214 protein-coding genes, 3 tRNA genes and 3 pseudogenes (2 of these 220 running past the window's edge) are annotated in these 223961 nt (G+C 67.7%); 96 read left to right on the top strand and 124 right to left on the bottom strand.

Going from position 1 to position 223961, the window contains the following annotated elements:
• Both rpsI and rplM read right to left on the bottom strand, forming a co-directional pair.
• Positions 1-292, bottom strand: the 5' portion of a protein-coding gene (gene rpsI, locus ACW173_RS17625; protein WP_492081390.1) for a 30S ribosomal protein S9. The gene continues 182 nt to the left of window position 1, outside the view; 292 of the gene's 474 nt are visible here — the first part of the coding sequence; it begins with the start codon at positions 290-292; its stop codon lies beyond the left edge, outside the window.
• Positions 293-295: 3 nt separating this feature from the next.
• Positions 296-769: a 50S ribosomal protein L13 gene (rplM, locus tag ACW173_RS17620; protein ID WP_492081389.1), complete on the bottom strand. Its 474-nt coding sequence runs from the start codon at positions 767-769 to the stop codon at positions 296-298.
• 239 nt (positions 770-1008) lie between these two features.
• On the opposite strand from rplM, the gene ACW173_RS17615 reads away from it, so the two are divergent.
• Positions 1009-2409: an alkaline phosphatase PhoX gene (locus ACW173_RS17615; protein WP_492081388.1), complete on the top strand. Its 1401-nt coding sequence runs from the start codon at positions 1009-1011 to the stop codon at positions 2407-2409.
• 837 nt (positions 2410-3246) lie between these two features.
• On the top strand, positions 3247-4206 hold the full coding sequence (locus ACW173_RS17610; RefSeq protein WP_492081387.1) for an IS110 family RNA-guided transposase: 960 nt from the start codon (positions 3247-3249) through the stop codon (positions 4204-4206).
• A gap of 64 nt (positions 4207-4270) precedes the next feature.
• Here the strand turns inward: ACW173_RS17610 and ACW173_RS17605 are convergent, their stop codons facing one another.
• Together ACW173_RS17605 and ACW173_RS17600 are read right to left on the bottom strand one after the other, a co-directional pair.
• Positions 4271-5821: an alkaline phosphatase gene (locus ACW173_RS17605; RefSeq protein ID WP_492081386.1), complete on the bottom strand. Its 1551-nt coding sequence runs from the start codon at positions 5819-5821 to the stop codon at positions 4271-4273.
• An 80-nt stretch (positions 5822-5901) separates the two neighbouring features.
• Positions 5902-6933, bottom strand: coding sequence for a COX15/CtaA family protein (locus ACW173_RS17600; protein ID WP_492081385.1), 1032 nt, complete (start codon positions 6931-6933; stop codon positions 5902-5904).
• A 145-nt stretch (positions 6934-7078) separates the two neighbouring features.
• On the opposite strand from ACW173_RS17600, the gene ACW173_RS17595 reads away from it, so the two are divergent.
• On the top strand, positions 7079-7330 hold the full coding sequence (locus ACW173_RS17595) for a GlsB/YeaQ/YmgE family stress response membrane protein (protein ID WP_492081384.1): 252 nt from the start codon (positions 7079-7081) through the stop codon (positions 7328-7330).
• Between the two features lie 8 nt (positions 7331-7338).
• Positions 7339-7563, top strand: coding sequence for a DUF2842 domain-containing protein (locus tag ACW173_RS17590; RefSeq protein ID WP_492086009.1), 225 nt, complete (start codon positions 7339-7341; stop codon positions 7561-7563).
• Positions 7564-7646: 83 nt separating this feature from the next.
• On the opposite strand, the gene ACW173_RS17585 is transcribed toward ACW173_RS17590, so the two are convergent.
• From ACW173_RS17585 to ACW173_RS17555, 7 genes are all read right to left on the bottom strand, one after another.
• Positions 7647-7723, bottom strand: a tRNA-Pro gene (locus ACW173_RS17585).
• Between the two features lie 63 nt (positions 7724-7786).
• Positions 7787-8209, bottom strand: coding sequence for a MerR family transcriptional regulator (locus ACW173_RS17580; RefSeq protein WP_492081383.1), 423 nt, complete (start codon positions 8207-8209; stop codon positions 7787-7789).
• Between the two features lie 12 nt (positions 8210-8221).
• Entirely contained in the window at positions 8222-8524 is a 303-nt protein-coding gene (locus ACW173_RS17575; RefSeq protein ID WP_291879223.1) for an integration host factor subunit alpha, read from the bottom strand.
• Positions 8525-8723: 199 nt separating this feature from the next.
• Positions 8724-9701: a beta-ketoacyl-ACP synthase III gene (locus ACW173_RS17570; RefSeq protein ID WP_492081382.1), complete on the bottom strand. Its 978-nt coding sequence runs from the start codon at positions 9699-9701 to the stop codon at positions 8724-8726.
• Positions 9698-10768: a phosphate acyltransferase PlsX gene (gene plsX, locus ACW173_RS17565; protein ID WP_492081381.1), complete on the bottom strand. Its 1071-nt coding sequence runs from the start codon at positions 10766-10768 to the stop codon at positions 9698-9700. The genes ACW173_RS17570 and plsX overlap by 4 nt, the downstream gene beginning before the upstream one ends.
• A gap of 180 nt (positions 10769-10948) precedes the next feature.
• Positions 10949-11485: a YceD family protein gene (locus ACW173_RS17560; RefSeq protein ID WP_492086008.1), complete on the bottom strand. Its 537-nt coding sequence runs from the start codon at positions 11483-11485 to the stop codon at positions 10949-10951.
• On the bottom strand, positions 11482-12012 hold the full coding sequence (locus ACW173_RS17555) for a ubiquinol-cytochrome C chaperone family protein (RefSeq protein ID WP_492081380.1): 531 nt from the start codon (positions 12010-12012) through the stop codon (positions 11482-11484). The genes ACW173_RS17560 and ACW173_RS17555 overlap by 4 nt, the downstream gene beginning before the upstream one ends.
• Positions 12013-12132: 120 nt before the next feature.
• Between ACW173_RS17555 and ACW173_RS17550 the strand changes: the two genes are divergently transcribed.
• Complete coding sequence (locus ACW173_RS17550) at positions 12133-12618, top strand: outer membrane protein assembly factor BamE (RefSeq protein WP_492081379.1); 486 nt, start codon at positions 12133-12135, stop codon at positions 12616-12618.
• Between the two features lie 275 nt (positions 12619-12893).
• On the top strand, positions 12894-13436 hold the full coding sequence (locus ACW173_RS17545) for a response regulator (RefSeq protein WP_492081378.1): 543 nt from the start codon (positions 12894-12896) through the stop codon (positions 13434-13436).
• Positions 13437-13524: 88 nt separating this feature from the next.
• Here the strand turns inward: ACW173_RS17545 and ACW173_RS17540 are convergent, their stop codons facing one another.
• The 7 genes from ACW173_RS17540 to glyA all read right to left on the bottom strand — a co-directional run bounded on the left by ACW173_RS17540 (position 13525) and on the right by glyA (position 20311).
• The gene (locus tag ACW173_RS17540; RefSeq protein WP_492081377.1) at positions 13525-15663 is read right to left on the bottom strand and encodes a sodium-translocating pyrophosphatase; all 2139 of its coding nucleotides are present in this window, start codon (positions 15661-15663) and stop codon (positions 13525-13527) included.
• A gap of 261 nt (positions 15664-15924) precedes the next feature.
• Entirely contained in the window at positions 15925-16410 is a 486-nt protein-coding gene (locus tag ACW173_RS17535) for a hypothetical protein (protein ID WP_492081376.1), read from the bottom strand.
• A 115-nt stretch (positions 16411-16525) separates the two neighbouring features.
• On the bottom strand, positions 16526-17584 hold the full coding sequence (thiL, locus tag ACW173_RS17530; protein WP_492081375.1) for a thiamine-phosphate kinase: 1059 nt from the start codon (positions 17582-17584) through the stop codon (positions 16526-16528).
• Complete coding sequence (gene nusB, locus ACW173_RS17525) at positions 17544-17993, bottom strand: transcription antitermination factor NusB (protein WP_492081374.1); 450 nt, start codon at positions 17991-17993, stop codon at positions 17544-17546. Before nusB ends, thiL begins: the two co-directional genes overlap by 41 nt.
• Complete coding sequence (locus tag ACW173_RS17520; protein ID WP_492081373.1) at positions 17990-18454, bottom strand: 6,7-dimethyl-8-ribityllumazine synthase; 465 nt, start codon at positions 18452-18454, stop codon at positions 17990-17992. Before ACW173_RS17520 ends, nusB begins: the two co-directional genes overlap by 4 nt.
• Before the next feature lie 64 nt (positions 18455-18518).
• Positions 18519-18992, bottom strand: coding sequence for a transcriptional regulator NrdR (nrdR, locus tag ACW173_RS17515; protein WP_492081372.1), 474 nt, complete (start codon positions 18990-18992; stop codon positions 18519-18521).
• A 32-nt stretch (positions 18993-19024) separates the two neighbouring features.
• A complete protein-coding gene (gene glyA / locus ACW173_RS17510; protein WP_492081371.1) occupies positions 19025-20311 on the bottom strand; it encodes a serine hydroxymethyltransferase in 1287 nt (428 codons plus the stop codon).
• Positions 20312-20475: 164 nt separating this feature from the next.
• Here glyA and ACW173_RS17505 point away from each other — a divergent pair, with 164 nt between their 5' ends.
• The gene (locus ACW173_RS17505; protein WP_492081370.1) at positions 20476-20919 is read left to right on the top strand and encodes a Ros/MucR family transcriptional regulator; all 444 of its coding nucleotides are present in this window, start codon (positions 20476-20478) and stop codon (positions 20917-20919) included.
• A 185-nt stretch (positions 20920-21104) separates the two neighbouring features.
• On the opposite strand, the gene hemA is transcribed toward ACW173_RS17505, so the two are convergent.
• The 7 genes and pseudogenes from hemA to ACW173_RS17470 form a co-directional block, all read right to left on the bottom strand.
• Positions 21105-22331 (bottom strand): 5-aminolevulinate synthase, encoded by a 1227-nt coding sequence (gene hemA / locus ACW173_RS17500; protein WP_492081369.1) that lies wholly within the window; start codon positions 22329-22331, stop codon positions 21105-21107.
• Positions 22332-22509: 178 nt separating this feature from the next.
• Positions 22510-23406: a 3-hydroxyisobutyrate dehydrogenase gene (gene mmsB / locus ACW173_RS17495; protein WP_492081368.1), complete on the bottom strand. Its 897-nt coding sequence runs from the start codon at positions 23404-23406 to the stop codon at positions 22510-22512.
• 76 nt (positions 23407-23482) lie between these two features.
• Positions 23483-24286, bottom strand: a complete 804-nt coding sequence (locus tag ACW173_RS17490) for a class I SAM-dependent methyltransferase (RefSeq protein ID WP_492081367.1) — start codon at positions 24284-24286, stop codon at positions 23483-23485.
• A gap of 58 nt (positions 24287-24344) precedes the next feature.
• Positions 24345-25397, bottom strand: coding sequence for an enoyl-CoA hydratase/isomerase family protein (locus tag ACW173_RS17485; protein ID WP_492081366.1), 1053 nt, complete (start codon positions 25395-25397; stop codon positions 24345-24347).
• 7 nt (positions 25398-25404) lie between these two features.
• On the bottom strand, positions 25405-25998 hold the full coding sequence (locus ACW173_RS17480) for a histidine phosphatase family protein (RefSeq protein ID WP_492081365.1): 594 nt from the start codon (positions 25996-25998) through the stop codon (positions 25405-25407).
• A gap of 7 nt (positions 25999-26005) precedes the next feature.
• Complete coding sequence (locus ACW173_RS17475; protein ID WP_492081364.1) at positions 26006-27151, bottom strand: isobutyryl-CoA dehydrogenase; 1146 nt, start codon at positions 27149-27151, stop codon at positions 26006-26008.
• 93 nt (positions 27152-27244) lie between these two features.
• Positions 27245-27313, bottom strand: a pseudogene (locus ACW173_RS17470) (hypothetical protein); the annotation flags it as partial.
• A gap of 67 nt (positions 27314-27380) precedes the next feature.
• Between ACW173_RS17470 and ACW173_RS17465 the strand changes: the two are divergent.
• The 5 genes from ACW173_RS17465 (at position 27381) to ACW173_RS17445 (ending at position 31321) form a co-directional block, all read left to right on the top strand.
• Positions 27381-27845, top strand: a complete 465-nt coding sequence (locus ACW173_RS17465) for a DUF2147 domain-containing protein (protein ID WP_492081363.1) — start codon at positions 27381-27383, stop codon at positions 27843-27845.
• A gap of 73 nt (positions 27846-27918) precedes the next feature.
• The gene (gene hemB, locus ACW173_RS17460) at positions 27919-28920 is read left to right on the top strand and encodes a porphobilinogen synthase (RefSeq protein WP_492081362.1); all 1002 of its coding nucleotides are present in this window, start codon (positions 27919-27921) and stop codon (positions 28918-28920) included.
• Position 28921: 1 nt separating this feature from the next.
• Entirely contained in the window at positions 28922-29785 is an 864-nt protein-coding gene (locus ACW173_RS17455) for a helix-turn-helix transcriptional regulator (protein WP_492081361.1), read from the top strand.
• A gap of 31 nt (positions 29786-29816) precedes the next feature.
• Positions 29817-30890 (top strand): serine hydrolase domain-containing protein, encoded by a 1074-nt coding sequence (locus tag ACW173_RS17450; protein WP_492081360.1) that lies wholly within the window; start codon positions 29817-29819, stop codon positions 30888-30890.
• Between the two features lie 35 nt (positions 30891-30925).
• Complete coding sequence (locus ACW173_RS17445) at positions 30926-31321, top strand: NUDIX hydrolase (protein WP_492081359.1); 396 nt, start codon at positions 30926-30928, stop codon at positions 31319-31321.
• An 11-nt stretch (positions 31322-31332) separates the two neighbouring features.
• Here ACW173_RS17445 and ACW173_RS17440 read toward each other — a convergent pair whose 3' ends face one another.
• Positions 31333-31950, bottom strand: coding sequence for a TetR/AcrR family transcriptional regulator (locus ACW173_RS17440; RefSeq protein ID WP_492081358.1), 618 nt, complete (start codon positions 31948-31950; stop codon positions 31333-31335).
• A 73-nt stretch (positions 31951-32023) separates the two neighbouring features.
• Between ACW173_RS17440 and ACW173_RS17435 the strand changes: the two genes are divergently transcribed.
• Positions 32024-32866, top strand: coding sequence for a metal-dependent hydrolase (locus tag ACW173_RS17435; protein WP_492081357.1), 843 nt, complete (start codon positions 32024-32026; stop codon positions 32864-32866).
• A 54-nt stretch (positions 32867-32920) separates the two neighbouring features.
• Here the strand turns inward: ACW173_RS17435 and glyS are convergent, their stop codons facing one another.
• The 4 genes from glyS to ACW173_RS17415 all read right to left on the bottom strand — a co-directional run bounded on the left by glyS (position 32921) and on the right by ACW173_RS17415 (position 37307).
• On the bottom strand, positions 32921-34927 hold the full coding sequence (glyS, locus tag ACW173_RS17430; protein ID WP_492081355.1) for a glycine--tRNA ligase subunit beta: 2007 nt from the start codon (positions 34925-34927) through the stop codon (positions 32921-32923).
• Between the two features lie 5 nt (positions 34928-34932).
• Positions 34933-35832, bottom strand: a complete 900-nt coding sequence (locus ACW173_RS17425; protein WP_492081354.1) for a glycine--tRNA ligase subunit alpha — start codon at positions 35830-35832, stop codon at positions 34933-34935.
• Between the two features lie 85 nt (positions 35833-35917).
• A complete protein-coding gene (locus ACW173_RS17420; RefSeq protein ID WP_492081352.1) occupies positions 35918-36871 on the bottom strand; it encodes a fasciclin domain-containing protein in 954 nt (317 codons plus the stop codon).
• Positions 36872-36956: 85 nt separating this feature from the next.
• Positions 36957-37307: a DMT family protein gene (locus ACW173_RS17415; RefSeq protein WP_492081351.1), complete on the bottom strand. Its 351-nt coding sequence runs from the start codon at positions 37305-37307 to the stop codon at positions 36957-36959.
• Positions 37308-37634: 327 nt separating this feature from the next.
• On the opposite strand from ACW173_RS17415, the gene ACW173_RS17410 reads away from it, so the two are divergent.
• Complete coding sequence (locus ACW173_RS17410; protein WP_291879143.1) at positions 37635-37973, top strand: P-II family nitrogen regulator; 339 nt, start codon at positions 37635-37637, stop codon at positions 37971-37973.
• Positions 37974-37999: 26 nt separating this feature from the next.
• Positions 38000-39529, top strand: a complete 1530-nt coding sequence (locus ACW173_RS17405; RefSeq protein ID WP_492081350.1) for an ammonium transporter — start codon at positions 38000-38002, stop codon at positions 39527-39529.
• Positions 39530-39637: 108 nt separating this feature from the next.
• On the opposite strand, the gene ACW173_RS17400 is transcribed toward ACW173_RS17405, so the two are convergent.
• The 4 genes from ACW173_RS17400 to ACW173_RS17385 all read right to left on the bottom strand — a co-directional run bounded on the left by ACW173_RS17400 (position 39638) and on the right by ACW173_RS17385 (position 44785).
• Positions 39638-40315: a peptidylprolyl isomerase gene (locus ACW173_RS17400; RefSeq protein WP_492081348.1), complete on the bottom strand. Its 678-nt coding sequence runs from the start codon at positions 40313-40315 to the stop codon at positions 39638-39640.
• Positions 40316-40324: 9 nt separating this feature from the next.
• Complete coding sequence (locus ACW173_RS17395; RefSeq protein WP_492081346.1) at positions 40325-41212, bottom strand: 4-(cytidine 5'-diphospho)-2-C-methyl-D-erythritol kinase; 888 nt, start codon at positions 41210-41212, stop codon at positions 40325-40327.
• Between the two features lie 41 nt (positions 41213-41253).
• Positions 41254-42984 carry a tetratricopeptide repeat protein gene (locus ACW173_RS17390; RefSeq protein ID WP_492081344.1) on the bottom strand — a complete coding sequence of 577 codons (1731 nt, stop codon included), beginning with the start codon at positions 42982-42984 and terminating at the stop codon, positions 41254-41256.
• Between the two features lie 127 nt (positions 42985-43111).
• The gene (locus ACW173_RS17385) at positions 43112-44785 is read right to left on the bottom strand and encodes an electron transfer flavoprotein-ubiquinone oxidoreductase (protein ID WP_492081343.1); all 1674 of its coding nucleotides are present in this window, start codon (positions 44783-44785) and stop codon (positions 43112-43114) included.
• Positions 44786-44936: 151 nt separating this feature from the next.
• Between ACW173_RS17385 and ACW173_RS17380 the strand changes: the two genes are divergently transcribed.
• Both ACW173_RS17380 and ACW173_RS17375 read left to right on the top strand, forming a co-directional pair.
• Positions 44937-45749, top strand: coding sequence for a uracil-DNA glycosylase (locus ACW173_RS17380; protein WP_492081341.1), 813 nt, complete (start codon positions 44937-44939; stop codon positions 45747-45749).
• 10 nt (positions 45750-45759) lie between these two features.
• On the top strand, positions 45760-47424 hold the full coding sequence (locus tag ACW173_RS17375; RefSeq protein WP_492086007.1) for a lytic transglycosylase domain-containing protein: 1665 nt from the start codon (positions 45760-45762) through the stop codon (positions 47422-47424).
• A gap of 58 nt (positions 47425-47482) precedes the next feature.
• Here ACW173_RS17375 and ACW173_RS17370 read toward each other — a convergent pair whose 3' ends face one another.
• Together ACW173_RS17370 and ACW173_RS17365 are read right to left on the bottom strand one after the other, a co-directional pair.
• The gene (locus tag ACW173_RS17370) at positions 47483-47950 is read right to left on the bottom strand and encodes a cell wall biosynthesis glycosyltransferase (RefSeq protein WP_492081339.1); all 468 of its coding nucleotides are present in this window, start codon (positions 47948-47950) and stop codon (positions 47483-47485) included.
• A 38-nt stretch (positions 47951-47988) separates the two neighbouring features.
• On the bottom strand, positions 47989-49074 hold the full coding sequence (locus ACW173_RS17365) for a PA0069 family radical SAM protein (RefSeq protein WP_492081338.1): 1086 nt from the start codon (positions 49072-49074) through the stop codon (positions 47989-47991).
• A gap of 172 nt (positions 49075-49246) precedes the next feature.
• Here ACW173_RS17365 and ACW173_RS17360 point away from each other — a divergent pair, with 172 nt between their 5' ends.
• Both ACW173_RS17360 and ACW173_RS17355 read left to right on the top strand, forming a co-directional pair.
• Positions 49247-52438 carry a PAS domain S-box protein gene (locus ACW173_RS17360; RefSeq protein WP_492081336.1) on the top strand — a complete coding sequence of 1064 codons (3192 nt, stop codon included), beginning with the start codon at positions 49247-49249 and terminating at the stop codon, positions 52436-52438.
• On the top strand, positions 52438-52857 hold the full coding sequence (locus ACW173_RS17355; RefSeq protein ID WP_492081334.1) for a response regulator transcription factor: 420 nt from the start codon (positions 52438-52440) through the stop codon (positions 52855-52857). Before ACW173_RS17360 ends, ACW173_RS17355 begins: the two co-directional genes overlap by 1 nt.
• Positions 52858-52891: 34 nt before the next feature.
• Here ACW173_RS17355 and ACW173_RS17350 read toward each other — a convergent pair whose 3' ends face one another.
• The 5 genes from ACW173_RS17350 to ACW173_RS17330 form a co-directional block, all read right to left on the bottom strand.
• Positions 52892-54151, bottom strand: a complete 1260-nt coding sequence (locus ACW173_RS17350; protein ID WP_492081332.1) for an RNA polymerase sigma factor — start codon at positions 54149-54151, stop codon at positions 52892-52894.
• Positions 54148-54531: a YciI family protein gene (locus ACW173_RS17345; protein ID WP_492081330.1), complete on the bottom strand. Its 384-nt coding sequence runs from the start codon at positions 54529-54531 to the stop codon at positions 54148-54150. The genes ACW173_RS17350 and ACW173_RS17345 overlap by 4 nt, the downstream gene beginning before the upstream one ends.
• Before the next feature lie 69 nt (positions 54532-54600).
• Positions 54601-55602 carry an acyltransferase family protein gene (locus tag ACW173_RS17340; RefSeq protein ID WP_492081328.1) on the bottom strand — a complete coding sequence of 334 codons (1002 nt, stop codon included), beginning with the start codon at positions 55600-55602 and terminating at the stop codon, positions 54601-54603.
• A gap of 28 nt (positions 55603-55630) precedes the next feature.
• Positions 55631-56701 (bottom strand): class I SAM-dependent methyltransferase, encoded by a 1071-nt coding sequence (locus ACW173_RS17335; protein WP_492081326.1) that lies wholly within the window; start codon positions 56699-56701, stop codon positions 55631-55633.
• A gap of 8 nt (positions 56702-56709) precedes the next feature.
• On the bottom strand, positions 56710-57957 hold the full coding sequence (locus ACW173_RS17330) for a class I SAM-dependent RNA methyltransferase (RefSeq protein WP_492081324.1): 1248 nt from the start codon (positions 57955-57957) through the stop codon (positions 56710-56712).
• Between the two features lie 210 nt (positions 57958-58167).
• On the opposite strand from ACW173_RS17330, the gene ACW173_RS17325 reads away from it, so the two are divergent.
• Positions 58168-58812, top strand: a complete 645-nt coding sequence (locus ACW173_RS17325) for a hypothetical protein (RefSeq protein ID WP_492081322.1) — start codon at positions 58168-58170, stop codon at positions 58810-58812.
• 73 nt (positions 58813-58885) lie between these two features.
• Here the strand turns inward: ACW173_RS17325 and ACW173_RS17320 are convergent, their stop codons facing one another.
• Positions 58886-59617, bottom strand: a complete 732-nt coding sequence (locus ACW173_RS17320; RefSeq protein ID WP_492081321.1) for a TlyA family RNA methyltransferase — start codon at positions 59615-59617, stop codon at positions 58886-58888.
• A 118-nt stretch (positions 59618-59735) separates the two neighbouring features.
• On the opposite strand from ACW173_RS17320, the gene ACW173_RS17315 reads away from it, so the two are divergent.
• Positions 59736-61220 (top strand): amidase, encoded by a 1485-nt coding sequence (locus ACW173_RS17315; RefSeq protein ID WP_492081319.1) that lies wholly within the window; start codon positions 59736-59738, stop codon positions 61218-61220.
• Here ACW173_RS17315 and ACW173_RS17310 read toward each other — a convergent pair.
• From ACW173_RS17310 to ACW173_RS17300, 3 genes are all read right to left on the bottom strand, one after another.
• Positions 61217-61573, bottom strand: a complete 357-nt coding sequence (locus ACW173_RS17310; RefSeq protein ID WP_492081317.1) for an iron chaperone — start codon at positions 61571-61573, stop codon at positions 61217-61219. The two genes, ACW173_RS17315 and ACW173_RS17310, sit on opposite strands and share 4 nt — an antisense overlap.
• 4 nt (positions 61574-61577) lie before the next feature.
• Complete coding sequence (locus ACW173_RS17305) at positions 61578-63341, bottom strand: class I adenylate-forming enzyme family protein (RefSeq protein ID WP_492081315.1); 1764 nt, start codon at positions 63339-63341, stop codon at positions 61578-61580.
• Between the two features lie 124 nt (positions 63342-63465).
• Positions 63466-64869, bottom strand: a complete 1404-nt coding sequence (locus ACW173_RS17300) for a serine hydrolase (RefSeq protein ID WP_492081314.1) — start codon at positions 64867-64869, stop codon at positions 63466-63468.
• A gap of 141 nt (positions 64870-65010) precedes the next feature.
• Between ACW173_RS17300 and ACW173_RS17295 the strand changes: the two genes are divergently transcribed.
• Positions 65011-65664, top strand: coding sequence for an HAD-IA family hydrolase (locus ACW173_RS17295; protein ID WP_492081312.1), 654 nt, complete (start codon positions 65011-65013; stop codon positions 65662-65664).
• Here the strand turns inward: ACW173_RS17295 and ACW173_RS17290 are convergent.
• The 4 genes from ACW173_RS17290 to ACW173_RS17275 form a co-directional block, all read right to left on the bottom strand.
• Entirely contained in the window at positions 65661-68381 is a 2721-nt protein-coding gene (locus ACW173_RS17290) for a valine--tRNA ligase (protein ID WP_492081311.1), read from the bottom strand. The two genes, ACW173_RS17295 and ACW173_RS17290, sit on opposite strands and share 4 nt — an antisense overlap.
• 125 nt (positions 68382-68506) lie before the next feature.
• Positions 68507-69037: a pole-organizing protein PopZ gene (gene popZ, locus ACW173_RS17285; protein WP_492081310.1), complete on the bottom strand. Its 531-nt coding sequence runs from the start codon at positions 69035-69037 to the stop codon at positions 68507-68509.
• A gap of 130 nt (positions 69038-69167) precedes the next feature.
• A complete protein-coding gene (locus tag ACW173_RS17280; protein WP_492081308.1) occupies positions 69168-70664 on the bottom strand; it encodes a TolC family outer membrane protein in 1497 nt (498 codons plus the stop codon).
• A 130-nt stretch (positions 70665-70794) separates the two neighbouring features.
• Complete coding sequence (locus ACW173_RS17275) at positions 70795-71367, bottom strand: protein-L-isoaspartate O-methyltransferase family protein (protein WP_492081306.1); 573 nt, start codon at positions 71365-71367, stop codon at positions 70795-70797.
• Positions 71368-71662: 295 nt separating this feature from the next.
• On the opposite strand from ACW173_RS17275, the gene ACW173_RS17270 reads away from it, so the two are divergent.
• The 3 genes from ACW173_RS17270 to ACW173_RS17260 all read left to right on the top strand — a co-directional run bounded on the left by ACW173_RS17270 (position 71663) and on the right by ACW173_RS17260 (position 75201).
• Positions 71663-71842 carry a hypothetical protein gene (locus tag ACW173_RS17270; RefSeq protein WP_492081304.1) on the top strand — a complete coding sequence of 60 codons (180 nt, stop codon included), beginning with the start codon at positions 71663-71665 and terminating at the stop codon, positions 71840-71842.
• A 101-nt stretch (positions 71843-71943) separates the two neighbouring features.
• On the top strand, positions 71944-73017 hold the full coding sequence (locus tag ACW173_RS17265; protein WP_492081303.1) for a glycosyltransferase family 4 protein: 1074 nt from the start codon (positions 71944-71946) through the stop codon (positions 73015-73017).
• A 21-nt stretch (positions 73018-73038) separates the two neighbouring features.
• Positions 73039-75201 carry an amylo-alpha-1,6-glucosidase gene (locus ACW173_RS17260; RefSeq protein WP_492081301.1) on the top strand — a complete coding sequence of 721 codons (2163 nt, stop codon included), beginning with the start codon at positions 73039-73041 and terminating at the stop codon, positions 75199-75201.
• A 28-nt stretch (positions 75202-75229) separates the two neighbouring features.
• Here the strand turns inward: ACW173_RS17260 and ACW173_RS17255 are convergent.
• The 3 genes from ACW173_RS17255 to ACW173_RS17245 form a co-directional block, all read right to left on the bottom strand.
• Positions 75230-75304: transfer RNA gene (locus ACW173_RS17255), tRNA-Asn, on the bottom strand.
• A gap of 158 nt (positions 75305-75462) precedes the next feature.
• A tRNA-Asn gene (locus ACW173_RS17250) sits at positions 75463-75537 on the bottom strand.
• Between the two features lie 217 nt (positions 75538-75754).
• Positions 75755-76459 (bottom strand): glutathione S-transferase N-terminal domain-containing protein, encoded by a 705-nt coding sequence (locus ACW173_RS17245; RefSeq protein WP_492081299.1) that lies wholly within the window; start codon positions 76457-76459, stop codon positions 75755-75757.
• A gap of 172 nt (positions 76460-76631) precedes the next feature.
• Here ACW173_RS17245 and ACW173_RS17240 point away from each other — a divergent pair, with 172 nt between their 5' ends.
• Complete coding sequence (locus tag ACW173_RS17240; protein WP_492081298.1) at positions 76632-77015, top strand: hypothetical protein; 384 nt, start codon at positions 76632-76634, stop codon at positions 77013-77015.
• 56 nt (positions 77016-77071) lie between these two features.
• Here ACW173_RS17240 and ACW173_RS17235 read toward each other — a convergent pair whose 3' ends face one another.
• From ACW173_RS17235 to ACW173_RS17225, 3 genes are read right to left on the bottom strand one after another with little or no spacing between them, the layout of a single operon-like run.
• Positions 77072-77509 carry a VOC family protein gene (locus tag ACW173_RS17235; RefSeq protein ID WP_492081296.1) on the bottom strand — a complete coding sequence of 146 codons (438 nt, stop codon included), beginning with the start codon at positions 77507-77509 and terminating at the stop codon, positions 77072-77074.
• A 60-nt stretch (positions 77510-77569) separates the two neighbouring features.
• Positions 77570-79432, bottom strand: a complete 1863-nt coding sequence (locus ACW173_RS17230) for an ABCB family ABC transporter ATP-binding protein/permease (protein ID WP_492081294.1) — start codon at positions 79430-79432, stop codon at positions 77570-77572.
• Entirely contained in the window at positions 79429-80232 is an 804-nt protein-coding gene (locus ACW173_RS17225; protein WP_492081293.1) for a hypothetical protein, read from the bottom strand. The genes ACW173_RS17230 and ACW173_RS17225 overlap by 4 nt, the downstream gene beginning before the upstream one ends.
• Positions 80233-80303: 71 nt before the next feature.
• On the opposite strand from ACW173_RS17225, the gene ACW173_RS17220 reads away from it, so the two are divergent.
• Positions 80304-80912, top strand: a complete 609-nt coding sequence (locus tag ACW173_RS17220; RefSeq protein WP_492081291.1) for an LOG family protein — start codon at positions 80304-80306, stop codon at positions 80910-80912.
• Positions 80913-81098: 186 nt separating this feature from the next.
• Complete coding sequence (locus ACW173_RS17215) at positions 81099-81425, top strand: DUF8200 family protein (RefSeq protein WP_492081289.1); 327 nt, start codon at positions 81099-81101, stop codon at positions 81423-81425.
• 138 nt (positions 81426-81563) lie between these two features.
• Here the strand turns inward: ACW173_RS17215 and ACW173_RS17210 are convergent, their stop codons facing one another.
• The 5 genes from ACW173_RS17210 to ACW173_RS17190 form a co-directional block, all read right to left on the bottom strand.
• A complete protein-coding gene (locus ACW173_RS17210; protein WP_492086006.1) occupies positions 81564-81701 on the bottom strand; it encodes a hypothetical protein in 138 nt (45 codons plus the stop codon).
• Between the two features lie 370 nt (positions 81702-82071).
• Complete coding sequence (locus tag ACW173_RS17205; protein ID WP_492081288.1) at positions 82072-83211, bottom strand: acyl-CoA dehydrogenase family protein; 1140 nt, start codon at positions 83209-83211, stop codon at positions 82072-82074.
• Between the two features lie 190 nt (positions 83212-83401).
• A complete protein-coding gene (locus ACW173_RS17200) occupies positions 83402-84616 on the bottom strand; it encodes an acyl-CoA dehydrogenase family protein (RefSeq protein WP_492081287.1) in 1215 nt (404 codons plus the stop codon).
• A 150-nt stretch (positions 84617-84766) separates the two neighbouring features.
• On the bottom strand, positions 84767-85648 hold the full coding sequence (locus tag ACW173_RS17195; RefSeq protein ID WP_492081285.1) for a nicotinate-nucleotide--dimethylbenzimidazole phosphoribosyltransferase: 882 nt from the start codon (positions 85646-85648) through the stop codon (positions 84767-84769).
• Positions 85649-85712: 64 nt separating this feature from the next.
• On the bottom strand, positions 85713-86072 hold the full coding sequence (locus ACW173_RS17190) for a hypothetical protein (RefSeq protein ID WP_492081283.1): 360 nt from the start codon (positions 86070-86072) through the stop codon (positions 85713-85715).
• Positions 86073-86166: 94 nt separating this feature from the next.
• On the opposite strand from ACW173_RS17190, the gene ACW173_RS17185 reads away from it, so the two are divergent.
• The gene (locus tag ACW173_RS17185) at positions 86167-86385 is read left to right on the top strand and encodes a DUF1289 domain-containing protein (protein WP_492081281.1); all 219 of its coding nucleotides are present in this window, start codon (positions 86167-86169) and stop codon (positions 86383-86385) included.
• 3 nt (positions 86386-86388) lie between these two features.
• Here ACW173_RS17185 and ACW173_RS17180 read toward each other — a convergent pair whose 3' ends face one another.
• On the bottom strand, positions 86389-86715 hold the full coding sequence (locus ACW173_RS17180) for a hypothetical protein (RefSeq protein ID WP_492081279.1): 327 nt from the start codon (positions 86713-86715) through the stop codon (positions 86389-86391).
• Positions 86716-86994: 279 nt separating this feature from the next.
• Between ACW173_RS17180 and ACW173_RS17175 the strand changes: the two genes are divergently transcribed.
• Positions 86995-87513 (top strand): TIGR02281 family clan AA aspartic protease, encoded by a 519-nt coding sequence (locus tag ACW173_RS17175; RefSeq protein WP_492081277.1) that lies wholly within the window; start codon positions 86995-86997, stop codon positions 87511-87513.
• Position 87514: 1 nt separating this feature from the next.
• On the opposite strand, the gene dusA is transcribed toward ACW173_RS17175, so the two are convergent.
• Positions 87515-88531: a tRNA dihydrouridine(20/20a) synthase DusA gene (gene dusA / locus ACW173_RS17170; protein ID WP_492081276.1), complete on the bottom strand. Its 1017-nt coding sequence runs from the start codon at positions 88529-88531 to the stop codon at positions 87515-87517.
• Positions 88532-88870: 339 nt separating this feature from the next.
• On the opposite strand from dusA, the gene ACW173_RS17165 reads away from it, so the two are divergent.
• Entirely contained in the window at positions 88871-90151 is a 1281-nt protein-coding gene (locus tag ACW173_RS17165; RefSeq protein ID WP_492081274.1) for a cation:proton antiporter, read from the top strand.
• A gap of 29 nt (positions 90152-90180) precedes the next feature.
• Here the strand turns inward: ACW173_RS17165 and ACW173_RS17160 are convergent, their stop codons facing one another.
• Genes ACW173_RS17160 through ACW173_RS17145 form a run of 4 tightly spaced genes read right to left on the bottom strand, consistent with a single transcriptional unit; the run spans position 90181 to position 93132 of the window.
• On the bottom strand, positions 90181-91437 hold the full coding sequence (locus ACW173_RS17160) for a TolC family outer membrane protein (protein ID WP_492081273.1): 1257 nt from the start codon (positions 91435-91437) through the stop codon (positions 90181-90183).
• A gap of 5 nt (positions 91438-91442) precedes the next feature.
• Entirely contained in the window at positions 91443-91646 is a 204-nt protein-coding gene (locus ACW173_RS17155; protein ID WP_125158031.1) for a YgaP family membrane protein, read from the bottom strand.
• An 11-nt stretch (positions 91647-91657) separates the two neighbouring features.
• A complete protein-coding gene (locus ACW173_RS17150; RefSeq protein ID WP_492081271.1) occupies positions 91658-91825 on the bottom strand; it encodes a hypothetical protein in 168 nt (55 codons plus the stop codon).
• Positions 91826-91851: 26 nt separating this feature from the next.
• A complete protein-coding gene (locus ACW173_RS17145; RefSeq protein ID WP_492081269.1) occupies positions 91852-93132 on the bottom strand; it encodes an NAD(P)/FAD-dependent oxidoreductase in 1281 nt (426 codons plus the stop codon).
• A 153-nt stretch (positions 93133-93285) separates the two neighbouring features.
• Between ACW173_RS17145 and ACW173_RS17140 the strand changes: the two genes are divergently transcribed.
• The 6 genes from ACW173_RS17140 to ACW173_RS17115 all read left to right on the top strand — a co-directional run bounded on the left by ACW173_RS17140 (position 93286) and on the right by ACW173_RS17115 (position 100594).
• Complete coding sequence (locus ACW173_RS17140; RefSeq protein ID WP_492081267.1) at positions 93286-93630, top strand: ArsR/SmtB family transcription factor; 345 nt, start codon at positions 93286-93288, stop codon at positions 93628-93630.
• On the top strand, positions 93630-93956 hold the full coding sequence (locus tag ACW173_RS17135; protein WP_492081265.1) for a rhodanese-like domain-containing protein: 327 nt from the start codon (positions 93630-93632) through the stop codon (positions 93954-93956). The genes ACW173_RS17140 and ACW173_RS17135 overlap by 1 nt, the downstream gene beginning before the upstream one ends.
• Positions 93957-93989: 33 nt before the next feature.
• On the top strand, positions 93990-95024 hold the full coding sequence (locus ACW173_RS17130; protein ID WP_492081263.1) for an efflux RND transporter periplasmic adaptor subunit: 1035 nt from the start codon (positions 93990-93992) through the stop codon (positions 95022-95024).
• Entirely contained in the window at positions 95021-98227 is a 3207-nt protein-coding gene (locus tag ACW173_RS17125; RefSeq protein ID WP_492081261.1) for an efflux RND transporter permease subunit, read from the top strand. Before ACW173_RS17130 ends, ACW173_RS17125 begins: the two co-directional genes overlap by 4 nt.
• 94 nt (positions 98228-98321) lie before the next feature.
• Positions 98322-98657, top strand: coding sequence for an ArsR/SmtB family transcription factor (locus ACW173_RS17120; RefSeq protein WP_492081259.1), 336 nt, complete (start codon positions 98322-98324; stop codon positions 98655-98657).
• Between the two features lie 176 nt (positions 98658-98833).
• The gene (locus ACW173_RS17115) at positions 98834-100594 is read left to right on the top strand and encodes a chloride channel protein (RefSeq protein WP_492081258.1); all 1761 of its coding nucleotides are present in this window, start codon (positions 98834-98836) and stop codon (positions 100592-100594) included.
• A gap of 54 nt (positions 100595-100648) precedes the next feature.
• Here ACW173_RS17115 and arsH read toward each other — a convergent pair whose 3' ends face one another.
• Positions 100649-101392, bottom strand: coding sequence for an arsenical resistance protein ArsH (gene arsH, locus ACW173_RS17110; RefSeq protein WP_492081256.1), 744 nt, complete (start codon positions 101390-101392; stop codon positions 100649-100651).
• Between the two features lie 57 nt (positions 101393-101449).
• Here arsH and ACW173_RS17105 point away from each other — a divergent pair, with 57 nt between their 5' ends.
• From ACW173_RS17105 to ACW173_RS17080, 6 genes are all read left to right on the top strand, one after another.
• On the top strand, positions 101450-101821 hold the full coding sequence (locus tag ACW173_RS17105; RefSeq protein WP_492081255.1) for an ArsR/SmtB family transcription factor: 372 nt from the start codon (positions 101450-101452) through the stop codon (positions 101819-101821).
• Entirely contained in the window at positions 101818-102357 is a 540-nt protein-coding gene (locus ACW173_RS17100) for an arsenate reductase ArsC (RefSeq protein WP_492081254.1), read from the top strand. Before ACW173_RS17105 ends, ACW173_RS17100 begins: the two co-directional genes overlap by 4 nt.
• A gap of 30 nt (positions 102358-102387) precedes the next feature.
• Positions 102388-102801, top strand: a complete 414-nt coding sequence (gene arsC, locus ACW173_RS17095) for an arsenate reductase (glutaredoxin) (protein ID WP_492081252.1) — start codon at positions 102388-102390, stop codon at positions 102799-102801.
• Positions 102798-104081 (top strand): arsenic transporter, encoded by a 1284-nt coding sequence (locus tag ACW173_RS17090; protein WP_492081251.1) that lies wholly within the window; start codon positions 102798-102800, stop codon positions 104079-104081. The genes arsC and ACW173_RS17090 overlap by 4 nt, the downstream gene beginning before the upstream one ends.
• An 83-nt stretch (positions 104082-104164) precedes the next feature.
• Entirely contained in the window at positions 104165-104668 is a 504-nt protein-coding gene (locus ACW173_RS17085; protein WP_492081250.1) for a DUF2267 domain-containing protein, read from the top strand.
• Positions 104665-105048 (top strand): c-type cytochrome, encoded by a 384-nt coding sequence (locus ACW173_RS17080; RefSeq protein ID WP_492081249.1) that lies wholly within the window; start codon positions 104665-104667, stop codon positions 105046-105048. Before ACW173_RS17085 ends, ACW173_RS17080 begins: the two co-directional genes overlap by 4 nt.
• A gap of 50 nt (positions 105049-105098) precedes the next feature.
• Here ACW173_RS17080 and ACW173_RS17075 read toward each other — a convergent pair whose 3' ends face one another.
• From ACW173_RS17075 to ACW173_RS17030, 10 genes are all read right to left on the bottom strand, one after another.
• On the bottom strand, positions 105099-105800 hold the full coding sequence (locus ACW173_RS17075) for a hypothetical protein (RefSeq protein ID WP_492081248.1): 702 nt from the start codon (positions 105798-105800) through the stop codon (positions 105099-105101).
• On the bottom strand, positions 105797-106363 hold the full coding sequence (locus tag ACW173_RS17070; protein WP_492081247.1) for a hypothetical protein: 567 nt from the start codon (positions 106361-106363) through the stop codon (positions 105797-105799). Before ACW173_RS17070 ends, ACW173_RS17075 begins: the two co-directional genes overlap by 4 nt.
• A 15-nt stretch (positions 106364-106378) precedes the next feature.
• Positions 106379-106528 (bottom strand): hypothetical protein, encoded by a 150-nt coding sequence (locus ACW173_RS17065; RefSeq protein ID WP_492081246.1) that lies wholly within the window; start codon positions 106526-106528, stop codon positions 106379-106381.
• Entirely contained in the window at positions 106525-106668 is a 144-nt protein-coding gene (locus ACW173_RS17060) for a hypothetical protein (RefSeq protein WP_492081244.1), read from the bottom strand. Before ACW173_RS17060 ends, ACW173_RS17065 begins: the two co-directional genes overlap by 4 nt.
• Before the next feature lie 90 nt (positions 106669-106758).
• Positions 106759-108066, bottom strand: a complete 1308-nt coding sequence (locus tag ACW173_RS17055) for an oxygen-independent coproporphyrinogen III oxidase (RefSeq protein ID WP_492081243.1) — start codon at positions 108064-108066, stop codon at positions 106759-106761.
• Complete coding sequence (locus tag ACW173_RS17050) at positions 108063-108512, bottom strand: c-type cytochrome (RefSeq protein ID WP_492081241.1); 450 nt, start codon at positions 108510-108512, stop codon at positions 108063-108065. The genes ACW173_RS17055 and ACW173_RS17050 overlap by 4 nt, the downstream gene beginning before the upstream one ends.
• On the bottom strand, positions 108509-109543 hold the full coding sequence (adhP, locus tag ACW173_RS17045; protein ID WP_492081240.1) for an alcohol dehydrogenase AdhP: 1035 nt from the start codon (positions 109541-109543) through the stop codon (positions 108509-108511). The genes ACW173_RS17050 and adhP overlap by 4 nt, the downstream gene beginning before the upstream one ends.
• 83 nt (positions 109544-109626) lie before the next feature.
• Positions 109627-110013 carry a response regulator gene (locus ACW173_RS17040; protein ID WP_492081239.1) on the bottom strand — a complete coding sequence of 129 codons (387 nt, stop codon included), beginning with the start codon at positions 110011-110013 and terminating at the stop codon, positions 109627-109629.
• Positions 110014-110089: 76 nt separating this feature from the next.
• Positions 110090-110713: a response regulator transcription factor gene (locus tag ACW173_RS17035; protein ID WP_492081238.1), complete on the bottom strand. Its 624-nt coding sequence runs from the start codon at positions 110711-110713 to the stop codon at positions 110090-110092.
• Positions 110714-110716: 3 nt separating this feature from the next.
• Positions 110717-112588: a PAS domain S-box protein gene (locus tag ACW173_RS17030; protein ID WP_492081236.1), complete on the bottom strand. Its 1872-nt coding sequence runs from the start codon at positions 112586-112588 to the stop codon at positions 110717-110719.
• Positions 112589-112784: 196 nt separating this feature from the next.
• On the opposite strand from ACW173_RS17030, the gene ACW173_RS17025 reads away from it, so the two are divergent.
• Complete coding sequence (locus ACW173_RS17025; protein ID WP_492081234.1) at positions 112785-115472, top strand: bifunctional acetate--CoA ligase family protein/GNAT family N-acetyltransferase; 2688 nt, start codon at positions 112785-112787, stop codon at positions 115470-115472.
• A 115-nt stretch (positions 115473-115587) separates the two neighbouring features.
• Here ACW173_RS17025 and ACW173_RS17020 read toward each other — a convergent pair whose 3' ends face one another.
• Positions 115588-116388 carry a universal stress protein gene (locus ACW173_RS17020; protein ID WP_492081233.1) on the bottom strand — a complete coding sequence of 267 codons (801 nt, stop codon included), beginning with the start codon at positions 116386-116388 and terminating at the stop codon, positions 115588-115590.
• 219 nt (positions 116389-116607) lie between these two features.
• Here ACW173_RS17020 and ACW173_RS17015 point away from each other — a divergent pair, with 219 nt between their 5' ends.
• Positions 116608-117288: a helix-turn-helix domain-containing protein gene (locus ACW173_RS17015; RefSeq protein WP_492081231.1), complete on the top strand. Its 681-nt coding sequence runs from the start codon at positions 116608-116610 to the stop codon at positions 117286-117288.
• A 213-nt stretch (positions 117289-117501) separates the two neighbouring features.
• Here the strand turns inward: ACW173_RS17015 and ACW173_RS17010 are convergent, their stop codons facing one another.
• The 5 genes from ACW173_RS17010 to ACW173_RS16990 all read right to left on the bottom strand — a co-directional run bounded on the left by ACW173_RS17010 (position 117502) and on the right by ACW173_RS16990 (position 123735).
• Positions 117502-118302 carry a universal stress protein gene (locus ACW173_RS17010; RefSeq protein ID WP_492081230.1) on the bottom strand — a complete coding sequence of 267 codons (801 nt, stop codon included), beginning with the start codon at positions 118300-118302 and terminating at the stop codon, positions 117502-117504.
• Between the two features lie 19 nt (positions 118303-118321).
• The gene (locus tag ACW173_RS17005; protein ID WP_492081228.1) at positions 118322-119173 is read right to left on the bottom strand and encodes a universal stress protein; all 852 of its coding nucleotides are present in this window, start codon (positions 119171-119173) and stop codon (positions 118322-118324) included.
• Between the two features lie 24 nt (positions 119174-119197).
• Entirely contained in the window at positions 119198-121672 is a 2475-nt protein-coding gene (locus tag ACW173_RS17000; protein WP_492081227.1) for a cation-translocating P-type ATPase, read from the bottom strand.
• A gap of 27 nt (positions 121673-121699) precedes the next feature.
• Positions 121700-122029: a hypothetical protein gene (locus tag ACW173_RS16995; RefSeq protein WP_492081225.1), complete on the bottom strand. Its 330-nt coding sequence runs from the start codon at positions 122027-122029 to the stop codon at positions 121700-121702.
• A gap of 98 nt (positions 122030-122127) precedes the next feature.
• The gene (locus ACW173_RS16990; protein ID WP_492081223.1) at positions 122128-123735 is read right to left on the bottom strand and encodes an MBL fold metallo-hydrolase RNA specificity domain-containing protein; all 1608 of its coding nucleotides are present in this window, start codon (positions 123733-123735) and stop codon (positions 122128-122130) included.
• Between the two features lie 212 nt (positions 123736-123947).
• On the opposite strand from ACW173_RS16990, the gene ACW173_RS16985 reads away from it, so the two are divergent.
• Entirely contained in the window at positions 123948-124547 is a 600-nt protein-coding gene (locus ACW173_RS16985; RefSeq protein WP_492081221.1) for an NAD(P)H-dependent oxidoreductase, read from the top strand.
• Between the two features lie 11 nt (positions 124548-124558).
• Positions 124559-125368, top strand: coding sequence for an LOG family protein (locus tag ACW173_RS16980; RefSeq protein ID WP_492081219.1), 810 nt, complete (start codon positions 124559-124561; stop codon positions 125366-125368).
• Here ACW173_RS16980 and ACW173_RS16975 read toward each other — a convergent pair.
• Both ACW173_RS16975 and ACW173_RS16970 read right to left on the bottom strand, forming a co-directional pair.
• The gene (locus ACW173_RS16975; protein WP_492081217.1) at positions 125365-126375 is read right to left on the bottom strand and encodes a zinc-binding alcohol dehydrogenase family protein; all 1011 of its coding nucleotides are present in this window, start codon (positions 126373-126375) and stop codon (positions 125365-125367) included. The genes ACW173_RS16980 and ACW173_RS16975 overlap by 4 nt on opposite strands.
• 212 nt (positions 126376-126587) lie before the next feature.
• Positions 126588-127061: a response regulator gene (locus tag ACW173_RS16970; RefSeq protein ID WP_492081215.1), complete on the bottom strand. Its 474-nt coding sequence runs from the start codon at positions 127059-127061 to the stop codon at positions 126588-126590.
• Positions 127062-127278: 217 nt separating this feature from the next.
• Here ACW173_RS16970 and ACW173_RS16965 point away from each other — a divergent pair, with 217 nt between their 5' ends.
• Positions 127279-127731 (top strand): hypothetical protein, encoded by a 453-nt coding sequence (locus ACW173_RS16965; protein ID WP_492081214.1) that lies wholly within the window; start codon positions 127279-127281, stop codon positions 127729-127731.
• A gap of 32 nt (positions 127732-127763) precedes the next feature.
• Here the strand turns inward: ACW173_RS16965 and ACW173_RS16960 are convergent, their stop codons facing one another.
• Positions 127764-128300, bottom strand: a complete 537-nt coding sequence (locus tag ACW173_RS16960; protein ID WP_492081212.1) for a hypothetical protein — start codon at positions 128298-128300, stop codon at positions 127764-127766.
• A 31-nt stretch (positions 128301-128331) separates the two neighbouring features.
• Between ACW173_RS16960 and ACW173_RS16955 the strand changes: the two genes are divergently transcribed.
• The 5 genes from ACW173_RS16955 (at position 128332) to ACW173_RS16935 (ending at position 133201) form a co-directional block, all read left to right on the top strand.
• Positions 128332-129393, top strand: coding sequence for an efflux RND transporter periplasmic adaptor subunit (locus ACW173_RS16955; protein WP_492081211.1), 1062 nt, complete (start codon positions 128332-128334; stop codon positions 129391-129393).
• Entirely contained in the window at positions 129390-130649 is a 1260-nt protein-coding gene (locus ACW173_RS16950) for an ABC transporter permease (RefSeq protein ID WP_492081209.1), read from the top strand. Before ACW173_RS16955 ends, ACW173_RS16950 begins: the two co-directional genes overlap by 4 nt.
• A 23-nt stretch (positions 130650-130672) precedes the next feature.
• Complete coding sequence (locus tag ACW173_RS16945; RefSeq protein ID WP_492081208.1) at positions 130673-131323, top strand: ABC transporter ATP-binding protein; 651 nt, start codon at positions 130673-130675, stop codon at positions 131321-131323.
• A 100-nt stretch (positions 131324-131423) separates the two neighbouring features.
• Positions 131424-131696: a hypothetical protein gene (locus ACW173_RS16940; RefSeq protein WP_492081207.1), complete on the top strand. Its 273-nt coding sequence runs from the start codon at positions 131424-131426 to the stop codon at positions 131694-131696.
• A gap of 5 nt (positions 131697-131701) precedes the next feature.
• Positions 131702-133201 carry a hypothetical protein gene (locus ACW173_RS16935; RefSeq protein ID WP_492081205.1) on the top strand — a complete coding sequence of 500 codons (1500 nt, stop codon included), beginning with the start codon at positions 131702-131704 and terminating at the stop codon, positions 133199-133201.
• Here ACW173_RS16935 and ACW173_RS16930 read toward each other — a convergent pair.
• On the bottom strand, positions 133198-134463 hold the full coding sequence (locus ACW173_RS16930; RefSeq protein WP_492081203.1) for an MgtC/SapB family protein: 1266 nt from the start codon (positions 134461-134463) through the stop codon (positions 133198-133200). The two genes, ACW173_RS16935 and ACW173_RS16930, sit on opposite strands and share 4 nt — an antisense overlap.
• 259 nt (positions 134464-134722) lie before the next feature.
• On the opposite strand from ACW173_RS16930, the gene ACW173_RS16925 reads away from it, so the two are divergent.
• Positions 134723-135211 carry a pyridoxamine 5'-phosphate oxidase family protein gene (locus ACW173_RS16925; RefSeq protein WP_492081201.1) on the top strand — a complete coding sequence of 163 codons (489 nt, stop codon included), beginning with the start codon at positions 134723-134725 and terminating at the stop codon, positions 135209-135211.
• Positions 135212-135243: 32 nt separating this feature from the next.
• On the opposite strand, the gene ACW173_RS16920 is transcribed toward ACW173_RS16925, so the two are convergent.
• Both ACW173_RS16920 and ACW173_RS16915 read right to left on the bottom strand, forming a co-directional pair.
• Positions 135244-137016, bottom strand: a complete 1773-nt coding sequence (locus ACW173_RS16920; protein ID WP_492081199.1) for a PHA/PHB synthase family protein — start codon at positions 137014-137016, stop codon at positions 135244-135246.
• A gap of 103 nt (positions 137017-137119) precedes the next feature.
• The gene (locus ACW173_RS16915) at positions 137120-138481 is read right to left on the bottom strand and encodes a sensor histidine kinase (protein WP_492081197.1); all 1362 of its coding nucleotides are present in this window, start codon (positions 138479-138481) and stop codon (positions 137120-137122) included.
• A gap of 146 nt (positions 138482-138627) precedes the next feature.
• Here ACW173_RS16915 and ACW173_RS16910 point away from each other — a divergent pair, with 146 nt between their 5' ends.
• Entirely contained in the window at positions 138628-138840 is a 213-nt protein-coding gene (locus ACW173_RS16910) for a hypothetical protein (protein ID WP_492081196.1), read from the top strand.
• Positions 138841-139227: 387 nt separating this feature from the next.
• Positions 139228-140907 carry a methyl-accepting chemotaxis protein gene (locus ACW173_RS16905; RefSeq protein ID WP_492081194.1) on the top strand — a complete coding sequence of 560 codons (1680 nt, stop codon included), beginning with the start codon at positions 139228-139230 and terminating at the stop codon, positions 140905-140907.
• 95 nt (positions 140908-141002) lie between these two features.
• On the opposite strand, the gene ACW173_RS16900 is transcribed toward ACW173_RS16905, so the two are convergent.
• Positions 141003-143030 carry an ATP-binding response regulator gene (locus tag ACW173_RS16900; protein WP_492081193.1) on the bottom strand — a complete coding sequence of 676 codons (2028 nt, stop codon included), beginning with the start codon at positions 143028-143030 and terminating at the stop codon, positions 141003-141005.
• A 3-nt stretch (positions 143031-143033) separates the two neighbouring features.
• A complete protein-coding gene (locus ACW173_RS16895) occupies positions 143034-143201 on the bottom strand; it encodes a hypothetical protein (protein ID WP_492081192.1) in 168 nt (55 codons plus the stop codon).
• Between the two features lie 409 nt (positions 143202-143610).
• On the opposite strand from ACW173_RS16895, the gene ACW173_RS16890 reads away from it, so the two are divergent.
• Positions 143611-145221, top strand: coding sequence for a sensor histidine kinase (locus ACW173_RS16890; RefSeq protein WP_492081191.1), 1611 nt, complete (start codon positions 143611-143613; stop codon positions 145219-145221).
• Complete coding sequence (locus tag ACW173_RS16885) at positions 145218-145598, top strand: response regulator (RefSeq protein WP_492081189.1); 381 nt, start codon at positions 145218-145220, stop codon at positions 145596-145598. The genes ACW173_RS16890 and ACW173_RS16885 overlap by 4 nt, the downstream gene beginning before the upstream one ends.
• Before the next feature lie 403 nt (positions 145599-146001).
• Here the strand turns inward: ACW173_RS16885 and ACW173_RS16880 are convergent, their stop codons facing one another.
• Positions 146002-146337, bottom strand: a complete 336-nt coding sequence (locus tag ACW173_RS16880; RefSeq protein WP_492086063.1) for a hypothetical protein — start codon at positions 146335-146337, stop codon at positions 146002-146004.
• On the opposite strand from ACW173_RS16880, the pseudogene ACW173_RS16875 reads away from it, so the two are divergent.
• From ACW173_RS16875 to ACW173_RS16865, 3 genes and pseudogenes are all read left to right on the top strand, one after another.
• A pseudogene (locus ACW173_RS16875) lies at positions 146269-146712 on the top strand (HAMP domain-containing protein); the annotation flags it as partial. The gene ACW173_RS16880 and the pseudogene ACW173_RS16875 overlap by 69 nt on opposite strands.
• A 234-nt stretch (positions 146713-146946) precedes the next feature.
• A pseudogene (locus ACW173_RS16870) lies at positions 146947-147798 on the top strand (methyl-accepting chemotaxis protein); the annotation flags it as partial.
• Between the two features lie 64 nt (positions 147799-147862).
• Positions 147863-148198, top strand: coding sequence for a hypothetical protein (locus ACW173_RS16865; RefSeq protein WP_492081188.1), 336 nt, complete (start codon positions 147863-147865; stop codon positions 148196-148198).
• Here the strand turns inward: ACW173_RS16865 and ACW173_RS16860 are convergent.
• Both ACW173_RS16860 and ACW173_RS16855 read right to left on the bottom strand, forming a co-directional pair.
• Entirely contained in the window at positions 148195-148443 is a 249-nt protein-coding gene (locus ACW173_RS16860; RefSeq protein ID WP_492081186.1) for a hypothetical protein, read from the bottom strand. The genes ACW173_RS16865 and ACW173_RS16860 overlap by 4 nt on opposite strands.
• Positions 148440-148703 carry a hypothetical protein gene (locus ACW173_RS16855; RefSeq protein WP_492081185.1) on the bottom strand — a complete coding sequence of 88 codons (264 nt, stop codon included), beginning with the start codon at positions 148701-148703 and terminating at the stop codon, positions 148440-148442. The genes ACW173_RS16860 and ACW173_RS16855 overlap by 4 nt, the downstream gene beginning before the upstream one ends.
• Before the next feature lie 124 nt (positions 148704-148827).
• On the opposite strand from ACW173_RS16855, the gene ccoN reads away from it, so the two are divergent.
• From ccoN to ccoS, 8 genes are read left to right on the top strand one after another with little or no spacing between them, the layout of a single operon-like run.
• On the top strand, positions 148828-150474 hold the full coding sequence (gene ccoN, locus ACW173_RS16850) for a cytochrome-c oxidase, cbb3-type subunit I (protein ID WP_492081183.1): 1647 nt from the start codon (positions 148828-148830) through the stop codon (positions 150472-150474).
• An 8-nt stretch (positions 150475-150482) separates the two neighbouring features.
• Complete coding sequence (ccoO, locus tag ACW173_RS16845; protein ID WP_492081181.1) at positions 150483-151226, top strand: cytochrome-c oxidase, cbb3-type subunit II; 744 nt, start codon at positions 150483-150485, stop codon at positions 151224-151226.
• Positions 151223-151390, top strand: a complete 168-nt coding sequence (locus ACW173_RS16840; RefSeq protein WP_099578182.1) for a cbb3-type cytochrome c oxidase subunit 3 — start codon at positions 151223-151225, stop codon at positions 151388-151390. Before ccoO ends, ACW173_RS16840 begins: the two co-directional genes overlap by 4 nt.
• A complete protein-coding gene (gene ccoP / locus ACW173_RS16835) occupies positions 151390-152259 on the top strand; it encodes a cytochrome-c oxidase, cbb3-type subunit III (protein ID WP_492081179.1) in 870 nt (289 codons plus the stop codon). Before ACW173_RS16840 ends, ccoP begins: the two co-directional genes overlap by 1 nt.
• Before the next feature lie 4 nt (positions 152260-152263).
• Positions 152264-153751, top strand: a complete 1488-nt coding sequence (ccoG, locus tag ACW173_RS16830) for a cytochrome c oxidase accessory protein CcoG (RefSeq protein ID WP_492081178.1) — start codon at positions 152264-152266, stop codon at positions 153749-153751.
• Positions 153748-154233 carry a FixH family protein gene (locus ACW173_RS16825; RefSeq protein ID WP_492081176.1) on the top strand — a complete coding sequence of 162 codons (486 nt, stop codon included), beginning with the start codon at positions 153748-153750 and terminating at the stop codon, positions 154231-154233. Before ccoG ends, ACW173_RS16825 begins: the two co-directional genes overlap by 4 nt.
• Positions 154230-156416, top strand: a complete 2187-nt coding sequence (locus tag ACW173_RS16820; RefSeq protein ID WP_492081174.1) for a heavy metal translocating P-type ATPase — start codon at positions 154230-154232, stop codon at positions 156414-156416. Before ACW173_RS16825 ends, ACW173_RS16820 begins: the two co-directional genes overlap by 4 nt.
• Positions 156413-156580 carry a cbb3-type cytochrome oxidase assembly protein CcoS gene (gene ccoS / locus ACW173_RS16815; protein WP_492081172.1) on the top strand — a complete coding sequence of 56 codons (168 nt, stop codon included), beginning with the start codon at positions 156413-156415 and terminating at the stop codon, positions 156578-156580. Before ACW173_RS16820 ends, ccoS begins: the two co-directional genes overlap by 4 nt.
• 29 nt (positions 156581-156609) lie before the next feature.
• On the opposite strand, the gene ACW173_RS16810 is transcribed toward ccoS, so the two are convergent.
• Entirely contained in the window at positions 156610-157266 is a 657-nt protein-coding gene (locus ACW173_RS16810) for a helix-turn-helix domain-containing protein (RefSeq protein ID WP_492081170.1), read from the bottom strand.
• Positions 157267-157619: 353 nt separating this feature from the next.
• Between ACW173_RS16810 and ACW173_RS16805 the strand changes: the two genes are divergently transcribed.
• The 7 genes from ACW173_RS16805 to ACW173_RS16775 all read left to right on the top strand — a co-directional run bounded on the left by ACW173_RS16805 (position 157620) and on the right by ACW173_RS16775 (position 164507).
• Positions 157620-158006 carry a response regulator gene (locus ACW173_RS16805; RefSeq protein ID WP_492081169.1) on the top strand — a complete coding sequence of 129 codons (387 nt, stop codon included), beginning with the start codon at positions 157620-157622 and terminating at the stop codon, positions 158004-158006.
• A gap of 112 nt (positions 158007-158118) precedes the next feature.
• Complete coding sequence (ftrB, locus tag ACW173_RS16800; RefSeq protein ID WP_492081167.1) at positions 158119-158910, top strand: transcriptional activator FtrB; 792 nt, start codon at positions 158119-158121, stop codon at positions 158908-158910.
• Between the two features lie 184 nt (positions 158911-159094).
• Positions 159095-160456, top strand: a complete 1362-nt coding sequence (hemN, locus tag ACW173_RS16795) for an oxygen-independent coproporphyrinogen III oxidase (protein ID WP_492081166.1) — start codon at positions 159095-159097, stop codon at positions 160454-160456.
• A 165-nt stretch (positions 160457-160621) separates the two neighbouring features.
• Positions 160622-161530, top strand: a complete 909-nt coding sequence (gene aepX, locus ACW173_RS16790) for a phosphoenolpyruvate mutase (protein ID WP_492081164.1) — start codon at positions 160622-160624, stop codon at positions 161528-161530.
• Positions 161527-162663: a phosphonopyruvate decarboxylase gene (gene aepY / locus ACW173_RS16785; protein WP_492081163.1), complete on the top strand. Its 1137-nt coding sequence runs from the start codon at positions 161527-161529 to the stop codon at positions 162661-162663. Before aepX ends, aepY begins: the two co-directional genes overlap by 4 nt.
• Positions 162664-162675: 12 nt before the next feature.
• A complete protein-coding gene (locus ACW173_RS16780) occupies positions 162676-163656 on the top strand; it encodes a CDP-alcohol phosphatidyltransferase family protein (RefSeq protein ID WP_492081161.1) in 981 nt (326 codons plus the stop codon).
• The gene (locus ACW173_RS16775; RefSeq protein WP_492081160.1) at positions 163653-164507 is read left to right on the top strand and encodes an SDR family NAD(P)-dependent oxidoreductase; all 855 of its coding nucleotides are present in this window, start codon (positions 163653-163655) and stop codon (positions 164505-164507) included. The genes ACW173_RS16780 and ACW173_RS16775 overlap by 4 nt, the downstream gene beginning before the upstream one ends.
• Here ACW173_RS16775 and ACW173_RS16770 read toward each other — a convergent pair.
• From ACW173_RS16770 to ACW173_RS16750, 5 genes are read right to left on the bottom strand one after another with little or no spacing between them, the layout of a single operon-like run.
• Entirely contained in the window at positions 164492-165376 is an 885-nt protein-coding gene (locus ACW173_RS16770) for a cupin-like domain-containing protein (RefSeq protein WP_492081159.1), read from the bottom strand. The genes ACW173_RS16775 and ACW173_RS16770 overlap by 16 nt on opposite strands.
• Entirely contained in the window at positions 165367-166755 is a 1389-nt protein-coding gene (locus tag ACW173_RS16765; RefSeq protein ID WP_492081157.1) for a cupin domain-containing protein, read from the bottom strand. The genes ACW173_RS16770 and ACW173_RS16765 overlap by 10 nt, the downstream gene beginning before the upstream one ends.
• A 13-nt stretch (positions 166756-166768) precedes the next feature.
• A complete protein-coding gene (locus ACW173_RS16760; protein WP_492081156.1) occupies positions 166769-167893 on the bottom strand; it encodes an iron-containing alcohol dehydrogenase in 1125 nt (374 codons plus the stop codon).
• Between the two features lie 6 nt (positions 167894-167899).
• Positions 167900-169066: a GNAT family N-acetyltransferase gene (locus tag ACW173_RS16755; protein ID WP_492081154.1), complete on the bottom strand. Its 1167-nt coding sequence runs from the start codon at positions 169064-169066 to the stop codon at positions 167900-167902.
• Positions 169056-169817: a phosphocholine cytidylyltransferase family protein gene (locus ACW173_RS16750; protein WP_492081153.1), complete on the bottom strand. Its 762-nt coding sequence runs from the start codon at positions 169815-169817 to the stop codon at positions 169056-169058. Before ACW173_RS16750 ends, ACW173_RS16755 begins: the two co-directional genes overlap by 11 nt.
• A gap of 266 nt (positions 169818-170083) precedes the next feature.
• Here ACW173_RS16750 and ACW173_RS16745 point away from each other — a divergent pair, with 266 nt between their 5' ends.
• Together ACW173_RS16745 and ACW173_RS16740 are read left to right on the top strand one after the other, a co-directional pair.
• A complete protein-coding gene (locus ACW173_RS16745) occupies positions 170084-171094 on the top strand; it encodes an alpha/beta fold hydrolase (protein WP_492081151.1) in 1011 nt (336 codons plus the stop codon).
• A gap of 80 nt (positions 171095-171174) precedes the next feature.
• Entirely contained in the window at positions 171175-173415 is a 2241-nt protein-coding gene (locus ACW173_RS16740; protein ID WP_492081150.1) for a PAS domain S-box protein, read from the top strand.
• Positions 173416-173427: 12 nt separating this feature from the next.
• Here the strand turns inward: ACW173_RS16740 and ACW173_RS16735 are convergent, their stop codons facing one another.
• The 10 genes from ACW173_RS16735 to ACW173_RS16690 form a co-directional block, all read right to left on the bottom strand.
• Positions 173428-174558, bottom strand: coding sequence for a S41 family peptidase (locus ACW173_RS16735; RefSeq protein WP_492081149.1), 1131 nt, complete (start codon positions 174556-174558; stop codon positions 173428-173430).
• Positions 174559-174639: 81 nt separating this feature from the next.
• Positions 174640-175137, bottom strand: coding sequence for a GAF domain-containing protein (locus ACW173_RS16730; protein WP_492081147.1), 498 nt, complete (start codon positions 175135-175137; stop codon positions 174640-174642).
• Positions 175138-175168: 31 nt separating this feature from the next.
• Positions 175169-180199: a hypothetical protein gene (locus tag ACW173_RS16725; RefSeq protein WP_492081146.1), complete on the bottom strand. Its 5031-nt coding sequence runs from the start codon at positions 180197-180199 to the stop codon at positions 175169-175171.
• Positions 180200-180269: 70 nt separating this feature from the next.
• Complete coding sequence (locus ACW173_RS16720) at positions 180270-181340, bottom strand: hypothetical protein (protein WP_492081144.1); 1071 nt, start codon at positions 181338-181340, stop codon at positions 180270-180272.
• Between the two features lie 35 nt (positions 181341-181375).
• The gene (locus ACW173_RS16715) at positions 181376-181843 is read right to left on the bottom strand and encodes a hypothetical protein (RefSeq protein ID WP_492081143.1); all 468 of its coding nucleotides are present in this window, start codon (positions 181841-181843) and stop codon (positions 181376-181378) included.
• Positions 181840-182910 (bottom strand): DUF11 domain-containing protein, encoded by a 1071-nt coding sequence (locus ACW173_RS16710; RefSeq protein WP_492081141.1) that lies wholly within the window; start codon positions 182908-182910, stop codon positions 181840-181842. The genes ACW173_RS16715 and ACW173_RS16710 overlap by 4 nt, the downstream gene beginning before the upstream one ends.
• A gap of 67 nt (positions 182911-182977) precedes the next feature.
• Positions 182978-183235 carry a hypothetical protein gene (locus ACW173_RS16705; protein WP_492081140.1) on the bottom strand — a complete coding sequence of 86 codons (258 nt, stop codon included), beginning with the start codon at positions 183233-183235 and terminating at the stop codon, positions 182978-182980.
• A gap of 148 nt (positions 183236-183383) precedes the next feature.
• A complete protein-coding gene (locus ACW173_RS16700; RefSeq protein ID WP_492081138.1) occupies positions 183384-184718 on the bottom strand; it encodes an alpha/beta hydrolase in 1335 nt (444 codons plus the stop codon).
• A 92-nt stretch (positions 184719-184810) separates the two neighbouring features.
• Entirely contained in the window at positions 184811-187876 is a 3066-nt protein-coding gene (locus ACW173_RS16695; protein ID WP_492081136.1) for a TonB-dependent receptor domain-containing protein, read from the bottom strand.
• A 57-nt stretch (positions 187877-187933) separates the two neighbouring features.
• Entirely contained in the window at positions 187934-189268 is a 1335-nt protein-coding gene (locus tag ACW173_RS16690) for a dicarboxylate/amino acid:cation symporter (RefSeq protein ID WP_492086005.1), read from the bottom strand.
• 252 nt (positions 189269-189520) lie between these two features.
• Here ACW173_RS16690 and ACW173_RS16685 point away from each other — a divergent pair, with 252 nt between their 5' ends.
• The gene (locus ACW173_RS16685) at positions 189521-191359 is read left to right on the top strand and encodes a sensor histidine kinase (protein WP_492081134.1); all 1839 of its coding nucleotides are present in this window, start codon (positions 189521-189523) and stop codon (positions 191357-191359) included.
• Entirely contained in the window at positions 191359-192720 is a 1362-nt protein-coding gene (locus ACW173_RS16680) for a sigma-54-dependent transcriptional regulator (RefSeq protein ID WP_492081133.1), read from the top strand. The genes ACW173_RS16685 and ACW173_RS16680 overlap by 1 nt, the downstream gene beginning before the upstream one ends.
• Here the strand turns inward: ACW173_RS16680 and ilvD are convergent.
• The gene (gene ilvD / locus ACW173_RS16675; RefSeq protein ID WP_492081131.1) at positions 192698-194551 is read right to left on the bottom strand and encodes a dihydroxy-acid dehydratase; all 1854 of its coding nucleotides are present in this window, start codon (positions 194549-194551) and stop codon (positions 192698-192700) included. The genes ACW173_RS16680 and ilvD overlap by 23 nt on opposite strands.
• A 96-nt stretch (positions 194552-194647) precedes the next feature.
• Between ilvD and ACW173_RS16670 the strand changes: the two genes are divergently transcribed.
• Positions 194648-195547, top strand: coding sequence for a LysR family transcriptional regulator (locus ACW173_RS16670; RefSeq protein WP_492081130.1), 900 nt, complete (start codon positions 194648-194650; stop codon positions 195545-195547).
• Here ACW173_RS16670 and ACW173_RS16665 read toward each other — a convergent pair.
• The 3 genes from ACW173_RS16665 to ACW173_RS16655 are packed head-to-tail and all read right to left on the bottom strand — an operon-like array spanning position 195544 to position 197106.
• Positions 195544-196035 carry an SRPBCC domain-containing protein gene (locus ACW173_RS16665; protein ID WP_492081129.1) on the bottom strand — a complete coding sequence of 164 codons (492 nt, stop codon included), beginning with the start codon at positions 196033-196035 and terminating at the stop codon, positions 195544-195546. The two genes, ACW173_RS16670 and ACW173_RS16665, sit on opposite strands and share 4 nt — an antisense overlap.
• Positions 196016-196378 (bottom strand): ArsR/SmtB family transcription factor, encoded by a 363-nt coding sequence (locus tag ACW173_RS16660; protein ID WP_492081128.1) that lies wholly within the window; start codon positions 196376-196378, stop codon positions 196016-196018. The genes ACW173_RS16665 and ACW173_RS16660 overlap by 20 nt, the downstream gene beginning before the upstream one ends.
• Positions 196379-196437: 59 nt before the next feature.
• Complete coding sequence (locus tag ACW173_RS16655; protein ID WP_492081127.1) at positions 196438-197106, bottom strand: TetR/AcrR family transcriptional regulator; 669 nt, start codon at positions 197104-197106, stop codon at positions 196438-196440.
• A gap of 96 nt (positions 197107-197202) precedes the next feature.
• On the opposite strand from ACW173_RS16655, the gene ACW173_RS16650 reads away from it, so the two are divergent.
• Entirely contained in the window at positions 197203-197865 is a 663-nt protein-coding gene (locus ACW173_RS16650; RefSeq protein ID WP_492081126.1) for an O-methyltransferase, read from the top strand.
• Here ACW173_RS16650 and ACW173_RS16645 read toward each other — a convergent pair.
• The 3 genes from ACW173_RS16645 to ACW173_RS16635 are packed head-to-tail and all read right to left on the bottom strand — an operon-like array spanning position 197862 to position 200143.
• Positions 197862-199148 carry a sensor histidine kinase gene (locus ACW173_RS16645; RefSeq protein ID WP_492081125.1) on the bottom strand — a complete coding sequence of 429 codons (1287 nt, stop codon included), beginning with the start codon at positions 199146-199148 and terminating at the stop codon, positions 197862-197864. The genes ACW173_RS16650 and ACW173_RS16645 overlap by 4 nt on opposite strands.
• Positions 199145-199810, bottom strand: a complete 666-nt coding sequence (locus tag ACW173_RS16640; RefSeq protein ID WP_492081123.1) for a response regulator transcription factor — start codon at positions 199808-199810, stop codon at positions 199145-199147. The genes ACW173_RS16645 and ACW173_RS16640 overlap by 4 nt, the downstream gene beginning before the upstream one ends.
• On the bottom strand, positions 199811-200143 hold the full coding sequence (locus ACW173_RS16635; protein ID WP_492081122.1) for a PepSY domain-containing protein: 333 nt from the start codon (positions 200141-200143) through the stop codon (positions 199811-199813).
• A gap of 184 nt (positions 200144-200327) precedes the next feature.
• Between ACW173_RS16635 and ACW173_RS16630 the strand changes: the two genes are divergently transcribed.
• The 11 genes from ACW173_RS16630 (at position 200328) to ACW173_RS16580 (ending at position 211514) form a co-directional block, all read left to right on the top strand.
• Complete coding sequence (locus ACW173_RS16630) at positions 200328-202334, top strand: phytase (protein WP_492081120.1); 2007 nt, start codon at positions 200328-200330, stop codon at positions 202332-202334.
• A 132-nt stretch (positions 202335-202466) separates the two neighbouring features.
• The gene (locus tag ACW173_RS16625) at positions 202467-203114 is read left to right on the top strand and encodes a hypothetical protein (RefSeq protein WP_492081119.1); all 648 of its coding nucleotides are present in this window, start codon (positions 202467-202469) and stop codon (positions 203112-203114) included.
• Positions 203115-203149: 35 nt separating this feature from the next.
• Complete coding sequence (locus tag ACW173_RS16620) at positions 203150-203389, top strand: hypothetical protein (protein WP_492081117.1); 240 nt, start codon at positions 203150-203152, stop codon at positions 203387-203389.
• A gap of 179 nt (positions 203390-203568) precedes the next feature.
• Entirely contained in the window at positions 203569-204339 is a 771-nt protein-coding gene (locus ACW173_RS16615) for a response regulator (protein WP_492081116.1), read from the top strand.
• Positions 204340-204352: 13 nt separating this feature from the next.
• Positions 204353-205675 (top strand): ATP-binding protein, encoded by a 1323-nt coding sequence (locus tag ACW173_RS16610; protein WP_492081114.1) that lies wholly within the window; start codon positions 204353-204355, stop codon positions 205673-205675.
• 167 nt (positions 205676-205842) lie between these two features.
• Positions 205843-206538 (top strand): carbonic anhydrase, encoded by a 696-nt coding sequence (locus ACW173_RS16605; protein WP_125157796.1) that lies wholly within the window; start codon positions 205843-205845, stop codon positions 206536-206538.
• A complete protein-coding gene (locus ACW173_RS16600; protein WP_492081113.1) occupies positions 206535-208091 on the top strand; it encodes a SulP family inorganic anion transporter in 1557 nt (518 codons plus the stop codon). Before ACW173_RS16605 ends, ACW173_RS16600 begins: the two co-directional genes overlap by 4 nt.
• A gap of 63 nt (positions 208092-208154) precedes the next feature.
• A complete protein-coding gene (locus ACW173_RS16595) occupies positions 208155-208565 on the top strand; it encodes a Ros/MucR family transcriptional regulator (RefSeq protein WP_492081111.1) in 411 nt (136 codons plus the stop codon).
• A 252-nt stretch (positions 208566-208817) separates the two neighbouring features.
• Entirely contained in the window at positions 208818-211043 is a 2226-nt protein-coding gene (locus tag ACW173_RS16590) for a transglycosylase domain-containing protein (protein WP_492081110.1), read from the top strand.
• A gap of 24 nt (positions 211044-211067) precedes the next feature.
• A complete protein-coding gene (locus ACW173_RS16585) occupies positions 211068-211256 on the top strand; it encodes a hypothetical protein (RefSeq protein ID WP_492081108.1) in 189 nt (62 codons plus the stop codon).
• A 27-nt stretch (positions 211257-211283) separates the two neighbouring features.
• Entirely contained in the window at positions 211284-211514 is a 231-nt protein-coding gene (locus ACW173_RS16580) for a DUF5808 domain-containing protein (protein ID WP_492081107.1), read from the top strand.
• 41 nt (positions 211515-211555) lie between these two features.
• On the opposite strand, the gene ACW173_RS16575 is transcribed toward ACW173_RS16580, so the two are convergent.
• The 3 genes from ACW173_RS16575 to ACW173_RS16565 are packed head-to-tail and all read right to left on the bottom strand — an operon-like array spanning position 211556 to position 214100.
• A complete protein-coding gene (locus tag ACW173_RS16575) occupies positions 211556-211960 on the bottom strand; it encodes a DUF1636 domain-containing protein (protein WP_492081106.1) in 405 nt (134 codons plus the stop codon).
• A complete protein-coding gene (gene cobO / locus ACW173_RS16570; protein WP_492081104.1) occupies positions 211957-212592 on the bottom strand; it encodes a cob(I)yrinic acid a,c-diamide adenosyltransferase in 636 nt (211 codons plus the stop codon). Before cobO ends, ACW173_RS16575 begins: the two co-directional genes overlap by 4 nt.
• Positions 212593-212615: 23 nt before the next feature.
• Entirely contained in the window at positions 212616-214100 is a 1485-nt protein-coding gene (locus ACW173_RS16565) for an esterase-like activity of phytase family protein (RefSeq protein WP_492081103.1), read from the bottom strand.
• Positions 214101-214290: 190 nt separating this feature from the next.
• Between ACW173_RS16565 and ACW173_RS16560 the strand changes: the two genes are divergently transcribed.
• Entirely contained in the window at positions 214291-216621 is a 2331-nt protein-coding gene (locus tag ACW173_RS16560; RefSeq protein ID WP_492081102.1) for a TonB-dependent receptor, read from the top strand.
• A gap of 58 nt (positions 216622-216679) precedes the next feature.
• Here ACW173_RS16560 and treF read toward each other — a convergent pair whose 3' ends face one another.
• From treF to ACW173_RS16540, 4 genes are read right to left on the bottom strand one after another with little or no spacing between them, the layout of a single operon-like run.
• A complete protein-coding gene (gene treF / locus ACW173_RS16555) occupies positions 216680-218254 on the bottom strand; it encodes an alpha,alpha-trehalase TreF (protein WP_492086004.1) in 1575 nt (524 codons plus the stop codon).
• A 54-nt stretch (positions 218255-218308) separates the two neighbouring features.
• Positions 218309-220876: a TonB-dependent receptor gene (locus tag ACW173_RS16550; protein WP_492081100.1), complete on the bottom strand. Its 2568-nt coding sequence runs from the start codon at positions 220874-220876 to the stop codon at positions 218309-218311.
• 58 nt (positions 220877-220934) lie between these two features.
• A complete protein-coding gene (locus ACW173_RS16545; RefSeq protein ID WP_492081099.1) occupies positions 220935-222029 on the bottom strand; it encodes a FecR family protein in 1095 nt (364 codons plus the stop codon).
• A complete protein-coding gene (locus ACW173_RS16540; protein ID WP_492081098.1) occupies positions 222026-222568 on the bottom strand; it encodes an RNA polymerase sigma factor in 543 nt (180 codons plus the stop codon). The genes ACW173_RS16545 and ACW173_RS16540 overlap by 4 nt, the downstream gene beginning before the upstream one ends.
• Before the next feature lie 195 nt (positions 222569-222763).
• Between ACW173_RS16540 and ACW173_RS16535 the strand changes: the two genes are divergently transcribed.
• Both ACW173_RS16535 and ACW173_RS16530 read left to right on the top strand, forming a co-directional pair.
• Positions 222764-222892, top strand: coding sequence for a hypothetical protein (locus tag ACW173_RS16535; protein WP_492081096.1), 129 nt, complete (start codon positions 222764-222766; stop codon positions 222890-222892).
• A 205-nt stretch (positions 222893-223097) separates the two neighbouring features.
• Positions 223098-223961, top strand: the 5' portion of a protein-coding gene (locus tag ACW173_RS16530; protein ID WP_492081095.1) for a substrate-binding domain-containing protein. Its footprint extends 177 nt past the window's final position; only the first 864 of its 1041 coding nucleotides appear in the window; the start codon lies at positions 223098-223100; its stop codon lies off the right edge, out of view.

Here is a 223961-nt window from a genome sequence, read left to right as displayed (position 1 = left end):
CCGAGCCTTCGACGGTCACGATGACGTCGAATTGGCCCAGACGATCGGTCACTTCCAGCGGCTGGGCGATCATCATGCGCAGCACCGGACGCGCGAAGTAAACTTCCTGGTCGCGGCCGTTGATGGTGATCGAGCCCTTGCCCGGCTTGATCCAGACGCGAGCGATCGCGTTCTTGCGCTTGCCGGTCGCGTAAGAGCGGCCCTGGGCGTCGATCTTGGGCTCGGCCGGAGCGGCCGTTTCCGGGTTGCTGGACAGGCTGGCCAGCGCTTCAAAGCCTTGTGCGTCGGTCATGACTTAGAGGCTCCGGGTGTTTTTGCTGTTGCGGGCCGCGAAGTCGACGACTTCCGGGCTCTGCGCTTGGTGCGGATGCTCACCGTTGTTGTAGATGAGCAGGTGGGTCAGCTGCTTGCGAGCCAGGGGGCTCTCCTTCGGCAGCATGCGCTCGACGGCCTTCTCCAGGACGCGTTCCGGGAACTTGCCGCCCAGCACCTTGCGGGGGGTGGTTTCCTTGACGCCGCCCGGGTGACCGGTGTGACGGTAATAGACCTTGTCGTCGAGCTTCTTGCCCGTGAACTTCACCTTGTCGGCGTTGATCACGACGACGAAGTCGCCGCAGTCGACGTGCGGGGTGTAGTCAGGACGATGCTTGCCGCGAAGACGCATGGCGATGAACGTCGCCAGACGGCCGACAACGGCGTTCTCGGCGTCGACCACGATCCACTTCTTCTCGACCTCGGCTGGCTTCAAGGAAGCCGTGATCTTCTGCATGGGATTGATCCGTAATTTCTAGGCGTCCGACCCCGAGAAATCCGGTTTCGTCCGTGTGAGGCGCGGCATGTACGGGAGGGTTCGCGACCTGTCAACAACAGTAGGCCGAGAAACTTACAAAACCCATATAATACAACGAGATAGATATTACGGTATTATAATACCGCAATCTTGTGTTCGAACCGTCACGAAGCATGGGCATAGCCCGAGGGCAGGTCTCTCACGCACGGGCGCGATCCATGTCCTTTTCCCGCAGAAGCTTCCTTGGCGCCGGCGCCACCAGCCTGGCCTTCACGGCCTTTTCGGCCCGCGCTCAGGACGATGCCGTCGAGGCCGAGACCTATCTGAACGAGGTCGAGGGTTATGGCCCGCTGGTCTCCGATCCCAAGGGCCTGCTCGACCTGCCGGCGGGCTTCCGCTACCGGGTCATCTCCCAGGCCGGCGAGACGATGAGCGACGGCTTCCTGGTCCCAGGCAAGCATGACGGCATGGGCTGCTTCCCGGTCGACGCCGAGCGGGTGCTGCTGGTTCGCAACCACGAACTGTCGGTGGGCGACATCCACAACGGCGCCTTCGGCGTCAGCGAACGCCTGGTCGACCGCATCGATCGTTCCAAGGTCTGGGACTTCCATAACAGCCAGCGCCCCCTGCCCGGCGGCACGACGACCCAGCTCTACAATCTCAAGACCGGCCAAACCGAACGCCAGCACCTCAGTCTGGCCGGCAGCCTCGTCAACTGCGCCGGCGGCGTCACGCCATGGGGCTCGTGGCTGACCTGCGAGGAGACGACGCTGGAGGCCGGCCTCGAGGTTGGCAAGGACCACGGCTGGGTGTTCGAGGTTCCCGCCGCCCATGTCGGCCTTGTCGAGCCGGTCGCCCTGAAGGGTCTGGGCCGCTTCAAGCACGAGGCCGCCTGCATCGATCCGAAGACCGGCGTGGTCTATCTGACCGAGGACGTGGCCGACGGTCTCTTCTACCGCTTCCTGCCCAACGACCGCCGCGACCTCGCCGCCGGCGGCCGCCTCCAGGCCCTCGGGCTGGTCGACGCGCCCGAGGGCGGCGACACCCGTAACCAGGCGGAAAAGACCTTCCCGGTCGGCGGCGCGAAGACCGTGCGCTGGATCGACCTGGACGGCGTCGACAACCCTCATGACGACCTGCGCCGACGCGGCTTCGCCAAGGGCGCGGCGGTGTTCTGTCGGGGCGAAGGCGTGTTCTTCGGCCAGGGCGAGCTTTATTTCGCCTGCACGGCCGGCGGCGCGGCCGGCTCGGGTCAGATCTTCCGCTACGTCCCCTCGCCCGTCGAAGGCCAGGCCGGCGAGAAGGACCAGCCGGGCAAGCTGCAGCTGTTCGTCGAGAGCCAGAACGGCCGGGTGCTGGACTATGCCGACAACCTGGTGGTCGCCCCGTGGGGCCACGTGATCGTCTGCGAGGATCGCTATTCGCAGACGCTGCGCAACCACCTGCGCGGGGTCACGCCCCAAGGCAAGGTCTACACCCTGGGCCGCAACGTCTTTAAGGGCAATTCGGAGTTCGCCGGCGCCTGCTTCTCGCCCGACGGCGGCACGATGTTCGTCAACGTCCAGAACCCGGGGATCACGCTGGCGATCACCGGGCCCTGGGCCAGCGTCAGGGCGTAGGACGGAGGTCATGCGTTCTCGTCCTCACGCGGCGGCCCGCTGAAGGTGTGTGGGGAGGCGACGGAGCGGCCGGGCGAACCCGGAGACCGTAGTGGTTTGTGTGTTTCGGCTCGCTGACCGCTCCGCCAGGCTGTTTTTTCCGTGAGGACGGGAGGCGTGAGCGTATTTCAGCTCGGGTCCCCAAGAGCCCCCGGACGGGCGTGGACCAACTGGATCGGCTCAATCCGTCTCCAGCTCGGCGATCCACGATAGGCGGCTTGTACGATCACCGCCCTGTCGCTCCGCTGCTCGGCCTTGATCCCGGACGATCCGTCACCCGCACGCGCTCCTAAAGAGTAAGCCGTACGACCTGACGAGCCAGCCGGGGACCGCGCAGCGACCCCGCTCAACCTACCCCCGCCGCCGTTTTGGGCCGGATCCAAACGCCCTCCCCCGCGACGGGGATGGCTATGATTGTGCGGCGGCTTTGAACGCGGATCATTCAGGGCTGCGTAAAATCGATAAGTGCTTGATTTCGCTGGATTGGATGTTGCGAATTCCGGGGATAGAGCGCGCTCAATCCCCCTTCTCCCCTTGCGGGAGAAGGTGTCGGCGAAGCCGACGGATGAGGGGTTGATAACCCGATCCGCTGTGCAACCCCTTGTCTGTGGGCGATTGTCGTAAGGTGTTGCGGTCTTCCGGGACGCCCGCCTGGCGCGCCAACGCCAAGCGGGCAGTCGGCGGAGGGGCCGATAGCCCCTGAGCGTTGGGCGCTGAGGGTGAGCAGGGCCGCCGCCGACGTTTCATGACCCGGATGGTTGCAGGGACGGATGGGTCCGAAGCCACAAGGATGGGTCGATGGAACGGGTGCAGCGTAACACGACAATCGCCGGGATCGATGTGGGCAAGTCTTGGCTGGACGTGGCGATCCACGGCCAGGAGGAGGCGCGTCGGTTCGGCAACGACGAGGCGGGCCTGGCGGCGCTGATCGCCTGGCTGGTCGAGCAAGGCGTGGTCCGGGCGGGGTTGGAGGCGACGGCCGGCTACGAGCGGGCGGCGCGGTCGAGGCTGGAGGCGGCGGGCTTTGAGGTGATCGTCCACCAGCCGCTGGAGGTTCGGCTCTTTGCTCGGCTCAAGCGCTGGAAGGCCAAGACCGACCGGCTGGACGCGGCCCTGATCGCGGCGGCGACAGCCCAGGTCGAGGCGGTTCGAGCCGCCCAGGACCCGCGCTTGGTCGAACTGGCCCAACGCTTGACCGCCTATGAGCAGATTACCGACCAGGCCGCCGAGCTGAAGACCTTCATGGAGCACGTCGACCTGCCGGATCTGGTCGAGGCGATGGGCGAGCAGATCCAGAGCCTGTCGCGTCTCAAGGCCAGACTGGCCGCCGAGATCCTCGTTCGGATCAAGGCCCGCGCCGATCTTCTGGCGCGCTACCGCCTGCTGCTGTCGCTGCCCGGCGTCGGGCCGATCGTCGCCGCCAGCCTGGTGATCCGCATGCCCGAGCTTGGCGCCATGCGGCGCGGCCAGCCGGCCGCCTTGCTCGGCGTCGCCCCGTTCGACCGGCAATCGGGTCAATGGAAAGGCCAGAGCTTCATTGGAGGCGGTCGAAACCGACCCCGCCGAATGCTCTATCTCGCCGCCATCGCCGCCAAGCGCTGCGACCCAGGCTTCAAGGCCTTCGCCAGCCGCCTGCTCAAGGCCGGCAAGCCCCCAAAGGTCGCCATCGTCGCCGTCATGCGAAAGCTCATCGAGGCCGCCAACCTCGTTCTGGCCAGACAGCAGCCTTGGACCATGCAAACCACATCAACAACATAGTTGCTCACCCGACCGCCTGCGGCGGCCACCCTCTCCCGCGAGGGGAGAGGGGTTTGACGCCGTCCTAGAACGGCCAGCCCTTCTTCTTGGCCTTGGTCGCCGCTGCCGGCGCGGCGGCCGCAACCTCCGCCTTTGCATCAAAGCCAAACGCGTGGCGCATGACCTGGAAGATGTAGCTCTCCTCGACCACGCCGCGCAGCAGGAAGGCCCGCGGACCGTCAGCGAACACGCCCACGTCCTCGCCGGCATGGGCGGCGCTGCCCAGGTTCACGGCGGCCTGCTGATGATAGTCGATGTCGTCCACGTCTTCCTTGGCCGGGTCCTTGCGGGTTTCATCGCCCGCCGGACCGCCGGGGCCGGTGGCGAACATCAAGGTCGTGTAAGCCTTGCCGTCGCCGGCCAGGATGGGCTCGCCTTCGTTGCCGGCCAGGCCCAGGATCGGCGCGTTGCGGGCGGCGTAGCCCGAGATCACCAGGCCGTGGCTGTGATCGGCGGTGACGACGACCAGGGTGTCCTTCAGGTCGACCTTGCCTAGCACCGCCTCGACCGCCTTCGAGAACTCGACGGTCTCGCTCAGGGTGCGCCTGGCGTTGCCCAGGTGGCTGCCCATGTCGATCTTGCCGCCCTCGACCAGCAGGAAGTAGCCGTTCGGGTTCTTGGACAACACGTCGACGGCCGACAGGGCCATCTGGGCCAGGGTCGGGACGCCCTCGCCCAACGCCGGACGCTCCACCTCGTAGGGCAGGTGCTCGGGCGCGAAAAGGCCGAGCACATGCTTGGTATCGACCGGGATCGCCTTCAGCTGGTCGACCGTGGTGACGTAGGACGAACCCGCGCCTTCGGCCTTCAGCCACTCGGCGGTCAGGTCGCGGCCGTCGGCGCGCTTGCCGTTCTTGTCGCCGGGCAGGAAGCGCGAGCGGCCGCCGCCCATGACGACGTCCAGGCGCAGGGCGTCCGGGGCCTCGATCAACTGGCGAGCGATGTCCTTGCAGCCGGCCCGCAGGGCCTCGGCCGGCATGTCGCCGTCGCCTTCCCAGTCACGATAGGCCGTGTGGGCGTAGGCGCCGGCGGGGGTGGCGTGGGTGACGCGCGTGGTGGTGACGACGCCGGCGGCGCGACCGCTGGCCTTGGCCAGCTCGGCCAGGGTCTCGACGCTGGCGCCCTTCTCGGTCTCGCACTTCTCGCCGATCGCCGCGCCGGTCAGGCCGATGACCTTGTTGCGGGTCTTCACGCCGGTCATGATCGCCGTGATCCCGGCGGCGCTGTCGGTGACCTGGGTGTCGTGGCTGTAGGTCTTGGAGAGCGCCGAATAGGACAGCTTCTCGAAGGCCAGCGAATTCGACTCGCCATCCACGCCCTTCAGCTGGCCGTCATAGATGCGGCCGGCCGTGACCGTCGAAATGCCCATGCCGTCGCCCAGGAACAGGATGACGTTCTTGGCCTTGCCCGTGTTGGGGACCACGGCGATCTGGCGCGCCAGGGCGGCTTCGCCGGCCTTGTAGTACGGATCGCTGGCGCTGGCGGAGACCGGCGCCTGGGCCGAGGCGATGGCGGGCAGCGCGATGGCGGGAACGGCGACGGACGCGACGAGGGCGAGAACGAGAGGGCGGATCAAGGCCAAGCTCCATGAGGAATCGGCCCGATTTGCGCTCGGCGTGTGACAGTTGTTCCGGGCTTATGTTGCAGCCCGAAAAATCAGGGTCTCCGCACTCGCCAGGCGAAGGCGGTCGCCGTGGCCAGCAGCAGCGCCGCCCCCGCCTGGTGCAGCACGCCTAGGACGATCGGCGCAGAGGCCATCAAGGTCCAGACCCCCAGAGCGGCCTGCAGGGTCACGACGATCGCCACCGCCAGGCCCGCGCCCTTGCTGCCCGCCGCCAGAGGACGATCCCGCTGCGCCACGACGCCGATGACGATCCCCGCGATGAACAGGGCGTAGGCCACGAGGCGGTGATGCAGCTGCACCGCGCCCTGGCTGTGGGCCAACGTGCCCCAGAGGCCATGTCCCGCATATTGGGCCGGGAAGAAGTCGCCATTCATCAGCGGCCAGTCGTTGTAGACGAGGCCCGCGTCATTGCCGGCCACCAGCGCGCCCAGCAGGCTCTGGAAGAACACCGCGCCCAGGAAGGCCAGGGCCCAGCCACGCCAGGCCGAGCGCTCCTCGACCCGCGGCGAGCCGCTCCAGGCGTCCAGGGCCGTCCAGATCAGGACGACGAACAGCGCCAGCGCCAAGCCCAGGTGGATCATCAACCGCTCAGGGGCGACCGAGACACGCTCGGAAAGGCCGCTCGACACCATCCACCAACCCACCAGACCCTGCAGCCCGCCCAGGCCCAGCATGATGGCGCAACGCACGATCAGGCGGCGCGGGATGTCGCGACGGATCAGGAAGACGGCGAACGGAATGGCGAAGACCGCGCCGACGGTCCGGCCCAGCAGACGGTGCGCCCACTCCCACCAGAAGATGCCCTTGTACCCCTCCAGGGTCATGTCGGGGTTCACCAGCTGGAACTGGGGGATCTTCTTGTAGAGCTCGAAATTCTCGCGCCAGGCCTGCTCGGACATGGGCGGCAGAGCGCCCATGATCGGCTTCCACTGGGTGATCGACAGGCCCGAGTCGGTCAGGCGGGTCGCGCCGCCGACGACGACCATGGCGAACACCATGGCGGCGACGATGAAAAGCCAGATCGCGACGGGGCGCGAACGGTCGGAACGCAGGAAAGACGTCATAGGGCCTGAAAAGCGTCACTAGTGGGCCGAAATGCGGCGCAATCTCCCTACGCCCCCCGCTTGCGCGCATCAATGTTTCTGTGGCTCAGCATGACGGCGCCGTGGGTTCGTGCGAGAAACAAGCGTCTTTGGGGCGGAGAAGACGATGAGCGGCATGGGCGTATTCGCGGCGGCGGTGATCGGCATTCTGGCCGGCTGGATCGCGGACATCGTGCTGGGCCGCCGGCACTCGCTGTTCTTCAAGCTCTTGATCGGCGTGATCGGCTCGTTCATCGGAGCGTTCATCGCCTCGCGCATCGACCTGCGCTTGCCTGGCTTCCTGGGCGAGCTGATCGTCTCCAGCGTGGGCGCGATCCTGTTCCTGGCCGTATTGGGCCTCTTCCGGAGAACCGCGTGAGCGCTCCTATGATTCCGGCGCGCCTGCGCAAGCTGATCGGCTCCGTCGCCGTGATGGCGGTCCTGTTCGCCTGGATCTGGGCCTTCACCAGCCTCTATGACCGCCTGCCGCGGAACCGCTTCGTGCACCTCGTCTATTTCGTGGCGCTGGGCATGGGCTGGATCCTGCCGGTGATTCCGCTGATCTCGTGGATGGGCAAGGCCGACAAGCCGCTGGATGTCGGCCAAAGGTAATCTGGAAATGAAAAAGGCCGCCCCGAAGGGCGGCCTTTCGTCTTCCGCTCAATTCCCAAAGGAAAAGGCTTTCCCGAAGGAAATGGTCGGAGCGACAGGATTCGAACCTGCGACCCCTTGACCCCCAGTCAAGTGCGCTACCAGGCTGCGCCACGCTCCGACGCGGAAGGAGCGCCCTTATAGGCGCCGCTCTTTCGTTGGGCAACACCGATTTCGGACGAAATCAAACGCGGGTCAAAAGCCCGTCCAGGCGCGACTTGATGGCCGTCAGATCGTCCAGCGCGAAGGCCAGCCGATCGCGCGCCTCGCCGTTCAAGCGCGGCGCCGCCGGGGCGTCGTAGTCGAAATCAGGATCCAGGGTCGCCGAGCCGTTCGAACCGATGCCGGCGGCGATAACCTGGGCCAGGCCTTGGTCGCGATGCAGTTTCTGCACGCCCTTGATGGTCAGGCCCTCGCTATGCAGCAGGGCGCGGACGCCGTTCAGCACGGCTACGTCCTGCGGGCGGTAAAAGCGTCGCCCGCCGGCCCGCTTCATCGGGCGGATGAAGGAAAACTTGGTTTCCCAGAAACGCAGGACGTGCTGCGGCACGCCCAGCTCGTCGGCTGCCTCGGAAATCGTGCGGAAGGCGTTGGGCCCCTTCGCCACCGCATTGATTCCCTAGCCGCCGAGCGCGCGGTCGATTCGCGCCTTCATGACCTGGGAAGCGCGGAAACCGATCACCCGACGGGGCTCGATCTCGGCGGGCTCGCCGGTCTTGGGATTGCGCCCCATGCGGGCGCGCTTGGCGCGGACCTGGAAGACGCCGAATCCGGAAAGCTTGACCGTTTCACCCTCCTCGAGCGCCTCGGCCACGAGATCCAGGGTGCGCTCGACGAGACCAGCGCAGTCCTGACGGGTCAATCCGACCTCTTCATGAACCGCCTCGCATAGGTCGGCTCGGGTCAAAGTAGCGCCCTTCATGCAACCCCCTTCACGCGTATCTTGGCGGCCTGGAAGACCACCTACGATGGTGCACTCGCGGTAAATCCAGGCTCGTCGCGACCGCCCTCAACTGGCCGCGCCCGAATTCACCGACGACCTCATGCCGCGATTACCGCATGAAGTCAAAGACTCAACGCCAGGAGTTCATGCCCGGCGGCAAGGCCGGGCAAGCTGCGCCCTAAAGGCGCAGAACGCAGGCGCCCCAGGTCAGGCCACCGCCCATGGCCTCCAGCAAAAGCAGGTCGCCCTTCTTGATTCGACCGTCCTTCACGCCGTGCGCGAAGGCCAGCGGGATCGAGGCGGCCGAGGTGTTGGCGTGAATGGCGACCGTCGAGATCACCTTGTCCTCGTCGATGCCGCAACGGTGGGCCACGCCGGCCAGGATACGCTGGTTGGCCTGGTGCGGGATGAACCAGTCGACATCCGCCACCTCGACGCCGGCCTTGGCGGCGGCCGAATGGATGGCCTCGGAGATATTGACCACGGCGTGCTTGAAGACCTGGTTGCCCAGCATGCGCAGCTTGCCCACCGTGCCGGTGGTCGAGACGCCGCCGTCGACGTAGAGCAGGTCCTGCTTGGTTCCGTCGGCGCGCAGGGCAAAGCCCAGCATGCCTTCGTCGGCCGTGGTCCCCTCGCCTTCCTTCGGCTCGAGCACGATCGCGCCGGCGCCGTCGCCGAACAGCACGCAGGTGCCGCGGTCGCTCCAGTCCATCAGGCGGGTCATGGTCTCGGCGCCGATGACCAGGGCGCACTTGGCGTGGCCGCGCGCCACGAAGCCGTCGGCGACGCTCATGGCGTAGACGAAACCCGAGCAGACGGCCTGGACGTCGAAGGCGATGCCGACCGGCGCGCCCAGCTTGCGCTGCACGATGGTCGCGACGGCCGGGAAGGTCAGATCGGCCGTGGTGGTGGCGACGATGATCAGGTCGACGTCGGCGGCGGTCTTGCCGGCCGCCTCCAGCGCGTCCTTGGCGGCCTCGAAGGCCAGGTCCGAGACCGGCTGGTCGTCGGCGGCCTGGTGGCGCTGGCGGATGCCGGTGCGCTCGACGATCCACTCGTCGCTGGTGTCGACGAACTTGGCCAGATCGTCGTTGGTCACGACCTTGGGCGGCAGATACGCGCCGACGCCGGTCACTACGCTGCGGGTTACGCTCACTCGGCCGCTCCCTGATCCTGCTCCAGCACCGGAGCTTCGTCCTTGGCCGCGGCGGCGGTCAGGCGCTTCAGATTTCTATCGATCTCGGCGCGGAAATCGCTGCGCGCGAGATTGGTGGCGACCCGGATGGCGGAGGCGAAGCCGTTCACGTCCGCGCCGCCGTGGCTCTTCACCACGATGCCGTTCAGGCCCAGCAGCGGAGCGCCGTTCACCCGGCTCGGATCCAGCCGCTGACGCATCTTGCCCAGCGCGCCCGAGGCGATCACCGCGCCCAGCATGGCCAGCGGACCCGAGGTCAGGGTCGACTTGATTTCGTTCGAGAAGAACCGCGCCAGACCCTCGGCCGTCTTCAGCGCCACGTTGCCGGTGAAGCCGTCCGTGACGATCACGTCGACGGTGCCCAGGGCGATGTCGTTGCCCTCTACGAAGCCGTGATAGTCGAAATCCAGCTTGGTCTCGCGCAGGACGGCGTGGGCTTCGCGGACCTCCTCGTGGCCCTTCTGGTCCTCCGAGCCGACGTTCAGCAGGCCCACGGTCGGGCGCTTGGAGCCGTGCACGGCGTGGTGGAAGGCCGCGCCCATGATGGCGAACTCGACCAGTTGCTCGGCGTCGCTTTCGACATTGGCGCCGACGTCCAGGACCGCCGTGACACCCTTCATGGTCGGCCAGTTGGCGACGATGGCCGGACGCTCCAGGTCCGCGCCCATGCGCAGGATCAACTTGGAGATGGCCATCAGCGCGCCGGTGTTGCCGGCCGAGACACAGGCCTGGGCCTGGTTCTCGCGCAGGGCCTCGACGGCGTTCCACATCGACGAGCCCTTGCCCCGGCGCATGGCCTGGGCGGGCTTTTCGTCCATGCCGATGGCCTTGTCGCAGTGGCGGACCTCGCTGACGGCCTTGGCGGCCGGGTGCCTGGCCAGTTCAGCTTCGATCTTCGCGCCGTCGCCATGCAGCAGAAACCGCACTCCCGGCTGCGCCTTGGCCGCCAGGGCGATACCGGGCACGACGACGGAGGGGCCGTGGTCGCCGCCCATGGCGTCGACGGAGATGACTACGGATTGGGACACGTGGCGCTTAGAGCTCCGGCAGGCGGCCCGCCGCCCTCAAGGCGGCGGACGATACATCCGCGTGAATATCACGCAAGCGGTCGAGTCGGCATCGGGTCTGCCTGAGCAGACCCGACCTACTTAGGGGAGCGTGACGGTCGCCGAAACCGCTCACACTTTCGGCTGTCACGCTCGTTTGACCTACTCGTCCTTCGTTTTCAGGCTCTTCAACGCCGCGAACGGGGAAATTTCGCCCGGCTCGGGCGGCTGCACGAACACCGCGCCCGGCTTGCGCGGGAACGGATCCAGCTCCAGGGCCAGGTGCTCGATCACGTAGCCGGAGACGTCGACCTTCTCGCCTTCCAGGACGTCCGGCGGATCGTCGGCGTCCGGATCGACGCCCAGGTCGCCGCTGTCCTCGCCCTGCGGCGCGTTCTTGCTGTTGGCCGGCAGCACCCGCAGGTCAAAGCGCGCGTCGATCGGGGTTTCGAAGTCATCGGCCGTCGCGCTGCAGGTCTGAACGACCCTGGCGCGCAAGACGCCGGAGACTTCAGCCCCGTCCAGCCAAGAGGTCAGGAACACCTCGGCGCTGAGGGCCTCCAGGCTGACGAGGCCCAACTGCTTGGCGATCGCCTTGCGCTGGTCGGCCGAGGGCTCGAGCTTCAGCTTCACGGCGCCACGGTCGACCTGGGCCAGCGGGATCTCGCAGGGCCAAGAAGCGTCCTTGGGGGCGGTCACGGGGTCGGCCAAGTCACGTCTCCTTGCAGCATGGCGTCCAGCGGCTGCTCCGCCAGCGCCATGCGCGTCTTGATCACATAGGCGGTAAGGGCGGCGACATCACCCTCCCCGCGCTCTTCGAAGGCGTTGCGGGCCAGGAAGCCGTTCAGGGCCGCCTCGTCCGGCAGGGTCGCGACCGCGTCGTCATAGGCCTTGAGGCGGCCATAGAAGGCGCCGGCCAGCTTCTTCATCTTCTTGCCGACCGAGGTGTCGGACACCCCGATCTGGCGGAAGGCGTCGTCGAGACCCTTCACGTAAGAATCAAAGACGGCCTGCGAGGTCTCGGCCGCGGCGTCGCCCCGCCCCTTCAACCGTTCGATCAGGAAGATGACGTGCAGGCTAAAGAGTTCGAACCGGCCCTCCATCGAGTCGCGGACGCCAAAGTCGCGATAAAAGGCCGCGGATCGCGCCTGGCCCACGGCTCCCGCATAGAGCTTGGCCCCCGCCGCCTTGGCGGGCCTGGGCTTGAGCCACCGATCCAGAAACATGAAACGCCTCGATTTCGCCGCGACATCCCGCTAGACGCGGGGTCCGCTTTCACGCGGGCATTGAACTAAGCTCCCGCGGGCGATAGGTCAAAGTCTGCATTTTTCCGGTTCGGAGCCTCGATGTCTCGCCCCGCCGTTTTCGCCGCCGCCATTCTCGGCCTGGCGATCGCCACCTCCGCCTGCACGCCGCTGACCAGCTACTCCGGCTTCCAGGCCATCGAGGCCAAGCCCGCCGACATGAAGGTCGGCGAGGACAGCAAGTCGACCCTGATGGAAAAGCTGGGTTCGCCGTCGGTCGTTTCGACCTTCGACCAGAACACTTGGTACTACATCTCGCAGACCACCGACCGCGTGGCCTTCTACATGCCGCGCGTGATCAAGCGCGACGTCGTGGCCATCAAGTTCAACCCGGCCGACGAAAAGGTCGCCTCGGTGAACACCTACACGCTGAAGGACGGCAAGGTCATCGCCTACAACGGCCGTGAGACCCCGACCCGTGGCCGCGAGATGACCATTCTCGAGCAGCTGCTGGGCAACGTCGGTCGTGGCGGCATGCTCCCGCAGGACGACGAGGCTCCGGGCCAGCGTCCGGGCGAGCGCCGCTAAGCGTTTCAGAAGACCGTCGACAACTCGACAGTCTTGGAAAGCCGTCCACCGCAAGGTGGGCGGCTTTTTCGCGCCTGGATCGTGGCGCGCGGGCCTCACCTACTCAAAGGTGCGAGTAGAAGAACGCCTATTCATTCTGAATTCGTTATTCACCTTCTTAATTCAACCAAGTAACCGGGAATTCAACACTTCATAAACCCAAAACGAGGCAGGGTCGGACTCTGAACCCTTGAGGTTTCGGAGAATGAATTCACGGCGACGGAGGGAGGCGCACTGTGGAGGGCATGGATCTTCGTGACGTCGCCATTCTGCTGGTCGACGACAACGCCAACATGCGCAAGGTGGTCGGCCAGATCCTGAAAGCCGCCGGCGTGCGTAAAATCCGAGAGGCCAGCGACGGCCTCGAAGCGCTGAAGATCTTTCAATCGCAGGAGATCGACCTGATCTTCACCGACCTGATGATGCATCCGGTCGACGGCTTGGCGTTCATCCGCTGGATCCGCACCTCTACGGCCAGTCCCAATTGCTATGTACCGATCATCATGATGACAGGGCACGCCACCCAACGCTCGCTGAACGACGCGCGGATGGCCGGGGTTACCGAGTTTCTGGCCAAGCCGTTGACGGCGCGCGGGGTCATGCACCGGATCAACGAGGTCGTGAACAACCCCCGCCCCTTCGTGCGGGCCACCGAATATTTCGGCCCCTGCCGTCGCCGCAAGATCGACCACGACTTCCAGGGCGTCGAACGCCGTGGCGCGTCCGAGGTCGAGATCCAGGACGCCCTGGCCGAAATGGATCATGAAGACGTCTACTGAGTTCTTCTCAGTCCCCGAAAACAACGTCCTCGGAAAAACGCCCCGGAGTTTCCTCCAGGGCGTTTCTCTTTTCAGGCGCTGATCGAAATTAGACGCCGTGGGCCAGGACCGCGAGCAGCAGCAGCGCCACGATGTTGGTGATCTTGATCATCGGGTTCACGGCCGGACCCGAGGTGTCCTTGTAGGGGTCGCCGACGGTGTCGCCGGTGACGGCGGCCTTGTGGGTGTCGCCGCCCTTGGTGTGCAGGACGCCGTTCTTGTCGGTGAAGCCTTCCTCGATCACCTTCTTGGCGTTGTCCCAGGCGCCGCCGCCGCTGGTCATCGAGATGGCGACGAACAGGCCGGTGACGATCACGCCCATCAGCATCGCGCCGAGCGCCGCGAACGCGTCGACCTTGCCGGCGATGGCGTTGATCACGAAGAACAGCACCACCGGCGAAACGACCGGCAGCAGGCTGGGCACGATCATCTCGCGGATGGCGGCCTTGGTCAGGATGTCCACGGCCTTGCCATACTCGGGCTTGACCTCGCCGGTCATGATGCCCGGGTTCTCGCGGAACTGACGACGGACCTCGGCGACGACCGACTCGGCCGCGCGACCGACGGCGGTCATCGACAGGCCGCCGAACAGGAACGGCAGCAGACCGCCGAACAGCAGGCCGACCACGACGTACGGGTTCGACAGGTCGAAGGTCACCGGGCCCATGCCGTCAAAGAAGCTGCCCGGCGCCGCATTGGCCGAAAAGAACTTCAGGTCCTCGGTATAGGCGGCGAACAGCACCAGGGCGCCCAGGCCGGCCGAACCGATGGCGTAGCCCTTGGTGACGGCCTTGGTGGTGTTGCCCACGGCGTCCAGGGCGTCGGTGGTGACGCGGACTTCCGGCGGAAGGCCCGCCATCTCGGCGATGCCGCCGGCGTTGTCGGTGACCGGGCCGAAGGCGTCCAGGGCGACGATGAAGCCGGCCAGCGACAGCATGGTCGTGGTGGCGATGGCGATGCCGAACAGGCCCGCCAGGTTATAGGTCACGACGATGCCGACGATGATGGTCAGGGCCGGCAGGGCGGTGGATTCCAGCGACATGGCCAGGCCCTGGATCACGTTGGTGCCGTGCCCCGAGACCGAGGCCTGGGCCACCGACTTCACCGGGCGGAAGTTGGTGCCGGTGTAGTACTCGGTGATCATCACGATCAGCGCGGTGACGACCAGGCCGGCCATGCCGCAATAGAACAGGCTGTCGGCGTCGAACGAGCGGTCTCCCACCGTCACGGCGGTCGGCACCAGTTGGTGGATCACGTACCAGACGGCCGGGATCGACAGCACGCCCGTGACGATCAGGCCCTGATAGAGGGCGCCCATGATGTTCTGGCTCTTGCCCAGACGCACGGCGAACGAGCCGATGATCGAGGTGACGATGCAGACCGCGCAGATGGCCAGCGGCAGCAGCATCATCGACGTCACGGCTTCCGTGCCGCGGAAGAAGATGGCCGCCAGGACCATGGTGGCGACCGTGGTCACCGCGTAGGTCTCGAACAGGTCGGCGGCCATGCCGGCGCAGTCGCCGACGTTGTCGCCCACGTTGTCGGCGATCGTGGCGGCGTTGCGGGGGTCATCTTCCGGGATGCCGGCTTCCACCTTGCCCACCAGGTCGCCGCCAACGTCGGCGCCCTTGGTGAAGATGCCGCCGCCCAGACGGGCGAAGATCGAGATCAGCGAGGCGCCGAAGCCCAGCGACACCAACGAGTCCACGACCACGCGATCGGTGCCGGCGTGGCCGCTCGACAGCAGCAAGCCGTAGTAGCCCGCCACGCCGATCAGGGCGAAGCCGGCCACCAGCATGCCGGTCACGGCGCCGGAGGTGAAGGCCATCGACAGGCCCTTGGCCAGGCTCTCGGACGAGGCCTGGGCCGTGCGGACGTTGGCGCGGACCGAGATCAGCATGCCCGCGAAACCGGCGGCGCCCGACAGGATGGCGCCCAGGGCGAAGCCGACGGGCTGCTCCCAAGATTTGAAAAAGAACGCCAGAACGGCGATCACCACCACGCCGACGATGGCGATCGTCGTGTATTGGCGGTTCAGATAGGCCTGCGCCCCTTCCTGGATCGCCGCGGCGATCTCCTGCATTCGTGCATTGCCGGCCGAGGCCCGCATCAGACTGGCCGATTGCACGGCGCCGTAAAGCACCGCCAGCAGCCCGGCCGCGATGGCCAGATTAAGCCAAAGACTCATTAGGTTCTTCGCCCCTTCGCGCTTCCAAATCACGAGGGGTGCGCCGGTCCCGGCGGCTAAGAGGCCCAACGAACGCCCAATATGCGAACGCCAGACCGCCGCCCGGATCGACGGGCGGGCCTTTGGCCTCGTGCCCCCTCGATGCTCCCTGAATGACCGCCGAACGGCGTCATCCAAATGAGACTGTCAGATGGCCGGGGGGTGCGCAACCCGTGTCGGTACAAGCGTTTGCCGCGGCAAAGCTTGGCCTTTCGCGCGGAATCAGGGGTTCAGAGGGCCCGTGCTGGTCGCCTTGGCGACATTCGCCTTGGGCGGCATCAGCTGCTGGCGAGGGATCTGCTTGACGATCTCGACCGAGGCGACCTTGCCCTTGCCGAACAAGGTGTTGCACTGGCCCAGGACGAAGCCGGTCAGGCGCGGGCCGTCGACTTCCTTCCAGGTGTCGGTGCGGGTGAAGGGGGTCTTGTAGGCCGCGCGGACGATGGCGTCGCGCAGCGCCGGCTCCTTTTCCTTGAAGGATTCGACCTCGGTGCCCGAGGTCAGCTTCAGGGTCATGGCCACGAAGACGTAGTTGACGATCCGGCCATTGGCGATGATCGGAATGGTCATCGAACCCAGCTTGTAGGTGGGATCGAGCGCCTGCTCCTCGCCTTCCTTCTTCTTCTCATTGGCCAGGGCCGGCGTCGTCAGGACGGCGCAGGCGGCGGCGAGCAGGAAGCGGCGCGAGAGCGTGACAAGTGCGGTCATGGGTGTTTCCCATAACCGACAGGCCTTGAGATTAGCCTAACTAGAGCTCGACCTGACTGCGTCAGGACGAGAGCTCTAGCCTTTTATTGGGACGCATTTCTCTTCGAGAAATGCTTTAGCCGTGCAGCCAGCCCAGGCGGGACGGCGTGACGTCGCGGCCCTTGTAGTAGGCGCTGACCCCCTCGCCTTCCACGAACTCGCCGATCTCGCTGACCTTCACGCCCGCGGCGGCGGCGGCCACGCGGAAGTTCCAGGCCTCGTTGGGATCGACGGCGCAGACGATCTCGTAGTCGTCGCCGCCGGAGGCCAGGGAGATGCGACCTTCGACCTGCTCGGGCTGCTGGTCCAGCCAGGCCTGGCCGCCCGGCGACAGCGGCAGGCGCTCCAGGTCGACGCGCACGCGGCAGCCGCTGGCCTTGGCGATGTGGGCGCTGTCGGCCAGCAGGCCGTCGGAGACGTCGGCGGCGGCCTTGGCGTGGACACGCATGGCGTCGCGCAGGGTCACGCGCGGTTCGGGCTGACGATAACGACGCAGCATGGAGCCGTCCGCGTCCACGACCTCGCCCCACTGGGCCAGCAGGCCCAGCCAGCCGTCGCCGATCGTGCCCGAGACCATCAGGCGATCGCCCGGCTTGGCCCCGCGCCGCAGGATGGCCCCGCCCCGCGGAACCCAGCCCAGCAAGGTCGCCGAGACGACCAGCGGCCCCGAGGTGGTGACGGTGTCGCCGCCCAGCAGCGAGATGTCGAAAGCAGCCCCATCCTCGGCCAGGCCACGGGCGAAGGTCTCGCGCGAGGCGACGTCGGAGCCCGAGGGCCAACCGACGGCGAGGAAGTAGCCGTAGGGTTCGGCGGCCTTGGCGGCCAGGTCCGAGAGATTGGTGCGCAGCAGCTTGCGCGCGACGACGTCCAGGGCCTCGTCGGCCAGGAAGTGCACGCCGGCCACCATGGCGTCCTTGGTGATCACCAGGTCATAGCCCGGGCGAGACGGCAGGACGGCCGCGTCGTCCAGAAGGTCCAGCGCCACCGGATCGCCGCGCGTCAGCGGACGCAGAAGCCGTTCGATATGGTCGAATTCCGTCGCCGGCGCCGCCGCCGTGGGCGGGGCGTCGTCTTCGGCGAACCAGTCGTCTTCGTCAGTCTCGTGCATCACGGGCGATCGCGTCGAGGGCGCCATTGATGAAGCCTGACTCGGGTCCTTCGAAAAAGGATTTCGCGATCTCGACGTATTCGTTGATGACGACCTCGGTCGGAACGTCCGGCCGATACATCAATTCGAAGGCCCCGGCGCGCAGCACGGCGCGGGCCGTGGCGTCCAGGCGTTCCAGACGCCAGCCCGAGGCCAAACGCTTGACGATGCCCTGATCGACCTTGGCCTGGTTGCTCACCACGCCCTTGGCCAGCTCGGCGAAGAAGGCTTCGTCGGCGGCGGCCAGGCGTTCGCCCTCGACGTCGCGGTCAAAGCGGTGCTCGCTGAACTCACGGACCACGGCGTCGACGCCCGCGCCCGAGACCTCCATCTGGTACAGGGCCTGGACGGCGGCGAGGCGCGCCACCGAGCGCGGTTGGATGCGGTTGCCGCTCATCGGGCCTGTCCCAGCAGTTGACGCTTCAGGGCGATGGTTTCCAGGCACGCCTTGGCGGCCGCGCCGCCCCGATCGCCTTCGCTGACCCGGGCGCGAACGAAGGCCTGGGCCTCGTCGTCGACCGCCAGCACGCCGAAGCCGATCGGCAGGCGCTTGCCGACGCCCAGATCCTGCAGGCCGCGGGCCGTCTCGTGGGCGACCAGTTCGAAATGGTAGGTCTCGCCACGAATGACCACGCCCAGGGCGACATAGCCGTCGTAGCGAACACCGACGGGCGTGTGGCCGGCGTCCTCGGCCAGGGCGATGGCGGTCGGGATCTGCAGCGCGCTGGAGACCGTGATCACGTCGTACTCGGCGCCCTGAGCCTCGATGGCCTGGGTCGCTCCGCGCAGCAGTTCGTCGGAGATCCCCGAATGGCTTCGGCCCTCCACGATCAACAGGCGGATGTTGTCTTCAACCATCTAGCTCGAATCTCCACGGCCGCGCTTGCCGCGCGACCAAAAGCACACATCAGGGATTAACGAACTATAGCTCGTCTTCGCCGCCGTCGCTCAGGCCTTCTTCGCCGAGGAACTTCGCGAAGTCGCTCGTTTCCTTGAAATCCCGATAGACCGAGGCGTAGCGGACATAGGCCACGTCATCGAGCGATTTCAACGCCTTCATGACCATTTCGCCCACCGTGGACGACGGAAGTTCGGTCTCGCCCATGCTTTCCAGCTGCCGGACGATGCCGTTGATCATGCGTTCGACACGCTCGGCCTCGACCGGACGTTTCTGCGTGGCCAGCGCGATCGAACGGACCAATTTGTCGCGGTCGAACGGCGAACGGCGACCCGAACGCTTCAGAATGATCAGCTCGCGCAGCTGAACGCGTTCGAAGGTGGTGAAGCGGCCGCCGCATTCGGGGCACATGCGGCGGCGACGAATGGCCGCGCCGTCTTCCGACGGGCGGCTATCCTTGACCTGGCTTTCGGCATGGCCGCAGAAGGGGCAACGCATGATGTGGCCCCTCCCGCGAAGCCTAAGCCATATTAGTTGTAGATCGGGAAGCGAGCCGTCAAGGCCAGCACTTCCTCGCGCACCTTGCCTTCGACCTCGGCATTGCCTTCCGGACCGTTGGCGGCCAGGCCGTTGACGACCTCGCCGATCAGTTCGCCCACGCGGGTGAACTCGGCTTCCTTGAAGCCGCGCGTGGTGCCGGCCGGCGTGCCCAGGCGGACGCCCGAGGTGATCGTGAACGGCGCGGTGTCGAACGGCACGCCGTTCTTGTTGCAGGTCATGTGGGCGCGCTCGAGGCTGTGCTCGGTGTCGCGGCCCGTCACGCCCTTGGGACGCAGGTCGACCAGCATCAGGTGGCTGTCGGTGCCGCCCGAGACGATGTTGACGCCCGACTTCAGCAGGGCCTCCGACAACGCCTTGGCGTTGGCGATGATCTGCTTGGCGTATTCCTGGAAGGACGGCTGCAGCGCCTCGCCGAAGGCCACGGCCTTGGCGGCGATGACATGCTCGAGCGGACCGCCCTGCAGGCCCGGGAAGACGGCCGAATTGACCTTCTTGATGATCGCCTCGTCGTTGGTCAGCACCATGCCGCCACGCGGACCGCGCAAGGTCTTGTGGGTGGTGGTGGTGACGACGTGGGCGTGCGGGATCGGGCTGGGGAACACGCCGCCGGCCACCAGGCCCGCGAAGTGGGCCATGTCGACCATCAGATAGGCGCCGATCGAGTCGGCGATCTCGCGGAAGCGCGCGAAGTCGATCTCGCGGCTATAGGCGCTGCCGCCGGCGATGATCAGCTTGGGCTTCTCGCGCTGAGCGATCTCGGCCACGCCGTCATAGTCGATCAACTGGTCCTGCTGACGGACGGTGTAGCTGATCGGCTTGAACCACTTGCCCGACTGATTGGCCGGCGAGCCGTGGGTCAGGTGGCCGCCAGCGGCCAGGTCCATCCCTAGGAAGGTGTCGCCCGGCTGCAGCAGCGACATGAACACCGACTGGTTGGCCTGCGAGCCCGAGTGCGGCTGGACGTTGGCGAAACCGGCGCCGAACAGCGTCTTGGCGCGTTCGATCGCGATGGTCTCGATCTCGTCGACGAACTCGCAGCCGCCGTAATAACGCTTGCCGGGATAGCCTTCCGCGTACTTGTTGGTCAGGATCGAGCCCTGAGCTTCGAGCACCGCCTTGGAAACGATGTTTTCCGAGGCGATCAGTTCGATCTGGTTTTGCTGACGGTCCAGCTCGCGACCGATCCGGTCGAAGATGTCACGGTCCGCGGTGGCGAGGTCCGCGCCGAAAAAGGCGCTGGTGTTGGCTTGGGTCATGACGCTCTCCAGGCGTTACGGGGAGTCAGCAGAGGCGCCCTCTTTAACGGGATGGGCGCGGCGATCAATCTCGGAACCACATGCTTAGCTGCGCGTTGCAGTCGCGCGGGGCGGCGTCCACCGCCCGCGAAAGAACATCTGCAACAACAGTAGTGGGGTATCTCATGGCGTCTCAGGGCGGCGGCACGGACACGACGAGCACGAACGACGTCGACATCCTGGGGCTCAGCGCCGAGATCGTGGCGGCCTATGTCGGCCAGAACACGGTATCCCAGACGGCCATACCGGACCTCATCCGCACTGTTCACGAGGCCTTGTCTTCGCTGAACAACGGCGGCGAGGCCCCGCGTCCGATCGAGAAGGCCAAGCCGGCCGTGCCGGTGGGCCGCTCGGTGCAGCACGACTTCATCGTCTGCCTGGAAGACGGGAAGAAGCTGAAGATGCTGAAGCGCTACCTGCGCTCGCACTACGACATGAGCCCCGAGGAATACCGCCGCAAATGGGGCCTGCCGCCGGACTATCCGATGGTGGCGCCGGCCTATGCGGCCCGTCGTTCTGACTTCGCCAAGAAGATCGGCCTGGGCAAGGGCGTGCGGCGCGGCAGCTAGTCGCATCCGGATTTCGAGACACGCGAACGCCGCCGGACTCCGGCGGCGTTTTTCGTTTCGACGATGTGCGATTCTGTCGAAGTTGAAGGTGCGTCTGTTCCTCTGAATGTGGCGAAGGCCACGTTCAAAATGTTCGGGATAGAGCCTGTTTATCCATTTCGGACGATATCCGAAATGGACAGGCTCTACGCCGCGTGACCGCCCATGCGGGCGACATTGCAGTGGGCCCACAGCTTTTCCATCGCCGTGACCAGCTTGCGCATCATGTCGTCGGTGTGGAACGGCGTGGGGGTGAAGCGCAGGCGCTCGGTGCCGCGCGGCACGGTCGGATAGTTGATCGGCTGCACATAGACGCCGTGGTCGGCCAGCAGCATGTCGCTGATCATCTTGGTGTGGATCGGATCGCCGACCAGCACCGGCACGATATGGCTCTCGTTTTCCATGACCGGCAGGCCGGCGGCCTTGAACATGGCCTTCAAGGTCGCGGCGCGCTCCTGGTGGATCTCGCGCACTTCCGGATGCTGCTTCAGCCAACGGACGCTGGCCAGGGCGCCGGCCACCAGCGCGGGCGGCAGCGAGGTCGTGAAAATGAAGCCCGAGGCCATCAGGCGGATGGCGTCGATCACCTCGGCGTCGCCGGTGATGTAGCCGCCCATGACGCCGAACGCCTTGCCCAGCGTGCCTTCGATGATGTCGATCTGGTCCATCAGGCCTTCGCGCTCGGCGACGCCGCCGCCACGCGGGCCGTACATGCCGACCGCGTGGACTTCGTCCAGATAGGTCATGGCGCCGTACTTCTTGGCCAGGGCGGCCGTGGCGCGGATGTCGGCGATGTCGCCGTCCATCGAATAGACACTCTCGAAGGCGACCAGCTTGGGCGCATCGGCCGGAGCCGCGGCCAGCAGTTCCTCGAGGTGGGCCAGGTCGTTGTGGCGGAACACCTTGCGCGGACCACCGCCGTTGCGAATGCCGGCGATCATCGAGGCGTGGTTCAGTTCGTCCGAGAAGATGATCAGGCCGGGCAGGATCTTCTGCACGACCGACAGGCTCGCCTCGTTCGAGACATAGCCCGAGGTGAACAGCAGGGCGCCTTCCTTGCCGTGCAGGTCGGCCAGCTCGGCCTCCAGCAGCACGTGGTCATGGTTGGTGCCGGAAATGTTGCGGGTGCCGCCCGAGCCCGAACCGTGGGCGTCGACGGCGGCCTTCATGGCGTCCATGACGACGGGGTTCTGGCCTTGGCCTAGATAGTCGTTGCTGCACCAGACCACGACTTCGCGTTCCGAGCCGTCCTGGCGGGTCCAGGTGGCGCGTGGGAACTGGCCGCGTTGACGCTTCAGGTCGGCGAAGACTCGGTACCGGCCTTCTTCGCGGATCTGGTCGACGGCGCTGCGGAACGCGGCTTTATAGTCCATGTCGATCTTCCAAACCGGCCGGACAATCGCCCGCCGGTCCCCTTATTCCAGGCTCGGCTTTTCGCACCAAGCGCCCTTAGTGTCCATCTAAGGGCGTTTACCTAGCAAATAGAATTGCGCGATTGGACGCATAGAGCACGCCTATCGACACCCCGATGGACACGCGGTCTTGGATGATTCAGTTGAGCTCCGCCAGCCTGCCGCGCAACATTTGGATCACGGCGGAAAAGTCCTTGCCCCCGAAACCGTTACCGTCGAACAGCGCGTACAGCGCCTCGGCCTGGGCGCCCATCGGCGTCGAAGCGCCCGCCTTGGCCGCCGCGTCCTGGGCCAGCTTCAGGTCCTTCAACATCATGGCGGTGGCGAAGCCACCTTCGTAGCGCCGGTCGGCCGGAGTCTGCGGTCCGACATCCGGCACCGGGCAATAGCTGGTCACCGACCAGCACTGACCCGAGGACTTGCTGGCGATCTCGAAGAAACGGTCGGCGGCCAGGCCCAGCTTTTCGGCCAGGGCGAAGGCCTCGCACGTCCCCAGCATCGAGACGCCCAGCAGCATGTTGTTACAGATCTTGGCCGCCTGCCCCGCCCCGTGGTCGCCGGCGTGGATCGTCACGCGCGACATCGGGGTCAGCGCCGCCTCGACGGCCGCGAAGTCGGCGTCACCGCAGCCGACCATGAAGGCCAGGGTCCCGGCCTCGGCGGCCATGATCCCCCCCGACACCGGCGCGTCGGCGAAACGGAAGCCGGCCTCGGCCGCCTGCTTGGCCACGACGCGGGCGCTTTCCACGTCGATGGTCGAGCAATCGATCAGCAGGGCCGACTTCGGCGCGTGGACAAAGACCTGCTCGCCATACACCGCGCGGACGTGGGGCCCCGCCGGCAGCATGGTGATCACCACCTCGGCGTCTGCCACCGCCTCGGCTACGGACGCCGCCGCGTGGCAGCCGGCCTCCACCGCCCGTCCGACCGCCGCCGCCGACAGGTCGAAGGCGCGGACCTGATGCTGGGCCCTGGCCTGGTTGGCGGCCATGCCGCCGCCCATGTTGCCCAGGCCGATGAAGGCGATGCGCGTCATTGTGGAGCTCCCTGCAAATGCGAACCGCGCCTCATGGGCGCGGTTCTTATCGTTTGAATTACAAGCGCTTTCCGCCTTACCGCGCCGTGGATGGCTTGCGGAACTTGTAGACGAACTGGTCGGTCTTGCCGCGGATCGAGGGGTCGTAGACATTGGCCTTGCGGCTGTCGGCCGAGCGGCGCAGGACCTTGCTCTCGCCTTCGAAGATGAAGCCGGCGGCCGTGACCTCGGCCCGGACCACCGAGGCGTCGATGCGGTGCAGGTCTTCGGTGTGGCGCAGGCCCGTGCCTGGCTCGGCCGAGTGGTCGATGACCATGTAGACGCCGCCCGGCTTCAGCGAGCGGAAGATCTGGCGATTCACGACCGACAGGTCGGCCGGCCCCATGAACTTGTCGTGCATGTCGTGATAGTTCAGGGCGGTGAACACCAGATCCAGTTTCTCGGGCGCCGAGAAGCTGGGTAGCGTGTTCAGGATCACCGCCACGTTGGAATATTCGGGATCGCGGGCGATGGCGTTCACCGCCGGCTCGCGATTGGCCAGTTTGGTCAGTTCGTCCGGCACGTAGGCATAGACCTTCCCGCGGGGGCCGACGGCCTTCGAAAGAATGCGGGTGAAGTAGCCCCCGCCGGGAATCAGATCGGCGACCTTGGCGCCCTGGCGCACGCCGGCGAAGGCTAGTACGTCGCCCGGACGTCGCTCGTTGTCACGCACCATGTCGGCGGCCGGACGCGAAGGATCGCTCAGGGCGGCGGCGATGTTCGGCGGGATGCTGGCGGCGACGGGGCCCGGAGGCGGCGGAGGCGGCGGACCCAGCATCGGTTGCGTGGCGCAGGCGGCGAGGCCTAGCACAGCGATGAGACTGAGAAGCGGCTTACGCATGGCAATCCTTCCGAACCGACGTGTTCTTGGTTGAGGCAACGTTAGACTAAGCTAGCCGTCACGTCAGCGGCATCCATTCTTCGCCGGCCGGAAGCGGCGCGAAAATCTCGTCGAGCATGGCGTCCGTGACACCCTCGAGGGTCGCCGGATCCCACTTCGGCGTGTTGTCCTTATCGAGGATCACCGCCCGAACGCCCTCGATGAAGTCGTGCTTCATCACCACGCGCGCGCCGATCCGGTACTCCATGGCCATGTTGTCGGCGAAGTCGGTCATCGCCTCGCCACGCTTCAGCTGCTCGAAGGCGACCTTCAGGGTCTGGGGCGACTTGGTCTTCAGCACCGCCAGCTGGGCCTTGCCCCAATCGGAGGAGTCGAGGGTCAGGAATTCGACGATCTCCTCGACGGTCTCGCCGACGAACAGGCGGTTCAGATCCTGCTCGAAGCCCAGCAGCGCGGCCTTGCCGGCGTCGGCGCGGTACGTCTTCAGGATCTCGTCGATGCGGCGCGGGTCGGCGACGATGGCCTTCTTCAGCCCCGCGATGGCGCCGAACTCGACGAAGTGGGTGGCGATGCCCAGACGCATGCAGTCCGCGCCCTTGATCCGCGCGCCGGTCAGGGCCAGCCACAGCCCCGCCTTGCCGGGCAGGCGCGGCAGATACCAGCCGCCGCCGACGTCCGGGAACAGGCCGATGCCGGTCTCGGGCATGGCGAACGTCGTGCGTTCGGTGGCGATCCGCACGTGGGCCGGCATCGAGATACCGACGCCGCCGCCCATGACGATGCCGTCCATCACCGCGACGACGGGCGTGTCGTAGGTGAACAGCAGATGGTTCAGCTGGTACTCGGTGTGGAAGAAGGCCCGCGCCTCGACGCCGTCCTTGGCCCCGCTGTCGGCCAGCATGCGGATGTCGCCGCCGGCGCAGAAGCCCCGCTCGCCCGCATGGTCGATCATGACCATGTAGATCTCGGGATCCTCCTGCCAGTCGAGCAATGCGCCGATCATGGTCTCGCACATGCCCTGGGTCAGGGCGTGAAGCGCCTTGGGACGGTTGAGGGTGATGCGGCCGACGTTCTTCTCGACGCGGATCAGGACTTCGGGTTCGTCGGTCATGGAGATCCTAGGCGGGCTCGGCGACGGGCGCGCAGTTGAGGCGGTCGACCTGGCCGCCGCTGAGGCGGAAGATGGCGTCCTGGGGCGTGTCCTGGGCGATCACCTGCGCCCGCGACAGGCCGCCATAGGCTCCGCGCAGCATCCAGCCGGCGATGCCGTGGCTGACCACGATCAACCTGCGCTCGGGCTCCGCGGCCTGCTCGGCCAGCCAGCCGGAGACCCGGCCCATGATGGCTTCATAGGTCTCGCCGTTCGGCGACTTGAAGGCCCATTCCGGATCGCCTTGCAGCGCGGGGGTCTCGCGCTTGACCTCGTCGCGCAGGCGATTGGACCAGTCGCCGACGCTGATCTCCAGCAGGCGATCCTCGAACGCGACCGGCAGACCCAGGCGCGCGCCGATCGTCTCGGCCGTGTCGCGCGCCCGGCGCAGCGGGCTGGCGACGATGCGCCAGTCGGCGGGCGTCTCGATCAGCGAGGCTAGCAGCTCGCCCATCGCCGCGGCCTGGGCGCGGCCCAGCGGGGTCAGGTCCGACTCGGTCTGGCCCTGCATGCGGCCTTCGCGATTGTGGAAGGTCTGGCCGTGGCGGCAGAGGTAGATCATCGGACGCTCACTGGCGGAACATCTCGCGGGCGATGATGACGCGCATGATTTCGTTGGTCCCTTCCAGGATCTGGTGCACCCGCAGGTCGCGCACGATGCGTTCCAGCGGATAGTCCTGGAGGTAGCCGTAGCCGCCATGCAGCTGCAAGGCGTCATTGGCCACCTGGAAGCCGGCATCGGTGGCGAAACGCTTGGCCATGGCGCACAGCTTGGTGGCCTCGGGATGCTTGTTGTCCAAGGCGTGGGCGGCGCGGCGCACCATCAGGCGGGCGGCCTCCAGCTCGGTGGCCATGTCGGCCAGCTTGAACTGCAGCGCCTGGAAGTCCTTCAGGGCTTTGCCGAACTGGTTGCGCGTCTCCATGTAGGCCTTGGCCGTGTCGAGGGCGAACCGCGCCCCGCCCAGCGAGCACGAGGCGATGTTCAGCCGCCCGCCGTCCAGGCCCATCATGGCGAAGCGGAAGCCTTCGCCCTCCTGGCCGATGCGGTTCTCGACCGGCACCCGGCAGTTGTCGAAGTTCACCTGGGCGGTCGGCTGGGCGTTCCAGCCCATCTTGCGCTCGTTGGCCCCGAAGCCGAGGCCCTCCACGCCCTTCTCGACCACGAAGGCCGAGACGCCCTTGGCCCCCTCGCCGCCCGTGCGGGCCATGACGACATAGACGTCCGACACGCCGCCGCCCGAGATGAAGGCCTTGCCGCCGTTCAGGACATAGTGGTCGCCATCCAGCTTGGCGGTCGTGCGCATGTTGGCCGCGTCCGAGCCCGAGCCCGGTTCGGTCAGGCAATAGCTGGCGATCAGCTGCATCGTCGTCAGGCGCGGCAGATAGCGCTGGCGCAACTCGTCGGAGCCGAAACGGTCGATCATCCACGAGGCCATGTTGTGGATGGTCAGATACGCGGCCGTCGGCACATCGCCGTAGCTCAGGGCCTCGAAGATGATCGAGGCGTCCAGGCGCGACAGGCCCGAACCGCCGACATCCTCGTTCACATAGATGCCGGCGAAGCCCAGCTCGGCGGCTTGGCGCAGCGTCTCGACGGGGAAATGCTTCTTCTCGTCCCACTCGGCGGAGAACGGGGCAAGCTGTCCTTCGGCGAACGCGCGGGCGGCATTCTGGATTGCGACTTGATCTTCGTTCAGCGCGAAATCCATGCGCACTTCCTCCCGTTCGGGGCAGAACCGCCCTCACCTAATTGGACGCTGACGTGCCGCGCCATGGACCGGCTGTCAACGCGTGTCGCGGCGGCCTCGGAGTGTGACCTGAAATCCTCCGTTACACGGTGTGAATCGGGTGAGGCGTCACGCCCCCTTGATAACCATCATCTTTCGGCCCAAATGCCAGCTTCGAGTCTGGGCGTTCTCAATCATAATATTTGCATCGACGACTATGCGTTTCTTGAAACTTGCACTGGCCGCCCTGACGGTGGCCCTTGGAATGGCCGCGGTGTCCGCTCCGGCCCACGCGGCTGATGGCGGCGATATTTCGCGCTCGTACGGCGTGTGGCGCAATCCCAAGAACTCCGTCCATCTGGAGATCAAGGACTGTGGCCCCAGCACCTGCGGCGTCGTCGTGTGGGCCAGCGCCAAGGCCGAGGCCGACGCGCGCAAGTCGGGCACGGACACCCTGATCGGCAAGCAACTGCTGCGTGACTTCGAAGCTCAGCGCGACGGCTCGTTGAAGGGCCGCGTCTGGGTCCCGACGCTGAAGGTCACGCTGGTCGGCTCGGCGGACATCGTCGATACCCGCACCATGCGCGCCAAGGGCTGCGTGATCGGCAACTTCCTGTGCAAGTCGCAGATGTGGACCCGCATCGACGGCTCGTCGGTGCTGGCCTCGCGCGCGGCGCCCTAAACTTCGCACTTAAGGAGGCGCCAAGGGGCCCTCCTGTCTTGCCTCGCGCGTTCGCTCGCGCGAAACCAAGCGCATGACCGTTCCGCCCCTCGCCCCCTATCCCGCCACCCGCCTGCGCCGCGTGCGCCAGGCCGACTGGACCCGCCGCCTCGTCCGCGAGACCGAGGTCCGTCCCTCCGACCTGATCTGGTCGATGGTGGTGCACGAAGGCGAAGGGACAATCCCCGTCGCCTCGATGCCGGGCGTCGAGCGCCTGTCGGTCAAGGAAGCCGCCAAGGCCGCCGTCCGCGCCCGCGACCTGGGTATCCCGGCCATCGCCATCTTCCCGCACATCGACGGGGCGCGGAAGGACGCGACCGGCTCGATCGCCGCCGATCCCGATGGCGTCATCCCACGCGCCGTCAAGGCCATGAAGGACGCGGCCCCCGAGGTCGGGATCATGTGCGACGTGGCGCTGGACCCCTTTACCGACCACGGCCATGACGGCGTGATCGAGGGCGGCAGGATCCTCAACGACCCGACCATCGAGCGTCTGATCGAACAGGGGCTGATGCAAGCCGAGGCCGGCGCCGACATCCTGGCGCCGTCCGACATGATGGACGGCCGGATCGGCGCTCTGCGCGCGGCCCTGGAGGGCGCGAACTTCCAGGACACGATGATCATGTCCTATGCCGCCAAGTACGCCTCGGCCTTCTACGGCCCGTACCGCGACGCCATCGGCTCGGCGAAACTCGCCGGCGGTCAGGGTGACAAGAAGACCTATCAAATGGACCCGGCCAACACCGAGGAAGCCATCCGCGAGGTCGCGCTCGACATCGCCGAGGGCGCCGACATGGTCATGGTCAAGCCGGGCATGCCGTACCTCGACATCCTGCGCCGCCTAGTCGACGAGTTCCGCATGCCCACCTACGCCTTCCAGGTGTCGGGCGAGTACGCGATGATCATGGCCGCCGCCCAGAACGGCTGGATCGACCACGACCGCGCCATCCTCGAAAGCCTGACCGCCTTCAAGCGAGCCGGCGCGGCGGGGATCATCACCTATTTCGCGCCCTGGGCCGCCGAGAAGCTGGGCTAGAATGGCCACGCCGAGGACCGCCTTCAGCCAAGGCCGGTTCTACGGCGCGCCGACCGTCGAGCGCCAACTGCCGGGCGTGCGGCTCGCGCACCTGGAGGCCACCAACCGCGCCGAGCATGTCGACGAGCACAGTCACGACGACGCCCACTTCGTGCTGGCCACCCATGGCCGCTACATCACCACCGCCGCGGGTCCCGAAACGGAAGGGCCTGTGTTGGTCTACAACCCACCCGGCGTCGTGCACCGTGATCGCTTCGTCGATGGCGGCGGCTTTTTCCTGGCCGTGAGCTTCGCCCCCGCGGACTGGCGCGCCCTGGCCGACGCCGGACGGGGCGCCGCGATCGACGCTCTGCGGCTGACCGGCCCGCCTGCCCGCCGCGCGGCCCTGCGCCTGACACGCTCGCTGCTGGCCCGCGACGCCGAGACCCTGTCGCTGGAAGGCATGAGCCTGGAACTCGCCGCCCAGGCCCTGTCGCCGACCGCCGACAGCGACAAGCGCCCCTCCTGGCTGGATCGCGCCGAGACCTATCTGGCCGATACGTTCGACCAGCCGATCAACGTCGCCGACCTGGCGCGGATCGCCGGCGTGCATCCGGTCCATCTGGCGCGCGGCTATCGTCGCTGGCTGGGGGCAGCGCCAGGTGACCGCCTGCGCACCCGGCGGCTGGAGCGCGCCGCCGACCTGTTGATGCGCGGCCGCGACCCGATCGGCGAAATCGCCCTGGCCTCGGGCTTCTGCGACCAGAGCCACCTCAATCGCCAGTTCCTGAAGGCCTATGGCGTCACGCCGGGCGAGTTCGCGCGGCTGTGCGGCCGCCGGCCGGTTGTTGCAAGCGTCCAAGACGGCTCTGGCGGCGCGGCCTAGACGGCCAAGATCAGTCCCTGGAGTTCCCGCCTTGAAAGCCTTCGCGTTCGCCGCCGCCCTCGTTCTCGCCCCGATCGCCGCGCAAGCCGCCGACTGGCCCGCCGCCACGCCCGCCGCCGCGGGCGTCTCGGCCGCCAAGCTCGACGCCATGTCGGCCGCCATCAAGGCCGGCCAATTCCAGCAGATCACCAGCGTCCTGGTCGCCCGTCACGGCAAGCTGGTGTTCGAGGCCTACTACGATCAGGACGGGGCCGAGGCTCGCCGCAACACCCGCTCGGCGACCAAGACCGTCACCGCCATGCTGACCGGCGCGGCGATCGCCAGTGGGGCGTTGCCCAGTCTCGACGCGCCCATCAAAACGTACCTGAAGGGCCGTAAGCCGGCCGCCAATCCCGATCCGCGCAAGGACAAGGTCACGGTCGAGGACCTGCTGACCATGAGCTCCATCGCCGAGTGCGACGACGACAACCAGTATTCGCGCGGCAACGAGGAGCGCATGTACCTGATCGAGGACTGGGTCGGTTTCTACCTGGACCTGCCGGTGCGCGGCTTCCCGGACTGGAGCCCCCGCCCGGAGGCCTCGCCCCACGGCCGTAGCTTCAGCTACTGCACCGCCGGAGTCGTGACCCTGGGCCAGGTGGTCCAGAACGCGGTCAAGAAGCCCCTGCCCGCCTTCGCCGACGAGGCGTTGTTCAAGCCGCTGGGCATCGAGAACCCCAAGTGGCAAATGTCGCCGCTGGGCCTGGCCATGGGCGGCGGCGGTCTGGGCCTACGTAGCCGCGACCTGCTGAAGCTGGGCCAGCTCTACGCCAATGGCGGCAAGTGGGACGGCAAGCAGGTGCTCCCGGCCGAGTTCATCAAGGCCTCGGTCACCCCGCACGCCAACGCGCGGGAGAACACCGACTACGGCTACCTGATCTGGCTGCAGACCTTCTCCGGCCACAAGGCCTGGGTGATGAGCGGCTCGGGCGGCCAGAAGGTGGCGATCGTGCCGGATCTCGACCTGGTGGCGGTGATCACCACCACCAACTTCGGCGTCCGGCAGCCCCACGCCATCTCCGAGAAGCTGCTGGCCGAGCACATCCTGGCGGCGATGGAGAACTAGCGGCGCGAATCCGAAGGCGGGGCTACCCTGCCCGCATGAGCCACGTCCTCGACATCGTCACCGCCGTGATCCGCGACGACCGCGGCCGCATGCTGCTGGTCCGCAAGCGCGGCACGACCACCTTCATGAAGCCCGGCGGCAAGCGCGACGACGGCGAGGACGACCTGACCACCCTGGCCCGGGAACTCGACGAGGAGCTGGGCTGCCGGCTGGTCAGCGCCGAGTTGCTGGGCCATTTCTCGGCGTCGGCCGCCAACGAGGCCGGGTTCACGGTGCGGTCGGCGACCTATCTGGCCTTGGTCGAGGGCGACATCGACGCGCGGGCCGAGATCGAAGAGCTGGCCTGGATCGATCCGGCCGCGCCGGGCGACCTGCGCCTGGCGCCGCTCCTGACCGAGAAAGTGCTGCCGGCCCTGCTGGCCCGCGCCTAGGCTTTACTTCTCTAAGTTTTTTGACCCATGGCGGTGATCCGCCCCTGGACCATTTCCAGCGCCAGTTCACGGGCTCGCTCCGGCGGACGGCCCAAGAGCTCACTGAGCGTCGGGCCGAACAGTCCAACCCCGATCGCCAGGACGATGTTCAGCAGGATGAAGTCGACAATCGTCTCGCGCGCCAGGCCGACATCCTGCGCCAGCCGCGTCTGAACCACCTCGTCGACCACCGCCCGGACCAGGGTCATCCGCCGCCCCTCGCCGGTCAGCTCCAGCCAGGCGGCCAGGCGCGCCGCGCCCTTGGCCTCGAAGGCGTCGAACAGGGCCTGGGCGCCGAAACCCGGCGCGGCCCCGTCCTCGTTGAAGCCGGCGATGATCTTGTCGGCCAGCTGGCGGATCATCCGCTCCATCAGCGCCGTTTCGACGCCGGATATCGAGCCGAAGTGGTGGATGACATTGGCGTGGACCACCCCGGCGGCCTTGGCCACGTCGGCGAGCTTGATGGCCTGCGGACCGTGATCGACCAGCAGCGCCTCGGCGGCGGCCAGGATGTTCTCGCGCGCGGCCTCGGGCGTGCGGCGGACGCGGGTCTTCGGAGCCCCCTCGATCTTCGGCGCCTCTATTGACATTTTTGTCAGTACAACTCACTCTGCGCCCATCAAGAGGCTGAGACAGCCCTAAACCGGCGGAGCGCGGAACGCCATGACCGAAGCCAAAACCACCCCGGCCGACCTCGACGTCACGCCGCGCGACATCCGCTTCGACCTGGAAGCGGCGCGCGAGGGCCACTGGCTAGGGGGCGATCCCGTCGGCACGGCGGTGTTCAACGCCCTGTCCCTGACCTTCCCGGACGGCGAGCGCCTGTTCATGGACGCGGTGCGCAACTACCGCCACCTGCTGAGCGGCAAGCTCCTGGACGACGCCAAGAATTTCATCGCCCAGGAAGCCATCCACTCGCGCGAGCACCATCAGCTGAACAGCCTGATCGATCGTACGCGCTATCCTGTCGCCGAGATCGAGGAGACCGTGAAGGGCCGCGTGAAGATGGCCCGCGAGCGCGGCAAGATGGCCATGCTGCTGTCGACCATCGCCCTGGAGCACTTCACGGCGATGATGGCCGAGATGCACGTGCGCCATCAGGACCTGTTCGACCAGAGCGCGCCCGAGGTCGAGAAGCTGTGGCGCTGGCACGCCATGGAGGAGACCGAGCACAAGGCGGTCGCCTATGATGTCTTCATGGTCGCGACCAAGGACTGGTCGGCGCGCCGCCGCTATTTCATGCGCTGCCGGGCGATGTTCTTCGTGACCATCATGTTCACCCGCAACATCCGCCGCTACGCCGCCCGCCTTCTGGAAGCCGACGGCTACACGCCCAAGGCGGCGCTGAAGGCGGTCAACGCGTTCGTATGGGGCAACCCGGGCCTGTTCCGTCGCGGCTGGAAGACCTACTTCGCCTGGTACCGCCCGGGTTTCCACCCGTGGGACCAGGACGACCGCGCCGAGTTCGCCGGCTGGAAGGCGGAGTTCGACGCGGCGGTGGCTTAGAAACAAGAACGGCGGCCCGAAAGGCCGCCGTTTCCGTTTGAGCTCTCTGGGAGATCAGCCCGCGATCAGGCTGAAGTCCGCCACCTGCCCCATGGCGTCGCGCACCGCGGCCAGGGTCTTGAGGCGGTTGTCGCGGTGCTCGGGCTCGTTGACGAAGACGCCGTCCAAATAGGCGTCGACCGGGCCGCGCAGTTCGGCCAGCTGGGTCATGGCGCCGGTGAAGTCCTCGGCGTCCAGGGCGTCCTTCAGCGGCTTGGCCAGCAGGCGCAGGGCGTTGTACAGGCCCACCTCGGCGTCGCTGTCGGCGGCCGGCTCCTCAGGCGCCCCGACCGGCAGAGCGCCCTTCTTCTCCTCGGCCTTGAGGATGTTGGAGGCGCGCTTGTAGCCGGCCATCAGGCTCTTGCCGTCGTCGGTCTTCAGGAACCCGTCGAGCGCCTCGACCCGCGCGACGATGCGCGCCAGATCGTCGTCGACCTTCCCGTTGATGGGGGCGAAGACGGCGTCGACGAGATCGTGACGCTTGCCCTGGTCACGCAGGCTGACCTTCAGGCGGTCGGCTAAGAAGGCGATCAGGTCGTCCTTGCCGAACTTGGCCAGCGACAGGCGCAGGTTGTTCTCCAGGATGATCCGGATCACGCCCAGCGCCGCGCGACGCAGCGCATAGGGATCCTTCGACCCCGTCGGCTTCTCATCGATCGCGAAGAACCCGACCAGCGTGTCCAGCTTGTCCGCCAAGGCCACGGCGATGCTCACCGGCGCGGTCGGCACGGCGTCCGAGGGGCCTTGCGGCTTGTAGTGGCCTTCGATCGCGGCGGCGACCTCGGCGTCCAGGCCGAACTGGCGGGCATAGTAGCCGCCCATGATCCCTTGCAGTTCCGGGAACTCCCCAACCATCTGCGAGGCGAGGTCGGCCTTGGCCAGGCGCGCGGCTTCCTTGGTCTTGGCGACGTCCGCGCCGACCAGCGGGGCGATCTCACCGGCCAGGGCGACGATGCGCTCGACGCGCTGGGCCATGGTGCCCAGCTTGGCGTGGAAGGTGACGCCGTTCAGCTTCTCGAGCCACGGCTCGAAGCCGACCTTGACATCCTCGTCCCAGAAGAAGCGGGCGTCGGACAGGCGCGACGACAGCACCTTGGCGTTGCCGGCCGCGATCACCGCGCCGCCGTCGGCCGCCTGGATGTTGGCGATGGTGATGAAGTGCGGAGCCAGGCCCGATTCGCCGGCCTTGCGGACAGCGAAGTACTTCTGGTGCGTGCGCATCGAGGTGCGGATCACCTCGGGCGGCAGGCTGAGGAACACCGGGTCCATGTCGCCCAGCACCGGCGTCGGCCATTCGGCCAGACCGGCGACTTCCTCTAGAAGTCCTTGGTCTTCGACCAATTCGAGATGACGGGCGAAGCACAGGGTCTTGCAGCCTTCGAGGATACGTTCCTTGCGCTCTTCGACGTCGAGCACGACGTAGTGGGCCTCCAGGCCCGCCGCGTATTCGTCGAAGTCCTTGGCCGTGAACGGCTTGGCCTCGCCCATGAAGCGGTGGCCTTCGGTGACGTCGCCGCTCGGGATGCCCTCGATGGCGAACGGCACGACCTCGCGGTCCAGCACGCACAGGATCCGCTTCAGCGGACGCACCCAGCGCAGCTTCTTGGTCCCCCAGATCATCGATTTGGGCCACGGGAAGCCGCGGACGATGGCCTCGACCATCTCGGCGATGATCTCCGGCGTCGGGCGGCCCTTCTTCTCGATGAAGGCCATGTAGACGCCGTCGCGCTCGACCAGCTGGTCCTGGGTCAGGCCGGCCTTGCGCAGGAAGCCTTCCATGGCTTGCGGCGGGGCGCCGACGCGCGGGCCCTTCAGCTCTTCCTTGCGGTCGGCCTGGGCCAGCGGCAGGCCTTCGGCCACCAGGGTCAGGCGGCGCGGGCCGGCGAAGGTCTTCAGGGCCTCGGGCAGGAAGCCGGCGGCGGCCAGGTGCTCGCGCGCCATGCGCTCCAGGTCCTTGGCGGCCTGGGCCTGCATGCGGGCGGGGATCTCTTCCGAGAACAGTTCGAGGAGAAGTTGGGGCATCTAACTTACGCGGCTTCCTGCTGATCGACCCAGGCGCTGGCGCACATCTTACAAAGGTCGCGGATGCGGCCGATGTAGCTGGCGCGCTCGGCGACGGCGATCGCGCCGCGGGCGTTCATCAGGTTGAAGAGGTGGCTGGCCTTGAGGACCATGTCGTAGGCGGGCAGGACCAGGGCCTTGTTGTGGTACGAGCGGGCCAGCATCAGCGGCACCTGCTCTTCCATCTGCTCGAACTGCTGCTTGAGCACGGCGACGTCATAGCCGTGGAAGTTGGCCTCCGACTGCTGGCGCTCGTTCTCCAGGAACACGTCGCCATAGGTCGTCGCGCCCAACGGCGAGTCGGGATCGTTGAACGGCAGGTCATAGACGTTGTCGACGCCGAACACGTACATGGCCAGGCGTTCCAGGCCGTAGGTCAGCTCGCCGGCCACCGGCGAGACGTCCAGGCCGCCCACCTGCTGGAAGTAGGTGTACTGCGACACTTCCATGCCGTCGCACCAGACTTCCCAGCCCAGGCCCCAGGCGCCGACGGTCGGATTTTCCCAGTCGTCCTCGACGAAGCGGATGTCGTGGGTGCGCAAGTCGAGGCCGATCGCCTCCAGCGAACCCAGGTACAGATCCTGCATGTTCTCGGGGTTCGGCTTCAGGATCACCTGGTACTGGTAATAGTGCTGCAGGCGGTTGGGGTTCTCGCCATAGCGGCCGTCGCCCGGGCGGCGCGAGGGCTGCACATAGGCCGCGTTCCAGGGCTTGGGGCCAAGGGCGCGCAGCACCGTGGCCGGGTGCAGGGTCCCCGCCCCCACTTCCACGTCATGCGGCTGCAGGATGATACAGCCCTGCCGGCTCCAATAGTCATGGAGCGTCAGGATCAGGCTTTGGAAGGACTTGGGTTTTTCGCGCGACATCAATCGAAGCAGGCCTAGAAAAAAGTCGGCGGACCATAGGGCCCGCCGACTGCTGCTTCAAGCGATGTCCGAGGCCGTAAAGGCCTTAGTTGCCCTTCGGCGCGGTGCGCTTGCCGGCGTTGGACATCGGCTTGCCGTACTTGGCGCGGTTTTCCGGGGTGTCGGCCACCGGCGGGTTGGAGACGACGTTGGCGTCGCCCGCCTTCAGCGAGGCCTGGGCCTCGGGCGACTGCGACGACATCGGGACCACGCCCGAGGTGTTCACGCCGGCCGACGTGGCCGTCGGCGAGGCGGCCGGGTCGGCGGCCATGTCGGTCGTGGAAGACGGCATGGTCGTGGTCTGGGCCGATGGCGTCATCGGATCGGCCGGCATGGTCTGCTCGGCCGGAGCGGCCGGGGCCATCTGCGCGTTGGCGGCCACGTCCATGGTCGCGCCAGCGTCGGTCGCGGCCGGCGCCGCCGAGGCTTGCAGGCCCGGGACGTCCTTCGGGATCAGGACCTTGTCGACGACGTGCAGCACGCCGTTGCTGGCCATCACGTCGGTCTGGGTGATCGTCGCGCCGTCGACCATCGGGGTCGTCCCAGAGCCGTCCAGCAACAGCGACGAGCCTTCGACGCTCTTCACTTCACCCTTGGCGCCAATGATCTTGGTGGAGTCCACCTTGGCGTTGATCAGGTGATAGGTCAGCACTTTCTGCAGCATCGGCCCGTTCTCGGGCAGCATCAGCTTGTCCAGCTCGCCGGCCGGCAGAGCCGCGAAGGCCGCGTCGGTCGGGGCGAACAGGGTCAGGTTCTGGTTGGTTTTCAGAACGCTGGTCAGGTTCACCGCCCCAACGGCCTTCAAGAAGGTGGTGAACTGGCCCGAGGCCGTGGCGGTGTCGATCAGGTCGCCCTTGGCCACGACGGGCGAAGCGGCCGCGGCCGGCGCCTGCGCCGCGGGCGCCCCATTGGCGCCTTGGGCGGTCATGTCTTGGGCGTGGGCGGCGCCGGCCAGCAGGGCGATAGCCGCGGCGGCGGTCAGAAGACGCTTGGTGTTCATGGTCGAGTTCCTCTCGGTTCGAGCGGTGTACGCCCAGACCGGGGAGTCGGTTCCGTGATCACGGCCTCGTGATCGCGAAGAAGCTTTACCGGAAAAAGAAAACGACCGCCACGCCGGAGACGATCAGGGCGAAGCCGGCAATCGTTGACCACTTTATCGTTTCGCCGAGATAGAAATACGAGAACAGGATGAAGACCATCAAGGTTATGAGCTCCTGTCCGACCTTCAACTGAGCTGTCGAATATACGCTATGCCCGATTCGATTGGCTGGAACGGCCAGAATGTACTCAGGAAGCGCGATCAACCAGCTGGACAAGATCGCCACGGGCAGCGCCAACGGCTTGCCCTTCAGGTGACCATACCAGGCGTAGGTCATGAAGACGTTGGACATCACCAGCAGCACCCAGGGCGCGATCTTCATGACGAGAGGCGGCATCGCGCGGGCTCCAGGGCGGGGGTGGTAGGAATCTCGCAGCCTAAGACAAGGGGCGCCCCGCGCGCCACCATCCTCCCGTCACCCCAAATCGCCAGTTTCTGACGCAATCAGGGCGACGAGCGCTCAGAATTTAGGCGCCGCGCCCAATTCGTTTCCAAAACCTTGTCCGCGAGCCGCGTCACGGAACCGTCGCCGATAGCGTGGCCGGGCCGGGGAAACGATGCAGCGCGTGATGGCGGCGTCGGCGGTGATCACATTGGGGGCGCTTTCTCGCTTCCGACAACCAAGCAAAAGCAAACCCGCGGCGACGCGGGTCGGAGCAGGCGGATGAAACTGATCATAGCGGTCGTCAAACCCTTCAAGCTGGACGAGGTGCGCGAGTCGCTCGTCGCCGCCGGCGTCGAAGGCCTGACGGTTTCGGAAGTGAAGGGCTACGGCCGCCAGAAGGGCCAGACCGAGATCTATCGGGGCGCGGAGTACCAAGTGAACTTCGTGCCGAAAGTGAAGCTCGAAGCGGTCGTGGATGACGCGTCCGCCGCCAAGGCCGTCGAGGCGGTCAAGGCCGCCGCGGCCACCGGCAAGATCGGCGACGGCAAGATCTTCGTCCTCAATGTCGAGGAAGCCGTGCGCATTCGCACGGGCGAGACCGGCTCGGCCGCTCTGTAACGCATCGGGAAAAGGGGATACCGACAATGAAATTCAAGTTCAAACCGCTGGCCGGGCTCATGCTCGCCGCGACCATCGCGGGGGCGCCGCTCGGCGCGACCGCGTTCGCCCAGGAGGCCGCGCCCGCGCCGGCCGTCGCCGCCGCCGCGCCCGCCGAGGCTGCGCCGGCTCCGGCCGCCGCGCCCGCCGCCGCTGAAGCTCCCGCGCCCGCCATCGTCGACAAGAACGACAAGGGCGACAATGCGTGGATGCTCACCTCGTCGCTGCTCGTCCTGCTGATGATCCTGCCGGGTCTGGCCCTGTTCTACGGTGGCCTAGTCCGCTCCAAGAACATGCTGTCGGTCATGATGCAGGTCTCGACCGTCGCCCTGATCGGCTTCGTCGCCTGGGTCCTATGGGGCTACAGCTTCGCCTTCACCGACGGCGGCAGCTGGGACAGCTTCGTGGGCGGCCTCGGCCGTCTGTTCCTGAAGGACGTGACGCCGGCCAGCAACGTGGCGACGTTCTCGACCGGCGTGGTGATCCCCGAGTTCACCTTCATCGCCTTCCAGTCGACCTTCGCGGCCATCACCGCCGCCCTCGTGGTCGGTTCGCTGGTCGAGCGCATGAAGTTCGCCGCCATCGTCGCCTTCGCCGTCCTGTGGCCGCTGCTGTCGTACTATCCGATGGCCCACATGGTCTGGTGGTGGCCGGGTCCTGACGCCATCGCTCTGGCGCCGACCACTCCGGTCAAGTCGGGCCTGATCTGGAGCTTCGGCGCTCTGGACTTCGCCGGCGGCACCGTCGTCCACATCAACGCCGGTATCGCCGCCCTGGTCGGCGCCCTGATCCTCGGCAAGCGCCAAGGCTACGGCAAGGAGCCGATGCCCCCGCACTCGCTGACCCTGACCCTGGTCGGCGCCGGCCTGCTGTGGGTGGGCTGGTTCGGCTTCAACGCCGGCTCGAACCTGGAATCGAACGGCTACGCCTCGCTGGCCATGATCAACACCTTCGTCGCCACCGCCGCCGCGGGTCTGTCGTGGATCGTCGTCGAGTGGATCACCCGCAAGAAGCCGTCGGCCCTGGGCCTGGCCTCGGGCATCGTCGCCGGTCTCGTCGCCGTCACGCCGGCCGCCGGCTTCGCTGGCCCGATGGGTTCGGTGATCCTGGGTCTGGTCGTCTCGCCGATCTGCATCTTCTTCTGCTCGGTCGTGAAGAACGCCCTGAAGTACGACGACAGCCTGGACGCCTTCGGCATCCACGGCATCGGCGGCATCGTCGGCGCCATCGGCACCGGCCTGCTGGTCAACCCCGCCTGGGGCGGCGCCGGCATCGTCGACTACACGAGCTGCGGCAAGGACGGCGATCTGTCGACCTGCGACAACGCCGTCTACAGCCTGGGCACCCAAGTGATGGCCCAGCTTAAGGGCGTCTGCGTCACGGTCGTCTGGTCGCTGGTCGCCTCGGCGATCGTCTTCTTCCTGATCAAGCTGGTCATCGGCCTGAAGGCGTCGCCGGAAGCCGAAGAAGAAGGCCTGGACATCTCGGAACACGGCGAACGGGCCTACCACAGCTAAGGCTGGCATAGGTTCCAAGTCGAAGGGCGCGGAGAGCAATCTCCGCGCCCTTTCTCTTTGGCTGGACTACTCGGCCATGGAAGGCGGCCCCATGGTCGTCACGCTAGGTCACGCGGGAGATGCGCTGGTGATCCGCCGCGTAGCCGCGGCATAGATCCGGCGAGCCGTGATGATCGGGACCACGGGATCCAGCATCTGGCCCTTCATCACCGGATTGGTGGCCTCGCCAGGTGTCGGCAGGTTCAGGATCTTGCGGACGATCTCCATGCCCTTGATCACCTGACCGAAGGCCGCGAAGCCCAGGTTGTCGCCCTCTCCTGTCGGATTGGCGTCTAGGTACGGCGCCTCGCCCACGCAGATGAAGAAGTCGGAATCGCCGCTGCCGGGCTCCCGGCGGGCCAACGACAGCGTGCCGTCGACGTGGCGCAGGCCGGTCTGGGTGGTCGGCTCGTGGGCCACGGGCTTGAGCACCTTCTTCGGATCGCCGGCCAGGCCGCCCTCGATCAGGCCGTAATCGACCGAGCTGGGCGCCTTGGCCGCGCGCCAGAAGCTGGCCCCGTCATAAAGCTTGCCGTCGACATAACGCAGGAAGTTGGCCGTGGTCAGCGGCGCCTGCTTGACCTTCAGGGCGACGATGATGGCGCCCAGGCTAGTCTCCAGGCTGACCAGGACGTCGCCAGCCCCCGGCACGATCGGCGTCGGCGGCAGGCTCAGCACCTGGGCGTCCGCCACGCCAGGCGCGGCGACCAAACCTCCGAGGGCGGCGAGAACGTCACGGCGCTTCATTGGTCTCTCCTAGCTCAGGCGGCAGCGCCGCACCCACCAGTCCGGTCGCATCGCCTCCAGGCGCTCGACCAGACCCTCGGCCTCGATGTCGCCGGCGCAGAGCGCGAAGCACGTCGCCCCCGAGCCCGACATCCGGACCAGCAGACTTTCCGGCTCCTCGCGCAGGACGTCCAGCACCTCGCCGATGCGAGGCTCCAGGGCGACGGCCGGCGCTTCCAGGTCGTTGCGGGTGGCCACGGCCAACCAGGCGGCGGCCTCCTCGGCGCTTTCCAGGTCCGCCGGCAGGAACGGCCGCTCCGCGCCATCGGGATGCACGGCCGCGTCATAGGCCCGGTAGACCGCGCCGGTGGGCGACGGGACGCCGGGATTGACCAGTACGGCGTTCAGCGCGGGCAAGCGCGGCGCGGGCGACAGGATCTCCCCTCGCCCCTCGGCCATCAGCGCCGTGGCCCGCAGGCAGGCCGCGCCGTCCGCGCCCAGGCTGGCGGCCAGCGGCTCCAGCCCGTCGTCGGACAGATCCGGCGCCAGGACGTCGCGCAACAGCTTCAAGGCCGCGCCGGCGTCGCTGGAACCACCGCCCAGGCCCGCCGCGATCGGCAGGCGCTTGTCCAGGATCAGGCGGTATGGCGGGACCGGCCCGCCCAGCTTGGCGTGGAAGGCTCGTGCGGCGCGGACCACCAGGTTGTCGCCATCGGCCGGGATCGCGCCGCCAAACGGACCCGAGGTCTCGAAGGCCGGCGCGTCGCTGGGCTGGATCGCCACCTGGTCGCCCAAGTCGGCGAAGACCATCAGGCTGGAGATCGGGTGATAGCCCTCGGCGTCCGGTCCGCCCACGTGCAGGAACAGATTGACCTTGGCCGGGGCGAAGGCGGCCAAGACAGAGTTGGGCAGCCGCATGATCTCTCAGACTCGATGGAGAAGGACCGTCGCCCGATAGCTTAGTTGTGGGCGACCGTCGACTTGTTGGCCGGTCCCGTAGCACCCAGGCCGTTCTTCAGCTTGGCCTCGGCCTCGGCCTTCTGCTTGTCGTCGGGCTCCAGGGTCAGGACCCGGCGCCACTGGAACTCGGCCTCGGTCTTGCGTCCGACCTTCCAGTAGGCGTCGCCCAAGTGGCCGTTCACGTCCGGATCGCCCGGTTCCATCTCGACGGCGGCTTCCAGCTTCTCGACGGCCGTCTTGTAGTCGCCCAGGCGGTAATAGGCCCAGCCCAGGCTGTCGAGCATGGCGCCCGACTGCGGACGGGCGGCGACCGCCTTCTGGACCATGCCCAAAGCCTCGGCGAGATTCTCGTTGCGGTCGATCCAGGTGTAGCCGAGGAAGTTCAGCAGCTCCGGCTCGTCCGGATTGGCCTTAAGCGCCGCCTTCAGGTCACGCTCGGCCTCGGGCCAGCGCTTGGCCTGTTCCAAGGCCACGGCGCGCAGATACAGCAGGCGCCAGTCGGGCGTGGCGTCCTCGCGGGCGATGATCGGGTCCAGCACTGCCACCGACTCGTTCCATTGACCGCCGGCGCGCAGCAGATCGGCCAGGGCCACGCTGGCGTCCCGATCATTCGGGGCGGCGACCGAGGCGGCCTTGGCCACTTCCAGAGCCTTGGTCTTGTCGCCCATGTCGTTCCAGGCCCAGGCCGTCTTGCTCTGGGCCGAGGCATAGTGCGGGGAGCCCGGCGGGACGTGGGCATAGGCCTCGATCGCGCCCTTCGGGTCCTCGCTCTGGTTCAGCAGGTCGCCGACCAGCACCCAAGCCTCGTCCCGAGCCGGGTCCAGACGCAGGGCAAGGCGCAGATAGGCCAAGGCGAACTGCGTCTGGCGCTCGCCGGCGAAGGTGGCGGCGCAGGCCACCAGGCCTTCGGCCGCGCCTTGACGGAGGGTCGGTAACGTCGGCGGGGCGCCTTTGGCGGCGGCGCGGGCGCGGGCTCGCAGCAGGCCGGTGTCGTTGGGCGCTGTACGCAGGGCGTTGTCATACAGGGCCAAGGCGTCGGCGTGCCGCTTGCGGCGTTCGAGGAAGGCGCCGTAGTCGAGCGTGAAGATGCTGGCCGTGGCCGCGTTGGAGACCAGGGCCTTGTAGTCGGTCTCGGCCTCGTCATAACGCTTGGCGCGCTCGAACAGGCGGGCCTGGCCCTGCTGGCCGAAATACTGGACCAGCTTGTCGCTGCGCAGGGTCGGCTGGACGATCGCGCCTTCGCTGTCGCCGGCCGCGGCGGCCGCCCATGGAGCCAGCAAGGCGGCGGCCTGCTGGTGCGGGAAGCCGAGGGGCTGGGAGATCAGCAGAAGCTGAGCGTCCTTGCCCTTGCCGTTCGCCAGGGATTCGACGACGCGGGTCAGCACGCCCAGGCGCTTGACCGCCTCGGTGGCGTCCGCCTCGGTCGGGGCGACGGCGGCCGCGCGCGTGATCTCGCCGGCCAGCAGCAACGCCGTGAACGAGCGCTCGCCCAGCACGCCAGGGTCGTCGCCCAGCACCGCCGCCGTGCCGAAGTAGGTTGCGGCTTCCTTGGACTTGCCGTCGCGCAACGCCGCCTGGCCGGCCAGGAACTGGCCGTAAGAGCTACGCGTGTCGAACAGCGGCGAACCGGCGCTGATGGGGCCGCGCATCGTGATCGAACTGGGCGCGGTCGAACAGGCGGTCAGGACCGAGACGGAAACGCAGGCGAGGAGGACTTGGATACGCGTCATCCGCCTACCCTCGACGCTTTCGAGGCGGGTCGCAAGAAAAAGCCTCCCAGCGGGACTGGGAGGCTTTGCAAGCGCGACAGCCGAAAGTGTCAGCGGTTTCGGCGCCCGTCGCGCGCCAAACAAAAACTCACATGTTGGGGTAGTTCGGTCCGCCGCCGCCTTCCGGCGTGGTCCAGACGATGTTCTGCGACGGATCCTTGATGTCGCAGGTTTTGCAGTGGACGCAGTTCTGGGCGTTGATCTGGAAGCGCGGATTCTGGCCCTGCTCGTTGTAAAGAACCTCGTAGACGCCGGCCGGGCAGTAGAGACGCGCCGGCTCGCCATACTTGGGCAGGTTGACCGAGATCGGGATCGACGGGTCCTTCAGCTTCAGGTGCGCCGGCTGGTCTTCCTCATGGTTGGTCGCCGACAGGAACACCGAGGACAGCTTGTCGAAGCTGATCACGCCGTCGGGCTTGGGATAGACGATCGGCTTGTAGTCCTTGGCCAGGCCCGTCGAGGCCGCGTCGGTCTTCTCGTGCTTCATGGTGCCGAAGAACGAGAAACCGCCCAACAGGTGCGTGCACCACATGTCGAACATGCTGACCGCGCCGCCCAGGGCGGTGCCGAACTTGCCCAACATCGGCTTGGCGTTGCGGACGACCTTCAGCTCCTTGGCCACCCACGACGTGTCGTAAGACGTCTGATAGGCGGTCAGCTCGTCGCCGGCGCGGCCGGCCTGGACAGCCTCATAAGCGGCCTCGGCGGCCAGCATGCCGGTCTTCACCGCGTTGTGGCTGCCCTTGATGCGCGGCACGTTGACGAAGCCGGCCGAGCAGCCGATCAGCGCGCCGCCCGGGAAGGTCAGCTTCGGCACCGACTGGTAGCCGCCCTCGGTGATGGCCCGCGCCCCGTAGGCGATACGCTTGCCGCCTTCCAGGTACGGACGCACGCCCGGGTGCTGCTTGAAGCGCTGGAACTCGTCGAACGGCGAGATCCATGGGTTCTTGTAGTTCAGGTGCACGACGTAGCCGATGGCCACGTAGTTATCCCCGAAGTGGTACATGAAGCTGCCGCCGCCGGTCTGGTTGTCCAGCGGCCAGCCGGTCGTGTGCTCGGCCAGGCCGGGCTGGTGCTGCTCAGGCGGGACCTGCCACAGTTCCTTGATGCCGATGCCGTACTTCTGCGGCGACTTGCCGGCCGAGAGGTCGAACTTCTCGATCAACTGCTTGGCCAGCGAGCCGCGCACGCCCTCGGCGATGAAGACGTACTTGCCGTGCAGTTCCATGCCCGGCTGGAAGTCGGGCTTGTGGTGGCCGTCCTTGGCGATGCCGACGACACCGACCACGACGCCCTTCACCGAACCGTCCGCGTTCCAGACCAGGTCAGAGGCCGCGAAGCCCGGATAGATCTCGACGCCCAGCTCCTCGGCCTTTCCGGCCAGCCAGCGGGTCAGGTTGCCCAGCGAGGCGATGTAGCAGCCGTGATTGTGCATGAACGGCGGCATGGCGAACATCGGCAGGCTGAGCTCGCCCTGCGGACCCAGCAGCTTGAAGCGGTCCTTGGTGACCGGCGTCTCCAGCGGCGCGCCTTCGGCCTTCCAGTTCGGGAACAGCTCGGCCAGGCCCTTGGGATCGATCACCGCGCCCGACAGGATGTGGGCGCCAACTTCGGAGCCCTTTTCCAGCAGAGCGACCGAGATCTCGGTCCCGGCCTTGGCGGCCAGCTGCTTCAGACGGATCGCCGCCGAGAGGCCCGCGGGACCGCCGCCGACGATGACGACGTCATATTCCATCGACTCGCGTTCGAGGTCTTCGCTCATAGGGTCTCCCGGTGGGGCTCGGCCGCCCCTCTTATGACTGTTTGAATCACAGCTTATCCAAACGTGACGCGGTGGCGGTCAAGCACCTGTTCTCGCTTTTTTGCTGCGCCGCAGCGTGGAGCTGACTCTCATTCCGAGTTAAGACCGTCTCATGAGCCTCGCCGTCGATCAACGCGCCGTCGAAAGCCTGCTGGCCTTCTGGGCCGATGCGGGCGTCGAGGCCATGTACGCCGAGGCCCCGATCGACCGCCTGGCCGAGGGCGCGGCGATGCTGCGCGCCAAGAGCCAGCCGCCGCCTCCGGCGCCGATCGCACGGCCGGTCGCGGTGCGTGGCCCCGACGTCGGCTCGGCCGTCGCCATGGCCAGGGCCGCCGCGGACGCCTGCAACGACCTCGAAAGCCTCGCCGCCGCCATCGCCGCCTTCGACGGCTGCCCCCTGAAGGCCCAAGGCGCCAAGCAGGCCGTGTTCTCGCGCGGCGTCGCCGACGCCCCGCTGATGATCATCGGCGAAGGCCCCGGCGCCGACGAGGACGCCCAAGGCGCGCCATTCGTCGGTCGCGCCGGCAAACTGCTGGACCGCATGCTGAAGGCCGCCGGCCTGGAAGACCGCGTCTTCATCACCAACACCGTGTTCTGGCGCCCGCCGGGCAACCGCACGCCCACGCCGCAGGAGCAGGCGACCTGCGCGCCCTTCGTCGAGCGCGCCATCGCCCTGGTGAAGCCCAAGATGCTGATGCTGGCCGGCGGGGCCTCGGCCAAGTCGGTGCTGAAGCGCGACGAAGGCATCCTGTCGATGCGCGGGCGCTGGTTCGAATGGACCTCCGAAGACAAGTCCATCGAGCTTCCGGCCATGCCGACACTGCATCCGGCTTTCCTGCTGCGCACCCCCGCGCAGAAGAAGAAGGCCTGGCAGGATCTTCTGACGATGACCGAGCGGCTTGATCGCCCGGAGCGTCCGCACTAAAATAACGCCAATTGGTGGGAATGGGGGACGCGCGCCTGCGGGGGAGCGCGGATCACTTTTGAAGCTTTGGGCTCGCCCTCTGGCCGTATTCGCGGCCCTTCTGCTGTGCGCGACCGGATCGGTAACGCGCGCTGGCGCCCTCGACCCTTTGTCTCCGGAGGACGTTCGCGCCTATCGCGCCGCCTTCGCCGCGACCGACCGGGGTGATTTCGACGCGGCCGAGGCGGCCCTGGCCAATGCCCGTGATCGTAGCCTGGCCGGGCGCCTGGCCTTCGCCAAGATCATGCACCCTACCCGCTATTCGGCCAGCTACGACGACCTGACCGGCTGGCTGAAGCGCTACAGCGAAGAGGCCGGCGCCGACCGAGTCTACGCCCTGGCCGTCAAGCGCAAGCCGACCGGCAAGCGTGTCGCCGCCACGCCGATCCCCGAGCTGTTCATCGGCGACGAGACGGCTCCGCCGCCCGCCGACAAGGGCCGCGCCTCCCGCGAGGCCTACTATTCCGGCGACGTCCAGAAGGCTCTGGCGCTTGCAGTGGCCGGCGGCGAGACCTGGATCGCGGGTCTCTCGGCCTATCGCCTGGGCGACTACCGCGCCGCCCAGACCTATTTCGAGCAGGTCGCCAACGATCAGAACGAGGATGAGTGGCTGCGCGCCGCCGGCGCCTTCTGGGCCGCCCGCACCGCCAGCCAGGCCGGCCACCGTCGTGAAGCTCAGACCCTCCTCGGCGACGCCGCCCGCTCGCCCCACACCTTCTACGGCATGATCGCCTTTCGCCAGCTAGCCCTCGCTGGGGTCACGGCGACCGAGGAGAGCTTCGACCCGATCGCCAGCCTGCTGACCCGCGCCAGCTATGCCGGTCCCGACACCGCATCGCTGGACACTCTGGTGACCGCCGACCCGCGCGCGCGCCGCGCCACCGCCCTGGCCCAGGTCGGCCGTTGGCGCGAGGCGGGTCTGGAGCTGCGCGCCGGGCTGTCCCTGGCCGCCACGCAGGAACTGCGCGACGACTGGACCGCCCTGGCCCTGGCGCTCAACGCCAACGCTCCGCTGAACGCCGGCCGCCCGGTGCGCCGGATCGGCGGCGAGGACTATCCCCTGCCCCCGCTCGACCCGGTCGGCGGCTTCACCATCGACAAGGCCATGGTCTACGCCCTGGTGCGTCAGGAGAGCCGCTTCGACCCGATGGCGGTCTCGGCCGCCGGGGCCATGGGCCTGATGCAGGTGCGCCCGTCCTCGGCCGCCGACGTGGTCGGCGACGACACGCTCCTGGCCGACAACAGCCCGCTGTTCGATCCGGCCTATAACCTGAGGGCCGGCCAGGACTATTTCACCTGGCTGATGGATCGTGGCGTGAAGAGCCCCGACCTCCTGCGCGCCGTTGCGGCCTATAACGGCGGCCCCGCCACGCTGAACCGCACCGCGGCCCAGCTGGGCGCCGACTGCGACACCCTGTTGCTGATCGAGAGCCTGCCGTTCAAGGAAACCCGCAACTACGTCGAGAAGGTGATGGCCAGCTACTGGACTTATCGCCGGCTGATGGGCGCGGAGAACAAGACCCTGGACGCCGTGGCGTCGGGCGCGCGCACGGTGGACTTCCGCTTGGATCCGCAGGTAGCGGCGCCGACGAGCATCGATCAGCTTATGAACCAGCTGGCGTCGGCTCAGCCCTAACGCCCGCTCACAAAGCGAACTTCCCAGGCCTTGTGCCTAGGCAGGCGGGGTAGCCGAGCTAGTAGTCCAACCGTTTGGCCTTCAGCGCCTTCGCCAAAGCCTTCTCGTCACCGCCGCTCGCGGGCCAGTCCAGCCGCCGCACCAGCACGCCATGCAGGCGCGGCGACAACTTGCTCAGCATCCCGCCCGGGACAGTCAGAACCGCCGGCGCCCCCGCCCCGCCCGCCAGGTGCTTTTCGATCGGTTCACGCCAGCCTTCGCGCAGCACCGGGGCCGAGCGCAGGGTCAGGATCCAGTCTCCCCGCGCCACCGCCGCGCCAGCGGCCAGGCGGTCGCCGGAGGTCGTGACCAGCCGTGCGCCGCTGTCCTCGGCCAAGACCTCGACGCCAGGTTCGCCGCCCAAGTCGTCGCTTGCGACCAGGATCACCTCCTTGACCAGGCCGTCCACGGCGGCGGGCACCAGCGTGGACATCTGGGCGGCCAGGCCCGACAGGTCTTCGGAAGCGACGAGAACGACGGAGATCATGACCTTGCTTCGCCAGTGGGGGCGATGCGGTCAAGGGCCTATCCAAACAGATCCATCTGCCCGCTCCCGCCCAGTCGCGGCGGCGTGAACTGACTGGAGTCCAGCGGCGCCCAAGGCTGATCGAGCCCAAACTTCTTCACCGCCAGGTGGAAGCGCTGGCGCAGCACCTCGGCCACGGGGCCGTCGCCGACCATCCGCTCGCCCCAACTGGAGTTGTTCACCTCGCCCTTGCGGATTTGGCGGACCAGCGACATCACCTTGCGCGCACGATCGGGATGGTCGGTCTCGAGCCATTCCTCGAACAGCTGGGCGATCTCGCGCGGCAGGCGCAGGGCCACATAACCCGCGCCCCGCGCGCCGGCCTTGGCGGCGGCCTCCAGCACGCCTTCGACCTCGTGGTCGTTGAGGCCCGGAATGGCCGGGGCGAACATCACCGTAACCGGCACGCCAGCCTCGGTGAGCCGCCGCACCGCCTCGATCCGCTTACCGGGCGTGGCCGCGCGTGGCTCCATGCTGCGGGCCAGGGCGCGGTCCAGCGTGGTGATCGAGATCGCCACCCGGGTCAGCTTGCGCGCGGCCAGCCGGCTGTAGATGTCAAGGTCCCGCAGGATCAGGGCTGACTTGGTGATGATCGTGAACGGGTGGCTGTAGCGCTCCAGCACCTCGATCACCTGCCGCGTCACCCGCAGCTGTTTCTCGTCGGGCTGATAGGGATCGGTGTCGCCGCCGATATGGATCGTCGCGGGCTTGTAGCTGGGTTTGGCCAGCTCCTTCTCCAGCAGCTCGCCCGCATGCGGCTTGAAGAAGATCTTGCTCTCGAAATCCAGGCCCGGCGACAGACCCAGATAGGCGTGGGCGGGCCGGGCGTAGCAGTAGATGCAGCCATGGCTGCAACCGCGATACGGGTTAATCGAGCGGTCGAATCCGACATCCGGGCTCTGGTTGCGGGCGATGATCGTCCGTGACTTCATGGCCTGCAGTTCGGTCTTGAGCTGCTTGGGCTCTTCGTCTTCGCCCCAGCCGTCGTCGAACGCCTCGCGTTGGTTCGCCTCGAAACGCCCGGTTCGATTGGACTTGGCGCCCCGCCCCCTCGGAGCGGGCGCCGATTTCACTGCCTCGGCCATGACACGACTATGCGTCGCCCATCGGAACAAAACAAGAACTTCATTTCAGCGCATGCGCTGCGCCAATCCGTCGCGGTCGGATCCACTCCTGGCTCAACCTTTGGAAAGCTCCTCTGGACGATCCTGAACGCCCGGCGGCGCGAAGTGCGCGCGGCCCAGTTGGAAGCGTCGAATGTCCGAACACGACCGCCTAGCCGCGCTCGTCTCCTACCGTGTTCTGGACACCGCGCCCGAGCCGGTCTTCGACGACATCACGCGTCTGGCCCGTCAGCTGTTCGACGCCCCGATCGCCCTGGTCTCGCTGGTCGACCGGGAGCGTCAGTGGTTCAAGTCACGGCAGGGCCTGGAAGCTTGCTCGACGCCGCGCGACCTCGCGTTCTGCGCCCACGCGATCAAGCTTCCGCCCGGCGAGATCATGGTGGTCGAGAACGCCACGCAGGATCCTCGCTTCGCCGACAACCCGCTGGTCACCGGCGATCCCAATATCCGCTTCTATGCCGGCGCCGTCCTGACCGACGCCGAGGGCCACAATCTCGGCACGCTGTGCGTCATCGACTCCAAGCCGCGCCCCGCCTTGGCGGAGGGCGAAAAGACCCAGCTGCGGGTCCTGGCCAAGGCCGTCATCGCCCAGCTGGAAAAGACCCGTTACGAGCGCCGCCTGCAGGAAGAGAGCCGGCTGCTGCAGATGACCGAGACCATCTCGGGCGTCGGCCACTGGCGCGCCAACCTGCTGACCGGGGTGATCCACTGGTCGGACGAGGTCTACAAGATCTATGGCCTGACGCCCGAGACCTTCACCCCAACCTCCGAGAACTGGCTGGACCTCTATCACCCCGACGACCGCGTCGCCGCGCGCGCGGCCTTCGGCCGGGTCGTGAAGGGTGAGCCGCTGGTCGAGCACCAGTTGCGCCTGATGCGCGCCGACGGCGAGATCCGCCAGGGCCTGGGCCGCGCCACCTGTGAATATGACGAGACCGGCAAGGTCGTGGCCGTCTTCGGCGTCCTGGAGGATGTCACCACGCGCAACGCCGCCTTCGAGGCCCTGCGCCGCGGCGAAGACCAACTTCGGGCCAGCGAGGCGCGCGCCCGCAAGGTCGTGGCCAACGCCTATCAGGCCATCGTCACCATCGACGAGGCGGGCGAGGTCACCGGCTGGAACCGCTTCGCCGAACAGACCTTCGGCTGGACCGCCGAGGAAGTGATCGGCAAGCGCCTCAGCGACTTCATCATCCCCGAAGAGCACCGCAGCGCCCACAACAGGGGCATGGCCCGCTTCCTGCGCACCGGCCAGAGCGCGGTGATCGACCAGCGCATCGAGGTGCCGGCCCTGCGCAAGTCGGGCGAGATCTTCCCGATCGAGCTGGCGATCAGCGGCGCGGAAGGTCCCGACGGCTGGGGCTTCACCGCTCTGATGCACGATATCTCCGAGCGCAAGGCGCAGATGGAGATCTTCGAGACCGCCTTCGCCCACGCCGCCGTCGGCATGGCCCTGGTCAGCCTGGACGGCCTCTTCAACAAGCTCAACAACGCCTATTGCGACATCCTCGGCTATTCACACGAGGAGATGGCGACGATCAATTTCCGCACCATCACCCACCCCGAGGACTTGGAGAAGGACCTGGATCTGCTGGGTCAGCTGCTCGCCGGGGAGATCCCAAGCTACGCGATGGACAAGCGCTACATCCGCAAGGATGGGCGCCTGGTGTGGGCGACGCTGTCGGTGTCGCTGGCCCGCGCGCCGGACGGCACGCCGCTGCACTTCATCGCCCAGGCTCAGGACCAGACGGCCCGCGTCGAGGCCCAGGACGCCCTGGAGCGCCAGACCCTGAGCCTGGCGGCCATGGCCGAGCAGCTGGCCGCGGCCAAGGACGTCGCCGAGGACGCCGCCCGCGCCAAGGCCGAGTTCCTGGCCACCATGAGCCACGAACTGCGCACGCCGCTGAACAGCGTCATCGGCTTCGCGCGCCTGCTGACCGACAGCCGCGAGCTGATCCCGACCGACCGCCGCAACGCCGAACGGGTGCGCTCGGCCGGCGAGGCGCTGAACGTCCTGATCAACGACATCCTCGACTATTCCAAGCTGGACGCCGGGGCCGTGACCCTGGAGAGCAAACCTTTCAGCCTGGACGATCTGGTCGCCGACACCCTGGCCATGATCGAGCCGCAGGCGGCCGAGCACGGCGTCGCCCTGCGTCGCTCCGGCCGCACCGCCGGCTGGGTCGAGGGCGACGCCTTCCGCCTGCGCCAGGTGCTTCTCAACCTGCTGTCGAACGCCGTGAAGTTCACCAAGGACGCCTCGGTCAGCGTCGACGTCACGCCGCTGGACGCGCCCGCCGGCCGTCGTCGCCTGCGCGTCCGCGTGATCGACGAAGGGGTCGGCATCGCGCCCGACGCCCTGGGTCGCCTGTTCAATCGCTATTCACAGGCCGACGACTCGATCAGCCGCAAGTTCGGCGGCACCGGCCTGGGCCTGGCCATCTCCCGCGAACTGGTCGAGCTGATGGGCGGGGTGATCGGCGTCGAGAGCGTCCTGGGCCAAGGCTCGACCTTCTGGTTCGAGATCGATCTGCCGGTCGCCGCCCCGATCGTCTCGGTCGGGACGCCCAAGAGCCTGCGTCGCTTCGAGGGCCGCCGCATCCTGCTGGTCGACGACACCGAGCTGAACCGCGAACTCTTCAAGGCCTTGCTGGAGCGGCGCGGCTGCGAGGTCGATCTGGCCGCCGACGGTTCGGAGGCTGTCGCTGCCCTGGAAAGCGCCCGCTACGACCTCGTCCTGATGGACGTGCACATGCCGGTGATGGACGGCCGCGCCGCGACGCGCGAGATCCGCCGCCGTGGGCTGACCGATGCGCCGATCCTCGCCCTGACCGCTGGCGGCACGCCCGACCAGATCGCTGCCTGCAAGGCGGCCGGCATGACCGACTATCTGCTCAAGCCCCTGTCCGAGCAGCAACTGGAGCAGGCCCTGGCCGAGCACCTGCTGGGCGACGACGCGCCCACCCCCTCGCCGGCCGACGAGATCGACGACGAGCGCCAGGCCCGCGACGCCCTTGAGGCCCTGATGGGCGCCGAGGCCAGCCTGAAGATGGCGCGGTTGCTGCGGGGCCAGCTGGGCGCCGTTCTTCACGATCCGACCTCACGGACGCTGGGTGAAGAGGCTCACACCACCGCCGGTTCGGCGGGCTTGCTGGGTTTCATGCGCCTGTCGGGCGCGGCCCGGGTGCTGGAGGACCGCCTTCGCGCCGGCGAGCCCTCGGCCAACGCCTTCGCCGCCGCGCGCACGGCGGCCGACGCGGCCGAGCGCGTGCTGGCGGCCTGGATCGCTCGTCTGGAAGGCTCACTCCCGCGCGAAGTCGCCGCCTGATGCCCAACAGGATCCTCATCGTCGACGACGATCCGATGATCAGACACTTCGTGGATCTGGTCCTGACGCAGCAGGGCTACAAGGCGGTCACCGCCGCCGCTTCGGACACGGCCCTGCAGTTGCTGGGCCGCGGGAGCTTCGCCCTGGTTTTGCTGGACATCAACATGCCGGGCATGACCGGCCTGGATATCCTGCGCCTGATGCGCGCCAGGCCAGGCCGGCCGAAGATTTTGATGATGACCGCCCATCGCGATCCGGCCACGATCATGAAGGCGATGGAGCAAGGCGCCGACGGTTACCTCGCCAAGCCATTCAAGCCGCACGACCTGCTCAAGCGCATCGAGACGGTCCTGCGCGGCCCCTCACCGCCGAAGCCGGCCGAGACCAAGGCTTCGGACGACGAGTTGATCCTGGACTAGGTCCTGGGCCCTAGCGCTCGCCAGAGCTTCCCGACTAGGACGAGGATTTTTCCGCCTCGGCGGTCACCCGATCCAGGTACTGGCGGATATTGGCCGCTTCGGCGGCGGTGTTGGCCAGGGAAATCGCGCGGTCGAACGCCTGGCGAGCCTCGGCCTTGCGACCGGCCTGCAACAGGAAGGCGCCCCGCGCGCCGTGATAGTGGAAATAGGCGTCGAGGCGCGCGCCCAGCGGCTCGATCATGTCCAGCGCCGCCTCGGGCCCGCGCACCTTGGCCGTGGCCACGGCGCGGTTCAGGGTGATCACCGGCGAGGGCTGCATGATCTCCAGCGTGGCGTACAGCGCGTCGATGCCAGTCCAGTCGGTCTCCGCCGCCGTCCCGGCGCGCGCGTGCAAGGCGGCGATGGCGGCCTGGACCTGATATGGCCCCGGATCGCGCTTCAGCATCGCCTTTTCGATCAAGGCCAGCCCCTCCCCGATCATCTTGCGATTCCAGAGGCTTCGGTCCTGATCCTCGAGCAGGATCGCCTGGCCGTCAGCGTCGAAGCGAGCGTCCGAACGCGCGTGCTGAAGCAGCAGCAGAGCGGTCAGCCCCATCATCTCCGGCTCGGCCGGGAACAGGCGCAGCAGCAGACGCGCCAGGCGAATGGCTTCGTCGCACAGGCCGCCTCGGGCCTCGACCGCCTTGCCGCTGGCCGAATAACCCTCGTTGAAGACCAGGTAGATCATCGCCGCCACGGCCGCGAAGCGCTCGGCGCGTTCGATCGGCCCCGGGGCCTCGAACGCCGCGTCGCCGGCCCCGATGCGGGCCTTGGCGCGGGTGATCCGTTGCTCCATCGCCGCTTCGCTCACCACGAAGGCGCGAGAGATCTCCCTGACGGAAAGACCCGAGACGATGCGCAGGGCCAAGGCGATCTGCTGGGTGGCCGGCAGGTCCGGGTGGCAGCAGATGAACAGCAGCCGCAGCACGTCGTCGCGATAGTGCGAACCGTCCAGCCGCTCGGCCGCCTCGGCCTCGGCGTCGTCCAGGTCCGACAGCAGTTCCTCGGGCGGCAGGACGGTGTTGCGGCTGGTCTTGCGGATCGAGTCGATGGCGGCGTTGCGACCGACCATGATCAGCCAGGCGGTCGGATCGCGGGGCGGACCGTTCTTGGCCCAGCTCTTTAGGGCGCGCAGGCAGGCGTCCTGGAACGCCTCCTCGGCCGCGTCCATGTCCCGGAAGTAGCGCAGCAGCGCCGCCATGGCCTGGGGCCGGGCGGCGGTGATCGCCCCTTCGATCCAGTCGAGGTCGGTCACGCCTCGACGGCCTCCGGGGTTGGCGCCGGGTTGAACAACGCGATCGGGCGGATCTCGTACGAGCCGCCCGGATTGGCCTTGCCCAGGTCCCGGGCGATGTCGAGCGCGCCTTCCAGCGAGTCGCAGTCGACGATGTAGAAGCCCAGCAGTTGTTCCTTGGTCTCGGCGAACGGGCCGTCCAGCACCAGCGGCGGCTCGCGGTCCTTGCGCAGGGTCGTGGCGGCCGTGGTCGGCATCAGGCGGGCGACCGGGCCCAGGCGGCCCTGCTTGGCCAGCCCTTCCTGGACGGCCAGCAGCTTGCCCATGACCTCGTCCTCGTGGTCCTTGGACCAGCCGCAGATCACGTCTTCCTGGTTGTAGCAGAGTATGGCGTAGAGCATGGGCGATCCTCTTTTCCCGTCCCTAGGACGGCGGACTATGCCCGCATCCGACACGACGCCGAGAAATTTTTAGAGGCGTCGCAAACGGCGGCGGACGGGCTCGTCGTAAAGCTTCAGCACCGCCCAGGCGAAGGCCAGGATCACGGGGATGGCGACGGCGGCGAAGCCCAGCGGATAACCCTTGCCGCCGATCGCCCGAAACAGCCGCAGCATCAGTTCCCAGCCCAGCCAGTGCAGGGCGTACAGCGGGTACGAGATCGCGCCCGACACCCGGCAGAGCGCCCCCTGGAAACCCTCGGGATCCTGACGTCCGGCCAGCACCATCAGCGGGAAGACCAGGCTGACGCAGGCGAAGTCGTACAGCCAGTTCCAGGGTGTCCACGGCACGCACATCACGACGGCCAGGACCACCGCCAGCGCCCAGGCTGGAATCGCCAGGCTGGTGAACGGCTGGACCCGGTAACAGCCCCAGCCCAGCAGGAAGGCGAAGATCGTGCGCAGGAAGCTGATCACGAAAGTGCCCCGGTCCCAGCCGGTCAGCACCCCGCCCATGCCGTGCGCGACATAGGCCATGACCGGGACCAGCAGCACGATCATCAAGACATGGCCCATCACGCCCAGACGGCGCAGCGGGAACCAGGCCGCGCCGACCATCAACTCGAAGAACAGCGACCAAGCTGGCGGATTCAAAGGGAAAAGCGGCGAGAATCCGGCGTCGTCCACCCAGACCCGAGGGATCATCAGGAGGCCCAGGCCCAGCCATCCCGGTACATGCTCGCGGTGTTGAATGATCACCGTCGCTCCGGCCAGCATGGTCACGGCGATCAACGGCCACAGCCGCGCCAGCCGCTGGCGCATGAAGCCCAGCCAGCCGATCTCGCGCCGGCCATAGGCATGGGCCAGGACAAAGCCCGACAGGCAGAAGAAGAAGTCGACGGCCAGATAGCCGTGCGCGACCACCCAGGGCCGTCCGGTCCAGCTGCCGATGTGGTAGAGCATGACGCCGACCGCCGCGACGCCGCGTAGGCCGTCCAGCGTCTCGTACCGTCGCCCCGTCTCGTACGCCTGCAACTGTCCGCCCCTCGATCCCCATCCCTGCTTAGCCGACGGGTTTCTCCAGCAGCAAGGCCTTGGTCAGGAAGGCGCGGTCTTCGCCGATCACCCGCAGGCCCGCCTCGGCGAACAGGGCCTCAAGATCGGTCTCGGCGTAGCTGCCGTAGTAGGGCTCATGGAAATAAACCGGGAAGGCTTCAAGCAGCCGGGCTAGGTCCGGCGTGTCGATCGGCTGCACCGAGTCGACGAAAACCAGCACGCCGCCGGGCTTGAGCACCCGCGCCAGGCTGGCCGCCACCACCGGCCGCACGCGCGGCGGCAACTCGTGGAAGAGATAGACGCAACTCACGGCGTCCAATGAGGAATCCGCGAACGGCAGAGCCTCGGCATTGGCCTTGATCGCGCCCGCGCCGGTGCGCTTGCGAGCCTGCGCCAGATAGGCTTCCGACAGGTCCAGGCCGGCGATCGCGGCGCGAGGGAAAGCCGCCTTCAGGTCCTTGAGGAACGCGCCGGAACCACACGCCGCATCGAGGATCCTGGCGTCGCGGTGATCGCGGCCGCGCCAGTGCCTGGCCAGCAGCGACAGCCCTCGCCGGCGCATCGCACCCGCTGTGCCGGAGAACAGCGCCTCGACCTGGGCGTCGTAGCGACGGGCGCTTTCTTGCGTGAACCAACCGCCGGACTGATAGTGGAAGTTCTGCCGATAATAGCTTGGATAAGCTTGGTTATTGCTCTCGTCGCGCACCTCGACGCCGTCGCCCCGACGCCGTCGCTGATCGACCTCGAAGGCGTCGGCGATGAAGTCGGCGGCCTCGCGCAGGGCGGCTGACGGCCGGACCAGACCGTCCTCGACGGCGGGATAAAGACCGGCGGCGACGTCGCGGGCGTCCTTCTCGAACGCCTCGAGATAGGCCCGGCGCAGGGAGCCTTTCACGGCCGGCGCGGACTTGGGCGAGAAACCGCGGGCCTGCTCGCCCTTGGTCGGCCGGGTCAGGGAGCGCGCGAGACCGCCTGTCGCGGTCCACCAGGCGGCCTTGACCATCGCCCTAGCTCGCTGGCTGGCGGCGTCGACCGTGAAGGCTCCCCGCGACCGCTGCTCCCCATTGGGCTCGTCCATGCCAACTCCTAGCGCGTGAACACCCCGACCAGCTCAATATGCGGCGACCAGACGAACTGGTCCACGGGCAGCACCTTCTCCAGGCGAAATCCCGCGTCGACCAGGGCGCGGGCGTCCTTGGCGAAGGTGCCTGGATTGCACGAGACACTGACCACCTTGGCGACCTTGGACTTGGCGATCTCGACCGTCTGTTCCGCGGCCCCAGCGCGCGGCGGGTCGATGACCACCACGTCGGTCTTGGCCAGCTCGGTGCTCAGCACCGGGCGCTTGACCAGATCCCGGGCCTCGGCGTTGATCGGCTTCAGGCCCGGCGCGGCGCCGATCGCGGCCTTGAGGGCGGCGACGGCCGGCGGGCTCATCTCGGCGGCATGCACCGCGCCCACCTCGGCCAGGCGGAAGGTGAAGGTGCCGACGCCGCAATAGAGGTCGGCGATGCGGCTCGCGCCTCGCGACTCCGCGACGGCGAACTCGACCATGGCCCGCTCGGCCGCCGGCACGGCCTGCAGGAAACTGCCCGGCGGCAGGGCCACCACGGCCGGTCCCAGCTTCACCATCGGTTGGCGCGCGCCATAGACGGTCTCGCCGGCCAGGGTGACGCGGGCGAAGTCGCCGTCGCTGGCGGCCATGGCCGCGCGCATGCGGGCGTCGGCCGACAAGCCCCCGCTCTTGCGCTCGACGCCGGTGATGTCGATGTCGAGGCCCGTGGCGGTCAGGGTCACGTGCAGGGTCGGCGCCGACTTGGGATGCTCCAGGAACGGCTCGGCCAGCCGCGCCAGGGCGGGAAAGGCCGCGACCAGGCGCGGATCGGTGACCGGGCATTCCTCGATCGACACCAGGCTCCAGGAGCGGCGCTCCTTGAAGCCCAGCAGCGCGCCCTGCCCCTTGGCGCCCCTGCGGGCATGCAAGGCCACGCGACGACGCGAGGCCGGCGGGGCGGCGAAGGTCGACAAGATCTCCGTCTCCAGGCCCTCCATCGACAGCTGGATGCGGATCTGTTCGGCCTTCCAGTCGAGATAGGGCCGCGCCGCCCAGTGCTGCAGCGCGCAGCCGCCGCAATGGCCGAAGTGCTTGCAGGCCGGTTCGACGCGATCGGCGCTGGCGGACAGGATCTCGGCGATCTCGCCGCGCGCGCCCTCCATCCGCGCCCGCACCGTTTCGCCCGGCAGGGTCAGGGGCACGAAAGCCGGCTTGCCGTCGGCAAGGCGGGCGAGGCCGTCGCCTTGGGCGCCGATGGCGTTGATCATCAGGTCTTGCATATGGGATCCAGTCGCATGCCCGCGGCACGCTTAGGCGCCGTCCATACCCCAAAACCGGGGCTTGAGCGCGGGCGTCGGAACATTTTCCGTGCGCGTGAACAAAACTGAATAGTCCGGTCAGGCGCCGTTCATGTTGCCCGAGGCAATACCTACATCAACGGATGGGCGTGGACGGCCAAAAGGTCGCCCCTAAAAAGACAAGCTTCTCTCATGACCATGACCGCCTCGAAGAGCAGGACCTCCAAGATGAAGACCGTTCTGGGCGTCGCAGCCGCCCTCGTCTGTGGCGTGCTGACGCCGACCCTGGCCTCGGCCCAGTCCTACGGCACGACACCCTACGGCGGTGGCGCCTACGGCAGCCAGGGCTACTACGACCCTTGCCAGCGCTCGACGACGCAACGCGGCACGGGCGGCGGCCTGGCCGGCGCCGCCATCGGCGCCGGAATCGGCGGCGGCGTCGCGGCGCGTGGCGCCAAGACCGAGGGCGCGGTCCTCGGCGGCCTGCTGGGCGCCGTGATCGGCTCGAACATCGGCAAGAACTCGGCCGCCTGCACCCCGGGCCGCGCTCCGCCCCCGCCGCCTCCCCCGCCGCCGTCGGCCTATAACGACAGCTACGATCGCGACTATCGCCCGAGCTCGTACGACGACGCCCGGCGCGACGCCGGCCGCGACAGCTACTACGAGCGATCGTACGAGCGCCGCGAGGGCTACCGCGTCAACGACAGCGCCGGCCAGGCCGACGTCAATGGCTGCACGCTCGCCGAGAGCCCGATCTACCTGCCCGACGGCCGCACCCAGAAGCGCTTCGTGCGCGTCTGCCCGGACGCCAGCGGCAAGTATCAGGTCGTCGACTAAAATTCAGAGCACCTTGTGGTAGACGATCGGCCGCTCCCCCTCCTTGGCCTGGAGTGGAGCGGCCGATTTCGTTTCACGTCTTGGTCGCCCAGACCAGTCGCTCGACCTGGCCGTCGCCGCCGGTGATCGGGCTCTCGGTCAGGCCCTTCACCGACCAGCCCGAGCTTTCCAGGAACTCGACCACCTCGCGCTCGACTCGGGCGATGATCTCGGGGTCCTTCACCAGGCCGCCCTTGCCGACGAAGTCGCGACCGGCTTCGAACTGGGGCTTGATCAGGGCGATCAGGTCGGCGCCTCGCGCCGCCAGGTCCAGCGCCATCGGCAGGGCCTTGGTCATGGCGATGAAGCTGACATCGCTGACGACCAGGGCCGGCGTCCGCGGGATCACGTCCTCGTCCAGCGCCCGAGCGTCGACGCCCGACAGATCCACGACGCGTGGATCGTCTCTCAGCGTGGCATGCAGCTGATCCCGACCGACGTCTACCGCGAAGACCTTCTCGGCGCCGCGCGACAACAGCACCTCGGTGAAACCGCCCGTGGACGCCCCGACGTCGAGCGCTACGCGCCCTTCCACGACCACGGGCCACAAATCCAGCGCATGCACCAGCTTCAGCGCGCCGCGCCCGACCCAAGGATGGGCGGCCTCGGCGACGATCTCGGCATCGTTCTCGAAGGTATCGGCGGGTTTGGTGATGATCTTGCCATTGACGGTGACCAGCCCCGCCTCGACGGCCGCACGGGCCTTGGCGCGGCTGTCGACGACGCCCCGCTCGACGAGCAAAATATCGATACGCTTGCGGGCCACGCGGTCTCCTTGGAACTTGAACCGCGCATGTAGCACGGGCTTGCGGTCAAGGTCGCTTCGGGTTCAACTGAACATTGATCACCGGCGCGAAAGACGCCGGTCCGTCGGGAGGGAATATATGCGTTTCAGCCGCCGTGGCCTGATGGCCGCCTCCGCCGCGATCGCCGCGGCGCCTTCCGCCTTCGCCAAGCCCAGGGGATCGGCCCCGCCGCCCTGGACGCCCGACGCCACCGAGATCGCCGGCCGCGTCCGCCGCAAGGAGATCAGCGCCGCCGAGGCCGTTGAGGCCGCCATCCAGCGCGCGGAAGCGCTGCAGCCCAAGGTCCAGGCGATCGTCGACTCGGATTTCGAGCGGGCGCTCGACAAGGCCAAGGCCGGCCAGATCTCGGGCCCGTTCGCCGGCGCGCCGTTCCTGGTCAAGGACCTGGATCCCTATAAGGGCGTGCGCACCCGCTACGGCACGCGCGCCAGCGTCGGCGCCAAGCCGGAGACGGAGCAGACTGGCTATATCGACGCTTTCGACGCCGCGGGCTTCGTGACGATCGGCAAGTCCGCGACACCAGAATACGGCTTCCTGCCGACCACCGAGCCGATGGGTTTCCTGCCGACCCGCAATCCCTGGAACACCAACCGCTCGTCGGGCGGCTCGTCCGGTGGGGCGGCGGCGGCGGTCGCCTCGGGCATCGTGCCGGTCGCCCACGCCAGCGACGGCGGCGGTTCGATCCGCATCCCGTCGGCCAATTGCGGCCTGTTCGGCCTCAAGCCCTCGCGCGGCCGGATGATCCAGAACCGGCCCAGCAGCCGGGGCATCGACCTGTCGGTCTCGCACTGCGTCAGCCACAGCGTCCGCGACTCGGCCGCCCTGTTCGCCGCTACCGAGCGCACCGACGCCGGCGCGCCGTTCAAGCCGATCGGCGTCGTCACCGCGCCGCTGAAGCGCAGGCTGAAGGTCGGCCTGGTCATGAACACCGGCACGGGCCTGGCGCCCGACGCCGAGGTGCGGACCGCCGTCAACAACGCCGCCAAGCTGCTGAAGGACCTGGGTCACAGGGTGGAGCCGACCAACTGGCCGATGGACGGCGCCCAGTTCGGCCAGGACTTCACCGTGCTGTGGGCCACCGGCGCGGCCGAACTGGTCGCCGGCGTCGGCAAGGCCATCGGCCGCGAACCTGACGCCAGCGTGCTGGAGCCGTTCACCCTGGGCATGGCCGAACTGGTCGGCAAGCTGCCGCCAGGCGCCCTGGAGGCCGCCCTGAAGCGCCTGAATGGCAATATCGGGACCTATGACGCCTGGCTGGCCAAGTATGACGTCATCCTGTCGCCGGTGCTGGGCAAGCCGCCGGTCGAGCTGGGCTATGTCGCCGGCTGGGTCCCGTTCGAGGAGTTGCAGGCCCGCCTGTTGGCCTATGTCGGCTACACCCCCGTCCAGAATGTCGCCGGGGCGCCTGCCATGAGCGTGCCGCTGCACTGGACCGCCGACGGCCTGCCGGTGGGCGTCCAGATCGCCGGCCGCGCGGGCGACGAGGCGACCCTGCTGGCCCTGGCGTATCAGTTGGAAGAAGCCCAGCCGTGGGCCCATCGGAAACCGCCGGTCAGCGCCTAGCTTTGTGTCCTGACGCGGACATGCTCCAGCATGTCCGCGATCAGCGCGAAGTCCATTTTCTCGGGTCTACGCCAGCGGATGCAGCCCTTGCCGTGGTCGATCTCCGCCAGGCGCTCGGCGAAAGCGTCCATCGCGGTTTGGCCGACATAGAAGGCGATGTGCTGCTTCTGGCTGTTGAAGGCGATCCACGGCAGCTTCGGCGGACCGTAGGCCGGCATGCCGAAGGCCATCAGCTCCGCGTCCGCCCCGAACGTCTGAAGACAGAGCCCTCGCAACTGGTCCAGCGCCGGGCGTCGCTCGGGCGCGACCTCCGTCATGAAGTCATCGACCGTCGCCGCCTTCGACTGGACCATTGGATCAGCCCTCCACGAACACCTTCTTGAGTTCGTTCTTCATGATCTTGCCGTTGGCGTTGCGCGGCAAGGTCTCGGGCCAGAAAACCACCTTCACCGGCACCTTGAAGGCGGCCAGGCGGTCGGCGACGAAGGCTCGCAGTTCAGCCTCGTCGGCCTCGGCGCCCGGCTTCAGGGTGACGACCGCCGCCGGCTCCTCGCCCAGGGTCTTGTGCGGGATCCCGACCAGGGCGGCGTCCATCACCGCCGGGTGGTCGTAGAGGCAGTTCTCGACCTCGATGCAGTAGATGTTCTCGCCGCCGCGGATCAGCATGTCCTTGGCGCGGTCGATGATGAAGCAGAAGCCCTCGGCGTCCAGGCGCGCCAGGTCACCCGTGCGCACCCAGCCGTCGATGAAGGTTTCAGCCGAGGCCTCGGGCTTGTTCCAGTAGCCGCGCACGACCTGCGGACCCTTGCACCACAACTCACCGACCTCACCGATCGGCAGTTCGCGATACGGGGCCTCGACGGTCATGATCTTGAGGTCCGTCACCGGCACGGCGGGGCCGCAGCTGTCGGGGCGGTTCTCATAGTCCTCGGCCGAATTGCTGGTCGCGGTCGCCGAGGTCTCGGTCATGCCCCAGCCGTTGCCCGGCGAGGCCTTGGGCCAGATCTCCTTGATCTTGCGCACCAGCTCTGGGGCCGACGGCGCCCCGCCATAGGCCACCGCCTCGATCGACGACAGGTCGTACTTCTCGCGGTTGGGATGCTCGATGATCTGCCAGGCGATGGTCGGCACGCCGCCCATCTGGGTCAGGCGCTCGTCCTGGATCAGCTGCATCGCCTTGTCTGGATCCCACTTGCGGATCATGGCCAGCTTGGCGCCGCCGAACAGCGAAGGGTTCAGCACCGCGAAACAGCCCGTGGCATGGAAGAACGGCACCGAAATCAGCGAACCCTTCTGGGGCAGGCTGGGATCGGGCTGGGGCGGCGCCTCGCCACGGCGCAGGAAGCTGCGAGCCCCGGCGGCGGCGGCGGCGAAGATGTTGCTGTTGACGTTGCGATGGGTGCCGATGGCGCCCTTGGGCTTACCCGTCGTGCCCGAGGTGTAGAAGATCGTCGCGTCGTCGTCCGGACCAATCGCCACCGCCGGCAACGGCTTTTCTTCCAGTTTGGTCCAGTCGTTGGGGCAGCCAATCGCGGTCTCCAGCCGCTTCACATATGGGTGGGCGATCTCTTCCTTCGAACGGCTGACATAGACGCGTTCCAGCGCCGGACAGTGGTCGAAATGCTCGGCCAGACGCTCGAAACGCTCGACGTCCACGATGGCGACACGCGCCCCGGAATCGACCAGTCCGTATTCCAGCTCAGGCCCTGTCCACCAGGCGTTCAGCGGCGTGACGATCGCGCCGACCGACAGGGCCGCGTAGAAGGCCACCGGCCATTCCGGCAGATTGCGCATGACGATGGCGACTCGGTCGCCCTTCTTGAGCCCGAAAGCCTCCAGCTCGGCGGCCATGTGGGTCACGGCGCGGTAGAAGGCCTCGAAGCTGACCCGCTCGTCCTCGTGGACCAGGAAAATCTTCTCGCCGTGGGCGCGGCCCATGACCAGCGTGTCGCGCAGGGTCGGCGGAGCGTTCTTCCAGGTGCGGGTCTTGACGCCCCGGATCTCGACCTCTTCCATCTCGCCAGGCGTGCCGGGCGCGGTGATCAGCGCATAGGCTTGCTGGACGGACATCGCGGGCCACGGCGCGGCCTTGACAGCGGCTTGGGGGGCGGCCTGGGTCATTTTTACTCTCCCGGTATGGTGTCGCGCCCTGTTTGATCGAGCGCGTTCGACGACCAGAGAGCACAGCCGCCAGCCGGATGCAAACGTCCGTTTGACGCTAGGAGAACATTGATAAGTTACAACCCTAGCCGGGCTGTTTTTCGAGCCGCTCGAGCCAGCCGGCGGCGTTCTTGTTGGTGGGATCCAGCGTCAGCGCCTTGCGGTAGGCGACGATCGCCGAGGCCGTGTCGCCATTGCCCGCATAGGCCTCGCCCAGGCTGTCGAAGGCGTTGCCGCTGGCGGGATAGAGGTCGGCCGTCAGCTTCAGCACCGCCAGGGCCGAGCGCGGCTTGCCGAAGGCCAGCAGGCGATAGCCCCAGTCGTTCAGCTCGTGCTCGTCGGCGGCGAAGCCGGGATGGGCGGCGCGAAAGGCCGCGGTCGTGGCGGCGGGGTCGGCGCCCTCCTGCCCCGCCAGCGCCGCGCGCAGGGCCGGGACGCCGGTCAGGGTCATGCCGGGAATGAAGCCCAGCGCGATCTCGTCGATCAGGTCCTCGGGCGCCGAGCCGGCCAGGTTGGTCAGGATCACCACCCCGACCTTGTCCTCCGGATAAACATAGACCGCCGAGCGGCTGCCGCCGGTCATGGCCACGGCGCGGTGCGTGGGCCGGTCCAGGACCAGCCAGCCCATGCCCCACTGGCCGAGCTTGCCGTCGGTATAGGCGACCTGGGTCCACATCGTCTGTTTCGTCGACCGATTCAGCAGCGTGTCGCCTTGCAGGGCGATCAGCCATCGGGCCACGTCGCTGGCCGTGCTGACCATGCCGGCGGCCGCGCGGTGCAGCGGCGAGAAGATCTCGGTGCGAACAGCCGGCTGATCGGGCGTAGCCTTGCGATAGCCGTATGATGTCGCCCGCTCCGGTCCCGCGTCGCGGCTGTCACCCCAGCCGGTGCGGCTCATGCCAGCCAGGGCGATCTGCTCGCCGGCCAGGGTGGCGTCGGGCGCCCTCGCTCGCAGGCCGTTGATGGCCATCTGGATCAGGGCGTAGTTGGTCTGATTGTAGTCGAACCGCTGTCCGGGCGGGAACCGGATGGGCTTGGCCATGGTGGTCGCCCAGGCGGCCTTCCCGTCGCCGTCGCTGTCGTCGAAGTTCGGCAGGCCCGAGGTGTGGCTCAATAGTCGGCGAACCTCGATCGCGCGCCAGGCTTCCGGCAGGCCCGCGACGTAGCCTCCGATCGGCTTGGCCAGATCCAGCCGCCCGGCCTCGACCTCGCGCATGGCGGCCACGCCCGTGAAAGCCTTGGTGATCGAGTTGAGCGGAAAGACGGTCCCGGGCGTCACCGGCGTCTGTTTGGCCAGGTCGGCGACGCCGTAGGCGCGAGACATCACGATCTTGCCGTCCTTGACGACGGCGATCTGCAGGGCCGGGATGTGCTGCTCGGCCATGGCGCGGCGGACGATCGTGTCGGCGCGTTCGACCGGATCTGGCGCCGCGTGGGCGCTCCCGACGATCAGGCCCAGCATCATCAGTCCCAGGCCAACAACTCGCACGGTCACGCTCCCTGCCACACGGCGGGAGAAGATCAGCCAGGCGACGCGCGGCCTAGTTAATCCTTGGTCATGTCGCGCGGCGTGGACACCGCCCCCGCCCGGGTGGATGACTGCGTCATAGGCCCGAATCTGGAGCGTTGTGTGACTAAAGCCCTACTGTTTCCCGACCGCGCATTCGCCGCCTTCCTGTTCGACATGGACGGCACGGTCCTGACCTCGATCGTCGCCAGCGAACGGGTTTGGGGCGCCTGGGCGCGCAGGCACGGGCTGGATGTCGAAGCGGTGCTCAAGCGCATCCACGGCCGGCGGGCGATCGAGACGGTGCGCGGCTTCAACATCCCCGATGTCGACGAGGCGGCCGAGGTCCTGGCGCTGATGGAGGGCGAGATCGCCGATGTCGACGGGATCGACGCCATCGAGGGGGCGGCTGCCTTCCTGGCCGCCCTGCCCGCCGACCGCTGGGCCGTCGTCACCTCCGCCCCACGCGAACTGGCCAAGGTGCGCCTGACGGCGGCGGGCCTGCCCCTCCCCGCCGTGCTGGTCACGGCCGAGGATGTCGAGCGCGGCAAACCCGCCCCGGACTGCTTCCTGCTGGCGGCGAAGCGGCTGGGCCACGCGATCGAGGACTGCCTGGTGTTCGAGGACGCTCCGGCCGGCATCGCCGCGGCCGAGGCGGCCGGCGCCAAGGTGGTGGTGATCACCGCCACGCACAGCCATCCGCTGGAGACGCCGCATCCGGGCGTCTCCAGCTATGGTCTTCTCAAGACGACGCCCGAGGGCGGCTTAAGCTTCTAGCCCACCGACTCCAGCCGGCTCAGCGCCGCCTCGAGCTTGGCCTTGGCGGCTTCGGCGTCGGCGAGGCGTTCGCGGTTTTCCTCGATGACCTCTTCCTTGGCGCGGGCCAGGAAGTCGGGGTTGCCGAGTTTCTTGCCGACCTTCTCGATCTCGCCGACATGGCCGGCGATTTCCTTGGTCAGGCGGGCCTTCTCGGCGGCCAGGTCGATGAACTCGGCGATGGCCAGAGCGCCGGTCGCCTCGCCCATCACGATCGGGACCGAACCCGCCGGAGAGGTTTCAGCTTCGCGGACGCTGTCCAGGCGGGCCAGGGTCAGCAGCAGATCGCGGTGCCGGGTCAGGCGAGCCTTGGTCTCCACGCCGGCGCCGACGACGCTGAGCGCGGGCTTGGCCGACGGCGGCACGTTCATCTCGGCGCGGATCGACCGGATCTCGCCGACCGTCTCGACCAGCCAGCCGATCTCGGCCTCGGCCTCGGCGTCGATCCAGCTTTCCGGTAGCTCCGGCCATTGGGCGGAGATCAGCATCGTCTCGCGAGCCGGGCCGAACTCGGCGGTCTTTTCCCACAGCTCCTCGGTGATGAACGGCATCACCGGGTGCAGCAGTTTCAGGATCACGTCCAGCGCCCAGGCGGCGGTGGCGCGGGTCTCGGCCTTGGCCGCAGCATCGTCGCCGTTCAGGATCGGCTTGGCCAGCTCCAGGTACCAGTCGCAGAACACGTTCCAGACGAAGCGGTACAGGGCGCCGGCGGCCTCGTCGAATGCCGGGCCTTCCAGGGCCTTGGTGACCTCGGCCACGGTCTTGACCGTCTCTCCGCGGATCCACTTGTTGATCGGCTGCGCGACGCTCGCGGGATCGAAGCCCTCGACGCGGACGCATTCGTTCATCTGGGCGAAGCGCGAGGCGTTCCACAGTTTGGTGCCGAAGTTGCGATAGCCCTCGATGCGCTGCTTGCTGAGCTTGATGTCGCGCGCCTGGCCCGACATCGCCGTCATGGTGAAGCGCACCGCGTCGCAGCCCAGTTCGTCGATCAGGATCAGCGGATCCATCACGTTGCCCTTGGACTTGCTCATCTTGGCGCCCTTCTCGTCACGGACGAGGGCGTTGATGAACACCTGCTTGAACGGGACTCCGCCCATGAAGTGGATGCCCATCATCATCATCCGGGCGACCCAGAAGAAGATGATGTCGAAGCCGGTGACGAGCGTGCTGGTCGGGTAGAACTTGGCCAGGTCGGCGGTTTTCTCGGGCCAGCCCAAGGTCGAGAACGGCCACAGCGCGGAGGAAAACCAGGTATCGAGGACGTCCTCGTCCTGGGCCAGGACGACATCGGCGCCGAACTGGGCGCGAGCGGCGGCGTAAGCCTCTTCTTCCGTCTCCTCGACGAAGATCGAGCCGTCCGGGCCAAACCACGCCGGAATACGGTGGCCCCACCACAGCTGGCGCGAGACGCACCACGGCTCGATGTTGCGCAGCCACTCGAAGTAGGTCTTTTCCCAATGCTTGGGCTCGAAGACGGTGTCGCCGTCCTCGACCGCCTTCAGGGCCGGCTGGGCCAGGGTCTTGGCGTCGACGTACCATTGGTCGGTCAGGAAAGGCTCGATGACCACGCCAGAACGGTCGCCGTGCGGGACCATGTGCTTGGTCTTCTCGATCTCCTTCAGCCAGCCCTCTTCCTCGGCGCGGGCGACGATGGCCTTGCGCGCGACGAAGCGGTCCAGGCCGACATACTCGGCCGGCACGGCCTCGTTCAGCTTGGCTTCCGGCGTCAGGATGTTGATCGCCTCCAGGCCGGCGCGCTTGCCCACCTGGAAGTCGTTGAAGTCGTGGGCCGGGGTGATCTTGACCGCGCCCGAGCCCTTGGTCGGATCGGCGTAGTCGTCGGCGACGATCGGGATGCGACGGCCGACGATGGGCAGGGTCACGAACTTGCCGACCAGGCCCTTGTAGCGCTCGTCATCGGGGTGAACCGCGACGCCGGTGTCGCCCAGCATGGTTTCCGGTCGCGTGGTCGCGACAACAATGTAGTCGCGGGTCTCGAACTCGGTCGCCTTGCCGTCGTCGTCGAAGGCGATCGGGTGCTGGTAGGTGACGCCGTCGGCCAGCGGATAGGCGAAGTGCCAATAGGCGCCGTCGACCTCCTTCTGCTCGACCTCGAGGTCGGAGATGGCGGTCTGGAACTGCGGGTCCCAGTTGACCAGGCGCTTGTCGCGATAAAGCAGGTTCTGCTTGTAGAGCTGGACGAACACCTTGCGAACGGCGGCCGACAGGCCCTCGTCCAGGGTGAAGCGTTCACGCGACCAGTCGCAGCTGGCGCCTAGGCGGCGCAGCTGGTTGGTGATGGTCCCGCCGCTCTCGGCCTTCCACGCCCAGACCTTGTCCACGAAGGCCTCGCGGCCCATGTCGCGGCGACCAATGTTGCCGGCGGCGGCCAGCTGGCGCTCGACCACCATCTGGGTGGCGATGCCCGCGTGGTCGGTGCCCGGCAGCCACAGGGCGGCCTTGCCGCGCATGCGATGGAAGCGCGTCAGCACGTCCTGCAGGGTGTTGTTCAGCGCGTGGCCGATGTGCAAGCTGCCCGTGACGTTGGGCGGCGGGATCACGATGACGAACGGCTCCGCGTTCGGATCCTCAGCTGGCTTGAAGGCCCCGGAGGCCTCCCAGGCGGCGTACAGGCGGGGTTCGACGGACTTGGGATCGAAGGTCTTTTCAAGCATGGCGGAGCGGATATGCCATCTGCGGCCCCGGCGCGAAACCGGCGGGCCTGGGTTTTCTGACGGTTTTGAAACGAAAAAGGCGGCCGCCGCAGCGACCGCCTTGATTTCTCGGCTTTGGAGAAGGCCTAGCCGCCGCGACCGCGGGCGATCCGGTGCACTTCTTCCTCGACCTTGGTCTCGACGATGCGCGGCAGGTTCTGGTCCAGCCACTCCTTGAGCAGCGGGCGCAGCAGCTCGCGTACGACGTCCTCCAGGGTCCGGCCGTCCTTGGGCATCAGCAAAGCCGAGCTCAGGCTGCCAAAGGCGCTGGCGGCCGCCGATGCGGCTTGGTCCCCGACCAGGTTGTCGGCCACTTCATCACGGTTGAAGACCGGCGACGGCGCGGCTGGAGGCGGCGTGTAGACGGGCTCCGGCTCGGGTTCCGGCGAATAGACGTCGATGTCGCCGACGGTTTCCAGCGGTTCGGGCTCGGGCTCCGGCGCGATCGGATCCGTCAGCTCGAGGATGTCATCCTCGATCGGTTCGGGTTCCGGCGGCGGCGGAGGCGCGGCCGCCTCGGCCGCAGGCTCCGCCGGCGCGTCATCCTCCGAGATGATGCGCCGGATGGAGGCGAGGATCTCCTCCATCGTCGGTTCTTGAGAGCTCTGATCGGACATGTGCGGGGCCGTCGTAAAGAGGTACGAATCCTTGCGCGCCTTGGGTCGCGCTTAGCCGCGATGGTGCAGACTTACGCGTGTTAAGCAAGCGCAAGTCCGCGCCTGGGCGGAATCGACGCGGGCGCGAAACCTACTTAGAGGCCGGCCGCGGTTTGGTCGAGGGCGCACCGACCTTATCGATCGCCTGGACCACCGGTTCCCACGGCACCCAGCCAGCGCTGTGCGTCACGCGGTCGTACGACGCTTTCGGATCGTAGGTCGTCGCGCCAGCGGCCAGCTTGGTGACGTCCAGCTGACCCATGGCCTGCAGCAGCACGGCGCTGGCCACGTATTCGTCGCGGCGGGCGCCGACCAGGGCCAGTTCGGCATTGGCCAGTTCCAGCTGGGCGTTCAGCACGTCCAGCGTGGTGCGCAGGCCGACCTGCTGCTCCTGGCGCACGCCTTCGAAGGCGATGCGGGTCGCCCTCACCTGCTCCTCGTTGGAGACCAGGTTGGCGCGGGCCGCCAGCAAGGTGCTCCAGGCGGCCGAGACCTGCTGGATCACCGTGCGCTTGGCGCCATCGACGGCGATGCGCGCGGCGTTCTCGCGCTCGCGGGCGGTGCGGACGTTCGAGGCGTTGAGCCCCCCGGTGAACAGCGGCACGCGGGCGGTCACCGAGCCGGCGATGGCGCGGTCGTACTGGCCGAACTGCTTACCGTTGCCGTTCACTTCGGACGCGTCGTAGCCGAGGCTGGCGCCGGCCGAGACGGTCGGCAGGTAGGCGGACTTGGCCAAGGCCACGCGGGCGGTGGCGGCCTGTTCGGCGTAGCGCGCGGCCAACACGGCCGGGTTGCTGCCCTCGGCGGCGTCGAAGGCCTGCTCGACCGAAGCCGGCAATACGCCGGCCAGAGACGGCTCGGGCGTCAGGTCGGTCGGGTTCTGGCCGACGATCTGGGCGTAGGTGGCGCGAGCGATGGCCAGGTTGCCCTGGGCCGAGGACTGGCTAGCCTTCGCGGCGGCCAGACGCGCCTGCGACTGGGCCACGTCGGTGCGGGTGATCTCGCCGACCTCGAAGCGGGCGTTCGATTCGTCGAGCTGGCGCGTCAGCACCGCGACGTTCTCGTTGGCGATCCGCAAGGTTTCCTGGTTGCGGCGCACGTCGACATAGGCCGTCACGACATTGGCCAGCACGCTCTGCTCGACGCGGCGCAGGTCCTCGCGACCGGCCATCACGTCAGCCTCGGCGGCCGACAGGTTGGCGGTCGCCTGGCCGCCGGTATAGAGCGGCTGGGACAGCTGGATCGTGGCGTTGCTGGCGCCGACCTTGTTGACGTCCGTTCCCGTGACCAGCACGCCACCGACCACCGTGGTGGACGGGTTGGCCAGGTCGGTGCGCGAATTGGTCAGGCTGGCCGAAGCATTCACGGTCGGGCGGAAGCCAGTCCGCGCGCGAACCACGCTTTCGTCCGTGGCGCGCTGGACCGCGCGCTGCTGCTGCAGGGTCGGATTGGTCTGATAGGCCAGGGCGACTGCGTCGGCCAGGGATTCGGCCCGAGCTATCGAAAGGGGGGCCACGGAGAACGCCCCAGCCATCAGGCCGGCGCTGCAAGCGGCGGCCAGCAATCCGGCCCGTCGACGGTTCGACATCAAGATTCTATCCCCAATCACGCGAAGCTCGCGCCTGCCACAATATGATCGCGTGTAAGTCGGACCGCCAGACGCCGCCAGTTAAGCTTTTTTCACGCGGACGTTGCGGCAAGCGCTAGAGCGCCTGTGTCTAGAAGCTGAACCCGGCTTCCGCCTCGAATCCCGCCAGGACGGGCGGCGAAGCGTCAAAGGCCTGACGACGACCCACGCCGTCTTCGGCGCGCAGATAAATGGCCGCGCGGCCCACCGGACCGGTGCGCTCGATCACGCCCAGGCGACCGCCCGCGGCCAGGGCGTCCTGCCAGGCGCTCGGAGCCAGCGCCACGGCGCCTTCGCAGATGATCACGTCGTACGAACCCGCGGGAACGGCCCTCAGATCATCGCCTTCAAGACGGGTCACCGACAGGCCCATCTTTTCCAGGACGGCGGCCGCGTACGGCGCGGCGATGGCCAGGGCCTTCTCGCCTTCGCGCGGCTTCAAAACCTGCAGCAGCTTGCCCACTTCGCGAGGACGCAGCAGCCAGCGGCCCGGCGCGTATTCGATGTCGGCGTCGGCATAGGCCAGATAGGCCTTCGAAGCCGGCACCACGCTCTCGCGCGCCACCACCCGCAACGCGTCCTGCAACGGCAGATCGGTGACGTCGGCGGTGCGAATTTGGCTCTCGACCATGTTCAGCCGCGCGGCGGTGAAGTCGGTGCTCATGGAATCCCTCGAAGGACTGGACTTTCGAGCAGGCTTATAGGTCCGCGTCCGGCCGAAACGCAATGCGATCGGAGGCCGCGCTTGCCCGCCCATCGTCCCGCGAAGGCCTTAAAAGCGTCATCGACTTACCGAGGCATGCTTGAAAAGACCAAATGACGATCATCAGAAGTAGTGACGGTCGATGTCACGGAACATCGATTGATCACGCCTCGTCTATGGTAAATAAGCAGCTATCGGCGGCGTGTCCGTCGGTGGGGGAGGAAGCCGAAACAGTAGGCTTCATGGGGAATCTGCCATGCTGAGTGCGCCAGTTGTGATCGCGGCCGCGATCTGCGCCCTGATCGTCATCTATTTCCTGCCCCGCCTCGATGGCGTGGCCCGCAAAGCCTATGGCCGCTACCGGCGCCGCCAGCGCAGCGAGCGGCAGGAACGTGAACGCCAGGAACAGCTGGAACGCCGCACTCAGCAGCAATAAGGCCGCAAAAAGGCTCGCGGCGGAACCATTCAGGGCCGGCGGAACTGAACTGAAAGCGGACCAGCGCCGCGTTCCAGTTCCCCCTGTTCCAAGGTCCGCCCATGAAGATCGCTCAGGTCACCCCCCTCTACGAGGCTGTCCCGCCGCGCCTGTATGGCGGCACCGAACGTGTCGTCGCCCACCTGACGGACGCCCTCGTCGATCTGGGCCACGAGGTGACGTTGTTCGCCAGCGCGGACGCTCAGACCAAGGCCCGGCTGATCGCCACCCGCGACCAGGCCATCCGCCTCGACCCCGCGCCACTGAAGTCCGACCTGGCCGCGCACCTGGCCCAGATCGCCGAGGTCCGCGCCCTGGCCGACGAGTTCGACGTCGTCCACTTCCATACCGACATGATCCAGTTCCCGTTCTTCGCCGACCGCGCGGGGCGGACCCTGACCACTCTGCACGGCCGACTGGACCTGAAGGACCTGCCCGCCGTCTACAAGCGATACCCGCAGTTTCCGCTGGTCTCGATCAGCGATGATCAGCGTCGCCCCCTGCCCTTCGCCAACTGGGCCGGCACCGTCCATCACGGTATGAACGCCGAGCTCTACACGTTCTCGGAAAAGAGCGAGGGTTACCTGGCCTTCCTGGGCCGCATCTCGCCCGAGAAGCGCCCCGACCGCGCGATCATGCTGGCCAAGCGCCTGGGCAAGACGCTGAAGATCGCCGCCAAGGTCGACAGCGCCGACCGCCGATATTTCGAGGACAAGATCGAACCGATGATCAACGGCGACCCGCTGATCGAGTTCATCGGCGAAATCGGCGATCACGAAAAGTCGGCCTTCCTGGGCGGCGCCGACGCCCTGCTCTTCCCGATCGACTGGCCCGAGCCCTTCGGCTTGGTCATGGTCGAGGCCATGGCCTGCGGCACGCCGGTGGTCGCCTATCGCTGCGGTTCGGTGCCCGAAGTCATCGACGAGGGCCTCACCGGCTTCATCGTCGACAACGACGACCAGGCCGCCGAGGCGATCATTCGTGCATCCGCCCTGGATCGGAACCTCGTACGTCGGCGTTTCGACACAAGGTTCTCGTCCGAGGCGATGGCCCGACGCTACGTCGCGCTTTACGAAAAGCTGTGCGACGGCGGCGCCGTGTACCCATCCCTCGTCGACTTGGCCGCCAGCGCTTAAGACGAACCTACAGGAGGGGCCATGGAGAATCTCGCACCGGCGTTGGACGCACCGGTCGACTACGGCGTGACGGCTGAGGTCCGCGCGCCGCAGAATCTCTACGCCCTGAAGGACAAGGACACGTTCATCGTCGCCGACGAGTTCGGCGATATCGCGGGTCAGGGCGACGGCCTTTTCCACAACGACACGCGTATTCTGTCGTTCTATCGCCTGACCCTGGGCGGGCGCTCACCGTCGCTGCTGTCGGCGGCGGTGGCGCACGACAATGTCTTCTTCACGTGCAACAGCACCAATCAGGCTCTGCCGTACCCTGGCGAGCGCATGGGACCGCCCGGCGTGCTGCACATCGAGCGCAAGCGCTTCCTGTGGGGCGAGCGACTGTTCGAGCGCATTCGCTGCGTCAACTACAGCCGCGACACCGTGCTGCTGCCGATGGCGATCGAGTTCGACGCTGATTTTCGCGACATGTTCGAGGTGCGCGGCAGTCATCGCGCCAAGCGGGGCGTCAAGGGACCGCCGCATGTCGACGGGCGCCGTGTAGCCTACAGCTATATCGGCCTGGACGGCGTCGAGCGCGCCTCGTTCATCACCTTTTCGGACGCGCCATACCGCCTGAGCGCCCACAAGGCCGAGTTCATGTTCTCGCTGCAGGCCGAGGGCGAAACCGAGCTCTATATCGAAATCGGTATCGTCGATGGGCACGTGCCTAGTCGCGAGCGCTTCCGCGACGCCGCCGCCCGGGCCCGCTGGGACATGCGCGCACGCCGCCGGCACGGCGCGCGGCTGAACAGTTCGGGGCGCCTGTTCAACGAGTGGCTGGGCAAGTCGCGTTCGGACCTGGCCCTGCTGACCACCAAGATGGAGACCGGCCCCTACCCCTATGCCGGTATCCCGTGGTTCTCGACCGCCTTCGGGCGAGACGCGATCATCACCGCCTGGCAGATCCTGTGGTTCGAGCCGTCGCTGGCCAAGGGCGTGCTGAGGTACCTCGCCGCCCACCAGGCCGAGGAACGCTCGACTTTCCGCGACAGCGCGCCCGGCAAGATCATGCACGAGACCCGCAAGGGCGAGATGCCGGCCATGGGCGAGGTGCCATTCGGCCGCTACTATGGCGGGGTCGACACCACGCCGCTGTTCGTGGCCCTGGCCGGCGCCTACCAGGCCCGCACCGGCGACGACAAGCTGATCGACGAGCTGTGGCCGGCGCTGATCCGCGCCATGCACTGGATCGAGCACGACGGCGACAGCGATGGCGACGGCCTGATCGACTACGCCCGCGGCCAGGACAGCGGCCTCTCGAACCAGGGCTGGAAGGACAGCGAGGACTCTGTCTTCCACACCGATGGTCGCTATCCGAGCGGTCCGATCGCCCTGGTCGAGGTGCAGGGCTACGCCTTCGCGGCCTATCGCGGCATGGCGCGCCTGGCCGAGCGTCGCGGCGAGAACGCCCAGGCGACCATCTGGAAGCAGAAGGCCGACACCTTGCGCGAAAAGGTCGAGGCGCTCTTCTGGATGGACGACCGGAACTTCTACGGCATCGCCGTCGACGGTCAGGGCCAGCTGTGCCGGCCGCTATCGTCCAATCCCGGCCACCTGCTATTCTGCGGCCTGCCCACGCCCGAGCGCGCCCGCAAGGTCACCGAGCACCTGTTGTCGGCGCCGTTCAACTCCGGCTGGGGCCTGCGGACTCTGGCCACGGGCGAGGCCCGCTTCAACCCCATCAGCTACCACAATGGTTCGGTCTGGCCGCACGACTCGGCGCTGTGCGTCATGGGCCTGTCGCGCTACGGCGAACGCGACGGCGTGGTGAAGTTGACGGCCGACATGTTCGAGACCGCCAGCCGCATGAGCATGCGCCTGCCCGAGCTCTTCTGCGGCTTCCCCCGTTCGCCCGGCGAACCGCCCGTGGCCTATCCTGTCGCCTGCCTGCCCCAGGCCTGGGCGGCCGGCTCGGTGTTCATGCTGCTGCAGGCCTGCCTGGGCATCACCGTCGACGCCAATCGCGGCGAGATCGAACTGGTCGATCCGCGTCTGCCGATCGGCATCGACCGCCTGCGCGTCGAGCGGCTGCGGGTGGGCGCCGAAATGGTCGACCTGACCTTCGAGCGGCAGGGCGACAAGATCTCGGTCCACGCCGACGGCGGCGTGCCGCTGACGATCCGGTCGAAACCGTCCTGGGACTAGATTGTCGGGGATCCCGTCGGGGGGAGAGTGGCTCCGCGGGTAGGATTCGAACCTACGACCAGCCGGTTAACAGCCGGCTGCTCTACCACTGAGCTACCGCGGAACAGGTCGCTCTCTTGAAGAGGCCGGGTGATAGCCGCCGCTTCGAGTCGATGCAAGCGGCGATCACCGCCCCTGGACGAAACGCCGCGACGCGGCCGAGCGCCCGCCGGGAAGCGTCCAAGACCATCAAGAATAATGGGAAATCCCCGAGAGGAAGAGTGGCTCCGCGGGTAGGATTCGAACCTACGACCAGCCGGTTAACAGCCGGCTGCTCTACCACTGAGCTACCGCGGAACAGGTCGCTCTCTGAAGAGGCCGCGTGATAGCCGCCTGGGTGCGACGATGCAAGCGCCTAATTCCAAAAAAACAGCCCGGCTTGCGGCCGGGCTGTGGAAGTCAGTGATGGTGGGCGCCTTCAAAAGAAGACACCCTGAAAATCGGCGACTTATGGTTAACCGAGTCTTAATTCTTAACGCTCTGACCATTTGGTCGCAGGGGTCGTGCTACTCGCCTACGGACGCTTCGGAATCTCAAGACCACGCTGCACGGCCGGACGAGCCAAACCCGCCTCCAGCCAACGCGGCACGTGCTTCAGCGACGCCCAGTCGACCAGTTCGCCCGCGCCGTAGAAGCCGTTGAGGTTGCGGACCCAGCCCAGGGTGGCGATGTCGGCGATGGTGTACTCATCGCCCATGATCCACTGGCGGTCGGCCAGGCGCCCTTCCAGCACGCCCAGCAGGCGCTTGGACTCGGTGGCGTAGCGCTGCAGCGGCCGTTTGTCCTCGTATTCGCGACCCGCGAACTTATGGAAGAAGCCGACTTGGCCGAACATCGGACCGATGGCGGCCATCTGGAAAAAGACCCACTGCAGGGTCTCGTAACGCGCGGCCGGATCGGCCGGCAGGAATTTGCCGGTCTTCTCGGCCAGATAGACCAGGATCGCGCCGCTCTCGAACAGGCCCAGCGGCTTGCCGCCCGGACCGTCGGGATCGATGATCGCCGGGATCTTGCCGTTCGGGTTCAGAGACAGGAACTCAGGCCCCCAGGTCTCGTCCTTGCCGATGTCGATGGTATGCGGCTCATACGCCAGGCCCGTCTCTTCCAGCATGATCGAGACCTTCACCCCGTTGGGCGTCGGCAGCGAATAGAGCTGGATCTTGTCGGGATGCTGGGCCGGCCAGCGCTGGGTGATCGGAAAGGCGGACAGATCCGACATGCGGGGAACCTCTTTTGACGCTCGCAACGGCGCCGGTTGCATTTGGAGAGCCGACCGCGGTTTTTCCAGAGCCGACCCAAAACGAGGACGAGACAATTCGCGGGATTGATCCGTCCGCGAACATCGCTATCCGGAGAGATCGCATAAGGCTCGGGGGGGGCCTATCTTCACCATGACGACCGCCGATGACCACTGGCCAGCCACCCTGGAACGCGTGACGGGTACGCTGGACTTCGGTCTGGCGGCGGACGGTGGAACCGTCCAGGCCAAGATCCGCGGCGATATCAGCCAGATGCCGGCCCTGATCAGTCTGGCCGTTCAGGCGGCGATCCAGATCGACAAGCGCGTGGCCGCCGCCGACAGCGCGGCGCCGGTGGACCGCAAGGCGATCCTGGCCCGCAAGGACCTGTCGCGCGCCGTGACCGACGGCGTCGCCGCCATGTTCGTCACCGGCTACGCCACGGCCTACCGGCTCGAGCTGGCCCGCATACTGTGGGCCGGCATCGCCGACGCGCCGCGCCGGCGACTGGAAGAGCTGGCCCGCCCCCGCGCCTGAAGGCGCACTAGGCGAAAGTGTGAACGGTTTCGCCTAATGCGCGCCAACTAAAAGACCTACCAGGCGCCCGTGTTCGGCATCGAGGCCCAGGGCTCGGCCGGCGGCAGGTCGCCTTCCTGAAGCAGTTCGATCGAGATGCCGTCAGGCGAGCGCACGAAGGCCATGTGGCCATCACGCGGCGGACGGTTGATGGTCACGCCCATGTCCATCAGGCGCTGGCAGGTCTCGTAGATGTCGTCGACGCGGTAGGCCAGATGGCCGAAATTGCGGGCGCCGCCGTAGTCCTCGGGATCCCAGTTGTAGGTCAGCTCGACCATCGGGCCCTTGCGGTCGCTGGCCAGGTCGACGTCGTCCGGCGCGGCCAGGAACACGAGGGTGAAGCGCCCTTTCTCGTGCTCCGAGCGGTACATTTCCTTTAGGCCCAGGCCGTCGCAGTAGAACCGCAGCGAGGCGTCCAGATCGCGGACGCGGACCATGCTGTGTTGATAGCGCAAGACGAAGCTCCCTCTAAAGTCGGCCTGGATATAGACCTGGGCCCGAGGGCGCGAAATCCACTAAACGGGTTCGCGCTCGCGGGTCTGGCGACGCCACAGGGCCGCGTACTCGCCGCCGGCGTCCAGCAGGACCTCGTGGCGGCCGCGCTCGACGATCTTGCCCCGGCGCAGCACCACGATCTCGTCGGCGTCGGCGATGGTCGACAGGCGGTGGGCCACGACCAGGGTCGTCCGCCCTGCCCTCGCCTTGCGCAGGGTCGCCTGGATCGCCGCCTCCGTGCGGCTGTCCAGGGCGCTGGTGGCCTCGTCCAGGATCAAGACGCGCGGTTCGGCCAGCAGGGCCCGAGCGATGCCCACCCGCTGGCGCTCGCCGCCCGAGAGTTTGAGCCCCCGCTCGCCGACCTTGGTGGCCATGCCGTCGGGCAGGTTGCGGATGAACTCGCCCAGCTCCGCCGCCTCGGCCGCCGCCCAGACCTCGGCCTCCGAGGCCTCGGGGCGAGCGAAGGCGATGTTGGCGGCCAGGGTGTCGTTGAACAGCGCCACGTCCTGCGGGACCAGGGCGACGGCCCGGCGCAGCGAGGCCTGGCGCAGGTCGCGCAGGTCATGGCCGTCCAGGGTCACGCGGCCCGACTGCGGGTCGATCATCCGGAGCGCCAGGCGCACCAGAGTGGTCTTGCCCGCGCCCGAGGGACCGACGATGGCCACGGTGGTCCCCGGTGCGATGGCCAGGGAGACGTCGGACAGCCCCTCCGACCGCGCGCCGTGGCGGAACGAGACCTGCTCGAAGGCGACCGCGCCGCCACGCTGGTCAGCGCAGGGCGGCAGGTCGCGGGCGTCTGGGGCGTCGGCCACGTCGGCGGTCTGGCGACGCAGTTCCAGCATCGCCTCCATGTCGATCAGCGACTGGCGGATCTCGCGATAGGCGAAGCCCAGGATGTTCAGCGGGGCATAGAGATTGATCAGGATCAGAACGGCGGCGGTGACGTCACCCGGCCCGATCTTGCCCGCGGCGGCCTCGGCGCCGGCCAACACGGCCATGGCCCCGAGACCCAGGCTCATCACCGCCGACTGGATCAGGTTCAACAGGTTCAGCGAGTTGGTCGCCTTGATCTGGGCCTCGCCATAGACGTCCAGCGCCCGTTCATAACCGCCGACCGCCCGCCCCTCGCCGCCGAACGACTTGACGGTCTCGTAGTTCAGGAGAGCGTCGACCGCCCTGCCCGCGGCCTCGGCGTCGGCCTCGTTCAGGGCCCGGCGGTGGCCGATCCGCCAGTCGGAAATGGCGAAGGTCAGGTAGCCGTAGACGCCGACGGTCGCCAGGGCCACGACCGCGAACCGCCAGTCATAGGCCTTGGCCAGGACGATCGCGGCCAGGACCAGCTCGACGCCGGTCGGGGCGAGGTTGAAAACGAGACTCCGCAGCAGGAAATCCATCGACCGCGCGCCGCGATCGATCGTCCGCGACAGCGCGCCGGTGCGCTTGGACTGGTGGAAGTCGATCGACAGCGACAGGGCGTGGGAGAACGTCTCGACCGCCGCCCGCGTCTGCGCCGCCTGGGCCACGGGCGTGAAGATAGTGTCGCGCGCTTGCGGCGCCGCGGCGGAGACGAAACGGATCAGGGCCCAGCCGACAGCCAGTCCCGCGAACGCCCAGGTGACGGCGACCGCCGCCCCCTGCCCCTCGGACAGCTGATTGACCGCCTTGCCCAGCATCAGCGGGGCCAGCACGCCCAGCACCTTGCCCGCCAGAGTCAGGGCCAGGGCCACGGTCACCCGCCAGTGCAGACCGGGCGCGTTGGAGCGCAGGACCAGCTGGAAAAGATCGCCCATCGCCCGCCAGAAGCGCACCGGCTGCTCGGCGCCGGCGATCGCGCCCGGCGTGGCGGCGCGACCGGCCGAGGGCGGACCGCCCATGCCTCTCATCGCGCGTCGCCGATCAGATAGGTGGACTGGACGCCGCCGCCGGGGGTCATCCAGTCAACCCGCCAGCCATTGGCGGCGCGCTCGGCGCGGACCGGGCCGTAGGTGAGCGTCGCGGCCGGGGTGATGGCGACCGAGACCGCGTTCTCGCCGCCCTCGCCCGCGACCTGGATATCGTGGACGCCGGGCGTCAGCAGGCCCCGCAGTGAAATGAAGAACCGCCCGTTCTCGTCGGTTCGGGCGCCGCCCTGGGTGATGCGGTCGACGCGGACGTTCAGGCCCGCGCCCGGCGCGGCGACGCCGGAGACGACCGCGCCCCCCTCTTGGTCGACGTCGATGGTCAGGATGCGCGGAGATGACGAGGCGCCAGCCAAGCGCATCGCACCCGCCCCGGCCCGCAACAGGGCGACCTCGCCGCTCTCGGCGACCATCACATAACCCTCGGCCTGGACCGTGCGGCCATCGTGGGTGGTCGACAAGCCAAACAGGCGCACGCCGGGCGCGTCCGGCACCGTGACGGTCCACTGTCCCACGCCGTCGACCCGGCCCATCACCACCTCGCCGGTGGGCGAGCCCATGCGCAGGTCGGAGTCCGGCGCGCCCTTGCCCGCCAGCGAGACGCCGTTCGCCGCCCGGCGCGCGGTGTCCACGGTGGGCGGCGCCACATAGCCGGCCTCGGCGCTGTCGGGCCTGTCGCGCTTGGCTGGCGCGACGGGCGTGCTGGGTCCACAAGCGGCGAGTCCGGCGACGAGGCCCATGGCGAGGATCTGCGGCTTGAAAGCCCGGAAGCGAATCCTGATCATGTGGCCTCAAATAGGAATTCATCGAAGGCGCGCGAGCCCGCGCGCCTTCGTCTTGTGTGGAGTGGACGACGATGACCGACGAGTCTAGCCGCCTGGGATCGGTCTGCGTCTATTGCGGTTCGTCCAACGACGCAGACCCCAGCTACATCTCCGACGCCTTCGCGATTGGCGAAAGCTTCGCCCGCGCGGGCCTGAAGCTGATCTATGGCGGCGGCGGCGTCGGGCTGATGGGGGCCACCGCGCGCGGCGCCCACTCGGCCGGCGGCGCGGTGCTGGGAATCATCCCGACCTTCCTGCGCGGCCGCGAGCAGCCGTTCGACGACGTCGAGACGGTGATCGTCGACAACATGCACGAGCGGAAGATGATGATGTTCGAGCGCTCGGACGCCTTCGTCGTGCTGCCCGGCGGCATCGGCACGCTGGAAGAGATCGTCGAATTGCTATCTTGGCGCCGTTTAGATCTTCACCAGAAGCCGATTGTGTTCCATAACCCCGGCGGCTTCTGGGATCCGCTGTTCGAGCTGATCCGCCACACGATCGACGCCCGCCTGACCCCGCCCAGCCTGGCCGACGCCTGGCGCGCGGTCGAGAAGGCCGAGGACGTCACGCCCGCCCTGATGACCTGGGACGAAGAAATCTACCAGGCAGGCGCTCCGGCCACGCTTCGACGGTTGACTTAGTTTTCAAAAGAGACGCACTATCCGTTTGAGCTCTCCGGCATGCAAGGCCGCGAGCTCAGAGCGCGTTGGGCGAAAGTGTTCGCGGTTTCGCCCGCAAAACGCGCTCCAACTTCAAATCTAGAGCCCGCCCATGCGGGCTCTAGGCGCCGGATCTCCCATCCGGCGCGGGGATAGGAGACTAAGGAAATGCGTAACATCGCTTACGCGGGCCTGATGGCCTGCGCCCTGATGGCTGGCTCATTGGCCAGCCCCGCCCTCGCCGCCGACAGCGAAGGCGCCTGGTTGAAACTGAAGACCCCCGTCTCGACGGATCACTTCATCCAGGACGGTTCGGTCTGGCGCTGCAAGGCCGACATGTGCACCGCGACCAAGGTCCGGGCCCTGCCCGTCGCCCGCGCCTGCCGTAAGCTGGCCGGCCAGCTCGGCGAGCTGACCGCGTTCAACTACCGCGGCGAGCCGCTGGAGGACGCGGCGATCGCCGAGTGCAACACGGCCGCCAAGCCGAAGAGCTGAAGCCTTCAGGGGTGAAGCAAAAGGCCTCCGCCGACGAAACCGGCGGAGGCCTCTTTTTGCGTGTGGGACCCGCAAACGCGTGACAGCCGATCGTGGACGCCGGTTTCGGCGATCGTCGCGCGTGGCTCAAAAAGTACGCTACTTGCGCCCGGACTTCGCGGACGACGACTTCGGCGGCTTCGAACTCGGCCGACCTCCGACCAGCATGCCGCCCATCAGGGCGAACGAGAACATGGCGTGGTTCATCTTCGATGTATTCATGGCGGCGTCTCCCAGACATAGCCGTTTAGGACCAGGAGACGCGCGCGGCTTACAGGGGCTCTCACCCTCCTAGTCGTCAGCGCGTCAAAGCCAAGGATGCGCCCATCGCCGCGCTTCGCAAGCAAAAATACTCCGTATAAAGACCATATCAGCCTGCGGATAATCTGGTCGCAGCGTACTGATTTGGCTGGGTGATTTAATCCGTATACGGCGCGATATTCCCGCCAACCAAAGCGTGGCAAGGCTTTGTCGGGCCTGGATCCGCGGCCGCGCCCCGCGAGCGCGCTTGTCGCCGCCGCCGCCGCCGGCCGCGCAGAAAAAAGCCGCCCGCGTCGGCATGACGCAGGCGGCTCGTCTGGTTTGGACCCGTTGGTCCGTAGGCTGCTTAGGCGGCAGCGTCGAACGACAGCGATTCGTAGCGCTTCAGGTGATGGTCGACCGAGCCGAACAGGCCCTCGATCAGGCTGGCGCGCTTGAAATAGTGACCGATGGCCAACTCGTCGGTCATGCCCATGCCACCGTGAATCTGGATGGCGTTCTGGCCCACGAACTTGCAGGCGCGGCCGATGCGGACCTTCATGGCCGACACCGCCTTCGCGCGCTCAGCGGCGCTCTCGTCGACCTTGATGGTGGCCATGTAGATCATCGACACCGACTGCTCGACCTCGATGAACATGTCGACCATCCGGTGCTGCAGCACCTGGAAGTTGGCGATGGCGGCGCCGAACTGCTTGCGCTGCTTGGCGTAGTCCAGGGTGCCTTCGTGCAGCTTGCGCAGCACGCCCACGGCCTCGGCGCCGACGGCGGCGGCGGCCTCGTCGATCACCTGGTTGACGAGGCCCAGGCCGTCCTCGGAAATCAGCGCGTCAGCCGGAACCGAGACGTTCTCGAAATACACTTCCGAGGCGCGGTTGCCGTCGACGGTCGGATAGTCGCGCGTGACGAGGCCCGGCAGGTTCTTGTCGATCAGGAACACGCCGACGCCGCCGGTGTCGCGCTGGGCGCCGCCGGTGCGGGCCGTGACGATCAGGTGGCTGGCGAACGGCGCGCCGACCACCACGGCCTTGTGGCCGTTCAGAACCCAGCCCGAACCGTCCTTCTTGGCGGTCGTCTTCAGGTCCTGCCAGGTGTAACGCCCCTGCGGCTCGGCGTAGGCGAAGGCGATGGTGGTCGTCCCGCCGACAATGCCCTCGATCACCGAGGCCGCGCCCGCATAACCCGAGTGCTTCATGAAGCCGCCGCCGATGACGACGGTGCCGAGGTAGGGCTCGATGACGAGCGCCTTACCGAACTCCTCCATGATGATCATGTTGTCGATCGCGCCGCCGCCCAGGCCGCCCAGTTCCTCGCTGAACGAAGCCCCAAGGATGCCCAGCTCCTCGGCGAAGGCTTTCCAGTAGTCGGCGCGCCAGCCGCTCTCGGAGGCGACAATCTTGCGGCGGGTCTCGAAATCGTACTTGTCCTGCAGGAAGCTCGCGACCGTGTCGCGGACCATCGACTGCTCTTCGGTGAAGTTGAAATCCATGAGGGACGTTTCCTCTTATGGTTCCCCGTCAGGGGTTTGATTGTTGTTCCGAACCCTTCTCCCCTTGCGGGAGAAGGTGGCGTCCGAAGGACGTCGGATGAGGGGGCGCGCGGACTTTCGGGCGCGCCCAGAAACCCCTCATCCGTCGCTTCGCGACACCTTCTCCCGCAAGGGGAGAAGGAAGAGAGGATCAGAGCCCCAGCACCATCTTGGCGATGATGTTGCGCTGGATCTCGTTGGAGCCGCCGTAGATCGACGTCTTGCGGACGTTGAAATAGGTCGGCGCGGCGCGGTGGGCGAAGTCGGGACCGATCGGATGGGCGTTGTCGCCGTCCTTCGGGAAGCCGCGGAAGTACGGCGCGCCGTAGTGGCCGGCCGCTTCCAGCACCAGCTCGGTGATCCGCTGCTGGATCTCGGTGCCCTTGATCTTCAGGACGCTGGACTCCGGGCCCGGGCCCTTGCCGGCCGCTTCACCCGCCAGGGTGCGCAGCTCGGTATATTCCAGGGCCGTCAGGTCGATCTCCAGCTCGGCGACCTTGCGCTTGAACATCGGATCCTTGATCAGCGCGTCGCCGTCGTCCGACAGCTCGGTCGAGGCGATCTGGCGGATGCGCTCGATACCGCGCTTGGAGCGGGCCACGCCGGCGATGCCGCTACGCTCGTGGGCCAGCAGGAACTTGGCGCAGGTCCAGCCCTTGTTCTCGTCGAAGATGCGGTTCTCGACCGGCACCTTGACGTTCTCGAGCCAGACCTCGTTGACCTCGTGCTCGCCGCCCAGGGTGATGATCGGACGCACGGTTACGCCGGGCGACTTCATGTCGACCAGCAGGAACGAGATGCCTTCCTGGATCTTGGCGGCCTGGTCGGTGCGGACCAGGCAGAAGATCCAGTCGCCGTGCTGGGCCAGGGTGGTCCAGGTCTTCTGGCCGTTGACCAGGTAGTATTCCTTGCCGTCGTCGCCAGTGAAGCGCTCGGCCTTGGTCTTCAGGCTGGCCAGGTCCGAACCGGCGCCCGGTTCCGAGTAGCCCTGCGACCACCAGATGTCGCCCGACAAGGTCGGCGGCAGGAAACGTTCCTTCTGCTCCGGCGTGCCGAACGTGTAGATCACCGGGCCGACCATGTTGATGCCGAACGGCAGGATCGGCACGCAGTCCGCGCGAGCGGTCTCTTCCGACCAGATGTAGCGCTGCACCGAGGTCCAGCCCGGACCGCCGTACTTCTCCGGCCAGGCCGGGGCGACCCAACCCTTCTTGGCGAGGGTGCGATGCCAGGAGAGGAAGTCTTCCTTGGCCATCTCCTCGCCCTCTTCCTGCTTTTCCCGCAGGCCCGCCGGATAGTTCTCGGCGATGAAGGCGCGGACCTCGTCGCGGAAGGCGAGGTCCTCGGGCGAGAAGTCGAGATTCATGGCGAGCTCCCGTTCAGCCGGCCCTTCTTGGGAAGGCCGTTATTGCGTTTCGAACGCCACGATAGATGTCGAACGAGCGTTTGGAAAGATGACGTTAGCGTCAACGGAAGTGAATGTGATCCACGTTCACTTAACGCATCCGAAACTCGCTCAGCGGACCTCGCAGGCCAGCTTGACGAGAGCCAGGGCCGAGGCGCCGCCAACCCCTTCCTCGTCCAGGGTATCGAGCGCCAGAAGCGGGCGCTTGTCGAGGATTTCAAGCAAGCGGGCATGCCCCCTGGTCGGGCTGACATGGGCGGCCAGGCAGTGGTCGATGGCGCTGGGCTCGACGGCGCGCACGATGGCGGCGGCGGCGCAGGCGGCATAGCCGTCCAGGAGCACTGGAATCTTCTGCGTGCGGGCGGCCAGGATCGCGCCGACGACGGCAGCGGTCTCGCGGCCGCCCAGCTGGCGTAGGATCTCCAGCGGATCCTCGCCCACGCCTTCTTGCTTGGCGCGCGCGACGGCGGCGGCCACCGGCTCGGGATCGTCGGACCAGTCGGAGGCCTCACCGCCAAACAGGGCCAGGCATACCGCGGCCGCCGTGCGAGCGGCCTCGGCGACGATGACGCCGGGAATCAGCAGGTCGGGCTGCTTGGCCAGAGCCTCCATGCCGAAGGCCATGGTGGCGGCGGCTTCCTTCTCGCTCATCGAGGCCTGGCCGACGAAGTCCGGCGACGGGCGATCGATGGCCAGGTCGAAGGCTTCCAGGCCCGCGCCCTGCACGCCGGCCAGGCGCGAGACGGTCGCGCCACCCGAGGCGATGGCTTCCAGGCGGTCACGGGCGTAGCCGCGCGGGCCAACGCCCTGTTGCGCCCCAGCGTAGAGCGCCACCACCGGACGATTGACGGCCGGCGGGCTCTTGCCGCTCCAGGCGGTCAGCCAGGCGGCGATCTCGGCCAGGCGTCCGCCCTGCTCCAGCGTCGGGGATGGACCGGGCGCGGGCGGCGAGACGGCGAGCTGGCGGATGTCGGCGAACGGAGAAGCGGTCATGGGCGCGGACTTAAACCCGTCCGCGCCCAAAGCAACCCCAGAAAGCCTTCAGGACGGCAAGCCTTTAGGACGACGCGCCCGACGTGGCGACCGACGTGCCGATGAAGGCCTTGCAACCGCCGTCGCGCTCGGCCAGCAGCTTGGCCTTAACGGTCTCGTTGCGGGTCTTGCCGGCGCGGCGTGCGTCGTCGCGCATGCCGTCGCCGCGATCGCGCATCGAGATGTCGCGACCCCTGCCCTGATCCTTGATCTGGGCGGTGAGGGCCGATACGTCGACGGCGCCCAGGTCGGCCGACAGGGCCAAGCCCAGGCAGCGGTTAGCCTTCAGGAATTCGGCGTCGCTCCACCGGTCGGCGGCGAAGGCCGGGGCGGCCGCGGCCGACAGGGCCGCGCCGGTCAGCACGATGGCGATGAGCTTGCGCATGAAAGTCTTCCTCTCTCCAGTGTGATCCGGGCGCGACGGGGCTCTCGCCGCCGACGCTTGCGCTCGGGCGTTTGGACGCTCAGAACTGTTCTTGATGACCGCCCCCGCCACCCCGCCCCGCCCGATCGTCACGCCCTGCGTGAAGGTCTGCGCGGTGGACGGAACGACGGGTTACTGCCTGGGCTGCCGCCGGACCCTGCCGGAAATCGCTGGCTGGGCCAGGCTGACCGACGAGGAGCGAGCCAAGGTCATGGCCGCCCTCCCCGATCGCCCGGATCCGATGGCCGCTCTGATAGCGGCCAGTCAGGGCTAGGCCCTACTTCGCCGCGCCCATATAGGCGCCGCAGGCCTTCTCCCGTTCAGCCAGGAGCTTGGTCTTCTTTTCGCCGTCAGCGGCGTCGGCTTCCTTCGCCGCGGCCTTGAGCTTGTTCTGGGCCGAATTGAGCGATGCTAGGTCCCGAGTACCGGCCTCGGTGCGCAGGAGCGTATCCAGCGCGGCGGTGTCCAACTTGCCCAGGTTTTCCGAACCGGCCAGTCCACGGCAGCGCGCCGCTTCGAGGAACTGCAGATTGGTGATGGAGCCAGCGTGGGCCGCGCTTGCGAGCGACGCGACGGCGACAGTCGCGATGATCAGCGTTTTCATGGCGTTTTCCCTCGATAAGCCACTTTATTGTCGCCGGGAGAGATAACGCCGTCACAGAGCTTTCCGAAGTTAATTCCAGGACATGAAAAGCATTACGACGATGTAATGCGTAATGTTAAATCGATGTAATATGAACACCCGTCAGTACAGACTATACTTGTTGTGATATTGGTAACCATGGTGTGAAAATCGCCTTGCCGATTCACGCCTTGAAAACGCCTCCCTGCTAATGATTTTGGTAACGGCCGCAGAAGCGGTCTCAAGGCCGGTCTGGCGAGGGTGTCTTCTATGTTGAGGTTCGCGGCGATCGCTTTCGTGGGCGCCCTGTCGGCGGTAGGCGCGGCCAAGGCCGTCGTCTCGCTGGACGACCTGCGTCATCCGGAACTCCGCGCCCCGACCGCGGCCTCGGCCACCCTGGGCGGCGCCGAAGGCGGCGCGGCCCAGATCACCAAGGATCGCGACGGTCACTTCTGGGCCCAGGGCGCCATTGACGGCAAGGCCGTGCGCTTCCTGGTCGACACCGGCGCCACCGCCGTCTCTCTCAGCATGGCCGACGCCCAGCGTCTGGGCATCGACACCAGCAAGCTGACCTACGACTACAATGTCATCACCGCCGACGGCCGCACCCGCGCCGCCTCGGTCAAGCTGGCCAGCGTCGCCATTTCCGGCGCCAAGGTCCGCGACGTAGACGCCCTGGTCATCGAGAAAGGCCTCGAGAACTCGCTGCTGGGCATGAGCTATCTTGGCCGTCTGTCGCGGTTCGAGGCCACCCCGAACTCGCTGATCCTGCACCCGTAGTCTAGGCGGTAAGCTCCGCCCGCTCTTCTCGCGCCGCCAAGGCCGCGCGCACGGCGTCCAGCGCCCGATCCACGACATCCAGCCCCGCGCCCGCCTTGACGCCCTCGACCGTCAGGATGCGTCGCCACGCCCGTGCGCCCGGCAGCCCGTGGAATAGGCCCAGCATGTGCCGGCTCATCGCCGCCAGATGCGTCCCAGCCGCCAGCTCTCGCGCCAGATAGGGCTTGTAGCGCTCGACGGCCTCGAAGCTGTCGACGTCGGCGACGTCCAGGCCGAACACTCGCCGGTCGACCTCGCCCAGCAGGCCAGCCTCGTGATAGGCCGCGCGGCCCAGCATCACCCCGTCGACGCCGTTCGCCAGATGCTCCAGCGCCGCTTCGACGCTGGGCACGCCGCCATTGATGGCGATCGTCAGGTTCGGCCGTTCGCGCTTGAGCCGATAGACCAGCTCGTAGTCCAGCGGCGGAATGTCCCGGTTTTCCTTCGGCGACAGGCCTTTCAGCCAGGCCTTGCGGGCATGGACCACGAAGCCGGTGATCCCGGCCGCCGCACTGCGGTCGACCAGGGTGAACAGCGCTTCTTCCGGATCCTGGTCGTCGACGCCGATCCGGCACTTCACCGTCACCGGGATCTTCACGGCGTCCTTCATCGCCGCCATGCATTTGGCCACCAGATCCGGCTCGCGCATCAGGCAAGCCCCGAACCGGCCGCTCTGCACCCGATCGGACGGGCAGCCGACGTTGAGGTTCACCTCGTCGTAGCCGTACTCCTCGGCGATCCGCGCCGCCTGCGCCAGCTCGACCGGATCCGATCCGCCCAGCTGCAGCGCCACCGGATGCTGGCCAGGATCATAGCCCAGCAGCTTCTCGCGATCCCCATGCGCCACCGCGCCGCTGGTCACCATCTCGGTATAGAGCAACGCCCGGCTGGACAGCACCCGGTGCAGCGACCGACAATGCCGATCGGTCCAGTCCATCATCGGCGCGACAGAAAATCTATGTGGTTGAAATTTATGCATTCTTAGAGCATTATCAACAGGTTCAATCATCCAATTACGTATCAATTTTTGAGCCGAATTCCGCGCTTATTCCCACAAATTGATTGCTGGCCGCACGCATAGAGCACACGAAATTGGCCACCATCGTAAAACAGGAATCCGGGCGCTGGCGCGTCCAAGTCCGTCTCGAGGGTCGCTATCTGGCTGAGACCTTCACCCTGCGCAAGGACGCTGAGGCCCGGGCCCGTCGGGTAGAGCGTGGCCGTCCAGTCAGCTGACGTCCCGCGCCCGATTGAAGATTTGACCAAAGCAGACGCTCGCAAGGCGGGCGCCATCGGGAACTCGGCGCGTTAACAGGCGATGCCTCTAGACCCCTACATCCTTTTCCTTCTGGGCCTGGGCGTGATTGTGCTTTTGGTGGCCTGGCTGCCCTTGGCGTTGCGCAACCTACCGCTCTCGCTGGCCATCCTGTGCGTGGGGGCCGGTGTCGTGGTTTTCCAGTCTGGCGCGCTTTCGTTCCATCCCAATCCGCTGCGCTTTTCCACGCTTACAGAGAAGCTCACGGAATTGGTCGTGCTCGTTTCGCTCATGGGCGCGGGCCTCAAGATTGATCGCCGCATCGGCTGGAAGGCGTGGGGATCGTCCTGGCGCCTGATCGCCATCACCATGCCTCTGACGATCGCTGGCGTCACGCTTGTCGGTGTCCATGGGCTGGGGCTCGGCCTGGCGTCGGCCCTGCTGCTCGGCGCGGTGTTGGCGCCGACGGATCCGGTGCTGGCCTCGGATGTCCAGGTCGGACCGCCTCGGTCTGGGGAAGACGGCGAAGCGCGGTTCGCTCTGACTTCGGAAGCGGGACTGAACGACGGCTTCGCCTTCCCTTTCGTGCACCTGGCCGTGGCCCTGGCCGCGACAGGCGGCGTACTCAGGCCCGATCTCTTGGGTCATTGGCTGGCTGTGGATGCGTTGTGGCGGATCACGGCTGGGATCGCCGTGGGTTGGACGGTTGGCAAGGGCCTGGGATGGCTCACCTTCAAGGCGCCCCGTGCACGATTGTCCGGGACCGGCGATGGCCTCGTGGCGCTGGGCGCGACATTGTTCGCCTACGCCACCGCGGAGGCGGCGCATGGCTATGGCTTCCTGGCGGTGTTTGTAGCGGCGCTCACCCTGCGAGCCGCTGAGCGGGACCATGAATTTCATGAGGCGATGCATGACTTCGCCGAGCAAATCGAACGCCTGCTGATGATGCTGGTGCTCGTGCTGCTGGGGGGCGCCATCGCTAGCGGGCTGCTGGCGCCGCTCACGTGGAGCGACGCGGCGCTGGGCCTGGCGCTCCTGTTCGTCATTCGGCCGCTCGCCGGGTGGATCGGCCTGATCGGCGCGCCGCACTCGCGGCGCGAACGCGCGTTCGTCTCGTTCTTCGGCATTCGCGGAATTGGATCGTTCTATTATCTGGCCTGGGCCCTTAATCACGGTGAGTTCGACGGCTGGGCCCGCCTTTGGGCGATCACTAGCTTCATCGTCCTCTGCTCAATTCTCATTCATGGCGTGACGGCGACGCCGCTGATGCGCACGATCGACAGATGGCGGCGAGGACTTGTTTCTGGTGGCCAGGATGGGAAGGCGGATCCCCCGCCCGCCTAACGCCGACCGCGACCAACGCCGCCGTTGGCTCATTGGGCAGGCAGCAGCGCGTTGAGACGATAGATCGAGATCGTGGCCTCGCCACGCGCGGCGACCAAGGCGTTTTGCGCAGCCAGGGCTTCACGTTCGGCGTCAAGAAGATCCAGGAGGGGCTTTTGGCCGAGCCGAACCTCGTGCCGCACACTGTCCAGCGCGCTGGTCGCGGCCCGGGCCTGGTTCGTGGCGGCGGTTCGCACCGCGCGCGAGGTGACGACATCGCCCCAGGCGCCGATGACCGCCTCGCGCACCTGGTTGCGCGCGGCGTCCAGCCGCGCCTGGGCGAGCCTCAGGCCGGCCCCGGCTTCATCCACGCGCCCACTCACCAGGCCGCCGGAGAACAAGGCCCAACGGCCTTGAATTCCAACCGTCACGCCATCGGCGCGGTAGCCGGGAAAGAACTGGTCGCGCGCGGCGCCGGCCGTTGCCGACAGCGCCAGGCTCGGCGCTCGTTCGGCCCGGGCGCGGCGAACTCCGGCCTGGGCGGCCCGTTCGGCGGCTTGTGCGCCCAGCAGAAGCGGACTTGACCTAGACGCCGTCGCGATCGCCTCATCCAGCGAGGCGGGCGTCGCGGGGCTGGCGATGTCAGTCTCCAGGTCATCGGCCTCGACGCCAACGAGCGAGACGAAATGGGCCCGGCTCCTGGCCAGCTGACCTTCGGCCCGCGCCAGAGCCGCGTGACTTTCAGCCTCGCGGGCCATGGCCTGATCAAGCTCGGTGCGAGGAATCTCGCCGGCCTTGAAGCGCAACCGCGCCTGCGTCGTGATGGTCTCCATCTGGGCGACTTGGGCTCGGCTCAAGGCCAACATATCCTGGGCGCTCAGAACCCCGACATAGGCCCCGGCGACTTGCGCGCTCAGCAGCGCCGCCGCGCCGACGACCTCCGCCAAGGCCACGCTCCTTTCCTCCCCGGCCTGGGCGACGGCGGCGCTGACCGCGCCACCGCTAAAGAGCGGCTGGCGCAGCTGCAGAGACACGGCGCGGGGCGTGACGTCGCTCCGGCCGAAACCGAAGAAGCCGCCAAGGTCGCTGGTCCCGCTGGCGGCCTCGGCCGACAAGGTCAGGCTTGGCAGACGCCCGGCGCGCGCCTGGGCCAGGCGCGCCAAGGCCGCGTCGGACTGGGCCTGCACCTGCGCCATCTCAGGATTGGCGCGCCGCGCCATGGCGATGGCCTCGGGCAGGGTCATGGCCGACGCCCCCGAGGGGGCGAAGGCGATGGACAGCGAGGCCAGGGCGAGAACGGCGCGCATGGGGCTCACCGGAAGGCGACGCCCGGCTTGACGCCGAGTTTCTTGAAGATCATCGCGGCCGGGCAGAAGCCCGTGAAGGCCGCCTGGATCATGTTGAGGCCGGCGAAGATCGACAGGGCGATCCACCAGGGATGAACAAAATGGGCCAACCCAACGCCCAGAAGGACGACAAAGCCGGCGAAGGCTAGAACCATGCGGTCGATGGTCATTATCAAACTCCTCAAGCGACCGAGGCTTTCGCCTCGGCCATGACCTGGCGCGTCCAGGCGACGATCCGCGTGGCGCCGACCTCAATGGGACGGCCGTCGAACAGGTGCTGGCCGCGCTTGGCCGCCAGGACTTTGTCGCCTTGCGTCGCGCGATTGGTCGCCGTGGGCGGGACAAACAAGCTGTCGCATCACAACGTCTTTCGCCTCAGCGCTTGATCTTGTGGATGCCCATGACGTCCAGGGCGAGTTTCTCGTAGAAGGGCTCGCTCTCGCCGCGCCGGACCTTGGCCAGGAAGTATTTCTCGAACCCAACCTTGGCGAGGTGGACCCACTTGCCGCCCGCCGACCAGTTGACGTTACGCGGCGGGATCTGGGGCTGGGCGATAAAGGCCACGCCGCCATCGCCGAAGTCGGCCAGGCAGATGGCGTTCCAGGTCGCCTCATGAGTGGCTGGCTTGCCCTCGACGATCGCCTTGAGATTGTGCGCGATCGCCGTGACCATGCTCTCGATCATGAAGCCGGTCTTGGGCACGCCCACCGGCACCGGCGTCTTGCCGGTCGGGGCGATGGCCACGCACACGCCCAGGGCCATGACGTTCTGATAGGTCGGATTGCGCTGGTGCTTGTCGACCAGGATGAAACCCCGCGGATTGGTCAGGCCGCCGACCCCATGGACAGCGGCCACGCCCCGGAAGGCCGGCAACATCATCGAATAGGCGAAAGGCAGATCGTGCGTCGCCTTGACGGCGCCGTCCTCGGCGATCTCCTCGACGTGCATGACGCCAGCCTCGACCGACGCGACCTTGGCGTTGGTGATCCACTTGATGTGACGCTCGCGCATCTCGCTTTCGAGCAGCCCCTTGGTGTCGCCCACGCCGTCCAGGCCCAGGTGGCCGACATAAGGTTCGGAGGTGACGAAGGTCATCGGAACCTTGTCGCGGATCTTGCGGCGCTTGAGCTCGGTGTCGAGGATCATCGCGAACTCGTAGGCGGGGCCGAAGCACGAGGCGCCCTGCACCGCGCCGACGATGATCGGCCCGGGGTTTTCCACGAAGCGGTCGAAGGCCGCCGCCGCCGCCTCGGCGTGGTCGACGTGACAAACCGACTGGGTGAAGCCCCCGTGCGGGCCAAGGCCGGGGATTTCGTCGAAGGCCAAGTCCGGTCCCGTGGCGATCACCAGATAGTCGTAGTCGAGCAGCACGCCGTCGGTCAGTTCGAGCTGGTCCCGCTCGGGCATGACCTTGGCCGCTCCCACGCCGCGAAAGCCGATGCCCTTCTTCTTGAACACCGGCGGCAGCTTGACCTCGATGGCCTCGCGCTCGCGCCAGTGGACGGCGACCCAGGGGTTTGACGGCACGAAGTGGAAGGTGTCGCCCTGGGAGACCACCTCGACCTGGGCCTTGTCACCCACGGCCTGCTTGATCTCGAAGGCGGCGATCGCGCCGCCCAATCCGGCGCCTAGAATGACGATGCGCGGCTTGGCCATGATCTCGTTCCTCAAACGCGGTGGTCGCCAGCCGAGACTGGGCCCACTCCGCACGGCTCGTTTTGATCAGGATCAGGTTTGAGCCAGACCGTCGGGATACCGTGACCCTATCGATACTTGACTGAATATTCGTAAAGTCGCATATACGCAACTATGAAATTTGAACCCCACGTCCTCAAGGCTTCCGCGGACGACGCCTGCGCCCTGCTCAAGGCGTTGGCCAACCCGCATCGGCTGATGATCGTCTGCGCGCTGATAGACGGCGAGCAGTCGGTGGGGGCGCTCGCTCTGGCGCTGGGGGTTCGCGAGACGCTCGCCTCGCAACACCTGGGGTTATTGCGCCGGGACGGCGTCGTCTCGGCCCGGCGTGAGGGCCAGACCGTCTTTTACGGCCTTCGCGGCGGGCGGGCCCGCGCCCTGGTCGAAACTCTGTCGCGTCTTTTCTGCGCCCGCCCCGAAGCCGCCCCCCATCCCGCCTCGCTCAAGGAGACCCATTGATGTTCGGATCGCCCAAGACCAAGGACCTCACCGCCCAGCAGGTGAAGACCGCCCTCGACGCCCAGGAAATCTTGCTGGTCGATGTGCGCGAGCCGGCCGAGTTCGCCGCGGAGCGCATCCCCGGCGCGGTCAATGTCCCGCTGTCCAGCTTCGACCCGAAGGTCCTGCCGGACGCCAGCGGCAAGGCGGTGGTGTTCAGCTGCGGCTCAGGCAAGCGCTCGGCCACCGCCGTTGGCCACTGCCAGAAGGCTGGTCACGCGCTCGACACCCACCTGACCGGCGGGATCATCGCCTGGAAGGCCGCTGGCCTGCCGACCGTCCGCTAGTCGACCATCACAAGAACACCTGGAGGGGACGCCATGACGGCGCGGCCATATCTGATCAGCGCCTTGGGGGCGGCCCTGCTGCTTAGCGCGTGCAGCGAGTCCAAGTCGCCTCCGGCGCCGGTGGTCAAGGCGACGCCGAAGGCCGATCGCCTGACGATCCGCGCCCAGCTCGTGGCCGACCTGAAGCCGGTTCCCGCCACCCTGACCACGCGCGACATGGCCGAGGCCCGGGCGCGGATTTCCGGGACCCTGGCGGCCTTGGGCGTCAAGGAAGGCGATGTCGTTCGCCAGGGTCAGCTCATTGGTCGCATCAAGGATGACCGGCTGAGCCTGCAGACCGGAGCGTTCGACGCCCAGGTCGCCGCCGCGGCCGCCGAGGCCGCCCGCGCCCAGGCCGATCTGGCCCGCACCCGCGATCTCTTCTCGCATGGCGTCTATGCCCAGGCGCGGCTGGATCAGGTCGAGGCGCAGGCCAAGGCCGCCAACGCGAACCTGTCGGCGGCGCGCGCCCAGCGCGGGGCCAGCGCCGAACTGGGCGCCCAAGGCGCGATCCTGGCGCCGGCCTCGGGTCGTGTCCTGGTCGCCGATCTGCCAGTCGGTTCGGTGGTGACGCCCGGCCAGGCGGTCGCCAAGATCACCGCCGGCCCACTTGTCGTTCGCATCGAACTGCCGGAAGGCCAGGCGCGCGCCCTGAAGGTCGGCGACCAGGTCGATCTCGCCGCCGGGGACCTGCCGGGCGCCGCCGGGCGCGGGACCATCACCCAGATCTATCCGTCGATCACCGACGGCCAGGTCACCGCCGACGTCACCGCCCCCAATCTGCCCGACGACCTGATCGGCCGCCGTGTGCGCGCCGTCATCAAGATCGGCGAGCGCCAGGCGATCGTCATTCCCAGGCGCTATGTCGCCACACGGTTTGGCGTCGATTACGCCCGACTGGTCGGGGCCGATGGCGCGATCTCGGAATCGCCGATCCAGACTCGCGCGGGCCCCGCCGCCGATACTGTCGAGATTCTCTCGGGCCTGCGCATCGGCGACGTGCTGAGCCCGGCGGAGGCCGGCCGATGAACCTGGGCCTTTCGGGACGCCTGACCAAGGCGTCGATCAAGTCGCCCCTGACACCGCTGATCCTGCTGGCGGCGATCGCCGTCGGCTTGCTGGCCCTGATCTCGATCCCACGCGAGGAGGAGCCGCAGATCAGCGTCCCCATGGTCGATATCATGGTCGCCGCGCCCGGTCTGCGCGCGCCCGACGCCATCGAACTGGTCGGCAAGCCACTGGAGACCATCGTCAAGAGCGTCGCCGAGGTCGAGCACGTCTACACCTTCGCCGACGACAACCAGGTGATGGTCACCGCGCGCTTCAAGGTCGGGGTCGATCCCGACGCCGCGGCGGTGCGCATCCACGAAAAAATCCGCGCCAACTATGATCGCATCCCGGCCGGCGTCGCCGAGCCCCTGATCCAGACCCGCGGCATCAACGACGTGCCTAGCCTGGTGCTGACTCTGTCACCCAAAGCCGGCGCCGCCGGCCAATGGACCGATCAGGCGCTGTTTGAACTGGCCGGCAAGCTACGCACCGAAGTCGCCAAGGTCGATGATGTCGGCCTAAGCTTCATCGTCGGCGGACGGCCAGACGAAATCCGCGTCGCCCCCGATCCCGCGCGCCTGGCCCAGCATGGCGTGTCGCTTGGCGCGCTGGTCGACACCGTGCGCCAGGCCAACCGGGCCTTTCCCGCCGGCCAGGTTCGCGGCGGCGGCCAGGCGATCGACGTCACGGCCGGCCGCGGCCTGACCAACGCCGTCGACATAGGCTTGCTGGCCCTGCCCTCGGCCAGCGGCCAGCCAGTCTATGTCCGCGACGTCGCCGACGTCATCCAAGCCCCCCGCGAGGACCAGGCCCGCGTCTGGCGCTACGCCCGCATCGACGGCGCCTGGAGCCAAGCCCCCGCCGTCAGCCTGGCCATCGCCAAACGCAAGGGGGCCAACGCCGTGGTTGTCTCGCGGGCGGTGCTGACGCGCGTCGAGGCCCTGAGAGGCTCGCTGCTGCCCGATAGTCTGGACGTGGCCATCACCCGCGACTACGGGGCCACGGCCAACGAAAAGGCCAATGAGCTCCTGTTCCACCTGGGCCTGGCGACCCTGTCCATCGTGGTGCTGATCGGCCTGGCCATCGGCTGGCGCGAGGCGGCGGTGACCGCGGTGGTCATTCCAACCACCATCCTCCTGACCCTCTTCGCCTCCAACCTGATGGGCTACACGATCAATCGGGTCAGCCTGTTCGCCCTGATCTTCTCGATCGGCATCCTGGTCGACGACGCCATTGTCATGATCGAGAACATCGCCCGGCATTGGGCCATGAACGACGGCCGAAGCCGGATCGACGCGGCGGTCGAAGCCGTGGCCGAGGTCGGCAATCCCACGGTGGTCGCCACCCTGACAGTGGTTTCGGCCCTGCTGCCGATGCTGTTCGTGTCGGGCCTGATGGGCCCCTACATGGCCCCGATCCCGGTCAACGCCTCGGCGGCCATGGTGTTCTCGTTCTTCGTCGCCGTGGTCATCGCGCCCTGGCTGATGGTGCGCTTCGCCCGCAAGACGTTGGCGGCCGGCGGACATGCTCACGACGGCGAGGGCAAGCTGGGCGCGCTCTATCGCCGCGTCGCCGGCCGGGTGATCGCGACCCGCGAGAGCGCCTGGACCTTCCTGATCGGCGTGGGCCTGGCCACCCTGCTGGCCTGCGCCATGTTCGCCACCAAGACCGTGACCGTGAAGCTGTTGCCGTTCGACAACAAGTCCGAACTGCAGGTCGTCCTGGACATGCCGGAAGGGACGTCGCTGGAGGCGACCGGCCGGGCTCTGTCGGACGCGGCGGTCATCACGCGCTCTCTCCCGGAAGTCACCGCGATCGACGCCTATGCGGGAACCGCCTCGCCGTTCAATTTCAACGGCCTGGTGCGTCACTATTATTTGCGCAACCGCCCAGACCAGGGGGATCTGTCGGTGACCCTGGCCGAGAAGGGCGAACGCAAGCGCTCCAGTCACATCGTGGCCTTGGACCTGCGCGAACGCCTGGCCAAGGTCACCCTCCCCGCCGGCGCGTCGATCAAGGTGGTCGAGGCCCCTCCCGGACCGCCGGTGATGGCCACCCTGCTAGCCGAGATCTACGGCCCCGACGCCAAGACTAGACGCGCCGTGGCCGAGCGGGTGAAGGCCGCCTTCAAGGCGGTGCCCTACATCGTCGACATCGATGACAGTTATGGCCAGGCCCGCCCTGGCCTGCGCCTGGTCCCCGACCGCGATCGACTCGAAGCCCTGAAGGTCGATGACCGGCAGGTGCTGGATTCAATCGGCGCGGCCTTCGGCGGTCAGGTCGTCGGTTATGCGCATCGCGGCGAGGGGCGCGATCCTTTGGAAATCTCGGTGCGCCTGCCACAGTCGGCGCGCAGCTGGGGCGAAGACCTGGCGGCGCTGCCCGTCGCCCGGAACCAGGCCGGCCGACTGGTGGAACTGGGCGAGGTGGTCACCGCCACCCAGGAAACTGGCTCGACCCACGTCTTCCGCCGCGATGGCCGTGACGTCGACATGGTCATGGCCGAACTGGCCGGCGCCTATGAGGCGCCGATCTACGGCATGATGGCCGTCGACCGGGCGATCAAGACCACGGATTGGGGCGATCTGCCCAAGCCCGACATCCGCATGAACGGCCAGCCGGTCGACGAGAGCAAACCCACCGTGCTGTGGGACGGCGAATGGGAGATCACCTGGGTGACCTTCCGCGACATGGGCGCGGCCTTCGGGGTGGCGATCCTGGGCATCTACGTGCTGGTCGTCGCCCAGTTCAAGAGCTTCCGCCTGCCGCTGGTGATCCTGACGCCGATCCCCCTGACCCTGGTCGGCATCGTCATTGGCCACATCGTGTTCAAGGCGCCCTTCACCGCCACCTCGATGATCGGTTTCATCGCCCTGGCCGGGATCATCGTGCGCAACTCGATCCTGCTGGTCGACTTCATCCGCCATAGCCAGACCGGCGCTCGGCCGCTGCGCGAAGTGCTGCTGGAGGCCGGGGCGATCCGCTTCAAGCCGATCGCCCTGACCGCCTTGGCGGCCATGATCGGCGCGGCGGTGATCCTGTTCGATCCGATCTTCCAGGGACTGGCGATTTCGCTGCTGTTCGGCCTGGCTTCATCGACGGTGCTGACCGTGCTGGTCATTCCCGCCATCTACGTCGTCCTGCGCGATGACGGCCTCCCATCGCCCGCCAAGGAGTCGTGACCCCGAAGAGGTCGCCGTTCCGCGCCCCCGCGCGCCCCGAGGCGGACCGCCGCGAGGCCCTTGAACGTCTATGCGTATCTTCTACATTAGGAATATGAGTAAGCTCGCCCTCGCCTCGCCGGCCGAAGACGCCCAGGATCTGGCCGCCAGCGCCCAGTCCGCTGCGCGCCTTCTCAAGCTTCTGGCCAGCGAGCAACGCCTGCTGATCCTCTGCCGTCTGATCGACGGCGAGGCTTCGGTCGGCGATCTGGCGACGCACGTGGGATTGGCCCAGTCGGCGACCTCCCAGCACTTGGCCAAAATGCGCGCCGAGGGCCTTGTCGCCACCCGGCGCGAAGCCCAGACCATCTTCTACAGGCTGGACGATCCGGCCGCTGTGCGGGTGCTGGAAACCCTATGCGATGTCTACCGCGGCCAAGCGAAGGCCTGATCTCGGCCTCGGGGCTTAATGCCCCGCCTCATTGACGAGGTCTTCCCGCACCGTCTAGGCAGTGCGGCAGTAGAACTCGCGCCGGTCGGGAAGCCTGGCAAGCCGCTCGCGGATCTTCCCGCGGGCGCGACTGGCGCGCGGCCTGGGTTTGCCGATCCGCCCTTCTAGAGCCCGTCATGCCACTTCCCCTGCCCGCTCCATCCTCGACGCGCTGGCTGGGTTGGCTACGGCGGCGCACCCGGTCGAGCGAACTGTGGCTGATCGCCGTGGCGGTCCTGATCGGTGTGGCGGCGGGGGCGCTGGCGGTGTTGCAGGCCAAGCTCGCCCATGGGCTCCAGGGCCTGTTGTTCGGCATCGGCCTGGACGAGCGACTGAGCGCCCAGAGCGCCATCGCGCCCTGGCGGGCCCTGTCGATTCCGGTGGGCGGCCTGGTGCTTGGCCTGCTGACCTGGGCATGGCTGTCCTATCGCCCCCGACCGGCGGTCGACCCGGTCGAGGCCAACGCGCTGCACGGTGGGCGCCTGTCGCTCAAGGACAGCGCCTTCATCTGTGCGCAGACCCTGATCTCCAACGGCTTTGGCGCTTCGGTGGGGCTCGAGGCGGCCTACGCGCAGGCCGGCGCGGCCGTCGCCTCGTTCGCGGGCCAGAAGCTCAACCTGCGACGCGCGGACATGCGCACCCTGGTGGGAGCTGGCGCCGGCGCGGCCATCGCCGCGGCGTTCGGCGCGCCCCTCACCGGCGCCTTCTATGCCTTCGAGATCGTTATCGGGGCCTACACCGTCGCCAACTTGGCGCCGGTCGCCGCCGCGGCCCTGGCCGCGGCGCTGGTGGCGGGCCGGATGGGCGCCATTCCCTATCTGTTGAGAACGACGACACCCGCGGTTCAATCCTGGCTCGATTATGGCCTCTACGCGCTCCTGGGACTGGTCTGCGCGGCGGCCGGTATTGGTCTGATGCGCTTGGTGGCCTTGGCCGAGCGGGGCGTGGCTCGCAGCGGCCTGCCGCGGGGATGGCGGCCCGCCGCGGGGGGCGTCGCACTGGCGGGCCTAGCGGTGATCACGCCCCAGATCCTTTCGTCCGGACATGGGGCGCTGCACCTTGACCTGATCTCGGACCTTGGTCTCAGGGCGCTGCTAATGCTGCTGGTCCTCAAGGCGCTGGCCTCGGTGCTGTCCTTGAGCTTTGGCTTCCGGGGCGGCCTCTTCTTCGCCTCGCTTTTCCTGGGCGCCCTGATCGGCCAGATAGTCTCGGCTCTGTCGGTAGCGGTCCCCTGGCTGCCGGGCCTTGACCCGACAGTGGCGGCCTTGGTCGGCATGGCGGCCTTGGCCGTGGCGGTGGTCGGCGGGCCTTTCACCATGTCGTTTCTCGTGCTGGAGGCGACGCGGGATTTCACGGTGACGGCCGCGGCTCTGGTCGCCTCGCTGATCGCCAGCACCATCGTGCGCGAAACCTTCGGCTATTCCTTCTCGACCTGGCGGCTGCACCTGCGCGGCGAAACCATCCGCAGCGCCCACGATGTCAGCTGGCTGCGGCCGCTGACCGCGGGGCGGATGATGCGCAAGGACGTGCGGACCACACCAGCGTCGACGACCTTGGCCGAGTTTCGCCGACGCTTTCCCCTCGGCTCGACGCGCCGGGTGGTGATGGTCGACGAGGCCGAGCGCTACGCCGGGGTGATCGTCACCGCCTTGGCCTATGCCGACCCGGGCGGCGAGGAGCGACCGGTGTCGGTGCTGGCGGTCAATCCGGACGCGGCCCTGACGCCAGAGCAGTCGATCAAGGATGTGATGCGCGCGTTCGACAGCACCGAGGCCGATGAGCTGGCCGTGGTCGACGCCGATCGGCGCGTGATCGGCCTGGTGTCCGAGGCCCACGCCACGCGCCGCTATGCCGAAGAACTGGAAAAGGTGCGGCGGGATCTGACCGGCGAGACCTAGTCGGCGAAAACGCGTCGGCGACCGTGGCGACACGCGTCATGAGCCTAGGATTGGTCATCCGGTCTCGGCCTTCGGGGTCTCATGGCTCATCGCCGCGGCGCCAAGCGCGACATGCTCGGCAATGCGTCCATCGGCCTTCCGCTCGCTATAACGATCGACGAGATAGCCGGCCCTGTCGCGGGTCAGCAGGGTGAACTTCACCAGTTCCTCCATCACATCGACGACGCGGTCGTAGTAGGCGGAAGGCTTCATGCGGTTGTTGTCGCCGAACTCCTTGTACGCCATGGGCACCGAAGACTGGTTGGGGATGGTGATCATCCGCATCCAGCGTCCCAGAAGGCGCAGGGTGTTGACCGCATTGAACGACTGCGAGCCGCCGCTCACCTGCATCACCGCCAGGGTCCGGCCCTGGGTCGGCCGTACGCTGCCGATCTCCAGTGGGATCCAGTCGATCTGGGCCTTCATGATCCCGGTGATGGCGCCGTGCCGCTCGGGGCTGCACCAGACTTGCCCCTCCGACCACAGCGAGAGCGCCCGAAGCTCCTGGACCTTGGGATGGTCGGGCCCGGTGGCGTCGGGGAGCGGCAGATCGCGCGGGTCGAAGATCCGGGTCTCGCAGCCCAAGGCCCGCAGGATGCGGGCGGCCTCCTCGGTCAGCAGCCGGCTGAACGAGCGCTCCCGCAGCGAGCCATACAGCAGCAGGATACGCGGCGGATGCGCGGACGGCGCCGTCACCTCCAGCTTTTCCTGGTCGATCGCCGCCAGGAACCGCGGCTGCAGGGCGGGGAACTCGATCATGCAATCAACTCCAACATTCGTCATTGATCGGTCTCATATTTCGATCATATTGGAAATATGGAATCGAAAGCCGCCGCGACGAGCCTGTCCGCCCTCGGCCATGAAGGCCGGCTGGCGATCTTCCGCCTGCTGGTGAAGGCCGGTCCGGCTGGAATCGCGGCCGGCGAGATCGCGCGCCGGCTGACCATGCTGCCCAACAGTCTGTCGGCGAACCTCAACGTGCTGTCGCACGCGGGCCTGATCGGTTCGCGCCGTGAGGGCCGGTCGATCATTTATTCGGCCGACTACGCGGCGATGAGCGGCCTGCTCGGCTACCTGATGGAAGACTGCTGCAACGGGAACTCGGAAATCTGCGCGCCACTCGGCGATATCGTCGCCAGGGCGGCCGACTGCGATGGAACCTGCCTTACCGGATTGGAGACGGCATGACCGACGAAACGCACCACCGCCCGCTCAACGTCCTCTTCCTCTGCACGCACAACTCGGCGCGCTCGATCATGGCCGAGTCGATCATGAATCGGGTCGGCGCTGGACGCTTCAACGCCTATTCGGCCGGCTCGACGCCGAGCGGCGTCCTCGATCCCCGCGCGATCAGCCTGCTGCAACACCTGAATTACAAGACCGACCACCTGCGATCCAAAGCCTGGGACGAGTTCGCGATCCTGAACAATCCCAACGCCCCCGAGCTCGATTTCGTGTTCACGGTTTGCGACAACGCCGCCGGCGAGGTTTGTCCGATCTGGCCAGGCCAGCCGATGACCGCTCATTGGGGCATTCCCAATCCAGGCTCGACCCAAGGGACAGAGGCGGAGATCGCCCTGGCGTTCGCCGACGCCTACCGTCAGCTCAACAGCCGCATCACCCTCTTCTGCGCGCTGCCGATGGCGTCGCTGGACCGCCTGTCTCTGCAACACCGTCTCGATGAGATCGGCCAGTCCAGGGCGCCCGACACGTCCGTCGCCTGATCCCCATCGTTTTCGCATTTCTGGTGAACCATGTCTGACGCCGATTTCCCGATCGTGATCTTCCACAATCCCGCGTGCGGCACCTCGCGAAACGTGGTGGCCCTGGTCCAGGCCGCCGGCTACTCGCCCACGGTCATCGAGTATCTGAAGGCCGGGTGGAGCCACGAGCAACTGCGGGAATTGGCGAGCGAGGCCCAGCTGACCTTGCGCCAATTGATGCGTGAGAAGGGCACGCCCGCCGACCGGTTGGGTCTGCTGGTGGACACCGTAACCGAGGATCAGATCCTCGACGCGATGGTCACCCACCCCATTCTGGTCAATCGCCCGATCGTGGTCACGCCCAAGGGCGTCAAGCTCTGCCGGCCCTCCGAGGCCGTGCTCGACCTGCTCGACCGCAAGCCGGCGAGTTTCACCAAGGAAGACGGCGAAGTCGTCGTCCCGTGATTCTCGCCCTCCTGATCTTCCTGCTCACCATCACCCTGGTCATCTGGCAGCCCAAGGGCCTCAGCATCGGCTGGAGCGCCAGCATCGGCGCGGCGTTGGCCCTGGCCACCGGCGTTGTTCATCTCGGCGACATCGCCACCGTCTGGAACATCGTCTGGAACGCCACCGGCGCCTTCATCGCCGTCATCATCATCAGCCTGCTGCTCGACGAGGCCGGGTTCTTCGAGTGGGCGGCCTTGCATGTCGCGCGCTGGGGCGGCGGCAAGGGCCGACTGCTGTTCGCCGCGATCGTGCTGCTGGGCGCGGCGGTGTCGTCGCTGTTCGCCAATGACGGCGCGGCCCTTATCCTGACGCCGATCGTCATCGCCATGCTCATGGCCTTGGGCTTCAAGGACAAGGCGACCTTGGCCTTCGTCATGGCCGCGGGCTTCATCGCCGACATGGCCAGCCTGCCGCTGGTGGTCTCCAATCTCGTCAACATCGTCTCGGCCGACTTCTTCAAGATTGGCTTCGCCCGTTACGCCTCGGTGATGATCCCAGTCGATCTGGCGACCATCGCCGCCACGCTTGGGGCGCTGATGTTATACTTCCGGCGCGACATCCCAGCCGCCTACGACGTTGGCCAGTTGAAATCGCCGCGCGACGCCATCAGGGACCCGGCGACCTTCAAGGCCGGCTTCCTTGTGCTGACCCTGCTGCTGATCGGTTTCTTCGCCTTGGAGCCGTTGGGCGTGCCGGTCAGCGCGACGGCGGCGCTCGGCGCCGTGGTCCTTCTCGTGATCGCCGGTCGTGGCCGGATAATCAGCACCCGCAAAGTGCTCAAGGGCGCGCCCTGGCAGGTCGTGATCTTCTCGCTGGGCATGTATCTGGTCGTTTACGGCCTCCGAAACGCTGGCCTCACCGATCAGATCGCGGGACTTCTCAACCACTTCGCCAAGGGCGGGGTATGGGGCGCGGCCTTCGGAACCGGCATCCTGACGGCGCTGCTCTCGTCGGTAATGAACAACATGCCCACCGTCCTGGTCGGCGCTCTGTCGATCGAAGCCAGCGGCGCGACGGGGGCGGTCAAGGAAGCGATGATTTACGCAAATGTCATCGGTAGCGACCTTGGTCCGAAGATCACGCCGATCGGATCACTGGCCACATTGCTGTGGTTGCACGTGCTTGGCGCCAAGGGGATCAAGATCTCCTGGGGTTACTATTTCAAGGTCGGGATCGTCCTGACGACGCCGATCCTTCTTGTGAGCCTGGGCGCGCTGGCGCTGAGACTCGCCGCCTGAGCTTCCATTCACCTCGGGCGGACGACGCGGCGGATCCGCGCAGACCGCGAGGTTGGCGAAGAATCGTCTCTTGGCGGGCGGATTTGATCTCAAGCAAACACGAACGCCGCCGCGAGCGCAGGCTTGCCCGCGAAAGGGAGGCCTTCATGAGCGACCATCTTGCCGTTTTCGACACCACGCTGGGAGAGTCCCATCTCTGGCTCAAGGCGGTGGCGGCCGAGCTTTCGCCCTGCGACCAGCACCAGGCCTATCTGGCGCTTCGCGCTACGTTGCATGTGGTGCGCGACAGGCTGAATCCAGACGCGGCGATGCATGTGGCCGCTCAGCTGCCCTTGCTGTTGCGTGGCGTGTTCACCGAAGGCTGGCGGCCGTCCACGACCCCGAGCGATGATCGGCATCTGGGCGCGTTTCTCGATCGCGTGGAACGGGATTTGCCCGATGACTTTCCAATCGAGACTGAAAGCCTGGTCAGGGGCGTTCTTCGAGCCCTGGTCAACCTGACGTCGGAGGATATCTGGATCAAGGTCCTGCGCCAGCTGCCCGCGCCGGTTCGGAGCCTTTGGCCCAGCAGCCTGGCGACGCTGTGAGCACGTCCCCTCCCCGTCCCGCCATCTTGGCCGGCTTTGCCTGCTCGCTGGCGATCGGTCTGCTGGCGAGCTGCGCCAGCGCGCCAGCGATCGACGCGTCGCGGCCCTACGGGGGCGCCGCCGCGCGCGGCGCTGACCTGGCCAGGGCCCAGTGCGCGGCTTGTCACGCCATCGGGGTCGGGGCTCATCATCCGGCGACAGAGGCTCCAGACTTCGCCAGCGTCGCCGCGCGTTACCGTGACTATCGCCTCGATTGGGAGCTGGAGGCCATCTCCAGCGTCGGTCACTATCGGATGCCTCGTAAGCCGCTGACCCAGGCTGAGATCGCCGATCTCACCGCCTTCATCCGCAGCCAGGAGCAAGCTCCGCCCCGGCCTTAGCGGCGCGGGGTAGCCGGCCTCGAAGAAGCGGCGACAAGCGGCCTCGATCGTCAAGTCGCCGAGCGCGCCTGCCGAGCCCTCGGTTCGAACCGGGCCGCCTTGCGCGCCGGGTCGAAATCGTCAAATGGCGCGCCGGCGCGTCGGGCCGCGGCGATGAAGCCGCTGGCGCAGCGCAACGCGTCAATATTGGCCTCCTGGACATCGGCCCAGGCGTCGAACAGGGCGACCTTGTCCGGCGCGAGCGCGCTGTTGGCGCGATCAAGGACCTGGGCGAGCCGGGCATGGGCGTTGGCTTCCACCGCGTAGACATACTGGCATTGCTGCAAGGCCTCTTCGAAGGCCAACCGATCATCCGCCCGAACCCCGCTCGGCGGGCGCATGGGCAACAGCGCCATGGCCGCGCCACGGCAGGCGTCACGCGCGGCACGGACCGGGCCCGACGGCGCTTGTGGATTGGACGGCGGCGGCAGGGTCTCGGCGACGACGCCGACCGCCTGATCGCACGGCGCCGTGGTCGCCTTGAGCACGATCCATTGCTGGCGAATTTGGCCACGCAGAACGTTGGAGGCCTGATCCCGCGGGGACGCGCTCATTGGCGGCGCCTCGACAAATCCGGTTAGTCGCCACGCCACCAGGATGACGATTATCAGGCCGAGCACCGCCGCCCATAGCCAGAGGCGTATCCCGCGGCTCGCCACCTCCGGCGGGCCATCCGGCATCGCCGATGGCGGCTTCGAGGAACTCGCGGTCATTGCTCCGCGCGCCGCCGCGCTTTCAAAGCCCAGGGCAGCGACGCCAAGATCAGGAAGACGGCCGCGGTGGCGCGGAAGTCGCCCCAGGCCGGCGCAACGCCGATGGTCAGCAGCCCAAGAGCGATGGGACCCACCATGGCCAGCAGGACCCAGGCCCGATCACGCCAGGCGCCCACGGTCGCCGGGGCGGCGACTCCCAGGAGCGCGACGGCCTGAACGGCGCAGGTCGCCCAGGCTAGGTGCTGCGGCAACGGAAAGGCGAAGGGATCCGCCAAGGCCAACCACGTCCCCAGGGCGCCAGTGACCAGGCACCAGGCCATGATCCACCAGACCGCACCCGTGCGTAGGGCCCCCCACAGACCCGCGACCGCGCCGAAAATCAGACAGGCTTGCAGGAAGCTCGCGGAGTTTCGCCCCATGATTGGCGCCGCCAGAGCGACGATCGGGAAGACCCATCGGACGTCGAAGCGCTCCACACGCGTGGCGCGGAGCAACCTTCGTCCTTGGCGCGCGACCCGCCGCGCCCAGGTCGGACGCATTCTCAGGACATCGGGTTCGCCCATGGGGCTCTCCTCGCGTTAGGGCTTGGCGATCGGCTGCGCGGCCGGCTCGTGATACGGCGGACGAAGGCGGCGCAAGTTCTGGCAACTGGCCATCGCGACGACGAGCACCACGACCGAGGCCGCGAGCAGGATGAAGCGCCGCGACCTGTGATCGGGCGCGCTCATCGTCGTCCACCACCGCGCTGATCGCGCATGATCGGACCCGGGCCGCTGGTCGCGAGGATGGTGGTCGCGCTGATCGAGACGATTAGCGCGACGAAGCCGGCGAGGTGGACCAGAATGAAGATGGACTGCCAGATCGACATGGGCGGACCTCCGTTTGAGACCACCCTGCCAGAGGGGACGCCGAGCAAATTGATCTTCGGCAAGAGCGCGACAATAACGGCGCCGCCGGGTTAGATCGGGGGCGTCAGATCCGCTTCCGGCGTCGCGCGTTCGTCGAATGTCCGCGCGATCACCGACAGGAATGGCCGTCCCAGGTCCAGCACCGTGATACGGCCAGCCTCGATTCGAACCAGACCATCCCTTTCGAGTCCCCTCAGATTCACGAGCAATGGCGCCAGATGGTCGCCTGGCAGGTCGTGCGCCGCGCAGACGCGTGGAAGATCGACCACGCATCGCGTCATCAGGGCCTCGATAACCGCGCTTCGCAGACGATCTTCTGGGGTAAGGATCAGCCCGCGATCAACCGGCAGGCGCCCCGTCGCCAGGGCGGCGCGCCAAGCGACCTCGTCCACGAGGTTTCGAACACAGGCCCCGTCCAGCCGCGTTACGGCGCGGGGTCCAAGGCCGATCAGCACACCGCCCGCCCCTTGTCCATCAGGGCCGAGATCCGCGCCCAGGACGAAGTGATCCGGGCCTACCGCCTGGTAACCTGCCTCCATCAGGATCGCGCACGCCGCCAGATGTTCGTCCAGCCGCTCCATGGCCGCGGCCAAGAATGCCGCGCTGGCTGGACGATCGCCCCCCGCGTCGGCCCATGAGCGCGCGCGGGTCAACACCACCTCGTCGGGCGCCAAGGTCAACAACTCGCGCACCGCCGCGGCGATGTCCCGCGCCCGCTGGCTGGGCCCGCCATAGTCGAGATCGAGCCTGATGCGGTCAACGCCGCTGGTTCTTAGCCAGCCGACGGCCTGGGCCAGCCGCGCCGAGCCCGACGCGTCTGTCGAGGCGTCGAGGTCGTGCGCATCGATCCGGATATCGGCCTCAACAAGTCCGTGGAAGACCGCCGCCCGCACCCAGGCCTCGGTCAGGGTCGGCAGGTCGAGGCTAGCGGCGATCCTGGCCGCCGGGCGGATTGAGAACACGTGGCGCAGCGCCGCGAACAGGCGGACCAGATCGTCTCGCGACAGCCGGTTCGCCACGCCGCCCCGCAACCGCAACTCGGTGATCGTCAACCGTCCGGACACGGCGCTTTCGACCAACGCGAGCTCGTCGATCAGGGACTGAACGAAATCGGTCGTCACGGACGGGGATATCGGCGTCGCCGGCGATGGAAGGCTGATAGCGACACGAGCCGTGGCGGCCTGATCGATCCCGCCCAGCCAATCGGCATAGGTCTCGGGCGCGATCGGCGCGGTGAACTGCTCGGCCGAGGGATAGGATCCGTAACGCGGCGCGGCTTGGTCGTAACGCGCCAGCAGGCAAAGCCATCGCGACCGCGAGGCCTGTGGCGTCTGTGGCTCGACATGCCAGGCGCTCATGGCTTGACGACCTTCTGGCAGTCCCCGCGCCGGCCTCGCGTGACGTAGCAGTCGCGCTTCTTGGCTTTCCGGGGATCAAGGCTTTCGAGATAGGCCTTCAGGTCGGCGACCTCATCGTCATCGAGCCTGGCCATGGGCATGCGCGGATGGGTGCGGGGCGAGCCCTCCTCGGGTGGCTCGCGCGGCGCGAGCATGCCTTCGGCCAGGATCGTGTCGAGGCCGCCTTCGAAGTATCGGCGATGGAGGTTGGCGAACGGCGGCGCATCGGCCAACGGGCTCGGGCCCGAACCGATCGCATGGCAACCGCCGCAGTGGCGGGCAGCTAGGCGCTCGCCGTTGAAGGCGGCGGGGCTGACCGGTCGGGGTTCGGCTCGGACCTGCCCGGTCCACACCGTCGCGCCCAGGGCAAGGCCGAGGATCAGCTCGCGCGGAATCTGGATGGTCATTGGCGATCCTCGAAGTCCAGCACCACACGGCCTTCGATCTCACCGCGCCCCATGCGCTCGAAGATCTGGTTGATCGCGTGCAGTCCCTCGGCGTGAACGGTGGCGCGCACTCGGCCGTCGGCGGCGAAGTCGAGCGCTTCCTGAAGATCGAGCCGGGTGCCGACGATCGAGCCTCGGATGGTGATCCCCCGCAAGACCGTGTCGAACACCGACAGTGGAAACTCGCCCGGCGGCAAGCCATTGAGCGACACGGTTCCGCCTCGTCGGACCATGGCGATGGCCTGGGAAAAGGCGCTGAGCGACACCGCGGTGACCAAGACGCCATGGGCGCCGCCTATGGCGTTCCGCAGAAAGGGGCCAGGATCGGTCTCACGCGCGTCGAGCGTGATCGTCGCCCCAAGGTCTCGCGCGAGCCTCAATTTGTCGGCGTCGACGTCGACGGCCGCCACTTTGAACCCCATGGCCTTGGCGTACTGCACCGCCAGGTGTCCCAGCCCGCCGATGCCGGAAATGGCGACCCAGTCGCCGGGCTTGGCGTCCAGCACCTTCAGGCCCTTGTAGACAGTCACGCCCGCGCAGAGGATCGGCGCGGCCTGCAGATAACTCAGGCCGTCGGGCAAACGTCCGACGTAGTCCGCGTCGGCCACGACATAGTCGGCGAAGCTACCGTCGACGGAATAGCCGGTGTTGCGCTGAGCTTCGCAGAGCGTCTCCCAGCCGCCGAGACAATGGCTGCAACGACCGCAGGCCGAGTGCAGCCAGGGCACGCCAACCCGATCTCCAAGCTTCAGGTGATCTACACCCTTGCCCAGTTCGACGACCTCGCCCACGCCCTCATGGCCCGGGACGAACGGCAGGGTCGGCTTGATCGGCCAGTCGCCATGGGCGGCGTGGAGATCCGTGTGGCAGACGCCGCAGGCGGCGATCCTGACCAGAACCTCGCCGCGACCAGGCTTGGGCCTGGGAACCTCTTCCAAGACCAGGGCCTGGCCGAAGGCTCTGACGACGGCGGCTTGCATGGTTCGGCTCATGACGGCGCTCCTCACGGTATTCTTGTGCGAGGCATACGTCGGGGCCGGCGGCAGGGCAGTTGGGAGTTATACGTAGACGACGTTCAGGGCGCGGCGACCAGCCGCTCGACGGCGTCCGCGAACGCGATGTCGACCAGGGGCTTTTCGACCACGCGACTGAAGCCGATCTTGAGCGCCTCGTCGATGAGCGGTCCCGAATGGAAGGCGGTGATCAGCAGGGCCCGGCCATTCCAGCCTTCGTCGCGCAACCGCCGTAGGATCATCAGGCCGTCGAGGTCGGGCATGCGGTAGTCGGCCACCAAGGCGTCCGCCGCCAAACGTTCGGGATCGGCCAACAGGGCCAAGCCCGATCCGTAGGCGCGAACCTCGAACCCACGACCCGTCAGGAGCAGTTGCAGCGCTCGGCGCACAGCGGTGTCGTCCTCCACCAAGAGGAGTCGCGGTCGTCTGGATGTCGAGGTCTTTGACATGTCGGGCTCAAAAGACGCGCCGGGCGCGACGCCTTGGCATGGCATGGTCGACAATCCGGGTCGCTACGTAGACCCCCTAGGGCGCTGGGCTGCTCAAGCCCGCCGCGAACGCGATGCGAAGGGCCTCCGACAAGCTCTTGACCTGCAGCTTGGCCATCAGATTGGCGCGATGCACCTCGACGGTCCGTGGCGAAATGCCGAGATCGAAGGCGATGGTCTTGTTGGGCAGACCCTGCGCCATTCCTCTAAGCACGTCCTGTTCGCGGCCCGTCAGTCCCGCCACCGCCACGGCGGCGGCCTGGGTGTGGGCCGCCCGCCCTTCCCGGTCGTCGAGGCGCTCGAAGGCGGTCGTCACCGCCGCCAGCAGGACCGCCTTTTCGAATGGCTTTTCGATGAAGTCGACGGCGCCGCCCTTCATCGCCCGCACCGCGATCGCGACATCGCCGTGCCCGGTCAGCACGACGACCGGCATGGCGACGCCGCGCTCGATCATCTGCTGCTGGACCTCCAGGCCGTCCATCCCCGGCATGCGCACATCCAGCAGCACGCAGCCAGGCTCGGCGTCACGCGCGGCCTGCAGGAAGGCCTGGCCAGAGCTGTAGACCGCCACGGCGTAACCGGCGGTCTTGAGCATGAAGCCGGCCGACCGGCGGATGGCTTCCTCGTCGTCGACGATGTGGATGAGACGCCTGGAAGTCATCGACTACTCCGTATCCGCCCTGACGAGAGTGAAATGGAAGCGCGCGCCGCCACCGGGCGCGGGCTCGTACCAGATGCGACCGCCGTTGGCCTCGACGATCGTGCGGCAGATCGAAAGGCCCAGGCCCATCCCGTCGGCCTTGGTGGTCACGAAGGCGCTGAACAACTGCTCGGCCAGGGCCGGCGCGACGCCGGGGCCATTGTCGGCGACGGTGATCCTGGCCATGCCCGCCGCGTCGACGGCGCTGGTCAGCCAAAGGGTTGGCCGTTCGCGTCCGATCATGGCCTCGAAGCCATTGCGCGCGAGGTTGATCAGCACCTGCTGGATCTGGATCTTGTCGACCAGCACCGCGCCGACATCCGGCGAAAGCTCGAACACCACCTCAAGGCCCTCATCCCGGGCGCCCATCAAGCCAAGCGCCGCGGCCTCGCGCACCAGGGTCTCGACGTTCTCGACCGATCGTTCCACCTCCCCCCGCGCCACGAAGTCACGCAGTCGCCGAACGATATGGCCCGCGCGCATCGCCTCGGCCGCCGCTTCGCCGAGCGCCTCCCGGATCATCGGCGCATCCTCGGGATTAGGGGTCGCCAGGAGGTCGCGCACCGCCTCCACATAGTTGGCCACCGCGGTGATCGGCTGATTGAGCTCATGGGCCAAGGTCGAAGCCATGGCGCCCATGCCGCTGACCCGGGCGATGTGGATCAGCTCGGCTTGCAGTTCCTCCAGGCGGGATTGGGTGCGTTGTCGCTCGGTCAGATCACGGACGAAACCGGTAAACACCCGCGGGCCGAACCCCGTGGCCTCGCCGACCGACAGCTCCATGGGAAAGGTCGTCCCGTCCCTTCGCGAACCCACCACCACGCGGCCGACGCCGATGATCCTGCGCTCGCCGGTCTCCAGATACCGGGCGATATAGCCGTCATGACGGTCTCGGTCGGGCGACGGCATCAGGATGCTGACGTTCTCGCCCATGACGTCCGCCTCCGTGCAGCCAAACAGCCGCTCGGCCGCGGCGCTGAAGGACAGGATCTTTCCACGCTCGTCGATAACGACCATGGCGTCGGGCACCGTCGACAGGATCGATTGCAGATGATTCGCGCTGGCTTTCAGGGCCTGCTCGCCAGCCCGCTGGCCCGTAACGTCACGCAAAACCTTGGCGAAGCCCTGCAGCACCCCGGCTTCATCACGCAGCGCGGTCATCGAGACATGGGCCAGGAACTCCGACCCGTCCTTGCGCAAGCGCCAGGCCTCTTCATCGAGCCGCCCTTCGCGCGACGCCCGCGCCAGATCCGCCTGGGGCTTGCCCGCCTCGCGGGCGTCGGCCGGGTAGAAGATCGCCGCGTCCTGGCCGAGGATCTCGGCTTCCCGCCAGCCCTTGAGCCGTTGCGCGCCAGCGTTCCAGATCAAGACTCTCCCAGCCGGGTCGAGCATGTAGATAGCGTACTCGGCCGCGCCGTCGATCAGCAGGTTGAGCTGGTCGGCCAACGCGTTCGCCTGCCGGGCCCGCTCGGCCGCCTGCTTTTCACCGGCCAGCGAGCGCGCCCGTAGGCGCCCGATCTCCTGGCCCATCAGGATGAGCGCCCCGCAGACGAGCAGATAAGCGATCGCCTCGATCCCGTTGTCGGCGTTGAGGGAATGGGGACCGCCAAACCACGCCCCGCCGACCAGACCAAACACCGCCGCGCAGAGGGCGGGCCCGACGCCGCCGAATGCGGCCGCGGCGACGACCGGGGCGGTGAACAGCAGATAAGGCGAGCGTTGCTCCATCCATGGCTCGAGCAGACCGCGGGCAAGCCCGGCGCACGCCACCGCGCCCAGGGCCACGCCATAGGACCTCAGGCGCTCGACGCGCCGATAGGTGGTTGCGTTCTCCATGGGCCCCGCGCCAAGGCGCCGCACGCGGCGCGGCGACGGATCATGCCCGTTCTGGCTCATCGGCACAAACCAACCTCGACGCTCCCGGCTCCCGTCCGCCGACTATCCAGCCTCGGCGCACGGCGTAATCCGGGATTCTACGCATATCGCCGGATGGCCGCGCCGATCGATCATGGCGCTCCCTCCGGAGGCCGCCATGTCCCTGCACAATCTCGACCGCCTGCTCACGCCTGCCAGCGTCGCGGTGATCGGCGGTTCAGACCGCGCTGGAAGCGTCGGCAAGGTCTTGGTCGACAACATCCTGGCCGGCGGTTTCGCCGGCGCCGTGCAGGTGGTGAACCCCAGGCCCGTCAGCATCGCCGGCGCCAGTTGGCACGCGACCATCGACGACCTTCCGGCCACGCCGGATCTGGCCGTGGTCGCCACGCCAGCCGCCGACGTCGCCCAGGTGATCGCCGCCCTGGCGCGGCGCGGTACGCCCGCCGCCGTGGTCGTGACGGCCGGTCTGACCAAGGCCAACGGCCTGCACGCGAAGATTCTGGAAGCGGCCAAACCTTCGGGCCTCAGAATCATCGGTCCCAACGGCTTGGGCTTGATGTCGCCCCACGCGCGCCTCAACGCCTCGTTCGCCCAGACCGGCGCGACCCCGGGTCGGCTGGCCCTGATTTCCCAGAGCGGCGCCTTGGTCAGCGGCGTCGTCGACTGGGCGGTCTCGCGACGTATCGGGTTTTCCGGAATCGTCTCGGCCGGCGACATGGCCGATGTCGACCTGGGCGACCTGATCGATCTCTTCGCCGCCGACGTCCACACCGACGCGATCCTGCTGTATGTCGAAGGGATCACCGACGCGGCCAAGTTCCTCTCGGCGGCGCGCGCGGCCGCGCGCATCAAGCCCGTCATCGCCTTGAAAGGCGGGCGCAGCGGCGCGGCGCGCCAGGCGGTGGCCTCCCATACCGGCGCCCTGGCTGGCGCCTACGACGTTCACGCCTGCGCCTTCGAACGCGCCGGGGTCGTGCTCGTCGACAACCTGACGGCTCTGTTCGATGCGGCCTCCATCCTCAGCGCCGCGCGCCGCCCCGCTGGCGGACGCCTGGCCATCGTCACCAACGGCGGCGGCGCGGGGATTCTCGCCGTCGACGCCCTGGGCGATCTCGACTCCGTCGGCGCGCGTCTCGCCAGCCTTTCGCCGCGAACCTTGGAAAAGATGGCGGCCGTGCTTCCCGATGGCGCGTCGCGCGCCAATCCCCTGGACTTGCGCGGCGACGCGGGTCCGGAACGCTACAGCCTGGCCTTGGACGCCACCCTCGCTGATGAGAACGTCGACGCCGTGCTTGTCATGGCCTGTCCGACCGCGCTCCACGCGCCAGCCAGTCTGGCCGCCGCCGTCGCCGAAGCCGTGGGCCGCGCGCGCGCGACTGGCGACGCCAAACCGGTGCTGGCCTGCTGGCTTGGAGACGAAAGCCGTCGTCTTGCCGAGGCCAGCCTCTCCCACGCCGGCGTGCCGCTATTCGAGACACCGGAGACGGCGGTCGCGGGATTTGGCTATCTGCTGGCGGCCAGCCGGGCGCGCGCCGCCCTGATGGCCGCGCCCCCAGCCCATGCCGAGGCCGCGCGTCACCGCGCGGCGGCCCAAGAGGTGATCGACGCGGCCCGCGCGCAAGGGCGAACCCAGCTCACGGAGGTCGAGGCCAAGGCGTTGCTGGAGCTCTACGGCGTCCCAACGGTCGAAACGCGCTTCGCGCCACACATCGATGCCGTCGCGCTGGCCTGCGAGGGCCTGCCCGCCCCCTATGCCGTGAAGATTGTTTCGCCGCAGATCGTTCACAAGTCCGATGTCGGCGGCGTAGCGCTGAACCTGCCCGACGCGGCCGCCGCCAGTCAGGCGGCGGCTCGGATTCAAGCCGCTGTCGCCCTCGCCGCGCCGATGGCGACCATCGCCGGCTTTTCGGTTCAGACAATGGCCCCGCCGGGGGGGCATCAGCTGATCGTTGGCCTGGCCCAGGATCCGACCTTTGGCCCCGTCGTGCTGGTGGGCGCTGGCGGCAAGGCCGTCGAGGTGTTGGCCGATCGAGCATTGGGCCTGCCGCCGCTGGACGCGCGCCTGGCGCGCAACATGATCGACCACACTCGGATTTCCCGCCTGCTGGCCGGCTATCGTGACGAACCGCCGGCGGCGATCGACAGCGTCGTCGGCGCGCTGGAGGCCGTATCGGCCATCGCCGTGGACCTGCCCGATGTGATGGAGCTGGACATCAATCCGTTGCGCGTCGATGCGTCCGGCGCCCTGGCCCTGGACGCCCGGATCATCATCGCCGCCGAGCCCGCCGCCTCGCGCCTGGCCATCGCGCCGCCGCCAATGGAATGGAGCGCGGACCTGACCACGCGTGCGGGCCTCGGGCTCCACGTTCGGCCGGTGCGCCCTGACGACGAAGCGATCGTGGCCGACTTCTTCGCCAAGCTCAGCCCCGAGGATCTGCGCATGCGTTTCCTCAGCCCTGTACGCCGGCTTGACGGCGAGCGCCTGGCCCTGATCACCCAGGTCGACTATCGTCGGACCATCACCTTCCTGGCGTTCGACGCCGCCGACGGCGTCCTGGTCGCCACGGCCATGCTCGCCGGCGGTCCCGACCCGGAACGCGCCGAGGTCGCCCTGTCGGTCGCCAGCGACCTCAAGAGCCAGGGCATCGGCTGGACGCTCCTGGAACACACGATGCGTTATGCGCGCGCCAGGGGCCTCAAGGTGCTGCAATCGGTCGAAAGCGCCGACAACCTGGCCGCCCTGCGGCTGGAAGGCGAGATGGGCTTCAAGGCTTGCGTGAGTCCCGAGGACATGGGGCTTCGGGTGGTGGAACGGCGCCTGGACGACGTTCCACTCGCCGTTTGAGACGAACACCGTCGCGGCGGCTCGTCTGGCGACACCCGCCAAGACGGCGGACAGAAAAGCCGGCCCGATCCAAAGGGATCCGGGCCGGCCATCAGAAGCGTCGTCGACCCCGAATTTACCGCCCCATCACCAGCGGCAGTTGCTCGGCCTCCAGCATTCTACGGGTGACGCCGCCGAAGATGTCCTCGGCCCAACGGCCGTGACCATAGGCGCCCATCACGCAGTAACGCGCGCCGAAAGCGGCGCAGGCCTCGAGGATCAGACCGTCGGGACGCGCGCCGCGCGCTGGCGCGACTTCGATGTCGGCATGGACGCCCTGGCGAGAAAGATAGGCGGCCGCGGCCTGCGGCGGCGCGCCCTTGGCGCCATCCTCGGCGCAGAACAACCGAACCGTGCTGGCCAGCTTCAGCAGCGGGACGCTCGCCCTCAGGGTCGCCATGATCGGCGCCGAACCATCCCAGGCCACCAGGGCCGGCCCCATGACGTCAAAGCCGCGGACATTGTCGGGGATGGCGACGACCGGGCTGCGGGCGCGGCTGATCACCGAGGACACGATCCCTCTCGGCTCCACGACCAGCAAGCCGTCGCGCTTGCAGTTGACGACGATCAGGTCGGCCAACCCCGCCTCGCGCAGCAGGCAGGCGGTGAAGTCGCCGGAAACGTCGATCCAGTCCCAGGCCACGCCTTCATGGATCAGCCGGGTCTCCGTGGCCACGCGATTAGCCGCCTCGACCTTGCGCTCGGCCTCCAGCACCATGGCTTGGGCGGCCCCACCGATGTCGCCGGCGAAATCCACCGTCGGCGTGACGTCGACGCAGGTGAGGTGGCCGTCCAGCGCTCGGGTAAGATCGAGCGCCGCCTGGAGTCGGGCCTCCTGGCCCGCATCATCGTGCACCAGCAACAGAACCGTCTTCATAGCCGCCTCCTTTGGGCTCGTGAAAATCCAAACCTAGGAAGACGGCGTTAGGCGTCCTATTGGTGAAAGTACGGAGGCGTTCGGAACCAATAAACTAGCGCTATTCCAGCAATTCTTTGACGGCCGCCCCATGGTCGTCGGACGTCTAAGTATAGTTCCCAATGGCGGCCGAACTCGCTCGGATCGAGGATCAGCTCATCCTTTTCCAGGAGAGCCGCCATGACCATGCCCGCTTTTCTTTCCTCACGGCCCATCGCGACGACGGAAGCAACGGACGCGCCATTCACGCTCGTTCCCAACGCCACCTTCGATCAGGTCGGCGTGGCCATGACCTTCGCAGACGGCGAAGAGATCTACGCCCAGGAGGAAGAGACCGATTTCGTCTACGAGGTTCAGACTGGGGCGGTCCGCGCGTCGCGCCTGCTCAGCGACGGACGCCGCCAGATCGCCGGCTTCTATTATCCGGGCGACCTGTTCGGCCTGGAGACCGGGGCCACCCACCGTTCCTCGGCCGAAGCCATCGGCGCGACCCGGGTGCTGGTGGCCAAGCGCTCGGCCCTCAAGCACTATGGAGACGCTGGCGCTCAAGCCGAGCGCGCGATCTGGCGCGCGACCGGCGCTGAGCTCGAGCGCGCTCACGAACACATGATGCTGCTGGCCCGAAAGAGCGCCTTCGAGCGTGTCGCCGGCTTGCTCGCCGACATCGCGAAGCGTCAGGCGCGGGCTTGGAGCGCCCTGCCGATGAGCCGCCAGGACATGGCCGATCATCTTGGCCTGAGTATCGAAACGGTGTCGCGGATGGTCACCCAGATGCAGGTCGAGGGCCTGGTGGTGTTCGATGGCTGTCGCCGGTTCCGTGTCGCCGCGCCCGGACGGTTGGCCCTGCTGGCCACGGTCTAGGAACTCGGAGCCCGAGGAGCGACATGCTCCCGCGAGCCGCGCCCCAAATCGCCACGGGCGCCTAGACGCCCCGGCGAGCGGCACGCCCGCAACGACGGGCGACTATGGTCGCGCGCGAGCCCACCGCCGTGCGGCCCTGCCGTCCGATCCGCCACGGATCGGACGGCGTTTCTTCTCGCGGCGACATCGCCCGCGTCGCGGTGGAAGCGCGGGTTAGCGCCCTAACAGCAGTGGCACGGCCTGGGCCTCGAGCATGCGACGAGTGACACCGCCCAGAAGGTCCTCGCGCCAACGGCCATGGCCGTAGGCGCCGATCAGGCAATAGGCGGCCTTGTCCAACTGGGCGCAGCTCAGCAAGGCCGCGTCGGGCGTGGTCCCCACGATATGGCGGACTTCCGCCTCGACGCCGTACCAGCCCAGATAGCGGCGCGCGTCATCGATGGTGGCGCGAGGGGCCTCCCCCCCGTCATCGACCGACACCAGCCGCACCCGCCGAGCAAGCTTGAGCAGCGGCATGCTGGCGCGTAGCGTCGCCATGGCGGGCGCGGAACCGTCCCAACCGACCACGGCCTCGCCTAGCGGATCGAAGTCGCGCAGATCGTCAGGCACGGCCAGAACGGGACAGCGGGCCTTCATGGCCACCGCGCCGACGACGGCGCGGGCGTCCAGGCCCAGGGCATGGTCACGCTTGCTGTTGACGATGATCAGGTCGGCCAACCCTGCATGGTCGAGCAGGCATTCGGCGACCGAACCAGCCGCATCCACCCAGGTCCAGCAGACGCCCTCGCGCGCGAGGCGCTCTTCCAGGCGGATCTTGTTGTCGCCCGCGCGGACGGTCTCCATGGCCAAGATCGGGCCGACGGCCAGGCCGGTTGGATCGCGCGCCAGGGTCGGGGCGGCCACGACGTCGACGCACAGCAGATGGCCGCCCAGCGCTCGCGCGAGGCCGAGCGCCACCTGCAGCCGAGCTTCCTGGCCTTCATCGGCGTGGATCAGCAACAGGAGGGTCTTCATGATCGTCTCCTTCCGATATCTAGGCGTGCGCCATCAGCAAGGCCGTGGGCGGCGCGATCAGCATGTGCTCGGTGGCGCCGCCGAGAACGAACTCGCGCAGACGCGAATGGCCATAGGCGCCCATGACCAGAAGATCGGCCCCGATCTCACGGATATGCCGTTCGATCACCACGCCGGCGGAATGCCCATCCGCCGCCAGGATCCGCGGTTTCGGGTCAAGCCCGTGGAGTCTCAGGTGCGCCACCACCTCGTCGGCCGCGCTCGCGTCGACACCCGGCTTGTCGCCGGCCACGGTGACGACAAGCAATTCGGCGGCCCGCGCCAGGAACGGCAGGCTGTCGGCCAGGGCGCGCGCGGCGCTGGCGCCCCCATCCCAAGCCACGACCACACGGCCAGCCGCCGTGGTGCGTTCGTCGACGGCGCGCTCGCCAAGCACCAGGGTGGGACGTCCCGATCCGAACACCACCTCCCGGGCGACCGATTGCTGGTCGTCGAACCGTCCGCTCAGCGGCAGAATGCACAGGTCGTGGGTGCGCGCCTCGCGCATCACCTGCTCGGCCAGATCATAGAGATGGGCGGATTCGATCCGGGCGGTGACCGGCAGACCGAGCGCTTCGGCCGCATGCCTGGCTTTGTCGAGCAGAGCGCGCCCCTGGGAATGGGCCTTGGCCTCCTCTTGCCGCGCTAGGTCGGTCAGGTGGATCAGATACTCGGCGACCCGGTTGCTGCGAACCGGGATCTTGATGTCGTAGGTCAGGATCGTCAGCGCGGCCTGAAGATGACTGGCCCACCAGATCGCCTGATCGACCAGACCATCCGGCGTCGGCTCGGGATAGCTGTCCAGATGGAGAAGAACGTCCTTGATGGCCATGATGAAGGCTCCTTTGGGGCCATCTCACCCGACCAGAACCCTCCCGCCTTGATCCCTGTCATGTCGCCGCCGCCCGATCCACGCCCGCCCAAGCCACAGCCAGGAGGAGGCGCCGGCGCCGGCGACGACGCAGATCGCCAGGTCAGGCAGCGTTGGCGGGCTCATCGCGAACAGCCGTCCGACAGGGGGAACCGTGAGCACCAGCACAAGGACGCCGCTGGCGAGCGCCGCGATCATCCAGAAGATCCAGCGTCGCGCGTCCAGCAGCCGTCCGCCCCGCGCCGTCGCGTCGGTGAGCGCCAGGATTAGGTTGCCGACCACGAGGGCCACGAAAGCCCCTGCCCTGGCCTGATCCGGCGTGGTTCGAGCAAGACCCACGAGATAGAGGCTCAGGACCACCCCGAAGATCACCAGGCCCTGCGCCAAGCCGAGGAGGAGCTGACGGGGCCCGAACAACGCCGCCCCTGCCCCGCGCGGCCGCCGGCGCATCGCCTTTGGGTCGCTAGGCTCACCCTCGAACACCAACGAGCAGACCGGGTCGATCACCAGCTCGAGAAACACCACATGCACCGGATACAGCATCGGCTCCGCACCAAGCAGGATCGGAGCCAGCGCCAGGCCCGCGATCGGCACGTGGATCGCCGTCACATAGGTCAAGGCCCGCCGAAGGTTGTCGAAAATCCGCCGTCCCAGACGCACGCCGCCGACGATCGAGGCCAGACTGTCGTCAAGCAGGATCAGATCAGCCGCCTCGCGCGCCACGTCCGTGCCCCGCCGCCCCATGGCGATGCCGATGTGGGCCGCCTCGAGCGCTGGAGCGTCATTGACCCCGTCTCCGGTCATGGCCACCACTTCGCCGTTGGCTTTCAGCGCCTCGACGAGCGCCAGCTTCTGCTCGGGCCGCACGCGAGCGAAAACCGCCGTCGACGCCACGCGGGCTCGAAGATCCTCCGGCGCCAACATCGCGAGGTCCGCGCCGGTGACGGCGCCGCCTTCGACGTCCAGCCCGGCCGCGCGGGCGATGTGCAGCGCCGTGGCCGGATAGTCGCCCGTGATCATCACGACCTTGATGCCAGCTTGACGGGCTTGTCGAACCGCCTCCGCGGCGTCCTCGCGCAGCGGATCGGAAAATCCGACCAGACCCAGAAAGTTCAGGGGTCCATCCTCGGGATCGCGCCTCGCTGGAGTCCCCTCCAGGCCGGCGACGGCCAGGACGCGCAAGCCGTCGGCCGCCATCGCGTCGACGGCGGCGCGCACGGCCCGCGCGGCTTGCGCCGGAAGGCGGCACATCGCCAGGATGGCTTCGGGCGCGCCCTTGGCCGCGAGCACGGCTCGGTCGCCGTCAATCCATCTTTGGATCACCGCCAAGCGGTCGGGCCGCAACGGCCAGATCTCGTCGAGCGCGCCGCCGGCCTGGCCCGCGAGGGCCTTCACCGCCCGATCCATGGGATCGGTGGGACGTTCGGCGCTGGCCAAGGCGGCGGCGGTCAGGATAGGCGCGGCCGGATCGTCCGTGGGTTCGAACACGACGCCGTCGCGCCAGACCCTGGTCACCGTCATGCGGTTTTGGGTCAAGGTACCGGTCTTGTCGACACAGAGGACGGTGGCGCCGCCAAGAGCCTCGATCACCGCGCCACGCCGCACCAGAACGTTGTGCCGGCCCAGTCGCCAGGCGCCCAGGGCCAGGAATACCGAGAGCACCATCGGGAATTCTTCAGGGATCATGGCGATGGCGACGGTCAGGCCCGCCAGAGCCGCTTCCAACCAGTCGCCCCGGGTCAGGCCATAGGCCGCCACCACGACGAGACAGAAGCCGGCCGCGGCCAAGCCCAGCCAACCGACGAGCGCGCCGACGGCCTTTTGCAGCGGCGCCTTGGTGGGCTCAACGCCCGCCAGCGCCGCGCCGATCGCGCCGACCGCCGTGCGCGAGCCCGTCGCCGTGGCCTCGACCAAGCCTTGGCCAGCCACCACCAAGGTCGCGGCGAACACCGCGCTCTGAGTGTCGCCTTCGGGGCCGGGGACACGAACCACCGGCGCGGACTCTCCCGTCAGGGCGGACTCGTCGATCTTCAGGACCTCGCCCTCGACCAGGCGGCCGTCCGCGGCGACCCGCTGCCCCTCGCCGACCAGAAACAGGTCGCCAGGAACAAGCCCACCGCTGCTGATGAGTTGTTCGACGCCGCCACGAACCACCCGCACCTTTGGTTCGGCCAGATCGCGCAGAGCCCGCAGAGCGCGTTCGCTGCGGGCTTCCTGGAAGACCACCTGGAGGATCGTCGCCACCGCCGCGACGACCAGCAGCAGACCCTCGGCCAGATCACCGATCGCCAAGTAGAGGATCGCGGCGGCGGCCAGCAGGCCAAACATCGGCTCGCGCAGGGTCGACAAGACGATCTGCGCCACGCTGCGCCCCCGGGGCGGCGCGATACGATTGGGGCCAATACTGGCCAATCGGCGCGCGGCTTCGTCCGGCTCCAGTCCTTGCCGATCGTCACTCATCACGCGCCTTCGGTGTTTGGGGCCAGCTCAGGCGCGCCGGCGCGCCAGGGCATAGGTGGTCAGGCTCGCCACCGCCGCGGCGACCAGGGCCGCGGCGGCCGCGGCGGACACGATCGATTCAGCCGGATGGCGGCGTACTTCGCGCTCGGCCTGGCGAACGGCTTGATCCAGTTTGGCCTGGACTTCGCCGACAAGTTCGACCGCGGCGTGGCCCAGGGCCACGGCGGTCACCGACATGGCGTCGCCGGCGTCGTCGGCCAGATGACTGGTCATGGTCTTGAGATGGTGGGTGACCTTGGCGAAGGCGTCCTCGCCCTCGTGGGCCAGGGTCGAGAGCGAAGCTTGGGCCTTGGGCATGACACTATCCTTGGTTGGAGGCCCCGCGACCATGGCCCATCGACGCCAGCGCCGATTGACCTGGCTCAACCCGCCCATCGAAAACGACGGGCCCGGCCTCAGACAGCGGCGCGCTCGCCGGCGGTCGGACGCAACACCGCCTGCAGCGACGACAGCAAACGTTCGCGCGCCGCGTCGTCCGTCGAGGCCGCCAGCGCGGCGTTGAGCGCCAGGTTGAAGGCGGCTCGATCATTGTGCCAGTCGAGCCGGCTCGCCGCCTGAGGGGCCAGACGGCGTTTTGCCGCGCCACGCGCCAACGCCCCGCCCGCCGCCAGCTCGAAGCTCTCGTCCAGTTCGGGCGAGAGGATCTGGGCGGCGGGATAGCCAGCCTCGACCAGGCGCTGGCGCAAGGCCTCCCGCGCCTGCGGCTCGCCATGGGCCAGGAAGATCGAACCGCTGACCGGCGAGCGGGCCTTGACCCAGGCGGCCAGCCCCGCGGCGTCGGCGTGAGCCGAATAGGCCTCGAGCTTGCGGATCCGGGCGCGCACGCGCACCTCGTCGCCCTGGATCGACACCCGCGGCGCCCCATCGGCGATCAGTCGTCCCAGGGTTCCGGCGGCCTGGAAGCCGCAGAGCAGGACGGTGGTCTCCTTGCGCCAGAGCAGCCGCTTGAGATGCTTGCGAATACGGCCCGCATCGCACATGCCGCTGGCCGCCAGGATCACATGCCATCCCGAGAGCTTTTCCAGGCCATCGCTGTCCCAGGGCTTGTCGAGGAAGTGCAGATACTGGGATGGGCGCACGGCGGCGAAGGGATTGGTCTGGGTGGTCGGATTCCAACCGCGCTCCTGAAAGACCTTGCTGGCCTCGATGGCCAAAGGCGAGTCGAGAAAGATGTCGCCGCGCGGCGCCAGGCCCTCGTCCATGAGCGTCAACAGATCAACCAGCAGCTCTTGGCTACGCTCGACCGCAAAGGCGGGAATGAGCAAGGGACCGCCGGCGGCGTGAGCGGCCGCCAGCTCCTCGGCCAGGGCCTGGCGGCGCGCCGCCGCGTCGCCGGCTGGACGCAGGCGATCGCCGTAGGTGGACTCCACGACCAGATGATCGACACCGGAAGGGCCTTGCGGATCGGCGACGAAGACGCTGGCGCCCGATCCCACGTCCCCCGAGAACAACACCGTCTGGGCGCCATCCTCGGCCTCGACGGACACCGCTATCGAGGCCGCGCCGAGGATATGGCCAGCTTCCCAGTAGGTCGCCGACAGGCCCGGGGCTAGGACAACCGGTTCGCCGAGTTTGACCTTGCGAAATTGCCTGATGACGCGCCGACCGTCGGCGGCGGTGTAGATCGGCTCGACTGGCGGCAATCCACGCCTCTGGTTGCGGCGATTGAGGGCGTCGACCTCGCCCTCCTGGATACCGCCGGCGTCGTCCAGCATCACCGCGCAAAGATCGCGCGTGGCCGCCGTGGCGTAGATCGGCCCCTCGAAGCCGGCCAGCATCAGTTTGGGTAAGAGGCCCGAGTGATCGACATGGGCGTGGGTCAGCAGCACCGCGTCGATCTCGCCGATGTCGAACGGAAAATCGGCGTAGTTGAGAGCCTTGAGGGTCTTGGAGCCCTGAAACATGCCGCAGTCGATCAACAGGACGCCGTGGTCGGTCCGCAGGCGCGCGCAGAAACCGGTGACGCAGCCGGCCGCGCCGTGGAAAGTGAGGATGGGCGTCATGAGGCGGCCTTTCGAACAGTGACGCGCGGCAGGGGCCGGCGGGTAAGGGATCAGGCTTTCCGGACTGTCGTCCAGACGACCCGACGCGGCGTCGTGGCCGAGCCGAAAACGGGCTATTTTCCCTCGCCCCGTCAGCCTGATCATGACGCAAATCAATTTCGGGGCCCGCGATGCGGCTAAGGCTTTGAGCGCTATCGGTTCGGAGCCCCGCCATGCAGCACGCCGTCATCCTGGCCCATCCCAAGCCCACCAGCTTTTGCGCCTCCCTCGCGCGCACCTGCGTGGAGCATCTGCGCGCCACCAACCATCACGTCCTGCTGCGCGACCTCTACGCGCTGGACTTCGATCCGAGATTGAAAGCCGAGGAACTGCCCACCCAGAACGGGGTGACGCCGGCCAGCGACGTGGTGGCTGAACGCAAGGCCCTGGCCGGCGTCACCAGCTTCATCTTCGTCTATCCGTTCTGGTTCAACGCCCCGCCGGCGATCCTGAAGGGTTATGTCGATCGCGTGTTCGGCATGGGTTTTGGCTATGGTCCGGTCGCGGGCGGCGCCGAGCCGCTGCTCGACGGCAAGACCCTGACCTCGTTCTCGACCTCGGGCGCCCCCGAGCATTGGATCGACAGCACCGGGGCGCTGCGCGCGTTGATGAGCGTCTTTGACCTGCACCTTTCGGGGGTCTGCGGCCTGCGCGTAGCCGATCACAAGCACATTGGCGGCGTGGTGTCGAACATGACCCAGGAGGCTGGCGCCGACGTCCTTGAACAGGTCCGGACCCGATTGGACGAACTCTTCGAACCGGCGCTCGCCTGAGCACGACCAGAATGATCGCCGAGCCGCCAATCCCGGACAGCCAAGCCCAGCTGACATCCCCATCCTACAGGCTGGCGGCGCTGGACCAGGCGTTCCTGCTTGGAGATTCCATGCGCGGCGTGCGGTTCCTGCTGGAGTTCGCCAAGGCCGACGAGGCTTTGCGGGCCTGGGGCGTGCGCTCGACGATCGTGGTCTTCGGCTCGGCGCGGGCTAAGCCCGACGGCCCTGGCCGCCAGCCTCACTGGTGCCAGCAAGCCCGGCGGTTCGGACGCATCGCCTCTGAACGCGGCGGAGCTTTGTCGCCCGGCGCGGCTGCGGGCGACAAGGGTCCCCGCGACAACGTCATCGCCACCGGTGGCGGGCCAGGCCTGATGGCCGCGGCCAACCAGGGCGCGGCGGAGGCCGGAGCCCCGTCGATCGGCTTCAACATCACCCTGCCGCGTGAACAGGCGCCCAATCCCTATTCCACCCCGGACCTGACCTTCCGGTTTCACTATTTCGCGATGCGCAAGATGCACTTGGCGATGCGCGCCAACGCCCTGGTCGTCTTTCCCGGGGGGTTTGGCACGCTGGACGAGCTGTTCGAACTTCTGACCCTGCGCCAGACCGGCAAGGCGCCGCCGATCCCCATCGTCCTGTTCGATGAGGCCTATTGGCGCGCGGTCGTCGATTTCGACGTGCTGGCCGAGCATGACATGGTCTCGAGGGACGAACTCTCCCTGCTAGTTTTCGCTGACAGCGCCGAAGACGTGTGGCGTTGTCTGGTCGCGGCCGGCCTGAAGGTCCCCGCCGCGGCGCGCCCGCCGGCGTCCAACGACTAGGCCAGCCCTTCCCTTGAAGACGCGCCGATGGCGAGCACGGCCGCGCCAGCGAACGCGCCCCCCCGCAGGTCGGCTAACGCCTTGCCGGCCTGGGTCAGGCCGTAGGTCTTGATCCTGGCCCTAACGCCGGCCGCCGCCGCGCGCGGAAGGTAGTCGACGGCGTCGGCGCGGGTGAGGTTGGCGACGCTGGCCAACCGACGCTCGCCCCAAAGATCGGCGTAGTCCATCTCCGGGATCGGGCTCATGTGAATTCCGCCGCAAACGACCGCCCCGCCCTTGCGGACCGCGCGCAAGGCCAGAGGCGCCAGCGCCCCTACCGGCGCGAACAGGATCGCCGCGTCGAGCGGTTCCGGCGCGAGCTCGCTCGACGGCCCCGCCCACAGGCAGCCGAGCTCTCGGGCCAGACCCTGGGCGGCCTGGTCGCCCGGACGCGTGAAGGCATAGACTTTCTGGCCTTCGGCGATCGCCAACTGAGCCAGCAGATGCCCCGCCGCCCCAAATCCGTAGACGCCCAGACGTTGAACGGTGGTGAGCGCCATCGCCAGGCGCCAGGCGCGAAATCCAATCAACCCCGCGCAGAGCAGCGGCGCGGCTTCGACATCGGTCAGGCCGTCGGGGATCGAAAAACAGTAGCGGGAATCGACCACGGTCTGCTGGGCGAAGCCCCCGTCGCGCGTCCAGCCGTTGAAGACCGGATGATCACAGAGATTCTCGGCATTCTGGCGGCAATAGCGACACCGCCCACAGGTCCCGCCGAGCCACGCCGCCCCCACGCGCTGGCCGACGCGAAAACCTTCGACCGCCGAGCCCATCGCTAGGACGGCGCCGACGATTTCATGGCCGGGCACCCGCGGGCCATCGAGCGGCAGGTCCCCGTCCAGGAGATGCAGATCGGTGCGGCAGACGCCACACGCCCCCACTTGCAACAGAAGATCATAGGGCCCTGGCGTCGGCGCCTGCCGCAGGACGGGCGATATGCGCCCGTCCTTGATCACCATCGCCAGCATGTCAGACTTCCGCCGGGGCAGACCCGATTTCGCGCTGTAGCGGCGCGACCACATGAGAGGCTTGCCGGGTGATGGCCGGAAGAAGGCGTTGGCCGTGCGCGCTCATGGTCAGCTCCGTTCGTCAGTCGCCGGTTCGGCGCGACCTACTCTCGCCCCTGCCGGAGACCCGGAGCTTGACGCGAGTCAACTTGCCGAAGGGACGCCGACGACGCTCAGAGTGGGCGGCGGTGACGAGACCCTTGAGCCCAGCCTCGCGGCGTCACGAAGGGCGCGTGGGCGTCGACCAGGGGGCCAGCGCCATCCAAGATGGGCTCGTGACAGTGAATTCGCGCCAGAGCCGCCTCGATGGCCTTTGGCGCGAACGGCTTGCTTAAGGTCGCATCGGCTCCCAGTTCGCGGGCGAAGCCCAGCAGCTCATCGGCGAGCAAGGTTCTCCAGCCGCCCGTCATGGCCACGATGCTCAATTGGGGGTGGCGGGCATGTAACATCGTGATCGCCTCGATCCCTTCCATTTGGGGATTGAACAGCTCGATGAAGACCAGGTCGCAGACTGAGTGATCCAGATGCTCGAGCGCCGCCCAGCCGTGGTCGACGGCCGTGCACGCATGGCCGAGCGTCTCGAGGATCAACCCCAGGGCCTGGCGATACCCGACATCCTGGTCGACGATCAGCACCCGCGACGCCATCGCAGCCTCCCCGTGCGGGCGCTGGCGGCGCGCCTCCCCTCTCATATGGCCAAGACATCGCCGACGGTGGCCGCGCCTGCTCAGACTGAGCGCGGCAAAACGCCGGTCTTCGGTCCGTTGACGGATCTCATGAGCGCATTTGCCGCGGCGGCGAAGCCTCGCGAAGGTCGCTGAGAACGTGTTCCGCGCCTAGATTGGGCTCGGGGAGACACAAACCATGAAGCGTGAACGCACGCCCTTCATCAAACGTCATCATCTGAGCCTCGGGGCTGACTACGCCCTACGCCTGGTGCGACTGTTCACCGACGTTTTTGACGGCGATATCGTCCTGGCGATGGTGTTCGTCGCCGCCTCCCAGGCCAATACACAACACCTGCGGCGCCGCGCGGACTACGTGGATCACATGGACGGCCCCCTGTTTCCCGACGAGTTGCGACGCGCGGTTTCTGTCTCGAGCTTGGCGCGATCGCTGGGACTGTCGATCGAAACCACACGCCGCTACGTAATCAAGCTTTGCGACCGTGGGTTCGCCGTCCGGAGTGACGGCGGCGGGGTTCTGGTGACCACCGATGTCCTCAATCGCGAGGAAATCCGCGCCGCCGCCTGGGCCAACGCGGCCAATATGGAACTGTTGATCAGTGAGCTTGCGCGCACGCCCCGCGACCGCTAGGCGCTCGATGCGACACCCGCGGCACGCGCGGATCACCCCAGCTTGATGTTCACGCCGCCGCCGCCCAGTCCCAGGCGCAGCCCCTGGCTCTGGGCGCGCAGATGGATCTCCACGCCTTTGGCGTTGCGCAGTACGGCCCGTCCGCCGCCCAGGGTGATGAAGGTTCCGCTGGCCCCGACCAGCGCATAAAGCCCCTCGAAGTCCTCCACGCGCCGCAGGTTTCGCACTTGCGCGACACCCTTGATCCGGTCGGCGCCGGCGCCGACGAGCGTGACCCCCGTGGCGGTGAAGGAAAAAGGCCGCCCCTCGAACCATAGGGTTCCGTCGCCCCAGCCATAACCCACGACCAAGGCGATCGTATCGCCGGTAAAGGTGATCTGCGGGCCTGAGCGATCGGGGTCGGCCCTCGCGACAGGGACACCGGTGGAAGCGACAAGCGACAGAGCGAGCAGAAGGATGGGCAGGATGCGCGGCATGACCGTCTCCGTTTGATGGCCATCATGACGGCGCGCCGCGCTCGCGAATTGATCCTCGACAAGGGAAGGCCAGTCGGCGGCCGCCAAGGTCATGGTCTTCGCCCGAGGCGATGGAGACCAAACCTTGAACGCCGCTCTCGCTTCCACGTCATCTGTCGCCAAGCCCCCTCGCCGCCTCCTGGGACTTAAGCCCTGGACTCTGGGGGCGGCGCTCGTCGGCGTCGCGGCGGTCGCCATGGGCGCGATCTTCTGGTGCTTCAGACCCGTTCCGGTCATCCTGGCCCAAGCGCGAACAGGCCTCGCGGTCGACGTCGTCTACGCATCCGGCGTGGTGGAGTTCACCCGGCAGGCCCGTATCGCCCCGGTCGTCACCGCCCCGATCGTGGCGGTGACGGCCGACGAGGGCGCCATGGTCGCTCGCGGCGCCGCGCTGGTTCAGCTTGAGGATGGTCCGCAAAAGGCCACGGCCGATCAGTTGGAAGCCCAGGCGGCGCTCACCCGGGCGGTGGCCGCTCGGGCCAAGCGCCTGCTGGACGCCGGATTTGGGGCCCCAGCCGCCCACGATGACGCCCAGGCCCAGCGGCGGGCGGCCGAAGCCGCGGCGGCATCGGCCCGCGCACGCCTGAACGACTATGTGCTCAAGGCTCCGTTCGCCGGCAGGATCCTGCGCCGCGACGCCGAACCGGGCGACCTGGCCAGCGCCGGCTCGGTCTTGTTCATCATCGCCGATCCCGCCCGCCTGCGTGTCACGGTGGATGTCGACGAGCGCGACGTCGCCCGCCTGGCCGTCGGTCAACCGGCCCTGATCCGAGCCGACGGCTTCGCCGGCCAGACCTTTCAAGGGACAATCGCCCAGATCACCCCGGCCGGCGACGCCACCGGCAGGGTCTTTCGTATTCGCGTCGCCCTGCCCTCGACCACGCCGCTGCGGCCCGGGATGACCATAGAAGCCAACCTCGTCACCGGGCGCCGCGACGCCGCCGTCCTGGTTCCCTCTTCGGCGGTCCAGGACGGCTCGGTCTGGAGGATCGACGACGGGCGCGCTCATCGCGCCTCGGTCCGCATCGGCGCCAGCGGCGGCGAGCGGACCGAGATCGTCTCCGGCTTGCCAGCGGGATCGTGGGTGGCGGTCTCTCCAGCCCGGGCCCTGCGCGAAGGCCGCCGGGTGCGGGGTTCAAGCCGATGAGCCGGGGCGCGCCCGTCCTGGCCGACATCGCCATGGCCCATTTGCGAGTCCGCGCCCGGCAGACGTTCGTCGCCGTCCTCGGCGTGGCCATTGGGGTCGGATTCTTCCTGGCGGTGTCGGGGATGATGGTCGGATCGCAGAAAGATTTCATCCGAACACTGATCGACTCCGCGCCCCACATCATCGTCCGGGACGAACGTCGCGCCTCCGCCGAGCAGCCGGCTCAGCGGCTTTATCCCGGGGCGGCGGTCGCGATCGCGGGTCTTCGCCCCCAGGAGGAGGTGCGTGGCCTGAAGGATTGGCCCGCGATGTTGAGCGACGCGCGCGCCATACCCGGCGCGCTGGCCGCCCCTTCGATCACCGGCGCGGCCACGATCGGCTATGCGGGCCGTACGGCGGCGGTGGCGCTGAGCGGGGTCGATCCGAGACTAGAGGGGCGCCTGGCGCGGATCGATGAAACCCTGATCGGCGCGCGCCTAGCGGATCTGGAGGCGCGCCCCGATGGCCTGATCGTCAGCCGCCCCCTGGCGGAGCGGCTGGGCGCCAAGCTTGGCGACACGCTGGTGGTGACCGCGTCGGGCGGCGTTTCGCAGCGCATGCGGATCCTGGCCTTGATCGAACCGGACACCGGAGCGGGCTTCTACGCCGGCGATACGGCCGCCTATGGCCTGCTGCGCACGGCCCAGGTGCTGTTCCAGCGCCCCAATGTCGTCAATCAGTTGCACGTTCGGCTTGGTGACCCGAATGCAGCCAAGGACCGCGCCAAGATCCTGGAACGACGGTGGGGCTACACCTGGGAGTCGTGGCAGGAGCGTTCGGCGGAGATTCTCAACCTTCTCGTGGTCCGCAACATCATCATGTACGCGGTGATCCTGGCCATTCTCGCCGTGGCCAGTTTCGGAATCTACACGGCGGTCTCGACCAGCGTGGCCGACAAGCGTCGCGATATCGCCATCCTGCGCGCCATGGGTTTCAGCGCCCGCGACGTCCAGGCGATCTTCCTGCTTGAGGGCGTGGCGGTGGCGATGGCCGGCGCCGCACTCGGCTTCGCGATCGGCACCGGGCTTTTGGAAATCCTCGCGCGCCTGCCGTTGTCAATGGGCGGAAAGCCGCTCGTGCTGCCGCTCGATCGCGGCCCGGGCCAATATCTGATCGCCGGCGGCGCTTCGATGGCCGCCGCCCTGCTGGCCGCCTGGCTGCCGGCGCGCCGGGCCGCCCGCGTCGATCCTGTCGAGATTCTGCGCGGTGCGGCGTGAGCCCGCGCCTGGAGGGGCGCGGCTTGACGCGAAGGATAGGCGATCCTTTGCCGTTCAACCTGGTCGACGAGGCTTCATTGACCGTGCAGGCCGGAGAACTGGTGGCCATTGTCGGCCCCTCGGGATGCGGCAAGTCTTCGTTGCTCTATCTACTAGGCCTGCTGGATCGCCCCGACCGGGGCGAGGTCATGATCGACGGCGCGCCTACCCAGGCCCTGGACGACGCCGCCCGCACGCGCCTGCGTCTGGAGCGCATCGGCTTTGTGTTCCAGTTTCACTTCCTGCTGCCGGAATTGTCGGCAAAGGCCAATATCGCCCTGCCCATGCGACGTCTGGGCCGGCTCTCGCCCGTGGCGATCGAGACGCGTGTCGAGGCGCTTTGCGCCAAGCTCGATCTGCCGGCCCTGAATGAACGGCGACCCGATCGGCTATCCGGCGGCCAGCGCCAGAGGGTGGCCATCGCGCGCGCCTTGGCCAACGATCCCGAGATCCTGCTCTGCGACGAACCAACCGGCAATCTCGACAGCGCCAACACGCGCCGGGTGATCGAGGAGTTCACGCGCCTGGCCCACGACGAGGGACGCTCGGTGATCTGCGTGACCCATGACGGCGACTTCGCCCAGGCCGCCGACCGTCGCATCCATATGCTCGACGGGCGGATCGTCGCGCCCTAGCCTATCAGCCGAGCATCGCGAACCGGCCCCGGTTGATCCCTGTCAACTCATGCGCGCGGAGGGCGCGCATTCTGGCCTTTCCAAGGACCGGAGACCTCCCATGCCCAAGCCCGCCGAAGTCGCCGTCAACGGGATCGACACCCTGTTCGGCTCGATGCTCACCGCCACCAGCGCCGGCCAGGCTCAAGCCGCGCGAAGCTGGAAGCAGAACTGCGATCTTTATGCCCACTACTTTTCGGCCCTGTCCAAGGCCCGCGGCCCCGAAGACGTGCTGGCGGCCAACGCCCAGCTGATGCTGGGCGGCATGGACGCGCTGGCCCGGCGAACAGCGAGCCTGCCGGGCTTCAACGGATCGACCCAAGCCCAGGCCTGATGGGGATGAACGCGCCCGCTCTCGCGCACGACCCGGCCAGCGCCCAGGCCCTGGTCGTGCGCGCCCTACAATCGGGCGCGGCGATCGGCGCGACCCGCGTCCTGGCGCGGATCGACACTCACATGTCGCATGTCTTCCTGGACAACGACCACGCCTACAAGCTCAAGCGCGACGTGCGCTATCCGTTCGTCGATTTCTCGACCCTGGCCCTGCGCCGCGCCGCCTGCGAGGCCGAGCTCGAGGTCAATCGCCCCTTCGCGCCGAACCTGTATGAGGCGGTGTTGCCTGTGGTTCGCGCGCCCGATGGCGAGATCAAACTTGGCGAACCCCTGTCTCCCGGCGACCAGCCCCTCGGGGAGATCCTCGACTGGGTCGTCAAGATGCGTCGTTTCGCTGACGGGGCCCTGCTGGACGAACTGGCCCGCGACGGCAGGCTGACCGTCGACCAGGTCCGAGAGGCCGTGACCCGCGTGGCCAGGACGCATCAGGCGCGCGCGCCTTTGCGTGATCATGGTCGCGCGGATGACTACGCCGCGATCCTGGCGGGCCTGCGCCGCACCCAGGCCCAAGGCTCCGAGCGTTGCGGACAGTCCATCGCCTCCGACACCTTCTTCGCGCACCTCGACTCGGCCCTGCGAGCCCAGACGCCGTTGATCGAAGCCCGGCGAACCGAAGGCTGGGTGCGTCATGGCCATGGCGACCTGCATCTGCGCAACCTTTGCCTGTTCGAGGGTGAGGTCACCGCCTTCGATGCGCTGGAGTTCGACCCGGGCCTGGCGATCGGCGACGTGCTCTACGACGTCGGCTTTCTTTTCATGGACCTCAAGGCGCGCGGCCTCCACGCCTTCGCCAACGAGGCGATGAACACCTACTGGGACGCGAGCGGCCAGGACGAAGCGTCCCTGGCCGTGCTGCCGCTGTTCATGGCGATGCGTGCGGCCGTGCGCATGGCCGTGGCGATGGAGGCGGGCGACGTCACCCAGGCCGATCACTATCGACGTGTGGGGCAGGAGCTGCTCCAGAGCGATGCGGCCCGGGTGGTGGCGATCGGCGGCCCGGCGGGCGGCGGCAAACAGGCCTTGGCCGCGATCGTGGCGTCGAGCCTGCCAGGTCCCTGCGGCGCCCGCCGGTTGCCGGCGGCCTCCCGTGGTCCCGAACCGCTCGACGAGGCCGATCGCGCCGAACGCTACATGAGCCTTGGCCGGGCGACCCGGGCCTCGGTCCAGGCCGGCGTCTCGGTAGTGGTGACCGCGCTATTTGTCGAGGCGCCGGCGCGCGCCTGCGTCGAGGCGGTGGCGCCGTCGCGATTTCTGGGACTTTGGCTCGACACGCCGCTCTCGGCGCGAGCGACCGCCACCAGCCAGGGCGCCGGCGATCGATCGAGCTCGCGCACCGCGTTGGCGGTCCGCGAACCGGCGAACCTGGGCCCGGAATGGCGCCGGCTGGACGCCAGCCTGCCGCTCGAAACGCTCACCGCCGAGATACGCTCGACGGCCTTGGCCTAGGCCAAACGGATGATCACCCAGGTGATCACCGCCGCGGCCGCCGCGGACGCCGTCCCGACCGCCGCCAGGACGCCAAAGCGGCCCCGACCGATAAAAACCGCCAGCAGGACCTTGCAGAGGCTATCGACACCCGCCGCGACGAGGATCGCCTGGGCCGCCGTTTCCAGCGAAAGACCCGATCGGGTCATCCGCGCCGAAGCCAGGGTCACCGCGTCGGCGTCCACGAGCCCGCCGATCGCGGCGACCGGCAGCAAGGCGCGCGCGCCATAGAGCCCAGCTCCCACGCGCGAGAGCGCCATGATGATCCCGAGCACCAGGCTAAACTTGAGGACCACGCCCAGGTCGAATGGGCTTTTGAGCGTCGCGGCTTCGTCCGGCGGCGCATCGCGACCGCTCCGCCAAACGAACAACAGGCCCAGCAGTATCGACGCCGCCGCGAACGCCCCCAGCGGCACGACCAGCAGCGCCAGAAGCGCTGGCGCCGTCGCCAGCACGATCGCGCCGAGGCGCAACGCCATGACCCCGCCGGCCACGAGCATACCCGCGGCGTTCACGGCGGGGTTGGAAGAGCGACGCTCCAAACGCGCCAAGGCGTAGGTCACCGCGGTCGAGGAGACGAGCGCGCCCAGCGCGCTAGCGGTCAGGGCGCCGCGCGCCGGCCCCAGAATTCGGATCGCCGCATAGGCGATGAACGAGATGGCCGCCATGGCGATGGTCATGAGCCAAAGCTCGGCGGGGTTGATCGCCCCGAAGGGTCCAAAGCCTCGCGACGGGGTGATCGGCAGAACCACGCACGTCATGGCCAGCAACACCAGGGCGCTACGAAGCTCGGGCCAAGTCAGCCGCCGCAACCAAGCGTGGAGCGTGGCCTTGCTGGCCAGGAGCGCCGCGACCGCGACCGCGCTCGCCGCGGCCACACGCGGATCGCCCGCCAGCGCCAGGGCGCCCAAGCCGAACACGGTCAGGCCGGCCACCACCGAGGTCGCCGAGACGTCGGGCTCACCACTCTGCTCGCGCGCCTTGAAGACAATAAGCGTCAATGCCAGCGGCGCGCCGAGCACGGCGAGCGCCCATCCGCCGAAGGTCTGCCCCAGCAACGCGGCGACGCCGCCAAGCAGACCGGTCAGAGCATAGGTTCTCAGCCCCGCGGCCCGACCGCCCTCGGCGACGTCACGATCACGCCAGCCTCGCTCGACACCGACCAGGAAGCCGATGGCCAGCGCCAGGCCTAACCGCAGGATGGTCGCCGACGCCTCGATCATGGCTAGTCGCCCCGAACCTGGTCGACGGTCGGATGGCCTGAGGCGCGCCACCGTGCCGGGCCAGTGACGCGCCCGCCGCGACGGTTTGGTTGGATCGAGATCCAGTCGTCCATGAGGTCTCCAGGCCTGAGCGTCCCCAAAGAAGCCACGGCAGACGCGGCGACGGGTTGACGCGCGTCAAGTTCGCCGAGGCGAGGCGTGCGAGGCTCGCGCGGCGATCCATCACTCCCCGCCGGAGCCACGTGAAAAGGAGCCCACCGTGGACCAGACCTTGAGACATGAAATCCTCGCGGTGCTGCAGGCCGGCAAGGATCTCAGCCTGGCGACGCTGCGGGCGGATGGCGCCCCTCAGGCGACTGTCGTGTCCTATGTCAGCGACGGCCTGTCGCTTTATGTCGGCTGCGCGGCCTTATCCCAGAAGGCCGCCAACCTGACCCGCGATCCCCGCGTGTCCCTGACCATCACCCTGCCCTATGAGCGTTGGGACGAGATCCGGGGGGTGTCGATGTTTGGCGAAGCCGAGCGACTGGTCGATCCCGAAGATAGCCTGGCGATCGGCCGGCTGTTCCTCAAGAAGTTCCCCGAACTGGACGAAACCTTCGCGCTGGGCGAGGTTCCCATGGCGCTGTTTTGCATCACGCCGCTGGTCATCTCGCTACTCGACTACCGCAAGGGCTTTGGCCATAGCGACCTTGTCGAGGCCGGTGACCTGATCTTGGTCGCCGCCACGCCGTCGGCGGATGGCTAGCGGCCGGCCGCATCTGGGACTTGGCGGGCTCTTCACGGTTCGAGCACGTAGCCGCCTGGCGCCGGTCCCAGCGGTGGCAGTCCGGCCTCCGCCCGCCCAATGGGCGGGGGCGCGACGGCGTCTGGCGAGGCGCGCTCTTTCAGCCAGCCCTTCCATTCGGGCCACCACGAGCCGGCCTGTCTGGGCGTGGAGGCCAGCCAGGCGTCCGGATCGACGTAGGAGCCACATGCGGGGCTGCGACTGACCCAGTAGTAGGCGCCGGGCTTGCCTGGAGGGCTGACCACGCTGGTGTTGTGACCGCCACCGGTCAGGATGAACGTCGTTTCGGCCGAGCCGTAGAGCTCGATCTTGTGAACCGATCGCCAAGGCGCGATGTGGTCGCGCTCCGCGCCGAGCGCGAAGATCGGCGTACGGATATCGCTCAACGCAACCGCGCGGTCGTCGACGGGATAACCGCCGCGCACGAAGCGATTTTGCAGGAAGAGCTCGCGTAGATATTCCCCGTGCATCCGCGCGGGCATCCGCGTGGCGTCTGTCAACCAGGCGTCGATGTCGCCGGGCGGCACGGGCTCACCCAGCAGGTAACGCTCGACCAGCTTGGCGTAGATCATTTCATTGGCGCGCAGGGCGTAGAAGGCGCCGGCCATCTGACGCGCGTCCAGGTAGCCCTGAACCGACATCATGTCCTCGAGGAGAGCCAGCTGGCTCTCGTCGATGAACAGCATCAGTTCGCCGGCCTCCTCGAAATCGGTCTGGGCGGCCAGAAGACTCAACGAAGCCAGGCGCTTGTCGCCGTCGCGGTCCATCGCCGCGGTCGCGATGGCCAGCACCGTTCCGCCCAGGCAATAGCCGACGGCATGGACCTGTTCGCCGGGGACGATCTGGCCGACGACGTCGAGCGCGGTCATCACGCCCAGCCGGCGGTAGTCGTCAAAGCTGGTGTCACGCAACGCCGCGCCTGGGTTCTTCCACGACAGGATGAAGACGGTGAAGCCTTGCTCGACGAGATAGCGCACCAGTGAATCCTGCGGCGTCAGGTCGAGGATGTAGTATTTCATGATCCAGGCCGGGACGATCAGCACCGGTTCGCGCCAAACCCGCGGCGTGGTCGGCGCGTACTGGATCAGCTCCATCAGCTCATTGCGGTAGACGACGGTTCCGGGCGTCAGGGCCAGCGTGTCCCCGACCTTGAAAGCGTCCAGACCCTTCAGCCGCTCGCCGCGCGCCAAGCGGCCGAGATCCTCCGCCAGAAGCGCGGCGCCGGCCAGGAAATTAGTCCCGCCAGTACGTTGGGCGGCCTCGACCACTTGTGGATTGCTCCAGGCGAAATTGACCGGCGCCAGCGCGTTGAGGGCCAGACGTCCGAGGAATTCGACCCGGCGCGCGTGGTGCTCACCCACGCCGTGGACGTGATCGCTCGCCGCGCGCCACTGAGCCTCAAGCGCCAAATGTCCCTGGGCCATGAGGTTGAAGGGCCACCGCGCCCACGCCGGATGGCGAAAGCGGCGGTCGGCGGGCTCGGGCTTGAACGCCCAATCGTTGGGCTCGCTCGCGGCCAGCGCCTGACCAGCCAGCGCCAAGCTCGCGGCAAGAGCCCGTTGGCACAGCGCCGCCTGCCGGCCCGGAGACACCGCTAGGTGATAGGCCCAGTCTTCCCAAGCCTGGAGCGCGGCCCAAGGCGACTGTCCGCCCGTGAGCGCCGCGAATCGGCCGCGCAGCCGCCGGTCTATGTCGAAGACGGGGCCAGACCGTTCGATATCCAACGCCTCGGCGCTGGCGGGTGCGGCGTGCCGATCAAAGGCCATGGCGATGCTCCGTTCGCGCTCACCCTGAACCGATCACATCATCGCGGCTTGACGCCGGTCAAATAGCCCGCGTGGCCTCTTCCCGGGCGCGCCACGCTGTCGATCAGGGGCGAAATCGCAATGTGCAGACCAGTCCGGTTGACGGATAGGTCAGGATCGCCGAGCCGCTAAGCTCGTGGGCGAGGCTACGCTCGATCAACCGACTGCCAAAGCCGCGCCGAGCGGGCGCCGTCACCAGGGGGCCGCCGACTTCCCGCCAGGTGATCACTAGGCTTTGCCCATCCGGGTCCGGCGACCAGGTCCAGTCAACCTCGACGTGGCCGCCCTCCCGCGAGAGCGCGCCGTACTTGGCCGCGTTGGTGCTCAGTTCTCCGAACACCATGCCCAACGCCACCGCGAACCTTGGCTTGAGGATCACTTCGGGTCCGGTCAACTCGAGCCTCGCGCCATCACTGGCCTGATAGGGGAGCAACTGCTCGGCCACGACCTCGGCGAGGCTCGCGCCGGTCCAGTCGTTGCGAGTCAGAACATCATGGGCCTGGGACAGGGCCACCAGCCGCGCGTTGAACGCCTCGCGGAAGGCCGCCGGCTCGCTGGTCGATTTGAGGGTCTGGCGCGCGATCGACTGGACGGTCGCCAAAGTGTTCTTGACCCGATGATTGAGCTCATGGATCAACAGAATCTGATGGGTCTCCGCCGCGCGCCGCGCGGTCACATCACGCACGACGGCGCAAACCAGCCCAGCCTCGCTGTCGCTCAAAGGGCTGAGACTGACCTCGACGGGAAAACAGGTTCCATCCTTGGCCTGGGCTTCCAGATCGCCCCCTTGCCCCATCTCGCGACCGCTGGGCGCTGCCATGAAGCCCGCGACCAGACGCGCGTGAGGGCCTTGCAGGGCGGCTGGAAGCAGACGCTCGACGGGCTGGCCGATCAGTTCCTGGCGATCATGGCCAAACAGCCGCTCGGTTTGCGTGTTAACCTGAACGATGCGGCCGTCGCGATTGACGATGACCATGGCGTCTGGCGTCGACTCCAGAAGATCTCGGAACCCGGCGGGGCTTGTCCGCGGTCTTTCGTAGAGCCCGCGCATGCGCGTCAGCGCGCGTCCCAAGCGGAGGTTGGCGCGCAGCAGCGCCGAGATGATCATCACCTCCAGCAGCGCCACGGCGATGAACATCGCCAGGGCGTTAAGATCGTGAACAGCATGGCCGCCGCTCAAAAGCATCCAGGCGGCGAGCGCGGCGAGCCCCGTGGCGGCCAGGCCAGCGCGAAAGCCGCAGACATAGGTGGTCAGCATCACCGCCGGAAATAGGGTGATGAATTGGGCGCCCGTCAGCCAGGGGGCGATGAGCACGCGAATGCCCGTCGCCGCCCCGACGAAGGCGGCGGCGACCAGATAGACCCACGGCGAGGTTGGCGCGACCTGGGAGGCCTCGGCGTATTTCGGGAGCCGCAAGAGCTTCATGGCGAACCTCCTGCTCGCGCCCTCCCTATCCAGCGCTCAAGCTCCACGCAGCGGTTTGACGGAGATCAATCTCCATCACTCACCCGGCTTGTCGGGCCTTCAGCAAACCCTGTCATGGCGATCCCTACCGCTTCTGGAAGACGGTCTTGGCGATCCGCGCGAACGGCAGGTCGACCCCGGCGATCGACGGCTTCCCGGCGCTGAGCGGTTCGATGTCGCGCCGCGCGCGTTTTGACGAGCGCCTAGGCCGCCTCGCCGAGCGTAGCGACATCCTGGCGGGTCGACAGACAGGGGAGATCGAAGATGACGATCACGTCGCCGCCCCGGCGAGACCGTTGATTACTGAACTGTGTAGATAATCAACTCAAATAGGCACAGATTGTCGCACTCAAATTGAGAAGTATCGCCATTGGAATATAGAGAAAACCATGCAGAATTCTCCAACGCAATCCGTCCTCGGAACAGCACGGAATCGAAATCGCTAGCGCCTCCGTCAACCTAGCTTTTAGCGACCGCAGGCTCGCCGCGCTGGACGCCCCCGAAAATTTGTCTCGCGCGGAGTTGAAGGCCCTGGGAATTCCAGGGACAAGCAACCCAAGTAAATACGCAGAAATACCTATAATTCCGCTTGGTGACAATTTGCCACATTCAATATTGACTTCAAAATACAAGACTTCATTCAATTATACATAATATAGAAACCAAATCTGACCAAAATTCCCTCACCCAATCTTGAGGGAGCAAACATGGCCATCAACCTCTGGCCGGGATCGATGGCCAGCGCCACGCTCGCGGCGCTGGGCAAGTCTTTCGCGGTCATCGAATTCAAGCCGGACGGCGAAGTGCTGGACGCCAACGACCTCTTCTGCGAGGCGATCGGCTACGCGCGGCCGGAGATCGTCGGACGACAGCATCGCCTGTTCGTCGAAACCGCCCATGCGGCGACGGGCGACTACGACCGGTTTTGGTCGGATCTTCGCGACGGCCAGTTCAAGTCCGGCGAATATAAGCGGCTTCGCAAGGACGGCTCGCCGCTGTGGATCCGCGCATCCTATGCGCCGGTAATCGATGCCTCGGGCAAGCTGGTCAAGGTGGTCAAGCTGGCCTTGGACATCACGCGCGAGAAACTGACTTCGGCCAAGAACGAAAGCCTGCTCCGCGCGATCGATCGCTCGCAGGCGATCATCCGTTTCTCGCTGGACGGGGTGATCCTGGAGGTCAACGACAACTTCCTGGCCACGATCGGCTACACGCGCGCGGAGGTGATCGGACGCCACCACAGCCTTTTCGCCGAACCCGCCTACGCGGCCAGTTCCGAATACGAAGGATTTTGGCGTCGACTGCGCGCGGGCGATTTCTTTTCGGACGAGTTTCGGCGCCTGGGCAAGGGCGGACGAGAAGTCTGGATGCAGGCCCAGTACAATCCGATCTTCGACATCGATGGCCAAGTCGTCGAAGTCGTCAAGATCGCCTCGGACCTCACCGAGCGCATGCGCCAGGTTCATCTGGTCGGCCAAGCCTTGCGGCGACTTTCACAAGGCGACCTGACGGCCAGGATTTCAGAGAGCCTCATGCCGTCGCTTGATAGCCTGCGCGCCTCGTTCAACAGCTCCGCCGATGGCCTCGCCGGCGCTCTCGCGCGGGTCGCCGAATCGAGCGCCGCGGTGAGCGGGGGCTCGGACGAGATCGCCAGCAGCGCCGACGGCCTGGCGCGTCGCAGCGAACAGCAGGCCGCCAGCCTGGAGCAGACCGCCGCGGCCGTGGAGGAGATCAACGCCACCGTGGCGCGCACCGCATCGGGCGCCAAACACGCCGACGCGGTCGTCCGGCGCGCCAGCCAGCAAGCCGAGCGCTCCGGCGCGGTGATGAAGGACGCCGTCGCGGCGATGTCCAGCATCGAGCAGTCCTCGACCCAGATCGGCCAGATCATCGGCGTCATCGACGAGATCGCGTTCCAGACCAATCTTCTGGCCCTGAACGCCGGCGTCGAGGCTGCTCGGGCCGGCGACGCGGGTCGCGGCTTCGCGGTCGTGGCGCAGGAAGTGCGCGCCCTGGCCCAACGCACCGCCGATGCCGCCAAGCAGATCAAGGGACTGATCGTGACGTCGGCCCAGCACGTTGGGCGCGGCGCGGCCATGGTCGACGACGCGGGTGTGGCCCTCGAGGAAATTCTCGCGCAGGTCAGCGAGATCAAAGGCCTGGTCGGCGATATCGCCCTCTCGGCCCAGGAGCAGGCGACCGGTCTTGGCCAGGTCGCCGTCGCCGTCGGCGAGATGGATCGCATGTTGCAGTCCAATGCGGGACTGGTCGAGGAAGCCCATGCCGCGTCGCATCTGCTCAAGGAGCAGGCCAATGTTCTGGGGCGGCTCATAGATCAATTCCAACTGCCCGACCTCGCGATCTCGGCCGCCCAGCGCGCGGCCTAAGACGCGCGCCCTGAAGCCGGCGCCCCTTTTTGGACGTCGACCTTGGAGAGCGCCGCCGTCCCCCACGGACCCTTGGCCGGGAACGGCCGAACGCGTCAGCCCGGCAGGTGCGACGCCGCTGGCGCGCTGGCGCGACGTTCCGCGGCGTTGGCGACGGCCTCGATCAGATGCGCGGCCGTGATGGGCTTGCGCAGGCTGCCATCGAAGAGATCACCAGGGTCGAAATCGATGTCGGCCGTAAAGGCCAGGATCGGCGTATCCTGATTTGGCCCCGCCCCGGCGCGAATAGCACGAGTGGCCTGGATCCCGTCCATATCGGGCATGCGAATGTCCATCAGGATGATGTCGAAGGCTTGGGTCATGGCGCGGGACACCGCCTCGCGCCCATCGCGCGCTTCGGTCAGATCGACATCGAACACCCCTAGGATCGTGCGCGACAGCTCGCGGTTCAACGCGTTGTCATCCGCCAGCAGGATGCGCGCCCCGGTTCGAACCGGCTCGAAGGCCGGCGCGGACGTCTCGCCCTCATCCCGCCCCACCAGCGGCAGCTTGGCGGGCAGCCTGAACCAGAAGCGGCTGCCCTCCCCCGGCCGGCTGCTGACGCTGATTTCGCCCTTCATCGCGTCCACCAGCCCCTTGCTGATGGCCAAACCCAGACCCGAGCCGCCGCGCGATTGGATGCGCGACGTGTTCAACTGCGAGAAGCGCTTGAAAAGCCGCGCGAGCGCGTCCTGGTCGATGCCGATTCCGGTGTCGTCGACCGCGAGGAAGAGCTCTTCGACCTCGGCTCGCCAGGTGACCTCCACGGTTACGGAACCGGCGTCGGTGAATCGAATGGCGTTGGCGATCAGGTTGATCAGGACCTGGCGAACGCGATCCGGGTCGAGCATCAACACCCGAGGCGGCGTCTCGAGAACCTGGACACGAAACTCAAGGCCCTTCTCGGCGGCGTGAAGGGCGAACATCTTGACCGTATCGTCGATGAGCGGCGCGATCGCGCAGGGCGCCAACCGCGGCTCGACCTCGCCGTTTTCGAGCTTTGAGAGCTTCAGGACGTCTTCGATCACCGAGGACAAGGCCTTGCCTGCGGTAGCGATACGGCCAACGTAGTCACGCACGTGTTCAGGCAGATCGTCGAGGCCGTCCATGAGCGCTGCGTAGCCGAGGACGGCGGTCAGGGGCGTGCGAAGTTCGTGGCTCATATTGGCCAGGAACACGGAACGCGCCTCCAGCGCCGCCTGCGTGCGCGCCCGCTCGGCTTCCAGTTTTGCCTGGGCGATCTTGCGATCGGTGACGTCGCGCACAACGCCGTGGATCCGTCCTTGCCTCAGATCGACAAAAGGCCGCCCCTCCAGCCAAATCCAGCGGCCATCGGCGTGGCGCACGCGCGCCTCGAGAAGCGGCGGCAATTCCTGAGGTGATTGAAGCTGGCCAGCGATCCCCGCCACCATGCCCGGAAGGTCGTCCAGGTGCATCAGGGACGCGGCCTTGGTCTCCCGCAACGCGTCTTCCCCATAACCGAGGATCGCCTTGACCGCGGCGCTGACGAAGAGGATGCGGCCCTTCATGTCGATTTCGACGAAGAGCTCCCGTGTGGCTTCGGCAAGATCGCGATAACGAGCCTCCGACTGGATCAGCGCTCGGCGCGTGGCGACCAGGTCGGTGACATCGACCAAGGTCCCCTGCAACACAGCGCAAGAGGTTGCGCCGTCATGGTAGACCTCGCAATTCCCCAGAACGGTTCTGGCGTCGCCAGTGGGCGGGACGATCCTGTGCAGCTGATTGCGGATCGGCGCGCCGTGCTTGAAGATTCCAACCAGCGTCTCGATAACCGCCCGGCGCTCTTTGCGGTGAAACCTCCGCAGGACACGGCTTGGCGAAATCGGCCGATCAGGAAACTGGCCGAATATCTCAATGCACCGTGGTGAGAGGCTCAGGGTGTTGGTGGCCCGTTCGAAACGCCAGAACGCCAGACCCGGCAACTGCTCGGTCAGCCTCGAGAACTGCCCCCTCGCCGGCGCGCCTTCGCCGACCACGCGGCTTCGGAACGCGAAATCAGCCCAACGCCGCGCGAAGGATACGGGCGTCTCCGCGACCGGGCGCTCCTCAAACAACCCGCGCATGGCCTAAACCGCGGCCGAACGGCCGCGCTCCAGGCTTCGGGAGCCGAGACCGGCCACCGCGCTGGCGAAGAAGGCGATTGTGAGCTTCGGCAAGATCACGAGGATCCCGGTCGATCCGCACCAGTTTTCAATCGATTGCATCTGGCGGTCTTTTCCGCTGGCGAGAGCCATTCATTGGCCCACACCCTCGGCGCGCGCCGTGAACGCACCATTAATAGGACGCCCTGGAACTCAGTTTAGGTAGGTACAAATCGTCGCACTACAAATCCTCACGCGCATAGATCGGGCAATTACTAAGGGACGCATGAGTCGTCCGAGGGCGAATTCGGACTGTTCAGGCGTTCTGATTTCCACCATTTCTCATTCCGAGAAAAGATCGCCGCTGAATAATCGACACGCCAATTCATCACGTACTTTCGCGGGAAGATGGCGACCACGGCTCACCAACCGATTTCCCGCCGCTGATCGAGATGCAAGGAGATGCGTCATTTCGCCGCATTCTAGAACGCCCTCGGACTAACAACCGTCGATATAGTCAGCCCGAGTGGCTTGAGCGAAACCATGTCGAAGGGGAACGACCGTGGGCTGGGGCGACTGGTTATTCAATCCAAGCGGCCTGACCCCGCATGGCTTCTGCCTCAGCTGGGAACCGGGCCTGATCGCAACCCATGTGATCGCCGATACGGTCATCGGGCTGGCCTATTTTTCAATTCCGCTGGCGATCGCCGCCTTCGTCGCGCGCCGACCCGATCTGCGGTACGGCTGGGTCGCCTATCTCTTCGTGGCCTTCATCCTGGCGTGCGGCACGACGCACTTCATGGCCATCCTGACCCTTTGGGCGCCCGCCTATGGGCTGGAAGGCGCGATCAAGGTCGCTACGGCGATCCTATCCCTAATGACCGCGGCGGTTCTTTGGCCCCTTGTTCCGCGATTGGCCGCCCTCCCGTCGGCCGAACAGCTGTCGGTGCTCAACGGCCAGCTTTCCGCCCAGGTCGAGACTCAGCGCCAGACGGCTGAACTCCTTGCCCGCAGCCAGTCGGAACTGCGCTCCGCCAATCAGGAGCTGGAGCACCGGGTCGCCGAACGCACCGCCGAATTGCGGGCGACCAACGCGCGCCTGCAAGACGCCCTTGAGGAACAGCTAGCCACCAAGGAAGCCCTCGCCCTCAGCGAGACCCAGTTTCGGGCCAGCTTCGAGGCCGCGGCCGTTGGCAAGGTTCACACCGACCCGATGGACGGCCGGATCATCCGCGCCAACGCCGCCTTCGCCGAGATGCTGGGCTACGACCGCGAAGCGCTCGTTGGCCGCTCGGGATGGGACCTGACCCATCCCGATGACCTGGCCGGGGACCGACAGGCCTATGAGGTCGTGCTCGCCGGCCAGGCGCCCGCCTATGTCCGCGAAAAGCGCTACGTCCGCGCCGATGGTGAGCCGGTGTGGTCTCGCGTTTCAGCCGTCGTCGTTCGAGCGCCCGGGTCCGGCGAGCCCCTGCTCACGGTCGCGGTGATCGAGAACATCGACGCGCGCCGAAAGGCGCAGACCGCGCTGGAGCAGGCCAATGTGGATCTTGGGGCGACCTTGGCGCAACGCGATCTGCTGCTGCGCGAGGTCTATCACCGGGTCAAGAACAACCTGCAGATCATCGACAGCCTGTTGCTGATGCAGTCTCGACGCCTCGGTGATCCCGAGGCCAAAGCCGCCCTCTCGGCGCTGCGCAGCCGCGTCTACGCCCTGGGACTGGTGCACCACCAGTTGATGGGATCCACCGACCTGAAGACCTTCGACATCGGCCCGTTTTTGGAGGTTCTCTCGCGCCATGTCGTGCAAGCCAATGGCGGTAGCGGCATCAACCTCTCGGTCGAGGCCGAGCCCCTGACCGTAGGCCTCGACTTCGCCATTCCGCTCGGCCTGATCGTGACCGAACTGGTCACCAACGCCTTGAAGCATGCGTTCGTGACGGATAGCGGACGTATCGAGGTTGCGCTCAGAATGATCGACGACACTCAGGTGCTGCTGACCGTCCAGGATGATGGCAGGGGCCTAGACACGCCGAAGTCCGGCGACGGGGGAACTTCTTTGGGGACGACCATTATCAACGGCTTGGTGGCGCAACTGCGGGGCAGCGTGATGATCCATGACGAGGGCGGCGTTCGCGTCGAGGTGAGGCTTCCCGCGCCGGTGTTGCGATGAGCGATCTGCAAGATTGCGTCCTGATCGTCGACGACGAGTTCTTGATCGCCGAAGGACTGCGCATGCAGATCGAAGACATCGGCCTCGTCGTCTGCGCCACCGCGGCCAGCGCCGACGAAGCGATCGCGCTGGCCCAAGCGCATCGCCCCAGGATCGTCCTGATGGACATGCGGTTGCTGGGCGAGAAGGATGGTGTCGACGCCTCGCTCGCCATCCACGAGACGGTCGGATCCAATGTCATCTTCGTGACCGGATCGCGCGAGCCTTCGACGATCGAGCGCATCAACACCGATCATCCGGCTGGCGTTCTCTTCAAACCGGTAGCCGACGGCGAACTACGCCAAATGGTCGAAAAGGTTCTGGCGCTGGATGCCTAGTCGCCGCTGTCGGCGTCCGCGGCGCGGAAGGACCGCGTAGTCTCCGCCCCCCCGAAGTCATCGAGTTGACGCCTGTTATCCGTCGCACGGATCAGGCCAGCACGCGCCCTACGTTGCGACGATCGCTCCGCCATCAAGTGACAACAAGATCCAGGCAAATACTCTAAAGAACTCTTCAAGCCAAAGTCATGCGGACAAGTTATCCGTAATCTAAATTCCACGGCGCGCCTAACCAAACCACACCCGCGCAACTACAGGTTCATTGCTCAAAATGAGAAGCTAAGACGCCGCCATTAGTAAGTAATTTAGCCTATGCAATCGATTCTCCCGATGTTGCATAGAGTCGAGAACTTGAATGAATTTGCGTATATCGGGCGCTTTGACCTTGTTTGGCGTGGTCCTGCTAGCGGGCGTGCTCCTCGTCACGGGCATGGCCTGGTTGACGATAAACGAGGTCCGGATCGGTGGCCCGCTCTACCGCAAGGTCTCCGCCAGCAAGGATTTTATCGCCGACGTCCTGCCGCCGCCGCTGTATGTCATCGAAAGCTATCTCGACGCCAAGTCCCTGGCGGCTCAACCCAACGCCGCCGAAGCCGCGCGCGTTCGAGGCGACCTTAAGCGACTGACCGAGGCGTATGATCAGCGGCTGACCTATTGGCGTGGTCAACCGATGGACGCCCAGGCGCGAGATCTGTTGTTTGGCGAAAGCGACCGGACCGCCCGCCGGGTGCTTGCGCAAGCCAATCTCCTCGTCGCCGCGGTCACGCAGAATGACATCCCCGCCGCTCGCGCGGCGGAGTCCGGGTTGGACAGCGCCTATGCTTTACATCGCGCGGCGATCGATCGGCTCGTGCCAATCATCACCGAAGACGGCGCGCGCGTCGAAGCCCAGGCTCACGCGACACAGGGCAGGCAGATGATGATCATGGCCGGCCTCTGCGCCGCCCTGATCCTGGTGATCTTCAGCGGCGTGGCCATCTTCCGACGTCGGGTCATCAGACCCGTCGAGGCGATCACCGACTATATGGGCGCTTTGGCCGAGGGGAACTACGACCGCGAAGTCCCCCTCGCTTCGCGGGCGGACGAGCTGGGCCTCATGGCCAAGTCGGTCGCGATCTTCCGCGAGGGCGTGCTCGAACGTCGTAGCCTGCGACAGGATCAGGACCTCGCCAAAGCCCGCGCGGAAGAGGCGCAGGCCGCCAGCGACGCCGAACGGCGTACGCGCGAAGCCGAACGTCGAGCGGCCATGGACAGCCTCGCTGACGGCCTGGAGCGGCTGGCGGCCGGGGACGTCGGGCATCGCATCGAGACCACCTTCGCCGCCGACTACGAACGATTGCGAGCCGATTTCAACGCCACCGCCGAAGGCCTTGCCGCGGCCCTTGGGGCTATTGGTCAGGCCGCGGCGGGCGTCGACGCCGGTTCGGCCGAGATCACGAGCGCCGCCGATGACCTTTCGCGCCGTACCGAACAGCAGGCCGCGAGCCTCGAAGAGACTGCCGCGGCTCTGGATCAGATCACGCTGACGGTTCGCCAAACCGCGGAGGGCGCTGGACGCACCAACGCCATCGTCGCCCAGACGCGACGCGAAGCTGAAGAGACCGAAGCGGCCGTCGCCCAGGCTGTCCACGCTGTCGGGGAGATCGAGACCTCCTCGGCGCAAATCAGCACGATCATCGGAGTGATCGACGAGATCGCATTTCAGACCAATCTCCTGGCGCTCAACGCCGGGGTGGAAGCCGCCCGGGCTGGTGAGGCCGGCCGCGGGTTCGCGGTCGTCGCTCAGGAGGTCAGGGGCCTGGCTCAGCGCTCGGCGGAGGCCGCCCGCGAGATCAAGGGACTGATCCTGGTCGCCTCGAACAGGGTTTCGGAAGGCGTGGCGCTGGTCGATCGCAGCGGCCAGTCGTTGTCTCGGATTCTGGACAGGGTGACCGAGATCTCCACGCTGGTCTCGGAGATTTCCAGCTCGGCCCAGGAGCAGGCCACGGGCCTGAACCAGGTCAACGTCGCCGTGAATCAGATGGACCAGATGACTCAGCAGAACGCCGCGATGGTCGAAGAGACCACCGCGGCCGCACATGCCCTCAAGACGGAATCAGCGCGCTTGGCCACGTTGGTGGCCAAGTTCCGCGGCGCGGGCGAGCAGCCAGCGAAACGTCCGCGCGCCGTTGATCGGCCGACTTGGCGGGCCAGCGCGTGAAAAACCAGCAGTGGACGGCCAGACGACGGGGCGGCGCCCCTGTCGCGGCCAGAAGGGTGACGAGATGAGCGGCGCCGACCAACGCCTGAGTGACCTGACGTTCAGCGCCAGCGATCTGGTCAAGCTGATGGCGGCCACCTATCTGCCGTTGTGCGATGAGCTGGAGGCCGGAGGCTTTCTCGACCGCGGCAAGCTCGCCGACGCGATGGGGCTCTATGTGCCCGCGGGCGAAATTAGCTCGAGCGCGGCGCTGGTCGCGGCCCTTCAGACGGTTTTGCGTCGGCCACGGCCTGACGAGACCGTCGAGCCGTCGGCGCCATTGGCGAACACGGCCACGGATGTCGTTCTGCGCGTGATCCGCGGTGGCCGCCAAGACCTCCCGCCGCGCGGCGGCGTCTAGTCGGGCGTCGCCTCGGCATCGGCGATCAGTACGTGAGCGAGCGAGATCGCCAGGACCGCCCACGACGCCTCGCGTTCATGGCCCAGGCGCGCGAGGATACGGGCCGACAGCGTATTGGCGTCGATCGCGCCAGCCTCGCGCAAGGCGCGGCATAGCGGCAAATAGGCGCTAGCGAACACCCGCACGACATCGTCGCTGGCGAAGGCGGGGACGCCCGGCCCGGCCGCGCCGACCTCGAGACTCACCGTTGAAGGCGGCGGATCGCCTGAAGGGCGGGCGTCGCCTGGCGTTTCAGACTGAGCAGAAAGACCAGGGTCAGACCCAAGGCCACGAAACACGCCGGGCAATGACCCGCCAATGACAGAACATCGGAACGCGCGCTGCACAACGGCCCCGCGGTCAAGCGCGGCAGGGCTTGAAGGAAGGCCATGCTCCACGCGCCGAGCGCGGCAAGGCCCGCGACTGGCGTAAGCAAGCCTCGCGGCGGGACAATGTTGGCCGGCATGAAGTCTCTCCTAGACCAGAACGGCATGGTGCGCCTCGCGGCAAGGCTTGGCTTTGACAACGATCAAAGCCCATCCGCCCCAGGCGTGACACCCAATGGACAAGGTTCGCCGCTCGGAGTCCGCATGTCCGCCCCGTCTACAATCAACACCGGCCCGCCCGCGGGATCGGCCGCCCTTCTTGTCTTCTCGGCGGTCGGAGCGTTTCTGGCCATCCTCGCCGCCGGCCTGACGCAGGATCCAATCTTCCGGATGCAGATCGCGACCTTCGCCCTGGCCGGGGTCGTCGCCGCCTTTGTCCTGAGTGGCGGCCTCGCCGGCGGGAGCCTTCGCGATCACCCCGACCAGTACGCCGACAACGTGATCAAGGCGGGCGTGATCGCCACCCTGTTCTGGGCGGCCGCCGGCCTACTGGCGGGCGTCCTGATCGCCGCCCAGCTCTCCTGGCCCAGGATCTTCTACTTCCCGGAGGCCGGCTGGCTGAACTTCGGCCGGCTGCGGCCGCTGCATACCTCGGCGGTGATCTTCGCCTTCGGCGGCAACGCCCTGATCGCCACGTCCTTCTGGGTCGTGCAGCGCACCTGCAAGGCGCGGCTGGCCGGCGGCATCGCGCCGTGGTTCGTGTTCTGGGGCTATCAGCTGTTCATCGTGCTCGCCGCGACCGGCTACCTGATGGGCGCGACCCAGGGCAAGGAATACGCCGAGCCCGAATGGTACACCGATCTTTGGCTGACGATCGTCTGGGTCGCCTATCTGCTGGTCTTCCTGGGCACGATCTGGAAGCGCAAGGAACCCCACATCTACGTGGCCAACTGGTTCTACCTGGCGTTCATCGTCACCGTCGCCCTGCTGCACCTGGTCAACAACGCCGCCATCCCGGTTGGCCCCTTGGACCACAAGTCCTACGGTGTCTTCTCCGGCGTCCAGGACGCCCTCGTGCAGTGGTGGTACGGCCACAACGCCGTCGGCTTCTTCCTGACCGCCGGCTTCCTGGCCATGATGTACTACTTCGTGCCCAAGCGCGTGGAACGGCCGGTCTACAGCTACCGCCTGTCGATCGTGCACTTCTGGGCCCTGATCTTCATCTACATCTGGGCGGGTCCGCACCACCTGCACTACACGGCGCTGCCGCAGTGGGCCCAGACCCTGGGCATGACGTTCTCGATCATGCTGTGGATGCCGTCCTGGGGCGGCATGATCAACGGCCTGATGACCCTGTCTGGGGCGTGGGACAAGCTCCGGACCGACCCCGTGGTCCGGATGATGGTCGTCTCGATCGCCTTTTACGGCATGAGCACCTTCGAAGGCCCGGTGATGTCGATCCGCGCGGTCAACGCGCTCAGCCACTACACCGACTGGACCATCGGCCACGTGCACTCTGGCGCGCTGGGCTGGGTCGGCTTCATCAGCTTCGGCGCGATCTACTGCCTGGTGCCGTGGCTGTGGAAGAAGAAGGATATGTATTCGACCAAGCTGATCGAGTGGCACTTCTGGATCGCGACCACCGGCATCCTGCTCTACATCGCCGCGATGTGGGTGTCGGGCATCATGGAAGGCCTGATGTGGCGCGAATACACGCCGCAAGGCTTCCTCGCCTACAGCTTCATCGAGACCGTATCGGCCAAGCACATCGAAAACGTCATCCGCACCGTCGGGGGCCTGATGTACCTGACCGGCGCGCTGATCATGATCGTCAACGTCTGGAAGACGATCGCCTCACCCTCCGCTGAACCGGCCGCCAACACGGCCGCTCCCGCCACCGCGATCGCCTGAGGCCACCCATGTCCGTCTGGAAGCATCACGCCAAGTTCGAGCGGCATTCGCTGCTGCTGATCATAGGCATCCTCGTGGTCGTCTCGATCGGCGGCCTGGTCGAGATCGCGCCATTGTTCTGGCTGCAGGGCACCATCGAGAAGGTGCAGGGCGTTCGTCCCTACACCCCGCTGGAGCTCACGGGCCGCGACATCTATGTCCGCGAAGGCTGCTATCTGTGCCACTCGCAGATGATCCGCCCGCTGCGCGACGAGGTCGAGCGCTACGGCCACTACAGCCTGGCCGCCGAGAGCATGTACGACCATCCGTTCCAATGGGGGTCCAAGCGCACTGGGCCCGATCTGGCCCGGGTTGGCGGCAAATATTCCGACGCCTGGCACCGCGACCACCTGATCGACCCGCGCTCGGTGGTGCCGGAGTCGGTTATGCCGCCTTACAAGTTCCTGGCCGAGAAGGACCTGGACTACGGCGATATCGTCGATCGGATGAAGGTGCTGCGCGCCGAGGGCGTGCCCTACACGGCAGACCAGCTGACAAACGCCAAGAAGGATCTGGAGGCCCAGACCGATCCGTACTCGACCGACGCGGTGGCCCTGCGCGACCGCTATGGAGCCAAGGTCGCCAACCGCGACTTCGACGGCGATCTCAACCGGATCACCGAGATGGACGCCCTGGTGGCCTATCTGCAGATGCTCGGCGCCCAGGTCGACTTCAAGTCCTACAAGGCCCAGGCCCCGGAGAACCAGCGATGAGCCAGCTCTCCTACGAGACCGTGGCGCGCTTCGCCCAGCAGGGAGGGCTGATCTACTTCGGCCTGATCTTCCTGGCCGGAGTCGCCTACGCCCTGCGGCCTTCCAAGAAGGCCGAATTCCAACACGCCGCGCGTATGCCGCTGGATGACGAGGAGCTCTCCTGATGGCTTCCGAACGCAATACCGATGACGTCACCGGCGTCGAGACCACCGGCCATGAGTGGGACGGCATCCGCGAACTGGACAATCCGCTGCCGCGCTGGTGGCTGTGGGTCTGGTACGGCTGTATCGCTTTCGCGGTCGGCTACTGGGTGCTGATGCCGGCCTGGCCGGGAATTCACGGCTACACCAAGGGCCTGCTGGGCCAATCCGATCGGGTGGCGGTCAGCAAGGAGCTGAAGGCGCTGGACCTGCAGCGTGGGGCGGGAGCCGCCCAGTTGCGCACCGCCAGCCTGGAGCAGATCGAGAAGGATCCCAAGCTGCAGGCCTACGCTCAGCAGGTCGGCCAGTCGGTGTTCGGCGACAACTGCGCCACCTGCCACGGCATCGGCGGCACCGGGAGCAAGGGTTATCCGAACCTGCGCGACGACGTCTGGCTTTGGGGCGGCAAGCTGGAGGACATCCAGTACACCATCACCCACGGCGTGCGAACGGGCGCCGACGGCGCGCGGTTGTCCCAGATGCCTGCCTACGGCCGCGACGAACTGCTCAAGCCCGAGCAGATCGACGACCTGACCGAGTATGTCGTCCACCTGTCCGGCCGCCCGGCGGACACTGGCGCCATCGCCCGCGCCAAGCCGATCTTCGAGACCCAGTGCGCCGCCTGCCATGGCCTGGAAGGCAAGGGTGACCAGAACCTCGGCGCGCCGAACATGACCGATAGCGAGTGGCTCTATGGCGCTGACCGCGCCGCGATCCGGGGCCAGATCTTCGCCGGCAACGGCGGCGTCATGCCGACCTGGCAAGGCCGCATGAGCCCCGAAACGATCAAAGCCCTCTCGGTCTACATCCACGCCAACGCCGGCGATCAGTAGGTCCATGCCCACGCTCATCGACAACACGCGCCCAAAGCCCGAGGCCCGCCCCGCGGTCTCGGCCGCCGCGCGGGCAAAGGGCAAGGGCGGCGCGGACGGCGGGCTCTACAAGCCGCGAGAGCCGATCTATCCCAAGCTGGTTCACGGGCGGTGGCGGACCGTCAAATGGGCGCTGCTGATCGTCACCCTGGCGATCTACTACGTCACGCCTTGGCTGCGCTGGCGCAGGCCGGAGGGCTTTCCGCAGCAGGCGGCCCTGGTCGATTTCACCGGCCGCCGCTTTTACTTCTTCGACATCCAGCTCTGGCCCCAGGAAGTCTACATCTTCACGGGCTTGCTGATCGCCGCCGCACTGGCCCTGTTCCTCGTGACGGCGCTGTTTGGCCGCCTGTGGTGTGGCTACGCCTGCCCGCAGACCGTCTGGACCGATCTCTACATCGTGGTCGAGCGCCTGTTCGAAGGCGACCGCAACGCGCGCATGCGCCTGGACGCCGCCCCGTGGTCGTTCGACAAGCTCTGGCGCAAGACCGGCAAGCATCTGACCTGGCTGGGCATAGCCTTTGGCACTGGCGGGGCGTGGATCTTCTACTTCCATGACGCTCCGACCCTGATCCGCACTTTCTGGATCGGCCAGGCCCCGGCCACGGCCTATGTCTCCTGCGCCCTGCTGACGGCGACCACCTACGTGTTCGCTGGCTGGATGCGCGAACAGGTCTGCACCTACATGTGCCCATGGCCCCGGATCCAGGGCGCCATGCTCGACCAGCACTCGTTGCAGGTGACCTATCTGCGCGACCGGGGCGAGCCGCGTGGCGCCCACAAGAAGGGCCAGGGCTGGGAGGGCCGCGGCGACTGCATCGACTGCCGCCAGTGCGTGGTGGTTTGCCCGATGGGGATCGACATCCGCGACGGCAGCCAGCTTGAGTGCATCAACTGCGGCCTCTGCGTCGATGCTTGCGACGAGATTCTTGGCAAACTCGACCGGCCGACCGGGCTGATCGCCTACGACACCGACGCCGCCGTCGCCGCTCGGGCCTGCGGTCGGAAAGCGGCCTACAAGCCGATCCGCTCACGCACCGTCTACTACGCCTTCGCCCTGTCGGTCGTGGGGGGGCTGACGCTCTGGTCTCTGGCGACACGCCCGAAGGCCGATCTCCATGTGATCCGCGATCGCAACCCGATCTTCGTGCGTCTGCACGACGGCGCCGTGCGCGACGGCTACACGCTGAAGATCACCAATCGCACCTTCGTTGATCGTCGCTTCGAGGTGGCCTTCCAGGGCGTGGCCGGCGCGCGTCTGTCCCAGCCGGGCGGCGGCCATGTCGCCATCATCGTGCCGGCCGATCAGGTGGCCTCGCTCCGGGTGTTCGTCACCGTCCCGCCCGCTGGCGAGCGCGACGCCAGCCTTCCTGGCCGCTTCCTCGTCCATGCGGACGGGATCCGCGCCGAGGCCAAGACCGTCTTCCTCTCCGGAGCCGCGAACCCGCAATGACCTCCGCCTCGTCCGCCGCCAAGCCCATTACAGGCTGGCACGTGCTGATCGCCGTCGTGGCGTTCTTCGCCGTGGTGATCGGCGTCGACACGCTGTTCATGATCAAGGCCTACGGCACCTTCTCGGGCGAGGTCGCCTCCAACCCCTACGAGGCGGGCCTGGCCTTCAACAAGACCCTCGCCCAGCGCCAGCGCGAGGCGGCCCTGGGCTGGACGGCCTCGGTCGAGAAGGCCGATGACGACATGATCGTGGTCCGGGTCGTCGACAAGGCCGGCGCGCCGCTAGACCGGCTGTCCCTGACCGGCGTCTTGGAGCGCCCCGCCACCGAGACCGGGCGCCAGACCCTGGATTTCAAGCCGCTGGGCGGTGGTCGCTACCGGACCCGCGCTCGCCTGGATGGCGCCTGGGACCTGCGGGCCACGGCGCGCAACGGTCGCGACGTCTTCGAGCTGGAAACGCGCCTGCTGGAGCCGGTCAAATGAGCGCCAGCCTGACCCTTGACCGTGACCTGGAGGCGTTCGTCCGCCGCGACGAGGCCGGGCGAGGACGGCTCGAACTCTTGGTGAGCGGCGCCCGCTGCGCCGCCTGCATCCGTAAGATCGAGACCGCTGTCGCCGACCTGCCCGGCGTCGCCGGCGCCCGCCTGAACCTGACCACCGGCAAGCTCGCCGTCGAACTGACCGGCCACGAGGCCCATCCAGAACGCGTGGTCGAGACGGTCGAGGGCCTCGGCTACCGCGCCTGCCTGTTCGATCCGGCCGAGGCCGTGGCGGCGATAGACCGAGAGGGCCGCGAGCTGGCCGTGGCGCTGGGCGTCGCCGGCTTCGGGGCTGGCAATGTCATGATGTTCACGGTCCCGGCCTGGGCGGGCTTGTTCGGCCAGGAGCTGACGCCGGCGACCCTGACCTTGATGTACTGGATGGCCGCGATCGTCGCGACGCCCTGCGCGCTGTTCGCCGGGCGACCGTTCTTCCGTTCGGCCTGGGCTTCGCTGAAGCGCGGCAAGGCCAATATGGACGTGCCGATCTCGATCGGCGTGATCCTGACCTTGGTCGTCAGCTTCTCCGAAACGATGCTGCGCGGCCGGCACGCCTATTTCGACGCCGCCGTCACCTTGCTGTTCCTGCTGTTGATCGGCCGGTATCTGGACCATCGCCTGCGCGCCAACGCCCGCTCGGCGGCGCGCGACCTGCTGGCCCTGCAGACGCCGGTGGCGGTGCGCCTATCGGGCGAGGCCGAGCACGGCGTCCCGGTGGCCGAGATCGTCGTCGGTGACCGACTGGTGGTCGCGCCGGGCGACCGTATCCCCGTCGATGGCCATGTCGAGGCTGGCCGGTCCGAGATCGACAACGCCCTGATCACGGGCGAGACGGCCCTGAGCCCCGTCACGATCGGCGCGCGCCTCCACGCCGGCGCCCTGAACCTGTCCGGCCGTCTGGTCATGACCGCGACGGCGCGCAGCGAGGACTCCACCGTGGCGGCTATCGCCCGCCTGATGGAGGCCGGCGCCCAGACCCGCTCGGCCTATGTGCGCCTGGCCGACAAGGCCGCCGCGCTGTACGTGCCGGTCGTCCACACCGTCGCGGCCGCGACCTTTGTCGGCGGTTGGGCCCTGGGCCTGGGCCCACGCGAGGCGCTGCTGCGGGCGGCGGCGGTGCTGATCGTCACCTGTCCTTGCGCCCTGGGCCTGGCCGCGCCCGCCGTCCAGATCGCCGCCAGCAGCCGGCTTTTCCGCAAGGGCGTACTGGTCAAGTCCGGCGCGGCTCTGGAACGCCTAGCCGAGGTCGACCACGTCGTCTTCGACAAGACCGGGGTGCTGACCGAAGGTCGGCCGCGCCTGATCGATGCGCCGGCCCACCTGGTCGCCCTGGCCGCGCCCCTGGCCCGCGCCTCGCGTCATCCGCTGGCCAAGGCCCTGGTCGCGCAAGCCGGCGCTGGCCCTGTCGCCGCCGACTGTATCGAGACAGCCGGGCAAGGCGTCGAGGGTGTCATCGACGGCCGGCGCGCGCGCCTGGGCCGCGCCGCCTTCGTCGGGATCAAGGACGACGACGCGCGTGAGACCGAACTGTGGTTTGGCTTCGAGGGCGACGTGAAGATCCGCTTCGTGTTCGAGGACCAGCCCCGCGTCGACGCCGCCGACGCCATCGCCCGGCTGCGCGGCATGGGCCTGTCGGTGGAGATCCTGTCTGGCGACCTCGCAGGCCCCGTGCGCGACATCGCCCGCGCCGTCGGCGTCGATGATTGGCGCGCGGGGCTGACGCCGTTCGACAAGGCCGCGCTCGTCGACGGTCTCGGGGCGCGGGGCCGCAAGGTGCTGATGGTCGGCGACGGCCTCAACGATGCGGCCGCCTTGGCCAAGGCCCATGCCTCGATGGCGCCCGGCGCGGCGGTCGACGCCGCCCAGAACGCCGCCGACCTGGTCTTCACCGGAGAGGATCTCACCGCGGTGGCCGAGGCGATCGACACCGCCCGTTCGGCCCGCCGCCGAGCGCTGGAGAACTTCGGCTTCTCGGCGCTCTACAATGTCGTGGCCATGCCGGCGGCAATGGCCGGCCTGGTCAACCCGTTCATCGCGGCGCTGGCCATGTCGGGCTCGTCGATCGTGGTGTTGCTGAATGCCGCCCGACCTAGACTGGGGCGGTCGCGCCTGAGTAGGCGGTCATGAATATCGTCCTCTTCCTGGCCCCGGCCTCGATCGGCCTGGGGGCCATCGGCCTGTTGGCCTTTTTCTGGACGATGCGTTCGGGCCAGTACGACGACCCCAAGGGCGACGCCGCCCGCATCCTCTACGACCATCTCGACGAAAAGCCGCCCGCCGATCCGCTCTGAATGCGGATACAATGACTCTTGGCGAACGCTTAGGCCGCCAAGCCCGTCGCCGGCAAACGGGCTCGCGTGAGCGTGAACCGGCGCGACCCGTCCAGGGCCACCACACCGTCATGCTGCAACTGGGTGAGCATCCGTGAGACGGTTTCGATCGTGAGACCGAGATAGTCGGCGATATCCTGACGACACATCGGGAGGCTGGCCCACGTCCCCTCGCTTCGCCGGGCGATCTGGGCCAGGAAAAAAGCCACCTTCTCATAGGCGTTGTACCGGGCCAAAATCACCATGCGCGCCTGGGTTTGCTCCAGTTGCTGGCTGGTGACGGTCCAGATCAGGCGCTCGACGAGCGCACGGTCAATCGAAGTGGCCAAGGCCTGACGTCTGACGTGCTGGATCTCGCAGTCGGTTAGCGCCTCGGCCGCGTGGCTGTGCGTGACGCCCAAGGCCAAGCCGAACATGTCGCCCGGAAAATAGAACTCGCTGACCTGCCGACGGCCGTCGGCGAACAGACGGATGCTGCGCACGACGCCCCTGGCCACGCGGTAGTAGCCGGTAGCCCCGCTTTCCTGAGCGAAAATTTCGTCACCCGACCGAACCCGCGTCGTTCGCGCCATGCGATCGAAAGCGGCCTGCGCGGCGAGATCGGCGGATGGCGCGACGCCCGAACAGAGCAACAACTGGAACGGCATGACTTTCCCCAAAAGCTTGGCCGAAGCTTAGAGACGGCGCCACCGCGCGTTCCATTAGGGAACTTACCTAGTCCAACTCATTTCGGAGCCTTGCCGCCGCGATAAATTCGCGCGGACGCGACTTGAGAAGCAAAAGCAAAAATCGGCGAACTGGAGACGTAAGGTCTTGTGAACTCGATCATTAGATCTGGTCCAACCGCGGAATTCGACCTGTCATTGCTGCATGATCAACTCAGTGCGACCGATTGTCCTCTTAAGTAATTCTCCGAAGTGCGATCCTGCCCTGGGCATGGTGACGCTAAAGGATCGCGAGCGCCGCTCGTCGAACCTTGTCCGGCGAAAGGGCTTCGAAAATGCGCGTTCTCCACGTCGACGACGATCAACTGATCCGTGAGCTGATCAAGATCAGCATGGGGCGCGTTGGCGGCCATGATGTCCTGTCCTTTCCGAACGGCCCGGCCGCCCTTGACCATCTGAGAACCCACCCCGTCGACTTGATCATCTCCGACGTGATGATGCCGGATATGAATGGCGCCCAATTCGTTGGCGCTGTGCGCGACGAAGCCCTGTCCGACGCGCCGGTTGTGTTCCTGACCGCCGGGTTCGATCTTCGCACCGGCGCTTTGGAAGCGCTGGCTCCTATCGCCATCCTGGGCAAACCCTTTGACCCGTTCGAACTGCCTGGCGAGATCGACCGCCGGATGACCCACGCCGCGCAGGCGCGTACTTGCCAGGCCTAGGGACGCGTTTGACGGGATCGGAGCCGAGCCGCCGGCAGGATTGATCGCCATCAACAATGGCGCGCGCGATGGCCGGTAGGCTGGCGACTCAGCTCGCCGCCGGAGGCCGACCGTGACGCTCAAACCCGTCGATCTTCTGGCCGCCCAGAGGCTGCCGCTATTTCAGAATCTCGATCCCACCACCTTCGCCCAGCTCATGAACGACGCGGATTTGAGGAGCGTCGCGCGCGGCGTTCAGCTGGTGGCGGAGGGTGAGGTCGCCGACAGTCTCCACATCCTGATCGAAGGGTCGGTGGAGTTGGAAGCCGGTTGGAATGAGCGCCATTCCACCCTGGCTCTCCTGCGCCCGCTCGCGACCATTGCGCTTGCCTCGGTCGTGCTGGAAGCGCCCGCGCTCATGAACGCGCGAACGATCACGCGTTGCAAGGTCTTGACCATGCCAGGAGCGGCCCTGCGTTACGCGGCGCGGCGCGATACGACCTTGGCCTATGGGCTCGCCGAAGAATTGTCCGGCTGCTACAGCAGCGTCGTCCGGGCCTTGAAGAACAACAAGCTGCGCGGCGCGCAAGACAGACTGTCCAACTATCTCCTGGCTCAGCAGACGCGCCAGGGCGGACAGATGGTTTTCAAACTGCCCTGCCAGAAGCGGATCCTGGCGTCCCTGCTGGGCATGACGCCGGAAAACCTGTCGCGCGCCTTCGCCAGCTTGGCCGTTCATGGCGTCACGGTGAACGGCGCCGTCGTCACCCTGGCGCGACGGTCCGCCTTGAGCCGTCTAGCCAAACCCGCCACCATGATCGATGGCGCGTCAGCGCCAGGCCTTGCCAACCTTGGCCAGGCCGAGCGGGAACGCCGGCGTTGCGGTGTCGGCGCGAACGCAGCCGCGTTGACGACCGAGCGATGAGGCTGGCCATCCTGGCGCCCTCGCCGCCCGACGTACGCGGCGATCAGGGTTTTCCCCTAGGGTTCATTCCCAATATCGGCCCCGTCGCGTGGGCTGTTATGGCCCGAGGGCGCGCCAAGTCCCCTGGCCCGCCACCTCCCGCCGCCTGCCCTATCCAGCAGGTTGTCCAACCAGGACCCACGCCATGATCGCCCCGGTGCTCCCCTCCGCCCATCGTGCGTTCGCCGAACGGAACCTGCCTCGATACACCAGCTATCCCACCGCCCTGGCATTCGACAGCGCCCAGGCGGCGACCGCCGAGGCCTGGTTCGGCGCGACCCGGCCCGAGGATCGTCTCTCCGTCTATGTTCACGTCCCCTTCTGCCGCAGGCTCTGTTGGTACTGCGGATGCAATACCTCTGTCGTTCACGACCATGGCCGGGTCGATGCCTTCGTCGGCGTCCTGACGCGGGAAATCGATCTAGTCGCCAATCGTCTCGGCGACCACGCCGGCCTTGCTCACCTCCATTTCGGCGGCGGCAGTCCAAACGCCTTGCGTCCCGAGGACTTCCAAGTCCTTGTCGAGCGACTGAAGGACGCCTTCCGTGTCCGGCCGGGCGCGGAGATCGCCGTCGAGCTCGATCCGGGTCTGTTGTCCCAGGCCTTCATCGAGGCCGCCGGCGCGGCGGGCGTTACGCGCGCAAGCCTTGGCGTCCAAACCTTCGACCCCGAGGTTCAGGCCAGCGTCAACCGTGTCCAGCCGTTCGAGCAAGTGGCCCGCGCGGTCGAGGGTCTGCGCGACGTGGGCGTCTCAGGGCTGAACTTCGATCTGATGTACGGCCTTCCGGGCCAAACCCCGGACAACGTCTTCGCATCCGCCAGCCTGGCCGCCCAGATGCGCCCGGACCGCGTGGCCGTGTTCGGCTACGCCCATGTTCCTTGGATGAAGAAGCATCAGGTGATGATCCGCCAGGCCGATCTGGCGGGCTTGGATGGACGTTGGGCCCAGGCCGAGGCCGCCGACGCGGCGCTGGTCGAGTCGGGCTACGTCCGCATCGGCCTCGACCACTACGCCTTGCCGGAGGATCCGCTCTGCAAAGCCGCCTCCGAGGGCCGCCTTCGACGTAACTTCCAGGGCTATACCGACGATCCCGCGCCCGTCCTGGCGCCCATCGGCCCTTCGTCGATCGGTCAGTTCCGCGACGGCTTCGTTCAGAACCACACGGCGACCGACGCATGGGCGGCGAGGGTCAACCAAGGGCTGTTGCCGCTGAACAAGGCCCTGCCAATCAACGCCGAGGACCGCACGCGCGCGGCCCTGATCGAGCGACTGATGTGCGACATGACCGTCGATGTCGCGATCGTCTGCCGCGATCATGGAACGTCGGAAGAGGATCTCGCCGAGAGTCTGATGGCGATCGATGATCTGGCGCACGCTGGCCTGTGTTCGCGGGAAGGCACGGTCATAACCATCCCCGAGACCTCGCGCCGCTTGATGCGCGTCGTCGCCGCGGCCTTCGACGCGCACCTTCAACAGGCGACAACTCGCCACGCCAGGGCGGTATAGGCGCAGGGCGACCATCCTCGCCCCTCAAAACTAATCAGAATTGCATAGGAGGTAAAAACACCCTGGACTTGCATTATCTCGTTTTGGTGACAATCATCCCAGGCGAGAGGGAGGGGCCATGAAAAATAGCCTTGGCTTGACGTGAGCGGCGACGGCTCCGCCGAAATGCTCACGGGCGTCTCGCCGTTTAACGCTCCATCGACGTCGGCGCGCTTGCGGCAGGGGATCATGGACCGCGGCCTTCTCTATGTGATGGAGGCCCATAATGGGCTCTCGGCGAAACTCGCCGAGGAGGCCGGGTTTTCCGCGCTCTGGGCGTCGGGTCTGACGATCTCGGCCAGCATGGGGCTGCGCGACAGCAACGAGGCATCCTGGACGCAGGTCCTCGAGCAGCTTGAATATATCGCCGACGCGGTCTCGATCCCGGTGCTGGTGGACGGTGACACGGGATACGGAAACTTCAACAATGTCAGGCGCCTGGTGCGAAAACTTTGCGAGCGCCAGATCGCGGGCGTCTGCATCGAGGACAAACTGTTCCCCAAGACCAACTCGTTCATCGGCGAGAACCAGCCCCTGGCTGACATCGACGAATTCTGCGGGCGCATAAAGGCCGCCAAGGACAGTCAGAAGGCCGACGACTTCGTCGTGGTGGCCCGCGTCGAAGCGCTGATTTCCGGGCGCGGCGTGGACGAGGCCCTGCGGCGCGCCGAGGCCTATTACGCGGCCGGCGCCGACGCCATCCTGATCCATTCCAAGAAGTCGACCGCCGACGAGATCAAGGTCTTCGCGGAGCATTGGGCCGGAAGAGCGCCGCTGGTGGTCGTACCGACCACCTACTACCGGACGCCGACCGAGGAGTTGGAAGCGGCGGGCGTTTCGGCGGTGATCTGGGCCAATCACAGCCTGCGCGCCTCGATCACCGCGATGCGCGGCACGCTTCGGCGGATCTTCGAGGACCACGGCTTGGGCGGCGTCGAGGGCGAGATCGCTTCGGTGTCCGACATCTTCAAGCTGGTGGACAACGCCGAGCTGGAGGCGGCCGAGGACCGATATCTGCCCAAGAGACATTCGTGATTTCGGCGGACCAGTTCATCGAAGGCCTGGTTTCTCGCGACCTGGATTTCGTCGCCGGCGTCCCCTGCAGCTTCCTGACGCCGTTGATCAACCGGGTCATCGCCTCGCCCCGGCTGCGTTATGTCGGCGCGACCAGCGAGGGCGAGGCCGTGGCGATCAGCGCCGGCGCCGCGTTGGCGGGGCGACGGTCCGCGGTGATTTTTCAGAATTCGGGCCTCGGCAACGCGGTCAACCCCCTCTCCTCGCTCAATACGCCGTTCCGCATCCCCAGCCTGATCGTCACGACCTGGCGCGGCCAGCCGGGATTGAAGGACGAGCCGCAGCACGAGTTGATGGGCCGCATCACGCAGCCGCTGCTGGACCTGCTGGAGATCCCCCACGCGCCGTTTCCCGGCACGCCCGACGAGGTGTCGGAGCGGCTCGACGCCGCTTTCGCGCACATGGACAGCACGGGCCTGCCCTTCGCCCTGGTCATGCGGGACGGAGATGTCGCCGCCGAGCCAGTCCACGCCAAGGCCGAGCCGTCTCGGCCACCGGGAACGCGTTGGCGCTCCGAGCGCGGCGGAGAGCGCCCGATGCGCCGCGACATCCTCAAAGCCTTTGTCGACCTGGAAGCGGACGCCGCGGTGATCGCCTCGACGGGCAAGTGCGGCCGAGAGCTGTTCACGCTCGCCGATCGCCCGCGGCACCTCTACCAGATCGGATCCATGGGCGGCGCTTCGGCCCTGGGCCTGGGCGTAGCGCTGAACAGCCGTCGGCGCGTCGTGGTGCTGGACGGCGACGGCGCGGCGCTGATGAAGCTGGGCAATCTGGCGACGATCGGCGCCTATCGCCCCGAGACCCTCATCCACGTCGTGCTGGACAACGGAGTCCACGATTCCACGGGCGGCCAGCCGACAGTCTCACCGTCCGTTCACTTCGCCGACATCGCCATCGCTTGCGGCTATGCGTGGGCGGGATCGTGCGACCATCTGGAAGGCTTCGTCGACGCCTACCGGCAAGCCCTGCGCGCGGGAGGCCCCGCCCTGCTGCATGTCAGGATCGCGCCCGGATCGACGCCGGCGCTCGGGCGTCCCACCCTGGCCCCGCCGGAGGTCGCCGCGCGGTTCCGGGCCTATCTCGCGGCGGACTGACGGAGAACCCGCATGGTGATCGACAACTCCCTGGCCCGCCCCTGGCTTGATCGGGTCTATTTCGAGCCGCTGATCCGGATCCTGCCTAGGTCCATCACCCCCAATACGATCACGATCTCCGGGCTGGTCGCCTGCCTGGTCATGCTGGCCATGCTGCTGTCCTGGGAAGCGCCGCGCGCCTTGCTGGCCCTGGTCAGCGCCCTGGCCATCCACGCCTATACGCTGGCCGACCAGCTTGACGGCATGCAGGCGCGCCGGACGAACCGAACCTCGGCGCTGGGCGGGTTCCTCGACCACGCCTGCGACTTCTTCAACGGCCAGATCATCATCTGGGCCGCCTGCCTGCTCGTCGACGCCGGCGCGGCCTGGCTGATCGCGGTCTCCAGCGCCTATACCTTAGCCTTCCTAACCTGCCACCTCGAGGAACGGACCAGCGGAACCCTGCATTTCGGCGCGGTCGGGCCACTGGAAGGGCTGTTGGCCGTCACCCTGTTCCTGCTGGTCTACAGCGTCGCGCCCAAGGCCCTGATGACGCCGTTGATCGCGGGCTTCACGGCCGGACACGTGCTTCTGTTCCTCTATGTGGTCGGCCTCGGTTGGGCGGCGCTGTCGGTCTGCCTTCGGCTTCGCTCCGCCTTTCTCCCCGCCTGCGGCCTGCCGATCCTGGCCGTCTGCCTCGCGGGCGCGGCGGCGCTGTGGTCGAGCGGCGATACCGAGCTCTTCTGGCTGATCCAGCTGGGCTGTGGCGCGATCTACGCCATCGGCTCGCTCTACCCCGCCTCACCGGTCGTTCGCGCCCTGCCCGTCTTTCCCATCGGGCTCCTGACGCTGGTCGTCGCCGCGCTGGTCGAGTTGAAGATCATCGACGCCGCGATGGGGATCACCGCCGCCTCTCTGATCCTGGGCTACGCTCTACTCGTGCTCCTGGCCGTGGCCATCGACGTGCGCCGCTTCTTCGCCGCGCCGCCTCTGGGCGACGTCGCCAGCGGATGACCGCCTCGATACGGCACAGGCCTCTGGCCGTCGTCACCGGCGCTGGCAGCGGGTTCGGAGCCGCGATCGTGACCGCGCTCGCGCAGGACGGCTGGCAAGTCATCGCCGGCGTGCGTGAAACCAACACCGAGGTTCCACGCGAGCACGGCGGCACGCTGTTTCAGCTCGACGTCTGCTCGGCGCGAGATCGCGCGGCCCTGGCGCGGCACATCGATGCGGCTCATGACGGCCGGCTGGACTTGCTGGTCAACAACGCCGGCGGCGGTCTTTTCGGGGCCCACGAAGACGTCTCCGAGGCGCAGCTGCGCGCCCAGTTCGAGATCAATCTGTTCGCGCCGGCGCTGCTGATCGGCGCGCTGTCGCCCGCCCTGCGCGCGGGTCGCGGCCGGGTCATCACCATCTCCAGCGCCCTGGCCCACTGGCCCATGCCCTTCACGTCAGGCTACTGCGCCAGCAAGTCGGCCATCGACGCCTTCAGCGGGGCGCTGCATTTCGAGCTGGCGCCCTACGGCGTGCAGGTGGCGCTGGTCGAGCCCGGCGCCCACGGGACCGCGTTCCTGCGCAAGGCATCCTGGGCCGAACCACCGCACAACAATGTCTATAGTCCCGCCCTGGCTAACTACCGCAAGTTCCGGGACGACCAGAACCAGCGCCAGAACCTGCCCGGCCCCGACAAGGTTGCTCGCGCGGTCGCCAGGCTGGCGGGACGCCGACGTATGCCGCTACGCGTTCGGGTCGGCGCGGACGCCCACCTGCTCGGGGTCCTGCGGCGGATCCTGCCCACCGCCGCGCTGGTCGCGCTGAAGCACCACATCTTCAAGCGATGGTTCAGGCGTCAGGCGCCGGACTGACCCGGGACCAGACGCCGGCCGGACGGCGTCCGAACCGCCTTGCTCAGCGCCTGCCTGGCCCAGCGCCAGCCATAGGCCCGCAAGGCCAGCGGCGTGGCGACCGGCGCCACCCAGAAATAGTTGAGCGCCAGCGACATGGTCAGCGACCGCACCTGGTGCCACCAGCCCGTGGGCACGAACAGCACATCCCCCGGCCCCAGCTCCGCCACCCGCGGCGTCGCGCCCTTGAACAGAGGATATCGGTCCAGGTCCGGACGCTCGGCGTCGACCGGGCTGAACTGCAGCCGCGCGCCCGGCAATTGCTCGCACGGCCAATACAACAGCGGGGACTCTTCGGGCGGGAACAGCACCCAGCGCTTTCGCCCCGCGAACTGCACGTACAGATTATGGACCCGATCGAAGTGCAGCACGGTGAGCGCGCCCGCGCCGCCGGTCCACATGAACGGCTTCATGGCCAACAGGCCGCCCAGCCAACTGGGCAAGCCCTGGTAGGGCGTCATATCCCGCACGTCGGCGCGCAGCTGCGGCAGCACGTCGAAGACCGGGAACATGGTGCTGTAGACCGTGCGGCCGCCCTCGACCTCCAGCGCCTCGACCAGCTCCGCCATCGGCAGGTGTGTGCGTTTGGCGTGTCGGTCGAAGCTGAAGATCGTGTCCTCGTCCCCGTCCGCCGAGCGCCAGCGCTCGTAGGGCACCTCGAGGTCGGGATAGTGGGCCGCGAACCATCCGGGTGTCCACTTGCCGGCCGCCGGCCAGGCCTCGGTCAGGCCCTCGACGATCACCGGCGCGTTGGCGCGCAGATGCTCGGCGACGAACTGCTCCGGCCCCGAGCAGCGGACGCGGCGGACCATCTGGGGGCTCAGAACCACCGGGTCGTCTCCCGCGCGACGCGTTCGCGACCCGGCGCGTAGGACGCGAACTCACGGATCGCCGCCTCGTTCAGCGCCCCCGAGACCCGCACGACCAGCAGGTGCGCGTCCTGGCCCGAGGCCGTGAAATGATGCGACTTGAACGGCGCCACATAGGCCGAAGCGCCATGCGGCAGGTCGTGGACCTCGCCATTGACGTGAAGCCGGGCCGGCGCCGCGCCGTAGTTATAGACATACTGATGGAAATGGTGCCGAAAAACGCCTTCAACGCCCGCATCGGCCAGGACCCGAACGTTGAACCCGCACAGATTGGGCTGATGCGGCGTCGTGGCCAGGTCGGCGATCTCATAGGCCGCGGCGCCGCGATGGGGAAAGGCGCGAGTGAGGCCATTGTCCGCCTGCCGAATGGCCACCTCCTGGTCGCCGGTCATGCCGTGGAGGCTGAAATGGTCGGGGCTAAGGCCCAGGCTGGCGCCCAGCGCACGCCGTTCGGCTTCGGTTGGCGCGGCCCCGTCGCCAGCCGCCAGTTGAATTGAACGCGCCGGCTCTATCCCCCGCTCTATCAAGGTCTCGGCCAATTGCTCGGCGTCCAGGCTCCTGGCCGCCAGCACCCGGGTCATCAGCGCCGCGAGCAACTGGCGCTCGTCCCGGGCGTCGCCCGCCAACGCCATCAGATCGGCGCTGGCCTGCCGGCCGAACGTCGCGATCGCCGGCTCGACCTCGCCCGTATAGGTGATCGCCAGGATGTAGCCGTCGGAATCCGCGCCCCGATGGGCGAAGCTGTGCGGCACGAACGGCGTCATGTAGCTGGAATCGCCGGTGCGCATCTGCCGGCAGTGACGCTGACCGCCCTGCTCCCAATAGACGTTCACCGCGCCCACATAGAAGGTCAGCTGATGCAGCAGGTGGCCCTTGTTGTAGGCCAGCACGGGGTTGCTCGGATCCGCATCGTCCACATGGCGCAGCGGCCGCACATATTCCGGCTTGTAGGGTCCCGTGCGGCTCATCGCCGTGTCGCGATATTCGAAATAGGGATGGCTCTGACCGTGGCCGTCGGTGCGCTGATAGATCCGCCCGGAGCGCTCCGAGGCCTGCGCCGACATCACCAGCACGCCCTGCGCGGTATCGGCCACATCGACCCACAGCTCCCGCATGGAGACCGGATAGGTGTGGGCCATCGTCTCCATCAGCGAGAAGGCGTCGGCGGGGGATGCCTCGCCGGCCAGGACACTGCGCACGAGGTCGGTGTCCATGCGCAATTCCTCGGCCAGGACATGCGCGTCGCGCTTCAGGTCATTGGCCACCGCCAGCATGCGGGCGCCCATCTCGACCAGGTGCTCACGCGAATAGGTGTCCCGCGGGTATCTTGTTTCGGCCATCCTCGAGCTCCCCTCAACACGCCCAAGCCGCGCTGACGATTTCCCGGGCGTCGGCGACCGCGCAGGCCCGGATGTTGTTCGCCGCGCGGGCGAGGTTGATCAGCTCATCGCCCAGGCCCAGCGCCTGCTCCCGCGAGACATGGACCTGCAGGCCCTCGACCGCGCCGAGCTCGCTCAACCACCCCCGGATCGCGCCCGGCAGCTCCGCCGTCGACACCGCGAAGGCCCGGGCGATGGGCTCCAGCCGCGCGGGATCGGCCGCCAGGTTGAATGCGGCGACGGCCGCCAGGGTGAAGCCGCAGGCCAGCCCATGCGGCGCGCCGAAATGTCCGGTCAGCGGGTAGCTGATGGAGTGCGCCAAGGCCGTCTGGGTCGTGCTCATGGCGAGGCCCGCCAGCACCGCCGCATGCTGCAAGCGACTGGCGACCTCCCGGCTCATGCCGCCGCGGACGGCCGGGCCGAGCAGTTCGCGCAGGGTCGTCAGCGCCTGGCTGGCCAGAATATCCGACAACGGCGTGTGGTTACGGTTCCAGACCGCCTCCATCGCGTGGGCTGCCGCGTCCAGCCCCGAGGACAGGATCAGCTGCGCCGGCATCGAGCGGCACAGGTCAGCATCCAGGATCGCGTAGCTGGGATAGAGCCCCGGCGACTGGACGGACAGCTTGGCGGGACCGTCCCAGACCGTGCCCCAGCGGGTGACTTCCGCGCCGGTTCCAGCGGTCGTGGGGATGGCGATGATCTCCGGCAGCGGGTCGTCGAGCGTCAGCGCCCCGTCCTGCTTGAGCGTCGTCGCGAAGTCGATGTCGCGCCCCACGCCCTGAGCCGCGACCATGGCCTTGGCGGCGTCGATGACGCTGCCGCCGCCCAGGGCCACCAGAACGTCGCAGCCCCGCACCGCCGGCGCGGCGCGCATCAGGTCCTCGAGCTGCGGATGTGGCGCGGTGTCGAGCAGCACGGCCCGCGGCGGGCGCCGCGCCACCGTCGTCAAGCGATCGATCGCGCCCCGGTCTCGCCAACCGGCGCTGGAGATCAGCGCCCAGCTTCGATCGCCGATCAGCGCGCCCGCGCTTTCCGCGAAGTCCTGGCTATCGACGACCCGCGTCGGGCAGTTGAACATGACGGGCGAGCACGCGGCCATCTCCGGTCACGCTCCGGACGGATCAGCGTTGGCGACGTGCCGAAACACGTCCCAGCGATCGGGATCGTTGGAGGCCGCTCGTCCCTGGACCCATTGGCCGATCCTTCGCCCGATGAAACCTGGCCTGGTGCGCAGATAGACGCTCAAGGCGCGCCGCTCGGCGCCCATGCGCAGCTTGGCGTCGTAGGCGGTGCGCCCGAACCACAGGTGGTCCACGCCCCGCTCGATCGCGACCCGAACCACCTCGTTATAGGCGTTGAAGGTGAGCGCGGCCTCGTGGTTCAGCGCCTCGTCGACGCCCAGATAGGACGAGAAGAGGGCGTTCTCGCTGACATAGTACATGATGAAGGCGACCAGTCGGCCATCGCGGAAGAACAGCGTGGTCTCCAGCTCCTGCCCCAGGCAGCCGCTGGTCGCCGCGAAATAGTCGGCGCCGATCATGGCCCCGCCCGCATAGCGACGAGCGACATTGGCGAACAGCCCGGCCATGGCCGGCGCGTGCTCGGACCATTGGCTGGTGCGCTGGCGCGTGACGCCGGCCCGGATCAGGGCCGCGTCCTGGCGCTGGATCTGCTTGCGATAGTGGCTCTTCAGGGCCGCCAGGTAGTCGTCGAAGCTGCGCCAGCGGATCGGGATGACGGTGTCGTCCAGGTTCGGCAGAGGCGTGAAGCGCAGGCCCGGCAGCGAGGCGGTCAAGGGGGCGTCATGATGATGAAAGTCGCGCAGGACGATGATCCGGGCGCGCTGCTCGATGGCGAAGGCCTGTACGGCGGTCGTCAGTTGTTCCAGGCATCGCGCGCGCTCCGAAGCGGGCAGGTCGGCGCGAAAGCACAGGGTGTGCCCTACCGTCGTCGCCGAGCCGCAAACGACAACCTTCAGCCCGATCCGTTCCCGCATCGGTCGCGGCATCAGCCGGTTGAGGCGCGACGCCCAGTGGTCCCGCGGCAGCATGCGCTCCGGCGAAGCGGTCATGCTGAAACACCAGCTGTGGGCGACCATCTCGCCGTCGGCCGATCGCCAGAGCAGATACCGCCGGCGGATGTCCGCCAGTCTGACCTGCTCCATCGCCCTCAGATAACCGTGCTTGAGCATTGGCGAGCCCGTCGCCAGGGTGTCCCATTGGGCGGCGTCCACATCTGCGATGGTGTCATGCAGGGCCAGCTCAAGCGCCATTCAGGACGCCTTCGCTGCGTTCGCGGTGGCGGCTGACGATGCGGTTTGCCTGCTCCAGATCCGCCGCCGTATCGACCTCGGTCCAGGCGTGGTCGCCTTGCAGGCGCCAGGGTTGCAGGACCTGGGTCCGGGCGACCTCGCGCAGGGCGTACTCGTACCAGACGTCCTCGTGACCGGCCTCGATCTGGCGCCGCATCTCCACGCCCAATGCCCGGCCGAAATCCGGCGAGACATAACTCATGCCGAAGAATTCACCGGCCACCGGATCCTGGACACGCTGCTTGTCCAGGTCCCAGATCCGCCCGTCCCGGATGGACACCTTCATGTCGATCTTCTCGGGCGGGATCCGCGCGTCGATCAGCAGCGTGCTCTGGGTCAGCGAAAACAGCGGATCCAGCAGCTCCGGGGAAAACCAGATGTCGGAGTCGATAAGCACGAAGCCGTCCCGCCAGTAGTCCTGGGTGAGCGCGACGGACACGATGGAATTGGTCTGGTCGAAGCGGTCATTACGGACGAAGGCGACCGGAAATGGCAAGCTCTGCGCCCGCACCGCCTGTTCGATGTCATCGCCACGATAGCCCACGACAACGACGAGCTGGCGGGTATGGCCCTGGGCCGCGAGCGCGTCGGTGGTCCTCAGGAGCATCGCGCGTCCGTCGACCTCGACCAGCGCCTTGGGCTTGTGATCCGTGATCGGTCGCAGGCGATTGCCAAGCCCCGCCGCCGGAATGATGACCGTACGCTGGTGCATCTCCCCTCCCCGAGAGTCTCAAGCCTCCCGCCAGGTTCGAGCCTGCCGGGCTGAACGGTGACGCGCCCAAACCGTGATTTTCCAGGCAAGGCTTGTCCGTGGGAGGAAGATTGCCCCAGCCCCGGCGCTCATACAACTATAGATTTTATGTCACACTCACGAATATCCATCGGTGTGAAAACGCACATTGGAGCGTCTTACGCCGGCCATCGAAATGACTTGCCCGCCGCCAAAGCTCAGCTTGATCGGTAGCTAGGGAGGGCTTGATGCGCGGCTTTGGTCTTTGTGTTCTGGCGCTGTTGTCGCTGTGGCCGAACGCGCTGCTGGCCCAGGAGGTAGCCCCGAAGATGTCGGCGGGCAGCCCCGAACTGCTCGAGAAACGCCTGATCGACATCGGCGAAGGCCGGCGGTTGAACATGGTCTGTATCGGCGAGGGCTCGCCGACTCTCGTCTTCGAACAGGCGCTGGGCGGGACGATCCTGGACTGGCAACGCATTCAGGCCGAGGTCAGCGCGATGACGCGCGCCTGCTTCTATGACCGTGCGGGCTATGGGGCCAGCGACGCGTCGGACCTGCCCCGCTCGCCCCGCGCCGTCACCGACGACCTGCACGCCCTGCTGCGCAAGGTGGGCGAGCGCGAGCCCGTGATCCTCGTGGGCCACTCGATCGGCGGACGCTATGCCCCCTACTACTACGAGCGGTTCCCGGCCGAGGTCGCGGGCATGGTCCTGGTCGATCCGGGCTTCTATGGACAGGATGACCTGGGCCTGTCGCCGAGCGAGCAGGCGTTCTTCGACGGGCTGCGGACCAAGGTCCTGGCGAAATGGTCAAACTGCGAGACCACCGCGCGCCAGGGGCTGATCACGCTGGACAATCCGCGGAACTGTTTCGCGGCCAAGCTACCCTACTACACGGCCGACGAGGCCGCGCGGATGCTCCCCGTGTACCAGCGCCCCGAACGGTGGAAGACAGTGGCCTCCGAGTATCTCCATATCGACGAGGACAAGGGCCCGCGGAAGGACTGGGGCGCCCTGCCGCTGGTGGTGCTGACGCGCGACAAGTTCCCGCCGACGCCCGGCGCATCGGACGGCTTCAACCAGGTTGTCGAGGACGTGGTGAAGCGCGGCCATCAAGCGCTCGCCGCGCGATCCAGCCGTGGTCGAAATGTCAGCGTGCCGAACTCCACCCACTACATCCAGGCCAGCCAGCCCGCGGCCGTCGTGGCCGCGATCCGCGAGGTCTTGGCGCGGGTTAGGGCGCGACCAGCGAAGCCCTAACGCGGGCGCCGGACGATTTCGACATGCGCGAATCCGCCCTCATGGCATGGTGCCAACGCCAACCTCGATGAGCGCCGTGTGTGACCGCTTCCGACCTCCTGCCTAGACGATCGGACGCTCGGGCGCTGGTCCTGGTGGCGGTCGGCTATGCCTTCCTGGCGCTGGCCGGACTGAACTGGGGCGTCTATCGCGGCGCCAGCACGGCGGTCTGGCCAGCCTCGGGATTAGCCTTCGCGGCCCTGTTCCTGGGCGGCGTGAGACTTTGGCCCGCCATCGTGGTCGGACGGCTCGCGGCGGCGGTGATCGTCGGCAGCGCTCCGCCCTTCTGGGCCGACCTGGTGATCGCCCTGGCCAGCGCCGTCAGCGCCGCCCTGCCCGTCGCCGTGGTCAAGGCCAGGATGCGGCTGGACCCGGACCTGGCGCGGGTGCGTGACGTCATGGCCCTGATCGCCGTGTCGCTGTGCGGCGCCGTGATCTCGACCGCGCCCGGCATCGGTGTCCTGGTGCTCAGCGGCGTCAGCCCGCCGGCCCAGGCTCCGCTGGCGGGCGTGACCTGGTTCCTGGGCTACACCACCGGCGCGCTGCTGATCACCCCGCTGATCCTGGCCTGGTCGCGGATCCGCGCCGAACCGAACCTGGTGTCCTGGAGACTGCTGGGCGCCATCGCCCTCGCGACCGGCGCGGCCCTGGTGATCTTCCTGGACCTGACGCCTTTTCCGCTGCGGACCTGGCACATACTGCCGGTGCTGGCCTGGGTGGCGATCGCCTTTCGGATGCGCGGGATCACCCTGGCCCTGGTCGGGACGGCGGTGGCCACGCTGATCAGCGTCGGGATCGGCGCCGGGCCGCTCGCCGAGCTGATCGGCGCCGCGCCGAGCCGGGCCTTCTACGCCCAGGACTTCATCGCCGTCACGGCCGGCGCCCTGTTGCTGCTGGCCGCCGCCGCCGACGAGAGCAGCCACCAGGCGGCCCTCGCCCGCGCCCAGACCACCAAGGCGGCGGTGTTCGACGCGGCGCTGGACGCCATCATCACCACCGCCGCGGACGGTAGGGTCATCGACTGGAACCGCGAGGCCGAACGGATGTTCCGGCTGACCAAGGCCGAGGCCGTCGGCCGCGACCTGACCGAACTGATCATCCCGCCGGACCAGCGCGACAGCCATCGCCGGCGCCTCGCCAACCTGGCCGCCAGCGGGCGGGCAGCGGTCCTGGGCCAGCGCCTGGAGCTGCGGGTCCAGCGCGGCGACGGCGTGCCGTTCCCCGCCGAACTGTCGATCAATGTGGCGACGGTGGACGACGGCCTGCATTTCACCGCCTCGTTGCGCGACCTGACCGAGCAGGTCACCGCCCGCCAGCGCCTCGCCGACCAGGACCAGCGGCTGCGCGCCACCTACGAGCACGCGCCGGTCGGCATCGCCGAAGTCGACCACGACGGCCGCATCCGCAAGGTCAACGAGGCGCTCTGCACGATCACCGGCCGCGACCGCCGCACGCTGCTGGCCATGAGCATCTGGGACGACAGCCCGGCCGAGGGCCAGGGTGACGAACGCGACCTCTTCACCCAGCAGATGGCGGGCGAGCTAGAGATCTATGCGATCGAGAAGTCCTTCACCCACGCCGACGGCCAGACCGCCTGGGTCGAACTGCGCTCCTCGCGGGTCGAGGGCGGCGACGGACGGCCGGCCTATGCCGTGCGGGTGGTGCGCGACATAACCCAGGAAAAGCGCTGGGCCCAGCAGCAGCTGCTGCTGATCAACGAGCTGAACCACCGAGTCAAGAACACCCTGACGACGGTGCAGTCGATCACCTTCCAGACCCTGCGCAACGGCGGGGCCGACGCCTCGGTGCAGACGGCGATCGAGGGCCGGCTGCTGGCGCTGTCGCGGGCGCACGACGTGCTGACGCGCCAGAACTGGGAAGCGGCCGACCTGGCCGAGATCGTCGACGTCGCCGCCCGCCCCTATCTGCCGGGCCAGGCCGAGCGGCTCCGCGTCGAGGGGCCGCATGTGCGCCTGACGCCGCAGACCGCGCTGGGTCTGGCCATGGCCTTGCAGGAACTGGCGACCAACGCCCTGAAGTACGGGGCCTGGTCCACGCCCGAAGGCGTCGTCGACGTCGTCTGGACCTTCCCGTCCGCTAGCCCGGGCAAGCTGGCGCTGACCTGGCGCGAGTCCGGCGGGCCGCCCGTGACGCCGCCCGAGCGCCGGGGCTTCGGGACCCGCCTGCTGGAACGCGGCGTGGGTCCGGAGGTCGGCGGAAGCTGCGTCCTGACCTTCGAACCCAAGGGCCTCGTCTGCGAGATCACCGCTTCCGCGGCCTGATCTGTCTTACGTCTAATCCGCTAGAGCCTGTCGAGCGGCGGCCAGCACGCGGTCGCCGTCCGCCCTGCCGTCCAGGATCACTGGGATGTCCGGCGAAACGCCCTGCCCCTCCAGCCGCCGGCCGCTTGCACCGAGAAACTCACTGACCGGAATCTGGATCGAACCGCCGTCGGGCATGGGATAGGTCTGCGCCTCCTGCACCGAGCCTTGGGTCCGCTGGCCGATCACGACCCCACGCCGGTGGTGCTGGACAACATCGGCCAGAACCTCGGCCGCGCTGGCCGTGCCGCCGCCGACCAGAACCACCATGCGCCCCTTGAAGACTTGCCGTCCTGGCTTTGAAATCAAAGGTTTGCGCCGACCGGCAACACGATAACCGATCTCCAGATCTCGATCGAACAACGCGCCGGCGAAGCGCTGGAGTTCAACGACGAAGCCGCCGTTGTTGCCCCGCAGGTCGAGCACCAACGCCTTGTCGCCCAAGCCTTCGAGTCGCCCGATCGCCCACGCGACGCTGGCCTGATCGAAATGGTCGAAACGCAGATAGGCTACACCGGGTCCGAGTTCCCGCACCTGCCGCCCGACCTCGGGCTGCTCCCGCCGATAAAGGAAGCGCACCCGCCGCTGCGGTCCGTCACCGGCCCGGAACACGCCGTCGAAGCTCATGATTCCGCCACCGGCCTGACGTCCGTTCATCTCGACCATCATCGCGCCGGGGCCAAAGCCGGCGCGCTGCAAAGGCGAGCCCTCCTCAACGGTGGTGACCAACATTCCCCGAGGGCTGAATGTGAACTGGAAGCCCAGACCCTCGCGCACCTCGCCGTCGGCGATCGCCGGCGGCGCGGACGTTGTGGCGATCTTGCGAATAGCGGCAGGATCGTCCGGCGGCATCGCGGCCAAGTGGCTCCCACCCAGCGTCTGCACCATCGGCAACAGGACACCCCAGTAGAGCTCTATCTTCGACTCCGCCCGTTCGGCCTTGTCGCGATACCGCGCCCGCAGCTGCTTCCAGCGCGGCCGGTTATGCTCGCGATCGAAATAGTGACGATCCACGGTCGTCCAGGCCGCGTCGAAGACCCGCAAGTTCGACGGCTCTTTGGTTGGCGCAAAGCGCACGGCCGCCACGCCCAGGGCCAGCAGCAAGAGAGCCGCGCCCACGACCAACAGTCTTTTCACGCCCCGCTCCCCGGCCGATGCGCTCGCACCTTGCCCTGGCCAGAGGCGCTATAGCAATCTCAAGTTGCGAAGGCGCGTCGACACCACGTCGGCCAGGGACGCCAGCGCCGCCGACAGGACCGGATCGAACGGCCGGGGCTGCAGGTCCACGACACAGACCGTGCCCAGCAGCCAGCCGTCGGCGTCGCGGACAGGCGCGCCGGCGTAGAAGCGGATGTGCGGCGCGCCGGTCACGAAGGGGTTGTCAAACACCCGCGGATCCTCGCGCGTGTCCTCGATCCACAGCAGACTTCGGTAGGCGATGCAGTGGCTGCAGAACGAGACGTCGCGCGGCGTCTCGCTGAGGTCGACGCCGGCCCGGCCCTTGTAGAACTGGCGGTCGGCGCCGACGAACGTGACCATGCCGGCCGTCGCCCCGAACAGCGTCTTGGCCGCCTGGGCGATCCGGTCGAACTCGGGATCACGCGAGGTTTCCAGCACCGAGGTGCGAACCAGCGCCGCCAGCCGCAGCAGTTCCTCATGGTCGGTCTGCGTCAGCATTCGCATGAGCGCCTCCTCCTTGTTCTGTTTGTGTGGATCATCGACGCCCGCCGCCCAGCAACTCGCCGAAGGTGTTCTGGTCGAACTTGACCCGCGCCGTGACGTAGAAGCCTTTGCGGCTGTAGCCGGCCGAGGCGAAGTCTGGATCGTGGTAGCCGACCGCGTTCCAGCCGACGCTGACCCAGGTGTTCTCGGCCGGCGACATCCCGACCGACGGGCCGATGGCGTAGGCCGTGCCGCCGGTCCTGCCAGCGTGGCGCAACGACAGGTTCACGCCCATGTCGATCTTGCGGGTCAGGTCCAGGCGGGCCTCGGCGCCGATCACCTGCGCCAGGTTGGTGCGCGCCTCGCCCTCGAAGCGACCGCGCACCAGCTTGGCGCCGTGATAGAGGCTGGCCTGGACGGCGCCGGGCGTGTGGTCGCCGCGATCGCTGTCGAAATTGACCGCCAGGTTGTTGATGAGCTTGCCGGTGACGCCGTCGCCACGGGCGGTGGCGCCATAGCCGGCGGGCCCCTGCCCCTGCACGACGCCATGGGCCTCCTCGCGGCGGACCTCCAGCTTGTCGAGCACCGACCAGCGGCTGTTGAGCGGACGCCAGGCCAGAGAACCGGCGACCTCGGCCCCGCGCGAAACGGCGCCGGCGTTGGTCTTGGTCTCGTCGGCGCGGACGGTCACGGCGGCGGTGACGCCCTCGCGCAGCTGGCGCAGATAGGCGCCGCGCGCCGCCCAGCTGTCGGCCACGTCGCCGTGACGGGCTTCGACGCGGCCATTGGCGCTCCAGCCGTCGGCGCGATAGGCCGCGCCCAGGCTGACGGCGGTGAAGTCTTCGGTGGCCAGGGGCGCGCCGGTGGCCTGGGGAACGACGGTGTTCGGCTCCGGCGCCTTGCCGGCCAGGGTGCTGGCGGAGTCGATCGAGGCGTCCAGGGTCCAGCCACCCTTCAGTTGGATGCTTTGAGCCAAACCCATCTGGGCGTAGGTGCGCGGACCGAAGGCCGACAGGTCCTGGCGGTTCAAGGCGCTGGTCAGGCGCGCGCCCTTCCAGGGGGCGATCTCGACGCCGCCGCCGGTGACGGCCGCCTTGTAGTCCTTGCCCTGGATGATCTCGCGGCTGGCCAGGATCCGCAGCCCCTCGCGCACCGTGTAGGTCGCGCCAACGCGGCGGCGAACCGGGAAGTCCAGGCTCTCGGCGTCGCCCAGGGCGAAATCCGACGAACCCGTCAGTTGCAGGCGGCGGTTCAGGAATTCGCGACTGGCGGTCAGGGTCAGCAGGTCCGAGCGGACCGCCTCGCCCTTTTCCGGCGTGTCGTGCGCCGACTTGACGCCCGCGCCCAGGCGCAGGGCGCCGGCCTGATAGTCCACCCGGGCGTCGACCACATCGCGAACGTCGCCGCTGTCCAGATAGGTCTCGTGATAGGCCGAGACGTTCAGCGACAGGCGCTGCGTCAGGCGGGCCTTGCCGTCGACGCCGACCTTGCGCGCGCCCAGCTCGGCCAGGCTCCGCTGACCCATGCCGAACGCCTTGTCGGCCTGACGAGCATAACCCAGGACGTCGATACGGGCCGAATGGTGCTCGACCTCGGCGATCCAGGCCTGCTGGCGGCCGGTCGACACCGACTGGCTGGTGGCGGCCTCGAGGCGCACCTCGGTGTCGGCGCGCGGGCGCAGGGTCAGGTCGGCGGCGACCAGGTCGGTGTCGCTGCGCGCCGCGCCCGGACGGCCGTGCAGATAGGTCACGCCGGCGTGGGCCTTGCCCTTCAGCAGGTCGGCCGAGACGCGCGCGCCGATCTCGGTGTTCTTCTCGCCGTTGCCCAGGATCTCGTAGTTGGCGACCACGACGTTCGGGTTCAGGTCCGCATCGCGGCTGGCGATCGGGTCGCGGAAGGTCAGCGCGCCGGTCGTGTAGTCGATGTCGTAGTCGACGTAGCGGGTCATCGGGCGAACGCTCAGCACCCGCTCGGCCCGCAGGCGATCACGGGTCTCGATCGTGATGGTTTCGGTGTTGGGCACGATGTCCCGGCGCGACAGCTGGTACAGGCTGGCCAGGCCCGAGCCCGGCAGTTCGTCGCGCACGTGGTCCTGCTCGGTGTCGGCCACGAAACCCGAGACGCTGACCACCCGGCCCTGGCGCTCGAACTTCAGACCGTTCAGCGTGCGATCCGAGCGGCCCAGGCGCGTGGCGTCGAAGCCGGTCTGGAAGTCTCCGAACAGGGCGTAAAAGGCCTTGCGCTCCAGACGAACATACAGCTTGCGCTGGCTGGCGGCGTCATAGGCCTGGCCCGAGCCGTCGCCGTAGACGGTGTAGTAGCGGTCCGGGTCGATGCCGTAGGTCAGGCCGCGCTCGGGATCGGGCGAGCTCTTGCTGTCATAGGCCATGGTCAGCAGCCACGAACCCTTGATGCGGCCCTTGGCGTAGAAGGCCAGTTGGCCGTCGACCATGGCCTTGTCGCGGTCCTTGCGGGCCAGCGGGGCGGCGTGGCGCGACAGGGTGTTGTAGCCCGCCGTGCCGGCCGCGAAACCGACGACGATCCAGTCCTGGCGCGCGGCGCTGAGCCAGGCGCGGACCTCGGTCGGGGCGGCCTGGTCCAGGCCCGGCAGCTTGAAGCGCAGGGCCGCCGAGCCCGCCTTGGTGGTCGGGGCCAGGGCGATCAGGGCAACGCCGTCGTCGCCGGTCACGCGCCAGGTCGAGGTGCGTCCGAACTCGCCCGCGAGACGTTGATCCGACTGGAGGTCGGGGGCGATCGCGTAGGGTTCGGCGACCTCGACGGTCCCCATCGTACCGGGGCGAACGGGGTGACCGAAACGGTCGGTGAAACGCACGGCCAGGACCGGGCTGTCCAGGCCGTCGGCGGTCAGGCGCGAGGCTTCCGGGACCAGCGCGGCCTTGGCCGGGGTATTGGCGTAGGCGATCTCGCGCTTGAGCTCGGCGATGATGTCGCCTCGGCCGTTGGTAACGGTCGCGACCAGGACATTGGCGCCCTCGATCAGCGGCACGCCGCGCCACAGCGACACGGCCATGGCGGCGTCGGCGCTGGTCTCGACGCCGTCGCGGGCCAGCGGATCGACGGGCGCGCCGTTGATGGTCAGGGCAACGCGGTTGCCCGGCCCGTGCTTGACCGCCACGCGGACGACCGGCGCGACGGGGTTGTGGCCCTCGGCCGGGAACAGGAAGCTCTCGCCGGGCTCCTGGCCCGCGAACCAGTCGATCGTGCCCGCCGGCGCGTCTTCGGACAGCGGCGCGGCGACGGCCGGAGCCGTGGTCGCGGCGGCCACGCGACGCAGGCGGAACTCGACGCGCCGCAGCGCGCCTTCGCGGATCTCGACGAACCGCGAGAAGGCGCGGCCGGCGATGCGGGTGTCACGGCCGCAGGCCACCGCCTCCAGCTCGGCCGGCAAGGCTCCGGCGTCCAGCTGCACCACGTGCATACCGGGCTTCACGCCCTCGAAATGGAACAGGCCGTCGCGATCGGAGACGACGTAGGTCCCGTCCTCCATCACCAGGCGCACGCCGGGGACACCGAGGCGGCCGTCCTCGCGCCGCGTGGCGCACGCGCCTTCGGTCACGCGACCGACGATCGTGCCGGCGTCGGCCATCAACGGCGGCGCGACACGTACCCGCGCCTCGGCCTCGCCGCTGGAGGCGCCTAGCGCCCCCGTGGCGATGGCGCGGTTGATCGCCATGCCGACGGGCGCGTCGGGACCGATCGCGACGACATAGGTGAGCTTGGCCGCCGCCGCCGGTCCCAGCGTGCCGAGGGCGTAGGTCATCGTCCGCCCGTCTGGACTGAGAACGGGGTCGGAAATCGGCGCGCCGTCACGACGCGACGAATTCGTCACATATCGGAATCCGCGCGGTAGAGCGTCCTTGACCTCGACCGTATTGATCGTTCGCGCCGAGCCCAGGTTGCGGATCGACAGGGTGTAGGCGACCAGGTCGCCGAACGAGCCTTTCTGGATCGAGGCGGACTTCTCTAGCGACAACCCCTGGACGAAGCGGCGCGTGACGACCGGCAGCTTGCCGCTGTCGAGCGGGATGTCGACCTGCAGGGGATCGACCTGGACCAGATCGAACGCCGCGCCCCACGAAGCCGGCGAGATCTTGAAGCCATCGCCATCCGGGGCGGCCAGCTTGGCCAGAGCGTTCTCGGTGGCCGAGGACGGGGCGGAATAGCCCTCGGGCGGCTCGACGAACAGGCTGTAGCGGCCCGAGGCCGTCAGCGGGAACCGGTATTGCCCGGGCGCGAACTGATAGACCGCGCCGCCGGCGTCGACAACGTCGTGGCCGCTGATCACAGTGGACGGATAGACACTGACGCCGTCGTCGCCGAACACCTTGGCGGGCGCGCCGGTGGTCTGGTCCACCAGGGTCACGCGGGCTCCATCGATCGCCTTGCCGGTGCGCGAGTCAAAGACATAGCCGTAGGGATCGATCAGCGCCTGGGCGGTCGCCGGCGTTCCGTCGTAGAAATCGGCCACCGTGACGTCGAGCATGTTGCCCCGCGGGGCCGAGATCTCGCAGTCGAAGCTGGTCGGGGCGACGTCGGTGACGGGGATGTAGCCCAGGAACTGGCCGTTGTTGGTCGAGGTCTCCCAGACCTGGATCGTCTCCTTGTCGCCCAACGAGGTCTTGATGGTGATGGCCATCTGGTCGCGGGCCGCCGGATCGCGGTTGGCGTCGGGCGCGGAGATGAAGATGAAGACCGGCTCGCCGGCGTGGAACGAGGTCGCCGCGCGCAACTTGACCGCCGCGGGGTCGAAGCCGCCGGCCATGGAGACGTCGGGCGAGACGTAGCCCTTGCCCTCGACGAGACATTGGGTGGTGCTGACGTCGCGCGCCGTGCCCTCGGCGCCGATCGCCAGGCGCAGCAGGCGGATCGCCGGCGCCTTGGAGGTCGTGACGGTCAGGGTCGTGGTGTTGGAATTGACGCCGGTCATCCCCGTCCCGCTGGCGTATGACAGTCGCGCGGTGTTGGTGATGACAGCCGTTTGCCGCGCATGGGCGGGCGCGCAGAACCCGGCGGCGATCGCCAGGCCTGTCAGCGCGAGTTTCATGCGGGTGAGAAGCGTCATTCGGGCGTGAGGGATCGTTCCGGGCGGCGCGAGGCCGCCCGGTCGGATCGTCTCTTTCTGGGCCTGATCGCTAGTTCAGCGTGACGCGGAAACGCGTCGTCACCGTCGCGCCGACCGCGATGCTGGCGATCGAGGTGGCGATACGCGTGCCGTTGAACACGTTGCCGTCCGTGGCCTGAGCGCCGTCTTCGACGCAGGCGCCCAGCAGAACGCTGCCGCCCACATAGGTGCTGCTGGCGAGATAGGTTGTGTTGGTCGGGATATTGTCGGTGACGCCGACGCTGGTCAGCGGGTTCGAGCCGATATTCTTGACCGCGATGCAGTACTTGACGACCGCGCCCGGGATGGCCTTGGGCGTGACGATGCCGTTCAGGGGATCGCTGATCACAACGACGGTCTTGGTCACTTCGGCGGTTGGGGCGGCGATGGCGTATTCGTCGCCGGCGCTGAAGCGACCGTCGCGGAGGAGGTCGGCATAACCGGCGGCGTCGGCGAAGACCGTGTCGATCTGGGTCGGATCGTCCAGCAGGCTCTGGGTCACGTCCGCGCCCAGCGCGTTGCTGGAACCGCCGGTGGCGACCACGGCGGTCAGCTCGACGCCCGAAATGCCGCTGGCCGGGCCCGAGGCGGGAACATCGACGACGACGAAGACGGTCTTGGTCTGGTCCGCCGCAAGTTCGTCGATATAGGTCGCCGTGTCGGTCCCCGCTTCATAGGTCCCGTTGCCGTTGACGTCGACGAACACCCGGATGTTGGTGACGCCGAAGTTGTCGGTGTGACCCAGCGGGGTCGTACCGCCGATGCCGATGTTCAGCGCGAACAGGCGGAAATCCTGGGTCGCGTTGGTCGTGTTGGTGACGGTGAAGGTGGTGACCTGATTGGTCTGGCCGAACGCCACGGTGGTGGCCGCGCCACCGACTTCGGCGACCATCACATTGGCCTTCCGGTCAACCACGAACGAGGCGGCGTTCGAGGACACCGGCGTCTGGCTGACGCCGCCGACCGAGTACGAGACCGACGCGGTGTTGGTGACGCTGACACCGGCCTGGGTGCCGGTCGCCGCCAGGGCGGTCTGGCTCCAGAGGCCGGCGGCGATCGCCGACGCCCCCGCCAGCCAGAATCCACGACATGAGTTCTTCACGGAATTTTCCTTTTTCGAAGGGTGAGGAGCGCGCGTCACTTCAGGCGCGCGCGGAACGACAGCTGGACCTCGCCGCCCGCTGGGACGGTTTGGGCGAGGGTCCAGCGAAGGGCGGTGACGTCGGCGGCGACGGCCTTGGCGGTCACGCCGGCGCTGGTCTTGGTCAGCGTGGCCAGTGGTCCGAAGGTCTGGCCGTCGACCGAGGCCAGGGGCGGCGAGGCGTCGGCGGGACCGGCGTAGACCAGGTTCTCGGCCAGCGGATTGGTGACGACCACGCCCTCGGCCGGCTTGTCGCCGCCGTTGTGGTAGGTCAGGACGTAGACGACCTGGTCGCCGGGCGTGACGCGCGCGGCCGGCTTCAGGGTCACGCTGGCGCGGCCGTCGGGGCCGCGGCTCTCGACTTCCTTGAAGACGGCGGAGGTCAGGCTGGCCTCGCCCGCCCGCGCGGGAGCGTGGGCCAGCAGGCCCGCGGCCGCCAGGGCCAGCAGAAGGGTCTTGGTCATGAGGGGCTCCCGATGGGGTCGATGCGAACTTTGAAGGTGACGAACCGGCTGGTCTTGGCCTCGATGTCGCCCAAGGCGACTTCGACGCCGCCCGCCGCGAAGCGGCCCGCGTCGCCATCGTCGGCGTCGCTTAGGGCCACGCCATCGACGGTCAAGCTGCCGGGCACGTAGGTCGAGCCGGCTGGAATGGCGTCGGAGATCTTGACTTGGCGCGCGCCCGCGCCAGCGCCAAAGCGGGCTTCCAGGCTGTAGGTGACGATGGAGCCAGGCGCGGCGCGCGATCCGCCGGCGACATCCGCGACCGACTGGGTCTTGATCAGCTGAGCGTTGACCTGGCCAACCCGGTAAGTGGCGAAGGTGGTGGGGCCACCACCGGTCCCCCCGCCGGTTCCGCCTCCCGCCCCGCCATTCGCGCCGCGCAGGTTGGGGCCCATCACGACATAGACGCCGCCATTGCCCGCCGTGGCCATGATGGTTTCGGAGTCGCCGTTACGCAGCACCGAGGGCCAAGCGCGCAGCAGGATGCGACCCAGGGCGCCGTTGCTGGCGCCCGCTGGGATGCCGCACGACACCCAGACGAGAACCGCCTGGCCGGGCGCCAGAACCGGCGTGGTGCTCGACATCCTGTCGCGGATCGGATCCAGTTGGCCGTCGCCGTCCCAATCCACCCAGATGGCGCAGCTGTGCGGATCGAAGTCGCCATCCATCACCGACAGCGACAGATCGAACGCCTGGTGACCGTTGCCGAGGTTGCGGACCCGGAAGCCCAGCCGCTGGTTGGCGGTGTCGGCCTCGACCTCCAGCTCCGGCGTCAGCACCTCGACGGAGACGTCGAGGATCTCCTGAACCTGCAAGGAGACCTTGTTCGAGGGCAACGTGACCGGGCCGGTCTTGATGTCCGTGAAGCCCAGCGCCGCGACGTTGTCGATCATAGCGCCGGCGGGCGTCATCGTCTGCGCGCGCGCCAACACCGGAACCACCGCCAGACCGGCCGACACCAGCGCGCAAGCCGCCGCGCCGCTCAAGGCGGTGCGTCGCTTGGCGAACAGGGTGTGGAGACGGAACATCGGTCGGTGCGGGCCGTGGAAACTCGAAGTGGAGCCCCACAACCGCGCGCTGACGGCTAATCAGACCTTACCAAAATAGGAACGCATCAGGAACATGTAGACTATCGTCTAGTGCGAGCTTCCGCTTTTCACTCACCCAGAAATGCGTATCGCTCTCTTTGATCGCCAATCGGACCACAACCCTGCGGCGTCCTGTCGCAATCGTTTTCCCAAGCGCCACAATGGCTGAATAGTCACGCTCAAAACCTTGAAAAGACGCGCAATCGTGGGTCACGGCCAGGCTGGTGGAGCCGCCAAAGCCGCGCATGCCGCTGTCGGTGATCATGGCTCTGATGGTGTAGGCGGCGTGGAGCCCTGGCTTGCCGACCGGATAGGCCTTCTCGATCCGGCGGGCGAAGGCGGCCTTGTCGAAGCCCAGATAGGCCGGATCGACAAGCCTGCCCTCCTCGCCAGGACCGCGAGCAGCCGCGCGATCATTTCAGGCCGGGCTTCCTGCGCGGATAGCTGCGGGTCGAGAGCGGCGGAACCTTGTAGCCGACCTGGAAATGGCAGGCCTCGCCATAGGTCTTCACGGCCTCGGCGCAGCCAGCGGCCAGGCTGGCGGGACTGGGTTTGACGCCCTGCTCGATCCAGGCGGACATGGCCCGCAGCAGGGCCGCGTATTCCGGCGTGGCCAGCTTGGAGTGCTCATGCTCGTCGGTGAACGACTGGACCAGCAGATCGCTCTTGCCGGCCTTGGCGACGGTGTCGTGGAACACCTGCTCCAGCTCGACGAAGGCCGTCGGATCGTCGATGGCGTGCATGGTCAGGGTCGGGACCAGCAGTTGGCCGGTCAGATCACTGTCCTCGGCCAGGCGGCGCACGCCCAACGGATCGGCCTTGAAGCGCGGCACGCCCTTGTTCAGCGCCTTGTCGTCGTCCGAGCCCCTATAGACCACGCCGACATTGGTGAACGGGTTCGCCCCGTCCAGACGCTTGTTGATCATGTCGGCGAAGGTGAAGGTCGCCCATGACAAGTGGTTGTCCAGGGTCCGCTCGGGGATCTTGGTCACCGCCAGGATATTGGCCAGCTTACGCTTCTGCTCGGCGCTGCGCTGGTCGGCCGGCAGGTTGAAACCGGTGCAGGCGTTCAGGCGCTCGTCCAGCTGCTTGTTGGTCAGTTTCGAGCCGACCGGCTGGCCTTGCCACAGCGGGTATTGGACCTCGTCCTTGGCCGGGTGATTGCCGCAGTAGAACTGGTAGACGGCCCGCAGGTCGGCGCGGAAATCGTAGGCCCGCGTGCCGCCCGAGACGACGCCGCTGGTCAGGATGACGCCGTCATAGACCAGCCTGCCGTCCGCGTCCTTGCCATAGAGCTCGGCGGTCTTGGCCGCGACATTGCCGCCCCACGACTGGCCGTGCAGCACGGTGCGCTTGGGTCGGCCGTAGGTCTCCCAGAACAGCTTGCGCAAATTGTCGCTGTCCTCGGCGGCCGAACGGACGCCGTAGCCTTCGCGGCGATAGTTCGAGCCGGCCCAGGCATAACCCTCGGCCACGGTGACGGCGAAGCGCTGCAGGTCCTCGACCGCGTCGTCGGGCTTGGGGGTCTTCAGACGCGGGCCGCCGTGAGTGTGCAGCACCAGCGCGCCATTCCAGGCCTTGGGAATGGCGATCCAGTAGTAGGCGCCGTTCGTGTCCTGCCCAGCCAGGCACTTGGTTTCGGTGGGCAGGCCTTCCGGACAGATCTTTTCCTTGGGCGCTTCCGCATGGGCGACGGAAGCGGCCAGGGCGAGGCCCAGACCCAGGAGGGCGGAAGACAGCTTGTTCACCAGAGACCTCATCACGCGAAACAAGGAAGGGCCGGCCGCCCACACTCCCAGAAAAGATGGGGAGGACTTGGGGCGGCCGGCCGGAATGAACGTCAGAACGACTTGCTGACGCTCATGTACCAGTAGCGGGCATAGGGGTTGTACAGCGAGCCGATGAAGCCGCCCGACGACAGCGGCGGATCCTTGTCGAAGATGTTGCGCGCGCCGACCCGGATGCGGGTGTCATTGGCCCAGCCCTTCCGCTCGAAACGATACTGGGCATAGAGATTGACCGTGGTCAGCGGCTTGACGCGCCAGGGCTCGCCCACGGTCGACAGCAGGTCGGTGTCCAGCACCGCGCCGGTGTAGATCACCGAGGCGCCGATCTGAACCGGGCCGCCGCGCCAGGTGCCGGTGCCGCTCCACTTCCACTTCGGCTTGCCGTTACGCTTGAGCAGGTCGCCCGGATCGGTCAGCGGCGTGGCGGGGTTGATCGTGCCGGCGTCACGGGCGGCGAACAGTTCGGCGATCGGCGGCGCAAGCTCTTGCGAGAACTTGTCCATGTAGGTGCCGTCGATATTGGCGCTGAAGCGACCGAGCGTGTCGGTGCGTAGGGTCCAGTTCAGGCCGAAGTCGATGCCGCTGACGGTCTGCGGCTGCAGGTTCTTGAACTGGTCGCGGATCTCCAGGATCTGGCCGACCGGCGTCAGGCCCGTGCCGTTGAAGAAGGCGACGTCATCCACCGTCGGCGCGGCGCGGATCACGTTGGTGTTGGTCGAGCCGGTCAGACGGGCCAGGTAGTCCTGCACCGCGATGTTGGTCGAGCCCAGCGTGCCGACGATGCCGTCCTGCTTGATCTGCCAACGGTCGACCGTGATCGTGAAGCGGCCGAACCGTTCGGGGATGAAGGTCGGCTGCAGCACCACGCCGACCGAATAGCTCTCGCTCTCCTCGGCCTTCAGGTCTGGGTTGCCGGCCGTGGTGAAGCGGATGCCGACACCGCGGCTACAGGCGCCAAAGGTCGAGATCCGTCCGGCGCGCAGGTCGGCCTCGCAACGATAGTAGTCGGTGACCGTGTTGGTCCGCGAATAGGCGAACGGGTTGGTGGTCTCCAGGTTCGGGGCCCGGAAGCCCTGCTGCCAGGATCCGCGGAAGCGGACACCGTCGACCACGTCCCAGGCGAAGGCCACCTTCGGCTTCGCGACCGAGCCGAAGTCGCTGTAGTTCTCGAAGCGCCCGGCCAGTTGGACGTCGATGCGGCGCACCAGCGGGATGTTCATCTCCGGCGAGACCAGAGGCAAGGCGAACTCGACGAAGGCCGAGCCGACGTCACGCGAGCCCTTGGTGCTGGGCGTGTCGTTGACGCCGGTGACATTGCTGTTGCTGGTCAGACCGGTGACCGGATCGGTAAACGGCGTGCGGCCGTCCAGCTGTGGATCACGGCGGTCCTGCTGGGTCTCGTGGCGGAACTCGACGCCGGCGGCGACGCCCACATCACCCGACCAGATGGTCAGCAGGTCCGGCTTGGAGACCTTGAAGTCGGCCAGGGTCAGGGTGGTGGTCGAGTGGCGCTTCAGGCGGAAGCGGATGGAGTCCAGCGCGGCCTGCGAGCTGGGCGTGCAGTCACGACCGCCCGTGCCGTCCAGGCAGCCGCCGTTGAAAGGGTTGTAGGCGTCGGGGGTCGACAGGGCCAGCGAGTCGGCCAGCTTCTTGCTGTCGATACCGTCGCTTTCGTCCTTGGCGTCGGCCTTCGAATAGAGGATCGCGGAGTCCCAGCTCCAGCCCCACTTCTCGCCCTTCAGGCCGCCCAGGAAGCGGGTCTGATAGTTCTCGACCTCGACCTTGCTCGGGCCCAGGTCGTTGAAGCGGTAGTTGGTGAAGGTGACGGGCAGGCCGGCGGCCGGCACGTTGGTGAGGCCCGGCAGGCGGTTCGGATTGACCGCGCCATTGGCGAAGGTCACCGGGCCGAAGGGGTTCCAGTAGTTGCTGGCCGGGACGCCGATCGCCACCAGACTGGTGCCCTGGGTCGTCAGGCCTTCCGACGTGGCGTGATAGAAGCCGACCTCGCCATAGGCCGTCAGCGTGTCGCTGATGTCGTAGTGACCGTTCAGGAACAGGTTCTGACGCTCGATCTCAGGCGCGGTCGTCGTAGCGTCGTTCTGCACCGCGTTGTAGCGGTAGGCGTTGGCGGTGCTGCCCGTGGCCAGGTTGCCAGTGCCCAGGCACAGTCCGTTGCCAATCTGGGTGGCGCAGCCGGCGATGGTGTTGGGCTGGACGTGGGTCGCGCCGGCCGCCGAGGTCAGGGCCGTCGTGCCCTGGCGGATGACGCCCGGACCGCGGAACACCGTGAAGTTCGCGAAAGAGTTCTGGTTGCCGCGGTTATCGGGGGCGGAGCTTGCCGCGTAGTCCGGATAGCCGGCGAACAGCGAGCGCAGGTCCTGGGTCGCGGTGTAGGGGCGGTCGCTGGGGCGTTGGGCCGTGCGCCAGGTGAAGTTGCCGTTCAACGAGATGTTGCCGCGCCCTTCGGCGAAGTTGCGGCCCGCGAAGATATTGCTGCTGTATTCCTTGCGGTGCGTGCCTTCGGCCCAGCCGTATTGGGCGTCGACGGTCAGGCCGTCGAAGTCGCTCCGCAGCACGGTGTTGACCACGCCCGCCACGGCGTCGGCGCCGTAGATGGCGGCCGCGCCGTCGCGCAGGACTTCCAGGCGCTCCAGGTTCGAGGTCGGGATGGCGTTGGCGTTGTAGCCTAGCAGCGGCACGGTGCCCGACGACTGGCTGGTCGGGTGCGAGACCAGGCGGCGTCCGTTCAGCAGCACCAGGGTGTTGCCGACGCCCAGGCTGCGCAGGTTGATCGAATTGACGTCGCCGCGCGTGGAGTTGCTGGTCTGCGCCGCGTTGCTGGGGTTGATGAAGACGTCGCCCATCGCCGGGATCGAGCGGAACAGGTCATCGCCAGAGACCGCGCCGGTCGCGGCGATCTGATTGTTGTCCAGCACCGTGACCGGCAGGGCGGCGGTGGTCTTGGCGCCCTTGATCTGGCTGCCGACGACGACGATCTCCTCGACCTTGGTCGTGTCGGCCGCTTCCTGAGCGGCCGCGCCGGTGGCGGCGAGCAGAGCGGCCAGGGCCGCGCCTTGGGCGAGACGGCGGCGATAGCCGCGGAGGGTTTGGTTCGTCACGATTAGCTCCCCAGTGTTTTCTTGTTGTCAGATCGGTTGATCGGATCCGCCCGCCCCTCAGGGACGCGCGGCCTCCGGGATGGGACCGCCGGCGGCCGGCGGGTGTTTCTTCGGGTTCAGGGCGGATTTGAAGGCCGCGACGTCCAGACCCTTTTCCCAGCGCGAGACGACGATCGCCGCCACCGCGTTGCCGACGAAATTCGTCAGGGCCCGGCATTCGGACATGAAGCGGTCGACGCCCAGGATCAGGGCCATGCCGGCCACCGGGACCGAGGGCACCACCGACAGGGTCGCGGCCAAGGTGATGAAGCCGGCGCCCGTGACGCCCGCCGCGCCCTTGGAACTGAGCATGGCGACGCCCAGCAGCAGGGCCTGCTCTTCCCATGACAGGTGCACGCCCGTGGCCTGGGCGATGAACAGCGCCGCCAGGGTCATGTAGATGTTGGTGCCGTCCAGATTGAACGAGTAGCCCAGCGGGACGACCAGGCCGACGACCGACTTCGGGCAGCCGGCTTTTTCCAGCTTCTCGATCAGGCTGGGCAGCGCGGCTTCCGACGAGCTGGTGCCCAGCACCAGCAGCAGTTCGGCCTTCAGGTAACGGATCAGGCTGAAGATGGAGAAGCCGTTGGCGATGCCGACCGCGCCCAGCACCACGACCACGAACAGCGCCGAGGTCAGGTAGAAGGTCCCGACCAGCATGGCCAGGTTGGCGACCGAGGCGATACCGTACTTGCCGATCGTGAAGGCGAAAGCCCCGAAGGCGCCGATCGGGGCGGCCTTCATCACGATGTGCACGAACTTGAAGAAGGCCTGGGCCACCAGCTCCAGGAAGTCGACGACCGGACGGGCCGGCTCGCCGACCAGGGTCAACGAAAGACCGAACAGGATCGAGATCAGCAGCACCTGCAGGATCTCGCCCTCGGCGAAGGCGCCGACGACGGTGGTCGGGATGATGTGCATCAGGAAGCCGACGATCGACTGATCGTGAGCCTTGGCGGCGTATTCGGCGACCTTGTCGGTCTTCAGCGTGGCGGGATCGATGTTCATGCCCGCGCCCGGCTGGACGACGTTGGCGACGATCAGGCCCACGATCAGGGCCAGGGTCGAGAACACCAGGAAATACAGCAGCGCCTTGATCGCCACGCGACCGACCTTTTCCAGATCTCGCATGCCGGCGATGCCGGTGACCACGGTCAGGAAGATCACCGGAGCGATGACCATCTTCACCAGCTTGATGAAGGCGTCGCCCAGCGGCTTCAGCGATTGGCCGATCTCGGGATAGTAGTGGCCGATCGCGCCACCCAGGATGATGGCCAGCAACACCTGGAAGTACAGGTGCCGATAAAACGGCTTCGGGCGCTCAGGAGGCTGCGCCGCGGCGGCCGGTTGGATCGTCTGCACTGTCGCCTCGTGGCCTGGCCCGAAGGCCGCGTTTCCATCCCGCGCCCCTTTGCCGAGGCGCTTGGATAGACGATCCTAGGCGGAAGGAAGCCGTGCAAGCGGCCTCGAAAAAAACGTTCAAACGTTGTTTTATCTAAAGTTTTCCCACGAAACGACTTCGCGGGGCCACCCTTGCCCGGCGAAAAACCCCACGCCAATCGCGCGACTTGTGCGAAAATCCGCACAAACCGCGGAACCGCTTCCATGACCACGTCGCCATTGCCGAATCTGGCAGACCCCATCGTGCGACGCTGGGCGGCGTTCGTCGTGGCCAGCGCCATCTTGCTGGCGGGAGTCGTCGGCTTCGCTGGCGCGGTGGCCGAGCGGCGCGTCACCGCCGACCTCGCGCGCCAGGCCCAGGCCTCGGCGACCCTGCACGCGGCCGTCCTGCGCAGCGAACTGGCCAAGCATCGCTCCCTGCCGTTCATCCTGGCCCAGGACCCCGATGTGGCCGAGGTGCTGCGCTCGGAGGATCCGCGCGGCCTCGCCGCCATGAACCGCAAGCTGGAGACCCTGAGCGGCGGCACGCGGGCGGCGGTGATCTACGTCCTGAACGCCAGGGGCACGACCATCGCGGCCAGCAACTGGCGTGAGCCGACCAGCTTCGTCGGCTCCGACTACAGCTTCCGACCCTATTTCAAGGAAGCGAAGGCCGATGGCGCCGCCGAGCTCTTCGCCCTGGGCACGGTCAGCCGCCGCCCGGGCCTGTTCATGTCGCGCCGCGTCGACGGGCCAGAGGGCCTGCTGGGCGTGGTGGTCGTGAAGGTCGAGTTCGAAGCGCTGGAGGCCGAATGGTCGGCCGCCGAGCCCGCCTTCGCCGCCGACCCGCGGGGCGTGATCCTGGTCACCTCGATCCCGGCCTGGCGGTTCTCGACTCTGAGTCCCCTGCCCCCGACCGAGCAGGCCCGGCTGCGGGCGGAGCACCGCTTCGGCAACGCGCCGTTCGACGTGCTGAAGGCCTCGCCCCGACCCGCCGCCGGTCGCGCGCCGAGCCTGACCATCGTCTCGCCGTCCAGTCAGGACGAGACCCGCTACATGGCCGCCAGCGCCGACCTGGGGGCCGTGGGCTGGACGGTCTACACCCTGACGCCGGTCGGGGCGCCGCTGCGCACAGCCGTCAGCGGCGCGCGGGCCATCGCCCTGCTGGCGGGCCTGGCGGCCTGCGCCTTGGCCGCCGCCCTGCTGCGCTGGCGCGGCCAGGCCACCGTCCGCGCCGCCCGCCAGGAGGCCGCCCGCCTGGAGCTGGAGGCCCGTGTCCAGGAGCGTACCGCCGAGCTGCGTGAGACCAACCAGCGCCTGACCGTCGAGATCGAGGAGCGTCGCCGCGTCGAGGCCCACGTCCACGTGATGCAGGACGAGCTGGTCCAGTCCAACAAGTTGGCCACCCTGGGCCAGATCGCCGCCGGGGTGGCGCACGAGATCAACCAGCCGGTGGCGGCCATCCGCGCCTATGCCGACAACGCCGCCGCCTTCCTGGATCGCGCCGACGACAAGACCGCCAAGGCCAATCTGGGTCTGATCTCGGGCCTGACCGAACGCATCGGCCTGATCACCGACGAACTGCGCGCCTTCGCCCGCAAGTCCAGCGCCCCGGCCGCCCCGGTGACCGTGCGCGAGGCCGTCGACGGCGCCCTGCTGCTGGTCGGCCCGCGCCTGCGCCAGCAGGGCGTTCGCGTCGTCCGCGACGAGGCCGACGAGGCCGCCCGGGTGATGGCCGAACGCTTCCGCCTGGAGCAGGTGCTCGTGAACCTGCTCCAGAACGCCCTGGAGGCGCTTGAAGGCGCGACTGATCCGGAGATCCGCGTCCAGGTCTCGGTCAAGCGTTCGCAGGTGCGGATCCTGGTCGCCGATAACGGCCCCGGCGTCGCCCCCGAGGCGGCCAAGACCCTGTTCACCCCGTTCGCGACCACCAAGCCTCGAGGCCTCGGCCTTGGCCTGGTGATCAGCCGCGACATCGTCGCCGAGTTCGGCGGCGAGCTTTCCCTGGAGGCTGGCCCCGGCGGCGCCCGCTTCCTCATGTCCCTGCCCAAGGCGCGTTCGTGATGCCCGTTTCCGTCAATCAGGTGGCCTTCATCGACGACGACGATGTCCTGCGCGACGCCAACGTCCAGACCCTGCAACTGGCGGGGTTCGAGGTGCTGGCCTTCGACTCCGCGGAGACCGCCGTCGCGGCCGTGCCAGCCGACTTCCCCGGCGTGGTGGTCAGCGACATCCGCATGCCGCGCATGGACGGCCGGCAGCTGTTTCGTCGCCTCAAGGAGCAGGACCCCGACCTGCCGGTCATCCTGATCACCGGCCACGCCGACGTCTCCGAGGCGGTCGAGGCCATGCACGACGGGGTCTACGACTTCGTGGCCAAGCCCTACGCGCCCGAGCGCCTGGTCAGCAGCATCCGCCGGGCGATCGAGAAACGCCGGCTGGTGCTGGAGAACCGCGAGCTGCGCAGCCTGGCCGCCCAGGCCCATGGCGATTGGCCGCTGATCGGCCAGACGCCGGTGATGGAGCGCCTGCGAGCCACCCTGCGCCAGCTGGCCTCGGCCGATGTCGACGTCCTGCTGGAGGGCGAGACCGGAGTCGGCAAGGAGCTGGCCGCCCGCGCGTTGCACGCCTGGGGCCGCCGCCGCGATCGCGAGTTCGTCGCCGTCGACTGCGCCGCCCTGCCCGCCAGCGCCCTGGACAGCGAGCTCTTCGGCCACGAGCTGGGCGCGTTCAGCGGCGCGGTGCGCCAGCGCATGGGCCGCATCCAGCAGGCCGATCGCGGCACGCTTTTTCTGGACGAGATCGAGACCCTGGCCCCCGAGGCCCAAGGCAAGTTCCTGCGGGTGCTGGAGGAGCGCGAGGTCACGCCCCTGGGCTCGAACCGCGCCCAGACCCTGGACCTGCGCGTCGTGGCCGCCGCCAAGGGCAACTTGGCCGACGCCGTGGCGGCCGGGACCTTCCGCCAGGACCTGTTCCACCGCCTGGACGTGGTGCGCATCCGCATCCCGCCGCTACGCGAGCGCCGCGAGGACGTGCCGCTGCTGTTCGCCCACTTTCTGGCGAGAGCCTGCGAGCGGCTGGACGGCCCGCACCCGGTCATCGATGACCAGGTGCGCTGGCGGCTGCACAATCACGACTGGCCGGGCAATGTGCGGGAGCTGGGCCACTACGCCCAGCGGGTGGCGCTAGGCTTGGCCGACCAGGCTAGCGGCGGCGCGCCGGAAGAGCTGCCGCCCCTGCCCGAGCGCGTGGCGACCTACGAGGCCCACGTGATCCGCGAGGCCCTGGCCGGCTGCGATGGTGACGTGCGCAAGGCGCTGGAGGTCCTGCGCATTCCGCGCAAGACCTTCTACGACAAGCTCGAACGCCACGACATCGACGTCGCGGCGTACCGGCCCGCTCCTAGCCGCGCTCGACCTGGCTGACGTCGCGCACGGCGCCCTTGGCGGCGTTGGTGGTCATGGCGGCGTAGGCGCGCAAGGCCGGGCTGACCTCGCGCTTGCGGTCCAGCGGCTTCCAGGCGTCCTTGCCGCGGGCCAGCTGAGCGGCGCGACGCTCGGCCAGAACCGCGTCCGACACTTCCAGGGTGATGCCACGGTTGGGGATGTCGATCAGAATGTCGTCGCCGGTCTCGACCAGGGCGATCAGGCCGCCCTCGCCCGCTTCCGGCGAGACGTGGCCGATCGACAGGCCCGAGGTGCCGCCCGAGAAACGACCGTCGGTAATCAGCGCGCAGGCCGCGCCCAGGCCCTTCGATTTCAGATAGGTGGTCGGGTACAGCATCTCCTGCATGCCCGGACCGCCCTTGGGGCCTTCGTAGCGGATCACAACGACCTCGCCGGCCTTGACCTGGCCGCCCAGGATGCCGCTGACCGCCGCTTCCTGGCTCTCATAGACCCGCGCCGTTCCCTTGAAGGTCAGGATCGACTCGTCGACCCCGGCCGTCTTCACGATGCAGCCCTCGGGGGCCAGGTTGCCGAACAGCACGGCCAGGCCGCCGTCCTTCGAGAACGGGTGCTCGACCGAACGGATGACGCCCTTCTCGCGGTCCAGGTCCAGGTTCTCCCAGCGGGCGGCCTGGCTGAAGGCGATCTGGGTCGGCTTGCCGCCCGGCGCGGCGCGGAAGAACTCGTGGGCGGTGGCGCTGTTGGTGCGGCCGATGTCCCAGCGGGCCAAGGCTTCCGCCATGGTCGTGGCGTGGACGGTGGGCTGGGTGGTGTCGATCAGACCGCCGCGCTCCAGCTCGCCCAGGATGGCCATGACGCCGCCGGCCCGGTGGACGTCCTCCATGTGCACGTCGCTCTTGGCCGGCGCGACCTTGGACAGGCACGGCACTTTGCGGGAGAGGCGGTCGATGTCGGCCATGCCGAAGTCGACCCCGCCCTCGCTGGCGGCCGCCAGCAGATGCAGGACGGTGTTGGTGGAGCCGCCCATGGCGATATCCAGGCTCATGGCGTTCTCGAACGCCGCCCGAGTGGCGATGCCGCGCGGCAGCGCCGTGGCGTCGTCCTGTTCGTACCAGCGCTGGCAGAGGTCGACGACCAAGCGGCCGGCTTCCTTGAACAGGGCCTCACGATCGGCGTGGGTGGCCAGGACCGAGCCATTGCCGGGCAGCGACAGGCCCAGGGCTTCGGTCAGGCAGTTCATCGAGTTGGCGGTGAACATACCGGAGCAAGAGCCACAGGTCGGACACGCGGCCTTCTCGATCGCGGTGACTTCCTCGTCGGTGTACTTGTCGTCGGCGGCCACGACCATGGCGTCGACCAGGTCCAGGGCGCGGATCTCGCCCTTAACCCGCACCTTGCCGGCCTCCATCGGACCGCCCGAGACGAAGACCACCGGGATGTTCAGCCGCATGGCGGCCATCAGCATACCGGGCGTGATCTTGTCGCAATTGGAAATGCAGACGATGGCGTCGGCGCAGTGCGCGTTGACCATGTACTCGACGCTATCGGCGATCAGCTCGCGGCTGGGCAGCGAGTACAGCATCCCGCCGTGGCCCATGGCGATGCCGTCGTCGACGGCGATGGTGTTGAATTCCTTGGCCACCCCGCCGGCCGCCTCGATCTCACGGGCGACCAGCTGGCCCAGGTCCTTCAGGTGCACGTGGCCCGGGACGAACTGGGTGAAGCTGTTGGCCACCGCGATGATCGGCTTGCCGAAATCCTCGTCCTTCATGCCGGTGGCGCGCCACAGGCCGCGGGCGCCGGCCATGTTGCGGCCGTGGGTGGAGGTTCGCGAGCGATAGGGAGGCATGGGAAATCTCAATGTCGGCGGTGTGGTTTTTTACGACCGATCTTCCCGCTCGCAAAATATATTAGTTCAGCACCATTAAGTCGCTACAGATATCAGATGGACGTCCGCCAGCTCCGTCACTTCGCCGCCGTCGCGCGGGCCCTGCATTTTGGCCGGGCCGCCGAGCGCTTGGGCATGACCCAGCCGCCGCTCAGCCAGTCGATCATGGCGCTGGAAAAGACCCTGGGCGCGCCGCTGTTCGTCCGCTCCAAGCGCAGCGTGCGGCTCAGCGCCCTGGGCGAACAGTGGCTGCCGCATGTGCTGGCGGCGCTGGAGGGGGTCGAGGAGTTGCCGACCACCGCCCGCCGCATCCGCGACGGCCAGACGGGCCTGCTCACTCTCTCCTTCGTCAGCACCGCCGATTACAGCGTCCTGCCGGCCCTGGTGCGGCGTTATTCGCAAGCCTATCCGGACGTCGAGATCCGGCTGTTCGAGGCCACCAGCGACGTGCAGATTCCCGCCCTGGTCGCCGGCGAGCGCCACGCCGGCATCATCATCCCACCCGCCGACCAGACCCTGCCGCCGCCACTGGACTATCGCCGCCTGCTGCGCGAGCCATTGATCGCGGCCGTGCCCACGGCCTGGGTCGATGATGCTCGCATCGGCAGCGAGGACCACCTGACCCGCGCCGAGGTCCTGACCTCGCCGCTGATCCTGTTCCCCAAGCAGGTCGCCCCCGCCTTCCACGATCTGGTCACAGGCTACTACGCGGCCCTGGGCGGCTCGCCCCGGATCGTGCAGGAGGCCATCCAGATGCAGACCATCATCAGCCTGGTCTCCAGCGGCCTGGGGATCGCGCTGGTCCCGGCCTCGCTGCGGAACATGGCCCGCACCGGCGTCAGTTACATTCCGCTGGCCGGCGCGGTTCCAGAGCTGGAGACCGGCCTTGTCTGGCGACGCGGCGAGATCTCGGCGACCCTGGCCAACTTCCTGAAATTACTCGACTCCGCGACCTAGGCCGTTTGAGACGCGAGCAATTCGTCAAGTTGCCGGAACTGTTCGGGCATGGCGTCTTCCATGCCGACGAACGACGCGTCCAGCGCTTCCTTCGAAGGATAGAGCTCGCTCAGGACCAGCCGCGTCTTGTCGCCGTCCTCTTCCTCGAAGGTCACCGTGGTGACGGCGCCCTCTTCCTCGCCTTCGTCATTGGTCCAGACGAGGCGCGAGCCCGGCGTGACGTCCTGGTATTTACCGAAGAAGGTCATGGTGTTGTCGGCGTCGCGGCCGAACGTGACGCTGTAGCCGCCGCCCGCGCGGACATCCATCGTACAGCCGATCATCGGCACGCCACTCGACTTAGGCGCCCACCACAGCTGGAACAGGTCGGCCTTGGTCCACGCATCGTAGACCAGGCGAACCGGACCATTGAACACGCGCGTCACGACAAGTTCGCGTTCCGATGTCCGTTCGACCACCGTGCGACCGTCACTCACCCGTTCGCCCATCCATTTTCTCCCTAAGTTTCAAGGCCTCGATCACCTGGTCCAGCGCGTCGAAACGCGTGCTCCAGATTCGGTGTCGTTCTTCGATCCAGGCGACCTCTTCCTCGAAGCCGCGCCCGCCCAGTCGGCAGGTCCGCACCCGCCCGACCTTCTCGGTCGTGACCAGCCCCGCCCGCTCCAGGACGCCGACGTGCTTCTTCATGCCCGTCAGGGTCATGTGGAACCGCTCGGCGAGCTCGGTGATCGAGGCGTCCGAACGCCCCAGCTGCTCCAGAACGCCGCGTCGGGTGGCGTCCGAGAGCGCGGCGAAGGAGGCGTTGAGGCGATCCGCTAAAGACTGAACCATATGGTTCAGTGTTGGCATGCGAACCGACGACCCGCAAGAGGGATCTCGCTCCGCGTCGTTCAGCGGGAGGGTTTATGCAAAGCGAGCGCGCTAGGGTCGCGCCAAGCGATCCAGGCGATGTAGCCCTGGAACATGTCGGCCATGGCGTCGGCGTAGGCCTCGATCTCGGCGTCGGCGCGGGGCTCTTCCGAGAAGGCCTTGCCCACTTGACCGAGGGTCGTGGAAATCAGCTCGCCAGCCAGGTCTCGGATCGCGTCGGGCGCGTCCGTCAGCAACTCGCGCATGAAGCCCTGCATGGTGCGCGTGCCCGCCACGCGCGCCTCCTGGGCCTCCGGCGCGTCGCGATACAGCGGCGCGGCGTCGTGCAGGGCCACGCGCATCCGCGCTTCCTCGCACTCCGAGCGGACGAAGGCGTGGACCAGAGCCCGCAGGCGCTCCTGCGGCGGCTGGCTCTGGTCTTCCAGGATACTTTTCAACAGGTCGCTGGTTTCGCGCCACTCATCGCTCTGCAAACGGAACAGGATCGCGGCCTTGTTGGGGAAATACTGGTAGATCGACCCGACGCTGACCCCGGCCTTCTCGGCCACGCGCGCGGTCGTGAAACGGTGGGCGCCTTCCTTGGTCAGAACCTGAACAGCGGCCTGAAGGATGGCCGCGACCAGCTCGGTCGAGCGCGCCTGCCGCGGCTGCTTTCGTGAAGAAATCCGGGGACTTGGACGATCGGCCATGGGCGCCCCACACAACGCGAATACCGAAACCTGATGAATTATTCGTATTTTTGGAGCGAGCGCAAGATCGCGCCTTTTCAAGCTTACGGAACACCGATGACGACCCTGACCACCTCGCCCATGGCGCCCCTGCTGGAGCGCCTGTTCGCGCAGGCCGACGAGGCCTCGCCGATGAACGATCCGGCCTTCGCCGACATGACCGCCGACGAACATACGCGCCTGATGCGCGGCAAGACGGAGTATCTCGACCTGTACGGTCGCCTGAAGGACTATCCCCTGGCCGTCTCGCGCGAGACCGGCGCCTTGCTGTACATGCTGGCCCGCGGCGCGAGCGCCAAGACCATCGTCGAGTTCGGGACCTCGTTCGGCCTCTCGACCCTGCACCTGGCGGCGGCCCTCCGCGAGAACGGCGGCGGCCGCCTGATCACCACCGAGTTCGAGCCCTCCAAGGCCGCTCGCGCCCGCCAGAACCTGATCGATGGCGGTGTCGAGGACCTGGTCGAGATCCGCCAGGGCGACGCGCTCCAGACCCTGGCGATCGATCTGCCGGACCAGATCGACTTCGTTTTGCTGGACGGCGCCAAGGCTCTTTATCCGGACGTCCTGGCCCTGCTGGAAAGCCGCCTGAGGCGCGGCGCTCTAATCGTCGCCGATAATGCCGACTACAGCCCCGACTATCTGGGTCGCGTGCGCTCGCCGATGGCCGGCTATCTGTCGGTCCCGTTCGGCGAAGACGTCGAGCTGTCGATGAAACTCTAGGTCTTCCAGGCGATCGTCGCGCGCAGGCCGCCCAGGTCCGAGCGGTCCATGCGCAGCGTCGCGCCAGAGGCTTCGGCCAGGTCGCGGACGATCGCCAGGCCCAGACCGTGGCCCGGCCCCGCCTCGTCCAGCCGAGCCCCGCGGGCCAGGGCCGCCTCGGCCCGGCCCTCGTCCATGCCCGGCCCGTCGTCCTCGACCAGCAGCACCGGGCCATCCGCCGAGCCCGAAACACGCACCTGGCGGCGGGCGAAGCGGGCGGCGTTCTCGATCAGGGCGCCCAGCATCTCGGTCACCGCGTCCTCGGAGACGGGCGCGCGGAGATCGGCGGGGATCTCGACGTCGAAGATCAGCCGCTCTCCGTCGGCCGTGCGCTCCAGCACCGCCACCAGACGCTCGGCGGGGGCCAGGGGCGCGGTCTCGCTGGCGAAGGCGGCGGAGACGGCGGCGATGGCGGCGTCGAGGCCGTCGGCGGCCTCGACGGCTCCGGCCTCGCGCGCCCGGCGGCTCTGGGCCGACAGGGCCGCCAGCGGGGTCTTCAGGCTGTGGGCCAGGTCGCCGGCCCGGCGACGCGCGCGTGCCAGGTCCCCTTCCCGCGCCTCCGCCAGGGCGTTGATCGCCTCGGCCAGGGGCGCGATCTCCCTCGGATGCTCGTCGGACATCCGGGCCGACGGGCTCTTGCGCAGGCGGGACAGGTCTTCGCGCACCCGCGCGAGCGGCGAGAGACCCAAAGTGACTTGAAGCGCGGCGGCGGCCGAAAGCACGACCCACAAGCCGGCCAGAAACAGGGCGAGGTCGCGGCCGAACTCGGCGCGGGCGAGGCGCAGGACCTTCTCGTCGCTGGCCACCTGGATCAGCACGGCGGGCCCGTGGCGATCGGGCCGCACCGAGCGCTCGACCAGCAGGAGGCGGTCGCCGAACGGTCCGGCGACGATGCGCGAAGCCCAGGTGTCCGACGGCGCGCTGGCCGGGGCCTTGAGCACCTGATCCCACAACGACATCGATCGCTGCATGCCCTTGGAGGACGACACTTGCCAGTACAGGCCGCCCATGGGCTTGCGCAGGCGCGGCTCGGCCAGCAGGGTCTGGACCATCACGTCGTCCAGCGGCGCGGGGCGGACACTGGCGGCCAGCTCCTGGCCCGTGCGGACCAGTTCGGCGATCTCGCGACGCTCGATGTGGCGTTCGAACAGCCAGGTCATGGCCAGCCACGACACAGCCAGGGCCGCCAGGATCGCCAGCATGCCGCCGGCGATCAGGCGACCTCGCAGCGAACGCCCTTTCACGCGGCAAATCCGGTCAATAGGTAGCCAAAGCCCCGTCGGGTCTCGATCACGTCGGAGCCGACCTTGCGGCGCAGGCGGGTGATCAAGGCCTCGATGGCGTTGGCGTCGGCGGTGTCCGCGACGCCGTAAAGCTGCTCGGCCAGCTCGCCCGCCGAGACCGCGCGGCCAGGGTTGTGCGCCAGGCAGTCCAGCAGCCGGAACTCCAGCGGCGAAAGCTTGATCGGCGCGCCGTCCAGGGCCGCCGACATGCGACGGGTGTCCAGCGTCAGGCGACCGGCCTCGATCACCGGCGAGACGCGGCCCGCGGCGCGACGCACCAGCCCCCTCGCCCGCGCCAGCAGTTCGCCCATCTCGAAGGGCTTGGCCAGGTAGTCGTCGGCGCCGGCCTCGATGCCTTCGACCTTCTCGGTCCAGTCGCCGCGCGCCGACAGGATCAGCACTGGAAAGGCTCGGCCGTCCTCGCGCCAGCGGCGCAGCACCGACAGGCCGTCCAGGCGCGGCAGTCCCAAATCCAAGATGACGACGGCATAGTCCTCGACCTCGCCCTTGAACGAGGCGTCCTCGCCGTCGCGCGCCAGATCCACGATGAAGCCGCCGGCGGCCAGCGCCTTGGCCAGGTCCGGACCGACGACGGGATCGTCTTCGACGACGAGAGCGCGCACTCAGTCGTCCTCGAGCTTCAGGGTCGCGCCGGTCTTGGCGTCGAGCTCCAGTTCCCGGACGCGGCCGTTCTTGGCCAGGATCTTCAGGTCGTACTTCAGCCGGCCATGGTCGCCCTGTTCCAGCTCGACCTCGATGACCTCGCCTGGCGCGCGCTGGGCGGCGATGGCGAGAATCCGGGTCAGCGGCAGAACTTCCTTACGCAGCAAGGCCTGGCGGGCGGCCTCGTGGTTCTGCTTCTTGTGCTCGTCGGCGGCGGCGCCGGTCGCGGCCAGCGTCGAGACGACGGCCACGGCGATCAGGAGCTCACGGAACGGGGTGCGGTAAAGGATCATGGTCGGGACGATTCCACGGCCATCCTGACATGCCCCTGACGCGCCGCAACGCCTCACGTCGGTCGCATGCCGCTTCGCTGTCATGAACGCGTTTCGAAGGCGGTCCATATGACGCGGTTCGTCAGCCAGGCGTCAGGGGCCGCCCTCTAGGGGTCCGCCACGCAAACATGACCGAGGGGCCGCCATGAACCACCTGAAACTCGCCGCCAGCCTGTTGGCCCTGACCATCGCCGCGCCGGCCATGGCCCAGAGCACCGCCACCATCGCGCCCGTTGGGGCCACCGCCCCGACAGCCCAGGGCGGCGCCAACGGCGTGGTGCTGTTGCGTGATCCGACCGATCCGAGGAAGAGCGTGATCGCCGCCAGCGCCGAACTGGCCGGGCTGGAGTTCTATGGCCTGGACGGCCAGCGGATCGCGTCCGTCCCTGGCGGCGAGGTCGAAGCCGTTGACGCCCGTGATGATCGCTCCCGCGCCATCCTGGCCGTGCTGGACAGCCAAGCCGGGGCCCTGCGGCTGTTCGCTCGCGACTACGCCAGCGGCCAGGTCGCCTCGCTCAACGCCAAGCCGCTGACGCTGGGCTATTCCGGCGAGGGCCTGTGCCTGCACCGCAGCCCCCGCGACGGTGCGCTGTACGCCTTCGCCATGGGCCGCGACGGCCAGTTGGACCAGTGGCTGCTGTTTCCCACGGAAGACGGCAAGCTGGACGGCCGGGTCGTGCGTCGCCTGCGCCTGTCGTCCGAGGCCAAGTTCTGCGTCGCCGATGACGCCACGGGCGCGCTGTACGTCGCCCAGCAGGCGGTCGGGATCTGGCGCTACGACGCCGATCCCGAGGCCGAGCCGGTTCCGACCATCGTCGATATCAACCGCCTGGGCCGCATCGCCGGTGAGGTCGGGGGCCTGACCGTCATCGACGGCGGCGCGGGCGCCAACTACCTGGTGGCCGCCAATGCCGACGCTGGCGAATACAACGTCTATGACCGGAGCGCGGGAGACAAGTTCCTGGGCAGCTTCAAGGCCGGCGCGATCGAGAGCCCCTCCGCGCTGTTTGGCCTGCGCGCGCCGGTCGGTCCGAGCCTGCCCGCCGGCGGCTTGCTGATCGCCGACGACCGCAAGCAAGGCGCCCACAGCCAGATCCTGTCCTGGGCCGACATCGCCGCCGCCCTGAAACTGCCGACCGGCGTCGACGCCCCGACCGCGCCCAAGAGCAAGGTCGCCCTGGTCCACGCGACCATGGAGACCGAGCCGGTCGACCACGATGGCGACGCGGCAGACGATCCGGCCATCTGGGTCCATCCGACCGATCCGGGTAAAAGCGCCATCATCGCCACCGACAAGAAGGGCGGCCTGGCCGTCTACGACCTGTCGGGCAAGCGCCTGCAGTTCCTGCCCGACGGCAAGATGAACAATGTCGACCTGCGCGGCGGCTTCAAGCTGGGCGGCAAGACCGTGACCCTGATCGCCGCCAGTGACCGCACCCACAAGTCGATCGCGCTCTACACGATCGATCCCGACACGCGCCTGCTGACCAATGTCGCCGACGATGTTCAGCCCACGAACCTTTCGGATCCGTACGGCCTGTGCATGTACCGCGACCGTAAGGGCGGGACGTTCGTGTTCGTCAGCGATCCCGACGGCCTGGTCCGCCAATGGAAGCTGACCGCCACCCCGGCCGGCAAGGTCCGCGCCGAGGCCGTTCGAGACCTGCGCTTCGACACCCAGACGGAGGGCTGTGTCGCCGATGACGAGACCGGCGCGCTGTATGTGGCCGAAGAGGACGTCGCCCTATGGCGGCTAGGCGCCGACGCCAAGGCCGGCTCGGTCAAGAAGGCCGTCGCCCGAGTCGCCGACAACCCCGCCCTGAAGGACGACCTGGAAGGTATCGGCCTCTATGCGCAAGGCGGCGGCAAGGGTTTCCTGGTGCTGTCCAGCCAGGGTGACAACACCTACGCCGTGTTCCGCCGCGAGGGCGACAACGCCTATGTCGGCAGTTTCGCGGTGACCGCCGACGGCGGCAAGGCGATCGACGGGATCTCCGAGACCGACGGCCTGGACGTGACCAGCGCCTCGCTGGGCGCGGGCCTGGAAGGCGGCGCGTTCGTGGCTCAGGACGGTCGCAACATCTCTCCGCCCGAGCACCAGAACTTCAAGCTCGTTCCCTGGTCGGCCATCGCGGAGAAGCTGAACCCGTAGGCGGTCCGCTGAACCTTAACCTGTCATTCTTTGTAACGAACACGATGCAGAGCCGAAAGGCGGCCTCGCCAATCTTAGACCCGTAGCAGGGCCGCTCATCCCCCGGAACGGCCTTGCTACGGGAGAATTTGGATGATCAAGACCCGTAATACTTTGTTGGCCTTGACCCTGCTGGGTGGCGTGGCCTTCGCGAGCACGGGCGTCGCCCAACCGGTCAAGCTGCCCGCCAAGCAGGCCGCCCTGAGCGCTGACCACTTCCACGCCAAGACCCAGGTCATCGACGATCCGCTGGACGTCGAGACCGTGATCAGCTCCGAGCAAGGCTTCCGCGCCGGCCAGGGTCTGTTCAAGGCGCCGGCCAGCGACAACCATCTGCGCGCCTTCGTCGACAAGCGTTCGGGGGCCACCCGCTTCGAGGTCCGCCAGACCCTGATGTATCCGGGTTCGATCCGCGGGTACGGCCAGGTCTCGTACCAGACCAGCCAATGGCCGGTCGAAACGTCGCTGACCAAGATCCGCGACAACGCCAGCCACTGCTTCCTGTTCGAAGCGCCGGAGGTGTGCCGTGAGGACGTGTCCTTCACCGTCTCCGAGAGCGAGCTGCGCCACGCCGCCGCCAAGCCCGGCGCGTGGGCCTTCAAGTTCTCGTCGGACAGGGGCTACGAGCACCGCGCCGCCATCACCCACGCCGAGATCGAAGGCCTGCTGAAGGCCGTCGACATCTACCGTCGCGCTCTGCCCGCCACTCAGGCGGCCGCCGACACCATCTCGGGCAGCTAAGGCCGCCCGACCGTTCCCCCGGAGTTTGTATTCATATGAAAGTTCCCGCGTATTTTGGCCTTGCGCCCTTCGCCGTCGCGGCCGCCTGCATGATCGCTTCCCCGGCGTTCGCGGGTCCTCAAGGCACCGGCCTGACCTTCACCGAGGAGGTCGCCAAGAAAACCCTCCAGAAGAAGGCCGAAGCGGCCGCCAAGCGCCAGGCTTCGTCCGGCTGCGTCGTGTCCAAGACCGACAAGGACGGCAAACCCGTTCAAGAGACCTGCCGCGCCAGCTAAGGCCGGCTCCCGAACGGCCGCCGGGGATCTGAGCCCCAGGGCGGTCCGCCCTCGCACGCAACCCCTAACCTGCAAGCCGCGTGCGAGGGCGACTCTTCCCCGATTTCGGTCGAAGCCGTGGGAAAACTGTCGCTTCAACCCTTGTTCGCGGCCCGGCCGCGCTTAAGTAGCCCAGGCGTATGGATTATTCAGGTCACGCAACGATCGCCCTGCCGCGTGAGATGGCCACTGCGCCGCTCGCGCCCTCCGTGCTGATCGTCGAGGATGATCCGGCCCTGCGCACCCTGCTGATGCGGCTGCTGCGCGAGGAAGGCTTTCAGCCGCTCAGCGCCGGCCATGGCGCGGAGATGGCGCGGGTTCTGGAGACCAACAAGGTCGACTTGATCCTGCTGGACGTCATGCTGCCGGGCAGCAACGGCTTCGACATCTGTCGCAGCATCCGGCGCGAGAGCGACGTGCCGATCGTCATGCTCAGCGCCCGCGACGACGAGACCGATCGCCTGATCGGCCTGGAGCTCGGCGCCGACGACTATATCGGCAAGCCCTTCAGCAAGAAGGAGCTGATCGCCCGCATTCGCGCCATCCTGCGGCGCACGCAGGCTGGCGCTCAGTCCAGTCAGCCGCGCGGCCACCAGCAGATGACCTTCGCCGGCTGGAGCCTGGATCCAGGCCGCCGCGAGCTGCTTTCACCCGATGGCGCCTTCGTCGACCTGTCGGGCGCCGAGTTCGACCTCCTGCTAGCCTTTGTCAGCTCGCCCCAGCGGGTGATCGGCCGCGAGCGTCTGCTGGAGATGTCACGCGCCCGCTTCTCGGACGCTTCCGACCGCAGCATCGACGTGCTGGTCAGTCGCTTGCGCCGCAAGCTGGCGGTCACGGGTCAGGCCGAGTCCCTTCTGCGCACCGTACGCGGCGTCGGTTACATCTTCACCGCCCCAGTAGAGCGGCGATGAACCGGGAGCGGCGATGAAGCTGCTGCGGCTGTGGCCGCAGCGCCTGGTCGGCCAGGTCACCCTGGTCCTGATGCTGGCCGTGGCCCTGGAATTCATCGGCAGCTCGATCCTGTTCGAGAACAGCCGCCTCTACCCCAATCGTGACAACCAGATCCGTCGCGCCGCCGAACAACTGGTCGCCGCCGAACAGATCCTGGACGCCGCCCCGGTGGCCGAGCGCATGGCCCAGGCGACGATGATCTCCAGTCGGGCCACCGAGCTGTCGTGGTCGCCCCTGCCCCATCTGGTCGACCGCAACCGGCCGGCCGAGAACCAGCTCAAAGAGCACCTGCGCGAGGCCGAGCCCAGCCTGAGCGGTCGTGACCTGCGCCTTAACGCCGACACCGACCACGCCCTGCCGCGCGACACCTATCTGAAGACCTCCCTGAAGCTGCGCGACGGATCCTGGCTGACCCTGAAGACCAAGATCCGCGCCGCGCCCTGGGCCGTGCTGCTGAGCAGCGTCGGTTCGGCCTTCATCCTGGGCCTGGGGGTCATCGCCGCCGCGGCCCTGGTGCTGCACAATCTCAGCCGCCCCTTGCGCGCCCTGGCCGAGGCCGCCGACAAGGTCGGGCAAGGCGCCCACGTCCGCATTTCCGAGAGCGGCGCCCGTGACCTGAAGCTGGTCGCCGAGGCCTTCAACGCCATGCAGGACCGCATCGCCGGCCTCCTGACGACCCGCACCGAGGCCCTCGCCGCCGTCGGCCATGACCTGCGCACGCCGCTGTCGCGCCTGCGCCTGCGCGCCGGTTTCGTGAAAGACGCCGAGGCCCGCGAGGCGCTGGAGGCCGATGTCGACGAGATGACGGCCATGCTCGACTCGCTGCTAGCCTATCTAGGCGGCCAGGAGGACCCCGAGCCGCAGCGCCGCACGGATCTGGCCGCCATCGCCATGACCGTGGTCGACGACGCCGCCGACTCCGAGCGCCAGGCGACCTATGCCGGCTTCGATCATCTGTCGGTCCACGCCCGGCCCGTGTCGCTGAAACGGGCGATCAGCAACATTGTCGAGAACGCCCTGCACTATGGCGGCGACGCGGTCGTGATCCTCTCCCGCGAAGGCCGCACCGCGGTGCTGGCCGTCGAGGACAACGGCCCGGGGATCCCCGAGAACGAACTCGCCGAGGTGTTGCAGCCTTTCCACCGCCTGGACAGCGCTCGCGCCCGCAACACGGCGGGCCTGGGTCTGGGCCTGACCATCGTCCAGCAGATCCTGCGGCGCGAAGGCGGCTCGCTGGTGCTGAAGAACCGTCCCCAAGGCGGCCTGCGTGTCGAGCTGAGATTGCCGGCGCTCTAGGCGGCCAAAGCGCCGCTTCGCCGACATCCTTTGTCACAAAGCCGCTGCAACGCAGCAAAACCCGGAAACCACCTTCGTACTGCGTCGGACGCTGTCCGTCATGACGCTCGCCGCGACGCCCTTCCCCCCTTTCCAGCGTCGCGGCGACTATTCGTACGGAGGTTGCCTTGGAACAGTTTCTCGAACGGGCCGCGCTGTTTCGCGGTCAGGTCTTCCCCGCTCAGAGCGCGCTCTACGAACGCCTCGCCAGCCACGGCCAGAGCCCGTCGGCCCTGATGATCTCGTGCGCGGACTCCCGCGTCGTGCCGGAACTGATCACCCAGGCCGCCCCTGGCGACCTGTTCGTCTGCCGCAACGCCGGCAACATCGTACCGCCTTTCAGCCAAGCCAACGGCGGCGTCTCGTCGGCGGTGGAATACGCCGTCATGGCCCTGGGCGTCCGTGACATCGTCGTCTGCGGCCACTCCGACTGCGGCGCCATGAAGGCGTTCTCGAACCCGGCGGCGCTGGAGAAGATGCCCAACGTGGCCGCCTGGCTGCGCCACGCCCACGCCGCCCACAGCGTCGTCTGCAACGCCTATCACGGCCTCGACGAGCACGGCACGACCCGCGCCCTGTCGCTGGAAAACGTCGTCGTCCAGCTGAACCACCTGCGCACCCACCCCTCGGTGGCCTCGGCCATCGCCCAGGGCAAGCTGACCCTGCACGGTTGGTTCTTCGAGATCGAGACCGGCCAGATCCAGGCCTATAACGGCGACACCGGCCAGTTCGAGCAAGTCTACGAAGGCGCGCCCCTGCCCGTCGCCCAGCGCCCGTCGCGCCGCATGGTCGCCGCCGATCACCTGGGCATCGCCGCCGAATGACCGCTCCCGCCGTTTCCTCCCCCAATGGCGCGAGCGTGAAGCCCGGCTTCGCGACGATCCTGTCGCGTGACTTCATCGCCTCGATCGTCGTCTTTCTCGTGGCCATGCCCCTGTGCATGGGCATCGCCGTCGCCTCCGGGGTCCCGGCCGAGCGCGGCCTGATCACCGGCATCATCGGCGGCGTCATCGTCGGCGCCCTGGCCGGCTCGCCTCTGCAGGTCAGCGGTCCCGCCGCCGGCCTGGCCGTCATCGTCTTCGAGATCGTCGCCAAGCATGGCCTGTCCATGCTGGGTCCGATCCTGGTGGTCGCGGGCCTGATCCAGCTGATCGCCGGCGCGGCGAAGCTCGGCCAATGGTTCCGCGCCATCTCGCCGGCCGTGGTGCACGGCATGCTGGCCGGCATCGGCGTGCTGATCGTGGCGGGCCAGTTCCACGTGCTGTTCGGCGACAAACCCAAGGCCCACGGCCTGGAAAACCTGGCGGCCATCCCGGCCGCTCTGGGCGGCGTGTCGTTCACCAGCCTGACCCAGGTCGAGGCCGCCCTGGCCGTCGGCCTGGTGACGATCGGCTCGATCATCGCTTGGGAGAAGTTCCGTCCCAAGGCGCTGAAGCTGGTTCCAGGCGCCCTGCTGGGCGTCATCGCCGGCACCGTTCTGGCCACGGTCTTGGCGCTGGACGTCCAGAAGATCGTGGTGCCGGAATCGATCGCCGCCGCGATCGCCGTTCCTGGGGTCGCCGACTTCGCCCGGATGGCCGATCCGATGCTGCTGGTGACCGCCATCGCGGTGGCGTTCATCGCTTCGGCGGAGACCCTGCTGTCGGCCGCCGCCGTGGACCGCATGCATGACGGCGAGCGCACCAAGTACAACAAGGAGCTCAGCGCCCAGGGCGTCGGCAACCTGCTGTGCGGCCTGGTCGGCGCCCTGCCGATGACCGGCGTGATCGTGCGCAGCTCGGCCAACGTCCAGGCCGGCGCCATGAGCCGCATGTCGGCGATCATGCACGGCGTCTGGATCCTGGCCTTCGTCGCCCTGCTGCCCTGGCTGCTGCGGATGGTGCCCAGCGCCGCCCTGGCCGGCGTGCTGGTCGTCACCGGCTGGAAGCTGGTCAGCCTGGACCACGTCCGTCACCTGTTCGCCCGCTACGGCCTGCTGCCGGCCCTGATCTGGGCGGCGACCTTCGTGATGGTGGTGGCCACGGACCTCCTGACCGGCGTGCTGGTCGGCATGGCCCTGACGCTGCTGGAGCTGATCCCCAGCCTCAAGAAGATGCGCCTGAGCATCGCCCAGCACCGCCTGAGCGACGACGAGAGCGAGATCCGGCTGGAAGGCGCGGCAACGTTCATCCAGCTGCCCAAGATCGCCAAGGTCCTGGACGGGGCGCCGAACAAGGGTCGGGTGCGGTTGAACACCCGCGGCCTGACCAGCCTGGACCACACCGTCGCCGAGGCCCTCAGCGACTGGCTGAAAGGCAAGGCCCGGGCCGGGGTCAATGTCGAACTCCCCAGCTCTTGCGCCTTCGGCGACCGCCTGCGCGCCGCCCTCGCCCACTGATCCCACTCGCACCTGCCCGGGAGCGCCACCGCGCTCCCGGGTTTTCTTCGTGAGAACGAAAAGATGAACAAAGCCCAGGAACGCGCCGCCGACATCGCCACCCAGGTTCTGTGCGCCTATCTCGGCAACAATACGGTCCCGCCCGACGACCTGCCGGCCCTGGCCGCGCGCACCTACGCCGCCCTCGAGGCGGTGTTCGCCGGTCCGTCCGCCGCGTCGGCCTTTGTCTCCACGCCGACGCCCGAAGAGATCGCCGCCAGCGTCACCCCGGACGCCATCGTCAGTTTCGAGAACGGCCGTCGGTATCGCTCGCTGCGCCGCCACCTGAACCAGCTGGGCCTCAGCGATGACCAGTATCGCGCCAAGTGGGGCCTGCCGGCCGACTATCCGCTGGTGGCCCAGAGCTTCTCCGACCTGCGCTCCAGCGCCGCCCGCGCCCAGCGCTTCGGCGGCATCGCCGTCGCGGCGGAGTAACGCTCAAAGCGCGGAGTAGGCAAAAGAAAAGCCCGGGCGAGAACCGTCCGGGCTAAAGAAGTTAGGGAGGAAACGCCCAGGAAGGGCAGAAGCCAGCGGCTTCACAGCGTGTGACTTATGCCCGATGAAACCGGTTTCAAGGTCGCAAGTCAGAAAAAACTTCCCTTTCAGCGCGCTTGGCTTGCCCCTGCCCTGTGGTATTGAGCCCGACCACGATTGAGGGCCTGCGCCCGAAACGAGCGCCGAGTTCTGATGTCCGATCCCACCGATCCGAACGACACCGCCCCCGAGCCCGCCGCGCGCAAGCCCAGAAAGTCCCGCGCCAAGGTCGCGATGACCGAGGCCGCCGCGTTGCCTGAGACCCCGGCCGAACCCGCCGCGCCCAAGCCCCGCCGCACGCGCAAGCCCGCCGTCGTCGAGCAGGCCGCGCCCGCTCCGGAAGCCGTCCCCGAAGCGGTGGAAGACCCAGTCGCCGAGCCCGAGGTCCTTCCCGAGGAAGCGCCGCCCGAGCCCGCTGAAACCGAGCTCCCCGAAGCCGTCGAGGCCGTCCCGGAAGCCGCCCTCTCCCCGGCCGAGCCGGTGACGCCCAGGAAGCCGCCGATCTGGAAGCGCCCCGCCTGGCTGATCGGCGCGGCCGCCGCCGTGGTCCTGGTGATCGTGCTCTTCGCGTCGCTGTTCTGGTCGTTGCCGCTGAGCCGCGCCCTGGAGCCGCTGAACAACTCCGCCATCGTGCTGGTCGCCGAGGACGGCTCGCCGATCGCCCGCCGGGGCTCGTACAAGGAAGCTCCGATCGACGTGGCCAAGCTGCCGGACTACGTGCCCGGCGCCTTCATCTCGATCGAGGATCGCCGCTTCTACAGCCACATGGGGGTGGACCCGAAAGCCATCGCCCGCGCCGTGGGCCGCAACGCCCAGGCCGGCGGCGTCTCGGAAGGCGGCTCGACCATCACCCAGCAGCTGGCCAAGAACGCCTTCCTAAGCAGCGACCGCAACCTGCGTCGCAAGGCCCAGGAGGCGATGATCGCGGTGTATCTGGAAGCGCGCCTGACCAAGAAAGAGATCCTGTCGCGCTATCTGTCGTCGGTCTATTTCGGCGACGGCGCCTTTGGCCTGCGCGCCGCGGCCCGGCACTATTTCGGCAAGCAGCCCGAGCAGCTGTCGATCGGCGAGGCCGCCATGCTGGCCGGCCTGGTCAAGGCTCCGTCACGCCTGGCCCCGACCAACAACATCGAAGGCGCCCGCGAGCGCATGCGTATCGTGCTGGGCGCCATGGTCGAGACCAAGACCATCACCCAAGCCCAGGCGGATGCGGTCGGCGACGTCTCGCCGGTCGAGAATCCGGACAAGCTGCCGACGGGCTCGTACTTCGCCGACTGGACCCTGCCCCAGGCCCGCGCCGCCATCGGCGCCCGCTACGGCGAGACCATCGTCAAGACCACCCTGGATCCCGAGATGCAGGAGAAGGCCGAGCGGATCCTCAACGACTACATCGCCCGCGACGGCAAGGTCCTGAACATCACCCAGGGCGCCCTGGTGGCCATGCGCAAGGACGGCCGCGTCGTCGCCATGGTCGGCGGCCGTGACTACAAGACCAGCCAGTTCAACCGCGCCGACGGCGAACGCCAGTCGGGCTCGTCGTTCAAGCTGTTCGTTTACCTCGCCGCCCTGCAATCGGGCATGACCTCGACCAGCCCGATCCTGGACACGCCGGTGCAGGTCAGCGGCTACACGCCCCGCAATCACGAGGGCAAGTATCGCGACCGCGAGATCCCGCTGATCAGCGCCTTCGCCGCGTCGTCGAACGTGGCCGCCGTTCGCCTGGCCCATGACCTGGGCCCGGCCAAGGTGATCAAGGTCGCCCGCCAGCTGGGCGTCACCGAGAAGATCCCCGACGATCTGACCATGGCGCTGGGCACCGGCTCGATGAGCCTGACGCGCCTGACGGCCGCCTACGCCTCGATCGCGGCCGGCGAGTATCCGGTCGTGGCCCACGGGCTGGAGGCGTTCAGCAAACCCAAGACCACCGCCTATGACCCCAAGGTGCTGGCCTACATGCGCGACCTGCTGCGCTCGGCCACCCATCGCGGCACGGGCCTGGAGGCGGCCATTCCCGGCGCCTTCGGCAAGACCGGCACCACTCAGGACTATCATGACGCTCTGTTCGTCGGGTACGTCGACGACCTGGTGGTCGGGGTCTGGGTCGGCAATGACGACAACAGCTCGATGAACGGCGTGGTCGGGGGCGGCGAGCCCGCCAAGATCTGGAAGGCCTTCATGCTGGCCGCCCTAGGTCGTCAGGTCGCCGCGCCGGTCGAGGAGGATCCGCTGGACGACCTGGGCCTGCCGCTGGAAGGCGAGATCGGCCCCGACGGCCTGCCGCTGGCCCCGCTGACGCCCATCGTTCCGACCGAGCCTCTCGCCCCGGCGCCCAACAGCGGCGTGCCCCAGGCCCCTCCACCGCCGGAGCCGCAGATTTAGATATCAGCCTCGAGGAAGACCGACATGTCCTACGATCTGGATCGTGAAGCGCAGTCGGCCCTCGCCGAGGCCAAGGCCGGCCCGTTCACCGCCCGCGCCGAGGTGCGTGTCACGCCCGCCGGCATGCTGGCCTACGGCGCCATGGTCAGCGCCATCCTGCTGTCGACGGCGGTCCTGGTCTGGGCGGCGCGACGGCCGAGGCGGTCGCGGTGAAGGGATCCGCGGCTGCTAAGGGTGGAAATGCGCCGCTGGCTCTGGCAGGCTCCGGACGCTGTGGAGATGTTGCCGATGAACGGCTGGTACGACGGTTTCGGATTGTACCATGGTCCTGACGACCAACGGCTTTTCGTGCCGAAGCGTATTCCCATGATGGGTTGGACAATCAATGTGTCACACCCCCACGGACCTTTGGTCCTCCTGCTGCTCGGCGCCATAATCTTCGGGGCGATCCTGGCGAAGGTGCTCGCTTAGGCGATCATCGCCGAGGTCCGACTTGGGTCGAAAATGGCTCCCTACTCCCCCACCAGCTTCCCCGCCGGGGGCACGCGCACGATGAAGTGGCCTTTCACGCCCTCGGGCCACTGGCGGTACGGCACCACGCCCTCGTCGCTGGCCGCATAGGCCACCGCGTACTCCACGATCGCCCGCGCGGCCTCAGGCGTCGGCTCGAAGCGGCCCAGGACGTAGCCGATCTTGCCCGGCGCGCGCAGGTGGATCGAGCAGTGCTGGGTGCAGTTGAACAGGCACGGCATTTCCTGGATCGCCACGCCGCTGCCCGTCGCCACCTCGCGCAGGGCCGCCGCCAGCAGCGCCCCGCCGCGCACGCCGTCCGGCGTCTCGCGCTCTTCGGCCGAGAGGCGGCAGGTGTTGCAGACCACCACCGCCGGACCGTCGTCGGCGTCGCGCAGCAGGGTCAAAACTCGATCCCCGCCTGGGCTTTCACGCCACTACGGAACGGGTGCTTGACCTGGGTCATCTCGGTGACCAGGTCGGCGGCCTCGAGCAAGGCCTCGGGGGCGTTGCGGCCAGTGATCACCACGTGCTTGCCCTCGGGACGCGCGGCGACGACCTCCAGCACCTCGGCCAGCGGCAGGTAGTCGTAGCGCAGGATGATGTTCAGCTCGTCGGCGACGACCATGTCCCAGTCGTCGGGATCGAGGATGCGGGCCTTGACGACCTCCCAGGCCTCGCGGGCCACGGCGATGTCGCGGGCGCGGTCCTGGGTGTCCCAGGTGAAGCCCTCGCCCATGGGGCGGAACTCGACCTGGTCGGGAAAGGCGTCGAACACGACCTTCTCGCCGGTCGCCATCGCGCCCTTGATGAACTGGATGACGCTGACCCGGCGACCGTGGCCGATCATCCGGCAGGCCATGCCCAGCGCCGCCGTCGTCTTGCCCTTGCCCGCGCCGGTGTGGACGATCAGCAGGCCCTTCTCGAGCTGGCGCTCGGCCATCATCTTGGCGCGCGCCGCCTGGATGACCTTCATCTTGGCGTTATGGCGCGCGTTCTTCTCAGCCTCTTGGGCGGCGTCTTCGGGGGTCTCGATCATACGCCTCGCCTAGGCTCCCGAACCTATTTCGGCAAGCTCAGACGATAGACCAGCACCAGGTTGTCGTTGTCGCCGGTCCCTGTCTCGCCCTTCAGCGACGCGTCGAAATCCTGGCCGTTGACGTGACCCTTGCCGGTGGCGAAGTCGTTGTCCGAGCCGACCAGCAGGAAGACGTCGCCGGACTTGTCGAAGGTCGAGCCGATGGCCATGGCCTCGATCTTCTCGGGCAGGCTGGTCGGAGTCGACGGCGCGACCGACAGGTTGACGCCGAACCTGGCCAGTTGGACGGGATTGAGGATGTTGACCAGCTCGGCCTGGGCCGCCGGCTTGATGTCGGGGTTCAGGACGCCGTCCTTGGCGATCGGCTGGGCGTCCTGCTCGTAGGGCGTACCGACCAGGTTGGTCGCGCCGGCCAGGTCGACCAGCAGGATGCTCTTGTAGACCGGCGCATTGGCCGTGCCCTTACCGCGGCCATTGCCGTCACGGGCCAGGACCAGCAGGCGGTCATTGCTCAGCGCCACGGCCTCGGACTGGGCGGCGGTGATGTCGGCGGGCTGGCCGTCGCCGGTCTCGCGAACGGTCGGCAGCTGCAGCGCGTAGTGGCCGATCGGGGCCTTGGGCAGCTTGGTCTTGGCGATGTCGTAGACCAGGACGCGGGTGTTGTCGCGGGTGGCGGCGCTGGACGACTGGTCCTGCATGGCCGCGCTCTGCAGCACGGCGATCAGCCGCGAGCCGTCCGGGCTGATGGCCAGGGCTTCCATACCCTGGTTGTTGCGACGCCCCTGGTCCGGCGCCTTCTCGGCCCCGAAGTTCAGGCGCCCCTTCTTGATCGGCAGCAAGGCCGGAACGGTCTGGATCGCGCCCGTCAGCTTGCCGGTCTTGTCGAACAGATAGACGCCCGCCGCGTACTCGTCCGAGACGTAGAACCCGCCGTCCGGCAGATAGGCGATCGCCTCGCTGTCCAGGCTGAGCTTGCCCGCCCCTTCCCCGCTGGCCGGCGACGGATAACGCACGCCGCCGCGCTCGACGACGTTCGAGCCCGGATCCATGCCGGTGAATGGCTGGCCTGTCTGGTCCTTCAGCGAGAAGCCGCCGGTCGGAGTGATGGTCAGGCCCTTGCCGGGGACCAGCTTGATCGTGTGTTCGTGGACGCGGTTGGCGTAGTCGGTCGTGCTTTTGAACGGGCCGACATTGTTGGGACCACGATCCGGCAGGGTGCGCAGCGTGCCCGTGTACGAACCATCGGCGGCCTTCTTCCAGTTGGACAGCGCCATGCTGGAGAACGAGCCCAGCGTCTCGCCGGCGAAGTCGCGCGTCGCGGCCGGCAGCCAGCCCACGGCGACCAGGCCATGGTTCACATAGGTCTTGCCGCCGAACTGAACGGTCACGTCGCCAGGGGTCTTGTCCCAGTGCCGCGTGACATAGGTCTGCGACTGGGCCGACGCGCCCACCGCGAAGGCCAGAGCGGCGATACCCACAATGGTTCCGGCGAGACGGCGGCGCGACATCGTGAGCTCCCTGGGGACGACTTCAGAACTTCGGGCGCTCTTAGGAGGCGACTGCATAGCTTTTGTGACGACGGGTGTCACGTTAGCGCGGCGGAACCGTCATCGACGTGTGGAATAGACGCGGCGCATCAACAAAAGCGGCGCCATAGACGGGAATCCCGCGCGGCGGCCGATATCAGGGGATATCCGAATGCTGCTCAGAACCGCCAGCGTGGCGGCTATCGCCGCCTGCCTCATGGTCGCGACCCAGGCTCAGGCGGCTGACGCCCCGGCCCCGGCCGACAACACCGAACTGGACGCGGTCGTCATCGTCGGCAGCGGCCAGACCCGTTCGGTCACCACCCTGGTCCCGGCCAGCCTGGAAACCCTGCCGCCCGGCACGAGCATCCAGAAGGCTCTGAACTTCCTGCCCGGCGTGAACGCCCAGTCGATCGACGCCCTGGGCGTCAACGAGCAGTCGCTGTCGCTGCAGGTTCGCGGCTTCAACACCACCCACCTGGGCTACTCGCTGGACGGCATGCCGCTGGGCGACGGCGCCTACAACAACTACAACGGCCTGACCATCAGCCGCGCCCTGATCTCCGAGAACCTGGGCCGCGCCGACCTGGCGACCGGCATCGCGGGCCTGTCGATCCCCTCGACCAGCAACCTGGGCGGCGCGCTGATCTATACGTCCAGCGATCCGAAGAAGGACATGGGCCTGTCGGTCAACGGCACCCTGGGCAGCGAGGACACCGCCCGCGCCTTCGTCCGTTTCGACACCGGCGAGCACGCCGGCTTCTCGGCCTATCTGTCTGGCCACTACGCCCAGCAGGACCTGTTCGTGAACCAGGGCGCCTACAACAAGTCGACCGGCAAGCAGTTCAACGGCAAGGCCCAGTACCGCTTCGGCGACAACGTCATCACGGCCTTCGCCGACATCTCGCGCACCAACCAGGCCGACGACACCTATTTGTCCAAGGACATGGTCACGCGCCTGGGCTGGGATTGGGCCGGCTACGCGCCCAACTGGAACGACTACGTGGCCCGCGCGGCCTGCTCGGTCGCCTCGCTGGCGTCCAAGTGCGTGACCTCGACCGCGCCGGAAAAGCTAGCCGACGTGACCTTCACCAATGGCCAGATCCTGCGTAACGACGAACTCTACTACCTGGCCGGCGACTTCAAGGTTGTCGAGAACGTCACGGCCCGCCTGCAGGTCTACAGCCACACCGACAAGGGCGCGGGCAACAACTTCATCACCGGCCTGTCGAACCAGGGCACGACCTCGACCGCCGACGACCTGCCGGTCCAGATCCGCGACACGCGCTACACCATCGACCGCACGGGCGTGGTGGCGAACGTGGGCTGGACGGTCGGCGTCCACCACATCCAGGCCGGTCTCTGGCTGGAAGACAACACCAGCAGCGCCGCGCGCTACATCTGGACCAACGTCACCGGCCCATTCAGCCTGGCGCAGTTCCTGAAGGGCCAGCCGGACACCGCCCAGTGGGTTCAGCAGACCAAATGGACGACCCAGCAGTTCTACGTCCAGGACACGGTCACCCTGTTGAACGACGCCCTGAGCATCGACTTCGGCTTCAAGAGCACCCATGCCAAGTCGGCCGCCGAGGCCCAGCGCGGCATCGCCAAGGCGCCGGTGACGGCCTCCAGCCAGTTCGCCAGCGGCACGCTGTACGCCAAGGACGACTTCCTGCCGGAAGCCGGCGTGCGCTATCGCATCGCCGAGGGCCACGAGGTCTTCGCCAGCTACGCCGAGAACATGGCCATGTTCCAGGGCGGCTTTAAGCTGGGGCCGCAATCGGTCTCGCAGGCTGTCTGGAACGCCCAGGGCAAGTACCTGAAGCCCGAGACCTCGAAGAGCTTCGACGCCGGCTATCGTTACGTCAGCGGCCCGCTGCAGGTCTCGGTGGCGGCCTATGACGTGAAGTTCCAGAACCGCCTGCTGCAGTACAACCCCTGCCCGACCAACCAGCAGCAGAACCCCGGCTGCGGCAACTCCTTCCACAATGCTGGCGGTGTCACCAGCAAGGGCGCCGAGCTCGGCGTGCTGTGGCGTCCTATGTCGTGGCTGAACTGGTACAACTCGGTCTCGTACAGCAAGTCGACCTATGACGAAGACCTGAACTGGTGCACGACCACCTGCGTGATCAAGCAGACCAAGGGCAAGCAGCAGGTCGATACTCCGAAGGAAATGCTGGCCAGCGTGCTGACCCTGAGGCAGGGCGGCTTCTCGGCCTCGCTGCAAGGCAAGTACACGGGCCGTCGCTACTACACCTACACCAACGACCAGGGCTTCGGCGGCTACACGACCTTCGACCTTGGCATCAGCTACCGCTTCAACCCGGTCGGCTTCATGAAGGGCGCCAAGGCGTCGCTGAACGTCACTAACCTGATGGGCGAGCGCCACGCGGCCAACTTCGACAGCAGCGTGTTCGCCCCGGACGACGCCGCCGGCGGCATCCTGGTGTTCCACTCGTCGGCTCCGCGCCAGGTATTCGGCACGATCGGCTTCGAGTTCTAAGCGCCCCTACAGCGCCGACCTGAAAGAGGCTCTCCCCTGGCAAACGGGGGAGAGCCTTTTACTTCGCGGGCTCCATCAGCACCCGCGTCACGCCGTTGGTCCAGCCGAAGCCGTCCTGGGTGGGATACTCCCCGCCCCCGCCGGCCTTGGCCTCCTCGACGTCGTATTTTTCCAGCATCTTGCCGCTGGCCTGGTACTCGCGCTCGACCGTGGCCAGCCAGCGCTTGGCGATCTCGGCGGCCAGGGCGTCCTCGCCGTAGCGGCGCAGGCCCGAGACGGCGACCCACTGCAAGGGCGCCCAGCCGTTGGGCGTGTCCCACTGCTGGCCGGTGCGGACGGTGGTCGTGCGCAGGCCGCCAGGAGCCAGCAGTTCGTCCCAGGCCTTCTGGGCCACGACATGGGCCTTGCGCTCGTCGGCGGCGCCCACGAACAGCGGGTAAAAGGTCGCCGCGCTCAGGTGGTCCAGACGTTGGCCGGTCTTCCACTGGTAGTCGAGATAGGCGCCCTTCTCCGGGGCCCACAGCCACGTATCGATCGCGACCTTGCGGGCCTTGGCGCGCTTGTCGAAGTCCTCGACGCAGCGCCAGTCGGCCAGGATCTCGCAGCCCCGGGTGATCGCCGTCTCCAGGCCGTACATCAGGCTGTTGAGGTCGACCGGAACGATGGCCGTCGTCTGGATCGTCGACAGGCTCTGGCCGTCGGCCATCCAACGCGAGGAGAAGTCCCAGCCGCTCTCGGCCCCGGCCCTTAAGTTCCGGAACACGTCGGCGGCGGGGCGCGAACTCTTCAGCGCCGTCTCCAGGTCCTCGCGGTAGGACTCGTCGCGCGGCGTGGCGCGGTCGTCCCAATAGCGGTTCAGCACCGTCCCATCGGCCAGGGCCACGACACGGCGGTGGGCCTGGCCGGGTTTCAGATCCTTCTCGCCCTCCATCCAGAAGGCGTGCTCGCGGCGCATCAGCGCCACGCGCGCCTTGTAGGCGGCGGGATCGCGCGCGGCGGGCGACAGCCCGACCATGGCGAAGAAGAACGGCGGCTGCGAGCGGCTCAGATAATAGGTCCGCGCGCCGTTTGGGATGTGGCCATAGGCGTCGATCAGGCCGCCGAAATCGTCGATCATGTTGTCCACGAGATCGTCGCGACCGTCGGCCTTCAGGCCCAGCATCGTGAAATAGCTGTCCCAGTAATAGATCTCGCGGAAGCGCCCGCCAGGCACGACGAAGGGCTTGGCCATGGCCAAGGCCGAGCCGCCGGCCACGGGCTTCACCGGCGGCTTGGTCAGGTGCGGCCACAAGGCGGCGATGTGGTCCTTCAGCGCCGGCCGCTCGGCCGTTGGCTTGGGCGCGGCGCCGGCCTCGGGGACGATGAAATTGGCTTGCACGAAGCGCTTCAGCTCCGCGTCGCTGAACCGGGCGTGGGCGCGGTAGTCGGCCAGGATCTTGGCGGGCGCGCGCTTGGGGACAGCGTCGACGAAGGTCTTGCCGTCCGCGAACAGCCGCCGGGTCTGCACCTGGTGGAACAGCTCCTGATAGGTATCCGCCGGCGTGGGAACCTTCGCCGCCTCCTGGGCCTCCGCGGACGAGGCCAGGGTCAAGGCGGCGAGCGTCGCGGCGATCAGGCGCATACAGAACCTCAAACTCAATTCAACCGCCTCCCCGGCGAGAGCCGGGGAAACGGGGATGGGGCGGACCTAGAAGTTATAACCCACCGACAGCCGCACCGACCGGCCGAGGATCGGACGGGCGTTGGCGCCGCTGGTGGAACGCGGATCGCCCTCGGTCAGGCCATGGCTGTCGGTGAGATTGTCGGCGGCGACCTGAACGCTGAAGTCGCCGACGTTGAAGATCGCGCCCAGATCGACCTTGGTGTAGCCGTTGAGCTTCTGGGTGTTGGCGTTGTCGCCCCAGCGGTCGTCGACGGCGCTGACCGTGCCATACAGCGTGGTCGCCACCTCGCCGATGCGAACGTCGTAGCTGGGCGTGAAGCGGATCTGCCAGTTGGGCTGGCGCTGGGCGCTGTTGCCCTTGTTGCCAGGGATCGAGGACGTCTTGATCTCGGTCTTCTGCAAGGTGCCGTTCAGCGCCAGCGACAGGCCGAAGTCCGACCGCCAGCGGCCGTCCAGTTCGATGCCGCGCGCCTTGTTGGCGTTGGTTTCCAGCACCCCGCCGACATCGGCGAACTTGGCCCCGTCGAAGCTGTTGGCGAAGCCGGTCGCGTAGAGCTCGAACGGCCCCGAGCGCAGCTTGTAGCCCAGCTCGTATTGCTTGACGCTGAGGGTGTCGGTCAGGTTTTCGCGGAAGTTGTCGAAGCTAGGGAACTTGTAGCCCTTGGAGTACCGCGCGAAGACGCCCGAGGTCTCGGAGAGGTCGTAGTTCAGGCCCGCCGTATAGGACAGCTTGCTCTTGCTGTAGTCGACGGTGCGGATGGCCAGGCCGTCGGGATAGCCATTGCCGTCATCCACGACATAGTCGGTGTCGAAGGTCTCGTGGCGAGCGCCGACGTCCAGGCGCAGGGCCTCGGAGATCTTCCAGCTGTCGGCCAGATAGAAGGCGTTGACCTTGCCGTCGCCGTTCGAGGTCAGGCCATAGGCCCAGCAACCCGTGCCACTGCCCGCGCTGGCCAGGTTGGCGCAGCTGACATTGGCGGCCAGGTAGTCGCCATTGGCCTTCACCTGCATCGGCTTGAAGTTGCCGATGGTCCAGAAGTCGTCCGACGAGAAGCTGGCGGCGTAGTAGCCGGCCGAGATCGCGTGGTCGCCGATGGTCTTGGCGATGCTGAAGTCGTTGACGAAGGCCTCGATGTCCTTCTCGACGATCCACGCGCCCCAGGCCTGAACGTAGTCGCCCGCGCCCAGGGTCGCGCCGCCACGCGTGCGCACCGGACCGCCGATGACGCTGGCGACCGAGGTCGCCGTCACCGCCCCGCCATCGGGCACCAGGCCGTAGGTGTCGGCGTCGCCCTTGGTGAAGCTGAAGCGGTCGCGGATGGTCCAGCCGTCGCCGAATTCGTGCTCGAAGCTGCCGCCGGCCACATAGCCCTTCCAGCCGCGGCCATGGGCCATGTCGAAGTCGCGGGTGCGGCCGTCGGCATGGACCTGCAGGGTCTGCTGGCGCGAGAGCTCACCCAGCTGGGTGTACTCACCCTTGTCGACGCCGGGCACGTTGATCGCGAACGGCAGGTACCAGGCGCCATGGTCGTCGGTGAAGCGGGCGTAGAAGTTGACCTTGCCGCGCTCCAGCCGCTTAGTCAGGTTGACCGTGAACTGCTGGCCCTTCTCGCTGTCGAACTGGGTGTCGCGGATGCCCGGCGAGCGGGTCACGTAGCCGCCGGCCATGAAGTAGAGGTCGTCGCCCAGCTTGCCGCTCATCACCCCGTCGACGCGGCGCAGGCCGTAGTCGGAGGTGGTGGCCTTCACGAGGCCCTTGGTCTCCGGGCCGCCCTCCTTGAGCATGAAGTTGGTCGTCAGGCCCGGCTGGCCGTTCGAGAAGATCGGGTTGGGACCGCCGCGCAGGGCCTCCATCCGCGAGATCGTCTCGTCGACGCGGAAGATCGACGAGTTCTCGAGGAACGACAGGGTCGAGGGCGGATAGATCGGCGAGCCCTGCAGCTGGATGGTCAGGAACTCGGCGTCGCCGGTGGCGGGGAAGCCACGCACGAAGACGTTGGCGCCGGCCACGCCGCCCGAGGTCTCGACCCAGACGCCGGGCACCAGCGACAGCAGCTCGGCGCTGCTCTTGGGCGAGGCCTTCAGGATGTCCTGGGCGTTGACGGTGGTGACCGCGAAACTGGCCGACAGCTTATCGATGCCAGCGCCGCCGGGCGTGCCGACGACGATCACTTCCTCGACTTCGGCGGGCTCTTCCGGGCGGCTTTGTTCTACGGCGGTGGCGGGCGCGGCCGACTGGCCAGCGGCGCTGGCGCTGACCAGCAGCGACCGCTCGCGGATAGCATAGACCCCGCTGGCGGTGGGCTGGACCACCAGGTCGGAGCCAGCCAGCAGGCGGTTGAGGCCATCGTCGGCGGTGTAGGCGCCCTTCAGTTTGGGCGCGCGCTTGCCGCGGGTCAGGCTCTCGTCGAAGGCCAGTTGCTTGCCCGAAGCCCGGCCGAAGGCGCGCAGGGCGCCGGCCAGGTCCTGGGCTGGAATGTCATAGGTCTGCTCTGCACGCGCCTGCGCCGAGACCGCGCCCGGCGCGGCCAGGGCCATCAGCACGGCCGCCGAAGCGCCCAGCAGCCAGCGTTGGTCGAAAGACTTGCTCATACGTCCCTCCCTCGCGCCGCTTGTTTTGTATATCGGCGCTTTCGGTAAGTGAGACGCCTCACTCCACCGAGGACTCACCGCCTTCGGTGAAGTTTTTTGGCTGGCGCTGGAAGGCGCGCAACACGGTCTCGCCGCCCTGCCCGCTCACCGCGCGGACGGGCAACACGGCGGTGACGCCGTCGACAAAGGCGCGGGTGTCGCCCGAAGTGAACACGCCGCTGATCCGCAGATTGGCCACGGTGGGGTCGCCGATCCGCAGCTTCTCGCGGGCGTAGCGGTTCACCCGCTCGACGGCCAGGCTCATGGGTTCGTCCTGGAAGACCAGCTGACCGGTTTCCCAGGCGCCGGCCCGGGCGGGATCGGTGGGCGAGACGGAGGCGGCCTCGGAATTGACCTGGGCGACCAGCTCGTGGTCGGGCGTCAGCGACTTCTCGGTCGGCGCGCCGTTGACCCGCAGCAGCGGCGGCGGACGGCCCTTGGCGCCCTCTCCGTCCAGCACCGCGACATGGCCTTCGTACAGCACGACCCGCATCTGGTCGGCGATCCGCTCGACGCTGAACGTCGTGCCGGTGGCGACCACCAGCTTGCCGCCCGCCGCCACCGAGAACGGCCGCAACGGATCCTTGGCCACCGCGAACTTGGCGCGGCCCTGCTCCAGCCACAGCCGGCGGCGGTCACCGTCGTAGCGGACCTTCAGCACGGTGTCGGCGTCCAGCGAGGCGCGCGACCCGTCGGCCAGCTCGACGATGCGCCGCTCGCCCTCGGTGGTGCGATAGACGTCCGGCAGGCTGGCCCGCCAGGCCAGGGCTCCGCCCAGCGCGACGGCGACGACCACGGCGGCGGCGGCGCTCCAGACAGCCACGCGCGGACCGGGCTTGCGGCTCCACTGGCGGCGCTGCGCGCGGCGCAGGTCGTTCAGGGCCTCGCCTCGCAGGGCGATCATGCCTGGCAGCGCGGCCTGCTCGTCCACCGCCCGCCAGGCGGCGACGGCGTCGTCCAGCAGCTCGCGGTGGCTCGGATCGGCGGCGAACCAGGCGTCCAGGGCCGTCTGCTCGGCGGGCGAGAGGTCCCCCTCCGACAGGCGCACGCACCATTCGGCGGCGGCGTCCGCGGCGAGATCCAGCTTGTCGTCGTCCATACGGGGGCCGCTCATGGGTTGGCCCTCAGGCGTCGCGTCAGGTGGCCCATGGCCTTGAGGATATGTTTCTGCACGCCGCTGGTGGTCATGCCGTAGAGCGTGGCGAGCTCGGCCTGCTTCATGCCTTCCAGCCGGTACAGCAGGAAGATCGCCCGCGTCCGCTCGGGCAGCTCGCGCAAAGCCCGCGAGACTTCGCCCAGGTCTTCCCGGCCTTGCAGGATGCGAGCCGGATCGATCGGCTCCAGGTCGACCGGATCGCCGGCCGCCATGGCGGCGCGATAGCCCGCCCGCACCCGCTCGCGCCGATGACGGTCACGCAGCAGGTTGGCGGCCATCTGGAAGATGTAGGCGTCGGCGTTCTGCATGGCCGGGTCTTCCACCCGCGCCAGCTTGGCGAACAGTTCCTGGGTCATGTCCTCGGCGTCGCTGTGGCTGGCCGCGCGGCGCATGAAGAAGGCCATCAGCGCTGGCCTGTAGCGCCGATCCAACCCGCGAAGATCGTGTGGCGTGGCTTGCCCCACGGTTCCAACCTCATGACTGCTCTCCACAGTCATGACGCACATCGCCTCGCCGCGCACACTAGGACCAGTGAAGTTTTTCGGCCGTCGCGGCGCCGCCAAGCGCCAAAGCCGCCGTTTCGTTCCGCGAGATCCGCGATCAACTCGCTGAATCCATGATGGAAACCCGACCGGAACCGACACCGTCGGCGCATCGTTGCAGGGGCCTCGGGGAGAGCGGGAAGAGGCCCAATGACCCGATGCACGCTGACCTTCGCCCTGGTGGGCGCCGTTTCCGCCCTGGCCGTGGCGGCCGCTGGCTGTTCCAAGAAGCGCGCCGCCGCTTCGACCGCGACGCAGGGCCGCGGATCGACCACCTGATGCTCGATCCGCGCCTCGCCAGGCGGCTGATCGCCCTCGCCGACTGACTTCGGCGCCACGCTGGCGATCCTGGTCAAGCGTCCTATTATCGCGACGCTCAAGGGCAAGAACAGCACGTCGTAAAACTGTCGCGAAACCGTGACAAAAGCCGCTGCATTGCTCCGGCACGTTCCCCGCGTCCCCGGATCACACAGGATTTGACGACATGAACAAGTTCCTTGGCGCGGTCGCCACTCTCGCCCTGCTCGCCGTCGCCGACCAAGCTCACGCGGCGCGCGACTATGTCTGGGCGGCCGGTTCGTCGACCGTGTTCCCCTTCTCCACCCGCGTCGCCGAAAACTTCTCCAAGAAGACGGGCAAGAAGTCGCCCAAGGTCGAGAGCCTGGGCACCGGCGGCGGCATCAAGATGTTCTGCGGCGGGACGGGCGAGAAGTTCCCCGACATCGCCAATGCGTCGCGTCCGATGAAGAAGTCCGAGTTCCAGGCCTGCCAGAAGGCCGGCGTGAAGGACATCGTCGAGATCAAGATCGGCTTCGACGGCATCGTCGTCGCGGTCGACAAGAAGGGCCCGGACTTCAACTTCAAGGTCGAGCAACTGTACCTGGGCCTAGCCGACCAGACCCTGCGCGGCGGCCAGCTGGTGAAGCAGCCCTATAAGAACTGGAACGAGATCGGCCCCGGCCTGCCCAAGGCCCGCATCCTGGCCTACGGCCCGCCGCCCACCTCGGGCACCCGTGACGCCTTCATCGAACTGGCCATGGAAGGCGGGGCCGCCAAGCTTCCGACGCTGGCCAAGCTGAAGAAGGACGACGAGAAGAAGTTCAAGGCCACCGTCTCGCCGATGCGCACCGATGGCGGCTGGGTCGACGCGGGTGAGAACGACAACGCCATCGTCGGCACCATCGAGAAGACCCCGAACGCCCTGGGCGTGTTCGGCTTCTCGTTCCTGGAAGAGAACGCCTCGCGCATCAAGGGCGCGTCGGTGAACGGCGTGAAGCCGACCCCGGCGGCCATCGCCAGCGGCCAGTACCCGCTGTCGCGCTCGCTGTACGTCTATGTGAAGAAGTCG

Source organism: Caulobacter sp. ALps2 (assembly GCF_058681635.1).
Note: the sequence above shows the minus strand (reverse complement) of the source record. Positions and strands in the feature narration are given on the sequence as shown.

Bases quoted from the DNA above. Each gene is read 5' to 3' on its own strand.
- rplM (WP_492081389.1), bottom strand. From the start codon at position 769: ATGCAGAAGATCACGGCTTCCTTGAAGCCAGCCGAGGTCGAGAAGAAG.
- ACW173_RS17615 (WP_492081388.1), top strand. From the start codon at position 1,009: ATGTCCTTTTCCCGCAGAAGCTTCCTTGGCGCCGGCGCCACCAGCCTG.
- ACW173_RS17610 (WP_492081387.1), top strand. From the start codon at position 3,247: ATGGAACGGGTGCAGCGTAACACGACAATCGCCGGGATCGATGTGGGC.
- ACW173_RS17600 (WP_492081385.1), bottom strand. From the start codon at position 6,933: ATGACGTCTTTCCTGCGTTCCGACCGTTCGCGCCCCGTCGCGATCTGG.
- ACW173_RS17595 (WP_492081384.1), top strand. From the start codon at position 7,079: ATGAGCGGCATGGGCGTATTCGCGGCGGCGGTGATCGGCATTCTGGCC.
- ACW173_RS17590 (WP_492086009.1), top strand. From the start codon at position 7,339: ATGATTCCGGCGCGCCTGCGCAAGCTGATCGGCTCCGTCGCCGTGATG.
- ACW173_RS17575 (WP_291879223.1), bottom strand. From the start codon at position 8,524: ATGAAGGGCGCTACTTTGACCCGAGCCGACCTATGCGAGGCGGTTCAT.
- ACW173_RS17555 (WP_492081380.1), bottom strand. From the start codon at position 12,012: ATGTTTCTGGATCGGTGGCTCAAGCCCAGGCCCGCCAAGGCGGCGGGG.
- ACW173_RS17550 (WP_492081379.1), top strand. From the start codon at position 12,133: ATGTCTCGCCCCGCCGTTTTCGCCGCCGCCATTCTCGGCCTGGCGATC.
- ACW173_RS17540 (WP_492081377.1), bottom strand. From the start codon at position 15,663: ATGAGTCTTTGGCTTAATCTGGCCATCGCGGCCGGGCTGCTGGCGGTG.
- ACW173_RS17535 (WP_492081376.1), bottom strand. From the start codon at position 16,410: ATGACCGCACTTGTCACGCTCTCGCGCCGCTTCCTGCTCGCCGCCGCC.
- thiL (WP_492081375.1), bottom strand. From the start codon at position 17,584: ATGGCGCCCTCGACGCGATCGCCCGTGATGCACGAGACTGACGAAGAC.
- nusB (WP_492081374.1), bottom strand. From the start codon at position 17,993: ATGAGCGGCAACCGCATCCAACCGCGCTCGGTGGCGCGCCTCGCCGCC.
- ACW173_RS17520 (WP_492081373.1), bottom strand. From the start codon at position 18,454: ATGGTTGAAGACAACATCCGCCTGTTGATCGTGGAGGGCCGAAGCCAT.
- nrdR (WP_492081372.1), bottom strand. From the start codon at position 18,992: ATGCGTTGCCCCTTCTGCGGCCATGCCGAAAGCCAGGTCAAGGATAGC.
- glyA (WP_492081371.1), bottom strand. From the start codon at position 20,311: ATGACCCAAGCCAACACCAGCGCCTTTTTCGGCGCGGACCTCGCCACC.
- ACW173_RS17505 (WP_492081370.1), top strand. From the start codon at position 20,476: ATGGCGTCTCAGGGCGGCGGCACGGACACGACGAGCACGAACGACGTC.
- hemA (WP_492081369.1), bottom strand. From the start codon at position 22,331: ATGGACTATAAAGCCGCGTTCCGCAGCGCCGTCGACCAGATCCGCGAA.
- mmsB (WP_492081368.1), bottom strand. From the start codon at position 23,406: ATGACGCGCATCGCCTTCATCGGCCTGGGCAACATGGGCGGCGGCATG.
- ACW173_RS17490 (WP_492081367.1), bottom strand. From the start codon at position 24,286: ATGCGTAAGCCGCTTCTCAGTCTCATCGCTGTGCTAGGCCTCGCCGCC.
- ACW173_RS17485 (WP_492081366.1), bottom strand. From the start codon at position 25,397: ATGACCGACGAACCCGAAGTCCTGATCCGCGTCGAGAAGAACGTCGGC.
- ACW173_RS17480 (WP_492081365.1), bottom strand. From the start codon at position 25,998: ATGATCTACCTCTGCCGCCACGGCCAGACCTTCCACAATCGCGAAGGC.
- ACW173_RS17465 (WP_492081363.1), top strand. From the start codon at position 27,381: ATGCGTTTCTTGAAACTTGCACTGGCCGCCCTGACGGTGGCCCTTGGA.
- hemB (WP_492081362.1), top strand. From the start codon at position 27,919: ATGACCGTTCCGCCCCTCGCCCCCTATCCCGCCACCCGCCTGCGCCGC.
- ACW173_RS17455 (WP_492081361.1), top strand. From the start codon at position 28,922: ATGGCCACGCCGAGGACCGCCTTCAGCCAAGGCCGGTTCTACGGCGCG.
- ACW173_RS17445 (WP_492081359.1), top strand. From the start codon at position 30,926: ATGAGCCACGTCCTCGACATCGTCACCGCCGTGATCCGCGACGACCGC.
- ACW173_RS17440 (WP_492081358.1), bottom strand. From the start codon at position 31,950: ATGTCAATAGAGGCGCCGAAGATCGAGGGGGCTCCGAAGACCCGCGTC.
- ACW173_RS17435 (WP_492081357.1), top strand. From the start codon at position 32,024: ATGACCGAAGCCAAAACCACCCCGGCCGACCTCGACGTCACGCCGCGC.
- glyS (WP_492081355.1), bottom strand. From the start codon at position 34,927: ATGCCCCAACTTCTCCTCGAACTGTTCTCGGAAGAGATCCCCGCCCGC.
- ACW173_RS17425 (WP_492081354.1), bottom strand. From the start codon at position 35,832: ATGTCGCGCGAAAAACCCAAGTCCTTCCAAAGCCTGATCCTGACGCTC.
- ACW173_RS17420 (WP_492081352.1), bottom strand. From the start codon at position 36,871: ATGAACACCAAGCGTCTTCTGACCGCCGCCGCGGCTATCGCCCTGCTG.
- ACW173_RS17415 (WP_492081351.1), bottom strand. From the start codon at position 37,307: ATGCCGCCTCTCGTCATGAAGATCGCGCCCTGGGTGCTGCTGGTGATG.
- ACW173_RS17410 (WP_291879143.1), top strand. From the start codon at position 37,635: ATGAAACTGATCATAGCGGTCGTCAAACCCTTCAAGCTGGACGAGGTG.
- ACW173_RS17405 (WP_492081350.1), top strand. From the start codon at position 38,000: ATGAAATTCAAGTTCAAACCGCTGGCCGGGCTCATGCTCGCCGCGACC.
- ACW173_RS17400 (WP_492081348.1), bottom strand. From the start codon at position 40,315: ATGAAGCGCCGTGACGTTCTCGCCGCCCTCGGAGGTTTGGTCGCCGCG.
- ACW173_RS17395 (WP_492081346.1), bottom strand. From the start codon at position 41,212: ATGCGGCTGCCCAACTCTGTCTTGGCCGCCTTCGCCCCGGCCAAGGTC.
- ACW173_RS17390 (WP_492081344.1), bottom strand. From the start codon at position 42,984: ATGACGCGTATCCAAGTCCTCCTCGCCTGCGTTTCCGTCTCGGTCCTG.
- ACW173_RS17385 (WP_492081343.1), bottom strand. From the start codon at position 44,785: ATGAGCGAAGACCTCGAACGCGAGTCGATGGAATATGACGTCGTCATC.
- ACW173_RS17380 (WP_492081341.1), top strand. From the start codon at position 44,937: ATGAGCCTCGCCGTCGATCAACGCGCCGTCGAAAGCCTGCTGGCCTTC.
- ACW173_RS17370 (WP_492081339.1), bottom strand. From the start codon at position 47,950: ATGATCTCCGTCGTTCTCGTCGCTTCCGAAGACCTGTCGGGCCTGGCC.
- ACW173_RS17365 (WP_492081338.1), bottom strand. From the start codon at position 49,074: ATGGCCGAGGCAGTGAAATCGGCGCCCGCTCCGAGGGGGCGGGGCGCC.
- ACW173_RS17360 (WP_492081336.1), top strand. From the start codon at position 49,247: ATGTCCGAACACGACCGCCTAGCCGCGCTCGTCTCCTACCGTGTTCTG.
- ACW173_RS17355 (WP_492081334.1), top strand. From the start codon at position 52,438: ATGCCCAACAGGATCCTCATCGTCGACGACGATCCGATGATCAGACAC.
- ACW173_RS17345 (WP_492081330.1), bottom strand. From the start codon at position 54,531: ATGCTCTACGCCATACTCTGCTACAACCAGGAAGACGTGATCTGCGGC.
- ACW173_RS17335 (WP_492081326.1), bottom strand. From the start codon at position 56,701: ATGGACGAGCCCAATGGGGAGCAGCGGTCGCGGGGAGCCTTCACGGTC.
- ACW173_RS17330 (WP_492081324.1), bottom strand. From the start codon at position 57,957: ATGCAAGACCTGATGATCAACGCCATCGGCGCCCAAGGCGACGGCCTC.
- ACW173_RS17325 (WP_492081322.1), top strand. From the start codon at position 58,168: ATGACCATGACCGCCTCGAAGAGCAGGACCTCCAAGATGAAGACCGTT.
- ACW173_RS17315 (WP_492081319.1), top strand. From the start codon at position 59,736: ATGCGTTTCAGCCGCCGTGGCCTGATGGCCGCCTCCGCCGCGATCGCC.
- ACW173_RS17310 (WP_492081317.1), bottom strand. From the start codon at position 61,573: ATGGTCCAGTCGAAGGCGGCGACGGTCGATGACTTCATGACGGAGGTC.
- ACW173_RS17305 (WP_492081315.1), bottom strand. From the start codon at position 63,341: ATGACCCAGGCCGCCCCCCAAGCCGCTGTCAAGGCCGCGCCGTGGCCC.
- ACW173_RS17290 (WP_492081311.1), bottom strand. From the start codon at position 68,381: ATGCTTGAAAAGACCTTCGATCCCAAGTCCGTCGAACCCCGCCTGTAC.
- popZ (WP_492081310.1), bottom strand. From the start codon at position 69,037: ATGTCCGATCAGAGCTCTCAAGAACCGACGATGGAGGAGATCCTCGCC.
- ACW173_RS17280 (WP_492081308.1), bottom strand. From the start codon at position 70,664: ATGTCGAACCGTCGACGGGCCGGATTGCTGGCCGCCGCTTGCAGCGCC.
- ACW173_RS17275 (WP_492081306.1), bottom strand. From the start codon at position 71,367: ATGAGCACCGACTTCACCGCCGCGCGGCTGAACATGGTCGAGAGCCAA.
- ACW173_RS17270 (WP_492081304.1), top strand. From the start codon at position 71,663: ATGCTGAGTGCGCCAGTTGTGATCGCGGCCGCGATCTGCGCCCTGATC.
- ACW173_RS17265 (WP_492081303.1), top strand. From the start codon at position 71,944: ATGAAGATCGCTCAGGTCACCCCCCTCTACGAGGCTGTCCCGCCGCGC.
- ACW173_RS17260 (WP_492081301.1), top strand. From the start codon at position 73,039: ATGGAGAATCTCGCACCGGCGTTGGACGCACCGGTCGACTACGGCGTG.
- ACW173_RS17245 (WP_492081299.1), bottom strand. From the start codon at position 76,459: ATGTCGGATCTGTCCGCCTTTCCGATCACCCAGCGCTGGCCGGCCCAG.
- ACW173_RS17240 (WP_492081298.1), top strand. From the start codon at position 76,632: ATGACGACCGCCGATGACCACTGGCCAGCCACCCTGGAACGCGTGACG.
- ACW173_RS17230 (WP_492081294.1), bottom strand. From the start codon at position 79,432: ATGAGAGGCATGGGCGGTCCGCCCTCGGCCGGTCGCGCCGCCACGCCG.
- ACW173_RS17225 (WP_492081293.1), bottom strand. From the start codon at position 80,232: ATGATCAGGATTCGCTTCCGGGCTTTCAAGCCGCAGATCCTCGCCATG.
- ACW173_RS17220 (WP_492081291.1), top strand. From the start codon at position 80,304: ATGACCGACGAGTCTAGCCGCCTGGGATCGGTCTGCGTCTATTGCGGT.
- ACW173_RS17215 (WP_492081289.1), top strand. From the start codon at position 81,099: ATGCGTAACATCGCTTACGCGGGCCTGATGGCCTGCGCCCTGATGGCT.
- ACW173_RS17205 (WP_492081288.1), bottom strand. From the start codon at position 83,211: ATGGATTTCAACTTCACCGAAGAGCAGTCGATGGTCCGCGACACGGTC.
- ACW173_RS17200 (WP_492081287.1), bottom strand. From the start codon at position 84,616: ATGAATCTCGACTTCTCGCCCGAGGACCTCGCCTTCCGCGACGAGGTC.
- ACW173_RS17195 (WP_492081285.1), bottom strand. From the start codon at position 85,648: ATGACCGCTTCTCCGTTCGCCGACATCCGCCAGCTCGCCGTCTCGCCG.
- ACW173_RS17190 (WP_492081283.1), bottom strand. From the start codon at position 86,072: ATGCGCAAGCTCATCGCCATCGTGCTGACCGGCGCGGCCCTGTCGGCC.
- ACW173_RS17185 (WP_492081281.1), top strand. From the start codon at position 86,167: ATGACCGCCCCCGCCACCCCGCCCCGCCCGATCGTCACGCCCTGCGTG.
- ACW173_RS17180 (WP_492081279.1), bottom strand. From the start codon at position 86,715: ATGAAAACGCTGATCATCGCGACTGTCGCCGTCGCGTCGCTCGCAAGC.
- dusA (WP_492081276.1), bottom strand. From the start codon at position 88,531: ATGCATAAATTTCAACCACATAGATTTTCTGTCGCGCCGATGATGGAC.
- ACW173_RS17165 (WP_492081274.1), top strand. From the start codon at position 88,871: ATGCCTCTAGACCCCTACATCCTTTTCCTTCTGGGCCTGGGCGTGATT.
- ACW173_RS17160 (WP_492081273.1), bottom strand. From the start codon at position 91,437: ATGCGCGCCGTTCTCGCCCTGGCCTCGCTGTCCATCGCCTTCGCCCCC.
- ACW173_RS17155 (WP_125158031.1), bottom strand. From the start codon at position 91,646: ATGACCATCGACCGCATGGTTCTAGCCTTCGCCGGCTTTGTCGTCCTT.
- ACW173_RS17145 (WP_492081269.1), bottom strand. From the start codon at position 93,132: ATGGCCAAGCCGCGCATCGTCATTCTAGGCGCCGGATTGGGCGGCGCG.
- ACW173_RS17140 (WP_492081267.1), top strand. From the start codon at position 93,286: ATGAAATTTGAACCCCACGTCCTCAAGGCTTCCGCGGACGACGCCTGC.
- ACW173_RS17135 (WP_492081265.1), top strand. From the start codon at position 93,630: ATGTTCGGATCGCCCAAGACCAAGGACCTCACCGCCCAGCAGGTGAAG.
- ACW173_RS17130 (WP_492081263.1), top strand. From the start codon at position 93,990: ATGACGGCGCGGCCATATCTGATCAGCGCCTTGGGGGCGGCCCTGCTG.
- ACW173_RS17125 (WP_492081261.1), top strand. From the start codon at position 95,021: ATGAACCTGGGCCTTTCGGGACGCCTGACCAAGGCGTCGATCAAGTCG.
- ACW173_RS17120 (WP_492081259.1), top strand. From the start codon at position 98,322: ATGAGTAAGCTCGCCCTCGCCTCGCCGGCCGAAGACGCCCAGGATCTG.
- ACW173_RS17115 (WP_492081258.1), top strand. From the start codon at position 98,834: ATGCCACTTCCCCTGCCCGCTCCATCCTCGACGCGCTGGCTGGGTTGG.
- arsH (WP_492081256.1), bottom strand. From the start codon at position 101,392: ATGATCGAGTTCCCCGCCCTGCAGCCGCGGTTCCTGGCGGCGATCGAC.
- ACW173_RS17105 (WP_492081255.1), top strand. From the start codon at position 101,450: ATGGAATCGAAAGCCGCCGCGACGAGCCTGTCCGCCCTCGGCCATGAA.
- ACW173_RS17100 (WP_492081254.1), top strand. From the start codon at position 101,818: ATGACCGACGAAACGCACCACCGCCCGCTCAACGTCCTCTTCCTCTGC.
- arsC (WP_492081252.1), top strand. From the start codon at position 102,388: ATGTCTGACGCCGATTTCCCGATCGTGATCTTCCACAATCCCGCGTGC.
- ACW173_RS17075 (WP_492081248.1), bottom strand. From the start codon at position 105,800: ATGACCGCGAGTTCCTCGAAGCCGCCATCGGCGATGCCGGATGGCCCG.
- ACW173_RS17070 (WP_492081247.1), bottom strand. From the start codon at position 106,363: ATGGGCGAACCCGATGTCCTGAGAATGCGTCCGACCTGGGCGCGGCGG.
- ACW173_RS17065 (WP_492081246.1), bottom strand. From the start codon at position 106,528: ATGAGCGCGCCCGATCACAGGTCGCGGCGCTTCATCCTGCTCGCGGCC.
- ACW173_RS17060 (WP_492081244.1), bottom strand. From the start codon at position 106,668: ATGTCGATCTGGCAGTCCATCTTCATTCTGGTCCACCTCGCCGGCTTC.
- ACW173_RS17055 (WP_492081243.1), bottom strand. From the start codon at position 108,066: ATGAGCGCCTGGCATGTCGAGCCACAGACGCCACAGGCCTCGCGGTCG.
- ACW173_RS17050 (WP_492081241.1), bottom strand. From the start codon at position 108,512: ATGACCATCCAGATTCCGCGCGAGCTGATCCTCGGCCTTGCCCTGGGC.
- adhP (WP_492081240.1), bottom strand. From the start codon at position 109,543: ATGAGCCGAACCATGCAAGCCGCCGTCGTCAGAGCCTTCGGCCAGGCC.
- ACW173_RS17040 (WP_492081239.1), bottom strand. From the start codon at position 110,013: ATGTCAAAGACCTCGACATCCAGACGACCGCGACTCCTCTTGGTGGAG.
- ACW173_RS17035 (WP_492081238.1), bottom strand. From the start codon at position 110,713: ATGACTTCCAGGCGTCTCATCCACATCGTCGACGACGAGGAAGCCATC.
- ACW173_RS17030 (WP_492081236.1), bottom strand. From the start codon at position 112,588: ATGGAGAACGCAACCACCTATCGGCGCGTCGAGCGCCTGAGGTCCTAT.
- ACW173_RS17025 (WP_492081234.1), top strand. From the start codon at position 112,785: ATGTCCCTGCACAATCTCGACCGCCTGCTCACGCCTGCCAGCGTCGCG.
- ACW173_RS17020 (WP_492081233.1), bottom strand. From the start codon at position 116,388: ATGAAGACGGTTCTGTTGCTGGTGCACGATGATGCGGGCCAGGAGGCC.
- ACW173_RS17015 (WP_492081231.1), top strand. From the start codon at position 116,608: ATGACCATGCCCGCTTTTCTTTCCTCACGGCCCATCGCGACGACGGAA.
- ACW173_RS17010 (WP_492081230.1), bottom strand. From the start codon at position 118,302: ATGAAGACCCTCCTGTTGCTGATCCACGCCGATGAAGGCCAGGAAGCT.
- ACW173_RS17005 (WP_492081228.1), bottom strand. From the start codon at position 119,173: ATGGCCATCAAGGACGTTCTTCTCCATCTGGACAGCTATCCCGAGCCG.
- ACW173_RS17000 (WP_492081227.1), bottom strand. From the start codon at position 121,672: ATGAGTGACGATCGGCAAGGACTGGAGCCGGACGAAGCCGCGCGCCGA.
- ACW173_RS16995 (WP_492081225.1), bottom strand. From the start codon at position 122,029: ATGCCCAAGGCCCAAGCTTCGCTCTCGACCCTGGCCCACGAGGGCGAG.
- ACW173_RS16990 (WP_492081223.1), bottom strand. From the start codon at position 123,735: ATGACGCCCATCCTCACTTTCCACGGCGCGGCCGGCTGCGTCACCGGT.
- ACW173_RS16985 (WP_492081221.1), top strand. From the start codon at position 123,948: ATGCAGCACGCCGTCATCCTGGCCCATCCCAAGCCCACCAGCTTTTGC.
- ACW173_RS16980 (WP_492081219.1), top strand. From the start codon at position 124,559: ATGATCGCCGAGCCGCCAATCCCGGACAGCCAAGCCCAGCTGACATCC.
- ACW173_RS16975 (WP_492081217.1), bottom strand. From the start codon at position 126,375: ATGCTGGCGATGGTGATCAAGGACGGGCGCATATCGCCCGTCCTGCGG.
- ACW173_RS16970 (WP_492081215.1), bottom strand. From the start codon at position 127,061: ATGGCGTCGCGGGTGCTGATCGTCGACCAGGATGTCGGGTATCGCCAG.
- ACW173_RS16965 (WP_492081214.1), top strand. From the start codon at position 127,279: ATGAAGCGTGAACGCACGCCCTTCATCAAACGTCATCATCTGAGCCTC.
- ACW173_RS16960 (WP_492081212.1), bottom strand. From the start codon at position 128,300: ATGACCTTGGCGGCCGCCGACTGGCCTTCCCTTGTCGAGGATCAATTC.
- ACW173_RS16950 (WP_492081209.1), top strand. From the start codon at position 129,390: ATGAGCCGGGGCGCGCCCGTCCTGGCCGACATCGCCATGGCCCATTTG.
- ACW173_RS16940 (WP_492081207.1), top strand. From the start codon at position 131,424: ATGCCCAAGCCCGCCGAAGTCGCCGTCAACGGGATCGACACCCTGTTC.
- ACW173_RS16935 (WP_492081205.1), top strand. From the start codon at position 131,702: ATGAACGCGCCCGCTCTCGCGCACGACCCGGCCAGCGCCCAGGCCCTG.
- ACW173_RS16930 (WP_492081203.1), bottom strand. From the start codon at position 134,463: ATGATCGAGGCGTCGGCGACCATCCTGCGGTTAGGCCTGGCGCTGGCC.
- ACW173_RS16920 (WP_492081199.1), bottom strand. From the start codon at position 137,016: ATGGCCTTTGATCGGCACGCCGCACCCGCCAGCGCCGAGGCGTTGGAT.
- ACW173_RS16915 (WP_492081197.1), bottom strand. From the start codon at position 138,481: ATGAAGCTCTTGCGGCTCCCGAAATACGCCGAGGCCTCCCAGGTCGCG.
- ACW173_RS16905 (WP_492081194.1), top strand. From the start codon at position 139,228: ATGGCCATCAACCTCTGGCCGGGATCGATGGCCAGCGCCACGCTCGCG.
- ACW173_RS16900 (WP_492081193.1), bottom strand. From the start codon at position 143,030: ATGCGCGGGTTGTTTGAGGAGCGCCCGGTCGCGGAGACGCCCGTATCC.
- ACW173_RS16895 (WP_492081192.1), bottom strand. From the start codon at position 143,201: ATGGCTCTCGCCAGCGGAAAAGACCGCCAGATGCAATCGATTGAAAAC.
- ACW173_RS16885 (WP_492081189.1), top strand. From the start codon at position 145,218: ATGAGCGATCTGCAAGATTGCGTCCTGATCGTCGACGACGAGTTCTTG.
- ACW173_RS16865 (WP_492081188.1), top strand. From the start codon at position 147,863: ATGAGCGGCGCCGACCAACGCCTGAGTGACCTGACGTTCAGCGCCAGC.
- ACW173_RS16855 (WP_492081185.1), bottom strand. From the start codon at position 148,703: ATGCCGGCCAACATTGTCCCGCCGCGAGGCTTGCTTACGCCAGTCGCG.
- ccoN (WP_492081183.1), top strand. From the start codon at position 148,828: ATGTCCGCCCCGTCTACAATCAACACCGGCCCGCCCGCGGGATCGGCC.
- ccoO (WP_492081181.1), top strand. From the start codon at position 150,483: ATGTCCGTCTGGAAGCATCACGCCAAGTTCGAGCGGCATTCGCTGCTG.
- ACW173_RS16840 (WP_099578182.1), top strand. From the start codon at position 151,223: ATGAGCCAGCTCTCCTACGAGACCGTGGCGCGCTTCGCCCAGCAGGGA.
- ccoP (WP_492081179.1), top strand. From the start codon at position 151,390: ATGGCTTCCGAACGCAATACCGATGACGTCACCGGCGTCGAGACCACC.
- ccoG (WP_492081178.1), top strand. From the start codon at position 152,264: ATGCCCACGCTCATCGACAACACGCGCCCAAAGCCCGAGGCCCGCCCC.
- ACW173_RS16825 (WP_492081176.1), top strand. From the start codon at position 153,748: ATGACCTCCGCCTCGTCCGCCGCCAAGCCCATTACAGGCTGGCACGTG.
- ACW173_RS16820 (WP_492081174.1), top strand. From the start codon at position 154,230: ATGAGCGCCAGCCTGACCCTTGACCGTGACCTGGAGGCGTTCGTCCGC.
- ccoS (WP_492081172.1), top strand. From the start codon at position 156,413: ATGAATATCGTCCTCTTCCTGGCCCCGGCCTCGATCGGCCTGGGGGCC.
- ACW173_RS16810 (WP_492081170.1), bottom strand. From the start codon at position 157,266: ATGCCGTTCCAGTTGTTGCTCTGTTCGGGCGTCGCGCCATCCGCCGAT.
- ACW173_RS16805 (WP_492081169.1), top strand. From the start codon at position 157,620: ATGCGCGTTCTCCACGTCGACGACGATCAACTGATCCGTGAGCTGATC.
- hemN (WP_492081166.1), top strand. From the start codon at position 159,095: ATGATCGCCCCGGTGCTCCCCTCCGCCCATCGTGCGTTCGCCGAACGG.
- aepX (WP_492081164.1), top strand. From the start codon at position 160,622: ATGCTCACGGGCGTCTCGCCGTTTAACGCTCCATCGACGTCGGCGCGC.
- ACW173_RS16780 (WP_492081161.1), top strand. From the start codon at position 162,676: ATGGTGATCGACAACTCCCTGGCCCGCCCCTGGCTTGATCGGGTCTAT.
- ACW173_RS16775 (WP_492081160.1), top strand. From the start codon at position 163,653: ATGACCGCCTCGATACGGCACAGGCCTCTGGCCGTCGTCACCGGCGCT.
- ACW173_RS16765 (WP_492081157.1), bottom strand. From the start codon at position 166,755: ATGGCCGAAACAAGATACCCGCGGGACACCTATTCGCGTGAGCACCTG.
- ACW173_RS16760 (WP_492081156.1), bottom strand. From the start codon at position 167,893: ATGGCCGCGTGCTCGCCCGTCATGTTCAACTGCCCGACGCGGGTCGTC.
- ACW173_RS16755 (WP_492081154.1), bottom strand. From the start codon at position 169,066: ATGGCGCTTGAGCTGGCCCTGCATGACACCATCGCAGATGTGGACGCC.
- ACW173_RS16750 (WP_492081153.1), bottom strand. From the start codon at position 169,817: ATGCACCAGCGTACGGTCATCATTCCGGCGGCGGGGCTTGGCAATCGC.
- ACW173_RS16745 (WP_492081151.1), top strand. From the start codon at position 170,084: ATGCGCGGCTTTGGTCTTTGTGTTCTGGCGCTGTTGTCGCTGTGGCCG.
- ACW173_RS16730 (WP_492081147.1), bottom strand. From the start codon at position 175,137: ATGCGAATGCTGACGCAGACCGACCATGAGGAACTGCTGCGGCTGGCG.
- ACW173_RS16725 (WP_492081146.1), bottom strand. From the start codon at position 180,199: ATGACGCTTCTCACCCGCATGAAACTCGCGCTGACAGGCCTGGCGATC.
- ACW173_RS16715 (WP_492081143.1), bottom strand. From the start codon at position 181,843: ATGACCAAGACCCTTCTGCTGGCCCTGGCGGCCGCGGGCCTGCTGGCC.
- ACW173_RS16710 (WP_492081141.1), bottom strand. From the start codon at position 182,910: ATGTTCCGTCTCCACACCCTGTTCGCCAAGCGACGCACCGCCTTGAGC.
- ACW173_RS16705 (WP_492081140.1), bottom strand. From the start codon at position 183,235: ATGATCACCGACAGCGGCATGCGCGGCTTTGGCGGCTCCACCAGCCTG.
- ACW173_RS16685 (WP_492081134.1), top strand. From the start codon at position 189,521: ATGACCACGTCGCCATTGCCGAATCTGGCAGACCCCATCGTGCGACGC.
- ACW173_RS16680 (WP_492081133.1), top strand. From the start codon at position 191,359: ATGCCCGTTTCCGTCAATCAGGTGGCCTTCATCGACGACGACGATGTC.
- ilvD (WP_492081131.1), bottom strand. From the start codon at position 194,551: ATGCCTCCCTATCGCTCGCGAACCTCCACCCACGGCCGCAACATGGCC.
- ACW173_RS16670 (WP_492081130.1), top strand. From the start codon at position 194,648: ATGGACGTCCGCCAGCTCCGTCACTTCGCCGCCGTCGCGCGGGCCCTG.
- ACW173_RS16665 (WP_492081129.1), bottom strand. From the start codon at position 196,035: ATGGGCGAACGGGTGAGTGACGGTCGCACGGTGGTCGAACGGACATCG.
- ACW173_RS16660 (WP_492081128.1), bottom strand. From the start codon at position 196,378: ATGGTTCAGTCTTTAGCGGATCGCCTCAACGCCTCCTTCGCCGCGCTC.
- ACW173_RS16655 (WP_492081127.1), bottom strand. From the start codon at position 197,106: ATGGCCGATCGTCCAAGTCCCCGGATTTCTTCACGAAAGCAGCCGCGG.
- ACW173_RS16650 (WP_492081126.1), top strand. From the start codon at position 197,203: ATGACGACCCTGACCACCTCGCCCATGGCGCCCCTGCTGGAGCGCCTG.
- ACW173_RS16635 (WP_492081122.1), bottom strand. From the start codon at position 200,143: ATGATCCTTTACCGCACCCCGTTCCGTGAGCTCCTGATCGCCGTGGCC.
- ACW173_RS16630 (WP_492081120.1), top strand. From the start codon at position 200,328: ATGAACCACCTGAAACTCGCCGCCAGCCTGTTGGCCCTGACCATCGCC.
- ACW173_RS16625 (WP_492081119.1), top strand. From the start codon at position 202,467: ATGATCAAGACCCGTAATACTTTGTTGGCCTTGACCCTGCTGGGTGGC.
- ACW173_RS16620 (WP_492081117.1), top strand. From the start codon at position 203,150: ATGAAAGTTCCCGCGTATTTTGGCCTTGCGCCCTTCGCCGTCGCGGCC.
- ACW173_RS16615 (WP_492081116.1), top strand. From the start codon at position 203,569: ATGGATTATTCAGGTCACGCAACGATCGCCCTGCCGCGTGAGATGGCC.
- ACW173_RS16610 (WP_492081114.1), top strand. From the start codon at position 204,353: ATGAAGCTGCTGCGGCTGTGGCCGCAGCGCCTGGTCGGCCAGGTCACC.
- ACW173_RS16600 (WP_492081113.1), top strand. From the start codon at position 206,535: ATGACCGCTCCCGCCGTTTCCTCCCCCAATGGCGCGAGCGTGAAGCCC.
- ACW173_RS16595 (WP_492081111.1), top strand. From the start codon at position 208,155: ATGAACAAAGCCCAGGAACGCGCCGCCGACATCGCCACCCAGGTTCTG.
- ACW173_RS16590 (WP_492081110.1), top strand. From the start codon at position 208,818: ATGTCCGATCCCACCGATCCGAACGACACCGCCCCCGAGCCCGCCGCG.
- ACW173_RS16585 (WP_492081108.1), top strand. From the start codon at position 211,068: ATGTCCTACGATCTGGATCGTGAAGCGCAGTCGGCCCTCGCCGAGGCC.
- ACW173_RS16580 (WP_492081107.1), top strand. From the start codon at position 211,284: ATGCGCCGCTGGCTCTGGCAGGCTCCGGACGCTGTGGAGATGTTGCCG.
- cobO (WP_492081104.1), bottom strand. From the start codon at position 212,592: ATGATCGAGACCCCCGAAGACGCCGCCCAAGAGGCTGAGAAGAACGCG.
- ACW173_RS16565 (WP_492081103.1), bottom strand. From the start codon at position 214,100: ATGTCGCGCCGCCGTCTCGCCGGAACCATTGTGGGTATCGCCGCTCTG.
- ACW173_RS16560 (WP_492081102.1), top strand. From the start codon at position 214,291: ATGCTGCTCAGAACCGCCAGCGTGGCGGCTATCGCCGCCTGCCTCATG.
- ACW173_RS16550 (WP_492081100.1), bottom strand. From the start codon at position 220,876: ATGAGCAAGTCTTTCGACCAACGCTGGCTGCTGGGCGCTTCGGCGGCC.
- ACW173_RS16545 (WP_492081099.1), bottom strand. From the start codon at position 222,029: ATGAGCGGCCCCCGTATGGACGACGACAAGCTGGATCTCGCCGCGGAC.
- ACW173_RS16540 (WP_492081098.1), bottom strand. From the start codon at position 222,568: ATGACTGTGGAGAGCAGTCATGAGGTTGGAACCGTGGGGCAAGCCACG.
- ACW173_RS16535 (WP_492081096.1), top strand. From the start codon at position 222,764: ATGACCCGATGCACGCTGACCTTCGCCCTGGTGGGCGCCGTTTCCGCC.